Origin of the sequence: Streptomyces griseosporeus, assembly GCF_014656055.1 — a bacterium.
Classification (GTDB): domain Bacteria; phylum Actinomycetota; class Actinomycetes; order Streptomycetales; family Streptomycetaceae; genus Streptomyces; species Streptomyces griseosporeus.
Map to the genome: position 1 here is coordinate 1 of NZ_BNBR01000006.1, position 229,845 is coordinate 229,845.

Genomic DNA, 229,845 nt, shown 5'->3' on the forward strand with positions numbered 1-229,845 from the left:
TGATCACCTTGCCGTCGGGGAAGGTCCAGGTGTGGACCTGCGGCTTGACCTCGTCCTTGACGATGCCGGGGATCTTCGCCAGGCCGGCCATGTCGATCTCGTTGTCGAAGTGACCGATGTTCCCGACGATGGCCTGGTGCTTCATCTTGGCCATGTCCGAGGCCATGATGATGTCCTTGTTGCCGGTCGTGGTGATGAAGATGTCGGCCTTGTCGATGACCTCGTCCAGCGTGGTGACCTGGTAGCCGTCCATCGCCGCCTGCAGCGCGCAGATCGGGTCGATCTCCGTGACGATGACACGGGCGCCCTGGCCCCGCAGCGACTCCGCGCAGCCCTTGCCGACATCGCCGTAGCCGCACACCACCGCGGTCTTGCCACCGATCAGGACGTCGGTGGCCCGGTTGATGCCGTCGATCAGCGAGTGACGGCAGCCGTATTTGTTGTCGAACTTGGACTTCGTCACGGCGTCGTTCACGTTGATCGCCGGGAAGAGGAGAGTGCCGTCGCGCTGCATCTCGTACAGGCGGTGCACACCCGTCGTGGTCTCCTCGGTCACACCGCGGATCTCGGACGCGAGCTGCGTCCACTTCTGCGGGCTCTCGGCCACCGTGCGGGTGAGGAGCTCGAGGATGACGCGGTGCTCCTCGGACTCGGCGGTGTCGGGCGAGGGGACCTTGCCGTCCTTCTCGTACTCGACGCCCTTGTGGACCAGGAGGGTGGCGTCACCGCCGTCGTCCAGGATCATGTTCGGGCCGCCGGTGGGGGTGTTCGGCCAGGTCAGCGCCTGCTCCGTGCACCACCAGTACTCCTCCAGCGTCTCGCCCTTCCAGGCGAACACCGGGACACCCTGCGGGTTCTCGGGGGTGCCGTTCGGGCCGACGGCGATCGCGGCGGCGGCGTGGTCCTGGGTGGAGAAGATGTTGCAGGACGCCCAGCGGACCTGAGCGCCCAGGGCGACCAGGGTCTCGATCAGGACGGCCGTCTGCACGGTCATGTGCAGCGAACCGGTGATGCGGGCGCCCTTCAGGGGCTGTGCCTCGGCGTACTCCTTGCGGATCGCCATCAGGCCCGGCATCTCGTGCTCGGCGAGGGTGATCTCCTTGCGGCCGAACGCGGCCAGGGAGAGGTCGGCGACCTTGAAGTCCTGCCGGTTGTCGACAGTCGTCATTACGAGCTGCTCCTCGGGGTTGGGTCGAGGGTGGGTACGGCTGGTCTGCGCGGCGGCGGACACAGGGGTGCCCGAAGGAGGACACAGGCATGCCCGCGTGCGCGCAGCGCAGTCCGTCGGAGGCCCTCTCTCCCTCGGCCGGTCCGCGGAGGACCGCCCGACCGCCATCAGCAGCGACGTCTGGCTCCCTCCCAAGCTACACCGGCGGACCGGGCCGCCCCCAGTCCACCTCCGAATACATCAGGCCGATCACAGGGTGGGACACGTCACCGCAAAGAACGCACGCAGTCGTGCGACGGGGCGGGCGCGGAGGGGGGACGGCCGACCGCGGGACCGTGCCGGTGGGCGTGCGAGGTGCTCCGTCCCCGCGCCTGACCGTTACGCTCTCCGCCGCGATCAGGCGCTCGGGGAGGGACGGACGACGTGCGGGGCAAGGGACGAGGACTCGGCATCGCGGCCGTGGTGGTGGGGCTGCTGGGCGTGGTGCTGGGGTTGGGGGGTGTCGGGTTCGCTCGGTACCAGTACGGCGGCTCGGTCGTGTCGAGCGAGAGCATGGAGCCGACGTACGGGCCGGGTGACCGGGTCGTCTACGAGCGCGTCGACGGGAGCGAGGTGCGGCGCGGCGACATCGTGGTGTTCACCGCGCCGGACCGGTACGGGTCCGACGGTCTGGTGATGGAGCGGGTCATCGCTGTCGGCGGTGACCGGGTCACCTGCTGCACGAGGACGGGCACCGACGCGCGGGTCACCGTGAACGGCAGGCCGTTGCAGGAGCCGTACGTGAAGGGCGGCGACGCGTTCGGCGGGTTCGTGGAGTACGACGTGCGGGTGCCCGAGGGGCGGGTGTTCCTGCTGGGCGACCACCGCTCCAACTCCCGGGACTCCCGGGCCTTCCTCTCGGACCACGGCGGGACGCTGCCCGTGTCCGCGGTCCGGGGACGGGTGATCGACGACTACACGGCCCCCGTGGTGCTCGGTTCGGCGATGCTCCTCGGGCTGGTGCTGGCGCTGACCGGGGCCGGGCTGGGGGTCGCCGCGTTCGTCGTGCGGCGGCAGGCGCGTGCCGCGGTGCCGCCCCCGCCGCCGTGGGCCGTGCGGAGCTGAGGACGCCGAGGACCGCGGCGGCAGGCGCGTGCCTCAGTGACCGGCGGGGTGCGGGGTCGGGCCGCCCGGGGTGGCCTCGCGGTCGGGGCCCTTGGCGGCCTCGGCCTCGCTGTAGATGTCCGGCTCCAGATAGATCACCCGGGCGATCGGGACGGCCTCGCGGATGCGGGACTCGGCGGCGTTGATGGCGGAGGCGACCTCGGCGGCCGTGTCGTCGTGCTGGACGGCGATCTTGGCGGCGATCAGCAGCTCCTCGGGGCCGAGGTGCAGGGTGCGCATGTGGATGATGCCGGTGACCGTGTCGCCGTCGACGATGGCGGCCTCGATCTTCTTGACCTCCTCGACGCCGGCGGACTCGCCGAGCAGCAGCGACTTGGTCTCGGCGGCCAGCACGAGCGCGATCAGGACGAGCAGGACGCCGATGCAGAGGGTGCCGATGCCGTCCCAGACGCCGTCACCGGTGAGCAGGGCGAGGCCGACGCCGCCGAGGGCGAGGACGAGGCCGATGAGCGCGCCGAAGTCCTCCAGGAGGACGACGGGCAGCTCGGGCGCCTTGGCGCGGCGGACGAACTCCTTCCAGGAGAGCTTGCCGCGCAGTTCGTTGGACTCCTTGATGGCCGTGCGGAAGGAGAAGCCCTCGGCGATGATCGCGAAGACGAGGACGCCGACCGGCCAGTACCAGTGCTCCAGTTCGTGCGGGTGCTTGATCTTCTCGTAGCCCTCGTAGATGGCGAACATGCCGCCGACCGAGAAGAGCACGATGGAGACGAGGAAGGCGTAGATGAAGCGTTCCCGGCCGTACCCGAAGGGGTGCTGGGGGGTCGCCTCGCGCTGCGCCTTCTTGCCGCCGACCAGAAGCAGGAACTGGTTGCCGGAGTCGGCGAGCGAGTGCACGCCCTCGGCGAGCATCGACGACGAGCCGCTGAAGGCGAACGCCACGAACTTCGATACCGCGATCGCGAGGTTGGCGCCGAGTGCCGCCACGATCGCCTTGGTGCCGCCTGACGCGCTCATGTGTCCGCGTTGTCCCTTCGCCTTCGAGTCGCCTTGTGTCCGCCGCGGGGCCGGGCTCCGCCGGGGCTTTGCCCGTCCTTTGCCGGTGGGCCATTGTTGCAGCCCGGTGGAGCCTCAGCGCGTCAGGTATCCACAGGGCCGGTCATACGATCACAGTGGCCCGGAAGAGGGTGCCGTCGCCGGACACGTCCGCCCGCTCCCCGGCGGGCACGAACACGGACTGACCGGGGGTCAGTTCGTGCTCGCCCGCCCGTACGGTGCCCGCGGTGCACAGCAGGATCTGCGGGGTGGGCCGGGTGAGGTCGTGGGCGGCGCCGCCGGCCGGGAGGACGTACCGGGAGAGCCGGAACTCGTCGATGGGCGTCTCGTAGAGCTCCTCGCCGTCGGGGGACGCCTCCGGGCGCAGCACACCGGGGTCGGCGGCCTCGAACCGTACGACACGCAGCAGTTCGGGGATGTCGACGTGCTTGGGGGTCAGGCCGCAGCGCAGGACGTTGTCGGAGTTCGCCATGATCTCCACGCCGAGCCCGCTGAGGTAGGCGTGCGGGATGCCGGCGCCGAGGAACAGGCCCTCGCCGGGCTGCAGCCGGACGTGGTTGAGCAGGAGGGCGGCGAGGACGCCGGGGTCGCCCGGGTAGTGGTGGGCGAGGCCGGCGTAGGGGGCGTAGGCGCCGCCGAGGCGGTCGCAGGCGGCCGCGGTCTCGGCGACGGTGTGGACCATCTCCTCGCGGTCGGCGCCGAGGATCGCCGTCAGCACCTCGCGCAGGGCGGCTTCCTCGGGGTGGGCGTGCAGCAGGTCGACGTACGGCTTGAGGGAGTCGATGCCGAGGCCGTCGAGCAGGTCGGCGGCGTGCCCGGGGTCGCGGAAGCCGCACAGTCCGTCGAACTCGGTGAGCGCGCAGACCAGTTCGGGCTTGTGGTTGGCGTCCTTGTAGTTGCGGTGCGGGGCGTCGACGGGGATGCCGCGGGCCTCCTCGTCGGCGTAGCCCTGCCGGGCCTGCTCCAGGTCGGGGTGGACCTGGAGGGAGAGCGGGGCGCCGGCGGCGAGGATCTTGAGCAGGAACGGCAGCCCCGGCCCGAACTTGGCGACGGCAGCCGCGCCGAGCTCCCGCTCCGGGTCGGCTGCGATGACGTCGGCGAGGGTGCCTCGCGCGGTGCGCGAGGGGGCGCCCGGGTGCGCGCCCATCCACATCTCCGCCTGGGGCTGGCCGGTCGGCTCGACGCCGAGCAGCTGCGGGATCGCGGTGGTGGAACCCCAGGCGTAGGGGCGGACGGTGTTGTCGAGGCGGTCCATGGGCTCTCTCGTCTGCGGTCAGGTGCGGTCCGGGGCATCCGGAGGACCTGGGGCGTCCTGAGCGTCCGTAGTTCTCCGGCTTCCTCGGCTTCCCCGGTCATCCCGGCTTCCCCGGCTCCAAAGGCTTACCCGGCCCTCCAGGGCCAAGATCAGGCCCCTGAGGCGAGCGCGAGGTAAACGGCGGCGAAATCCGTGATGGCGATCAGCTCCGCGAGCGTCTCCAGTTCACCGCCGGGCTCCGGCTCCAGTTCGCTGATCGGCGTGTCGTGGCTGAGGGCCAGGTCACGGGCGGCAGGGGCGGCGGTGAGGCCGCCGATGGGGCGGTCCCGCAGCAGCACCACGCGCGCGTGCAGCGCGGGCGGCTCCTCAACGCGGTCGCGGAAGAAGTCGTCCGGGTCGGCGCTCGCGGCGAGCGGGCCGGCCAGCAGGGCGCTGTGCGCGGCGAGCGCCTCGGGCAGTTCCGAGACGACGGCCGGGGTGCCGGACAGCTCGGCGAGCGCGGCGGCGAAACGGCGGCCGGCCGGGCCCGCGGAGGTGCCCTCGGTCCAGATCAGCGGCAGGGCGTCGGCGAGTTCGGCGGCGAGGGTCTTGGCCGGGTTGCTGTACGTGGCGATGGCGGGCCCGCAGCGTTCGGCGACCTGGTCGAGGCGGTCGGCGACCTTCTGCAGGGCCTCCGGCGGGGCCGCGAGCAGACCGACGCGGTCCAGGAGGGCGAGCAGCGGTGTGAGCAGCGCCCACAGCACGCCGGGGGCGGACGCGGCGAGGGGTTCGTCGTGCTCGTACGGGGCGGTCGCGAGCGGGACGAACAGGCCGTGGGCGCCCGCCACGGCCTCGGCGAGCGGGGTGTCCGGGGGCGCTACGGCGGCGACGCTGACGCCCCTGCGGTAGGCCTGGTCGGCGAGGAGGGAGAGGGAGGGCTCGGTGCCGTCGGGGGTGGTGATCAACAGGAGGTCCACGGATCCGGCCCAGCCGGGGAGTTCCCAGCGCAGGGCGCCCGCGGCGGGGGCGACGCCGGTGGGGGCGAGCCGCGTGACGGGGCTGCCGGGGCCGGCGAGGGTGCCGAGCAGGTCGGCGGCGCAGACGGCGGCGGCTCCGGGGCCGGCGATGAGGACGGCGCGGGGCCGTCCGTCGGGCTTGAGTTCCTGAACACCGGCCTCGGCTGCGTGCCGGGCCGCGGTGCGGACGCGGGCACCGGCCTCGGCGGCGCCGCGCAGCAGGGCGCGGCGGTCGGCCTCGGCCAGGGCCTCCGGCGTGTCGAGCAGCGATTCGTCGAGCATGGGCGGCAGTCTCCGATCGCCGGGGGTCTTCGGGGGCGGATGCCGGTCGCGCGGGCCGCCGTGGGGCCCGTCATCGGGTGCGGGCCGGAGCCCGCCGGGTGGCCCCCGCAGGGGCGCTGTGCCGTCGCGTTCGAGCCGACGCGGATGCGTCGACGGCGCCGACGCCGACGCCGTACCGCGCGTTACGGCGGGACGGGCGCCGTACGGCCGCCACGGCGCCGTACATCGGGTGCGGCACCGCGGGGCGGCTCCGGCGTCGTACCACCGCTCGGGCCGCCGTGGCGCCGCGCGGAACCCGGCCGGGTCACTGCGGGTGGCGGGCCTCGTCGACGAGGAGGACGGGGATGCCGTCGCGCACCGGGTACGCCAGGCCGCAGTCCTGGCCGGTGCAGACCAGCTCGGCGTCCTGCTCCTTGAGCGGGGCGTGGCAGGCCGGGCAGGCGAGGATCTCCAGGAGGCCGGCTTCGAGCGGCATGGGATGTCCCTTCGGGGCGGATGTGCGGGGGTATGACTGGGTGTGAGGTTGTGCCTGGTCAGCGTACCGCCGGTGGGGCCGGGCGCGGGGTGGGCCGGGCCCGGGTCACGGTCAGCCGCGGATGATCGCCAGGGCCTCGTCGCGCACCTTGGCCATCAGGGTCTCGTCCTTCGCCTCGGCGTTCAGGCGCAGCAGGGGCTCGGTGTTGGACGGGCGGACGTTGAACCACCAGTCGGCGGAGCTGACGGTGAGCCCGTCCAGCTCGTCCAGCGTGATGCCATCGCGGCCGGTGTACGCGGCGCGGATCGCGGCGATGCGCGCGGCCTGGTCGTCGACCGTGGAGTTGATCTCGCCCGAGCCGGCGTAGCGGTCGTACTGCGCGACCAGCGCGGACAGCGGGCCGTCCTGGCCGCCGAGGGCCGCGAGGACGTGCAGGGCGGCCAGCATGCCCGTGTCCGCGTTCCAGAAGTCCTTGAAGTAGTAGTGCGCGGAGTGCTCGCCGCCGAAGATCGCGCCGGAGCGGGCCATCTCCGCCTTGATGAAGGAGTGGCCGACGCGGGTGCGCACCGGCGTGCCGCCCTGCTCCTTCACCACCTCGGGGACGGTCCGGGACGTGATCAGGTTGTGGATGACCGTGCCCTTGCCGCCGTTGCGGGCGAGTTCGCGGGCGGCGACGAGCGCGGTGACGGCGGACGGCGAGACCGGGTCGCCGTGCTCGTCGACGACGAAGCAGCGGTCGGCGTCGCCGTCGAAGGCGAGGCCGAGGTCGGCGCCCTCCTCGCGGACCCGCTGCTGCAGGTCGACGAGGTTGGCGGGGTCGAGGGGGTTGGCCTCGTGGTTGGGGAAGGTGCCGTCCAGTTCGAAGTACATCGGGACGACGGTCAGGGGCAGGCCGGCGAGGACGGTCGGGACGGTGTGTCCGCCCATGCCGTTCCCCGCGTCGACGACGACCTTCAGGGGCCGGATGGAGGTCAGGTCGACGAGGGAGCGCAGATGGGCCGCGTACTCCTCCAACGTCTCGCGCCGCCCGACGGTTCCCGGCGTCGCGGCCGCCTCCGGGCCGCCGGACGCGCTCCACCGCTCGACCAGGGCTCGGATCTCGGCGAGGCCGGTGTCCTGGCCGACGGGAGCGGCGCCGGCGCGGCACAGCTTGATGCCGTTGTAGCGGGCCGGGTTGTGCGAGGCGGTGAACATGGCGCCGGGCAGGTTCAGGGCGCCGGACGCGTAGTACAGCTGGTCGGTCGAGCACAGGCCGATCTCGGTCACGTCGACGCCGCGGGCGGCGGCACCGCGCGCGAAAGCGCTCGCCAGGCCGGGGGACGAGGGGCGCATGTCGTGACCGATGACGATCGCGCTCGCGCCGGTCACCTCGGCGAAGGCCGCCCCGAACAGCTCGGACAGCGACTCGTCCCACTGGTCCGGGACCACACCGCGTACGTCGTACGCCTTCACGATCTGCGACAGATCAGCAGCCACGGCCAACCTTCCTGAAACGTCCTGTCGGTCCCCACAAACTACCTGCAGGGACCGGCCGCGCGCCGGGGACGCCGGGAATGACACGGGGCGCACCCCTGCCGGGAGGTCCGGATCAGTTGTCGGGAGAGCGCAGCACCCGCAGATGGCCGCGCCGGGCGACCTCCATCGGGTCCGCGGTACGCGCCCCGCCACCGGCCCCCGCGGCGCGCTCCTGCGGGCGGGCCGCCTCGCGTACGGCGTTGGCAAGCGCTTCCAGATCGTCCCCGCTGGGGCGGGCCGGAGCGTTTCCGTCGAGGAGGCGGACGACCTCCCAGCCGCGCGGCGCGGTCAGGCGCTCGGAGTGCTCGGCGCACAGGTCGTAGCAGTGGGGTTCGGCGTAGGTGGCGAGCGGGCCGAGGACCGCGGTCGAGTCGGCGTAGACGTACGTCAGCGTCGCGACGGCGGGTCGGCCGCAGGCGGTGCGCGAACAGCGACGTACAGGGCTCACGACGTTGGACGGTACCGCACTCTTGAGCGGGCCGCGACGACTCTCCACCAGGTCACCCCACCGTGTCGTGCTGTGAAACGCCCCACATGCCTCCCCTGTCATACCCCGCTGACCTGCGCCGACGCCAGTTCCCACCGGCATGGACGACTCAACGGGCGGTCACCACTCGGTACAAACACCGCCAATTGCCTTGAGCTCGGCGGTCCCGGAGAGATACGGAATCGAGCCCAAGCTTGGCTGGAATGGTCATCCCGCGACATGGCGTGCGCGGCGGGCGGAAGGTGGCCGGGATGGCGTGGTGGGGCGGGGCGCGACGGGGCCGCGAGGACTACCCTTCACCAGTGATGGACAACCCCGTACCTTCCCGTGCCGCCGGCCCCGGGCCCCGCCGTCGTGATCGCCACGGCCGGGGCATGCGCGGGCCGATCGCCCCGCCGCAGGTGCCGCTCGCGATGAGCCGGGCCGATGCGTTCGCGGATCTGGTGCAGGACTCCGTGGAGCGGCTCGAGCGCCGCTGGCCGCAACTGGCCGAGATCGACTTCCTGGTCCTTGAGGTGCCGCGGCTGGACGGGCCGGGGGTGCCGTGGAACGACGAAGCGGTGCCGCTCGGCGGGACCGTGCCCTCCCGGGAGGGGCGGCGGGCTCGGGTGGTGATCTACCGGCGGCCGGTGGAGATCCGGACCAAGGGGCGCGATGAGCGGGCCGCGCTGGTGCACGAGGTCGTGGTGGAGCAGGTGGCTGACCTGCTGGGGCTGACGCCGGAGACGGTGGATCCTCGGTACGGGGAGGACTGAGGGTTCTTCGCGCGGGTGAGGTGCGTTGCTTGGGCGTCCGGCGCGTTGTCTCTTGCCCCGCCTGCCTGAGGTGCATTGCTTGGGCGCCCGGCGCTGGTGCGGGCCGGGGGTGGGTGGCGCAGCCCGGCGCTACGGGGGTGCCGCTGCGCCCACCCTCCCCCAAGCTCTCGGCTTCGCTCGAGCAGGGGGGACCCCCATCGCCCCAGCGGCACGACTGCCCGCAGCTAGGCGGATGGACGGCTCCGCTGCTCGGTGGGAGAGCCGCCCACCCACAGACGAACCGCGAGGGCTACTGCAGGACCGACAGGTCCTCTTCCGCCTCCGGTACCGCCACCATCCCCCGGTCGTCCGGCAGTGTCTGGATCGTGAAGCCCGTGACGTCGGATCCCGTGACCGACAGCGTGCGCGCCGCGTATACCGGGCCGCCCGACACCGTTTCGACCGTCAGGGCGTACGTGCCCTTCACTCCGGCCAAGGACGGCAGCGTCACGTCCTGTGTGGTGCCCGACCTGAGCGTGTACGTCTGGGTCGCCGCGCCACCGCCCTCGCTCCCCGCGGAGACCGTCACCCTGACCTTCGCGGCCGCGCCGGGCGCCGTCAGGGACAGCGTCGTGCCCTTGGCGCTGTTGTGCGCGACCGTCGCCCGCGCGCCGACCGGCGCGGTCGCCGGGATGAACGCCGTCTCCTGCTTGGTGCCCTTGCCCCGCACCACCCGCACCGCCGCCACGACCGGCACGGACTGCCCTGTCGGCGTCAGCACGAGCGACCCGGCTTCGCCGCGGGTGAGGTCCCCGAGGTCGACCGCGCTGGTCATACCGGCCTTGATGTGCAGCGTCTCGTTCCCGGCCGGCGTGATCGTGCCCGAGGACGACGCCAGCCGCACCTTCAGGTCCGCGTCGGCGTCGCCGGGCGTGAAGGCGACGAGCCGGACGGAGGTCGCGTCCTTGGGGATGCCGGGCAGGACGAGGCTGCCGGAGGGGTCCGTGGACGCGGCCAGCCAGTCACCGCCGAGCTTGTCGTCGAGGGCCTGCACCGCCGCGCCGAGCCGCCCGCTGCGGACGTTGACGTGCACGGTGACGGCGTCCTGCTTCTCCCCGGTGAGCGTGGACAGCAGGATCGGCTCGCTGGAGTGCGGCGGGACGGTGATGTCCTCCCCCGCGGTGGTCTGCAGCGCGCCGTCCTTGCCGTACAGCTCGACGTCGACGACGGCGGCGGAGTCGTCGGGGTTGGTCAGGTGGACGTAGTCCGTGCGGTCGGTGGCCGTGCTGGCGCCGGGGAACCAGAACTCGGTGTCCGCGGATTTGCAGTTGACGCCCTGGAGGCCGCGTCCGGTGCCGGCGGCGACCTCGGTGGTCTCCTGGACGGTCCAGCCGGGCGCGTACTTCCCCTCCGCCGTGCCGATCAGCGCGGGCGCGTCGGCGCCGGAGACGTCGCCGGTGGCGGGCGTGCCGGGCGCCTTCGGGGTGAGTACGGGCTTGCGGGCCTTCTTGCCGCCCGCCGATTGACCGCCCGTGGCCCGTAGTTCGGCCTTGCCGCCGCTCTCCGCGCCCTGGGTGACGGGCGTGAAGGACGTGTACGTCGTCTCGGCGAGGTCGGAGCTGCTGGGCGCCGGGCAGAGCAGCGTCGTGCGTTCCACGGGCCGCCGGGCCGCTGCCGTGCCGCTGTCCGCGCCGGACGCGGCGTCCGGCGTGGTGAGCGCGGCGACCGAGGTGACGGCGGCGAGGGCGGCCGTACCGGCGATCAGGGACAGGGTGGTGCGGTTCACTGCTGACTCCCGTCGGGGCGCTCGCTGCCGTTGCCGTGGGGGTGCGGCTGCGCAGGGTCGTACGCGGCCGTGGCGTCGTAGCCCTGGTCGTACGACGGCTCGGGCGAGGGGTCGTACGGCTGGCCGTACGCCGCCGGGTCGTATCCGGCCGTCGGCTGCCCGGTGCCGCCGTAGGCGTACGGGTCGTACTGACCGGCCTGGTACGGGTCGGCCTGGTAGCCCTGGTCGTAGGCGCCGCCTGCCGGGTACTGCCCGGTGCCCTGGTACTGCTCGTTGCCGTAGCCGCCGTACTGGGCGGCGCCCGCGGGACTCGGGGTGTCCCACTCGCCGTAGGACTGCTGCTGCGGGACGGCGGCGGGGGCGGCCTGCGGCGCGGGCGGTACGGCCTCGCCGTACTGACCGTCCTGGCCGTTCTGCCCCTCCTGCCCGGCGGCCTCCACCTCCGCCTCGGCCTCCGCCTGGGCGCGCAGGCGGCGGGCGCGGCGGCCCTCGCCGGCGACGGCCTGGGCCGGGACGGCCGGCTCCTCGGGCAGGTCGTCGTCGATGTCGCGGCGCCGGCCGGGCAGGGCCAGCACGACGAGGACGACGGCGAGGGCGCCCTGGGCCCACAGCCAGGCGGTGTGGCCGAACGGGTCGTCGTGGACGACGTCGAGCGTGCCGCCGGAGGCGGGGAGCTTGAAGCCCTGGGCCCAGCCGTCGACCGTGGTGGGGGTCAGCGGCTTGCCGTCCAGCGTGGCGGTCCAGCCGTCGTCGGCGGCGTCGGCCAGCCGCAGGACGCGCCCGTCGGAACCGGCCGGGACGGTGGTGTGGATCTCCACGGGCCCGGCGGCGACCGGCTGCACCGCACCGGCACCAGCAGCACCAGTAGCAGCACCAGCGGACGCGGTCCCGGACGCCGCCACGATCGTCGCCCGCGCGACCGGCCGGTCCACGCGCCACAGGGCGCTGCCGTGCTGCTCGCTGAGCCGCTTCAGGCCGGGCGTGGCGTCGAGGACGCGGGTGATCTCGCGGGGGGCGCCCTTGTGAACGAGGACGTAGCGGACGGCGAAGCCGCCGAGCTGGTCGGCCTGGTCGGCGCCGGAACCGGCGACGAGGTTGGCGACGATCTTGTCGAGCTGTGTGTTCCCGCCGTTCGCGGCGGCGAGTTCGGCGTCGCCGAGGCGGGCGCCGGAGCCGCGGACGAGCATGTAGCGCACGTGGGCCGCGGAGTCGCTGTCGAGGACGAGGGTGCGGGCCTGGTCGCGGTTGTTGCCGTCCTCGGCGACGAACGCGGGGACCTGCACGGGGTCGCGCCGCTCCAGCGGGCCGTCGGCGCCGGCGATCATCCACCCGGCGGCGACGAGGAGCGGGCCGGCGGCGGAGGCGAAGGCGATGAGCGCGGCGACCGGCTGGCGCCAGCCGAAGCTCTGCTCGGCGACACGCGCGCGTGCGCCGTCGGCGCCGAGGACGGCGGCGGTCAGCAGGGCGAGGCCGTAGACGAGGGTGGCGGGGCCGGCCCAGGCGGAGCTGTTGGACAGCACGGCGAAGACGAGGCCGGCCAGGGCGGCGGCCCAGGCGGTGCGGATGCCGAGCTGCCGCTCGGTGCGCAGCAGGGCGGCGAGGGCGGCGAGCACGATGCCGATGAGCATCAGCCCGTCGACCGTGCCGGGCCCGCCGGGGCTGGCGCCGAGCAGGTCGAGCGCGGAGGCGGCGGAATCGCCGTACTCCAGGCCGGCCTCGGTGAAGAAGCCGAACGGCAGCAGCGTCAGCGACCAGGGGGCGAGGACCAGCAGGGGCGTGCCGAGCTGGGCCAGGAAGCGCAGGCCGTAGGCGGTGATGTCGGTGCGGCGCACGGCCAGCAGGCCGAGGCCGAGGACGAGCGCGATCGGCCAGACGATCGGCGTGAACGCGGTGGTGATCGTCAGCAGCAGCGCGTACGCCCAGGTGGCGCGCCAACTGCCGCGGGCGCCGGCGGCATGGGCGAGGCCGCTGGCGGCGATGCCCGCGCGGGCGATGAGCGGGAGCAGCACGGCGAGGACGGCGGTGCCGATGCGGCCGCCCGCCAGGGCGCCGGTGGCGGCGGGCAGGAAGGCGTAGGCGACGGCGGCCCAGGCGCGCAGCAGGCGGGAGGTGACGAGCGGGCGGGAGGCGAAGTACGCCGTGACGCCGGCCAGCGGCACCGAGCAGACCAGCAGGACGGTGACGGCGAGGCCCGTGGAGCCGAGCAGGGCGGAGGCCAGCAGGGCGACGATCGCCAGGTAGGGCGGGGCGGACGGGGTGCCGCCCGCGCCGACGGGGTGCCAGGCGTCGAGGTAGCGCGACCACAGGTCGGAGGCGTCGGCGGGCGCGGGCAGCAGGGCGCCGCCGGCGAGGGCGCCGCCGCCGAGGAGGTTGCGGCAGGCGACGAACGAGATGAGCAGCAGCACCAGGAAGAGCACCGGGCCGGGCTTGCGGGCGATGCGCTTGAGGCGGGCGAACTGCTCGATCTCCAGGAAGTCGGCGTCGTCGCCGCCGGGGCCGGACTCGATGCCGCCGCCGTGCCGTCCGGCGGAGGAGACCTCGGAGTCGGAGCCGCCGAGGACGTTGCCCGCGACCTGTTCGACGGTGGCGCGGACGGTGGCGCCGGGCGGCGGGAACAGCGGCCGCAGTTCGCTCTTGTCGACGGCGGGGCGGCCGCGCCGCCGGCGTCCGGCGATGATCCGCTCGGGCCGCAGCAGGGTGCCCATGAGGCCGCGGATCTCGTCGAGGGCCTGGCCGGGGACCTTGCCGACGAGGTAGGCGACGGTCCGCAGCAGCGTGCCGAGGACGAGGCGCAGCAGCACCCAGGGCAGCGCGGCCGTACGGGTGTTGACGAGGAGGGTGTAGACGGCGCCCGCCTTGTCGACCTTGTGCGGGGAGGCGGTGGTGCGGCCGGCGCAGTCGACGGTGCGGCGCTCGCGGGAGGCGGCCTCGGCGTGCCGGACGACGGCGTCGGGGGCGATGAGGACGCGCAGGCCGGCGGCATTGACGCGCCAGCACAGGTCGACGTCGTCGCGCATGAGGGGCAGCCGGCGGTCGAAGCCGCCGAGCTGTTCGAAGACGTCTCGGCGGATCAGCATGCCGGCGGTGGACACCGACAGCACGGGCCGGATGTGGTCGTGCTGGCCCTGGTCCTGCTCGCGGCGGTCCAGTCCGGTCCAGCGGCGGCCGGAGTGGGCGATGGTGACGCCGACCTCCAGCAGCTGGCGGCGGTCGTACCAGCCGCGCAGTTTGGGGCCGACGACGGCGACGTCGTCGCGGCCGAGTTCGAGTTCGCGGTCGACGACGCGCAGCAGCTCGGCGAGGGCGTCGGGTTCGGGGGCGCAGTCGTCGTGCAGCAGCCACAGCCACTGGATGGGCTCGCCGTGCGGCAGCTCGGGCAGGTCGTAGGCGTCGTCGCGCCACGTGCGCGTGACGGGGTCCCAGCCGCTGGGCCGCTTCAGGTACGGCAGTTCCTCGGGGGTGAGGACGGGCGCGGCGCGGTTGGCCTCCTCGACGGCCTGGCCGAAGCCGGTGCGGCGGGCGAGGTGCAGGACGCGGTCGGCGCCGAGGGCGTCGGTGACCAGCTGGGCGGAGTGGTCGGCGCTGCCGGTGTCGGCGGCCACGGCGAACTGGACGGGCCGCTCCTGGCCGATCAGCCCGGTGAGCGCGTCGGGCAGCCAGCGGGCGCCGTCGTGGGAGACGAGGACCGCGGTCACCACATGACGCGGAAACTCTGGTGTGGCAGCGGCGTCTTGGCGGGCTGCCGTGTGGCTGTGCACGGACATCGAGGTACGGGCCCCGGTTCGGTGGACTGCGGTGGACGCCTGTGCCCGGTGGGGGCAGCGGGGCGTCTCGGACGAGCGACCACACTATCGGCTGGCCATGACGACGGCCCGCCGCCTGTGGACAACCCACCCGCGACGGGCCGTTGTGTACGTGTGTGTGCCGTGCCGTCGGTTCAGACGGCGGCCTTCTTCAGCCGGCGGCGCTCCCGCTCGGACAGGCCGCCCCAGATGCCGAAGCGTTCGTCGTTGGCGAGGGCGTACTCGAGGCACTCCGAGCGGACCTCGCAGGCGAGGCAGACCTTCTTGGCCTCCCGGGTGGAGCCGCCCTTCTCGGGGAAGAAGGACTCGGGGTCGGTCTGGGCGCACAGCGCGCGCTCCTGCCAGCCGAGTTCCTCGTCCGCGTCGTCGACCAGCAGTTGCTGCACCAGCTCGGTCATGTGCGCCCCTCGTCTGTCTTTCGCGTCCCCGTGATGTAGCCGTTACCGATTCCGGCTGAACGACACGAGTGAAATTACAAGTGTGCTGCTCCGGGCGAGTCAAGCCGAGATCTGCTATTGGGCCCCTTATTCACTCTGCGGAACCAAGGCCATGCGGAAAGTGTTCAAATCGCCATAAACCTTGACACAGCAGCAGGGTCCGGGAGGGCCTCCGGACCGTACAGAGCTCACCGGAACTCTGTACGGAGAAAGACGCCCGAGCGTTCGATCCCGTTCCGACACGCGCGCCGAAGCGAACCGGATCACAGTCGGATCACGGGATCGCAACGAGCCTTGCGCGCCCGGCATGTGCCGCATGTGTCCCGGTGAGCGCGTGAACAAACCTTTCACCTTGCAGATGCACCGGAAGAGGTGAAACCCGTCCCACATGCCGGGGTCGAGTTGACAGTGGAGGTGTGAACCGCTGTCCTTGTGGGCATGCTCGCGAACTTGGCGCTCACCTCGACCCGCACCGCCGGGTCCCACGGTGCTGCCCGCGCTCGCTGTAGCTGTTGTTGCTGTTCCAGCTGTTGAGCCGACCGCGCTCCGGCTGCCGCCGCGTCCACCTGTGACCGGCCGCTGTATCCCCTGCTCCGCACCCCGTGCGCCCAGCCCCTGAGGGCACGCCGCCCGCGACCCGGGCGGACGGTACAGCCACCCCCCACTTCCGCCCTTCCGCGAGGACCACCGCATCCATGAACAGCGACAGCGACCTCCAGATCGCCGGAGACATCCTCGAGGTGCCGCACCTGCTCCAGCCGCCGCGCGAGCACCCGGCCACCGTCGCCGAGTTCGCCGGCCTGGCCCGCTCCATCGCCGCCGACCGCTCCCAGTGGGCCCACCTCGTCCGCTACGACGCCACCACCCGCTGGTACCACCGGCTGCGCACCGGCCCCGGCTACGAGGTGTGGCTGCTGTCCTGGGTGCCCGGGCAGGGCAGCGGACGGCACGACCACGGCCGCTCCTCCGGCGTGCTGACCGTCCTGGACGGCACCCTGACCGAGCACACCGGGCGCGGCACGCGCGCGCTGGCGGCCGGGACGCAGCGCGTGTTCGCGCCGGGCTATGTGCACGAGGTCGTCAACGACACGCTGGAGCCGGCGGTCAGCCTGCACGTGTACTTCCCCGGCCTGACCGAGATGCCGATGCACACGGCCCCCACCTGCGAGGCGCCGGCCGAGCCGCGCCCCGTGACGGCCTGAGCACTCCGCGGCGGCCGGACCGCCCCCGGACCGGCCGACTGGCCGACGCGATGTCAGACCGGCCTGCAAGACTGGCCGCATGCGCATTGTGGTTCTGGCAGGCGGCATCGGCGGTGCCCGGTTCCTGCGCGGTCTGAAGCGGACCGTGCCGGACGCGGACATCACGGTCATCGGCAACACCGGCGACGACATCCACCTCTTCGGGCTGAAGGTCTGCCCGGACCTCGACACGGTGATGTACACGCTCGGCGGCGGCATCAACGAGGAGCAGGGCTGGGGGCGGGCCGACGAGACCTTCCACATGAAGGAGGAGCTCGCGGCGTACGGCGTGGGCCCTGAGTGGTTCGGGCTGGGCGACCGGGACTTCGCCACGCACATCGTGCGGACGCAGATGATCGGCGCGGGCTATCCGCTCAGCGCGGTCACCGAGGCGCTGTGCGACCGCTGGAAGCCGGGCGTGCGGCTGATCCCCATGACCGACGACCGGGTCGAGACCCATGTCGCGGTCGACCTGGACGGCGAACGCAAGGCGATCCACTTCCAGGAGTACTGGGTGAAGCTGCGGGCGTCGGTGCCCGCCCAGGCGGTCGTGCCGGTCGGCGCGGAGCAGGCCAAGCCGGCGCCCGGCGTGCTGGAGGCGATCGCCGAGGCGGACGTGATCCTCTTCCCGCCGTCCAACCCGGTGGTCTCCGTCGGCATGATCCTCGCCGTGCCCGGCATCCGCGAGGCGATCGCCGACGCCGGGGTGCCTGTGGTGGGCCTGTCCCCCATCGTCGGGGACGCGCCGGTGCGCGGCATGGCCGACAAGGTCCTCGCGGCGGTCGGCGTGGAGGCCACGGCCGCGGCGGTGGCCGAGCACTACGGCTCGGGCCTGCTGGACGGCTGGCTCGTCGACACCGTGGACGCCGGCGCGGTGGAGCGGGTGGAGGCGGCGGGCATCCGCTGCCGGGCCGTACCGCTGATGATGACGGACGTCGAGGCGACCGCGCGGATGGCACGGGAGGCGCTGGCACTGGCCGAGGAGGTACGGGGGGCATGATCGCGCCGCTCGCCGACGGCTACCGCGTCTGGGCCGTGCCCGGGCTGCCCGAGGTGCAGCCCGGAGACGACCTCGCCAAGCTGATCGCCGCCGCGGAACCGGGGCTGGCCGACGGGGACGTCGTCCTGGTCACCTCGAAGATCGTCTCCAAGGCGGAGGGCCGGGTCGTCCGGGCCGCCGACCGGGAGGCGGCCATCGACGCCGAGACCGTGCGGGTGGTGGCCCGGCGCGGCTCCCTGCGCATCGTCGAGGACCGGCGGGGCCTGGTGATGGCCGCCGCCGGGGTGGACGCCTCCAACACCCCCGCCGGGACGGTGCTCCTGCTGCCCGAGGACCCCGACGCGTCCGCGCGCGCGATCCGCGACGGCCTGCGGCAGGCGCTCGGCGTCCAGGTGGGCGTGGTCGTCACCGACACCTTCGGACGGCCCTGGCGCTCCGGTCTCACGGACGTGGCGATCGGCGCGGCGGGCGTGCGCGTACTCGACGACCTGCGGGGCGGCACGGACGCGTACGGCAACCCGCTCGTCGCGACGGTGGTGGCGACCGCGGACGAGCTGGCCGCGGCGGGCGATCTGGTCAAGGGCAAGGCGCAGGGCCGCCCGGTCGCGGTGGTACGCGGCCTGCCCCATGTCGTCTCCGACGACACCGCCGACGAGGGGGCCCGCGCCCTGGTCCGCGGCGCCCGCGACGACATGTTCCGCCTCGGCACGTCCGAGGCGATCCGGCAGGCGGTGACCCGGCGCCGTACCGTCCGGGCCTTCACGGACGAGCCCGTGGACCCGGGCGCGGTGCGCCGGGCGGTGGCCGCGGCGGTGACGGCACCGGCGCCGCACCACACCACGCCGTGGCGGTTCGTGCTGCTGGAGTCGCCCGAGACCCGCGTGCGGCTGCTGGACGCCATGCGGGACGCGTGGATCGCCGACCTCAGACGCGACGGCAAGAGCGAGGAGTCCATCGCCAAGCGGGTGCGCCGCGGGGACGTCCTGCGCGACGCCCCGTATCTGGTCGTCCCCTGCCTCGTCATGGACGGCTCGCACACCTACGGCGACGCGCGGCGGGACGCGGCCGAACGGGAGATGTTCGTGGTCGCGGCGGGCGCCGGTGTACAGAACTTCCTGGTGGCGCTCGCCGGGGAGCGGCTGGGGTCGGCGTGGGTGTCGTCGACGATGTTCTGCCGGGACGTGGTGCGGGAGGTCCTCGCCCTGCCGGACGACTGGGATCCGATGGGGGCGGTGGCGGTCGGTCACCCGGCGGAGGAACCGCGCCCGCGGCCGGAGCGGGAGGCGGGGGCGTTCATCGAGGTGCGGTGAGGTTGGTCGCAGGGGTGCCGTAAAGCCTCTGTGCGCCCTGGCGACGGCCTAGTCTCTTAGGACACCCGCTCACCCGCCCTCCCTCATCTCCCCAGGACCGGTTCTCCGTGGCTGGACGTTTCGCTCCGCGACCCACGCGTACGACCGTGCGCGGCGGGCATGTCCCCGTGCCCGCACCGGCGCGGCCGCCCGCGGGTGCCGTCGGCGAGCGGGGGCGCGGGCTGGCGCGGACCTGGGTGCCGGACGGGCCGCTCGACCTCGGCCTGGTCCTCGGCCCTCTGCGGCGCGGGCCCGGCGACCCGACGTTCCGCGCGATGCCGGACGGATCGGTGTGGCGGGCCAGCCGCACGCCCGCCGGGCCGGGGACGCTGCGCGTCGCGGTGTACGGCGGTGAGGTGCGCGGCGAGGCGTGGGGGCCGGGCGCGGAGTGGCTGCTGGAGCGGATGCCGGAGCTGCTGGGCGCCTCGGACGATCCGTCGGTGTTCGCGCCGCGGCACCGGGTCGTGGCGCTCGCCCGGCACCGGCGGCCGGGGCTGCGGCTGACGCGGACCGGGCTGGTGCTGGAATCGCTGATCCCGTCGGTGCTGGAGCAGAAGGTCACCACGGGTGAGGCGTACCGGGCGTGGCGGCTGCTCGTACGGAAGTACGGCGAGCCGGCGCCGGGGCCCGCGCGCGGGCCGATGCCGGAGCGGATGTACGTCATGCCCGAGCCCCGGACATGGGCGCTGATCCCCTCCTGGGACTGGCACCGGGCCGGGGTCGACAACAAGCGGGCGTCGACGATCCTGCGGGCCGTGCGGGTCGCTGCGCGGCTGGAGGAGACGGTGGGGATGCCGCCGGAGTCCGCGCAGGCGCGGCTGGAGGTGGTGCCGGGTATCGGGCCGTGGACGTCGGCGGAGACGGTGCAGCGCAGTCATGGGGCGGCGGACGCGGTGACGGTGGGGGATCTGCATCTGCCGGGGATCGTGGGGTGGGCGCTGGCCGGGGACCGGGATGCGGACGACGCGGTGATGCTGCGCTTGCTGGAGCCGTACGCCGGGCAGCGGCATCGGGCGGCTCGGCTGATCCTGCTGAGCGGTCAGGTGCCGGGGCGGCGGGCGCCGAAGATGCGGCGCGTGGACATCGCGGAGTGGTGAGGGCGGGGCCCCCTGGCCGACGTGGGTGGTGTGCTCGCCTGCAGCGGGCGTCCGGACGGCGACGCGCCCGGCACTGACGGGTCCTCAGCGGCCCGGCTGCTTGCGCCCCCGGCGCTGGTGCGGGCCGGGGGTGGGTGGCGCAGCCCGGCGCCAACGGGGTGCCGCTGCGCCCACCCGTGCCGCCCCAGCGGCACGACTGCCCGCAGCTACGCAGGCATACGGCCCGCCGCTGCCGGGTGGGCGCCGGCCCAGCGGTGCGGCTGCCCGCTACCCCAGCGGGGCGGCCCCGCTGCCGCGGTCACGGCGGCCGGTAGACGCGTACGGCGGGAAGGGGACGTGTCGGGGGGTGTCCGCCCGCAGCGGGCGGCGGAAACAGAGGGTGCGAATTTGACCGTACCCAGCGGCGCACCGAGGACGGATACCCCCCGGCGCGGCCCCGACCCACCCACCAGCACAACGCGCTACACCAGCCACCCACACACCAGCACGGGCCGCCGCAGGCATTCAGGGGCGCGAGGAACTGCGCGAGCAGCCACCCACCCACCCCCAGCTACTGGTCCGAGGAGAAGCGGACCGCACCCGCCGGGATGTGGGCGTCGCACCAGATGCGGGCGCCCGTGTGGAGTTCGTTGTCGGGGCCGATGACCGCCCCGTCCCCGATGACCGTCCCCGTGAGGACCGTGCGCTCGCCGACGCGGGCGCGTGTGCCGATGAGGGAGTCGGTGATGACCGCGCCGGGCTCGATGACCGCGCCCGGCAGGATCGTCGAGCCGAAGATGCGCGCGCCCTCCGCGACGAACGCCCCCTCCCCCACCACCGTGCCGCCCGTCAGCTTGGCGTCGGGCGCCACCCTCGCCGTGGGGAGGATGAGACGGTCACCGCAGCGGCCGGGGACGGCCGGGGACGGCGCCCGGCCCAGCACCAGGTCGGCCGAGCCGCGCACGAACGCGGCCGGGGTGCCGAGGTCCAGCCAGTAGGTGGAGTCCACCATGCCCTGCAGGTGGGCGCCGGCGGACAGCAGGTCGGGGAAGGTCTCCCGTTCGACCGAGACCGGCCGCCCCGCGGGGATCGTGTCGATGACCGAGCGGCGGAAGACGTACGCCCCCGCGTTGATCTGGTCGGTGACGATCTCCTCGGGCGTCTGCGGCTTCTCCAGGAAGGCCAGGACGCGCCCCGTCTCGTCCGTCGGCACCAGGCCGTACGCGCGTGGGTCCGTGACCTTCGTCAGGTGGAGGGAGACGTCCGCGCCCGTCTTCTCGTGGGTGTCGACCAGGGCGCGGATGTCCAGCCCGGTCAGGATGTCGCCGTTGAAGACCAGGACCGGCTCGTCGGGGCCGGACCGGAGACGGGAGGCGACGTTGCGGATGGCGCCGCCCGTGCCGAGCGGCTCCTCCTCGGTGACGTACTCGAGGTGCAGTCCGAGGGACGAGCCGTCACCGAAGTACGGCTCGAACACCTCGGCCAGATAGGAGGTGGCCAGGACGATGTGGTCCACCCCCGCCGCTCTCGCTCTCGCCAGCTGGTGCGTGAGGAACGGCACCCCGGCCGCCGGGACCATGGGCTTGGGCGTGTGCACGGTGAGCGGGCGCAGCCGGGTTCCCTTGCCGCCGACCAGGAGGATCGCTTCTGTCACCTGTCGTCTCTGCTTCCTGCCGGGACCGGCCGAACTGTCTTTCGGCCGGCCAGTGTATGCAGACCGTTCCCTGCTGGTCAGCGGGGGCGGGCCTGCCCGGCCTCAGCGCCCCTGGAGGCTCGCCGCGGTCGAACGGGCCGAGCCGAGCCTGCCGTAGAGCTGCGTTCCTGGGCAGTCCGTGGCGAAGCCGTCCCGGTGACCTGAGATGACATTCAGTCGTACCTTCTTACCTTTTCGGTAGAGATTGCCACCCCCCGACGTCAGGTATGTCTTGCCACGCGGATCCATGCCGTACAGGCCGAGCTTCCAGGCCGTCAGACTGCCGATGGCCTTCACTGTGGCGGAGGACGGTTTCGTCGACGTGAAGGTGCCGAGTACGGCGATGCCCATGCTGTTGGTGTTGAAGCCGAGGGTGTGCGCGCCGAGGACGGGCTTGGCGACACCGCCGGCGCGGCCCTCGTAGATGGTGCCGCACTTGTCGACGAGGAAGTTGTAGCCGATGTCGCGCCAGCCCATGCTCTTGACGTGGTAGCGGTAGATACCACGAATGACCGACGGGGCCTGCGAGCAGCTGTACTTGTTGCCGGTGGCCGTGTGGTGCACGAAGGCGGCCTTGACCTTCTTCGTGTACACGAAGGTCTTCTCCCGCAGCTTCTCGTCCGCGCCCCAGCCGTGCCGGGTGACGATGCGCGGGCGGGGGCCGATCTTCGGCTGCGCCCGCTGACTGTCCGTCAGGTCGGCGTCCGGGAGCGTGAGCAGTTCGCGCTGGGTCTGCTCCTGGTCCAGGGCGGGGATCTCGGTGGCGCCGAGGGGTACGCCCGTCAGGCCGGTGTTGGCGGCGGAGGCGGCGCGGGTCTCGGCTCCGAGGGCGGCGGGCGCGGCCTCGCCCGGGGCGTCGAGGGGGCCGGTACGGGGGGTGTCCACGGGGGCGTGGCGGCCTCCGCCGGTGGTCGTGCCGTCCTCGGTCGCACCGTCGTCGGTCGTGCCGCCGTCGGCCGTACCGTCGTCCGCGCTGCCGGGGTCGACCAGTTCCAGGCGCAGCCCTTCGGGCAGACCGGCAGCCGCCCGGCCGGTCCGGTCGGCCGGGTCCGGCGGCTCGGCGCGGACGCGGATCTCCACGCCGTCGGAGTCGCCGACCCAGAGGGGGGCGGTGGCGCCGCGGACATGGCCGGAGGTGCGTTCGGCGGTGTCGGGGTCGGCGCCGTGGTCGTCGTTGTGGGTCTCCACGTCCTGCCAGCCGGACCAGGTGTCGGTGCCGGCGGCGCGGGTGCGGACCTGGACGCGGCCGTGCAGTGGGGTGTCCGGGTCGTCCCAGACGACGCCGAGCAGCGAGAAGCGGCGTACGTCACGCCGGGCGAGGCCGGCTTCGGCGGCGGCCGGGGCGCTGGTGGCGCGGTTCTGGTGGAGGGGGGTGAGGGGCAGCGACTGGGTGCTGCCGGGGAGGTCGGGGGTGTCGGGGAGGTCGGGGGCGTCAGGGCGTTGCGCACGCTCCGGGGCGTCAGGGGTGTCCGGGGCGGCGGCGGGTGCGTGCGCGGCCGGAGCCTCCGCTCCTTCCGCCGGCGCCTTCGCGGCCGGTGCCGCGCGCGTGCTCGCCGCGGGCGTCGCGGCGGCGGGCGGAGTCAGCGGAAGGGCGAGGGCGGCCGCGCAGGTGACGCCGATCGAGGTTGCAAGCAATCCACGCATGCCCCTGATCCTGGACATAGTCATACATATCTGTCCATCGGGGAGTTGACGGGGCGTCTGCCGCCGTTCCGCCGAACGGGGCGGGGGCGCACGGGGTGCGGCGCTGGGGGCGCGGGGCGGGGCGGCGTACGCTTCCTCGGGTGAATGCCACCGATCGCACCCCTGCCGACCTGCTGCGTTCCGCGCTCGCCGCGGATCCCGCGCGCCCGCTGGTGACCTTCTACGACGACGCCACGGGCGAGCGCGTCGAATTGTCCGTGGCCACCTTCGCCAATTGGGTGGCCAAGACCTCGAATCTGCTCCAGGACGGGATGTCCGCGGAGCCCGGCGACCGGGTGGCGCTGCTGCTGCCCGCGCACTGGCAGACGGCGGTGTGGCTGCTGGCGTGCGCGTCGGTGGGGGTCGTCGCGGACGTGGAGGGGGATCCGGCGCGGGCCGACTTCGTGGTGGCCGGGCCGGGGCGGTTCGAGGCGGGGCTGGCGTGCCGGGGGGAGCGGTACGCGCTGTCGCTGGCGCCGCTGGGCCGGCGGTTCGTGCCGGGGCCGCCGGAGGGGTACGCCGACTACGCCGTGGACGTGCCGAGCTTCGGGGACCGGTTCGCGGCGTACGCGCCGGTGGATCCGGAGGCGGCCGCGGTGATCGTGGCCGGGGCGGAGTACACGGGCGCGGAGCTGGTGGAGCGGGCGCGGGGGGACGCGGAGCGGCTGGGGCTGACCGGGCCGGGGTCGCGGTTGCTGTCCGGGCTCGGGTACGACACGTGGGAGGGGCTGAGCGCGGGGTTGTACGCGCCGTTGGCCTCCGGTGGGTCGGTGGTGCTGTGCCGGCATCTGGAGCGGGCCGGGGAGGAGACCGTGGCGAAGCGGATCGAGAGCGAGCGGGTCACGGCGACGGTCCGCTAAGCGCCGGGGCGTTGGCCGCCCGGCGCCGCACTCGGGCGTACAGGTGCCCGGCATGTCGTACGGCACCCGGCGCTGGTGCGGGCCGGGGGTGGGTCGCGCGGCCCGGCGCTAACGGGGTGCCGCTGCGCCCACCCGTGCCGCCCCTAGCGGCACGACTGCCCGCAGCTACGCCAGCGCTTCAGGACTGGGCCTGTCCACAGGAGCAAACCACCCACCCCCCGTCACCCGTCCGGCCTACCCCCACCCCCCACCCACCCCCCACCCCCGGCATCGTCGTAGCAGGCAAGGCAGACCAAGCAGGGCAGCACGCTCGTACGGCAGAGGGGTGGTGTCAGACGTGGCCGAGGAGGGTGAGGTCAGGGGTGGAGCCACCGCCACCGGGGCGGGGCTCTCCCGTCGGCGGCGCCGGCGGTGGATACGCGGCGGCGCCTGCGGCACCGCCGTGCTGCTCGGCGCCACCGCCACCGTCGGCGGCGTGCTCTACGCCAAGCTCGACGGCAACATCACCGCCGACGAGGCCGCGGCGGCGGAACTCGCGCGGTACGACAAGGAGCGCCCCAGCTCTCTGGTGAAGGACGCGCAGAACATCCTCGTCATCGGCTCGGACAGCCGCTCGGGCGACGGGAACCGGAAGTACGGCAAGGACACCGGCACCGAACGCTCCGACACCACGATCCTGCTGCACCTGTCCGCCGGCCGGGACAGCGCCACCGCCGTCTCGATACCCCGGGACCTCATGGTGGACGTACCGTCCTGCCTGAAGGCGGACGGCACCCGCACCGAGCCCATGTTCGCGATGTTCAACTACGCCTTCGAGATGGGCGGCTCGGCCTGCACGATCCGGACCGTGGAGGGGCTCACCGGTGTGCGCGTCGACCACCACATGGTCGTCGACTTCAGCGGCTTCAAGGAGATGGTGGACGCCGTCGACGGCGTCGAAATCTGCCTGGCCGCGCCCATCCGCGACAAGGCGGCGAAGCTGCGGCTGCCCGCCGGCCGCGTCACCCTCGACGGCGAGCAGGCGCTCGGCTACGTCCGCGCCCGCAAGTCGCTCGGCAACGGCAGCGACACCGACCGCATGGACCGGCAGCAGCGCTTCCTCGCGGCGCTCGTCAACAAGGTGCGCAGCAATGACGTCCTGCTGAACCCGGTGAAGCTGTATCCGGTGCTGGACGCGGCCACGTCGTCGCTCACCACCGACCCGGACCTGGCCAGCCTGCGCGGTTTGTACCAACTTGTGCGCGGAGTGCGGAACATCCCCACCGAACGCGTGCAATTCCTGACCGTTCCGAGGGAGTCGTACGTCTACAACGCCAATCGCGACCAGCTCGTGGAGCCCGAGGCGGAGCGGTTGTTCGAGCAGTTGCGCACCGACAGGCCCATCGTCGTGTCCGGCGCGGCCGGTGACACGGCCGGGAAGAATTCATCTGCTTCCGGTACAGAAAGCCTCAATTCCCCATCGGGTGACACCCCCTCTCCCACCCCCACCTTCCGCGGCAACACGGCCGCCGAGGACACCTGCGGGTAAAGCGATAGCCAAGACGGCGAACTCGCGTTCCAAGAAATGGGGCAATTGCCCGGTTGTAGGGACGTGGAATTTGTCACCGCCGTCGCTTGACGCTGAACTGGGCGGATAGTGTGAGCGATCCGGTGCACCACGCCGCGAGGTCCGCCTGGGGCCCGTGCACTGAGAGGCACTGAGAGACCGAGACGACCCGAGCGCCTTCGGAGGGGGAAAGGCGCCGCGTGGCCCCGACGGAGGATTCGGACAACCGTGGACGCGCAAGGCCGTGGGCGGGCGGAGAACATCGACCCCGCAGACCAGTGGGTGCTCAATCCGGACACCGGCGAATACGAACTGCGACTGACTCCTTCCGCACCGCAGTCGGCGGTCCCCGGACCCCGCAGGGCAGCGAAGGCGGCCTCCCGGGCCGCCGGCGCGCCGAGCGGGGCCGCGGGCGGGTCGTCCCGTGCCCGCACGGCGGCACCCGGACGGGAGACCCCGGGCCGAGGAGCACCGGGCCGGGGAGCACCGGGCCGGGGAGCGCCGGGCCGGGGCCCGGACCACGAGGCCCCCGACTCCGGCCCCGACTCCGGACCCGACGTCCCGGGCCCGCGCCGGCGCCGGGGCGCGCCCGCCGAGCCGCCGCCGGGCCGGCGCGGCCGGCGCCCGGTGAAGAAGAAGTCGAAGGCGAAGAAGGTGCTGGCGTGGACCGGCGGCACGATGGCGTTCGTCGTGCTCGCCGTCGGCACCGCCGGCTGGCTCTACCTCAAGCACCTCGAAGGCAACATCAACTCGACGGACGTCGGTGACGCGGGCTCGAAGGGCTTCAGCAAGGACGAGGCCTTCAACATCCTGCTCATCGGCACCGACAAGCGCACCGGCGCCGGCAACGAGGGCTACGGCGACAAGGGCAGCGTCGGCCACGCCGACACCAACATCCTGCTGCACGTGGCGAAGGACCGGACGAACGCCACCGCGATGAGCATCCCCCGCGACCTGATCGTGGACGTGCCGGACTGCCCGACCAAGCAGGACGACGGCACCGAGAAGGTCGTGCCCGGCACGGACGGGGTGCGCTTCAACACCAGCCTGGGCCAGGACGGCCGTAACGCGGGCTGCACCATGCGCACGGTCGAGGAGCTGACCGGCATCCATGTCGACCACTTCATGATGGCCGACTTCAATGCGGTGAAGACGCTGACGACCGCGGTGGGCGGCGTCGACGTGTGCCTCGCGCACGCCGTCAACGACGACAAGTCCAAGCTGGACCTCTCCGCCGGCCCGCACAAGCTGCAGGGCGAGGAGGCGCTGGCGTTCGTACGGACCCGGCACGGCTTCGGCAACGAGAGCGACCTGGACCGGATCAAGGTGCAGCAGCAGTTCCTCAGCTCGCTGATGCGCAAGATGTCCTCCGGTGACACGCTCACCAACCCGAAGAAGCTGTACAAGCTGGCGGAGGCGGCCACCAAGGCGCTCACCGTCGACACCGGCATCGACGACGTCGGCACGCTCAAGGACGTGGCGCTGGAGCTGAAGAAGGTGCCGACGAAGAACATCACCTTCCTGACCGTGCCGGTGGTCGACAACCCGGCGGAGAAGGTGCACGCGACCGTCGTGCCGGGGCCGACCGCGCCCCAGGTCTTCGACGCGATCAAGAACGACGTCTCCTTCACCGAGGTCAAGAAGAAGGAGCAGGCCTCGAAGGACGCCGCGGCGGCCGCCGACGCGGCGAAGCTGAAGGGCACCCAGTCCGAGGCGTCCGAGGTGCGGGTGCGCATCCTCAACGGCGGTGCCGCCCGGGGAAGCGCGCAGAAGACCCTGGAGTGGCTGCAGAATGAAGAGGGCGTGACCAAGTCGGAGAACGCGGGCAACGCCGGTACGTCGCTCAGCAGGACCACGCTCGAGTACGCGCCCGACCAGGCGGACCAGGCACGCAAGCTCGCCGCGATCATGGGGCTTCCGGGCTCGGCGCTGAAGCCGGGCAAGAGCGTGATCAACACCCAGGGTCTGCCCGCGATCACGCTGACTCTGGGCAAGGACTTCAAGGGGGCGGGGGTCTCGCTCACAGCTCCGGTAAAGGCGCCGGAGGTACAAGGGCAGTCAACCGCGGACAAGGTCGAGTGCGCCAAATAACGGCCGAACGGCCGTGACCTGACGGGTCCGTCCCGCGTCTCACCAGGCGCGGGGCGGACCCGTGCCTGGCGCAGGGTGGGGAGGGGCAAGGAGTGGGGCGAAGCAGTGTGCGGGGGGAGGTTCCGGCGACAGGGGACACGATGTCCCTGACGCCGCAGAACCAGAACGCACAGCAGGAGCAGCACGGCCAGCACCAGGGCGACACGCCGGACGGCACGGCGGCGGAGGCGCGCGGCGGACGCCACAGCGGCGGCCGGCGCGGCGGCAAGGACGGTTCCGGCACCGACCGCAGGCGGCGCAGACGCCGCGTGCTGCGCTGGTCGGCGTCGGTGCTGGCGCTGGTGATACTGGGCACCGCGGGCGCCGGATACCTGTACTACCGGCACCTGAACGACAACATCCGCAAGGACGACCTGAACCTCGGCGACGAGAAGGACCGGGCGGCGAAGTCCAAGGCCAACGCGGCCGGGCAGACCCCGCTGAACATCCTGCTCATCGGGTCGGACGCGCGGAACACCGAGGAGAACCAGGCGCTGGGCGGCGCGAAGGAGACGTTCAACGGCCCGCCGCTCGCGGACGTGCAGATGCTGCTCCACGTCTCCGCCGACCGCTCGAACATGTCGGTGGTGAGCATGCCGCGGGACACGCTCGTGGACATCCCCAAGTGCACCGACCCCGACACGGGCGAGGTGTACCCGGCGACCACCCGGCGCACGATGACGAACGAGTCGCTCAGGCGGGGCGGTCCCGGGTGCACGGTGGCGACCTGGGAGAAGCTCACCGACATCCACATCGACCACTTCATGATGATCGACTTCTCGGGTGTGGTGTCGATGGCGGACGCGATCGGCGGTGTCCCGGTCTGCGTGGACGCGAACGTCTACTCGCACACCCGTGACGGGCACGGCTCCGGTCTGCGGCTGGAGGAGGGCACCCACCCGGTCAAGGGCAAGCAGGCCCTGCAGTGGCTGCGCACCCGCTACGGCTTCGAGGACGGCAGCGACCTGGCCCGCGCCAAGGCGCAGCACATGTACATGAACTCGATGGTGCGCGAGCTGCGCGCCAGCGCGAAGCTGTCCAGCCCGAACAAGCTGCGCAAGCTCGCCGAGGCTGCGACGAAGGCCATCGTCGTGGACCCGGGCCTGGGTTCCCTGTCCAAGATGTACGACCTGGCCAACGAGCTGCAGAGGGTCCCCACGGACCGCATCACCATGACGACGATGCCGAACGAGTACGTCGGCGAACGCGTGCAGCCCACGGCCGACGCGGACAAGCTGTTCCGCCTGGTCCGCGACGATGTGGCGCTGGACGGCAAGGACAAGAAGAAGCCGGCGGCGCAGCCGACGACGAAGGACCCGGCGGCGCCGGACGCCCAGATCGCCGTACAGGTGCGCAACGGCACCCGGACCGACACCCTCGCCCCGGCGCGGGGCCGGGCGACGGCGGTGGCGGAGCTGCTGGCCGGCAAGGGGTTCACGCAGGCGGTGGCCGACACGTCCGCGGCGACGGCCGAGAAGACCACGCAGGTCCGCTACCCGAGCGCCGACCTGGAGGGCGACGCCCTGCGGGTCGCGAAGGCGCTGGGCATCCCCGCGGCCGCGGTGGTGAAGTCCACCGAGGTCTCCGGGGTGACGCTGGTCGTGGGCGCGGACTGGCGGGAGGGTACGGCGTACCGGGCGCCGAAGCAGGACGACCGGACGCCGGGCACGGCGCAGGCGATGAACGCCTCCGACGACACCCAGTGCATGCACGTGAACCCGGACTACACGTTCTAGGGCGTGTCCGCAAAGTCGCGTCGTCCGCCCGGAGGGCGGGCCGAGCGGCGGCAGACGGGACTTTGCGGACACGCCCTAGCCCCGGTGCCCGGACCGCGTTCTCGGGTCCGGGCACACGGTGACCGTCATGCGGTGGGTTCTCAGCTGTGCGAGCCGCTGAGGACCGCCGGCCGGCGGGAGGCGATGACCTTGCGGGCCAGGGACTTGGGGCTGGTGAGGTAGCCCCAGCCCCACGACATGTGCATGGTGGCCAGCGCGACGGGGATCTGGAGGCGGGCCTTGAGCGGCAGCCCCTTGCCGGCCGGGACGGACCCGGCGGCGATCGCCGCGAGATAGCCGCCGGGGACCACGAACCCCCACGGCGTCAGCGCCGCGCCCACCACGAGCCCGGCCGCGATCGCGCACACGGCGGTCGGCGCGGCGAGGTAGCGCAGGTTGATGGAGCCGGAGTGGTAGCGGGCGACGACGTGCCGCCAGCGGCCGTAGTCCTTGTACTGCTTGGCGAGGGCCTTCACCGACGGGCGCGGCCGGTAGGACACCTTCAGCTCGGGCGAGAACCAGATCAGCCCGCCGGCCTCACGGATGCGGAAGTTCAGCTCCCAGTCCTGGGCGCGGATGAACTCCTCGTTGTAGCCGCCCTGTTGCTCCAGCGCCTCGCGGCGGAAGACGCCGAGGTAGACGGTCTCGGCGGGGCCGGCCTGGCCGCCGGTGTGGAAGGCGGCGTTGCCGACGCCGATCTTCGAGGTCATCGCGGCGGCGACGGCGTGCTCCCAGTCGTTCTCGCCCTCGGCGTGCATGATGCCGCCGACGTTCTGCGCGCCGGTCTCCTCCAGGAGCCGTACGGCGGTGGCGATGTAGTTCGGGGAGAGCATGCCGTGCCCGTCGACGCGGACCACGACCGGGTGCCGGGACGCCTTGATCGCCGCGTTGAGGGCGGCGGGCGTGCGGCCGGTGGGGTTGGGCACGGTGTGGACGCGCGGGTCTTCCGCGACGAGCTCGGCGGCGATCTCGTCCGTGCGGTCCGTGGACGGACCGAGGGCGATCACGACCTCCATCTCGCCGGCGTACTCCTGCGCGAGGATCGCTTGGACGGCTCCGCGCAGATGCCGCTCCTCGTTGAGGACGGGCATGATGACGGACACGGCGGGGAGCTGCACGTCGGACTTCGCGTTCATAGGGGGCTCACGTTACCGCGAACGGGGGACAGCGCGGCGCCCCGCCGGGTGTGCTGCACCGGGCGGGAGATCGTATCGGCCTACCGTGCTCACGGATCCGCGTACGGCTGTCGTCCGGAGGTTCCCCGTGCCCACACCGCCTCGCTCCCCCGACCGGCCGCAGCGCCGCTCGCAGCCGTCCGGGCGCCCGTCGCGGCCGCCCGCGCCCCGCGGAAAGCCCCGCTGGGCCATGCGGGTGGTGACCACGCTGTCCGTGGCGGTGCTGGCCTCCGCCGGGATCGGCCACTCCGTGCTGAGCAGCCTGGACGCGGACATCGCCCGTGTCGACCCCTTCAAGGACATGAAGAACCGGCCGCGCGCCGGGCACGGCATGAACATCCTGCTCGTCGGCACCGACGGCCGCGACAAGATCACCGAGGAGGAGCGGCAGCGGTACCGGCTGGGCGGGGCGCCCTGTCACTGCACCGACACGATCATGATCGTGCACATCTCGGCGGACCGGGAGCGGGCCAGTGTGGTGAGCCTGCCGCGGGACTCCTACGCCGTGACGCCCCCGCACACCGACGAGACGACGGGTGAGCGGCACCACGGCCACCCCATCAAGATCAACGCGGCGTACGCGGAGGGCGGCCCGCAGCTGACGGTCCGCACGGTCGAGCAGATGACCCGGGTGAAGATCGACCACTATCTGGAGGTCGACTTCGTCAGCTTCATGAAGACGGTCGACGAGCTGGGCGGCGTGAAGATCTGCACCGCACAGCCGCTGAAGGACTCCTACACCGGCCTGGACCTGACGCCCGGGACGCACGCCCTGACCGGCGGGCAGGCGCTGCAGTACGTGCGCGCCCGCCATGTCGACGGCGCCTCGGACCTGGGCCGGATGAAGCGCCAGCAGCGCTTCCTGGCGGCACTGGTGGACCGGGCGACCTCCTCCGGGGTACTGCTGAACCCGCTGAAGTTCCGGGACGTGACGCGGGCGGTGCTCGGGTCGGTGCGGGCGGACAAGGGCTTCGGCACGGACGACCTGCTCGACCTGGGCCGGGCGATGCGTCACTTCTCGCCGTCGTCCTCGGAGTTCACCACCGTCCCGATCGGGCAGATGGGCTTCGCGGTCAAGGGCATCGGCTCCACGCTGAAGTGGGACCCGGTCCGGGCGGAGGCCCTGTTCAAGCGGTTGCGGGAGGACCGGCCGCTGGCCGCGCACCGCCCGCGCAGCGCGCCGGTGACCCGGGTCGAGGTCGACCCGCAGCAGATCCGCGTCCAGGTGGAGAACGGCACCTCGACGGCGGGTCTCGGCAAGCGCGTCGACACCGCCCTGCGCGCCACCGGCTTCCGCACCACGGGCGTCCCGGTCAACGCGGCCGACCACACAGTGCGCCGCACGGTCGTCGCCTACGACCCGCGCTGGGACCGCTCCGCCCGCTCCCTCGCCGCGGCGCTGCCGGGCAGCGAACTGCGGGCGGTCAAGGGCCAGGGGGCGGTGCTGAAGGTGATCGCCGGGGCGGACTTCCGGCAGGTCCGCTCAGTCCGCGCCGAGGAGCCGGCCCGCGCGGACGCCCCGGTGGTGCGGGGCAACGAGGTCTCCTGCTCGTCGTAGGCCCCGACGCCGGGGTCTACGGCTGCTGCTCCGCCGCCCGTACGGCCGCCCCCACGGCGGCGATGTCGAGGTCGACGACGACGTCCGTGCCGTCTCCGCGGCCGCGCTCGCTGATCGCGAGGCCGATCAGGGCCAGCTCGGCGGCCTGGTCCCGCAGGGTGTGCCGACCGGGGCTCTCCGGATCGCCGGAGCCCAGCCCGGCATGCTCGTCCCGCCGCCACGCGGCCACCGCCGCCTCCGCCAGCTCCTGGGGCAGCCGTACGGTGACGCGGCCCAGCTGGGGAGTGAGGCAGGCGCCGATCGCGGTCAGTGTCCTGGCGTCGTCCCGGTAACGGTCGTACTGTTCCTCATCGCGCACGTCCCCGAGGGTACGCCGGGGCACTTCGCTTCTCCGTTCAACTACGCCCCGCCTCCCCGCAGTTGCGACACAGGACCGGGGCGGGGAGCCACGCGGGCGCGGCCCACCGGGCGGGCGTCGCCCGCGGACCGCGGCGGAACGGTCGGCTCCGCCGGATGGCGTTCACCGGCCGCAGGGCGTAGGACGGGAAGGGCACGGGGCCCGCCCCGGGCCCCCGCGGCCCCAGGAGGAACCATGACCATGAACCAGCCGGGCACCGCCGCAGCCATGAGCAAGGAGATGCAGGAGTGCGTCGAGGCGTGCATGGCGTGCCACACCGTGTGCGAGGAGACCATGAGCTCCTGCATGCAGATGGGCGGCCAGGCCCAGATGCAGATCATGCGCGCGCTGATCGACTGCTCCGAGATGACCCGGATGTGCGCCGACATGATGATGCGGCGCTCGCCGCTGTCCGCCGAGATGTGCGCGATGTGCGCCCGCGCCTGTGACATGTGCGCGGAGGCGTGTATGGCGATGCCGGACGACGCGCAGATGATGCGCTGCGCGGAGTCCTGTCGCCGCTGCGCCGACATGTGCCGCGCGATGGCGGGCGCCACGATGTGACGGACCGGCCGTCTTCAAGGGCACCCCGCGGGGTGCCCTTGAACGTGTGCTTACGGCCGCCCCGGCAGGCTGCTCCCCGTGATCGACACGACGGAGGCCTTCGACGCGGCCGAGCGGGAGATGTGGGACGGACGGGCCGAGGCCTACGCCGGGAGTTTCGCGCGGCTGTGCGCCTACCCGGTGCCGGCCCTGCTGGACGCGGCCGGGGTGACGGCCGGTTCGCACGTCCTCGACGTCGGCACCGGCACCGGGACGGCCGCGGTGGCGGCGCTGGAGCGGGGGGCGCGGGTGGCCGCGGTGGACGCGGAGGCGGGCATGGTGGCGGCGGCGCGCGGACGGGGCGTGGACGCGCGGGTGGCCGTCCTGCCGGAACTGCCGTACGAGGACGGCGAGTTCGATGCCGTCGTGGCGAACTTCGTCGTGAACCACGTGGGCCGGCCGCGGGCCGCGCTCGCCGAGCTGCGGCGGGTGCTGCGGCCGGGCGGGCGGCTCGCGGTGACGCTGTGGGGCGCCCGGCGCGGCGCGGGCCAGGAGCTGCTGGGGCGGGCCGTGCAGGCCGCACAGGCGGTGCCGCCCGCCGGTCTGCCGCGCCTGGATCCGGCGGAGGACTTCCCGCGGACCCCGCAGGGCGTCGCCGGGCTGCTGACGGAGGCCGGGTTCACCGGTGTGCGGGCCGAGGAGACGGCCTGGGACCACCGGGCGACCCGCGACGAGTGGTGGAGCGGCGCGGCCGGCGGGGTGGCCACCATCGGACGGGTCGTCACCGCGCAGACCGCGGAGACGATCGCCCGGATCCGCAGCGCGTACGACCGCCTGGCCGACGAACTCACCGACGCGGACGGCCGGTTGCGCCTGCCCCACGTGGCCGTCCTGGCGAGCGGCACGGCCTGAGGACCCGGCAGGCCCCGGTCACAGCAGGGGCGCCAGCGCCTTCTCCAGGTCGGCCGTCTCGCGGAAGTGGACGGCCGTCATGCCGAGGGCCTCGGCGGCCGTCACGTTCTCCTCGGTGTCGTCGACGAACAGGCACCGCTCCGGCCGTACGCCCGCGCGGGACGCCGCCAGCCGGAAGATGCGCGGGTCGGGCTTGGCGAGGCCGACCCGGGCGCTGCTGACGACGTCGTCGGCGAGGTCGGCGAGGCCCAGGCCGGCGAGGTCGTCCTCCAGGGCGAGCGTGGCGTTGGTGACGAGGACCAGCGGGACGCGGATCCGGGCCCGGCGCAGCAGCGCGACGACGTCCTCGTCCGCCCGGAACGGCAGCTCCAGCAGGGTGGAGCCCAGCTCCCAGGCGGTGTCGTCCGGGACCAGCCCGGCCAGGCCCGCCGCGATGGACTCCACCCACTCCCGCGGGGTGACCTGCCCGAGCAGGACGGGCAGGTCGACGTCCGGGGCGAAGGCGACCTTCATGGTGGTGCCCTCGGCCAGGCCGGCGGTGCGCTCCAGCGCGAGCAGGCCGGAGTTGTCGTAGAAGCGGATCACGTTGTCGACGTCGCACAGCACCGCGTCGAAGGGCGGTCTGCCGCCGGTCGGCTCAGTCACCCTTCACCGTGACCTTCTCGTCGTTGTTCAGCTGGTTCACCAGCTGCTTCACCTTCGCCTTGTCCCAGACCAGGTTGCCGCCGGAGGAGCCGGAGATCGGCATGTTCATGGAGGTGCCGTCGCCGCCGTTGACGCCCTTCATCGCGAAGAACATGGACGCCAGGTCCCACAGGGACATGTCCTTGTCGACGATCAGGGAGTCCAGGCCCGCGCCCATGGTCGGGTACAGCTTGAAGGGGTTGAGGACCGTCGACGGCGTCGCCACCTGGTGGGCGAGCGCGGCGAGGAACTTCTGCTGGTTCTTGGTGCGCTCCAGGTCGGAGGCGGCGAAGGCGTGCCGGGTGCGGACGAAGGCGAGGGCCTGCTCGCCGTTGAGGGTCTGCTCGCCCGCCTGGAAGTCGGCGCCGGAGTACTTGTCCTTGAACGGCTTGTCGATGGTGAGGTCGACGCCGCCGACCGCGTCCACGATGTTGGCGAAGCCGGCGAAACCGATCTCCACGTAGTGGTCAATGTGCAGGCCGGTGTTGAACTCGACCGTGCGGACCAGCAGCGTCGGCCCGTCCTCGGCGTAGGCGGCGTTCAGCTTGGTGTGCCGGCCGGAGCCCTGGAAGGTCTTGCCGGACTCGGAGCCCTTGTACGTCGGGATCTCCACGTCCGAGTCGCGGGGCAGCGAGATGAGCGTGTCGCCGTTGTCACCGACGTGCAGGATCATCATCGAGTCGGTGCGCTTGCCCTCGGCGGAGCCGGTGTGGAGCTTCTTCTTGTCCTCCTTGGACATGCCCTCACGGCTGTCCGAGCCGACGATGAGGTAATTCGTGCCGTCGCCGGCCTCGGGCCGGTCGATGACGGTCGACAGGTCCACCTCGCGGCGCAGCTTGGAGTCGGCCCAGAAGTAGGTGCCGACGGTCGTGACGACCACCACGGTGGCGACGGTGATCGCCGTCCACTTGATGCGTCTGCGCCAGTTCGGCGCGGGGCGCGCCGTCTGCCCGGCGGTGCCGGCCGGGCCGCGGCCGCCGGGGCCGCCGTAGACCTGGCCCGTGTTGTAGCCGCTGTCGTAGCCGTAGCCGTCGTCCGGTCCCTCGCCGCCGTCGACGTACGACGGCTGCGGCGGGATCTGTCCGCCGTAGCCGCCCTGCCCGGGCGGTGCCGCCGGTCCGCGGCGGACCTGCCGCATGACGCGGGCGCCTTCGGGCTGCGCGCCTGCGCTGCCACGTCCATAGCGGGGGGTGCCGCGGTTGTCGTCGGGCCATCCCTGGGGCCAGTCATTCATGCGCCCCAGTGTGCAGGGCGCGGAGGTGTTCCTTACAAGGGTCGTCGGAAAATCAGGGCCCGGCTGTTGCGAAGTCAACACAAAGTCCGCAGATGTCACCTCGGCATAAGAGCTCCGCGCAGAAGGGGCGTCCGATCAGCGCGCGGCGTCTGGTGCGTGCGATCGCAAGGCGCCGGAGCGCCCTCGATGGGGGTCCCCCCGCTCGAGCGAAGCCGAAAGTGGGGGAGGAGCCACGTGGGCGTTTCGGCAACGCGGCTGGGGGTGCCCCCTGCTCGAAGAGCTTGGGGGAGTGCGTGCCAGACGCCGCGCGCCGGGCGCCCCTTCTGCGCGGAGCTCTAAGGTGGAGGCCATGACAGACCAGGCCTCCGCCGCGGACTCGGCGACTCCGGAGATCCCGGGCAAGCCGACCGCGGCCTCCCGCACCACCCTCAGCCACATCATGACCCACAACGACACCAACCTCCTCGGTACGGTGCACGGTGGTGTGATCATGAAACTGGTCGACGACGCCGCGGGGGCGGTGGCCGGACGGCACTCCGGCGGCCCCGCGGTCACCGCGTCGATGGACGAGATGGTGTTCCTGGAGCCGGTCCGCGTCGGCGACCTCGTCCATGTGAAGGCCCAGGTCAACTGGACCGGCCGGACCTCCATGGAGGTCGGTGTGCGGGTCCTCGCCGAGCGCTGGAACGAGTCCGCCCCGCCGACCCAGGTCGGCTCGGCCTACCTGGTCTTCGCCGCCGTGGACGCCGACGGAAAGCCGCGCCCGGTCCCGCCGGTGATCCCCGAGACGGAACGCGACAAGCGCCGCTACCAGGAGGCCCAGATCCGCCGCACCCACCGCCTGGCCCGCCGCCGGGCGATCCGGGAGCTGCGGGAGAAGCGGGCGGCGGAGGGGTTCGAGGACTGAGCCGCCCCCTGGCGAAAAAATCTTTCCCGCCCTGTCGATTCCGAGGGCGCCCGTTCGTCATACCCCCGTACCCGCACCGCCGCCGCGACCTCGGCGGCGGCGCACACCGACGTACGAGGAGCACACCGTGAAGTACCTCCTGCTGATCAACACCGCGGCGCCCGACTCCACCGAGGAGACGCCGGCCGACGGGCCGACCGTCGAGGAGTTCCTGGCGTTCGAGAAGGCCGTCACGGACGCGGGCGTCAAGCTCGACGGGAACGCCCTGGACCTGGCGAACGCGACCACGGTGCGGGTGCGGGTGGACGGGGAGCGCGTCGTGACGGACGGGCCGTTCGCCGAGACCCGGGAGATCGTCGGCGGCTACTACCTGATCGACGTCCCCGACCTGGACGCGGCACTGGACTGGGCGGCCCGCTGCCCCGGCGCCAGGTACGGCACCGTCGAGGTCCGTACCGTCTGGGAGCCGGACCAGGCATGACCGGGCAGCGGGCGGCCGACTCCGTCGAGGCCGTGTTCCGGGAGGACCGGAGCCGGCTGCTCGCCCTGCTCGCGGCCCGCTTCGGCGACCTCGACCTCGCCGAGGAGACCGCCTCCGAGGCGATCGAGGCGGCGCTGCAGCGGTGGCCGGTGGACGGCGTGCCGGACAAGCCCCTGGCGTGGCTGCTCACCACCGCGCGCCGCAAGGCCGTCGACCGCGTCCGGCGCGACCGGGTGCACGCGCGGCGGCTGGCGGCCCTGTGGGTGGAGAACGACCGGGCCGCGGCGGCCGCCGCGGCGGAACCCGGCTTCGACGACATCCCCGACGAGCGGCTCCAGCTGTTCTTCACCTGCTGCCACCCCGCCCTGTCCCCCGAGGCACGCATCGCCCTCACCCTGCGCTTCCTCGGCGGTCTGACCACCCCGGAGGTCGCCCGCGCCCTGCTGGTGCCCACGGCGACGATGGCCCAGCGGATCGTGCGCGCCAAACGCAAGATCCGCACCGCGCGCATCCCGTTCCGGGTGCCGGACCCGGACGAGCTGCCCGGCCGGCTGCCCAGCGTGCTGCGCGTGGTCTACCTCATCTTCACCGAGGGGTACGCCGCCAGCTCCGGGGACGACCTGCTGCGCCCCGAGCTGGCCGACGAGGCGATCCGGCTCGCCCGGCTGCTGCACCGGCTGCTGCCCCGGGAGCGCGAGGTGACGGGGCTGCTCGCGCTGCTGCTGCTCACCGACGCCCGGCGCGCGGCCAGGACCGACGCCACCGGCGCCCAGGTGCTGCTGGAGGACCAGGACCGCACCCTGTGGGACGCGGACCTGATCGCGGAGGGGCAGCGGCTGGTGGTGCCCGCGCTGAGCGGGCCCGGCGTGGGGCCGTACGCGGTGCAGGCGGCGATCGCGGCGCTGCACGACGAGGCGGCCGACCTGGACTCGACCGACTGGCCGCAGATCGTCGGCCTCTACGACGTGCTGTTCGCCCTCGACCCGTCGCCGCTGGTCGCCCTGAACCGGGCCGTCGCGGTCGCCATGTGCGACGGCCCCGAGGCGGGGCTCGTACTGCTGGACGAACTGGCCGGGGCGGAGGAGCTGCGGGGCTACCACCTGCTGCCCGCCGCCCGCGCCGACCTGCTGCGCCGGCTGGGCCGTACGGCGGAGGCGGCCGAGGCCTACCGCACGGCGCTGGACCTCGCGGGCAACGGGCCGGAGCGGGCGACGTTCGCGCGCAGGCTCGCGGAGCTGGAACGCGGGGACCGCACGGGGCCGGCCGGCGACTGAGCCGCCGTACGCGAACGGCCCCCGGCGCGATGCCGGGGGCCGTTCGTTGTCCGTGCCCTGCCCTGCCGGGTTACGGCAGGTTGCGGGCCATGACGATCCGCTGGACCTGGTTGGTGCCCTCGTAGATCTGGGTGATCTTGGCGTCGCGCATCATGCGCTCCACCGGGTAGTCGCGCGTGTAGCCGTAGCCGCCGAGGAGCTGGACGGCGTCCGTGGTGACCTCCATGGCCACGTCGGAGGCGAAGCACTTGGCCGCGGCGCCGAGGTAGGTGAGGTCGGCGTCGCCGCGCTCGGAGGCGGCGGCGGCCTGGTAGGTCAGGGCGCGGGCGGCCGAGATCTTCATGGCCATGTCGGCCAGCATGAACTGGATGCCCTGGAAGTCGGCGATCGGCTTGCCGAACTGCTTGCGCTCCTGGACGTAGCCCTTGGCGTAGTCGAGGGCGCCCTGGGCGATGCCGAGGGCCTGGGCGGCGATGGTGATGCGGGTGTGGTCCAGGGTCTTCATGGCGGTCATGAAGCCCGTGCCCTCCTCGCCGATCATGCGGTCGGCGGGGATGCGGACGTTGTCGAGGTAGACCTCGCGGGTCGGGGAGCCCTTGATGCCGAGCTTCTTCTCCGGGGCGCCGAAGGAGACGCCCTCGTCGGACTTCTCCACGACGAAGGCGGAGATGCCCTTGGAGCGCTTGGTGGGGTCGGTGACGGCCATCACCGTGTAGTACTCCGAGACGCCCGCGTTGGTGATCCAGCGCTTCACGCCGTTGAGGACCCAGTAGTCGCCGTCGCGGACCGCGCGGGTCTTCATGCCGGCCGCGTCGGAGCCCGCGTCGGGCTCGGAGAGGCAGTACGAGAACATGCCGTCGCCCTTGGCGAGCGGGGTCATGTACTTCTTCTTCAGCTCCTCGGAGCCGGAGAGGATCACCGGGAGCGAGCCCAGCTTGTTCACGGCCGGGATGAGGGAGGAGGACGCGCAGACGCGGGCCACCTCCTCGATCACGATGACCGTGGCGAGCGCGTCGGCGCCGGCGCCGCCGAACTCCTCGGGTACGTGCACGGCGTGCAGGTCGTTGGCCACCAGCGCGTCGTGCGCCTCCTGCGGGAAGCGGGCCTCCTCGTCCACCGCGGCGGCGTGGGGCGCGATCTTCGCCTCGGCCAGCGAGCGGACGGCGTCGCGGAGCATGTCGTGCTCCTCGGACGGGCGGTACAGGTCGAAGTCAGCCGATCCGGCCAAGGTCTCTCACGCTCCAAAACGCTGCGATGGTGGCGCTAACTACCGTTAAGTAACTCAAATTTTAGTGGGGCCCCGGCGAAGGGGGGTACGTGAGCTTGGCGACAGAGGGGGATTTTCCCGGTGCGGCGCGCTCCCATGCCCCGGCCGGGGGGCGGCGGCGCCCCCGATATGCTCGGGCGCGCACGACATGCCGTAGACCCCTGGAGCACTCATGGCCCTCAAGATCACCGTGATCGGCACCGGTTATCTCGGCGCCACCCACGCCGCGGCCATGGCGGAACTGGGCTTCGAGGTGCTCGGCCTCGACGTCGTGCAGGAGAAGATCGACATGCTCCGGCGGGGCGAGGTCCCGATGTACGAGCCGGGCCTGGAGGAGCTGCTGCGCAAGCACGTCGACGGCATCGAGGGGTCGACCGGGCGGCTGCGCTTCACCACCGACTACGCCGAGGTCGCCGCCTTCGGCGACGTGCACTTCGTCTGCGTGAACACCCCGCAGCGGCACGGCGAGTACGCCGCGGACATGTCGTACGTCGACGCCGCGATCGCCTCCCTCGCCCCGCATCTGACCGGCCCGGCCCTCGTCGTCGGCAAGTCGACCGTGCCGGTCGGCTCGGCGGAGCGGCTGGCCGCCTATCTCGCGGCGCACGCGCCGGCCGGGGCCGACGCCGAGCTGGCGTGGAACCCGGAGTTCCTGCGGGAGGGCTTCGCCGTGCAGGACACGCTGCGCCCGGACCGGATCGTGGTCGGCGTGCGCAGCGACCGGGCGGAGAAGCTGCTGCGCGAGGTGTACGCGACGCCGGTCTCCGAGGGCACGCCGTTCGTGGTGACGGACTTCCCGACCGCCGAGCTGGTGAAGACGTCCGCGAACTCCTTCCTCGCCACCAAGATCTCCTTCATCAACGCGATGGCCGAGGTGTGCGAGGCGGCCGGCGGTGACGTGGCCAAGCTGGCGGAGGCGATCGGGTACGACGACCGGATCGGCAAGAAGTTCCTGCGGGCCGGGATCGGCTTCGGCGGCGGCTGTCTGCCGAAGGACATCCGGGCGTTCATGGCGCGCGCCGGTGAGCTGGGCGCCGACCAGGCGCTGACCTTCCTGCGCGAGATCGACTCGATCAACATGCGCCAGCGCGGGCAGATGGTGGAGCTGGCCCGGCAGGCCCTCGGCGGCGGGCCGTTCCTCGGCAAGCGGGTCGCGGTGCTCGGCGCGAGCTTCAAGCCCGACTCGGACGACGTGCGGGACTCGCCCGCGCTGAACGTGGCCGGGCAGATCCACCTCCAGGGCGGCCAGGTGACCGTCTACGACCCCAAGGGCATGGTCAACGCCCGCCGCATCTTCCCGACGCTCGGGTACGCCGACACCGCGCTGGACGCGGTCCGCGGCGCCGACGTCGTGCTGCACCTGACCGAGTGGCGCGAGTTCCGTGAGCTGGACCCGGCCGAGCTGGGCGAGGTGGCCGCGGCCCGCGTCATCCTGGACGGCCGCAACGCCCTGGACCCGGAGCTGTGGCGCCGGGCGGGGTGGACGTACCGGGCGATGGGACGGCCCACGGCGTAGGCGGGGCGGAGTCCCGGCGGCGCCGGGCCGGCGGATCCGAAGGCGGACGCCGGTTCGGCCGAGGCTCAGTCGGCCGAACCGGCGTCCTGTGTCGCATTCTGCACCAAGCCGCGCCGCGCCACGCGGCCTTCGCCGCGGCGCGGCCCGTCGGTACGGCATCGCCCGGCACGGTCCGTTCGGCGTCGCGAGCCCGGTCTGCCCGGTGCTGCGCGGGACGGTCCGTTCGGCGTCGCCCGGCAGGTCCGGACGGCCTCGCGCGGCACGGTCCCCGTCCGCCGCGCGACGCCGTCCGCGGGCTCACGCGTCCTTCGACCGGTAGCGCCGCATCTTCGCGCGGGCACCGCAGACCTGCATCGAGCACCAGCGGCCCCGGCCGGCCGGGCTGCGGTCGTAGTAGGCCCAGTGGCAGGTGACCGCCTCGCACGCCTTGAGGCGGGTCCAGGTGCCGGCCACCACCGCCTCGGCGACGGCGGCGGCGACCCGGGAGAGCAGCGGTCCCTCGTCGGCGGCGGCGAGGGACGCCGAGCCGTCCCGTTCGTCCACGGTGACGACCAGCGGGGCCGCCGCGAGCAGCTCGCCGAGCGGGGTGACCGCGCGGTGCGGGGGATGCCCGGCGTGGGCGAGCAGGGCGACGCGCAGCGACTCGCGCAGCTCGCGCGCCGCCGCCACGTCCGGCTCGGCGAGCCCGAAGCGCGCCCGGCCCTCGGCCGTGTCCAGCGCGTCGCCGCCCGACTCGATGTCGAGGGTGTTGACCAGGGACTCGACCAGAGCCAGCCCGCCCGGCGCGGGTGATCTCTCCGTCATGCCTGCACGCTACCTCCCGCGTCTTCCGCGATTCCCCTTGCGACGTTACCGGCATTGGTGGAGCATGCGGTAACCGTTACTGGTTACCCGGCTCTATGGGTAACCAACCGATCGAGGAGGATCTTCATGTCTGTCGCCAAGCTGGGTGCCGTCGTCCTGGACTGCCCCGACCCGGGCGCGCTCGCCGCGTTCTACGCCGAGGTGCTCGGCGGGACCGTGGAGGGCGAGGGCGACTGGGTGGACCTGAAGGTGCCGGGCGGGCAGGCGCTGGCCTTCCAGGCGGCCGAGGGGTTCGTACCGCCGCGGTGGCCGTCGGCCGAGCATTCGCAGCAGTTCCACCTGGACCTGACCGCCGAGGACCTGGACGCCGCCGAGGAGAAGGTGCTGGCGCTGGGCGCGAAGCCGCTGGACGCCGACGACCGCTCGCGCACCTTCCGTGTCTACGCCGACCCGGCGGGGCACCCGTTCTGTCTCTGTGCCTGCTGACCGAGGAGGACCCCATGGCCCCGTTCGCCCGTCTGCGCAACGTCGTCGTCGACTGCCCCGACCCCCGGGCGCTGGCCCGGTTCTACGCGGAGATCGTCGGCGGTGAGCCCGTGGCGGAGGACCCGTCCTGGGTCGTGCTGCGGGTGCCCGGGGGTCCGCGGCTGACCTTCCAGCTCTCGCCCGACCACACGCCGCCGGAGTGGCCGCGGGCCGACCGCAACGCCCAGCAGTTCCACCTGGACCTGGACGCGGGCGCCACCTGGGAGGAGGTGGACGCGGCGGAGAAGCGGGTGCTGGCACTCGGTGCCCGGCCGCTGCAGCGGGTGGACGAGGAGGACTTCCGGGTGTACGCCGACCCGGCGGGGCATCCGTTCTGCCTGTGCCGGATCGATGTGGCGGAGCGGGTCTGAGGGGCGCCGCTTGCCTCGCCTGGGGTCCGAGGGGCGCGCCGCTCGCCTCGCGTCAGCCGTCCGGCTCCGCGTGCCGCTCCCCTCGTCTCAGTCGTCCAGCTCCACCGTCCGCGCCGCCGACGGCTCCCGCCGCTCCTGCGCCGCGCGCGCCGCGAAGTCCGCGCTGCGCAGGACGCGCTGCACATTGCCCCAGGTGAGCAGCGCCAGGTCGGTCTCCGGCCAGCCGCGGCGCAGCAGCTCGGCGATCAGCCGGGGGTAGCAGGCGGTGTCGGTGAGGTCCTGGGGATGGGCGGCGCCGGAGTCGAAGGTGCCGGACAGGCCGACGCTCTCCGGTCCGGCGACGGCGCGGATGTGGTCGAGGTGCTCGGCGACGTCCCGCAGGGTCGGCCCGGTCTGCTCGGCGGCCAGCGGCACCATGCACACCCCGCCCGCGGCGCCCAGCGCGGCGAGCAGGTCGTCGGGCAGGTTGTCGGGGTGCGGGCGCAGCGCGCGAGCGGCGGAGCGGCTGCACAGGACCGGCGTGCGGGACAGTGTGAGGGTGCGGGCGATGGTGGCGTCGGAGGCGCCGGAGAGGTCGGCGAGCACGCCGAGCCGGTTCATCTCGCGGACGACCTCCTCGCCGAACCGGGTCAGCCCGGCCTCGCTGGCCCAGCTGGTCCCGGCGAGGGTGAGCACCCGTACGCCGAGGGTGCGCAGCACGCGCAGGATGCCGAGGGAGTCGTCGAGGGCGGCGGCGGTGGCGGGACCGAGGACGACGGCGACGCGGCCGCAGTTGCGGGCGTCGATGACCTGCCCGGCGGTGCGGGCCAGGCGCAGGCCCTCGGGGTGGTCGCGGATGACGGTGCGGGCCAGGTCGAGCTGGTCCAGGGTGGCGCTCAGGGCGGGGTCGGGGCGCGCGTCGTCGGGCAGGTGCAGCGACCAGAACAGGGCGCCGACGTGGCCCTCGCGCAGCCGGGGCACGTCCGTTGCGACATCGGTCTCGCCCAGCTCCAGGTCGTACCAGGGCAGCCGGCGCAGCGCCCGCGGCAGTCCGCTGTAGCCGTCGGCGACCGGGTGCTCGGCGAGCAGGGCGCGGACCCGGTCGACGGCCTCCAGGGCGGCGGCGTAGGCCTCCGCGGGGAACGCGTCGGCGACGGTCGCGCCCGTGGGGCGCTCGACGGGCAGGGCGCCGATCTCGGGCGTGGTGTGCAGGTCGTCCTGGAGGTCGGCCATGGCGGTCTCCGTACGTCGTGATCGGCGGCGGATCGGCAGTACCGTCACCGTCGCACGGAGCCGGGGGCGCTTCCTGGTGAACGCGGCGTTCGGGGGTACGGCGGTCAGCCGCCGGCGGCGGTGGCGATGACCTCGTCGAGGGTCTCGCGGGAGCGCTGCAGGTCCCGGATCGTACGGTCGATGCGCTCGCGCTCGGCGGCCAGCTCCTCCACCAGCCGCGGGGTGGCGATGGCCGAGGGGCCGCCGTCGGAGTCGCGCATGCACGGCAGCAGCTGGGCGATACGGCTGCTGTGCAGCCCGGCGGCGAACAGCTCCTGGATGCGGATCACCCGGTCGACGGCGCCCTCCGGGTACTCCCGGTGCCCCCCGGGCGTGCGCTCGGCGCGCAGCAGGCCCTGCTTCTCGTAGTAGCGCAGCGAGCGCTCGCTGACGCCGGTGCGCCGTGCCAGTTCACCGATCCGCATCGTCCACCCCCGGGGCCGTCGGGCTTGAATCTGACATCCGTGTCAGTTTCCAGCGTACGCGGCCCCGGTGTGCCCCGTGCGGCGTTCAGCCGTCCAGCGACTCGATCGTGGCGTGGGACGGGGCGCGGGTCGCCTGGAGGTGGCGGGCCACGTCCTCGGCCGCGCCCAGCACACGGACCGCGTTCTGCCAGGTCAGCTTGGCGAGGTCGGCCTTGGACCAGCCGCGGTCGAGCAGTTCCGCGATCAGGTTCGGGTAGCCGGAGACGTCGTCCAGGCCCGCGGGGGTGAAGGCCGTGCCGTCGTAGTCGCCGCCGATGCCGAGGTGGTCGATGCCGGCGACCTCGCGCATGTGGTCGAGGTGGTCCGCGACCGTGGCGACGGTGGCGACCGGGCGCGGGTGGCGCTCCTCGAAGGCCCGGTGGACCTTCATCGCCTCGGGGGTGGTGTCGAGGTGGTGGAAGCCGTGCGCGCGCATGTTCTCGTCCGCGGCGGCCGTCCACTCGACGGCGGCCTGGAGGACGAACTTCGGCACGAAGGTGACCATCGCCATGCCGCCGTTGGCGGGGAGGCGCTCCAGTACGTCGTCGGGGATGTTGCGCGGGTGGTCGCACACCGCGCGGGACGAGGAGTGGGAGAAGATCACCGGCGCGGTGGACGTGTCGAGCGCGTCCCGCATCGTCGTCGCGGCCACGTGCGAGAGGTCCACCAGCATGCCGAGCCGGTTCATCTCGCGGACGACCTCACGGCCGAAGGCGGACAGGCCGCCCACGTTCGGCTCGTCGGTCGCCGAGTCCGCCCAGTCCACGTTGTCGTTGTGGGTGAGCGTCATATAGCGCACGCCGAGCGCGTACAGGCCGCGCAGCGTGCCCAGCGAGTTGGCGATGGAGTGCCCGCCCTCCGCGCCCATGAGCGAGGCGATACGGCCCTCCCGGCGCGCCGCCTCCATGTCGGCCGCCGTCACCGCGAGGCGCAGGTCGGCCGGGTGCCGGTCGACGAGCCGCCGGACGCAGTCGATCTGCTCCAGCGTCGCCGGCACCGCGTCGGGCAGATCCGAGCGGACGTACACCGACCAGTACTGCGCGCCGACCCCGCCCGTCCGCAGCCGGCGCAGGTCGGTGTGCAGGTGGGCGCTCTGGTCGAGGGCGATGTCCCGGGCGGCCAGGTCGTAGCTCACCTGTTCGCGCAGCGCCCAGGGCAGGTCGTTGTGCCCGTCGACGACCGGGAACTCGGCGAGGAGTTCCCGGGCTGCCTCCGTCGAGGTCATCGGCTCACTTCCCGAATCCGAAGCCGCCCGACCCCTCGACCTTGGCCCGCAGCCGCTTGCCCTTCTCGGTGGCCTGGTCGTTGAGGTCCTGCTGGAACTCCTTCATGCGGCCCAGCAGCTCCTCGTCGTGGGCGGCGAGGATCCGGGCGGCCAGCAGGCCCGCGTTGCGCGCGCCGGCGACCGACACCGTGGCGACCGGGACACCGGCCGGCATCTGCACGATGGACAGCAGGCTGTCCATGCCGTCGAGGTACTTCAGCGGCACCGGCACGCCGATGACCGGCAGCGGGGTGACGGAGGCGAGCATGCCGGGCAGGTGGGCGGCGCCGCCCGCCCCGGCGATGATCACCTTCAGGCCGCGCTCGGCGGCCCGCTCGCCGTACGCGATCATCTCGCGCGGCATGCGGTGCGCGGAGACGACGTCGACCTCGTAGTCGATCTCGAACTCGTCGAGGGCCTTGGCGGCGGCCTCCATGACGGGCCAGTCGGAGTCCGACCCCATGACGATGCCAACAACGGGGCTCATTCGGTGATCGTGCCTCTCAGGTAACCGGCAGCGTGACGTGCGCGCTCGAGGACGTCGTCCAGGTCGTCGCCGTAGGTGTTGACGTGGCCCACCTTGCGGCCGGGCTTCACGTCCTTGCCGTACATGTGGATCTTCAGCTGCGGGTCACGGGCCATGCAGTGCAGGTACGCGGAGTACATGTCCGGGAAGTCGCCGCCGAGGACGTTGACCATGACCGTCCACGTGGCGCGCGGGCGGGGGTCGCCGAGCGGCAGGTCGAGGACGGCGCGGACATGGTTGGCGAACTGGCTGGTGATCGCGCCGTCCATGGTCCAGTGGCCGGAGTTGTGCGGGCGCATCGCCAGCTCGTTGACGAGGATGCGGCCGTCGCGGGTCTGGAACAGCTCGACGGCGAGGTGGCCGACGACGTCCAGTTCCTTGGCGATGGTCAGCGCCATCTGCTCGGCCTTCAGGGCGAGGGCCCCGTCCAGGCCGGGCGCCGGGGCGATCACGGTGTCGCAGACGCCGTTGACCTGCTGCGACTCCACGACCGGGTAGGCCACGGCCTGGCCGTGCGGGGAGCGGACCACGTTGGCGGCGAGTTCGCGGACGTAGTCGACCTTCTCCTCGGCGAGGACGGGGACGCCCGCCTTGAAGGGCTCCTCCGCCTCCTCGGCCGAGTCGACGACCCATACGCCCTTGCCGTCGTAGCCGCCGCGGACCGTCTTGAGGACGACGGGGAAGCCGTCGCCCTCGGCGGCGAACGCGGCCACGTCCGCCGGGTCCGAGACGATCCTGTGCCGTGGGCACGGCACACCGATCGAGCTGAGCTTCGCGCGCATCACGCCCTTGTCCTGGGCGTGCACGAGCGCGTCGGGGCCCGGGCGCACGGGGATGCCGTCCGCCTCCAGGGCCCGTAGGTGCTCGGTCGGGACATGCTCGTGATCGAAGGTGATCACGTCGCAGCCGCGCGCGAACTCGCGCAGCGTGTCCAGATCGCGATAGTCGCCTACGACGACATCGTTCACGACCTGCGCCGCGGAATCCTGAGGAGTGTCACTGAGGAGCTTGAACCTGATGCCCAGCGGGATGCCCGCCTCGTGTGTCATACGAGCGAGCTGGCCACCGCCGACCATGCCGACTACCGGGAACGTCACGCCCCTAGGGTATCGGCCGCGCGGCGGCCACCGTTTTCCGGCCGTTCAGGGGCTTGTGTGAGCGCTTGCCCCCGCCGTCGCGGAGCGGGGTGGTTAGCATGGCTGGGTTGACACATCCGCTACGGACGGGGGCCTGCTCGACCATGGGACAAGGGTCCTCCGGGCTGCACAGACTCACACACGAGATCGCCAAGTTCGGCGCCGTGGGTGCCTTCGGCATGGTGGTGAACTTCGCCGTCTCCAACGCGCTGTGGCATCTGACCAGCCTGCAGGCCGTCCGCGCCAACGTGATCGCCACCGTCGTGGCCATCGCCTGCAACTACATCGGCTTCCGCTACTTCACCTACCGTGACCGCGACAAGACCGACCGCACCCGCGAGATGATCCTCTTCCTCGCCTTCAGCGCGATCGGCCTGGTGATCGAGAACGGCATCCTGTTCGCCGCGATCTACGGCTTCGGCTGGGACAGCGCGATCGAGCGCAACGTCTTCAAGTTCCTCGGCATCGGCATCGCGACGCTGTTCCGGTTCTGGTCCTACCGCACCTGGGTGTTCCGGGCGCTTCCGGTGGCCGAACCCAAGGCCGAGACCCGGGCCGGGCAGGAGCCGGTGGCCGCCGACGAGCCGGTCCCCGCGCCCGCCCCGCCGGCGCGCCCCCGCCAGCGGGTCTGAGGCTTCTGAGCCTCCGAGGCTTCCGAGGCCTCTCACCGGACGGTGGGCTCGTCCTCCGGCTGCTTCTTGGCGGGCGGCGTGCGCGAGAGGAACAGCCCGAAGACCGCCGGGCTGGTCTGCAGCAGCTCCAGCCGGCCGCCGTCCGCCTCCGCGAGGTCCCGGGCGACGGCCAGGCCGATGCCCGTGGAGTTGCGGCCGCTGATGGTCCGCTCGAAGATCCGCGCCCCGAGGTCGGCGGGGACGCCGGGGCCCTCGTCGGTGACCTCGACGACGGCCTGGTTGCCGGTGACGCGGGTGCGCAGCGCGACCGTGCCGCCGCCGTGCATGAGGGAGTTCTCGATCAGCGCCGCCAGCACCTGCGCGACCGCGCCCGGGGTGCCCACGGCGTGCAGATGCCGCTTGCCGGAGCTGACGATGGCGCGGCCCGCGCTGCGGTAGGCGGGGCGCCACTCGGCGATCTGCTGCTGGATGACCTCGTCGAGGTCGAAGGTGACCGCGGAGCCGTTGCGCGGGTCGCGGGAGTTGGTCAGCAGCCGCTCGACGACGTCCGTGAGCCGCTCCACCTGCGTCAGCGCGACGTTCGCCTCCTCCTTCACCGTGTCCAGGTCGTCGGTGAGGGTGATCTCCTCCAGCCGCATCGACAGCGCGGTCAGCGGGGTGCGCAGCTGGTGGGAGGCGTCGGCGGCGAGCCGCCGCTCGGCGGTGAGCATCCGGCCGATGCGCTCGGCGGAGGCGTCCAGCACATCGGCGACCCGGTCCAGCTCGGGGACGCCGTAGCGCTTGTGGCGGGGGCGCGGGTCGCCGGAGCCGAGGCGTTCGGCGGTCTCGGCGAGGTCGGTCAGCGGGGAGGCGAGCCGGTTGGCCTGCCGGATGGCGAGCAGCACGGCGGCGATCACGGCGAGCAGCGCCACCAGCGCGATGATCAGCAGGGTCCGGCCGACCTCCTCGGTGACCGTGGAGCGCGGCTCCTCCACGACGACCGTCTCGCCCTGGTCGCCCCGGGCCGCCTTGGAGCGGATGACCTCGCCGGTGGGGCGGTCGCCGACCTCGATGGGCCGCTGCCCGGGCATCCGCACGACCGCGTACCGGTCCTGGGTGACCTGCCCGCGCAGGATGTCCTCGGTGACCTCCTCGCTGCTCAGCAGCCGGCTGTCGACGATGCTGGCCAGCCGCAGGGCCTCCAGGTCCACCCGTTCCTGGGCGCTGCTGCTGATCGTGCGGGTCTCGACGACCACCAGCGAGATCCCGAAGACGGCGATCACGACCAGGACGACGGCGAGGGTGGACTGGATGAGACGGCGGCGCATGTCCTGTTCCCCGCTGGGCCCGCGCGGGGCTCAGCTCTGCTCGGTCAGCTCTTCTCGAAGCGGAAGCCCACGCCGCGGACGGTGGCGATGTAGCGGGGGTTCGCGGCGTCGTCGCCCAGCTTCTTGCGCAGCCAGGAGATGTGCATGTCGAGGGTCTTGGTGGAGGACCACCAGGTGGTGTCCCAGACCTCGCGCATCAGCTGGTCGCGGGTGACGACCCGGCCGGCGTCGCGCACCAGCACCCGCAGCAGGTCGAACTCCTTCGCGGTGAGCTGCAGCTCCTCGTCGCCCATCCAGGCGCGGTGCGACTCGACGTCGATGCGCACGCCGTGGGTGGCGGGCGGCTGCTGCGGCTCGGCGGCGCCGCGGCGCAGCAGGGCCCGGACCCGGGCGAGCAGCTCGGCGAGGCGGAACGGCTTGGTGACGTAGTCGTCGGCGCCCGCGTCCAGCCCGACGACGGTGTCCACCTCGTCGGCGCGCGCGGTCAGGATGAGGATGGGGACGGTGTGGCCGTCGGCCCGCAGCCGGCGCGCGACCTCCAGACCGTCCATGCCGGGCAGCCCGAGGTCCAGCACGACCAGGTCGACGCCGCCCTGCATTCCGGCGTCGAGCGCGGTGGGGCCGTCCTCGCGCACCTCGACCTCGTACCCTTCCCGGCGCAGTGCGCGGGCCAGCGGCTCCGAGATGGACGCGTCGTCCTCGGCGAGCAGTACACGGGTCATGAGGTGATGGTAGTCCGCCCCGCAATGGCGCAGAGGTGTGATCGGAACGGGTGATTCTTACCTACGGAGAACCGGGTCATTCCGGACAGTGAAAGCACCCCTGGTTTGGTACGGACCTGTAGTCGTGTGATGTCATCCTGGTGATGACCTTAGAAATCAGGCGTACGGTTCCTTGATCGCCTGTGATCCATGTCTCAAGTCCTTCCATATCCGGCACTGTCCTGCCGTATGGTGAATCAACGCCTGTAGCACCGCGGGGACCTTTGGCGACGACTTGACGCTGAAGGTCTTCTTTGTGTGCGGGCCGGCCCAGGCCGGCCTCGAAAGGAATGACCTGTGGCCGGGCCCCGGCGCGAGAACGCGACCGGTGGCGTGGATCCCGGTGGTCGCCGTCCCCCGCTCCGCGACCCGGAGCGGACTCCCCTCGGGCGTGGGGGTGGACGTGCCGGCCGTGCCGGTGCCGGCCGCCCCCCACCGGGCGCGCAACGCTCCATCGCGCGTCCCGACCAGCAAGGAACGACCATGGCGTCCAGCCTGACGAAGGCCTCGGTCACCCCGGGCACCCCCGGTTCCGAGAAGACCTTCTTCGGCCACCCCCGCGGACTGGCCACCCTCTTCATGACCGAGATGTGGGAGCGGTTCTCCTACTACGGCATGAGGGCTCTGCTCCCGCTGTACCTGGTCGCCCCGAGCGGCCTGCACATGAACGCCGGCACGGCGTCCGCGATCTACGCGGTCTACCTGTCGCTCGTGTACCTGCTCGCCCTCCCCGGCGGCTGGGTCGCGGACCGCTTCCTCGGCCCCCGCAAGACGGTCGCGGCCGCGGGCCTGATCATCATGCTCGGCCACCTGTGCCTGGCCCTGCCGGCCGCCGCGAGCTTCTTCGTCGGCCTGGGCCTGGTCGCCATCGGCTCCGGTCTGCTGAAGGCCAACATCTCCACGATGGTCGGCCATCTGTACGACGGCCCCGAGGACCCGCGCCGCGACGGCGGCTTCACGATCTTCTACATCGGCATCAACCTGGGCGCCTTCGTCGCCCCGCTGGCCATCGGCACGGTCGGTGAGAAGGTCAACTGGCACTTCGGCTTCGCGCTGGCCGCGCTCGGCATGGCGCTGGGCCTGGCCCAGTTCCTGCTCGGCAGCCGCCACCTGAGCGCGAAGAGCAGCCTGGTCCCGACGCCGCTGTCGGCCCAGGAGAAGGCCGCCAGCCTGCGCAAGGGCGCCTTCTGGCTGGCCGTCGCCGCGGTCTTCTACGGCGTCGTCGGCTTCACCGGCCACTTCACCCTGAACTGGGCGCTGATCCCGCTGACCCTCGTCGGCCTGATCGTGCCGATCCTGGTCATCGCCCGGATGCTGCGCGACAAGGACCTGGACACCACCGAGAAGTCCAAGGTGCGGGCGTACATCTGGTTCTTCGTCGCCGCCGCCGTCTTCTGGATGATCTACGACCAGGGCGGTTCGACGCTGTCGCTGTTCGCCGACAGCAGCGCCGAGAACTCGGTCCTCGGCTGGGAGTTCCCGGTCTCCTGGTACCAGTCGGTCAACCCGGTCATGATCATGGCCCTGGCGCCGGTCTTCGCCTGGCTGTGGCTGTGGCTGAACCGCCGCGGCAAGGAGCCGAGCACGATCGTGAAGTTCGCCTCCGGCCTGGTGCTGGTCGGCGCGTCCTTCTTCCTCTTCCTCGCCCCGCTGTCGATCGCCGAGGGCGGTCACAAGGCCGCGGCGATGTGGCTGGTCGGCATCTACTTCGTGCAGACCGTCGGTGAGCTGACGCTGTCGCCGGTGGGTCTGTCCGTGACCACCAAGATGGCGCCGAAGAAGTACGCCTCGCAGATGATGGGCGTCTGGTTCCTCGCGGTCACCGCGGGCGACTCGGTCACCGCGCTGCTGTCGAACCCGGCCGTCGGCGGGGTCAACCTCGACCGGATGGGCTTCGTCGCCCTGGAGGCCGTCCTCGCGGTCGTCGCCGGTGCGGCGGTGTGGATGTACCGCCGGAAGGTGAACGCCCTGATGGGCAACGTCCGCTGACGTGACCCGAGGCTGAGCCGCACGACAGAGGCCGCCGTACCCGTGTGGGTACGGCGGCCTCTGCGCGTCTGCGTATTGCGTTTCTGCCCGGCGCGGGAGCCCCGGGCCCCTCGTCTCAGGCCGGAGCCCCCAGCTCCGCCCACACCGTCTTGCCGGCCACGCCCGGGGTGCGCACGACGCCCCAGTCCAGGCAGAGCCGCTGCACGATGAACATGCCGTGGCCGCCGGGACGGCCCGCGCGGTGCGGGGTGCGGGGGGCCGGCTGGCCGGTGCCGCGGTCGGAGACCTCGACCCGGATCACCTTGTTGTCGCAGGAGATCTCCATCGTCTCCGGCCCCTCGGCGTGCAGGCAGGCGTTGGTGACCAGCTCGGAGACGACGAGCAGCACGTCCTCGGCGGCCGCCCGCTGGTCGGCGGTGGCCGCGGGCAGCCAGCCCCACGCGTACAGCGCCTGCCGGGCGAAGTCGCGGGCGAGCGGTACGACACCGCTCTGGCCGCCGAGGCTCAGCGTGCGAACCTGACGGCCCGACGACGCGCCGGAAGCGCCGCTGGGCTCGGGAGAGCCCGGCGAGTAGGGCCGGGTGGTGCTCATCAGCGCTTCACCTCACCGATTCACCAGTGCAGGACGGAAAAGTCGGGATGCCGCGGCGGCGGGGGCCAAGGCTGTCCAGGATGTCTCCTGCCCGACGGGACGGAGGGAACACCCCTTGGTTCGCCGCGGCGTGCGGGACGGGGCGGGGCATGCGGGGCGCACGGGGCGCGCCGCCCGGTCGCGGGGCACGGCGCACACCGTGGGGGCGGGGAGCGTCAGTCGTCCTCATCGGCCGCTGAGGCGTCGTCGGTGCCGGGGCCCACGGGGGCCTCGGCGGCGGTCTCCTGCGTCCCCTGCGCCTCTTGCGGCCCGTGGGTCCCACCGGCCCCTTCGGGCGCGGCCAGGGCGGCCTCGACGGTGTCGTGGACGGTGAAGACCGCCTCCGCACCGGTGATCTCGAACACCCGGGCGACCACGGGCTGCATGCCCGCCAGATGGACCCCGCCGCCCGCGGCCTCCGCCTTCAGACGGGCCCCGAGGAGCACGTTCAGGCCGGTGGAGTCGCAGAAGTCCAGCCGGGCGCAGTCCACGACCAGGCGGCTGAAGCCCTTGGCGAGGCAGTCGTCGAGTGGTTCGCGCAGCAGCTCGGCCGTGTGGTGATCCAGCTCACCCGCGGGGGTCACGACGGCACTGGAGCCCTCTTCCCGCACCTCCACCAGAAGCCGGCCCGACTGGGCGCTGCCGACCGTCCCGCGGTCCATGCCGTCTCTCTCTCCCGAGGTCGTGCCTGTGAATGACGCCCTCGAACACTACGCCTTCTGTACGTGCTCCGACAGCCGAACAACCACCCGCAAACGGACATTTCCGAACGAATCGCACTTGCGGTGGGCTCAGGAAAGCGGGTAGGGCTAGTAGAGACACGTACCCGACACGGCCGGCTTTGGAGGCGCCGCACACCGCAGTGCACGTACTGGCTTCGGCAGCCATATGCCGAGAACGATGGAGGACATCATGTCACCCCGGCTCGACGCCTCGCATACCCGGACGACGACGTCGACAACCCCTCCGGACGACATTCTTTCCGAACTCGGACTTCCGGACATACCCCCTTACGAGGAAGTCGGCGCCGTGGACGCGCGGGCCCTCTCCAAGACCCTCTTCGAGCGGCTGGAAGCCCTCCAGGAAGGCACGCACGAGTACTCGTACGTCCGCAACACCCTCGTCGAACTGAACCTCGCGCTCGTCAAGTTCGCCGCCTCCCGCTTCCGCTCCCGCAGCGAGCCGATGGAGGACATCATCCAGGTCGGCACCATCGGCCTGATCAAGGCGATCGACCGGTTCGAGCTGTCCCGCGGTGTGGAGTTCCCCACGTTCGCGATGCCGACCATCATCGGCGAGATCAAGCGCTTCTTCCGCGACACCTCCTGGTCCGTGCGCGTCCCGCGCCGCCTGCAGGAACTGCGCCTGGACCTGGCCAAGGCCGGCGACGAGCTGGCCCAGAAGCTGGACCGCGCGCCCACCGTGGCGGAGCTGGCCGAGCGCCTCGGCATCAGCAACGACGAGGTCGTCGAGGGCATGGCCGCCTCCAACGCCTACACCGCCTCCTCGCTCGACGCGCAGCCCGAGGAGGACGACTCCGAGGGCGCCCTCGGCGACCGCATCGGCTACGAGGACCACGGGCTCGAAGGCATCGAGTACGTCGAGTCGTTGAAGCCGCTGATCGCCGAACTCGCGCCCCGCGACCGCAAGATCCTCTCGCTGAGGTTCGTCGCGGGCATGACCCAGTCGGAGATCGGCGAGGAACTCGGCATCTCCCAGATGCACGTCTCGCGCCTGCTCTCCCGGACCCTGGTACGGCTGCGCAAGGGGCTCACCGTCGAGGAGTGAGCGCCGGCGTTCCGCGCCTGTCCCGCACCCGGTCTTCCACGCCCGGTGTTCCGCGTCCGACCCGCAGGTCGGCGGAGCGCCGGGCGCGGCGCTGTGCGCCTCCGGCACGGGCGGCGCGCAGGTTACCGCAGGAAACGTCTTTCGCGGGATCCCCTCATCCCGCCGGCATGCACTACGGTCACCCCCCAACCCGCCGGTAAGTCGGCAACCGGCCGGGGTCGTTGCGGGCGAACGTGGAGGCGTGGATGGCAGGGGCCGAGGGAACCGAGGATGCGCGAGGCGCCTCCCCCGAGGGCGACGGCGCGTCGTACGCGGACGTCTCCGACGCCCGCCTCGCCGAGCTGCTGCGCGCCCGCACCGCCACCGCCTACCCGGCCCTGCGCGAGCTGCGCCGGCGCCACCACGCGCGCGTGCTCGGCTACGCCCGGCTGTGCGCCGCGAGCGACTCCGCGGCACGGCAGCTGACGGCGGAGGTCTTCACCCGCGCGGCCAAGGAGGCGGCGCGCGGCATCGACCCGCCGGTGCCCTGGCGCCACCACCTGTTGCGGTCCGTCCTGGAGACGGCGGCCGAGTGGGCGCGCGACGAGCGGTCCCGCGGGCTCGACCCGGGCCTGCTGCTGGTGCTGAGCACGGCCGGCCAGGTGCCCGCCTCGCCCATGCTGACGGCGTTCCAGGGCCTGACGAGCCGGACCCAGGGCCTGATCTGGTACGGCACCGTGGAGGAGCGTCCCGTGGACCGCACGGCGCTGCTGCTGGGCATGACCCCGGCCGACGTGGCGTACGGCAGGTCGGCGGCGCTGAAGAGCCTCGCCCAGGCCTGTCTGCGGCACCGTCTCGCCGCCTCCCCCGACCCGGACTGCGCGGACTTCCGCCGGCTCATCGAGGAGTCGGTACGGCCGGACGCCCCGCGGCACAGCGCCGACCTGCACGCCCACATGACCCGCTGCGGCCACTGCACGGCCGCCCACCAGGAGCTGTGCGACCTGCGCGACACGCCCCGCACGGCACTGGCCGAGGGGCTGCTCGGCTGGGCGGGCACCGCCTACGTACGCGAGCCGGAGCCGGAGCCGGTGACGCGCGGGCCCCGGCTGCCCGAGCACCCCTGGCGGCCCTCCCGGCGCGTCGCCCTCGCCTCCACGGCGCTCGGAGTGGCCCTCGCGCCGCTGCTCGTCCTGCTGCTGACGCCAAGTCAGCAGGCGCCGCAACGCGCGTCGCACACGCTGGCGCCGACGGTGAGCGCGCGCCCCAGCGCGCCACCGAGCGCGCCGGTGCCGAGCCCGTCGCCGACGCCGTCGCCCTCCCCGACGCGGTCCTCCGCGCCGCCCTCGCCGTCGCCGTCCCCGACCCGCCGGAAGCCGTCGCCGACGCCCACGCCACCCCCGAAGCCCCGGCCGACGCCGTCGCCCTCCCCCACGCCGTCACCGCCGGACGGCACCTCCGCGCAGGTCGTGAACGTGGCCACCGGGCTGTGCCTGGACGTCCGCGACGGCTGGTTCGACAGGGGCACGGACGTCGTCACCGCGCCCTGCACGTCCTCGCCCACCCAGCGCTGGCGCTACGACGCCGGCCGACGCGCCCTGCAGTCGTCCGCCGACCCGGAGTTCTGCCTGGACAGCCGGGGCGACGTGGACCGCGGCGTCGGGATCTGGACGTGCTCCTCGTTGGACGGCCGCAACGGCGACAACCTGCGGTTCGACATCGACGGCGACGGGGTGATCCGTCCCGTCATCGCCCCGTGGACGGCGGTCACCGCGTACGGGCGGGGGAACGGCGTGTGGCTGGCGGACGCCTACGGGGGCGCCGTACAGCGGTGGCGGGCGGGAGCGCGCTGAGCCCCCGCCCGTACCCGGGTCCCGTCAGACCAGGCGGGCCGCGGCGATCGGCCGGGAGGAGACCGACAGGTTCTCCGCCGTCGTCTTGCTGGTGTTGACGCTCCACCGGTACCGGGAGAACTCGCCGGTGGAGTCGGAGGCGTAGAACATCATGTGTCCGATGCCGGCGCCCTGCAGGCTCTCGCCCTCGACGTTGCTGACCATGCGGGTGTCCGGGTAGGTCGTGTAGTTGGGGTAGCCGTACACGCCGTGCGGGTCGGAGGTGCAGTCGACGATCTCGACGGCGTACTGCGTCTCGCCGGTGAAGACGCCCGAGCCGCTGAACGTGCCCTTGACCTCGCGGACCATGACGATGTGTCCGGTGTTGCCCTCGACCTGGCCGTTGTAGTCGATCGCGATGATGTCGCCCGGGCGCAGGTCGGTGACCTTGCGGATGCGGCGGAAACGCGGGCCGGCCGTGCCGTTCAGGAAGGCCTTGCAGTAGTCGGCGGCCTCCGGGATGGTGTCCTGGAAGTACGTCGAGAAGTAGTCGTCCGTCGCCCAGCCGTAGGTGTGCTTGAGCACCCGGGTGAGGAAGGACGAGCAGCGGGACCGGTTGATCCAGCTCGTCAGGTCGTCGGGCGTCCCCCACACCACCGAGGACGGCGAGCCGATCAGGTAGACGTTGTTCTCGCGGGCCGTCTTCCCGCTGACGACGCCGATCTCCTGGGCGGTCAGCGCCCGGGAGTAGACGCGGACGTCGTCCACCGCGCCCTGGAAGAAGTTCACGTACGCGCCGTTCCAGCGCGCCCGGCCCACGTTGAGGCCCGAGGTCGCCGCCCAGGACAGGGTCGTGTCGGCGCTGCCCTTCAGCTCGCCGCCGACGTACAGCTGGACGCGGGTGCCGTCCCACACGCCGGTCAGATGCGTCCACACGCCCCGCTGGGCCGGGGCGGTGTCCACGGCGGACACCTTGCTGCTCTGGTCGGCGCTGCGCACCTTGAACGCCCAGGTGCCGACGGTGTCGTCGTACTGGAGCAGGAAGCGGCTGGCCGTCGTGCCGTCCTGGCTGACCGCCGTCTGCATCGCGGTCGTGCTCGCGTCGGCGGCGAGCCGCACCCACGCCGAGACCGTGAACGGGGCGGTGGTGTCCAGCACGGAGGCGGTGGCCGCGTACCCGGTCTGCCCGTCCAGCGTCAGCTCGCCGCCGGCCCGCAGCGTCGTCCAGGACGCGCCGGTGCCGAGGGTGAGCGGGTGGGCGCCGCCCGAGCGGTCGGCGCCGCTGCCGTCCAGCGGCCAGTGACCGGCCAGGCCGACGGGCAGGTGACCGGCGGCGAGCATGCGCTGGTACTGCACCATCCGCTCGGCCTCCGCCAGATGCGGCACGGTGACCGGCGTGAACGGTGTGTCCAGCGGCGCCTCGGCCGCCGCCGTGCCGGCGCTCTGCACCACACCCGCCAGCGCGCCCGCGCCCACGAGCGCCGCCGACCCCAACAACCCACGTCTGCTGACCAGTCCGGCCATCCCGCCGCCCCTCCCTGTCGGCCCGGTCCCCTGACCAGTCCGTTCGACGATCTTCGATGATCGGGGGGAGTCTGCCATACGGCCGAACAGCTGAGCGACAGCATGGAGTGGGGGTGGTGCTCAGACCTCTCGGACGCCGCGCCGCCAGACCCCCGCCACCAGGGGGACGCCCGGCCGGTACGCCAGGTGGACATGGCTCGGCGCGTCCAGCAGGAGGAGGTCCGCGCGGGCGCCCGGGCTCAGCCGGCCGATGTCGGTGCGGCGCAGCGCGGCCGCCCCGCCGGCCGTGGCCGACCACACCGCCTCGTCCGGGGTCATCCCCATGTCCCGCACGGCCAGGGCGATGCAGAACGGCACGGAGGAGGTGAACGACGAGCCCGGGTTGCAGTCGGTGGACAGGGCGACGGTGGCCCCGGCGTCCAGGAGCCTTCGCGCGTCGGGCCACTCGGCGCGGGTGGAGAACTCGGCGCCGGGGAGCAGGGTGGCGACCGTCGCGCTGTGGGCGAGGGCGTCCACGTCCGCGTCGGTGAGGTGCGTGCAGTGGTCGGCGCTGGCCGCGTCCAGCTCGACCGCGAGCTGCACACCGGGGCCGTAGGAGAGCTGGTTGGCGTGGACGCGCGGGTGCAGGCCCCTCGCCTTGCCGGCGGTGAGGATCGCGCGGGCCTGGTCGCCGTCGAAGGCACCCTTCTCGCAGAAGACGTCGATCCAGCGGGCGTACGGCGCGCAGGCGTCGAGCATCTCGCCGGTGACCAGGGCGACATAGGCGGCCGGGTCGTCGGCGTGGTCCGGGGAGACGATGTGCGCGCCGAGGTAGGTGACCTCCTCCGTGTGCCGGGACGCGATGCGCAGGGCGCGGGACTCGTCCTCGACCGTCAGGCCGTAACCCGACTTGGTCTCGAAGGTGGTGGTGCCCTGGCGCAGCGCCTCGTCCAGGTAGCGGGTGAGGTTGGCCTCCAGTTCCGCGTCGCTCGCGGCGCGGGTGGCGGCGACGGTGGTGCGGATGCCGCCCGCGGTGTAGGAGCGGCCGGACATCCGGGCGTTGAACTCCTGCGTCCGGTCCCCGGCGAAGACCAGGTGCGAGTGGGAGTCGACGAAGCCCGGGATCACCGCCCGTCCGCCGGCGTCGACCCGGTTGTCAGTGGCGGGTGCTTTGCTTGACTCACCGGTCCACACGACGCGGTCGCCCTCGATGACGACGGCCGCGTCCTGGATCAGTCCGAGGGGTGAGTGGTCGCCGAGGGAGGGGTCGTTGGTGACGAGTGTGGCGATGTCGGTGATGACGGTGCTGCTGCTCATGGCGTCCTCGTGGCTTCTCGTCAGGCCCGCAGGTCTGCCACGGCCCGCGCGAGGGCCTGCGGCACGTCCGGTACGAGCCGGTGGTGTCCGTCGCGTACGACGTGCCGTCCGCCCACGACGGTGTGCCGTACGTCCGCTGCCGTCGCGGCGAATACGGCCGTCTCGGCGCCGAGCCGGGGCAGCGGGCCCGCTGTCCTGACCGAGTCGAGTGCGACCGTCGTGAAGTCGGCGAGGGCGCCGGGCTCCAGGGTGCCCGCCTCCTCCCAGCCGAGGGCGGCGTGGCCGTCGGCGCCGGCGGCGCGCAGCAGGGCGGCGGCCGTCCAGTGGCCGCGGGTGCGGGTGCGCAGCCGCTCGTTCAGCTCCATCGCGCGCGCCTCCTCGAACAGGTCGATGACGGCGTGGCTGTCGGAGCCGAGGGAGAGCGGCGAGCCGGCCCGCTGGAGGGCGACGGCGGGGCCGATGCCGTCGGCGAGGTCGCGCTCGGTGGTGGGGCACATGCAGGTGCCGGTGCCGGAGCCGCCGAGCAGGGCGATGTCCTCGTCGGTGAGGTGCGTGTTGTGCACGCCGGTGGTGCGCGGGCCGAGCACGCCGTGGTCGGCGAGCAGCCGGGTGGGCGTGCGGCCGTGGGCGGCCAGGCAGGCGTCGTTCTCGGCGGTCTGCTCGGACAGGTGCACGTGCAGCGGGGCCCGCCGCTCCTCGGCCCAGGCGGCGACGGTGGCGAGCTGGCCGGCGGGGACCGCCCGCACCGAGTGGATCGCCGTCCCGATCCGGGCGTGATCGTGTTCCTTGAGAAGTGAACAGCGTGCGGCCCAGTCCTCCGCGCTGCCGTCGGAGAAGCGCTGCTGGTGCCGGTTCGGGGCCTCGCCGAAGCCGGCGGAGAGATAGCAGGTGTCGAGGAGGGTGATCCGGATCCCGGCCTCGGCGGCGGCCGCGATCAGCGCCTCGCCCATGGCGTTGGGGTCGGCGTAGGGGGTGCCGCCGGGGGCGTGGTGCACGTAGTGGAACTCGCCGACGGCCGTGACGCCGGCGAGGGCCATCTCGGCGTACACCGCGCGGGCGAGCGCGTGGTAGGTGTCGGGGGTGAGCCGGTCGGCGACGGAGTACATCACCTCGCGCCAGGTCCAGAAGGTGCCGGAGCCGACCTGGACGGTGCCGCGCAGGGCGCGGTGGAAGGCGTGGCTGTGGGCGTTGGCCAGCCCGGGCAGCGTCAGTCCGCGCAGCACCTCGGCGCCGGGCGGCGGCGCGTCCACGCCCTCGCGGACGGCGGTGATGCGGCCGTCCGCGACGTCGAGGGCGACGCCCGGCTCGACCCGGTCGCCGAGCCAGGCGTGTTCCAGCCAGTAGGTCCCCTTGGTCACCGGCAGGCCAGTCCTTCCAGTACGTCGGCGAGTGCGCGCACCCCGGCCACGCAGTCGTCCTCGGCGGCGGACTCGGCCGGGGAGTGCGAGACACCGGTGGGGTTGCGTACGAACAGCATGGCGGTCGGGATGCTCCCGGACAGGATCCCGGCGTCGTGTCCCGCGCCGGTGCCCAGCACGGGGACGGTGAGGCCGGTGTCCGTGCCGAGGATGCGGGCGAGTTCGTCGCGCAGGGCGTGGTCGAACTCGACGACGGGGGTGAAGGACTCCCGGACGACGTCCAGGTCGATGCCGTGGGCGTCGGCGTACTCCCGGGCGGCCTTCTCGATGCCGCCGACGACGGTGTCGAGGGTGTGCTGCTCGGGGGCGCGGGAGTCGAGCCAGCCGCGCACGAGGGAGGGGATGGCGTTGACGCCGTTCGGCTCGACGGAGATCTTGCCGAAGGTGGCGACGGCACCGGCGAGTTCGGCCTCCCGGCGGGCGGCGAGCACGGTCTCGGCGTACGACAGCATCGGGTCGCGGCGGTCGGCGAGCCGGGTGGTGCCGGCGTGGTTGGCCTCGCCGCGGAAGTCGAACCGCCAGCGGCCGTGCGGCCAGATGGCGCTGGCGACGCCGACGGCGTTCCCGGTGAGGTCGAGGGCGCGGCCCTGTTCGACGTGGAGTTCGACGAACGCGCCGATGCGGGCGAGCCGTTCGGGGTCCGGCCCGATGGCGTCCGGGTCGTGGCCGGCACTCTCCATGGCCTGCGCGAGGGTGACGCCGTCGCCGTCGGTGAGCCGGTGGGCCTGCTCGCGGGTGAGTTGTCCGGCGGTGAGGCGGGAGCCGACGCAGGCGAGGCCGAACCGGGCGCCCTCCTCGTCGCCGAAGTTCACCAGCGCGAGGGGCTTGGTGAACCGCGCTCCCCGGTGGCGCAGTTCGTCGAGGGCGGCGAAGGAGGACACCACGCCGAGGGGGCCGTCGAACGCGCCGCCGTCGGGGACGGAGTCCAGGTGGGAGCCGGTGACGACGGCGTCCCCGGCGGTGGGGTCGCCGAGCCAGGCCCACTGGTTGCCGTTGCGGTCGACCTCGTAGGCCAGCCCGCGGGCCTCGGCCTGCTCACGGAACCAGGCCCGGCAGTCGGCGTCGGCGGCGGTCCAGGCGTAGCGGCGGTAGCCGCCGGAGGCGGAGCTGCGGCCGACCGGCAGCAGCTCCGCCCACATGCTGTGGAAACTCAACGCTCGTCACCCTCGCGCATGGGCACCCGGACGCCGCGCTGCTCGGCGACCGACTCGGCGATGTCGTACCCGGCGTCCACGTGCCGGATGACGCCCATGCCGGGGTCGTTGGTGAGGACGCGGCGGATCTTCTCCCCGGCGAGCGGGGTGCCGTCGGCGACGGTGACCTGGCCGGCGTGGATGGAGCGGCCCATGCCGACGCCGCCGCCGTGGTGCAGGGACACCCAGGAGGCGCCGGAGGCCACGTTGACCATGGCGTTGAGCAGCGGCCAGTCGGCGATGGCGTCGGAGCCGTCGAGCATGGCCTCGGTCTCCCGGTAGGGGGAGGCGACGGAGCCGCAGTCGAGGTGGTCGCGGCCGATGACGATCGGCGCGGCCAGCTCACCGGAGGCGACCATGTCGTTGAACCGCTCGCCGGCCTTGTCGCGCTCGCCGTAGCCGAGCCAGCAGATGCGGGCGGGCAGGCCCTGGAAGTGGACGCGCTCGCCGGCCATCTTGATCCAGCGGGCCAGCGACTCGTTCTCCGGGAAGAGGTCGAGGATCGCCTTGTCGGTCTTGGCGATGTCGGCCGGGTCGCCGGACAGCGCGGCCCAGCGGAAGGGGCCCTTGCCTTCGCAGAACAGCGGGCGGATGTAGGCGGGGACGAAGCCGGGGAAGGCGAAGGCGCGGTCGTAACCGGCGAGCTGGGCCTCGCCGCGGATGGAGTTGCCGTAGTCGAAGACCTCGGCACCGGCGTCCATGAAGCCGACCATCGCTTCGACGTGCCGGGCCATGGACTCGCGGGCGCGGGTGGTGAACCCGGCCGGGTCCTTGGCGGCGGCGTCGGCCATGTCCTCGAAGGCGACGCCGAGCGGCAGGTAGGACAGCGGGTCGTGGGCGGAGGTCTGGTCGGTGACGATGTCGATGGGCGCGCCCATGGCGAGCAGCTGCGGGACCAGCTCGGCGGCGTTGCCGAGGACGCCGATGGACAGCGGCCTGCGCTGGTCGCGGGCCTCGGTGGCGAGCTGGAGCGCGTGGTCGAGGGAGTCGGCCCGCACGTCCAGGTAGCGGTGCTCGATGCGGCGGTCGATGGCGCGTGGGTCGCAGTCGATGCAGATCGCCACGCCGTCGTTCATCGTCACGGCCAGCGGCTGGGCGCCGCCCATGCCGCCGAGGCCGGCGGTGAGGGTGATCGTGCCGGCGAGGGTGCCGCCGAACTTCTTCGCGGCGACGGCGGCGAAGGTCTCGTAGGTGCCCTGCAGGATGCCCTGGGTGCCGATGTAGATCCAGGAGCCGGCGGTCATCTGGCCGTACATGGTCAGGCCGAGCTGCTCCAGGCGGCGGAACTCCTCCCAGTTGGCCCAGTCGCCGACCAGGTTGGAGTTGGCGATGAGGACGCGCGGGGCCCACTCGTGGGTCTGCATGACGCCGACCGGGCGGCCGGACTGCACGAGCATCGTCTCGTCGGCCTTCAGGCCCTGCAGGGTGCGGACCATCGCGTCGAAGGAGCGCCAGTCGCGGGCGGCCTTGCCGGTGCCGCCGTAGACGACGAGCTTGTCGGGGTGCTCGGCGACCTCGGGGTCGAGGTTGTTCTGGAGCATGCGCAGGGCGGCCTCCTGCTGCCAGCCCTGGGCGCTCAGCTCGGTGCCGCGCGGTGCTCGTACGGGGCGGGGTCCCGACATCGTCTGCCTCCTCCGGTTACTACGTCTATTCACATCCTGTCGCTCTGAATAGAACTAGTCAATACGGGGGCGGGGCCACATCCGCGCGCCGCGGGTGTTTGGCTGGATGCAGGCACCACCACCCGCGGGCGGCAGAAGGGGGAGTCGGTGGAGACCGTGGACCACGACAGCGAGGCGGAGGCCGGGCAGCGGGCGGCCCGGCGGGACGAGGCGGTGCGGGCGGCGGTGGAGCAGGGGCTCCTCGGGCCGGACCGGCCGCTCGTCGGGCTGCTCGACGTGACCGGGATCCGGCGGGCGGCGGCGGAGCTGCGGGCGGCGTTCGACGCGGCGACCGCACCGGGCACCCCGGTGCTGCACGCCTTCGCGGTGAAGGCCACCCCGCTGGTCCCGGTGCTGCGCCTGCTGCACCAGGCGGGCATCGGGGCGGAGGTGGCCAGCCCGGGCGAGCTGGCCCTGGCCCGGGCGGCGGGCATACCGGCCGGAGCGACCGTGCTGGACTCGCCCGCCAAGACCCCGGCCGAGCTGCGCGAGGCGCTGGCGCTGGGCATCGCCGTCAACGCCGACAACCCGCAGGAACTGGACCGCCTCGACGCCCTGATGCGGTCCGCGCCGAGCCGCTCGCCGCTCGGCATCCGGGTCAACCCCCAGGTCGGCGGCGGCTCCATCGAGGCGCTGTCGACGGCGACGGCGACGTCGAAGTTCGGGGTGGCGCTGCGGGACGAGGGGGCGCGCGAGTGGGTCCTGCGGGCGTACGAGGAGCGGCCGTGGCTGACCCGGCTGCACGCGCACACCGGCTCGCAGGGCATCCCGCTGTCGCTGATGGCGCAGGGCGTGGCGGAGACGTACGCGCTCGCCGAGGAGATCAACCGGCGCGTCGGGCGCCGGCAGGTCGACACGATCGACATCGGCGGCGGACTGCCGGTGAACTTCTCCTCGGACGCGACGGCGCCGACGTACGCGCAGTACGCGCGGCTGCTCGCGGAGGCGGTGCCGGGGCTGTTCGACGGGCGGTACGGGCTGGTCACCGAGTTCGGCCGGTCGCTGCTGGCCAAGCACGGCACGATCGTGGCGCGGGTGGAGTACGCCAAGACCGCCGGCGGGCGGCCGGTGGCGGTCACGCACGCGGGCGTGCAGGTCGCGACGCGCACGGTGTACGCGCCGGGCGCCTGGCCGCTCAGGATCGCCGCCTACGACGCGAAGGGCCGGCCCAAGGAGGGCCCCGCGGTCGTGCAGGACGTGGCCGGGCCCGCCTGCTTCGCGGGTGACCTGCTGGCCCGGGAGCAGCCGCTGCCGCTGCTGGAGCAGGGTGACTACGCGGCGGCGCTGGACACCGGCGCGTACTACTTCGCGCACCACTACGCCTACAACTCCCTGGCCCGGCCGGGTGTCTACGGCTACGCGGCGGACGGCAGGGGCGGGGTGGCCTTCGGGGTGGTGCGGGAGCCGCAGACCGTCGCGGAGATCGTCGCCGAGTCCGGCGGGGCGCACGCCCGTGCGCTCACCGCCCTGCCCACGGCCCGGGACGACTGAGCCGGCGTCCCCCGAACGGGTCAACCGGGCCGAACACGTGCTCAGTTGACCCACACTAGTCCGCCGCGCGCATGTTCCGCCGGAAAATGCCAGAACGCTCACCAGCCCTCCGCACGGTGCGTAGTGTCGTCGTCACTCGACCGGACCCCAGGCGGAGGGGAGCGACGGTGCCCGGAATTGACGAGTGCCTGCTGGAGGCGATGCGGCTGCCCGGTGCGCGGGGGGCCGCACTGGTCGACTGGACCAGCGGGCTCGCGCTCGGCGTCGTCGGGGAGTTCCCCGGCGGGGACGCCGAGGCCGCGGCGGCCGACGTCGCGGAACTGGCCCGGCTCGCCGCCGAGCAGCCGGCCTTCGCCGCGGTGCCCGCCGGCGATGCCGGCCTCGGAGACACCGACCCGCCCGTGGAGGACGTGATCGTCAGCAACCGGGACGGCTACCACCTCCTGCGGTTCGTCCCGGCGCCGTTCGACAGCGGCGCGGTCCTGCACCTGTGGCTGGGCCGCGCCGACGGCAATCTCGCCCTGGCCCGCATCCGGCTGGGCGAGATGGCCGGACGGCTGGTGCTGGGATGACCGTGGTGGAGGCCCCTCCCCCGCTGCCGGTGCGGGACACAGCGCGGCACAGGGCCCCGGACCAGGGCGCCCGTGAGGGCACCGGCGGCGGCCTGTCGCCGATGCTGACCCGGCTCGCCGCCGAGCGGGCCACCGGCGTCCTGGTCCGCGAGGGCGGCGCCCTGTACCTCGCCGACGGCCTGGTGCTGCACGCCGAGAGCCCCTACGCCCCCGGCATCGGCACCCTGCTGACGGCCTCGGGCGCGGTGCCCGCCGAGGAGTGGTGGACGGCCGCCGGCACCGCGGGCGACCTTCCGGGCACCGCCCGGCTGCTGCTGGCCGGCGGGTGGCTGACCCGGGCCGCGCTGGAGATCTGCCATCTGCACGCGCTGTACGACGCGGCGTACTTCGCGCTCGCGCCGAGCAGCAGCCCGGGCCGGTTCCACTACGGCCCCCCGCCCGAGGCCGACGGTCCGCTGCCGGCCGTGCCGGTCGCCGCCGTGGAGCGGGAGGTGCTGCGCCGGCGGGCCCTGCTGCACCGGCTGTGGCCCGACGCGCTGCTGGACGGCGTACCGCTGCTGCGCACCGCTCCGGTCGCCGCGCCCGGGGTCTCCGCCCGCCAGTCCGCCGTGCTCGCCCTGGCCGACGGGGTGCGCACCGCGCCGGACATCGCCCTCGCCCAGGGCCGGCGGGTCTTCCCCACCCTGGTGGAGGTACGGCGGCTGGTGGCGGCCGGCCTGCTGGGCACCCCGCCCCCGCCGCCCGCCGCGGCCGCCCCGCCGAGCGCGCCGCCCGACATCGATCCGCACATCGCCTTGCTGAAGAGGGTCAGGGATGCGCTGGAGGCCCTTTGACCGGCCACGCCCCCGTGCCGAGACCGGCACCGAGTCCCGCACCACGCCCCCCACCGAGAGGAGACCCCCGATGGCGGCCGAGCCCGAGATCCTCGACGAACTCCGCCGGCTGCGCGCCCGCCTCCCCCAGCTGACCGGAGCCGTCGCCGCCGGGCGCGACGGACTGGTCCTCGCCCAGGACGCGCCCGGCGTCGAACCCGACGGACTGTCCGCACTCACCGCCACCACCCTCGCCGTCGCGATCCGCATGACGGAGGCGACCGGCCGGGGCGAGTTCCGCGAGCTGCTGATCCGGGGCGCCGACGGCTACGTCGCGACGTACGCGGCGGGCCGGCACGCCGTGCTGACGCTGCTCACCCAGGACCGCGTCAACGTGGGCCGGCTCCACCTGGAGGGGCGCCGGGCCGGTGCCCGCATCGGTGAGCTGGTCGACGCCCACGAGGACGCCCACGGCAGGACGGCCCACGGCAAGGCGGCACCCGACGGGACGGACCGGGAGCCGGCGGCCCGCGAGGCGGCCGCCCACGACACCGCGGCCCGGGACACCGCCCGGCCCGCCGCACCACCGAACCCGAACCAGAGCCACCACCAGACCCAGACCCAGGACCCCTCGCGCCCGCTGCCCACGCGGCCGGTCGGCGCGCGGACCGGCACCGACAACTGAGAGGCAATCACCGTCATGGCCAACACCGAGACCGCGCTGAAGGAAGCCCTCGCCTCCATCGAGGGCGCGACCGGAGCCGCGCTCGTCGACTACACCAGCGGCATGGCGCTGGGCACGATCGGCGGCGGCAAGAGCTTCGACCTGAACGTCGCCGCCGCCGGCAACACCGACGTGATCCGCGCCAAGATGCGCACCATGGAACACCTCGGCCTCAAGGCCGAGATCGAGGACATCCTGATCACGCTGACCGACCAGTACCACCTCATCCGCCTGCTCAGCGGCCGCAGCGGCAACGGCCTCTTCCTCTATCTGGTGCTGGACGCCAAGCGGGCCAACCTGGCGATGGCCCGCCACCAGCTGAAGAGGATCGAGCAGGACCTGGAGGTGTAGCTGCAGGTCCGCTCAGACCAGGGCGGCGGTGCGGCGGCGGGCGCCGCCCGGAGCCGCGTCGCCCGCGGCGATGCCCGTGCTGCGGAAGGCCTTCACGGCCTTGCCGGCCGGGCGTCCGCCGCCCCGCCCGAGCCAGTCGACGCGCACCCACAGCAGCGCTTCCTCGGCCCGCTCCAGTCGGCCCAGCCAGGCCGCCTTCAGGCGCAGGCCCGCTCCGGCGCCGGCCAGCAGCAGGCCGCCCGCGGCCGGGGCGGCGAAGGAGCTGCCGACCGCGGCGAGGAAGGCGAGCAGCAGCCACCAGCGGTGCCCGCGCCGCCAGTTCCGCGCGGTGACCGCACGGTCCTGGAGCACGTCGTACTTGCCGGCGCGGGCGGCGCCCCGGGCGAGGCCGGTGTAGCGCCGGCGCCGGGCGCACAGCACCACCACGGCGGTGACGAGGAAGAGCGCGGCACCGGCGAGGACGCCGATCCGCCGCCCCGTCAGTCCTTCCGGCACCGCTCCGATCCCGGCGGCGACCACTCCGAGCCACCACAGCGGTGCCGCCCCCGCCCGTACGACGACGGCCACCCGAGCCAGCCCCTGTCCTCCGCGCGCCACGTCTGCCTCCCGTGTCACGTCTCTCAAGCGCCTTGTCCCGTAAGGAAGTGCGTAAGGATGTGCTCCAAGGAAGCTACTAGCAGAACGTGAGACGAATCTGAGAGCCCCGCGACAGCGGAAGGCGGGCACTCACTCCGCCACTCGCTCCACCTCTCACTCCATCCCTCACTCCACGAACAGCCCGCGCGCCGCGGCCTTCGCGTCGAACTCCTCCAGCCGGGCCTGCGCCTCGGGCAGGTCGTCGCACATCGCCTCCAGCAGCACCCGCCCGAGCAGCATCGGCGCGCACGCGGTGTCGAAGGCGAGGCCGGTGCCCACGGCGGCGGGCAGCAGCAGGTCGGAGACCTTGGCGACGGGCGCGAAGGCGGAGTCGGCGACGGTGACCACGGTCAGCCCGGCGTCCTTGGCGTACTGGAGGGTCTCCAGCACCTCGCGCGGATGGCGGGGCAGCGCGAAGCAGAGCAGGGCGGAGGCGCCGGCGTGCACGGCCGCGTCGAGGCGGTCGTGAATCATCGTGCCGCCCTCGTTGAGCAGCCGGACGTCCGGGTGGACCTTGGCGGCGAAGTAGGCGAAGCCATAGGCCTGGGAGGCGGCGGCGCGCAGCCCGAGCACGGGCAGCGGACGGGAGGCGGCCAGGACCCGCCCGGCCTTGCGGACCGGCCGCGGGTCGGCCAGCACCTCGGCCAGATGGCGCAGGTTCTCGATCTCGGCCTCGACGGCCTGCTGGTACTCGTTGAACGAGCCCGTCTCCGCGGCCTGTTCGGCGGGGGCGACCTCGCGCAGATGGCGGCGCAGCGCGGGGTAGCCGTCGAAGCCGAGGGCGACGGCGAAGCGGGTCACCGAGGGCTGGCTGACGCCGGCCAGTTCGGCCAGTTCCACGCTGGACAGGAAGGGCACGTCGGCCGCGCGGCGGACCATGCTGTGCGCGATGCGCCGCTGGGTCGGTGTCAGCCGGTGCCCCTCGAAGAGGGCCTGCAAGCGGCTCGCCGGGCTGTCGGTCGCGCTCATGGCGTACTCCCCCTCCGGTGGTCCTCGACGCCCCGGGAGAGTACAGCGCCGAGGCAGTGCCAATCTATTCAGGATAGCCTGATCCTGCATAGGCCTATACAGCCAGTCGGCGCTGGGTCCGGCCGTTGGCCCCCGGCGAAGAGGGGGGCTGTCCCCAGTGCGGCCGGCTCGTCCACTCCCTACCGTGGACGGTCGAGACGGGGATGGGAGAGGCGATGGACACCCGGGACAGCGACCTGAAGAAGGAACTCGACGCGACCCTGCACGCCCGCAGGGAGCTGGGCGAGGAGTACGAGTCCGCGCTGGTCGACTCCTTCCTGGAGAAGGTCGACCAGCGCATCGACGCGGCGGTGGAGCGCCGGGTGCGGCGGCAGTACGCCGAGCGGCAGATGGCGGCGGCCCGCGACGCCCGCTCGCCCCGGCCCACGGACTCCTGGGGCGAGCGGTTCGGGTTCGGCATCGTGTCGATGGTGCTGGCGGTGCCGCTCTCCGCGATCGGCGGCGGCGTCGCCCACCTGCCCGGCCTGCTGGTCAGTTGGGCGGGCATCGTCGGCGTCAACGTCGTCCAGGCGGCCCGCACCAACCCCGAGCTGTTCGGCCGCCGGCGCAGGAAGCCGGGGCAGGACGGCGACTGGCAGGACTGAGCCGGCCTGCCCCTCATGCCTGCCGGGTCGGCAGCACCACGATCTGCCGCAGGTTGACGTGCCGGGGCCGGCTGGTGGCGTAGGCGATGACGTCCGCGACATCGGCCGCGCCGAGGCTGCCGATCGCCTCGAACATGCCGTCCAGCTGCGTGGCGAGTTCCCGGCTGTCCAGGTGGTCCTTCAGCTCGGTCTCGGTCAGCCCGGGCTCGACGTTGGTGACCCGTACGTCCTTCGGGCCGAGTTCGGCGCGCAGCAGGGCCGACAGGTGGGTCACGGCCGCCTTGGTGGCGCCGTACACCGCGTAGTCGGGGAAGACGGCGTGCGCGCCGATGGAGGAGACGTTGACCAGGTCGGCCGTACCGCCCTCGGCGGCCGTCGCGACCAGGTCGCCGGTGAAGGCGCGGATGACGCGCAGGACGCCGAGGACGTTGGTGTCGATCATCCGCTGCCACTCGTCGACACGGCCGTCCTCGATGGGGTTGGGCAGCATGACGCCGGCGTTGTTGACGACCAGGTCGACGCGGCCGTAGGCGTCGCGGACGGCCGCCGCCGCCCGCTCCACCGAGGCGTCGTCGGTGACGTCGGCGGTCACGGCGAGGGCCTCGCCGCCGCCGGCCCGGATCTTCTGCGCGACCTCCTCCAGCCGCTCCGCCCGCCGCGCCAGCAGCACGACCCGCGCTCCGCCCTCGGCGAGCGCCACGGCGACGGCCTCGCCGATGCCGCTGGCGGCGCCGGTGACGACGGCGGTACGGCCGGACAGGTTCTCGTAGGACATGGTGACTCCCCTGTGCGTGACGGCCGGGGCTGGTCCCCGGCGGCGCACCACCACCCTCGCCGCCCGCGCCCGCCGTACCCAGGGATCCGCTTTTCCTGGGTCTGCCAGTACCAGGTTCGGCGCGGCCCGCTCCCCTACGATCGAACCCATGGACGGGGACTGGACGACATCAGAGGTGGGCGACTTCCTGCGCTCGCGCCGCGCCCGCATCCGGCCCGAGGAGGTGGGGCTCCCCGCGCACGGGCGGCGCCGCGTCCCCGGTCTGCGCCGCGAGGAGGTGGCGCAGCTGGCCGGGGTGAGCGTCGACTACTACATCCGGCTGGAGCAGGGCCGCGGCACGAGCGTCTCCGACGCCGTACTGGACGCGGTCGCGCGGGTGCTGCGGCTGGACGAGACCGAACAGGCCTATCTGCGCACGGTCGCCCGGCCCCGCCCGCGCCGCCGCGGCGCCGCCGACCGCCCCGCCGCCCGCGTCCGCCCGGGCGTGCAGCTGCTGCTGGACAGCATGGACCGCACGCCGGCCTTCGTGCTGGGCCGCGGCATGAACGTGCTGGCCTGGAACGCCCTCGGCGACGCGGTGGCCGGCTTCACCCGGATGGCGCCCGCCGAGCGCAACATGCCCCGGCAGGTCTTCCTCGCCCCGGCCGCGCGCGAGCTGTACCCGGAGTGGGCGGCGGTGGCCGCGCAGACCGTCGCCCATCTGCGCATCGACGCGGGCCGCCACTCCGACGACCCGGAACTGTGCGCGCTGGTCGGCGAACTCTCCCTGAAGAGCGAGGACTTCCGCCACCTGTGGGCCGACCACCAGGTCAAGGAGTGCATGTACGGCGTGAAACGCATCCGCCACCCGGTGGCCGGCCTGCTGACCCTGCCGTACGAAACCCTCACCGTCCCCGCGGACCCGGAACAGACGATCGTGGTCTACACCCCGGAACCGGGCTCGGAGACAGCGGAACGCCTGGCCTTGCTGGGCAGCTGGGCGTCGGTGGGCTGAGGCCCCGCGTCAGTCCGCGTCGCCGAATCCGCGGAACGTGCCGGAGGGATCGGCGGCGTCCGCGAACTCCGCGAAGTCCATGTTGGCGATGCCGAGGTTGATGGACATGTCCGCGTACCAGCGCGCGGGTATGCGCACGGTGCGCCCGGGCTCGGTGTACAGGTCGACGGCGAGCAGGCGGTGCTCGGGGTCGGCGAGCGTGGTGGCGTCGGCGAGGAACACCTCGCAGACCGCCTCGTCCTCCGCGGCGGCGTCCTCGGCGAGTAGGGCCGCGATGCTCGCGCCCGCGAACCGGGGGTCGCTGACGCAGGTGGCGCAGGAGAGTCCGCCGGCGGCGTCGAGCGCGGCACGCAGCGCCTCCCAGGCGGCGTCGTCGCGGAAGTCGGTGCGCAGGACGAGCGTCGTCAGGTCGGCGGGCTGAGGAAGGGCCATACGCCGATCGTGCCATCCGGCACTGACAACGGGCCGCCGCCGGTCAGGTCTGCCCGCACACCGGGAAAGAGGTGCGCGGGGACCGCCGCACCCCCATCGCTGGGGGGCGGGACGACGGCGGTCCCCGCGAGGGACGCGGGCCGGGTCAGGCCGGGCTTGCGCGTCCGTGGCGTCTGTGGAGGTCCGGGAGCCGCTCCGGAGGTCCGTGACGCCGTTTGGGTGCCGGCCCGGACGGGGAGCCGCTCCCGCCCTGCCGACATCCACAACTGTGCCGGACGCGTGTTAAGCGGGTGCTGCGACGACGTGACGCCCTCGTACCACTTCCGCGAACACGCCTGCGACCGCCAAGCGGGCGGTCACTTCCCCGACTTGGCCAGGAACGCCAGCAGGTCCTGGCGGCTGACGACGCCGGTGGGCTTGCCCTCGACGAGGACGATCGCCGCGTCGGCCTGGCCGAGCACGTTCATCAGGTCGGCGACCGGCTCGCCGGAGCCGACCTGCGGCAGCGGCGCCGACATGTGCTTCTCCAGCGGGTCCTCCAGCGAGGCCCGCTTGCTGAACAGGGCGTCCAGCAGCTCCCGTTCGACGACCGAGCCGACGACCTCGGCGGCCATGACGTCCGGGTGGCCGGCGCCCGGCTTGACCACCGGCATCTGCGAGACGCCGTACTCGCGCAGCACCTCGATGGCCTGGCCGACGGTCTCGTCCGGGTGCATGTGGACGAGGGACGGCATGGCGCCGTGCTCCTTGTCGTCGAGGACGTCGCTGACGCGGGCGCTCGGGCCGGCGTCCTCCAGGAAGCCGTAGTCGGCCATCCACTCGTCGTTGAAGATCTTGGAGAGGTAGCCGCGGCCGCTGTCCGGCAGCAGGACGACGACCACGTCGTCCTCGGTGAGGCGCTCGGCGACCTTCAGCGCGGCGACGACCGCCATGCCGCAGGAGCCGCCGACGAGCAGGCCCTCCTCCTTGGCGAGGCGGCGGGTCATCTGGAAGGAGTCCTTGTCGGACACGGCGACGATCTCGTCGGCGACGCCGCGGTCGTAGGCGGTCGGCCAGAAGTCCTCACCGACGCCCTCGACGAGGTACGGCCGCCCGGAGCCGCCCGAGTACACGGAACCCTCGGGGTCGGCGCCGATGACCTTCACGGCGCCGCCACTGGCCTCCTTGAGGTAGCGGCCGGTGCCGGAGATGGTGCCGCCGGTGCCGACGCCCGCGACGAAGTGGGTGATCTTCCCCTCCGTCTGCTCCCACAGCTCGGGGCCGGTCGAGTGGTAGTGGGAGAGCGGGTTGTTCGGGTTGGAGTACTGGTCGGGCTTCCACGCGCCCGGCGTCTCCCGCACGAGCCGGTCGGAGACGTTGTAGTAGGAGTCCGGGTGCTCCGGCGCGACGGCGGTCGGGCAGACGACCACCTCGGCGCCGTAGGCACGCAGGACGTTGATCTTGTCGGTGCTCACCTTGTCCGGGCAGACGAAGATGCACTTGTAGCCCTTCTGCTGGGCCACGATGGCGAGTCCGACGCCCGTGTTGCCGCTGGTCGGCTCGACGATCGTGCCGCCGGGCTTCAGCTCCCCGCTCTGCTCTGCCGCCTCGATCATGCGCAGGGCGATGCGGTCCTTCACGGAACCGCCCGGGTTGAAGTACTCCACCTTGGCCAGGACGGTCGCCTTGATGCCCTTGGTCACGCTGTTGAGCCTCACCAGCGGGGTGTTGCCGACGAGACTGATCATCGAGTCGTGGAATTGCACCGTTGTCTCCGGATGCTGCAAAAGATGTGGTCGTGATGGTTCCGCCAGCCTATGGCTTTCGCGCACTCCATGACGGTCGTTCACTCCCTGTCGAGATTGGGCCACGGTGCGTACGGGGCAAGGAGTGGGTGTACGGCTACGAGGAGGTGGCGGCGACGCATGACCGGCATGTCGAGGGCGCGGGTGGCCCGGCGCATCGCGGCGGGCGCCGCATACGGCGGTGGCGGGATCGGACTGGCCGGCGCGGCGGCGATGGGCCTGCTGCTGGCCGAGGTGCAGCTGGCCCGGCGCCATGTGGGCAACGGCACCACCCAGCACGTGCCGAACGCCGAGGGCCGCTACGGCCATGGCTACGACACCCCGGGTGAACCTCCGCTGCGGCTGACCATGCTCGGCGACTCCACGGCCGCCGGGCAGGGCGTGCACCGCGCCGGGCAGACCCCGGGCGCGCTGCTCGCCTCGGGTCTGGCCGCGGTCGCCGAGCGCCCGGTGGAGCTGCGCAACGTCGCCCTGCCCGGCGCCCGCTCCGACGACCTGGACCGGCAGGTGTCCCTGGCCCTGGCGGACGGCGCCCGCGTCCCCGACATCTGCGTGATCATGATCGGCGCGAACGACGTCACCAACCGGGTGCCGCCGACCCGCTCGGTGCGCTGCCTGTCCGCGGCGGTACGGCGGCTGCGTACGGCCGGCGCGGAGGTGGTGGTGGGCACCTGCCCGGACCTCGGCACGATCGAGCCGGTGCAGCAGCCGCTGCGCTGGCTGGCCCGGCGGGCGTCCCGGCAGCTGGCGGCGGCGCAGACGATCGGCGTGGTCGAGCAGGGCGGCCGGACGGTGTCGCTGGGCGACCTGCTGGGCCCGGAGTTCGCGGAGAACCCGCGGGAGCTGTTCGGTCCGGATCACTACCACCCGTCCGCCGAGGGCTACGCGACGGCGGCCATGGCGGTGCTGCCGACGCTGTGCGCGGCGCTGGGCCTGTGGCCGGAGGAGGAGCGGCCCGACGTGACCCGCCGCGAGGGCTTCCTGCCGGTCGCCAAGGCCGCGGTGGAGGCGGCGTCCGAGGCGGGCACGGAGGTGGCGGCGGCGATGCCGACCGGACCGCGTGGGCCGTGGGCGCTGCTGAAGCGGCGGCGCAGGAGGAGGCTGCCGGTGTCGGAGCCGGAGGCGGCGACACCTTCCGGTTGAGGGGTACCCGGGCACCGGAGCCTTTGTTTCGCCGCCCGAGCGAACAAAGCAAGCGCTTAGAAAATTGCGGTCAGGGTCACACCGCGACACCAGTGACCTGGGCCATACGTACGGGTAACTTCCGAGGGAGTCCGCCCGACCCACCGGTATGCCTGGAGCCGTGATGCCCGAAGCCGTCATCGTCTCGACCGCCCGCTCCCCCATCGGCCGCGCTTTCAAGGGCTCCCTGAAGGACCTGCGCCCGGACGACCTCACCGCCACGATCATCCAGGCGGCCCTCGCCAAGGTCCCCGAGCTGGACCCGAGGGACATCGACGACCTGATGCTCGGCTGCGGCCTGCCCGGCGGCGAGCAGGGCCACAACCTCGGCCGCGTGGTCGCCGTGCAGATGGGCATGGACCACCTGCCGGGCTGCACGATCACCCGCTACTGCTCCTCGTCCCTGCAGACCAGCCGCATGGCCCTGCACGCCATCAAGGCCGGCGAGGGCGACGTCTTCATCTCGGCCGGCGTCGAGACCGTCTCCCGCTACGCCAAGGGCAACTCCGACAGCCTGCCGGACACGCACAACCCGCTGTTCGCCGAGGCCGAGGCCCGCACCGCGGCCGTCGCCGAGCAGGAGGGCACGACCTGGCACGACCCGCGCGAGGACGGCCTGCTGCCCGACCCGTACATCGCGATGGGCCAGACCGCCGAGAACCTCGCCCGCTGGAAGGGCATCACCCGCCAGGAGATGGACGAGTTCGGCGTCCGCTCGCAGAACCTCGCCGAGGAAGCCATCAAGAACGGCTTCTGGGAGCGCGAGATCACCCCGGTGACCCTCCCCGACGGCACGGTCGTCTCCAAGGACGACGGCCCGCGCGCCGGTGTCACCCTGGAGGGCGTCTCCGGCCTCAAGCCGGTCTTCCGCCCCGACGGCATGGTCACCGCCGCCAACTGCTGTCCCCTCAACGACGGCGCCGCCGCCGTGATCATCATGTCCGACACCAAGGCCCGCGAACTGGGCCTGACCCCGCTCGCCCGCATCGTGTCGACCGGCGTCTCCGGCCTCTCCCCGGAGATCATGGGCCTCGGCCCGGTGGAGGCCTCCCAGCAGGCGCTGCGCCGCGCCGGCCTGACCATCGACGACATCGACCTGGTCGAGATCAACGAGGCGTTCGCCGCCCAGGTGATCCCGTCCTACCAGGACCTCGGCATCCCGCTGGAGAAGCTGAACGTCAACGGCGGCGCCATCGCCGTCGGCCACCCCTTCGGCATGACGGGCGCCCGGATCACCGGCACCCTCATCAACTCGCTCCAGTTCCACGACAAGCAGTTCGGCCTGGAGACGATGTGCGTCGGCGGCGGCCAGGGCATGGCCATGGTCATCGAGCGGCTCAGCTGACCGCCGGTCAGACCCGTCCGTAGTCGCCATAGCACCTACGGTGAGCGTTCGGCCCGGAGTTCGGGAAACCCCTGGACTCCGGGCCGTTCTGTGATCCAATCTCCCCCAGGATGTGACCTATATCGCTCGCCGTAGGGATACTCGCAGGTCACCCCAGGTCAGCCCCGTGCCCCGACGACCCCCGGGGCCAAAGTCCCGTCCGTTTCGTGACGTTACGCACTGACAGTTGGATAGTCCACCCTTCAAGCTGATGTAGGAAGTCGGGGGTCGACTTTGAACCGGGAGTACGTCAGTGAGCGCCATGCCGATCGCGTTGCTGGTCACCACGGCCGCCACGGGCGCCGTGGGCGTCGCCGTCCTGCGCACCCTCGTGCTGCTGCGCCGCCAGGTCGCCGCGCTGCACGCCCAGCTCGCCCAGAACGACGCCGCCTCGGCGGCGCAGGGCCTCGTGCCCGCAGCCCGCACCACCGCCGACGCCGACGAGATACGCGCGGCCGTGGCCGACGCGCTCGCCGAGGAGCGGGAGCGTGAGCTGGCCGAGGCCCGCGCTTTCTGGGCCGCCCAGGAGGCCCGTGACGCCTCGGACGCGCCGTCCCTGCTGGGCCTCGCCGACAGCGAGCTGTTCCTGCCCCGGCAGGCCGACTTCGTGGGCCTGGAGCCGGTCACCGAGCCCGGCGCCGAGCTCGACGAGTTCTCCCCCAAGGACTTCGTCCAGGGAGGGACCCCCACGGAGTCCCCGGAGCTGGCCGCGGCCCGCCGCCGCCACCCCTCGCACCCCGACTTCGTCCCGGTGCAGTCGCCGGTCGTGAACGACCATGAGCGCACCGTCACCACACTCGAGGAACTCGCCGCCGGCCGCGTCGAACTGACCGACGTCCGCCCCGGCCCGCTGGGCACCCTCGACGTCTACGTCTTCGCCGACGGCACCACCCTGTGCATGACCCCGGGCCACCGCGAGACGGCCGAGCGCCTGGCCGCCGCCCTCACCGCCGGCGAGACGCCGTACCTGCTGGGCGGGTCGGGCATCTCCGGCGCGTACACGCTGACGTTCGCCTGCGGCGAGGAGAACGTGTACATCCTGGCGGACAGGGTGATCGCGAGCCTGTGAGCGGCCGCCGGGATCAGATCCCCGCCCGCTTCTGTGCCTCCTCCACCAGTCGCACCGCCTGTGCGACCTCGTCCTCGCTGCGCAGCTCCACCGCCAGGTCGCGCCCCGCGACGGTCACTTGATCCGCAGCCGCAAACATCCCGGCGTCCGGCATCTCGCGGGGCTCCGCTTGGGGCGACTCCAGCAGCTGCGCCCGCCGGGACAACTCCCGGGCCAGCTCCAGGGCCTCCGCGGCCGCACCCCGCTGCAGGCGGCTCTGCGGTGCCGCCCTCAACCGGTCGGCGAAGTGGCCCACGGCCCGGGTCAAAGGTGTCGTATCAACCACGCGGTGAGCGTAACGCGCCCCTTCGGGACTGTTGCCAATACGCGAACACTCAGGCACGGTGACCTGAAGGACCGGCTTACATCCCATGCGTCCGGAGGCGCCGATGTCCCACGTCCTCTCCGAGGAGACCCACCGCAACATTCTCGCCCGCATCCCCCACTGCACCGGTCGTGACATCTCCGACTGGCTGCGCACCGTCGAAGAAGGACCCGCCCTCCGTTTCGAGGAGAAGGTCAGCTGGCTCCGGCACGAGCACAACCTCGCGTACGGACACGCCAAGGCGATCATCCACGAGTACGAGGTGAGGAGGGCCGCGCGCAAGCTGCTCTGAGCGCGCACAGACGTCACACGCCGAAGGGCCCCGGGACGAGACCCGGGGCCCTTCGCGGTTCAGCCGGTGTACGGCCTTGCGTGCCGCTAGTCGTTCTGGTTGAGGATCGCGATGAGCCTCAGGAACTCCATGTAGATCCACACCAGCGTCAGCGTGAGGCCGAAGGCCGCGAGCCACGCCTCGTCGCGCGGGGCGCCGTAGGCGATGCCGTCCTCGACCTGCTTGAAGTCGAGGGCGAGGAAGCAGGCGCCGAGGATGATGCCGACGATGCCGAAGAAGACACCGAGCGCGCCGCTGCGGAAGCCGAGGCCGTCGCCGCCGCCGAAGACGGCGAACAGCATGTTGACCACCATCAGCAGCACGAAGCCGAGCGCCGCGGCCATCACGAAGCCGTAGAAGCGGCGGTTGACGCGGATCCAGCCCGCCTTGTACGCCACCAGCACACCGGCGAACACCGCCATCGTGCCGATCACGGCCTGCATGGCCGCGCCGCTCGCGATGTGGGTGTCGACGACGTTGGAGACGACGCCGAGGAAGACGCCCTCGAAGGCGGCGTACGTCAGGATCAGCGCGGGCGACGCCGTGCGCTTGAAGGACTGGACGAGCGCCAGGACCATGCCGATCAGCGCGGCGCCGATCCCGATGCCGTAGGAGCGGCTGATGTGGGCCTCGTCGACCGGCAGCAGCGCCCAGGAGAGCGCCGCGGCGAGAACCAGCACGCCCAGGGTGGACGCCGTGCGCAGGACGACGTCGTCCATCGTCATGCGGCCGGCGGTGGTGACCGGCGCCTGCGGGGCGCCGTACTGCAGGTCCTGCTGGGCGTAAGGGTTCTGCGCGTAGGGGTTGCCGGCCGGCTGGGCGTACGGATTGCCCTGCGCGTACGGGTTGCCCTGGGTGCCGACAGCGGGGCCCCCGGCCTGCGGCGCGGCGTTGAAGCCCGCGTAGCCGTTGTCGCGGCTGAACCCCCGTCGCGAGAAGACCGGGTTTCTGCTCCTCATCTCACTCCTCCATGGCCACCGAGCGTGGCCTTGGCTTAAAGAGTAATGGAAAGGCAAAGGATTGACCCTAGTACCTGGGGAGGATCTTTCCCTCGCTGTGCTGCGCAACACGCTACGCGGACCGGTGATTCCCGGCCACGGCCGGAGCCACTCATGACCAACCTGCGACATGGCCGGAACCGGCCGGAGATCGCCCCCTTACGCGGGCCCTACGTCAGACCAGCGGAAACCCGGTGTACGCCTCGGCCAGGTCGGTCTCGGCGGCGCGGGAGGCGGTGATCCGCTCCAGGCGGGCGAGCTGGAGCCGGTCGTCGAAGGGGGTGGCGTCCGGGGCGCGGTGCAGCAGGGTCGTCATGTCGTAGGAAAACCGCTCGGCCTGCCACACGCGGCGCAGGCAGGTCGCGGAGTAGGTGTCGAGCAGTCCGGCCGAGCCGGTGTCCCGCAGGTGGACGAGGGCGCGGGCGAGGGTGACGGCGTCGCCGACGGCGAGGTTGAGGCCCTTGGCACCGGTGGGCGGGACGATGTGCGCGGCGTCGCCGGCGAGGAGGAGGCGGCCGTGGCGCATGGGCTCGTGGACGTAGGACCGCATGGGGGTGACGGACTTCTGGGTGATCGGCCCGCGCTCCAGCCGCCAGTCGTCGGTCTCGAAGCGGCGCTCCAGCTCGTCCCAGATCGCCTCGTCGCTCCAGGACCCGGCGTCGGTGCCGGCGGGCACCTGGAGGTAGAGGCGGGAGACGAAAGATCGAACGGGGAGCGAAGCGACTTCCTCGGAAGGGTGGTGGCGGGCGACGGGTGGGCGCATGGACAGCAGGGCGAAACCGCGGTCGTGGCGGGCGTAGACCAGCTCGTCGTGCGAGGGGGGTACCTCGGCGAGGATGCCGAGCCAGCCGAAGGGGTACGTCCGCTCGAAGCCACGGGAGACGGAGGCCGGTATCGCCCGGCGGGCGACGCCCCGGAAACCGTCGCAGCCGACGACCCAGTCGCACTCCAGCACCTCCTCGGCACCCTGGTGCCGGAACCGGACGCGCGGCCGGTCGCCCTCCGCGCCCTCGACGGCCAGTGCCTCGGCCTCGAACAGCAGCGGGCCGCCGTCCTTGAGCCGGAGGGCGATGAGGTCCTTGCACACCTCGGTCTGCGCGTACACCATCACCGACTTCCCGCCGGTCAGGGCGGGGAAGTCGACGCGGTGCCGCCTCCCGCCGAAGCGCAGCTCGATCCCGTCGTGACGCAACCCCTCCCGGTCCATGCGCTCCCCGGCGCCGGCCGCGCGCAGCACGTCCACGGTGCCCTGCTCCAGGATCCCGGCGCGCTGCCGCTGCTCGACGTAGGCGCGGTCGCGGCTCTCCAGGACGACCGAGTCGATGCCGGCGTCGTGCAGGAGCCGGGCGAGGAGGAGACCGGCGGGTCCGGCTCCGATGATGCCGACGGTGGTGCGCATCGGGTTCCCTTCAGCAGCTTGTTCGTCTGGTGAAATTCTCTTCACTCACGTGGGGCGTGAGTCTGCGCCCGTACCCAGGAGGTGTCAACGGCTCGACAGGGAGGGCGGAGAGGGAGAAAGGGATCAGTGACCCAGCGCGTCCGCGCGCCTGCGGAAAGTGCCCGGAGCCGGACTTGAACCGGCACGCCCGCGAAGGGGCAGCGAGGTTTAAGCTCGCCGTGTCTGCATTCCACCATCCGGGCAGGCCATGGGCTCCGCGTCGAGGTTCGAGCCTATCGGGAGACCTCCCCCGAACAGCGGTCGGGTGACCCGATGTTGTCTTATTTTATTGACGTCTGAGGGAGCATCAGCCACCGGAACGCGCCGTCCGCACTTGCCACCAGCCTTGCGGGTGACGCCTCGTCGCGCATGCGAAATGACGGAATTTCACCGCCCGAACCAGGGCGCGCTCCCGGTTGTTGACGGTCGTACGAAATTCGCCCGACCGGGTCACGCGTCTCAGGGACGGCCGTCATCCCCAGGTATGACACGGCCGCCGCGGGTCCGACCGGAGTCTGCCCCGGGAACCGGAACAGCGGCTGACTACACGGCCACGGACGGCCGGAAGCATGGGAGGCGTCCCCTTCACGAGCGTCGTTCCCGAGGAGTGTCTTCCCCGTGACCACCACATCCGTCGCCGGCCGGACCGCGGCCACCGTGGCCGCCCGCGCCACGGACCTGTCCAAGATCTACGGTCAGGGCGAGACCCAGGTGGTCGCCCTGGACCGGGTCTCCGTCGAGTTCCGGCAGGCCGAGTTCACCGCGATCATGGGCCCGTCGGGCTCCGGCAAGTCCACGCTGATGCACTGCGTCGCCGGCCTGGACACCTTCTCCTCCGGCTCCGTGCGCATCGGCGACACCGAACTGGGCTCGCTGAAGGACAAGCAGCTCACCCGGTTGCGCCGGGACAAGATCGGCTTCATCTTCCAGGCGTTCAACCTGCTGCCGACGCTGACCGCGCTGGAGAACATCACCCTGCCGATGGACATCGCCGGGCGGAAGCCGGACAAGCGGTGGCTGGACACCGTCATCGACATGGTCGGGCTGTCCGGGCGGCTCGGGCACCGGCCCTCCCAGCTCTCCGGCGGCCAGCAGCAGCGCGTCGCCGTGGCCCGCGCCCTCGCCTCCAAGCCGGACATCATCTTCGGCGACGAACCGACCGGAAACCTCGATTCCCGTTCCGGCGCCGAAGTGCTCGGCTTCCTGCGCAACTCCGTGCGGGAGCTGGGGCAGACCGTGGTGATGGTGACGCACGACCCCGTCGCCGCCGCCTACGCGGACCGGGTCGTCTTCCTCGCCGACGGGCGGATCGTCGACGAGATGATCCGGCCCACCGCCGAGACGGTCCTGGACTTCATGAAGCAGTTCGACGCGAAGGGCCGTACCAGCTGATGTTCCGCACCGCCCTGCGCAACGTCCTCGCGCACAAGGCCCGCCTGCTGATGACCGTGCTCGCCGTGATGCTCGGCGTGGCGTTCGTCTCCGGCACGCTGGTCTTCACCAACAGCCTGTCCACCGCCCTGCAGAACAGCTCCGCCAAGGGTTTCGACCAGGTCGACGTCGCCGTCCGGCCCGAGGGGCGGGAGGACAAGGGCGACACCGTCGGGAAGACGCCCGAGCTGACCCAGGCCCTGCTCGACCGCAGCGCCCGCGTGCCCGGCGCCGCCTCCGCCTTCGGCGTCGTCCGGGGCTTCACCGCCCTAGCCGACAAGGACGGCAAGCTCGTCGGCGGCGGCTTCCAGTCCGAGGGCGGCAACTACTGGGGGACGAAGGACCCCCGCTACCCGCTCGTCTCCGGGCACGCCCCGTCCGGCAGGGGCGAGGTGCTCATCGACTCCGAGACCGCCAAGCGCGCCGGGTACAAGGTGGGCGACCGGGTGCGGATGTCCGTCGACGGGCCCGTCCTCACCCCGACCGTGACCGGCGTCTTCACCACCGACGACGGCAACGTCGCCGCCGGCGGCAGCCTCACCCTCTTCGACACGGCCACCGCGCAGCAGCTCTTCGGCAAGCCGGGCACGTACGACGAGATCGACGTGACCGCCGCGGCCGGCACCTCGCAGACCGCGCTGAAGGCCGCCCTGGACCGGGCGCTGCCGAAGGACACCGTCGAGACCACCACCGGAAAGCAGCTCGCCGACGACCAGGCCGAGATCATCGCCTCGTCGATGAGCGGACTGAAGCAGGGTCTGCTGGTCTTCGCCGGCATCGCGCTGTTCGTCGGCACGTTCATCATCGCCAACACCTTCACCATGCTGGTCGCGCAGCGCACCAAGGAGCTGGCGCTGCTGCGCGCGGTCGGTGCCTCGCGCCGCCAGGTGACGCGGTCGGTGCTGGTCGAGGCGTTCGTGGTGGGCGCCGTCGCCGGGGTGGCCGGCCTCGTCGCGGGCATCGGCATCGGCGCCGGGCTCAAGGCGCTGATGGGCACCCTCGGCGCGACCGTCCCGGACGGCCCGCTGGTCGTCTCCCCCGGCACGGTCGCCACCGCCCTGGTCGTCGGCGTCGTCGTCACCATGCTGGCCGCCTGGCTGCCGGGCCGCCGCGCGGCGAAGATCCCGCCGGTCGCGGCGATGAGCAGCGTGCACGCCAAGGCGACCACCAAGTCGCTGGTGCTGCGCAACACGATCGGGGCGCTGTTCTCGGCGGCGGGCGTCGCCGTCGTCCTCGCGGCCACCTCCATGGACGGCTCGGACGGCCAGGCCCCGATGGGCTTCGGCGCCGTCCTGCTGATCATCGGCGTGTTCGTGCTGACGCCGCTGCTGTCCCGCCCGCTGATCGCGGCCGCCGCCCCCGTGCTGCGCGCGTTCGGGGTGTCGGGCCGGCTCGCGCGGCAGAACTCGGTGCGCAACCCGCGCCGCACGGCCGCCACCGCGTCGGCGCTGATGATCGGCCTGACGCTGATCACCGGCATGACGGTGATGGCGGGCAGCCTGCAGACCTCCATCGACAAGATGGCGTCGGCGGCGATCCGCGCGGACTACGTCGTCTCCATGGCCAACGGCAACGAGCTGTCGCCGGACGTCGAGCGCACCCTGAGGAAGACCGACGGAGTGACCCTCACCAGCCCGCTGCGCAACGCCCCCTCCCGGATCGACGGGCAGACCGAGTACCTCACCGGGGTAAACGGCGCCGCGATCGGCCGGCTCACCGACCTCACCGTCGAGGAGGGGTCCTTCACGGTCGGCGGCGACCGGGTCGTGGTGGACGACGAGACCGCCAAGTCCCACGGCTGGACGGCCGGTTCCCACTTCACCGTGCACTACGAGGACGGCAAGGCGCAGCAGCTGACCGTCGCCGGGGTCTACCGGGGCAACGACATGATCCACGGCATCATGCTCGACACCGCCCGGCTCGCCCCGCACCAGCGGGACGCGGCCGACATGCAGGTCATGGTGAAGACCGCGGACGGCGCCTCGGGCGCGGTGAAGGACCGGCTGGAGAAGGCCCTCGGCAGCAACCCGGCGATCAGGGTGCAGGACAAGAAGGACATCTCCAACGAGATCGCGAAGATGTTCACGCTCATGCTGAACATGCTCTACGGCCTGCTCGCCATGGCGGTGATCGTCGCGGTCCTCGGCGTCATCAACACCCTGGCGATGTCCGTCTTCGAGCGCTCCCAGGAGATAGGCATGCTGCGGGCCATCGGCCTGGAGCGCACCGGCATCAAGCGGATGGTCCGCCTGGAGTCCCTGGTGATCTCCCTGTTCGGCGGCGTGCTCGGCATCGGCCTCGGCGTCTTCTTCGGCTGGGCGGCCGGTGAACTGCTCGGCACGCGGATGCCGACGTACGAACTGGTCCTGCCGTGGGGCCGGATGGCGGCCTTCCTGCTGCTCGCGGCGGTGGTCGGCGTCCTCGCAGCGCTGTGGCCGGCCCGGCGCGCGGCCCGCCTGAACATGCTCCAGGCCATCAAGTCCGAGTGACGCACGGCGTACGACGACGACGGCCCCGCTCCCCTTCCGGGAACGGGGCCGTTGCCGTGTCAGTTCCAGGTGCGGGCCCGCAGCGGCATGCCGGAGGCGCCGGACTCGGGGGTCTTCACGGCGAGGACCTGGTTGACGCCGATGCGGTTGCGCTCGAAGGACAGCGCCGAGGCCGCCATGTACAGGCGCCACACCCGGGCCCGGCCGGGGCTGGTCAGCTCCACGGCGCGCGCCCAGTCGGCCTCCAGGTTGGCGACCCAGCGGCGCAGGGTGCGGGCGTAGTGCTCGCGGATCGACTCCACGTCGCGCACCTCGAACCCGGCGCGCTCCAGCAGGGCGACGGTGGTGCCGACGGGCTGCAGCTCGCCGTCGGGGAAGACGTAGGCGTCGATGAACGCGTCGACGTCATAGGCGGATTCGTCGCGCTGCGGGCGGCGCGCGATCTGGTGGTTGAGGAGCCGTCCGCCCGGGGCGAGGAGGCCGTACAGGTTCTGCGCGTACTCCAGGTACCGGTCGGCGCCGACGTGCTCGGCCATGCCGATGGAGGAGATGGCGTCGTAGGGGCCGTCGCGCACGTCCCGGTAGTCCTGGACCCGGATCTCGATCCGGTCGGTGAGGCCCTCGTCGGCGGCGCGCTTGCGGGCGTAGGCGGCCTGCTCCTGGGAGAGGGTGATGCCGACGACGCTGACGCCGTGCTCGCGGGCGGCGTGGACGGCCATGGAACCCCAGCCGCAACCCACGTCGAGCAAGCGCTGACCCGGCGTCAGGGCCAGCTTGCGGCAGACGAGTTCGAGCTTGTCTCTCTGCGCGGTCTCCAGGGTGGCGTCGGGGTCGGGCCAGTAGGCGCACGAGTAGACCATCGACGGCCCGAGGACGATCTCGTAGAAGTCGTTGCCGACGTCGTAGTGGTGGCTGATGGCCCGCTTGTCGGTACGGCGGGTGTGCAGGTGGCCGCGGCGCCGGCGCATCTCCTCCTCCGGCGGGGCGGGCGGCAGCGGCGGCCCGGCGAGCCGTACCAGCCCCCGCACGGCGGCCCGCACCTCCGGGTCGCGCAGCGCCTCGCCGAGCGTACGGGCGTCCTCGCCGCGCTCCCAGACCAGCCCCGCGAGCAGGTCGAGGGCGGTGTACAGGTCACCCTCGACGTCCAGCTCACCGGCCACCCAGGCGCGGGCCAGGCCCAGTTCGCCCGGCTTGAACAGCAGGCGGCGCAGGGCGCGGCGGTGGTGCACCACCATGACCGGCGCGTCGGGCGGTCCCGCCTGCGAGCCGTCCCAGGCGCGGATCCGCACCGGGAGCGGGGCTCCCAGCACCTGCTCGATGAGGCTCTTCAGCCGCAGCGCGGCGTCAGCCATGGCGCACACCTCCGTGACAGCGTTCCCGGATGTCCGTCTCCACGTAAACACCTGGCCCGCCCCGCCACAGTCCCCCACGCGCGTTACGTCTCGGCAAACCCTCGGTCGGCGTCGGGCGACCGGGCCGTTGTGCCGTGCGGCGGGCGAGGCGCAAGCTGGTGGAGGGGCCGCCTCGCATTCCGGAAGGTGCGCCATGACAGAGCAGAGCAGCAACGGCCCGCCACGCTGGCGGCTGACGGGCGACTGGTTCGACGTGTGCAAGTGCCCGATCCCCTGCCCTTGCACGTTCGCGCAGGCACCGACCACCGGTGACTGCGACGGCGTGCTGGTCTGGCACATCCGGCAGGGCAGCTTCGGCGACGTACGGCTCGACGGTCTCAACGTGGTGATGGTCGCCTCCTTCACCGGGAACGTCTGGACGAACACCCACAGCGACCCCAAGGCCGCGATCTTCATGGACGAGCGCGCGGACGACGAGCAGCGCGGCGCGCTCGGGGCGATCTTCGGCGGGCAGGCGGGCGGCTGGCCGCAGGAGTTCGTGGAGATGTTCCACGGCGAGATGCAGGGCATGGACTTCGCGCCGATCACCGTGGAGGTCGACGACGACCTCGCGAGCTGGCGGGCCGAGGTGCCCGGCCGGGTCACGGCGGTCGTCGAGGCGCTGACCGGGCCGACGACCGCGGAGGGCGCCCGCGTCCAGGTGTCCAACGCGCCGGGTGCCGAGGTCGGGCCGGGCCAGGTCGCCACTTGGGGCCGGGCCACCACCGACCGCGCCGACGCCTTCGGCTTCGCCTGGGACCGCTCGGGCAAGTCGAGCAAGCACTTCCCCTTCGACTGGAGCGGCCCGGACTGAGCGCTGACCCTGCGGGCGGGGCGGGCGCCGTACCGGGCGGGCTGTCAAGTCCCGAGTTCCCCTGCCACGACAAGCCGGGACGTGACCGGCCCCGGGGCGCCGGGCGCTAATGGATGCCATCCACACCCCCTAAGACCTTTGGATGTGCATCGCCATGACCCGTCGCTCCACGCTCCGCCGCCTGTCCCTGCTCGCCGCCTCGGCCGCCGTGATCACCGGAGGTGCCCTGCTGCCCGGCACCGCCCTCGCGGCCACCGGGGCGCCACCCTCCGCGGTGGCCGTCCAGGCGAACGGCCTCCGCACGGAGGCCGGGCAGTGGCAGGTGACCACGGACAAACCCAGCGGCGTCTCGGTGCAGCTGCCCGGCAAGCCCGAGACCGTCCAGTTCACCCGGGCCACGGACGGTGTCGACGGCCGTGCCTACTTCGCGCAGACCGACTACGGGGTGCTCGCCCTGACCGTGTACGACGGCGCGGCCGGCGCCGACGACCTGCGGCCCATGCTGGACAGCTACCTCAAGGACGCGTCGCAGAAGGCCTCGACCAACGTGACCACCACCGCCAGCGAGGAGAGCACGGTCGAGGGCCTCCCCGCCCTCGACGCCCAGCTCGCCGGCGAGGACGGGAACGTGGGCTACGTCCGCTTCATCGCCGCCGGCCAGTTCATGATCCAGCTGGAGACCGTCGGCCCCCAGGACAAGGTGGACGCCATGACCGAGGCTTACATGCAGTTCCTCGGCAGCATGCAGTTGCAGAACAGCGACGGCGGCCCGACGGCCGACGGCGGCAGCGCCGAGCCGTTCTGACCGCAGCGCGGTCCGGGCCTTCTCTCAGACGCGGTTCAGCATCTCGGAGAGGGCCTCGACCGCGGCGCTGCGGTTCTCCTGGGGGCTGCCGATGACGTAGGCCCGCAGCACGAGCCTGCCCTTGCGGCCGGTGGCCTGGGTGTAGGGCTGGTCCACCGACCGGCCGGTCGCGTCGACGGCCAGGCGGCCCTCCTCGACCGCCACCTCGTCGAACCCCTCGGGTGTCGCCATCTCGACCTCGTGCACGTCCTGCCACTGCTGCTTGCCCGAGTACACCGTCCGGCAGCGCTGCGTGTCCGACTGCGTCCGGGCGAGGGCGGCCTCGGCGGAACGGGTGCTCTTCAGGACCACGACCACCGACTGGGCGGTCACCGACCCGCCGGTGCCGGCACCGTTGTTCTCCCGGTCGGAGTTTCGCTCCAGCGTGGCCAGCACGTCGTCGCCGGGCCCGGGGACGAGCCCGCAGTCGTCGTCGACCACCCTCAGGGGCTGCCCGCCGGTCTCGTAGGGCGAGCCCGGCCAGAAGCCGGCTCCCCAGTCGGTCGGTTTCAGCGCCACCCGGGAGGCGAGTTTCTGGGCCTCCGCCGGGGTGTCGACACCGGCGAGGCCGTCGTCACCGCGCCCCCGCAGCACGACCACGGCCACGGCCGCCGCGGCGGCCACCGCCACCACCGCGGCGACGCCGACGAGCACGGAGCCGCGACGCCACCAAGGGGGCCGGCGCCGCCTCCGCGGGGGCGGCTCGGCCGGTGGCCGGGCCGGTGGTTCGGCCGGGGGCTGGGCGGGAGGCTGGGCCGGGGGCCGGGCGGGAGGTCCGGGCGGGGGCTGGGCGGGAGGTTCGGGAGGAGGCTGGGCGGGCGGCGGCCCGGACAGGGGGCCGCGGGGCGGGCCAGGCGGGCCGGACGGCGGGGGCGGTGGGGTGGTCACGTGGTCCCTGTACCACCCGGGCCCCCCGCGCTACGGGCCCGCCCCGAGAGATCACCTGTCTGACCTCGCCGCGCCGGCACCGCCGCAACCTGGGCGCTCGTACTCAGCCGACTGCTCGGTCTGGGCACGGTGCGGGGCGGAAGTGAGTACGACCGCTCATGCCCGGCGGGCGGCCCGCACCGCAGGATGCGGGCATGACCAAGCGACACTTCGGCCTGCTGGCCGCGACGCTGGCCCTGCTGGGAACGGCGGGGTGCGGGAGCGAGGGGTATCCGCTCGCGGACCCGGTGGCGACGGCGACGCGGCTGGACGGGTACACGCAGACCGCGTACGACGCGCTGGGCCTGACCGGCGCCGCACTGGACGACGCGTGGCCGGGCGGTGGTCTGGAGGCCGAGGGCTGGAACTGCTACTCCCGGGACCTCGCGGACCAGCTCAGCGACTCCCCGCCGAGCGAGCCGGGTGTGGTCCGGGTGTCCGACGAGTGGGCGGTGAAGGGCGTGTCCCACGCCCGGGCGGTGGCCGCGCTGCGGCGGGCGCGCGGGGAGCTGGCGGCGCAGGGCTGGGAGGTGACCGACTTCGACGACACCCCGCAGCGGCTCCACCTGGAGCTGGAGCCGCCCGGCTCCGACGACAAGGTCTCCGTCGAGGAGTACCCCGGCGGCCGCCTCCAGGTCGGCGCCTACGCGGACTGCGCCCGCTACCCCGAGGGCACCGCGCTCGACGCCCAGGGCGATCCGGAGGTCCCGGAGCAGCGGGCGCCGGTCCAGTTGCGCGGCGAGTAGCGCCGTACGCCGAAGGGGCCGCCCGCACCACGGATGGCAGGCGGCCCCTTCGGGCTGTGCTGGGTTGACCGCAGGGTCAGGAGGCCTTGGCCTTCTCCTCGGTCTTCGCGGCGGGGGCCGCGGGCGCCGGGGCCGGCTTGGCGGCCTCGTAGAACTCCTCGCGCGGGGACTCCAGGGCGCCGAGGGCGACGACCTCACGCTTGAGGAACATGCCGAGCGTCCAGTCGGCGAAGACCCGGATCTTGCGGTTCCAGGTCGGCATCGCGAGGCCGTGGTAGCCGCGGTGCATGTACCAGGCGAGACGTCCCTTGAGCTTGATCTTCATCTTGCCCATGACGATCATCGCGACGCCCTTGTGCAGGCCGAGGCCCGCGACCGCGCCCTTGTTGGCGTGGCTGTACTCCTTCTGCGGGAAGCCCCGCATGCCGGAGAGGACGTTGTCACCGAGCACCTTGGCCTGACGCAGCGCGTGCTGGGCGTTGGGCGGGCACCAGGCGTTCTCGTTGCCGGCCTTGCGGCCGACGAGGTCCGGGACCTGGGCGTTGTCGCCGGCGGCCCAGATGTAGTCGGTGCCCTGCACCTGCAGCGTGGGCGCGCAGTCGACGTGGCCGCGCGGGCCCAGCGGCAGGCCGTAGCGGGCCAGCACCGGGTTCGGCTTGACGCCGGCGGTCCAGACGATGGTGTTGGAGTCGACCTCCAGGCCGTTCTTCAGCACCACGTGGCCGTCGATGCAGGAGTCCATGGAGGTGGACAGGTAGACCTCGACACCGCGGGACTCCAGGTGCTCCTTGCCGTACTGGCCGAGCTTGGGGCCCACCTCGGGGAGGATCTTGTCGGCGGCGTCGACGAGGATGAAGCGCATGTCCTCGCGGGACACGTTCTTGTAGTACTTGGCCGCGTCCCGGGCCATGTCCTCGACCTCACCGATGGTCTCCGCGCCGGCGAAGCCGCCGCCGATGAAGACGAAGGTGAGCGCCTTGCGGCGGATCTCCTCGTCGGTGGTGGAGTCGGCCTTGTCGAGCTGCTCGAGGACGTGGTTGCGCAGGCCGATGGCCTCCTCGATGCCCTTCATGCCGATGCCCTGCTCGGCGAGGCCGGGGATCGGGAAGGTGCGGGAGACCGCGCCGAGCGCGATGACCAGGTAGTCGAAGGGCAGCTCGTACGCCTCGCCCACCAGCGGGGCGATCGTGGCGACCTTGCGGTCCTGGTCGATGGTGGTGACCCGGCCGGTGAGGACCTCCGCCTTGGGGAGCACGCGCCGCAGCGGGACGACGACGTGACGCGGGGAGATGCTGCCGGCGGCGGTTTCGGGGAGGAAGGGCTGGTAGGTCATGTACGACCGGGGGTCGACGACCGTGACGGTCGCCTCGCCGTAGCGCATCTTCTTGAGAATGCGCCGAGCTGCGTACAGGCCTACGTACCCACCGCCTACTACGAGGATCCTGGGACGCTCCGTGGTGCTCATGCCATCGAGTATCCACCCGCCCCAGGGGGGTCGCTCGTGCGCCCCTTCACAAGCATGCACAGACCCTGTGCTACACTCCGCGGCCCGCGTGACATAGATCATGATCCGCGACGGGAACCGTGATCCGCTTCGCCCCGTTGTCAATGCCGCGTGAGCTGCCTCTCTGGGCTCGGGAGGGCGTCGTGAGGGGTCCGCAACAGGGCGTCGGGCACGCGATCCGAAGGCACCCCTTCCCCCTCTTCTGAACATGTTCAAAGGCGAGTTCGGCACTCGAAGGGCGGATCCGAAGGCGTCCGGGGGGTCACTGGGAGGGAATTCCTTGTGAAGAACTTCACGAACTTTCCCGACAGCGCGTCACCGGACAGCCCGTCAGCCCCGCTCACCCGTGGCCGAACTCGCTCAACAGTCGCCGCTGACCAGCGGGGATCGCACCCCTACGGGCGCTCGGGACCCATGCCGTCGCGGTCCTCGCGCGCCTCCTCGGCGCTGCTCTCGATGCGCTCCTTGCGCACCTGTCCGCGGACGGTCTCCTGCTCGGTGTGCTCCTCGGCGGTCAGGCGCACCCGCTCCACCGGGACGGCCTCGGTCTGGACGACCGGCCGCTCCTCGTGCAGCACGACCTCGTGCTCGGCCTCGCTGATCTCCGGGCCGGAGAGCGCGGCGTCGCGGTTCTCGTCGGTGATGGGCTCGCGCTCGACGCGGACCTCCTCGTGCCGCAGCGGGACGGTGCGCTCCTCGTCCTCGGTGACGACGTACTTGCGCAGCCGCACGCGGCCCGTCTCGCGGCGCTCGACGCCGACGTGCATGCGCTCCTCGGAGCGCGTCATGGCGTCGTCCCGCCGCCCCGGCGCCTCGGCCCCGGCCGCTCCGGCCATGCCCGCGGCCCCGGCGGTCCCTGCGGTTCCGGCGGTCCCGGCGGTCTCAGTGCCGCCCGCCGCACCTGCCATGCCGGCGGCACCCGCGGCACCCGCGGCGCCCGCCGCGCCCTGGCCGCCCCCGTGGGCCCAGCCGCCCTCGCCGGGCTGGTTGGCACGGGACCAGGAGGCGTCCCAGTCCATGCCGTAGTACTCGTAGAGCCGGTGCTCCTCCTCTTCCGAGAGGTGACCGCCACCGTCGACGTCGACGTGCGGCGCGTCCTTGACCTTGCTCTTGGAGTACGGGACCTCGGTGTGACCGTCGACGACCCGGGCCTCACGGATGGGTACGAAGGTCTCGCTGGTGCCGAACATGCCGGTCTTCACGGACACCCACTCCGGGGCCCCGGTCACGTCGTCCAGGAAGACGTGCTTGGCCTCACCGATCTTCTTGCCGCCCTCGTCGAGAACCGGGTGGTCCAGGACGGCCGGGATCTGTTCTCTGTTGATCATGGTTCGCCTCATCCCTCTCGTGGGGTGACTCCCTCTCCGGGTTCACCACCACAAAAGGGACGAAACGACTCATGAGCAACACCAGTCACTTTCTTTTCAGCAGTGCACTCAGGCCACAGACCAGGCGATGCCGTCCAGAATGTCGTGCTCGCTCACCACGACCTCCTCCGCGCCCGTGCGCTCCATGATCGACAGGAGGACCAGTGCACCCGCCCCGATCACGTCGACGCGGCCCGGGTGCATCGAGGGAATCGCCGCGCGCTCGGCGTGGGTGGAGCGCAGCAGCCAGTCGGTGATCTCCTGGACCTTGGCACGGGAGACGCGGGAGTGGTGGATGCGGGTGGAGTCGTACTCGGGCAGCTCCTGGGCGATCGCCGACACCGTCGTCACCGAGCCGGCCAGCCCGACCAGCGTGCGCGCCTCACGCAGCGGCACCGTCCGCTCGGCCAGGTCGAGCGCGGCCTCGATGTCGGCGCGCATCGCGGCGATCTGCTCCTCGGTGGGCGGGTCGGTGACCTTCCCGTCGACCACCAGGTGGCGCTCGGTCATCCGCACGCAGCCGACGTCCACGGACCGGGCGGCGCGCACGTGCTCCTCGCCGACGACGAACTCGGTCGAGCCGCCGCCGATGTCCACCACCAGGAAGGGCCGCTCCAGGTGGTCGCGGCCGGTCAGCTCCTTCGTCGCGCCGGTGAAGGAGAACTCCGCCTCCTGGTCGCCGGTGATGACCTCGGGCTCGACGCCGAGGATGTCCAGCACCCCGCGCACGAACTCGTCCCGGTTCTCGGCGTCCCGGGAGGCCGAGGTGGCGACGAAGCGCAGCCGCTCGGCGCCGTGCGCCTTGATGACCTCGGCGTACTCGCGGCACGCGGCGAAGGTCCGCTCCAGCGCCTCGGGCGCGAGCCGCCCGGTCCGGTCCACGCCCTGCCCGAGCCGCACGATCGTCATCCGGCGGTCCAGGTCGGTCAGTTCGCCGGTGGCCGGATCGCAGTCGGCGACCAGCAGGCGGATGGAGTTCGTACCGCAGTCGATGGCGGCGACCCGGGTCACTGGCCGGCCTCCTCGGACGACTCGGACGTCTCGGGCAGGGTCACGCACGGTCCCTTGCGCCACCACTCCGGCAGCATCGCGATCGCCTCGTCGCCGAGCGGGTTCACGCCCGGCCCGGCGGCCAGCGAGTGGGCGACCAGGACGTGCAGGCACTTCACCCGGTCGGGCATGCCGCCCGCGCTGGGGAAGTTCCTCAGCTCCTCGATCTCGTCGCGGCGCCGGATGTAGTCCTCGTGGGCCGCGCGGTAGGCGGCGGCCAGCTCCGGGTCACGCCCCAGCCGCTCGGTCATCTCCTTCATCACGCCCTCGGCCTCCAGCGTGCCGATCGCGGAGTTCGCGCGCGGGCACGTCAGGTAGTACAGCGTCGGGAAGGGCGTGCCGTCGGGGAGCCGGGGCGCGGTCTCGACGACGTCCGGCTGCCCGCAGGGGCAGCGGTGGGCGATGGCGCGCAGCCCGCGCGGCGGACGCCCGAGCTGCTGCTTGAAGGCCTCGACGTCCGCGTCGGTGGGCTCGGTGCGCGGGGTGGTCGGCGGGGGCGTGTCCATGCCTGTCTTTCTATCGGTCGTTCGGTGGTCGTGCGGCGGGGGGTCAGCGGTCGGAGGCGTCCGCCTTGTCCACCCCGTCCCAGACGTTGGAGTACCAGGGCCGGTCGGCCGCCCCGAGGTCGGTGTGCTCCTGCCGGTCCGCGGCCGGGTCGATGACGACGTAACCCGTCTCGCCCGGCATCACATAGTGCAGCCGCTGCCGGATCTGCTGCTCGGCGTAGGCGTCGTCCTGCCAGCGCGCCTTGAGGTCGCGCAGCTGTTCGACGCGTTCCTTCGCCTGCTGCTTCTGCCGCTGCAGGTCGGCGATCTCGGCGCGCTGGGAGACGTACTGCCTTATCGGGTAGGCGAGGGCCACGATCAGCGAGCACAGCACCAGCGCGAGCAGCGCCGCGCGGCCGGTGAGGCGGGAGCGGCGGGCCTGGCGGCGGGTCTGCGAGCGGTAGACCCGGGCGGCCGTCTGCTCGCCCAGCAACCGGATCCTGGTCGCGGTGGAGAAACGGTCCCGGTCCTTCACCGCCATGTCCAGCCTCCCGTTCACACGCGCGTACGTCCCCGCACACGGTACGGGACCGGGTACGGGGACGTACGTACGACGCTGCCTACGAGCGCACTACAAGGGCGGTGCTCAGCCCTTGAAGCGCGGGAAGGCGCTGCGGCCGGCGTACACCGCGGCGTCGTCGAGGATCTCCTCGATGCGCAGCAGCTGGTTGTACTTGGCGACGCGCTCGGAGCGGGCCGGGGCGCCGGTCTTGATCTGGCCGCAGTTGGTGGCGACGGCCAGGTCGGCGATGGTGACGTCCTCGGTCTCGCCGGAGCGGTGGGACATCATGCACTTGTAGCCGTTGCGCTGGGCCAGCTCGACGGCGTCGAAGGTCTCGGTCAGCGAGCCGATCTGGTTGACCTTGACCAGCAGGGCGTTGGCGGCGCCCTCCTCGATGCCCTTGGCCAGGCGCTCCGGGTTGGTGACGAACAGGTCGTCGCCGACGAGCTGGACCTTGTCACCGAGCTGGGCGGTGATGGTCTTCCAGCCCTCCCAGTCGTCCTCGAACAGCGGGTCCTCGATGGAGACCAGCGGGTACGCCGCGACCAGCTCGGCGTAGTACTCGGTCATCTCCTGGGCGGAGCGGCTCTTGCCCTCGAAGAGGTAGGAGCCGTCCTTGTAGAACTCGGACGCGGCCACGTCCAGGGCGAGCGCGATCTGCTCGCCGGGGGTGTAGCCGGCCTCCTTGATGGCCTCCAGGATGAGGTCCAGGGCCTCGCGGTTGGAGCCGAGGTTCGGGGCGAAGCCGCCCTCGTCGCCGAGGCCGGTGGACAGGCCCTTGCTCTTCAGGACCTTCTTCAGGGTGTGGTAGACCTCGGCACCCCAGCGCAGGGCCTCGGAGAAGGACTCCGCGCCGATCGGGGCGATCATGAACTCCTGGATGTCCACGTTGGAGTCGGCGTGCGAGCCGCCGTTCAGGATGTTCATCATCGGCACCGGCAGCAGGTGCGCGTTGGGGCCGCCCAGGTAGCGGAACAGCGGCAGGTCGCTGGCCTCGGCCGCGGCGTGCGCGACGGCGAGCGAGACACCGAGGATGGCGTTGGCGCCGAGGGAGCCCTTGTTGTCGGTGGCGTCCAGGTCGAACATGGCCTGGTCGATCAGGCGCTGCTCGGTGGCGTCGTAGCCGACCAGCTCCGGACCGATCTGCTCGATGACCGCGAGGACGGCCTTCTCCACACCCTTGCCGAGGTAGCGGTTCGAGTCGCCGTCGCGGAGCTCGATGGCCTCGAAGGCGCCGGTGGAGGCGCCGGACGGGACGGCGGCACGACCCGTGCTGCCGTCGTCGAGGCCGACCTCGACCTCGACCGTGGGGTTGCCTCGGGAGTCCAGGATTTCCCGGGCTACGACGACGTCGATGGACGGCACGAGCATCTCCTTCTTGGATGTGACGCTGAATGCGCGAGGCTGGTCTGCCGCGCGACTAGAGCCTAACCGTCCTCGGGCCGTCGGCCACCGACCGACCGTCCCGTGGACTGGGCAAGACGGTACCTATTGTTTACGACCGGAACAAAGCGGCCGGGCGAATTCCAGGGAGCGGACACGGAAAAACCCCGCCCCGGTGCGTACGGGGGAACACGCACCGGGACGGGGAGTCATGCGGGGGGGGCCGCTTACTTCAGGTGCAGCTGCTGGCCCGGGTAGATGAGGTCGGCGTCCTCGACGATGTCCTTGTTGAGGTCGAAGAGCTTCTTCCAGCCGCCGGAGACGTGGTGCTTCTCAGCGATGGTGGAGAGGGTGTCGCCCTTGACGACCTTGTACTCGCCGTCGCCCTTCTTGACCTTCTTGCCGGTCGGGGTGGTGACGGTCTTCTGGCTCTTCTGCGTCTTCGGGGCCTGCTGCTGGGCCGGACGCTCGGCGGTGCGCGAGGCGCTCTGCTCGGTGGAGCGCTCGGTGGTGGTGCCCTGGCTGCTGCTGGAGGAGCCGGCGCCGCCGCCGTTGTACGGGGTGCTCGACAGGCCCGTGCCGCAGACCGGCCAGGCGCCCTTGCCCTGGGAGGCGAGGACCTTCTCGGCGATCTCGATCTGCTGCGCCTTGGAGGCCTGGTCGGCGGTGGAGGCGTACGCCGTGCCGCCGTACGCGGCCCAGGTGGAGGCGGAGAACTGCAGGCCGCCGTAGTAGCCGTTGCCGGTGTTGATGGACCAGTTGCCGCCGGACTCGCACTGGGCGACGGCGTCCCACTCGGAGGCGGTGGCGGCGGAGGCGTTGCCGGCCGCCATCAGCGGGGCGGCGACGGCGGCGCCGGTGACACCGGCGAGCGCGATGGCGCGGGTGGCCTTGGACGGACGACGGTGCTTGCCCTTGCCGGAAAACAGCATGGATCGATCCCCTCACCGACGCCTGCGAGGTGAGCTGTCGGGTTCGGGCCGGTTGAGTTGCCCGGCCGTGTCCGTTACGAGGCTTTCACCCCGTGACGTCCACGGCTTCACCCCTAGCCGCCCCGGCCAACTGACCGGCGCGGCGCTTACCTTGGGTCCCCCGCTCCTGCCTACGGCGCTCGAAGCGACGACTGTTCCCGTGCTGCCGCTGGCAGGATTCGGCGTTGCGGCGGCCGGGGCCCGCGATGGCGAGCGGTCACGACCGTAGACACGCGATCGGGCGAATTTCAAAGACGATCAGGGCCTCTGAGACTCATCCCACACTTTCGCCAAACCGGACATTAGCCACGAAACAGGGCGTCAACTCCCGCCCGTTTACGCCCCTTTAGCCACCGACACGCAGGGTCTGACCGGGCACGATGTGGCTCGGGTCGGCGCCGATGGCGTCCTTGTTCTCGTCGTAGAGGCGGTGCCATCCGCCGTCGACGTCAAGGGAGTCGGCGATGGAGGCGAGGCTGTCGCCGACGCGGACGGTGTACGACCCCGCCCCGGCTCCGTCGGCGGGCGCGGCGTGCCGGCCGGTGGTCGCGGCGGCGGCGCCGGAGGTGTCCTCCTCGGCGCTGGTGCCGCGATGACGTCCGGTGCCCTGCTCGTCGAGGCCGAGGGCGCCCGTGTCGACGAGGCCCGAAGAGCCGACGGGCTGGCCCGAGTTGTCCGACTCGTCGTACTTCGGGTCGACTGTGGGCGAGCTGTCGGGTTCCTGTGCGCCGGCGTCCGGCGTCGTGGTCGCCCCGGGGGTCGCGGCGGAGCCGGTGGTGGAGCCCTTGCCGCCGGAAGCGCTCGGGGAGGCTTCGGAGGAGCCCTCGGAGGCGCCCCGGGAAGGCGCGGAGGCGTCCGGGGAGGCGGCGGTTCCGGAGCCGGCGGTGGAACCGGACGGCTCGGCGGAGTCGGCGGGATCGGACGAGGCGGAACTCTCGGGCGAGGCGGAGGAATCGGACGAACCGGCCGTACCGGTTGACGCGCCGTCGGTCACACCGGTGTCCACGTCGGCCGCGCCGGACTGCTGTGTGAGCCCGGACAGCAGCCCGCAGGCCGGCCAGGCACCGACGCCCTGGTCGGCGAGGACCTTCTCGGCGACGGCTATCTGCTGGGAGCGGCTGGCCAGGTCGGGCCGCTCGGCGTACTCCGTGCCGCCGTACTTCTCCCAGTCCTCCAGGGTCAGGTGCAGACCGCCGTAGAACCCGTCACCGGTGTTCTGGCTCCAGGAGCCGCCGGTCTCGCACTCCGCCACCTTGTTCCACACGGTGCCGTCGGCCGCGCTGGCGCCACTGGCGCCGAGGAGCGGGATGGCGATGGCGGAACCGGTCACTCCGGCCGCGACGACGAAGGCCGGGGCCTGACGGGGGCGACGGTGACGACCGTTCCCGGAGAGCATGCGGGGACCTTTCCCGAGACAACACGGACCGCACGGCGTTGGCGGTGGGCCGGGGCGCCGCGCTGACGAGTGAACGTATAGGCACACGATCACTTGTCACAAGTTCATGCCGCGAGGATCACGTGAAGATCACAGAGGTGAAGGGGTGTCACCTTTGCCGTCGCGACGGTTCCTTGTCAGGGCGCCGGGGTGAACTCGACGGGCAGGGTGCGCAGTCCGCGCATGATGAGCCCGCCGCGCCAGCGCAGGTCGGCCGGGTCGGCGCCGAGGCGCAGGTCGGGCAGCCGGGTCAGCAGGGTGGCGAGCGCGGTCTGGCCCTCCAGGCGGGCGAGCGGGGCGCCGAGGCAGTAGTGGATGCCGTGGCCGTAGCCGAGGTGCTGGTTGTCACGCCGGGCGAGGTCGAGGGTGTCGGGCTCGGCGAACCGCTCCGGGTCCCGGTCGGCGGCGGCGAGGACGACGAGGACGGGGTCGCCGGGTGCGATGTCCTGCCCGCCGATGGCGAGGGGCCGGGTGGCGAACCGCCAGGTGGCCAGCTCCACCGGGCCGTCGTAGCGCAGGAGTTCCTCCACGCCGGTCTCCAGCAGCCCCGTCTCCCCGGCGGCCAGCGACCGCTGGAGCGACTGCCGCTGCTCGGGGTGCGTGAGCAGGGCATATGTCCCATTACCGATCAGATTCACGGTGGTCTCGAAGCCGGCGAACAGAAGGATGAAGGCCATCGCGGCGGCCTCGTTCTCCGTGAGGTGCTCGCCGTGGTCGGAGGCCCGGATGAGACCGGAGATGAGGTCCTCGCCCGGGGCGGGTTCGGCGGGCAGGGCCGCGCGCTTGCGGTGGATGAGCTCGGCGAGATAGCCGCGCATCTTCTTCACCGACCGCGCCACCCCGCCGCGCGGGCCGCCTCCGTGACGGATCATCATGCCCGCCCAGTCCCGGAAGTCGTCCTGGTCCTCGCGCGGGACGCCGAGCAGGTCGCAGATCGCGTAGATGGGGAGCGGGAACGCGAACTCGTGGATGAGGTCGGCCGAGCCGCGCCCGGCGAACCCGTCGATGAGCCGGTCCGTCAGCTCCTGCACACGCGGCGCGAACTCGGCGACCCGGCGCGGGGTGAACGCCTTGCTGACCAGCCGCCGCAGCCGGGTGTGGTCCGGCGGGTCGATGTTCAGCAGATGGGTCATCAGCTCGGCCTTGCGCTCACCGGGGATGCCCGTCTTGCCCTTGGCGTGCGCGGGCTCGGCGTGGTGCGCCGGGTTCTTGCTGAGCCGCTGGTCGGCGAGGGCCTGCCGGGCGTCGGCGTACCGGGTGACCAGCCAGGCCTCCACCCCGCTGGGCAGCCGGGTGCGGTGCACGGGCGCGTGCTCGCGCAGCCAGGCGTAGGCGGGGTAAGGGTTCGCGGCGAACTCCCAGGTGAAGAGTTCGGGCGCGTCCTCGGGCAGGGGGTGGTGGTGCTGGTCGGTCACTCCTCGACGGTATCCGGCCCCGGGTGGGCCTCGGCGTCGTGGTGGTCGTCGTCGGCGGAGGCGTCCGGGTGGGCCTCGGCGTCGCGGTGGCGGTCCGTGGCCGGTTCCGCGGGGTGACCCTCGGCGGCGCGGACGGCGTCCCGGTAGGCGCGGGCGGCTGCGCGCAGGGCGGCCTCGGGGTCGACGCCGTCCGCCTCGGCGCGGGCGGCGAGGGCCAGCAGCTCGTAGCCGAGGCCGGCGCCCTCGGGCAGCGGCACGGAGAGTCCGGCCGTCCGGGCGCGGGAGACCAGCTTGGCGGCGAGGGAGAGCGCCGGCTGGTGCAGGGGGACGCCCTCGGTGACGGACGTACGCCGCTTCTCCTGCGCCTTGGTGCGCAGCCAGTGCGCCTTGACCTCCTCGGGGGTCGTGGCGGTGGCGTCCCCGAAGACATGGGGGTGGCGGTGGATGAGCTTGGCGACGATGCCGCCGGCGACGTCGTCGATGGAGAACGGCTCCTCGGCGTCCTCCTCGGCGATCCGCGCGTGGAAGACGACCTGCAGGAGCACGTCCCCCAGCTCCTCGCGCAGCTCGTCGCGGTCGCCGTCCTCGATGGCCTCGACCAGCTCGTACGCCTCCTCCATGGCGTACTTCGCCAGGCCCTCGTGGGTCTGCCGGGAGGACCAGGGGCACTCGGCGCGGATCCGGTCCATGACCTGCACGAGGTCGAGCAGCCGGGCGCCGGGCAGGTCGTACGACCCAGGCAGCAGCTCCAGCGCGGGCATCGCCACGCGTCCCGACCCGGCGAGCCGGGCCAGCCCGTCGGTGAGCGCGGGCTCCCCCTCGCCGGTCGCCACGACGACGACGGTCCGCCCGCCTGCACAGGCGCCGACGACCTCCTCGGCGGTCGGGGACGCCTCCTCGACGGTGATCCCCGCCTCCCTCAGATACGGCACCTGCGGATGCGCCCCGTCGGCACACAGCACCTGGTCGGCGGCGTGCAGCACCTGCCAGGCGTCCCAGGACAGCAGACCGGGGGCTACGCGGTGGCTGGTGGTGAGGAGGACGATGCGGCCGGGGTCATCGGGGCGGGTTGCGTTCACGGTGGGAACTGTAATCCGCCGGGCTGCGGGGGGTCGTGCCGCTGGGGCTACGGCGGCCTAGCTGCGGGCAGTCGTGCCGCTGGGGCGATGGGGGTCCCCCCTGCTCGAGCGAAGCCGAGAGCTTGGGGGAGGGTGGGCGCTGGGGGTACCCCCTGCTCGAAGAGCTTGGGGGAGGCACCCCGTAGCGCCGGGCCGCGCGACCCACCCCCGGCCGGCACCCGCGCCGGGCGCCGACGAGACCGCCGTACCGTTACGCCTGCTGCCCGCCGCCGGTCACCTCACGTACCCACGGCGTCTTCCCGTTCACCCGCCCCACCTTCTGCGCGTCCCAGCTGCCGTAGCGCGGGTTCAGCTCGACGCCCAGTTCCTTGGAGGCCTTGGACAGCGCCGCCCAGAAGGCCGGCTGGTCGGTCCGGGTGCCCAGCGCCGCGGCCAGCTTCTGCGCCTCGGCCTGCAGCCGCAGGTTGTCCTCCAGCCGCTGCGGCGGCACGCCGTACTGCTGCAGCCAGGCCGTCTCCAGCGCCTTCGCGCCGCCGACCTGCCCCTCCAGCTGGGCCCGCAGCTCCTGCACGTCCCGCCGGGTCACGGTCACGCCCGCGTCCTCGGCGGCCCGGTGCAGGACCCGGTCGAGCACCATGCCGTGCAGCGTGTCCCGGGTGAGCCCGGCCGTACCGGCGACGACCCGCGCGTACTGCGCCTGGTCCGGCACGGCCTCGCGCTGCGCCGCGCGGACCTCGTTCACCCGGCTCTCCAGCTGCGCGACGGTGATCCGCTGGTCGCCGACGACGGCTGCCGCACCGGGGTGCGCGTCGTTTCCGCAGGCGGTCAGGAGAGGCGCCGCGGCGATCGCGGCGGTGAGCAGGAGCGCGGTGCGACGGCGGCGGTGCAAGGAAACCTCCCGAGGAGATTGTGCGGCGGTGCACAAAGTCTTGCGGTGATCGATGGTAGGCAGGGGACGAGCTGAGGCCAACCCATTCGACCAACGATTCACCACGGGTTGCGGCACCGCCGCGCGCCGCCGTCGCGGGGAGGGTCAGCCGACGATCGCGACCGGAGCGTCCCAGGCGTCACGGTCCACGGTGATCGTGTAGCCGCCCCGCGACTCCTTGCTGTTGACCATGTACTGATGGCCCCGGCTGTGGTCGGTGTACTGCGTCGACCCCCACGGCCAGTCGGCAGTGGTGGTGTTCTGCTTGTCCCACAGCGCGTACCAGAGGTTGCCCGGCAGGTCCGTCTTGTTGGTGGCGGTCGCGATCGCCTTGGCGCTGGAGCTGCTGAAGCCGTAGTAGCCGCTGCGGTAGGTCTTGGCGCGCAGGGTCTTGCTGAAGGAGCGCACGTACGTCAGCACGGCGTCGTTGCACGCCTTGTTGGTGATGTCGTACGGCTCCATGTCGAGGTAGACGGGGCTGCCGGCCTTCATGCCGAGCGCGGAGGCCTTGGCGACGGCGTCCGTGGCGTCGGTGACGCCGAGGGAGGCGGCGTTGGCGGCGGTCATCTTCTCCGGGTTGGAACCGGTCTGGCAGGGCGGCTGGGCGCCGACGTAGATCGGGATCAGCTTCCAGCCGATGGAGTTGACCGACTTCACCCAGGACGCGGTGAGGTTGGGCTGCGCGCAGCCGCGGTTCTTGCCGCCGATGTAGACGGCGGCGGCGCCGTAGAAGCCGGTGTGCCAGGCCTTCATCGCGGCCGTGGAGGGCGCGGTGCAGGCGTCGAAGGCGCGGCCCGTGAAGGTCTTCTGCGCGGGCCAGGCGGTGGCGGCCATGGACTGCTGCGCGGCGATGCCGCCTCCGGCGACGACGACGGCTCCCGCCGCGCCCCAGGCGATGTAACGACGCTTCTTGGACTGCCGGTGCTCGGCCATCCCCACCCCACTCGAAGATCACAGGAACCCCCCATGTCACTGCAGGATCCCCGAACCCGCCAGGTACCTTGACCGAGCTTTGGGCGAGCTGAGATCACTTCGTGGCCGGGCGTTCCGTAGATTCACGAGGCCCCCCGCACCGCAGTTCCCACAGCCGATCTCACCGATCGCGTTCCACGCAAGGATCCACATGCGTCTCCCGTCCCGTGCCGCCACCCGTGCGGCGTTCGCCGTCGCCGCCCTCCCGCTGGCCCTCTCCCTGGCGGCCTGCTCCTCCGGTTCCTCCGGTTCCTCCGGCTCCGACGGCAAGGCGTCCGCGCCCAGCAAGCCCGCGAACCCCAACGCCGGTGTGCTGACGGGCACGCAGCTGAAGCAGGCGCTGGCGCCGTCCTCCCTCATGCCGAAGGGCGTGACGCCCGTCGCGGACGGTACGGCGGACAGCGGCGACGAGTTCATCGCGCCGCCCGCGAAGACCGCCGGCAAGACGGACTGCGCCAAGTTCGGCAACACGTACTGGCTGGACATCACCGGCCTCAAGGGCGGTGTCTCCTTCGCACAGTCGGACCACGCGAAGCAGCCCGACCAGACCGAGGAGATCACCCAGGAGCTGGACGGCTTCCGGGGCACCACCGCGCAGGCCGTCATGAAGGACGTGCGGGCCGCGGTCGCCGCCTGCCCGACCTGGATCGACACCTCCACGCACGCCAAGGTGAAGGTCACCGGCAAGGAGACGCCCGGCCTGGGCGACGAGGCGTACACGATCACCCTCACCAGCAGCGCCTGGGAGAACGGCAGCACGCTGATCGCCGCGCGCGTCGGCACGAGCGTGCTGACCCTGCTGTCGACGGCCGGCTCCGACAACGGCGCCGCCGCCGGGCAGAAGGTCGCGGCGCACGTGGTGAAGTCGCTCCGGGTGCAGAAGCCGAAGTCGTCGTAACCCCGGGCGCCCGAACAGCGCGTTCCTGTCCTAGTCTTCTTCCGCGCTCCCCTTTGTCAGCCTTGCCGGTCGTACCGGCGCGGGGAGCGTGGAAGAGGGGGGCGAGGAGCGTATGGGAAAGCGTCTTGAGGCGGGCTGGTGGCAGCGGCTCGCGTGGGTGGCCCTGGTATGGGCGTCCCTGGGCCTGCTGATCTGGGTCCCCTTCCTCTACATCGCGATCCGCCGGAACCGGCCCGCGGACTGGTGCGCGTTCGGGTCCTTCGTGCTCTACGAGATCGTGTCGATGAGCTGGTCGGAGATCCTCCCCCACGACGACAGCAAGGCGGGCCTGGGCCTGATCGCCATCCTCACGCTGCTCACGGCGACGGTCATGCTGCTGTTCGCCGAGTTCGACAAGAAGACCCCACGCCAGCCGCAGTACGGGGTCGCCCCGGCACCGCACCCGGGGCAGCCGTACGGGTATCCGTACGGCCGTTGAGCCGTCGGTGAGCGGGACGCGGGTCTGCCGTGTCGAATGACGTCGCCTATCCCGTGTTCCGGACGGCGGACCGGGATCTGGCCCTACGGGCGGCCCGCCGGTTGGTGGCGTTCGGCGCCCGACCGTGGTCCCAGGTGTCGGTGGAGACCGAGGTGCCGACGGCGGCCGAGGCGATACGGCTGCGTGACGCGCTGCCGGAGGCGTGGTTCACCTGCTGGCACCTGGACGCGCCGATCCTCGCAGCGCCCGGCGTCCCAGACCTGACCGGCGGGGTGCCCGCCCGTGAGCTTCCCGGCGACCCGGTCGGCTTGCAGCCGTACCTCCCGCTGTCGCTCTCGATGCTCGACCAGCCCGTGGGGACCGTCGAGGACCGCTTCGCCAAGGTGGTCGGCGGTCACATGGCCGCCATCCGCTGGTCGTCACTGTCCTGGCCCGCGGCGCCGGAACGTGACCTGTACGGCGAGGACAAGCACGCCGAGGTCACGCTCCTGCTGAACTGCGACTCCCGCGAACTCGACGCCCCCGCCGACACCCACCTCGTGCTCGTCCACGTCCGGCGCCACAACGGCGACGGTTACGAGGACCGCTTCGCCCAGTGGCTGGCCGAGCGGGTCGGGCAACGGCTCATCGGTCCCGCGCAGCACGCGTGAGCCGGGCGGTCCGCCTCGCCGCGGGAGGCGGCGGCCGGTCAGCCACGTCGGGTGTCGCGCAGGATGCGGATCGCGGGCCAGGCGCACAGGGCCGTGATGCCCCACAGGATGCCGAGCATGACCACCCACTCCCCGGTGCCGAACTCGCTGCGAGCCACCGTGACCGACAGGGCCACGAAGGCCAGCAGGACGGTCAGGATGCCCCAGATGACCAGGGACACCGTCTGGCCGGTGGTGCGGCGGCGGAAGGCGGGGGCTTGTGCCGTGGCGTGCGGGTGCGCTGAGTGCTGCGCGGGGGTGAAGGAGCGTCGCTCGCGCGGGGGTTGTGGGACGACCGCTGCCGGGGGCAGGGCGGCGTCCAGGGCGGCCAGCGCGGTGGCGTCGATGCCGTACCGGTCGGGTTCGACGTCGACGACCAGGCCGTCCGTGCCGATGAGTCGCCGTCCGCCGTCCGGCCAGGTCAGGACCGCCGCGCAGGCGCGGTGCAGGACGGTCGCCGCGGACTCGGTGCCGTCCGCCTCCCGGCCGACGAAGCTGACGCCGTCCGCCCCGAGCACCAGGGCGCAGCCGCTGTTGTCGCGGGCCGTGAAACGGCGTCCGGTGACGGCGTACGGCGAGGTCGTGGGCGCGGCCGTGTAACCGGCCCAGTCGGCGCTGTGCCCGGCGGGCACCTGCAGCAGGGCCGTACCGGCCGCTTCCAGGGCCACGGCGTGCACGTGCTGGTCCGTCACCGCCCGCAGCTCGGCCCGCTGCTGCTCCAGCGGCACCGGCGGACGCCCGGCGAGCAGGTCCTCGGCGGCCCCGACGAGCCGTCGTACGGCCGCGTCGGGCGCGGTGAGCGCCGTCTCGGCCCGCCCGCGCACGGTCTCCAGGTCGCCGCCGTCGACACGGCCGGCCTGGAGCGCGGCGAGGACGTCGACGAAGCCGCCGAGCACGGCGTCCTGCCGGTCGGGCAGCGCGTCCGCGAACGCGGCGATCACGGCGTGGCCGTCGCGGCGGGAGGTGTGGTCGGCGGCGGTGGTGTAGGAGTAGCCGCCCTCCTGGCGCAGGGCGCGGGTGAGCGCGCGCTCCAGCACACCGGCGTACACGCGGGCGGCGGCGGTGTCGGCGACGACCGCGTCCAGCAGGACACCGCCCTTGCCGTCGGAGAAGTAGGCGGGGGTGGAGGGCAGGGCGGAGGTGACGGCGGGCAGGGGGCGCCGCTCGCCCGGGGGCAGCTTCAGCGACAGCCCGGCCGGGATCCGCTCCCCCGCCACCCACAGCACGGCGTTGCCCTGCGTGAACCAGGTCTGCGCCCAGTGCCGTACGTCGTCGGGGCCCAGCAGCGGCACGCCCCACTCGGGGTAACTGGGGAGGCCGTACCCCTGGGCGCCGTACCGCCACAGCGGGAGCTGCGGCCGGTCCCGTCGGGACTCCTCGGTGCGCAGGATCTCCTTCTCGGTCGCCAGCCGTTCCATGGGCAGGTCGGCGAGGGAGGCGCAGACGCTCTGCAGGTAGGCGAGGATCTGGGCTTCGTCGCCTTCCGTGTAGAAGTGCGTGAAGGCGTCCTTGGTGGTGCCGTTGTAGTCGTGTGCGGCCAGGCCCTGGCGGTGCAGGGCGAGGTGCTCGACGAGATGCGTGACGCCGGTACGGGCGAGCGTCTCGTCGGCGACACCGACGCGGAAGACGAGCCCGGCGCGCATCGGGCCGGCGGAGTGGGCGAAGAGGGCGGGGATGCCGTCGACGTCGGTGAGGAGGATGTCGGCCTGCGGGTTCATGGCGGTTTCTCTGTTCTGGTGCGGGCAGCGGGCAGCGCCGGTCAGCCTCGGGCGAGGGCCGCGTCGCGGTGGCGTATGTAGGACTGGGCGGCGTTGCCGAAGTAGTCCCAGGGGTATTCGCCGGCGAGGTTGCCGAGCAGGCGGAAGCAGGCGGCGGCGCGCGGCAGGTCGCCCATGAGGGAGAACAGCGCGGCGAAGCAGCCGGTGACGGAGACCCAGCCGTACCCGCGCTGGAAGCCGGGGTGGAAGACGGACCGGTCGGCGGCCTGGGCCAGTTCTGTCCGTACGTGCGGTTGCCGCAGGTAGGCGTCCCGCTCGGCGCCCTTGAGCGCGTACCAGTGCTCGAAGTGGGCCTCGGCGACGAGACCGGCGTTGGGCGCGCCCTCAGGGGCGGCGTCCGCGCACTCCCGTACGAACCCGTGGGCGGCCTCCCAGCTGCCGCTCCACTTGGGGCAGAGCTGCTGGAGGAGCCGGGCCTGGGCGGTGAGGTGATGCGGGTGGTGCTTGGCGAGCTGCTCGTACCGCCTGCGGGCCTCGTTCTGCCCGAGCTGGAGGCCCATGGCGGTGGTGAGCCGCTCGCACCAGGCCGCGTCGAACGCCGGGTCGAGGGCGGTGGCCCGGATGAGCAGCTGCTCGGCCTGCCGCAGGTGGGCGTGGAGTCCGGCGAACTGCTCTCGGCTGACGTGCTCGGCGGCGTACGACGTCCGGATCTCCCAGCCGATGTTGACCTCACGGGCCCCGAGGACGGTGAGCGCGAGGACGTCGTGCGGCTGGGCGTCGACGAGGGGCCGCAGCCACTCCTCCACACCCTTCACCTCGCCGAGCTGCCGCACGGCGAAGGAGCGGTCGGTACCGGCGGGCAGCCCGTCGACGTAGTTCCGGATCGCCGCCCAGTCCCGCGCGGCGGCGGCCTGCCGCAACCAGGCGGCCTCGGGGTGAGCGGAGGCCACCTCGAAGTCGGGAGGCGGGAGCGCGGGGGCGGATGCGTGCGACATGCGGCGCATCGTAAGCGAGCCCACTGACAGCGGCGCCCGGGGGGCGCCTCGCCTGACCTGCGCTTTACCGTTCGGGGGTCGCCTTGAGGGCGTCGAGGAAGGGGGCGAAGGCGGTGGCGGGGAAGGTGAGGGGGGTGCGGGTGGGGGATTTGGAGTCGCGGATGGCTATGTGGGGGCCTAGGTGAGCGATCTCCACGCAGTTGTTGCCGTCGCCGCCGCCCGAGTAGGACGACTTCCGCCAGTGACAGGAGAGGGTCACGGTGGGCTCACAACTCCTTGGCCAGCTTATGGATGAAGTCGCGCGACTGTGCCGGGTCGAGCGACGCGGCTTCTACTTTACGGAAGAGTTTTCGAAAGACGTCCAGCTGTGCTTCTGAGTCGATGAAGGCGGTGCCATGCGGGGCGTCCCGGACGGCGGTGTCCAGCCTCGGCACCGCACCGCCCGCGAGCATCATGGCGCTCCACGCGCCGCCGAAACCGTCCAGGTCGAAGGGGACGACCCGAACGGTGATGTGCTCGGCGTCGGACACCTCCAGCACGCGGGCGAGCTGAGCCGCTGAGGCCGCGCGGTCGCCGACACGGATGCGAAGGGCGGCCTCGTGGATGACCGCTTCGTACGGGACGGGCCTGGCTCCCGTCAGGATCACCTTGCGCTGCATGCGGTGCTGGACGCGCAGCTCCAGTTCGTCAGCCGGGAGGTGAGGGATACGGGAGGCGAAGGCGGCACGGGCATACTCCTCCGTCTGCAACAGACCCGGGATGAACAGGAACTCCACGTCGCGCCGATAGGTGGCGTGGTGTTCCAGCTCCGCGATGTCGAGGAAGGGCGTGGGCAGCGACCCGCGGTACTCCTCCCACCACCCTCGGGTCCGGTCGGTAGCCATGACCACGAGGGCATCGATCAACCGGCCATCCGAACAGGCGTAGTTGGAGGCGAGCCGCCGCAGTCGCTGCTCGCTGACCCCGGACAGGCCGGCTTCGATCTGGCTGATCTGCACGTTGCTGACGCCGAGCAGGTTCGCCGCCTCCCGGGCACTGAGCCCGGCAGCGTCCCGGAGTCTGCGCAGCTCGGTCGCCAGGCGGAGTTGCCGTGCCGTCGGTTCGCGCCTGGTTCCCATCGACCGCTCCTTGCCCCAACACGCCTGCTCAGGCGACTCGTTCGGGTGCCAGATTACGCGACCCACTTGCTCCACCGAAACTTTAAGGTCTACCGTCGGTGACGCGACGCATACGCTGCGGAACCATCCGGGGCACCGGAAGCGCACCGGCCCCGCCATGCCATGGCGGGCGCGGCAATGACACCGCCCGGAACACCCGCAGCCTCTCCGAATCCCTGACCACGAACCGGAGTTGACGCATGCCCGAGACCGAAGCCTGGGAATACTCCCTCTACATCCCCAACGACATTCGTGCCGTCCCCGTCTGCCGCCGCCTGATCCGGCTGGTTCTGACCGTGCACGGCCTGATCCACCTCGCCGACCTCGCGGAACTGCTCGGCGCGGAGCTGGTCTCCAACGCCGTACGGCACACGAAGGGCCCGGCGGCCCTGCGGGTGCGCTGGCGTGACGGCACGCTGCGGGTCGGGGCGTGGGACGCGGACCCGGAGCCGCCGCACTTCCCCGGCGGATTCACCGCCGTACCGCCGACCGAGGGCGAGGACGGGCGGGGCCTGTGCGTCGTACGGACCTGCTCGGACCTGTGGGGCTGGCAGCCGCTGTCGAGATTCGGGAACCGGGGGAAGTACGTGTGGTGCGAACTGTCGGCGGCGTGAGGGAGGTCCGCCTCAGGCGACGACCCCGCAGATCTCCTCGATCAGGGCCAGCTGAAGCTCGACGGCCCGGCGGCAGCGGGGATCGCCCCGCTCCGCGTCGACGGTGACCGTGCGGCCGAGGGAGGTGGCGTTCAGCACCGACTCGTAGCAGGAGGACAGCATCTCCAGCATCCCCTCGGGCGCCTCACCGAGCACAGAGTCGGCGTACTGCGCGAGCGCCTGACAGAGCGAGGCCGCGGTGAAGGGGGACTTGCTTTCCTGCCAGTCCCAGGCGTCGGCGAGCAGCTGGTCCCACTCGTCCTGCGCGGCGTCGGCGGAGTGGAACTCCTCCACTGCACGCCGGTAGAGGGTGACGGTGGAGGCGTCGAACAGCTCCTCCAGGGGACGGCCGTACACCGTGACCGTCTCCTCGATGACCCGGAGCCCGAGCCGGCGCAGAGACTCGGGAGAGCATGCCAGAAGGCCGTCCGAGAACCGGCCGACCTCAACGTCCCACAGCGTCATCACTTCAACCTGGCCAGTACGGCGTCCAGACGTGCCCGCCCCGTTCGGACGCAGTCCGCCCGCAGCGCAGCGGCGTCGACCGTTTCCCCGCCGAGCGGGACGGAGCGGCGCTGCCAGGCCAGTTCGTCCTCGTAGAAGCGGGAGCCGGCGACGTTCTGCTGCATCTGTCCCATCGCCGTCAGCACCACATGCCCGCAGTGCTCGGCCTCCGCGGCATCGCCGGAACCGGCGCAGAGGACCGCGTACCGGAGCGTGAGCACGCTGTAAAAGGCGTAGATGTCGCGGACGGCGGTGTGGCCCGTCTCCGGGGGCCGCATCTCCGGAAACTCTTCGAGCCGCCCCGCCCGGGCCGGGGCGTCGTCGAGCGGCTCTTCCGGACGCCACAACCGACCCATTGTGTCGACGAAGAAGTCGGCGTCGGCGTCACGTCCCGGCGCGCCCGCGCGGAGACCGGTGAAGATCTGGGCCATGCGCTCGGCGCAGGCGGCGGCGTAGACGCGGGCGACACTGCCGGCGCGCGGCGCACGCAGGGCCGCGACGACATCCGCTTCGACCAGCAAAGCCACTCCTCACACCCGCAGGGGAACCCACGGCACCGCCTCACGCCACCCGGGGCGGTCGTGCGCCCAGTCCATCATCAAGTCGGCGACGGGTTTCGGCCGGTCGAGTTCGTGGGGCGTCGAGATGTGTGTCTGGTAGTGCTGGTCCGGGCCGCCTGCGCGGTACTCGACCTGGTAGCTCATGTCGTCGTTGAGGTAGGCCTGCATGTAGTGCTGGCCGCGCGGTTCCAGATCGCACCGCTCCAGGATCACGTACCGGTGCCAGAGATTCATCTCCGACAGCAGGTCGTGCAGCTCTTCCTCGGTCGGGTCGTCCACGACGCGTCCGCCCTCCTCGGTCGCGCGGAGCCTCGGCTCGGCCATCAGACCACCGACTTCCGGAACGGGTCCGTCGGGATGATCGCCGCGTCGTCGAGCCGCTGCTCCAGCGCCTCGTGGCCGTGGCGCCTGCGGTACTCGATCTCGGCGGCGGTCACCGGCAGGGTCCAGAGGATGCGGGCGTGGCCGCCGTCGGGCAGGGGGCAGTGTTCGAGGTCGGGGCCGTGCATGTAGGGGAGGCTGACGAGCAGGTGGTCGCAGCTCGAACCCGGTACCCACGGCTCGCCGAGCGGCATGCTGTGCGCGAGGTCGAGCCGGTGACCGCCGCAGTGGTAGTAGGCGATCATCGCCATGAGCTGGACGAACCGCTCGTCACGGACGTGCGCGGTCATCACGAACTCCAGCCCGTGACCGTCGCGCTGCATCACGTCCCAGCAGCCGGCGGTCACGTACGCCCACGCGTCGTCGCGGGGGCCGGGTGCCACGACGAGGATGCGGAGGCGCGGCACGGTCTCCCGCCGCCCCGGCCCGAGGTCGTAGTCGACGGCCTCCACCTCATGCCCCGCGAAGAACTCCCGCACATGCGCCTCGACGGCATCCGCGGCCGACTGCATTGCCTCACTCACGGGGCCATCATCCCAGGGCGCGACTCGGCCCGTACCTTCGCCAGCCCATGCTGCGCGATCTGCTCCTCGACCGTCGCCGCGAGCCCCGCCGGGTCGCCGGCTCGCTCCTCCAGGTGGGCAAGCCATTCCTGTGTGTCCGTCCACCCCATCGGTGCCTCGTACTTGGACCACCCGTCGGCGATCTGCCGCACCCAATCGAGGGTTTCCTCCGCCAGGGGCCGCTCGCCCGCCGCGGCGGGGACCAGGACCATGTCCTCCAGCTCGGGGATCCCCGTGGGGATCCGCCGTCCCCGCTGTGCCGCCACGGCGGCGGCCCGGTACGCCTGGACGATCTCGGCGATGTCCGGGCGGCGGCGGAGTGGGAGCGGGCTGCGCTCCTCCGTACGGCCCGCCACCGCGCGGAACGTCTCCGCGTGCCGTCCGACGTCGACGGCTTCCTTGGCCGTCACGGGCTGGTGCTGGTAATGCGCCAGGGAGAGGGACACCACCGGAAAGTCCCGGGTCAGGGCATGCACATGGGCGGTCGGGTAGTACTGCTCCCCCGACGTCGAGCGGTTCAGAGTGATGCCCTGGAGGACCGGGCCGATACGGCGGAGGAGGCGCAGGGGCTTCCAGACCGTGAACTCGGGGAACAGCTCGGCCCAGTCGGACGTGACACGGCGGGCGTCGGCCTTCTTCATCTCACCCCTGATCAGTGCGAGTTGTTCGGGGCGGCCAAGGAGACCGGCGCGCGGTACGGGTTCCAGAAATCGACCTCGGCTCGCTCCTGGGCGTCGATCAGCGCATCGTCAAGCTCGTCGCTTCCCCGTCGAAGGGAGTCGCGACCACGAAGCCGGCGAGTCCGGTTCCCGGCCAGAGCGGTCCCGGCGCCCGGTAGACGGTCTGCGCCGCGAGGGCCTTGCCCGATCGTGCGGCGTAGATCCCGACCTGTGCGATCGACTCGGCGAGGTCGTCGCATTCCGGATCGCAGGAGAGGAAGAACTCCTGCCGGTGCCTCGTGTTCGCGCCCGGTACCGGGATGTCGCAGACACCGGAGGTGCGGTAGAAGGTCAGCTCGTCCTCGCCCTCCCCCTCGACCCACTTGAGGATCCGGATGTCGTGACCGTCGAGAGTCCCGAACGACGCCTCGCGCTGCGGTTCGCCCCAGGTGCGGAGGAAGAACTCCGCAGGACTCGTCGGGAGCTCTGGCACGGTTGTCACCCCAGGGGAGCGCCGACGGGCTTGCGCTGTCGCCGCAGGCCACTGCCCGCCTTCACGATCGCCAGGGCGCGGGCGCGGTCGTACATGGCGACGGGGTTCCCGTGGTACGACCAAGGCTCTCCGCCGACCCACGGCTCCAGGATGCGGAAGTGCTCCAGGGCCTCGCTGCCCTTCCCGGCCAGGGTCAGCGCCGCGGCGAGGCGGTGGCGGACCAGGCGGGAGCGGGGGTCGTCCGCGGGTACGGCGGACAGTGCGGCGCGGACGGCGTCCAGTTCGGACTTGGGGTGGCGGCCGGCGAGGGGGACCTGGCCGGCGCCCTGCAGGGCGCGTTCGAAGGCGGCCTCCAGGGGGAGGACCGAGAGGAGCGACTGCGGCGGGGCCGACGCCGCGGCCTCCTGCGCGAAGCGGTGGGCCATGCGGTCCGAGCCGCACCACTTGGCGCACCAGTACTGGAGGGCGTTGAGGTGGGCGTAGAAGTGGTGGGGGGCGCGGGCGGTCAGCTCGGACCAGAGGCGGCGGAACTCCTCGTGCGGGAGGACGAGGCCGCGGGCCGCGGTGACCATGGTGACCCAGGGGGACGGGTCGTGGGGGGCGAGTGCGGCGGCTGACCGTGCCTCTTCGAAGGCCGCCTGGAGCAGCTGCTTGAAGCGGGCCAGTCGGTCGGCCGGGGTGTTCTCGGCGTAGCCCTCACCGCGGGCGTGCCAGGCGAGGTAGAGCAGGGCCTGGGCGTGGACGGCCGCCGCGTCGGGGTCTCCGGGGCGCTCGGTACGCCAGGCGGTCAGCCAGGCGTCCTCCTGCGGGGCGACCTGGGCGAGCCTGGTCAGGACGTACCAGCGCCGGTCCCAGTCCTGGCCCGTCGCTGCGAGCAGGGCCGCGCCCGGGCGCCAGTCGCCCTGGCGGGCGGCGAGGGTGGCGTCGGCGACCTCGGGGGCGATCGGGCCGTACTCCGAGGCGTCCAGCTCCTCGCGGGGCAGGAGGCCGTACGCGCTGACGTCCATGCCAGCCGTGCCGTTGCGGTTGGCGCGGGCCAGGCGGGCGCTGCTCCACAGGGCCCAGGCGAGGACGGGGAGGCCTATGACGATGGCGGTGTACTGGAGAAGAGGGGGCATGACGGTGGCGGCGCTTTCGATCAACGTGCTCAGAGACGAGCGCAATCATCCCGCACAGTCGATCGAAACGAACAGGGCGCCCCCGCCTCGACGGCGGGAGCGCCCTGTCATGTCACCTGGTGGGACATCCCAGTGATGTCATCACCCACTCCTCCGACAACGGGACGTCCTGACTCGCGCCGTTCACGATCCAGGCGCCGTCCCACACGATGCGCCAGACTTCTCCGCGGTAATTCTCGAACTCCACGTAGCTTCCCGGAGCACCCTGGAGGAGTTCCAACTCCCGAAGCAGGACGTCGGGGGTGGTGAATCCCCGGTCCGGCCCCACGCTTCCCCCACCGGTCTTGGTGTTGTCGTACTTCATCCGGAGGTAAGGAACCGGCGGCCGTGACATGACCGTCGGATGCAGCATCCGCTTGAAGCGGTATGTCGCCTCGTCGAGTGTCTCGCTTCCGGAGAACTCGCACTGATAAGCAGGGAAGACGGCGCTGACGACCTCGTTCAGATCCTCATTGCGCCCGATGTGGTAGCCGTGGACGGCCGGAGGCACCGATACCACGGCATCGAATCCGTAGGACCCGTACGTGAAACCGGGTACCACCGTGAACGGCTGTGCGTCCTGGCCGCGGCCGAGGCGGTGTTCGCGCGCGAACTCAAGGACTGCCCTGACCAGACCCTCGTCGAACGAATCGAGAGTGTTCACCTGGTAGGCCCAGTCCCCTTCGTCGTCCAGCGCCAGCGAGAACACGAACCTCGACATGGGAGACCATCGCCACGCCCTGGTGAGACCGGGAAAGCCTTCGGCGTTCCCGATCTCCGACACAGCCCGTTCAATGTCCACGGCTACCATCTGTCTTCCTTCTGGCTATCGCGAGTAGTTGGGCCCGGTGTCCTGCCTGTACCGAGCCGTCATACTACCTCCGGCACTGGAATTCTGCGACCGGCGCATCGGCACTAGATTATCCACGTCGTTGTAGAAATCATTTCGCGCCGCTCGACTGGAGTTATAACCCGTCGAATTCCAGTGATCGACCACGGGTGTACGGTGGTCATATGTGAGTTCGTTCCGTGGAATGACATTACCTTGCTCGTCCAGCCAGTTTCCGTTGGAATCCGTCCACCTGTTCTGCATTTCCTGGTGGGTGGAGGCCCTGTAGTTGCTCGGGTACTGGTTGTCGCGACTCAGACGGTTGGGGTTGGGGTTGGGGTTGGGCCCCATCGTTCCGTCCGCCATCCGCGGCTGACCGCCCGACGCGCAGGTGCACGTGGACGAGTGAGCCGGGTCGCTGCCACCGCAGTTGTGTACGAGAACCGCGGTGTCACCCGCGACCACATGGTAGGTGTGCAGACCGTCGACACTGAGGTCGTACGTGACCTCCTGCGCCGTGTACGCCTTGACCTCGACGATCAGGGTCGCGGCGCCGTCACCGTTCTGGAGCTTGTAGCCCGCCTTGAGGTCGCCTGCCTGGGTCCAGGTGTTCCGGCTGACCTCGTAGAACTGGTGGTGCTTGGTGGTCTGGATCGTCTTAGGACCGGCCTTTGTGGCTACGACGACGTTCACGTAGTCACGGTCGGTCTTGGTGACGATCACCTCCTTGACCTTGTGCTTCTCCTTCTTCTTCTTGCCAGGCTCGGCCGTCAGGACCCAGTCCCCGGCCTTGAGCTCGGAGATCGGCTTGACCGTGCCGTTGGCCATCAGCACACCGGTCAGGCCGGTGAAGCTGTGCGGAACCCGGCAGCTGGGGCCGGAGGACTCGCCGTCCGGCTCCGGGCGGGACTTGCCCTTCGGGCCGAACTTGCTGGCCGCCGCACCGAAGATGCCGCCGGTGGCGGCGCCCATCGCCGCTGCCTTGGCCGCTCCGGAGGCGCTGCAGCCCTCTTCGCTCGCCGCGCAGGAGACGCCGTAACCGACAGCGCCTTCCGCGGCACCGCCCGCGGCACCCGCGGCCGCGCCCTGGACCACCTTGCCGCCGACACCGGCGAGCAGACGGCCCACCGCGCCGGAGGCCAAGCCGCCGGCCGCGCCACCGAGAGCACCGGTGACACCGCCGATCGCAACCGCGCCGAGGAAGCCACCGACGGACTTGGGCCCGTCGCTCATCATGTAGCCGACGCCGTTGGCCGCGGCGCCCGCAAGGGCCGCGCAGCCGATCGCACCGGCACCGGCCGTGATCGCCGTACAGCCCGCGAAGACCACCACGCCCGTCGCCACGGAGGCAATGGTCGCGGCGTGCTGCTTGACGAAGTTGGCTGTGGCCTTGGCAGCCTTCTTGACGCCTCTGCCGATCTTCTTGACAGCCTTCTTGGCTGCCTTGACCGCCTTGGCTACTCCGTGTTTGACCGCCTTGGCGACCTTACGGACGGTCTTCTTGACGTGCTGAACGACCTTATGGACGTACCTCTTGACTCGTTTGTAGGTGCGTTTGACGTATCTCTTGATCTTCTTGACGCTGTCGTGCACGTAGTGCACGGCCTTCCGGACCGCCCGGCGGGCCTTGCGGACCACCTTCTTCGCCGCCTTCTTGATCTTCTTGGCGACCTTGCGGACGGTCTTGGCGACCTTCTTGACAGCGCTCTTGGTCTTCTTCCAGGCCGACTTGGCGACCTTCTTGACCTTCTTCTTGACCTTCTTGATGGCCTTGTCGATGAAGCTCGGCCAGTGCCCCGTCGGGTCGGTGGCCGTCATCGGGTTGCCGTTGGCGTAGGCGTACTGGTTGGCGTTCGCCGAGACGGGCAGCGGGTCGTTGCTCACCGTGTCACGGCTGTTGAACTGGCCGGTCTGCGGCGAGTACCAGCGCGCGGCCATGTTGACCTTGGCCGTCTGCGGGTCGGTCCACCCGGACTGGTAGCCCAGGTTGCCCACCATGCCCGCCGAGGACAGCGTCTTGCCGAACGGCGAGTACGTCGCCGAGCCGGTCAGCGCTTCCGCGGAGTCGGTGAACTGGGCCACGACGTCGTCGTGGATGTCCGTCAGAGCCAGGGCCGAGGACGTGCCCGTCTTCACACCCAGCAAAGCACCGCCGGCGTCGCGGCTGTAGGACGCGTATCCGTCCGAGGCCACGTCGTTCCCGGTGCCGCTGTACTTGAAGTTGAAGACATCGGCACCCGTCCCGTCCTTGGCGGACAGGACACGGTCCAGACCGTCGTAGACGTACGTCCGGTCACCCTCGCTGATCACCCGGTTGAAGGCGTCGGCCTTGAGCAGGGTCTGTGTCCCGCTCTCGTCCGTGATCGTCTTCAGGGTGCCGCGCGCGGTGTATGTGTACGCGTTGTGCCCGTCCGACGTGAGCCGGTTGCGGGCGTCGTACGTGTACGTGTCGCCGCCGACGCGGGTGCGGTTGCCCGAGGCGTCGTAGCCGTAGACCTCCGTCGTCGTTCCGTTGTTCCACGACGTGATGCGGTTGGCCCAGTCGTAGGTGTACGTGTTCGACGCGGCGCCGCTGACCCCTGTCGTCGTCTTCGACGTCAGGTTGTCGTTCTCGTCCCAGCCATAGGCGATGGAGGCGAGGACCTTGCCGGTGGGCGAGGTCAGCTTGTCGTTGGTGATGCGCTCCAGGGAGTCGTAGGAGAAGTCACGCTTGGACTTGCCGGTGCCGTAGTCGACCTGCTTGACGTTGTTGTTGACGTCGTAGGTGTAGGTCAGCGCGGAACCGGTGGCCCCGTCGTTGACCGTCTTCAGCCGGCCGGCCGTGTCGTACCCGTAGGTCGTCGTGCCGGAGGCGTCCGTGCGGGAGGTCATCGCCCCGTCGCCGTTGTAGGCGAAGGAGGAGGAGCCCGACGGACCGGACGTCGACAGCAGCAGACCGCGGTCGTCGTAGGTGAAGGTATTGAGATCCGTACCCGCACCGGCGACGGCCGTGATGCGATCGTCGGAGTCGTACGCGTAGGTGTGGTCGACCGTGGCGGCCTCCGCACCCGTACCGGTGGTCTTGGTGAGCCGGCTCTTGGCGTCGTACTCGTTGGTGACGACCACACCGCCCGGAGAACGCTGCTCCTTCACCCGGCCGTTGGCGTCGTACACCGTGGTGAAGGTGCGGTCGGCCAGGTCGGGGTGGGACGGGGTGGACGGTTCGATGACCGACTCCGGCAGTCCCCAGGTGTTGTACGTCGTGATGAACGGGTTGCCACGACCGTCGGTGAAGCGCGTGCGGTTACCCGCCACGTCGTAGCCGTAGGTCGTGGTGATCGACTCGGTCGCGGAGACCGGCTCCACCACCTTGGTCACCAGACCCGTCGCGTCCACGGTGAACGTGGCAGTGTGGCCGCGGTAGTCGGTCACCGACTGAGGGTTGCCCGCCCGGTCGTACGAGGAGCGGCTGGTGCGCAGCACGTTGCCCAGCGCGTCCAGGTCCTGGCTGGTGACCAGGTTCCCGAACCCGTCGTAGGTGTTCTTGGTGCTGGTGCCGTCCGGGTCCTTGGCGACCAGGACGCTGCCGTCCATGTTGTACGTGTACGTCGACACGTTGCCCGCGGGGTCGGTCACCTCCGTGACGTCGCCCAGCGCGTTGTACTTGTAGGACGTGCTCACACCCGTCGGGCTGATCTCCCGCGAGAGGTCGCCGCCGGGCGCGTTGTACTCGTTGATCGCCGTGTAGGCCCGCTGCGTCGGCTGGCGCACGATCTCCGTGCTGGTCAGCTCGTTGCCGAGGTAGTCCCAGGTGGACTCCTCACGGGCGCCGTTCGGGCGGGTCGTCGAGAGCAGGTCGCCGTTGGTGTCGTAGACGTACGTCGTCTTGTCGCCGCCCGGTTCGGTGACCGAGGCCACGTCGCCGAGCTGCGAGTACGTGTACGTCGTGCGGTTGCCCAGCGGGTCGACCTCGGCCGTGACCTGTCCCAGGTCGTTGTACTCGTTCCAGGACGTGGCCGTGATCGGCGTCGAGGACCCCGGCGGGGTGTAGTTCGGCAGCTTCGTCGAGGTCTCCTGGCCCTCGGCGTCGTAGGCGGTGACCGTGACGTTGCCGTTGGGGTCGGAGGTCTCCGTCGCCTCACCGAACGTGTTGTAGCCCGTCATCGAGACCGGGCGGACGGCCGTGGCCGTGCCACCGTTCGTCTCGGCGTTCACGACCGGCTCGGTGACGGTGGTCTGCTGGGCAGCCTCGTCGTACCCGTAGTCGGTGGTGTTGCCGTTGGCGTCGGTCATCGACAGGGGCAGACCACGCTGATCCAGCTTGTAGGTGGTGGTGTGCACCGAGCTGCCGGCCGCCGGAAGCGTCCCGTTGTACACCGACGACACCTGCGAGCCGGTCAGGGCCTCGCCGTACACCTGGACGTCGTCGAGACCGCCCTTGTGGTTGCTGCCGTAGGTGGTGGGGCCCCACTTGTGCCGGCCCAGCTGCAGAGACCCGTTCGCGCTCCACGGGGAGGTGAAGGGGGTTTCCTGGGCGAGCGTGCCGTTGACGTACAGCCGCATCTTCGCGGCAGCGGCGTCGTAGACGGCCGTGAGGTGGGTCCAGGCGTTGGCGGTCACCGCCGCCGTACCGGACTGCGCGCGCACCAGCGTGGCGTTGGTGTCGTCCGTGGCGCGGAGGCCGAAGGTCCAGCCCGTGCCCGTCGAGTAGTACACGACGAAGCCGTAGACCTGGTCGCCGTCCTGCGAGACCAGGGTCTGGCTGACGGACGTGTCGGTCACCTTCGCCCAGAGCGAGACGGTGTAGCTGCCGGCCGTGTTGACCACCGGCCCGTCCGTCTGCGCGTACGAGTTGGCGTCACCGTCGAACAGGGCACTGCCACCGTGGTCGGTGTTCCAGTGCATCCCCGTACCGTGCGTAGCGGTGCGGTTGCCGCCGGAGGAGTCGCCGACCGAGTAACCGGTCGTCTCGTCGAGCTTGTAGCGGGCCACGGGCGCCGTGGTCCCGTCGTGCTCGACGGTGCCCTTGACGTTGCCCAGGTTGTCGTACAGCGAGTCCGTCGTCGCGACGTCACCCGTTGCCGGGTCCGTCTCCGTCTCGCTGACCACATTGTCGTCCGGGTCGTACGACACCTTGGTGGTGCGGTTGACCCCGGTCGGGTCCAGCACCGAAGACGTCACCCGGTCGTCCGCGTCCACCGTGAACGTGGTCGTCGTACGGCCGTCGTTGGTCACCTGCTTGATCAGGTTGCCGGCCATGTCGTACGTGTTGGACTCCTCGACGAACTGCTTGCCGTTCGCCGGGTCCTTGCGGGTGACCGTGGCCGTGAGGCCGTCGTCGGTGTAGGTGTACGCCGTCACCCAGCCCATGGCGTCCGTGATGGACGCGAGGCGGCCGGCCGGGTCGTAGGCCCGGGACTCCTGCACCAGCGTGGTCGGCGCCGAGGGGTTGTTCGGGTCGCCGGTGTAGTTGAGCAGGTTGGTCGTGAGCGGGCGGCCCTCGCCGTCGAAGGTGTAGGTGTTGACGTTCCCCGCGGGGTCGGTCTCCTTCACCTTGTTGCCGTAGACGTCGTACTCGAACGACGTGGTGTCGCCGCCCGGGTCCGTGCGCGTGGCCATGCGGTTGTAGGCGTCGTACGTCATCGACGTCGTCCGCGAGGCGTCACCGCCGGTGAGGTCGGCGACGGTCTGCGAGGTGACGTTGCCGTCGTAGTCGTAGACGGTCGTCGTCTTCGCCTGGTGCACCGCGCCGGTGACGCGGTTGGTGACCGCGGGGGCGGTCTCCGTGGTGACCTGGTCGTTCTTGTCGTACGTCCAGGTGGTGGTCAGGCCGTTCGGCTGGGAGTCGGATATCTCCTTCTGGGAGACCTTCCGGCCCAGGTTGTCGTACGTGTACGACACCTTGGCGCCGTTGGCGTCCGTGACCGAGGCCAGGTCGCCGTTGGCGTAGTAGACGTTCTTCGTCTTCTTGCCGCCCGGCGTGACGACCGTGTCGACCAGGCCCGCGGGGGCCACCGCCGTTCCGCCCTCGGCCGCGGGGGTCGTGGACGTGGTGTAGGTGGTGGTGGCGGTGCGGCCGTTGGGGCTGCCCGGCACCGGCGGGGTGGTCACCGACAGCAGGTTGCCGCCGGTGTCGTAGGTGTAGCTGGTCAGGTACGTGTTGTCCGTCGCGGACGCCGAACGCGCGTCCCGCTCGGTGAGGAGCAGGTCGTTGCGCGGGTCCATCGCCGGGAAGGCGGTCGTCGCGTCCGGGTAGTACGTGTAGTACTCCGTCGCGCACTTGTTCGCCGCCGTGTCCTGGCAGTCGGTCTGCGAGACCGTGTTGCCGCGCACGTCGTGACCGGTGATGCTGCGGTTGCCGTTGGCGTCCGTCACGGTGTGCAGGAAGCCGCCCGTGTCGTAGCCGTACGTCGTCCGCTTGCCCTCGGTGTCGATCGCGGCGAGCAGGCGGTCGCCCATCTCCGCGTCGTACACGTACGTCAGCGTCTTGTTGGTGGGGTCGGTCAGCTTGACCGTCTTCACCGGTGCGACGCCGGAGGACGCCTTGTACGCCGACCAGTGGCGCTCGACCTCGTCCTCGCCGACGGCGTGGTCGTAGGCCGCGACCTCGGCGACCGAGCCGGTGAAGTAGCTGACGTCACCGGGCGACTGGTACCAGTTCTTGCCGTAGCCCGCGCCGATGAAGGTGCGGGTGTTCGACTGGTCGGCCGGTGCGCCGGTGAAGTCGGCCACCTTGGCGCCGTCGAGGTACATCGTCTGGGTCGTGCCCGCGGACGACAGCACCGCGTGGTGCCACTGGTTGTCGGTGACCGTGCCGGTGGTGCCGAAGGCCGTGCCGGCGGTACCGGCGGTGGTCCACCAGTGGCCGTGCAGCTTGTTGTCGGCGCCCACGTACAGCAGCGGGTTCCAGGTGCCGCTCGGCGTGGTGCCGGTCGGGGCCGTCGACTGGTCCGAGAGGATCACGCCGGGCTTGGCGGTCTTGAACCACAGCTCCACCGCGCGGTTGGCGGAGGAGTGCCACGGCGTGAACGGGATCTCCGCGTACGACGACGTGCCGTTGAAGGACACCGCCGTGACGTCACCCGTGCCGAACGGACCCGCCACACCCTGCGTGACGGTGTTGTACGTGCCGAAGCCGGTGTGGATCTCGTTGGCCGCCTGCGCGGCGCCGCCCGTGTCGGAGAGACGCCAGTAGCCGGACGGGGCGGAGCCCATCACGGCGGAGCGGTAGACCTGCGAGGAACCGGTGACGGTCGGCGGGTTCAGCTTCCAGGTGCCGCCGTCGCCGTCCGTGGCCTGGGTGACCAGGTCGTCGGTGGGGCCGTAGGTGATCGACGCCTGGGTCTTGCCGTTCGGCGTGGTGATCTTGCTGAGCAGACCGGCGGACCGCTTGGCGGCCTGGTACTGCGCGGTGATCACCGACGGGTCGAGCGGCTCGGAGTAGATGGCCACCTCGGCCATCTGACCGGTGAAGTGCCCGAGCTGGTCGTTCGGGTTCATCGCCGGCCAGCCCTGGGTGTTCACACCCGCGCCGAGCGAGATGTACGGCTGGTTCCAGTCGTTGATCTGGCCCGACAGGGAGCCCTGCGCGACACCGTCCAGGTACAGCGTCTGGCTGGTGGCCTGGCCGGTGAGGACCGCGTTGTGCCACTGGCCGTCGGTGACGGTGGCGCCGGAGACGATGTTCGGGCTGCAGCTCGGGGAGTTCGCCAGGCAGCCACGCAGCTTGCCGTCGGTGCCGACGTACACCGCGGGGGTGTTCTTCGTCGTGTTGTTCACCGGGTCGGCGTCGCTCAGCGGCTTGTCGCCGTAGTAGAACAGCACACCGCCTGCCGTGGTCGTCTTGAACCACAGCGAGACCGACATGTACGACGGCGTGGCACCCGGCGCGGAGGGCATCTCCACGTAGGAGGTGGTGCCGTTGAAGGTGGCCGTGGTCTGCGTCGAGCCCGCGAGGACCGACGAGCTGCCCAGGGTCACGTTGTGGTACAGGCCGTTGTAGCGGCCCTGGTTCAGGTCGACCGTGTCCTTGGCGACGGTCGCCCCGGCCGCCTCACCGAGCCGCCAGTACGCGTACGGGTCGGCGTCCAGGACCGTGGTGCGGTAGTGGTTGCCGGTGACGTACGTGTACGACGTGCAGTGCGTCCAGTCCGCCGGCGGGCAGACCTTGGTCAGCTGGTCGCCGGTGTAGCTGTACTGCCACGTCTGCGCGGTGCTGGAGTCGCCCGCGGTGGACGGGTCGGTGGCGACCGTGGAGACGTGCGCGGTGGTCGCGCCCGTCGGGGTCTGCCAGGCCAGCGTCAGCGAGCGCTTGGACGTGTCGTTGGTGATCTTCGTGAGCTGCTTGGACGTGTTGTACGTGAACGTCTCGGTGCGGCCCGCGTAGTCCTTGATGCTGGAGATGGCGTAGGTGCCGGCCTTCGCGGTCGCCTGCTTGAAGGCGTACTCCGTGAAGTCCTTGTCCGTCAGCGTGTAGCCGCCGGTCACCGACTGCAGACGCGCGTAGCGGCCCATGGGGGGCTGGAACGTGCCGTCGCTGTTGCGGCCGAAGGCGACCTGCTCACCGCCCGGGTAGGTGACGATCACGCTGGTGACCGCCCCGGACGGGTCCTTGACCTCGGCGGCCTTCATGTCGACGACCGTCGACCAGCCGGCGCCGAACGCGCTGTCGATGCGCGGGTCGATGCTGTTGTACGACCGCTCGATCTCCAGCGAGGGGCCGACCACCTCGACGTCGGCGTCGCTGTCGTCGGTGGTGTAGTTCGCCTCGGACGGGTCGAACTCGTGGCCGTCAGTGTTCTGGGCCAGGCCCGAGGTCACCGGCGGCTGCGGCACCGCGGTGGTGAAGCGGCTGGAGTAGGTGACCTCCTCGTAGCCGTCGGTCACACCCACGTACCAGGCGTAGTTCTTGGACCACTTCAGCTTGCCCGCGGGGATCTTCCAGCTGCTCTTGGTGAGGTTGCCGGACGTGACCACCGGGGTGGTGCTGGTGGAGTCGGCGTCGTACACCTCGTAGCTGTAGGTCAGGCTCGCGTTCGGCCACTTGTCGGCATCGCTCGCGTAGACCAGCAGCTCCGGCTGGAGGGTGTTGGCCTGGAAGTTCTCCGGCGGGTACTGGGCGTTGACCTGCGGCGCGGTGTTCGGCGCGTAGGTCAGGTCCAGCGAGGGCCGCCAGGCGGCGGTGGCCGAGTCGTCGGAGTGGAACTTCTTCCAGTGCAGGCCGTCACCGGTCGGCGCGGCCATGGCCAGGCCGTAGTTGGCCCCGCCGGTGGCGACCTGGGTGAACCACGAGGTCGACAGCGTCACCGGCATCTTCACGCCGACGCTCGCGCTGCCGCTGCTGTTGGTGCAGGAGGCGCCCGGGCTCGGGGTCGTGGTGCCGATGGCGGCGCCGTAGGACGGGCCGGGGTAGGTGGTGGTCGTCGACGGCGACCACGACTGGGTCACCGGGTAGACCGAGAAGTCCTCCGGCGTGCAGGTCGAGGACCACAGCGCCCACACGTTCAGCGTCGCGGCGGACACCTTCTGGCCGGCGAGCGTCGTCCCGAGCCCGGAGAACTGCAGGAACGAGTTGGCCTTGGTGGTGCCGCTGTCGTACGAACCGACCTTGATCTGGGTCTCGGCGGAGCGGTTGGAGGCGTAGTCGGTCTGGACGTACGTCGCCTCGCTCGCGAGGACCGTGGTCGGGTCGACGGTGACCGGGTAGACCCGCTTGGGGTCGTCCAGCCAGGCCCGGTCGGCGGTCATCCGCAGCGCCGGCTCGCCGTCGACGGTGGTCAGCTCGTAGGAGACCGCTCCGGAGCGCGCGCCCTCACCGGAGCGCCGGTCTATGTTGGCGTCCTCCATGTAGGCGTGCGGGACGGTGGCGGCGACCTTGCCGTCGGCGCCGAGGAACTCCACGTCGCCGTTGTCGGCGAGGCGCGGGGTCAGGCCCTGGGCGTCCAGCTTGAAGACCCAGGAGTTGACGGCGTCCGGCGAGCGCAGGACGACGTTCTCCTTGAAGCCGTCGGCGATCGGGACGAGCTGGACGTCGGTGTCGGGCAGCACGCCGTTGTAGGCGATCGTGCCGTCGGTGCCCTTGGTCGCGGGGACCTTGGCGGCGCCGTTCAGCTCGTAGGCGAGGGCGCGGCCGGAGCCGAGGCCGACGGAGGCCAGCTCGTCGTCGGCCGCGTTCGGGGCGAAGTCGACGTCGAGGGAGTTGGCCTTCTGCTCGAAGCGGCCCTCCTCGTCCTTGACGAGGGTGGTGTCGATCGGCTGCCAGGTGCCGTCGGCCGCCTTGAAGTTGGTGCGGCCGCTGTAGTGGCGGATCGTCGTGGAGCCGTCCTCGTTGACGTAGTAGTCCGAGGTGGCCGTCGACTTCTTGGCGTCGCGCTTGCTGGTGGCCGGGTCGAAGCTCTTGCCGGTGCCCCGGGCGGGGCCGGTCGTGGCCTGCTCCGGCTTGTCCACGGGGCGCTGGTAGGCGTCGAGTTCGCCCTTGCCCTTGCCGGGCGCGCGGCCCACGCCGCGGTCGGCGTCGGTGGCGTCGGCGGAGGCGTGGTGGCTCTTGCCGCGGGCGGTGCCGCCCTCCTGGTCCGGGGTGTCCGGATCGTCGGGTTCGCTCACCCACTTCCACAGACCCGAGAGGGACATCTCGGGCATTTTCGGCGCCGTCAGGATGGCGCCGGAGGCCTCTGCCGTCTCGGTTGTGAGCATGAACGACAGGGACACAAGGACAGAAAGTGCGGTAGCCCTCGCTCTGCGCCGTCCGGAACCACCCGGAGGGTACAAGCGAGGGCTACGCACCCAGCGAACACGCATGGGCAAGCCTTTACTTGAGAAGCGTCAAAAGAAGCCTCGAAAGCTTGCCTTAGTGGACACATAAGTTCCACATAAGATCGTATTCGTTAGCTGATCTTTACCGGGGGCAGGGCATCAGGGCCGGTTTGTCACGCCTTGACCTTGCGCACGGCCTGCCGGACATCGTCCGCGATCGTGTCTTTCAGACGCGCATCCGGCTTTGCTACCGCGATGCCGTCAGTGGCGGATGTCTCATCGTCGACCACGATGAACCGCACATCCCGGTGCTTTCCGGCATCGGCGCGCGTGACCTCGACCTGGGGGGCGCCGACGGCCAGCACGATCTCGCACTGACGCTGCATCAGGCTGTTGAAGAACGGCCGGGCGTTGTCCGCCGTCTGCGGGCCCATGACCGGGATGTACGTGACCCGGGCCCGGGTGTCCAGGGACGCCTCCTGCATGCCCTGCCACACGGTGGCGGCGGGGGTGCCCGCGAGGATGCCCTTCTCACCGGTCAGCAGGCAGGCGTCCACCTCGGTGTACTGCCGGGCCCGCGGGTCGGGCGGGGTGCTCTCGTCGTCGTCCAGGAGCCATACGCCGACCAGCGCGAGGGCGACGACCGCCACCACGCCGGCCGCTGCCCAGCCCCGGGGGCCGCGCAGCGCGGCGGCCACGGCGGCCGTCACCCGGGCCGCGGCCCGGCGCCAGTCGACGCCGCTGTCCTTCTTTCCGTCGCGCTCGCTCTCGCGCCAGGTACGCCGGACCTTCATCGCGACGGCCTCACGGTGCGGGTCCGCGACCCGGCCGCGCCAACGGCGCCCACGTCGTGCTTCACGGCGGTGTACCTCTGCTCTCGGGATGTGCGTACGTATGCGCGAATGCGGAAGCGAAGGGTACATGCTGCGGGCGGGGTGGGGGTGCGTGGGGGCGTGGTGCGGGGGCCCGGGGTGGGGCGCGGTGTGGGGGCGCGGCGCGTGCGGCTGTGCGTGGGGGCGTGGTGCGGGGCCCGGCGTGGGGGCGGGCGCGGTGCGTGGGGGCGGCTCGGCAGCGGCGCGCGGCGGTTACAGCGCGTGCCGCATCCACACGTTCGGCTCGACGTACACCGCGCGGTCGTGGTCCGGCTCGCACCGCACCGGAACCAGGGCGCCGGGCACCTCGACGTCGCCCGCGGTGTCGAAGGGCAGCCCGGTCCAGGCGCGCCACTGGTCCAGCGAGCCGGCCACCGTCATCGACGCCGGTGCGACCGAGTCGACGACGGCACCCGCGCGGGCGTGCACCCGCAGCCACGGGTCGTGCGGCAGGCCGTCGGGGCGCAGGCGGCGGGCGTACGCGGCCATGGGGGTGCGCGGTTCGAGGTGCTTGGCGCTGGGCCGGACCGGCGCGACGACCTCGCGGAAGCCGAGCGCCCGCGCGTTGTCCCGCATCGCCGACAGCATCAGCGCCGACAGCCCCCGGCCCTGCGCGTGCGGCGCGACGACGACGGAGATCGCGCTGACCGTGTCGGGGACGGCCCCGCGCCGCAGGTCGGCGAAGGCCCACACCAGCACCTCGTCCCAGCCCCGCGCGGGCAGTGCGCCCCGGCCCTCGGCGTGCAGCGCGAACGGCACGCTGTGGGCGTGCGCCACGATCTCGCCGTGCGCGTCCTCGGCGAACTGGACGTAGTGCGGCAACTCCCGGGCGATGCGCGGATAGTGGGCGTTGCCGACCGGGTCCTGTGTGATGAACTCCGGCCAGCTGTCGGGCATCTGCAGCACCCGCTCCACCATCTCGGGCCGCTCGGCGAGACTCGCCACCTTCACGTCCGTCGTCACGTCCATGCGGTCACCGTACGAGGCCGTGCCCGCCGGGGAAACGGATTTCCGGCCCCGCCGTCGAGCCGGCGCGGCGCTGTTCAGTCGGTGTCGGTCGCGGCCAGCACCGCCAGCCGTCGCCAGTCCGGGGACAACGCCACCAGTCCGATGTCCCACGCCACCTGCTCGAACCACGGCGTATGGGCGCTGAAGCAGTACCAGGCGCAAGCTCGGGCACGTGCCTCGACCGCTTCCGCGGGGTCGCCCTCCGCGGCCCCGGATAGCGAGGCCAGGGACTGCCATGCGGCCAGCCGGCCGTAGGCACCATGGATGCCGGAGTTGTAGGCCCCTCCTGTGGACGCGGCGGCGAAGAGCAACCGCCACGCCTCATCGGGCGGGCAGGCTGCGACCGACAAGCCGGATTCCTCCGCCGCGCCCTTCAAGCACTCCAACCCCAGCGCCGGCAACAGGCTCGGTACCCTCTCGGCCTCCAGGGGCTCTGCCAGTTCGAAGACGCGAGCCTCGATCCGGCCGTTCGACTCCTCAGCCCAGTTGGCCACCGCCGAGCCGATGCCCTTGGCCACGGTTTCGGTCGTCGTTTCCTCGACCGCTGGAGCGTGTACTCCGGCGACGACTGCCTCGCCGCCGTCCTCCCACGGGCCGTACGGCATCGAGTAGCTGTAGCCGTCGGCGCTGTAGCTGGGCAGATCCGGCTGCCCTTCCACATCGGACAGGGCCAAGGGCAGCCATCCCAAGGAGTGATGCTTCCAGTTCGGCGATGTCACCCACTGCGCGATCCCCGGTATCTCCATCACGCCGACGCCCCTGAGTACCAGCTCGTGCACGAGGCAGGAACGCAGCTCTTCCGAAGCCCTTTGCCCGTCGAACGCCAGGGCCAGTTCCTCTGCCGGGTGGCTGGAGGCCAGCAAGGAGGCTGTGCAACGGTCCAGCTTCCGGTCGGCGATCTCCGCCGAGGAGACCAGGCGCAGCGCCTGGGCGACGTTTCCGGAACCGGGGGTGGTGGCCAGCAGGCGGAGCAGGTGTTCAATGACGCTGCGGTACTGCCAGATCCGTCCGCTGTCCGCGCCGAACGAGCCGGTGAGCGCGGTCCCCAGATCCGCGACGAAGGCGGCGTCCCCGCGTGCGAGGCTGCGGTCAGCGAGCTTGCACACGTCGCTGACACTCGTCAGCCCCGGCAACTGCGTCACGATTTCCTGTATGCGATCGGCCACGGTGTGGAGCGTACGCGCCGACAGCTCGAAACCGAGCGCGTTTTCCCAGTTCACGTCGCCGCTGTCAGCCGCCGCACTGCTTCAGCATCATCGCCTTGTCCCCTGGCGTCACCGCGAGGTCGTACTTGACGGCAACCTGCGCGAAGCGTACGGCGTAGGCGCACCTGATCTGTTTGTCGGGCGGCAGCCAGGAGGCGGGTCCGGAATCGCCCTTGGCCGAGTTGGCTCGGCCCTCGACCGGGATCAGATTGAGCGCGTCGTTGGCGAGCTGCTCACGCTTGCTCTTCGGCCAGCGTGACGAACCCATCTGCCAGCTGTACGACAAGGGCACCACGTGGTCTATCTGCACCTCGGAGGCATGCTGCTTGCGCCACTCGATGGTCGTCCCCGTGTACGGATCGTGCAGCGTCATGGCGATGACCACGCAGTTGGAGCCAGTTCGGAAGCGAAGGTTCTGGCCATCGCGACGAAGCAGATCGTTCCGAGTGTCACAGCCATTCCGCGCGAGCGGCACCCCGTCGGCCGTATCCATCCAGGCGTAGCCGAACTTGTCGCGGTCGTAGCCCGTCTTGGGCCCCCGGCCCTTTGTGGACAGCTCGTCGATGAGCTTGCGGGCCGCGGCCTTGTCCGCGTCCGTCGTCAGGGGCGCGAGCCCTGGCTTCGTTCCGTCGGGATTCTTGAACGGACTGACCGCTCGCCCGTCCGCGGCGGCAGGCCCGGGCCCCATGGGGGAACCGTCCTTGTCGAGACCCTCACATCCCGCGACCAGGAGTGCGGCGGCTACCAGTACCGTCGCGGTGCGGAAGGAGCGCGCGTTCCCTACTGACTTGCCACGACGCCTCACGGTGCGTCCCTCCCCTTGCTTACCCGGTTCCGCCCCGCTGCGGACACGTCTTCCCGCGTGCCGAGCGGGTACACCGTAGCCGCCGGGGGTGTCGGCCGTGCGCTCGGCCCGAGGGGGTCAGGCCTTGCCTATGCCGAGGGTGGACTCCGAGGGCAGCAGGCCGGAGGAGAGGACCGCGACCCAGTAGTCGCCGAGCAGCGTGCCGAGGCGTTCGGTGGCTTCCGGGCCCAGGGCCTGCCAGGGGGCGGCGGCGAGCCGGTCGGTGTCCTGTTCCACGCGGCGCCGCAGCTCGCGGCCCGCCTCCGTCGCCGTACCGTCCTTCTCCACCAGGCCACGCGCCAGCAGCCGTTCCCGGCCGGCCGCCCACTCCTGCTCGCTCCAGCCGCGACTGGCGAACCGCTCCACGGACGCGGCGCCTATCGCCGCGAAGGAGACCAGCGCCTCCACCGGGTCGAGGCCGGCCACCATCAGGGCGGCGAGGTGGCCGTCGCCGCGGTGCTCGCGCAGGATGGTCGCCGCCTGCCACAGCTGGAGGTGCGGCGGCTCGGGCCAGCCCAGTTCGGCGTTGGCGGCGGCGAGCGGGCGGCCCGCCATGTCCGCGGTCTCGGCGGCGCGCCGGGCGAGCGCGGCGGCCTCGGCCAGCTCCGGACGGCCGATCAGCTCGTCGCCCAGTATCGCGCGGTAGGCCCGGTCGATGCCCCGCAGCCGCGCGGCCAGCACCTCCGCCGGGGACGCCGCCTTCCAGGCTCCCGCGATGTGCTCGGCCACCATGCGCGGGCTGAAGCTGTAGAAGGCCGAGGCCACGCGTTCCGGGCCGACCGCCCCCAACGGGGCCGCCCGGAAGGGGAAGTAGCTCGGCCAGCGCTCCTCCGTGCCGTATCCGAGGCCGGCCGCTTCCTCGAACACCTCCGGCGCGTAGTACAGCAGCGCGTGCAGCGGCTCCAGCAGGTGCCACAACTGCCGTACCTTGCCCGGCTCGACGCCGTCCGCCATGACTGATCCCCCGTGATCCGTGGCCCCTGCCTCCCCGACAGTCACCACCATGCCATGCCCCACTGACAACGCGCCCCGCAACCGGCCCGCTTGACTTTGACACCGGCGTCAGGGTCCGAGGATCCCGGCATGACCGACACCCTCGACATCCACGCCCGCGGCACCTCTGCCCGCACCGTCCTCGTCACCGGTGCCGGGACCGGCATCGGCCGCGCGACCGCCCACGCGTTCGCCGACCAGGGCGCCCACGTCGTCGCCGTGGGACGGCGCGCCGCGCCCCTCGCGGAGACCGCCGCGTACGCCGAGGACCGCATCACCCCGCTCACCGCCGACGTCACCGCGGAGGACGCCCCGCGCCGTATCGTGCGGGCGGTGCTGGAGCGGTACGGCCGGCTCGACGTCCTCGTCAACAACGCCGCCGTCGTCGGCACCGGCTCCCTGCGCACCTACACCCGCCCGGCCATGGAGTCCCTCCTCGCGACGAACCTCCTCGCGCCCGTGCTGCTCACCCAGGCCGCGCTCGACGCGCTGACGGACAGCCGGGGCGTGATCGTGAACGTGTCGACGTCCGTGGGGCAGCGCGGCTGGCCCGGCAACTCGCTGTACGCCGCCGGGAAGTCCGCCCTGGAGACCCTGACGCGCGGCTGGGCGGTGGAGCTGGCGCCGCTCGGCGTCCGGGTCGCCGCCGTCGCCCCCGGTGCGATCGACACCCCGATCGGCGACCACGCCGGCTTCACGCCCGAGCAGCGCGCCGCGATCCGTGCCTGGCAGCTGGAGCACACCCCGCTCGGCCGCGTGGGCCGGCCCGAGGAGGTGGCCTGGGCGATCGCCCAACTGGCCTCGCCGCACGCCTCGTTCGTCACCGGCGTGGTCCTGGCGGTGGACGGCGGCGCGGTCGTCGCATGAGACTGGCGCGCATGGAAGGACCCCGGGTGCGACCCCGTCTGCGCATCGGTGAGCTGGCCGAGGCCACCGGCGCCTCGCCGCGAGCCCTGCGCCACTACGAGCAGGCGGGCCTGATCGCCTCCGAGCGCGCGGCGAACGGCTACCGGCTCTACGACGCGCGGACCGTGGTCCGGGTCCGCAACATCCGGCATCTGGTGGCCGCCGGGCTCACCCTGGACGACGTACGCGTGTTCCTGCCGTGCCTGGACGGGGACGTGACCGCGTCCCCGCCGGCCGGACGGACGCTGGAGGTTGCCCTGCGGCGGCTGCGGGTGCTGGACGAGCGGATCGCGGCACAGGTCGCCGTCCGCGACCGGCTCGCGGCCGCCCTGGACGAGGCCACCGGCGAACGCGTCCGGCCGGTGGCCTGAGACCGGCGCCTGGCGACATATCCGGTGGCCTGACCGGCGCCTGGCGGACACGTCCGGTGGCCTGACCGGCGCCTGGCGGACAGGTCCGGTGGCCCGCCAGGGGTCTGGCCCCGTCGCGGCTACGAGCCCAGCACCGACGCCAGGAACTCGCCCACCCAGCCCAGCAGTTCCCGGCCGACCAGCGGCTTGCCGCCGACCTTGGCCGTCTTCGGGCGGGGCACCAGGACCTGGTGGGTGGCCGGCTTGATGACGCTGCCCGGGTAGAGGCGCTTGAGCCGGAGCTCCTGCGACTCGCGCAGCTCCACCGGCGCGAAGCGGATGTTGGTGCCCTGCAGGACGATCTCGCCGACGCCGCACGCCCGCGCGAGCATGCGCAGGCCCGCCACCAGCAGCAGGTTCTCCACCGGCTCGGGCAGCTTGCCGTAGCGGTCGGTGAGTTCCTCGCGGACGGCCTTGATGTCCTCCTCGCTGTTGGCGGAGGCGATCGCGCGGTACGCCTGCAGGCGCAGACGCTCGCCGGGCGCGTAGTCGTGCGGGACGTGCGCGTCGACCGGCAGCTCGATCTTGACCTCCAGCGGCGCCTCCTCCTCGATCTCGCCCGTCTCCAGCTGGCGGCGGTAGTCCGCCACCGCCTCGCCGACCATACGGACGTACAGGTCGAAGCCGACGCCCGCGATGTGACCGGACTGCTCGCCGCCGAGGAGGTTGCCCGCGCCGCGGATCTCCAGGTCCTTCATCGCGACGTACATGCCCGCGCCCATCTCGGTGTGCTGAGCGATCGTCGCCAGGCGCTCGTGCGCGGTCTCCGTCAGGGGCTTCTCCGGCGGGTACAGGAAGTACGCGTACCCGCGCTCGCGGCCCCGGCCGACACGGCCGCGCAGCTGGTGCAGCTGGGACAGGCCGAAGGTGTCGCCGCGCTCCACGATCAGGGTGTTGGCGTTGGAGATGTCGATGCCGGACTCGACGATCGTCGTCGAGACCAGCACGTCGAACTTCTTCTCCCAGAAGTCGACGACGACCTGCTCCAGCGCCGCCTCCGACATCTGGCCGTGGGCGGTGGCGATGCGCGCCTCGGGGACGATCTCGCGCAGCCGGGCAGCGGCCCGGTCGATGGACTCCACCCGGTTGTGGATGTAGAAGACCTGGCCCTCGCGCAGCAGCTCGCGGCGGATGGCGGCGCCGATCTGCCGCTCCTCGTACGGCCCGACGAAGGTCAGCACCGGGTGCCGTTCCTCCGGCGGCGTGGTGATCGTCGACATCTCGCGGATGCCGGTGACCGCCATCTCCAGGGTGCGCGGGATGGGCGTGGCGGACATGGTGAGCACGTCCACGTTGGCGCGCAGCTTCTTCAGCTGCTCCTTGTGCTCGACGCCGAAGCGCTGCTCCTCGTCGACGATGACCAGGCCCAGGTCCTTGAACTTGGTCTCCGAGGAGAACAGGCGGTGGGTGCCGATGACCACGTCCACCGTGCCCTCGCGCAGGCCCTCCAGGACCGCCTTGGCCTCGGTGTCGGTCTGGAAGCGGGAGAGCGCCTTCACGGTGACCGGGAACTGCGCGTACCGCTCGCTGAACGTGCCGAAGTGCTGCTGCACCAGCAGCGTCGTCGGGACGAGCACGGCGACCTGCTTGCCGTCCTGGACGGCCTTGAACGCGGCCCGCACCGCGATCTCCGTCTTGCCGTACCCGACGTCGCCGCAGATCAGGCGGTCCATGGGGACCGTCTTCTCCATGTCCTCCTTGACCTCGGCGATGGTGGTGAGCTGGTCGGGGGTCTCCGCGTACGGGAAGGCGTCCTCCAGCTCGCGCTGCCAGGGCGTGTCCGGGGCGAAGGCGTGGCCGGGTGCGGCCATGCGCGCGCTGTACAGCTTGATCAGGTCGGCGGCGATCTCCTTGACGGCCTTCTTCGCGCGCGCCTTGGTCTTCGTCCAGTCCGCGCCGCCGAGCCGGTGCAGCGTGGGCGCCTCGCCGCCGACGTACTTGGTGATCTGCTCAAGCTGGTCGGTGGGGATGTACAGGCGGTCGCCGGGCTGGCCGCGCTTGGCGGGCGCGTACTCCACGACCAGGTACTCGCGGGTGGCGCCCTGCACGGTGCGCTGCACCATCTCGATGTAGCGGCCGACGCCGTGCTGCTCGTGGACGATGTAGTCGCCGGCCTCCAGGGTGAGCGGGTCGATCGTCTTGCGGCGGCGGGCGGGCATGCGCGCGCCGTCGCGGCCGGCGGCCCGCTGTCCCGACAGGTCGGTCTCGGTGAGGACGGCGATCTTGAGCGCCGGGTCGACGAAGCCGTGCTCGATGGAGCCGCAGGCGACGTGCACCACGGACGGGCTGATCTCACCGAGGTCGGCGTCGAGGCGGGCCGCGATGCCCTCCCCGCCGAGGACCTCCACGGTGCGGGCGGCCGGGCCGTGGCCCTCCGTGACGTACACCGTGCGCCAGCCGTCGGCGAGCCAGCCCTTGGTGTCGGCGAGCGCGCGGGCGGTGTCGCCGCGGTAGGTCTCCGGGGCGTGCATGCCGAGCTTGAGGGTGTCGGCCTCCTCCAGCGCGTCGGCCGCGAACGGCGACACCGACCACCACATCATGCCCAGCTCGCGCGCCCGGTCGCGGACGTCGGCGATGGACCACAGGGAGGCGGCGCCGACGTCGATCGGGGCCTCGCCGCCACCGGCGGTGGCCGCCCAGGAGGCCTGGAGGAACTCCTGGCTGGTCGCGACGAGGTCGGACGCGCGCGTGCGGACCCGCTCCGGGTCGCACACGACGGCCATGGCGCCCTTGGGCAGGACGTCGAGCAGCAGCTCCATGTCGTCGACGAGGACCGGGGCGAGGGACTCCATGCCCTCCACGGCGATGCCCTCGGCGATCTTGCCGAGCAGTTCGCCCAGCTCGGGGTGGTCCTCGGCGAGGGCACGCGCGCGGGCGCGGACGTCGTCGGTGAGCAGCAGCTCGCGGCAGGGCGGCGCCCACAGGCCGTGCTCGGCGATCTCCAGGGAGCGCTGGTCGGCGACCTTGAAGTAGCGGATCTCCTCGACGTCGTCGCCCCAGAACTCGATGCGCAGGGGGTGTTCCTCGGTGGGCGGGAACACATCGAGGATGCCGCCGCGTACGGCGAACTCGCCGCGCTTCTCCACCAGCTCCACGCGCGCGTACGCCGCCGCGGCGAGGGCCTCGACGACGGTGTTCAGGTCGGCGCTCTGGCCGGTGCGCAGGGACACCGGCTCCAGGTCGCCCAGACCCTTGACCTGCGGCTGGAGCACCGAGCGGACGGGGGCGACGACGACGGAGACCGGGCCGGTCTCGGGGTCGTCGGGGCGGGGGTGGGCCAGGCGGCGCAGGACGGCGAGGCGGCGGCCGACGGTGTCGCTGCGGGGGCTGAGGCGCTCGTGCGGGAGGGTCTCCCAGGAGGGGTACTCCACGACGCCCTCGGAGGGCAGCAGGGAGCGCAGGGCCGCGGCGAGGTCCTCGGCCTCGCGGCCGGTGGCGGTGACCGCGAGCACGGGGCGGCCGCTGCGCGCTGCCAGAGCGGCGATGCCGAAGGCGCGGGCGGCGGGTGGGCCGACCAGGTCGACGTGCATGCGGTTGCCGTCCGCGGCCGCCGTGATCGCTTCCGCGAGGGCGGGGTCCTTGACTACGGCGTCGAGCAGACCGTGCAGGCTCATGGAGGGGGCTTTCCGTCCAGGGGGTCGGCAACACGAAGGGCCCGACTCGTGGGACGGGCCGGGGTGTCCAGAGTACGACTTGGCTGCGCCGCTTGCCCGGGGCTGTGGACAACGCCGGTGGTGTGCGTGGCCGGCGGTGCCCTTGCCGTACCAGGGGGCTGCGCCCCCGACCCCCGTTTCCCACACACACCGGCGCCGGAAGCCCCCCAAGGCCTCCGGCGCCGGATGTGCCCCCGCAACCCCCGTATGCGGTGGCTCTGTGGGTCCAGCCTGCGCGGCTACTCCGTCGCGATCGCGTTCAGGACGTTCATCCGTCCCGCCCGGAACGCCGGGATCAGTGCGGCGAACAGGCCCACGAACGCCGAGCCGATGAAGACCGCCGTGATCGTCGGCCACGGGATGTCCAGGACCTCCAGGCCCTCCAGGGCGAGCAGCTTCTGTGCCGTCGCGCCCCAGCCCATGCCCAGGCCCAGTCCGAGCAGCGCGCCGAAGAGGGCGATGACGACCGACTCCAGGCGGATCATGCGGCGCAGCTGGCGGCGCGAGAGGCCGATGGCCCGCATCAGGCCGATCTCCCGGGTGCGCTCGACCACCGACAGGGCGAGGGTGTTCACCACACCGAGGATCGCGACGATGATCGCCAGCGCCAGCAGGCCGTAGATCATGTTCAGCAGCTGGCCGATCTGGTCCTTCAGTGCCTGCTTGTAGTCGGTCTGGTCGCGCACGGTGTACTGCGGGTAGTCGTGCAGCGAGGACTTCAGCGCCTTGTACGCGGCGTCCTGCTGCCCGTCCTTGGCGGTGGCGAAGACCATCTGGTCGAGCGGCATCTTGTCGGCCGGCATGTACTTGGCGAGCGTGGTGATCGCGGTGTACATGGCGCCCTGGTCGATGACGACGTCGCTGCTGGTGATGGCGCGGACGGTCAGCTTGGCGGTGGAGCCGTTCTCGAAGGCCACCGAGACGGTGGAGCCGAGGCGGATGCCGTGGTCGTCGGCGAACTTCTGGTGGACGGACATCGAGTCCGGCCGGTAGGCGTCGGCGAGGTTGCCGGCGACGGTCTCGGTGTGCAGGTCGGTGGCGTAGGACGGGTCGGCCGCGGTGATCGCGGTGTCCTTCAGGGTCTTGCCGTCGGGCGTGGTGAAGTCGGCCTTCAGCCACTTGTACTCGGTGACCCGCTCCAGGCCGGGCGTCTGCTTCATGGCCTTGACCGCCTGCGGGGTGATCAGCTGGCCGCTGTCGCTCTGCACGATGAAGTCGGTGCCGACGGTCTTGTCGAGCTGGTCGGTGGCGGAGGCGACCATGGAGGAGCCGACCACCGACAGGCAGGCGACCAGCGCGAGACCGATCATCAGGGCGGCGCCGGTGGCGCCGGTGCGGCGCGGGTTGCGCAGGGCGTTGCGCTCGGCCATCCGGCCCACGGGTCCGAAGACGCGCAGCAGGACGGCGCCGAGGACGCGGACCACGCCGCCGGCGAGCAGCGGGCCGATGACGACGAACCCGATCAGGGTGAGCACCACGCCGAGGCCGAGCCACAGGGAGCCGTCCTTGGCCTTGTCGGCGGAGGCCGCGAGGTACAGGCCGTAGCCGCCGGCGCCGGTGAGGACCAGACCGAGCAGGGCGCGGATCCGGCCGGCACGGGCGTCGGTGGGGGCGCCGGAGTCGCGCAGCGCGGCCATCGGGGAGACCTTGCCGGCGCGGCGGGCGGGCAGGTAGGCGGCGAGGACGGTGACGACGACGCCCAGGAGGAGGCCGACGGTGGGGGTGGTCCACGCCACCGTCAGGTCGTCGGTGGACAGGTGCATGCCCATCTGGCCCATGAGCTTCATCAGGCCGATGGCGAGTCCCACGCCCGCGCCGACGCCGAGGACGGAGCCGACGACGCCCAGCAGCAGCGCCTCGGCCAGCACCGACCGGTTGACCTGCTTGCGGGAGGAGCCGATGGCCCGCATCAGCCCGATCTCACGGGTGCGCTGGGCGACCAGCATCGAGAAGGTGTTGATGATCAGGAAGATGCCGACGAGGAAGGCGATCCCGGCGAAGCCGAGCATCGCGTACTTCATGACGTTCATGAAGCCCTCGACGTCCTTCTGGTTGGCGTCGGCGGTCTCCTTGGCCGTGAGCGCCTTGTACGCGCCGCCCAGCTCGGCGGTGACGTTCTGCTTCAGCTGGTCGTCGGTGACGCCGGGCGCGGCGGTGACGTTGATGTCGGTGTAGACGCCGGTCTGCCCGACGAGGGTGCGCTGGGCGGTCGGCAGGTCCAGGTAGAAGATCGCCGCGCCGGGGTTGGTGACCTGGAAGGCGGCGATGCCGGAGACCTTCGCGGTGTGCGTGCCGACGGCGGTGATCACGCCGATCTCGTCACCGAGCTTCAGGTGGTGTTTGTCGGCGGTGTCCTCGTCCACCATGATCTGGTCCGGTCCCTTGGGGGCCGTGCCCTTGGTGACCTTCATGGTGCGGGCGTCGTTGCGGCTCCAGCTGCCGACGATGGTCGGGGCGCCGGAGGACGGCGAGAGGCTGTCCTTGTCGGCGTCGACGACCGTCACCGAGGTGGAGAAGACGGTGCCCTCGGCCGCCTGCACGCCCCGGGCCTTGCGGACCTCACCGAGCACGGAGGCCGGCATGACCGGAGGCTTGCCGTTGTCGGCGGTGGTCTCGCCGGTGTCCGAGGCGCCCTTGGGGCTCACGGTCACGTCCGGGGACGTGGCGGCGAAGAGCTTGTCGAAGGTGGTGTTCATGGTGTCGGTGAACACGAGTGTGCCGCACACGAAGGCCACCGACAGCAGGACCGCGACGGCCGACAGGGCCATGCGTCCCTTGTGCGCGAAGAAGTTGCGCATCGAGGTCTTCAGGACGGTCATGACGTGCGCCCCCGGGCGTCGAAGTCCTTCATGCGGTCCAGGACCTGCTCGGCGGTGGGCTGGTGCATCTCGTCGACGATCCGGCCGTCGGCGAGGTACAGCACACGGTCCGCGTAGGAGGCGGCCACCGGGTCGTGGGTGACCATCACGATGGTCTGGCCCAGCTCGTCCACCGAGCGGCGCAGGAAGCCCAGCACCTCGGCGCCGGCGCGGGAGTCCAGGTTTCCGGTCGGCTCGTCCCCGAAGATGATCTCCGGGCGGGCGGCGAGCGCCCGGGCGACGGCGACGCGCTGCTGCTGGCCGCCGGACAGCTGGGTGGGCCGGTGCTTGAGGCGTCCGGCGAGGCCGACGGTGTCGACCACGCGGTCCAGCCACGCGCGGTCGGGCTTGCGGCCCGCGATGTCCATCGGCAGCGTGATGTTCTCCAGCGCGTTCAGCGTCGGCAGCAGGTTGAACGCCTGGAAGATGAAGCCGATCCGGTCCCGGCGAAGCCGTGTGAGCTTCTTGTCCTTCAGGCCGGTGATCTCGGTCTCGTCGAGGTAGATCTGACCGGACGTCACGGTGTCGAGTCCGGCGAGGCAGTGCATGAGCGTGGACTTGCCGGACCCCGAGGGGCCCATGATCGCGGTGAACTGGCCGCGGGCGATGTCCACGTCGACGTGGTCGAGGGCGACGACGCGGGTCTCCCCGGCCCCGTACGCCTTCACGACCTGCCGCGCCCGCGCGGCAACGGCCGTACGCCCTCCAGTGCCCCCGTGCCTGGGAATGGTCACAGCCGATGTCACGGTAAGTCTCCTATGTCGGTCAGCAGGTGGTGCGGACGAAGTCCGTAGGTGGCCGGTGGGCCGGTGTACTGCGGTGGTTACGGTGATGAGTCTCGCGTCGGAACCCGGTTCCGCGCGCTGGTGCCCGGCCCCGTCTTGCCCGGGGGGATAACCCCACCCCGCCGGTCCGGTGAACCGCCCCCCAGCGGCGTAAAGCCAGGTTAAGGACGGGCCCCACTGCCTTTCGTCCTCCGTCGGGACGAACCCTCCCCGACCCGTAGTACGGAGATACCCCTAGGGGCAGTCCACCGACGGGTGGAGACGCACCCGGGGTCGGCCTCCACCCTCCCCTGGCCCGCGCGGGGATGGGAAGCTGTCCGGCGGCAGATAGCTGCAAGGGGCACGGGATCAGGCACCGACGGAGGGGAATCCGGTGGGCGGTACGACACCCGCGACACGCGACGAGGCCGCACAGCGGGCCGGGACCCGGCACCGCGGGGCGGTGGTCGCCGCGCTGATGCTGGCGATGGCGCTGGCGGCGCTGGACTCGACGATCGTCTCCACGGCCGTCCCGCAGATCGTGGGCGACCTCGGCGGTTTCTCCGTCTTCTCCTGGCTGTTCTCCGGCTATCTGCTCGCCGTGACCGTCACGCTGCCCGTCTACGGCAAGCTGTCCGACACCTTCGGCCGCAAGCCGGTCCTGGTGGTGGGCGCCGCGGTGTTCCTGCTGGGCTCGCTGCTGTGCGCGGTGGCGTGGAACATGGCGGCGCTGATCGCCTTCCGGATCGTGCAGGGGCTGGGCGGCGGGGCCCTGCAGGGCACCGTGCAGACGCTCGCCGCCGACCTGTACCCGCTGAAGGACCGGCCGCGGATCCAGTCGAAGCTGTCCACCGTGTGGGCGGTGTCGGCGGTCGCCGGGCCGGGGCTCGGCGGTGTCCTCGCGGCGTACGCGGACTGGCGCTGGATCTTCCTGGTCAACCTGCCGATCGGCGCCGTGGCGTTGTGGCTGATCGTGCGTCATCTGCGCGAGCCACAGAGGGAGTCGGACCGCGCGGCGGGTGCGGCGCCCACGGTACGCGCGCGCGTGGACTGGGCGGGCGCGCTGGCGGTGTTCGCGTGCGGGGGTGTGCTGCTGACCGCGCTGGTGCAGGGCGGGGTGGCCTGGCCGTGGCTGTCGGCGCCCTCGCTGGCCCTGTTCGGCACGGGACTGGCGCTGGTGGCGGTCGTGGTCGTCGTCGAGCGGCGGGCCGCGGAGCCCATCATCCCGGGGTGGGTGTGGCGGCGCCGTACGATCGCCGCGGTCAATCTGGCGCTGGGCGCGCTCGGACTGCTGATGGTCGCGCCGACCGTGTTCCTGCCGACCTACGCGCAGTCGGTGCTGGGCCTGGCGCCGGTCGCCGCCGGGTTCGTGCTGTCGGTGTGGACGCTGAGCTGGCCGGTGTCGGCGGCGTTCAGCCAGCACGTGTACAGAAGGATCGGCTTCCGCGACACCGCCCTGCTCGGCATCGGCACGGCCGCGCTGATCCTGTTCGCGTTCCCCTTCCTGCCGTACCCGGGCGAGGCGTGGCAGCCGGCCCTGCTGATGCTGCTGCTCGGCGCGGCCCTGGGCCTGTTCCAGCTGCCGCTGATCGTCGGCGTGCAGTCGACGGTCGGCTGGGCGGAGCGCGGCACGACGACCGCGTCGGTGCTGTTCTGCCGGCAGACCGGGCAGACGGTCGGCGCCTCGGTGTTCGGCGCCGTCGCCAACGGGGTGCTCGCCGCGCGTCTGGGCGGCGCCGGTGACCTGGACTCCGTCACGCGCGCGTGGGACGCCGGTACGGCCCCCGAGGCGGCGCGCCGCGCGATCGCCGACGCGGTGCACGCGGTGTACCTCGGCGCGGCGTGCGCGGCGGCGCTCGCCTTCCTGGTGCTGCTGTGCGTGGCACCGCGCCGCTTCCCAGTGCTCGGCGACTGAGCGGTGCTCCGCGACTGAGTGGTGGCTCGGCGACTGAGCGTCGGTGGCTCGAATCCGGCCGTCAAAAGTCTGAGTTAACGCGGGTAACAACACGGGTCAGGCACGCCTCGGCAACGGTACGCGCATACCGACCGCTCAGTTTGGCGAAAAGCTCCCCACGGCCGGTACCTGCGAGTAGCGTGCGGGGCTCCGCTCACCCCCCACTCCCTGCGGTCCGCCGCCAACGGACCCGAGCCATGCAAGGAGCACCGGGATGTCCTACGACACGTCCCCGTCGTACCCGCGCCCGCCCGCACAGCAGTACCCCTACGACCCCGCCCAGCCCTGGCAGTACCAGGAACCCCAGACCGCCGCGCTGCGGCTGCCGCGCCGCGAAGCGCTCGGCCACCACAGCGACCTGCGGATCCTGCGCGGCGCCTACCGCTGGCAGCGACGCGTGGCCACCCTCACGGCGCTCGGCTACTTCACGCTGTTCCTCGTCCTGTCGGCGTACGCGCCGTCGTTCATGACCAGCGACATCACCCCCGGCCTGCCCGCCGGCCTGCTGCTCGCCCTGGTCCAGCTGCCCGTCACCTGCCTGGCGGTCGCCCTGTACGAGCACACGGCCCGCCGCTCCGTCGACCCGATCGCGGACCGCATCCGCAAGCAGGCGGAACTGGACGTCAAGCGGGAGGCGGCACGGTGACCGACTTCGACGGCAGCGGGCAGACCCTGTCCCTGATGGCCTTCACGGCCGTCGCCACCGTCACGCTCCTGCTGTGCGTGATGACCGGCCCCGACCGGGACGACCTCGACGAGTTCTACACCGGCTACGGCTCCCTGTCCCCCCTGCGCAACGGCCTCGCCATCGCCGGCGACTACATCTCGGCCGCCTCCGTCCTCGGCACCGGAGGCGTCATCGCGCTGTGCGGGTACGACGGTGTCGTCCTCGCCCTCAGCACGGCGCTGTCGCTGATGCTGCTGATGTTCCTGCTGGCCGAACCGCTGCGCAACGCGGGCCGGTTCACCATGGGCGACGCGCTCGCCCGCCGGATGCCGGGCCGCGGCGTGCGGATCGCCGCGTGCGCGGTGACGCTCGCCGCGCTGCTGCCGCTGATGCTGGTGCAGCTCGCGGGCACCGGACAACTCCTCGCGTTCATCCTGGGCTTCTCCGGCGACTCGCTGCAGACGGGCTGCATCATCGGCCTGGGCGCGCTGATGATCAGCTACGCGGCGATCGGCGGCATGAAGGGCACCGCCCTCATCCAGATCATGAAGATCGTGACGCTGCTGGGCTCCGGCACCGTCATCGCCCTGCTCGTCCTCAACCGCTTCGACTGGGACCCGAGCGCCCTGTTCGCCGCGGCCGCCGACAAGAGCGGTGTCGGCTCCGCCTTCCTGCACTCGGGCCTGGAGTTCGCGCACGGTCCCAGCCCCCGCCTGGACATGATCACCACGCAGCTGACGGTGGTCCTGGGCGGCGGCTGCCTGCCGCACATCACGATGCGCATGTACACCGCCTCCAGCGCCCGCCAGGTGCGCCGGTCGATGTCCTGGGCGGTGTCCTGCGTGGCCCTGTTCGTGCTGATCATGATCATCGTCGGGTTCGGCGCCACCGCGCTGATCGGCCGCGTGGCGATCGCGCAGGCCGACCCGCAGGGCAACACCGCCTATCTGCTGGGCTCGCGGGCCGTGTTCGGCGCGGAGGTCTCCGGCGCGGAGACCCTGCTGTTCACCACCGTCACCACGGCGATCTTCCTGACCGTGCTCGCCTCGGTCGCCGGGATGATCCTCGCCTGCGCCAACTCCCTCGCCCACGACGTGTTCGCCACGCGCGTGCAGGAGATGTCCCCGCGGCGCGAGATGCTGCTGGCCCGCCTGTCCGCGCTGGCCGTCGGCATCCCGACGATCCTGCTGGCCACCCAGGTCCAGCACCGCAGCCTGCAGCCACTGGTGACGCTGGCCTTCTGCATCGGCGCCTCGGCCATCGCCCCAGCGCTGGTCTTCAGCCTGTTCTGGCGCCGGTACACCCGCACCGGCCTGCTGTGCACCCTGATCGGCGGCACGCTCGCGGTGCTGGTGCTGATGCCGGGCACCAGCCTGGTCTCCGGCTCGCCCGTCGCGGCCTTCCCCGAGGCCGACTTCAACTGGTTCCCGTTCACCACGACCGGCCTGGTGTCGGTGCCCCTGGGCTTCGCCTTCGGCTGGGCCGGCACGGTCCTGTCCGGCCGCCGCAAGGCGGAGGAACAGCGCAGCGACTACGAGGCCGTGGAGGCGTGGATCCTGGCGGGGGCGGCACGCAGGGAGAGCTGACGGGCCCCGGCGGGCTCAGGGCCTGTTGCGGAAGTCCCGCCTGCTCTTCGGGCGGACGACGGGACTTCCGCAACACCCCCTAGTCGGCGGCCCGGCCGGTCAGGGTGCTCAGGCTGTCGCGCATCCGGTCCATATGGGCGGTCACGTCGTCCCAGCGCTCCCCGTGTTCGCGCAGCACCCGCTCGGTCTCCCGGGCGATCTGCTCCTCGCGCCGACGGGCCTCGGCGAGCAGCTCCGCCGCGCGCGCCCGCGCCTCCTCCTGGCAGCGGCGCGCGGACTCCTCCGCGTCGGCGAACGCCTGCTTGGCCTGCGACAGCGCCGCCTCGGCGCGGGCCACCAGCCGCGCGTGGTGCGCGTCCAGCTCCGCCGCCCGCTCGGCCGCCCGCCGCTCCAGCGCGGCCCACCGCTCGGCGTGCTCCCTGTCCTGCTCGGCGAGCATGCCGGTGGTGCGCTGCCGCACCTCGCGCAGCGCGGCCAGGGCCTCGCCGCGGCCGGCCTTCACCTCGCGGCGGGCGGTGACCCGGATGTCGTCGGCCTCGGCGCGCGCCGCGAGGAGGCGCTGGCGGGCGCGCTCCTCGGCCTCCTCGCGGAGCGCGTCGGCGTACGTCTGCGCCTCCTGGCGTACGCGGAGGGCGTGCGCCTCCGCCTGCCCCACCTCTTCCTGCGCCGCGCTCCGGGCGTTTTCCCGTACGGCCGCCGCCTCTTCCTCCGCGAGCTGCAGTACGCGCCGTGCGCGCTCCCCGAGCGCCTCGTACGTCTGCGGCGCGAGCCGTGCGACCGTCTCGCGCAACCGCTCCGCCTCCTCCTCCATGTCCCGGGCGAGCACGGTGAGACGCGCCGCCCGTTCCCAGGCGGCGTCGCGGTCCCGGCAGAGGGCGTCGGTGTAGGCGTCGACCTGTCCCGGCCGGTAGCCGCGTCCCCGTACGGCCACGAAGCCGTGGGGTGAGACCGGTGTGCTGGTCATCCTGGTACCCCTCTCCACCCAACCGGAGCGAAATGATGATTTCGCGCACATCTTGATGGATCGGGCATAAGTGTTCATAACGCGACACTCCGCGCACAGGTCACGGCACACCCCGCACACCGCCCCGGTCAATGTCCGCACGGAAAAGGGGCCGCCCCGGTCCGACGACCGGGACAGCCCCTCAACGCACCGCCGCGAGCGCGGCGTTCACCTCACAGCAGCCCGTCCCACATCTGCTCAAGGAGGACCGACCACCAGCTCTCCGGCGAACCGAGCGCCGCCGGATCGAGCGCCGCCAACTGGGCCTGGAAGTCGACCGTCCAGCGACCGGCCTGCTCCTGGTTGAGACCGAACCGCAGCCGCCACATCCGGCCCAGCAGTGCCAGGCACCGCTGGAACTCCGGCAGACCGGTGTTCACGAACTGCGGCGGCACCGGAGCACCGCCCGGCCCCGCCTCCACCGGCACTGCCACGATGTGCGCCGTCCCGTACTGCACGCACAGCGCCTTGCCGAAGTCACTGCCCATCACCAGGTACGACCCCGCGTCCGAGGCCGCCTGCACACCCCGCTCGGCCGCCAGCTCCGCCAGCGTCGGCACCGGCCGGCCCGGCTGGGCCTGCGCCCAGAAGAACGGACCCAGGTCCGCCGGCAGACCGGCCACCACCAGCGAGTGCGCCACGATCGGCGGCACACCCTGCCGGGACACCGCCGCCTGCTCGAACCGGAATACCCCCGGCCCGAACGCCGCGCCCAGCTCCTGCGCGATCGCCTCCGGCGGCACCGGCGGGACCGGCTGCACCGGCGGCAGCGGCGCGCGCACCGGCGCGGGGCGCGCCGGACCGTCCGCCACCTGGTGCAGCTCGCCCTGGTGCGCCAGCAACTGCTGCATGCCCTGCTGCCGGCTCGCGTGGTCCGTGCCGTACGGCGCGATGGACGTGATCCGCGCCTGCGGCCACTGCTCCCGGATCATCCGCGCGCAGTACGCGCCCGGCAGCTCGCACGACTCCAGCTCGGTGTGCAGCTCCAGCACCTGGTCCGGCGGCACGTTCATGGCGCGCAGCTCGTGGAAGATCTGCCACTCCGGGTGCGGCGTGCCCGGCGCGGAACGCCGGATCAGCTGCTGCTCGGACCCGTCCTGCGCGCGGTAGCGCAGCACGGCCTGGTAGCCGGGGCCGACGGTCGGCTGACCGGGCGGCTGCTGCGGATAGCCGTACGCGGGCGGCTGCCCCGGCACCGGCTGTCCGGGCATCGGCTGTCCGGGCATGGGCTGACCCGGCGGGGGCATCGCACCCGGCGGCATCGGCTGCGGGGCACCCGGAACACCGGGCGCGCCGAGCCCGGGCGGCGGCGGAGGCACACCTGGGCCACCCGCCGGGGGCGCGGCCAGCATGGTCTCGGCGTGATGGACGGCACCGGGGGCACCGGGGGCGGACGGCGGAGCCGGGGGGTGTGGGGTGCCCAGAGCACCCGGAGGACCGGGGGGCTGCGGTGCGCCCGGCGTACCCGGAGCACCGGGAGGGCCAGGAGGTTGCGGGGCGCCCGGCGCACCGGGGGCACCGGTAGGGCCGGGGGGCTGCGGGGCGCCGGGGGCACCCGGCATGCCCGGGGGCTGCGGTGCGCCCGGCCTGCCCGGGGCACCAGGGGCGCCCGGAACGCCCGGGGGCTGCGGAGGCTGCGGCGCGCCCCCGCGTCCGCCGGGGCCGCCCGGGCCGAGCTGGCTGGGGTCGGCGAGCATCGTGGCGGCGTGGTGCACCCCGCCGGGAGGCGTACCACCCGGAGCACCGGGAGCGCCCGGGGCAGCAGGAGCGCTAGGCGCGCCCTGCGCGCCCGGCGTGCCAGGAGCACCCTCCGGCCCCTCCGGGCCCAGCGCCGACACCATCTGCGTCGGCACGTAACCGCCGGCCGCAGCACCCGACGCGCCGGCAGGACCAGGCGTACCCGGCGTACCCGGCGCGCCCGGCGGCGGGGGTACGGCCCCCGAGCCCGGCACCCCCGGGGCACCCGGCGGAGGCGGAGGCGTGGCACCCCGGCCCCGGCGCGGAGGCGGTGCCGCCTTGCTGGTGGCGGCGTCGGCGATGTCACCGGCGTTCGGCGGCAGCGGACGCGACGGCGCGCCCGGACCGGCCGGCGGCTGCGGCGCACCCGGCGCGGACGCGGCGGGCGGCTGCGGTTGCTGCTGACCGTAAGGCTGCGCACCCGGAGCCCCCGGAGGCGGCATACCCGGCGTACCCGGCCCGGCGGGCGCCTGCGGATAGCCGTACGACGGCGCACCCGGCGGAGGCGGAGGCGTGCTGCCCGGCGCGCCCTGCGGCGGAGGCGGCGTGCTCCCCGGCGCGGGCGCAGGCGCCGGAGCGGGAGCCGGAGCAGCCCCCGCAGCGGCAGCCGGCGCGGGCGCCCCCGCGCCCGGACCCGCCTGCGCGACCCCGGCCTGCGCCTCCGGCGCACCGCCCGGCATCCCCGGCATCCCCGGCACACCCGACTCGTCCAGCGCCGGTGCCACCGCCGTCCGCGGAAGCTGGCTGCCGCCCGACATCAGCGCCGTCTTCGCCTCCGGCGGAGCCACCGGCGGCGTGTCCTCGCCCTCCTCCCCGACCAGCGGCGGCGCGAACACCGTCGCCGGCAGCGGAACGGAACGGTCGTCACCCGGATCGGCGTTGGTGTCCGTCCCCGTCCACGGCGTCGCCCCCTCGGGCACGGGCGCCGGAGCGGGCACACCGGCGCCCCCCGGCCCGGCCTGCGTCTCCGCGAGCCCGGCGCCACGGCCCTCCGGCGAACCGCTCTCCGCCGAGGCCACCGCGGCCGCGGCGTCACCGCGCCGGTCCGGGATCCCCAGCTTGTCCGCCGCCTCCTGCAACCACTCCGGCGGCGTCAACAGGAACGACGTCTGGTTCAGATCGACCCGCGCGGCCGGCGCCGGCACCGCGTCCTGCGGCTCGTCGGCACGGCCGTACTCCTCCTCGTACCGGCGGATCACCTCGCCCACCGGCAGCGCCGGCCACAGCGTGGCCTCCCCGCTGTCCCGGGCGATCACCAGGCGCTGCGCGCCCCCGTCCGAACGCGGCCCGTCGGCGCGGTCCTCCGCCCACACCACGAACCCGAGCTCGAACTCCCGCACCCGCACCTCACGATGCTGGTACGCGGGCACGTCCCCGTTGATCCACTCTTCCGCGCGCTCCTGCGCCTGTGCGAACGTCACCATCGCAACCATCACTCCCCGCCCGCGGCCGAACCCGCGGGAGACCCCGCGGGGGCGACGGGCACCGGACGCGCGAAGCCGCCGTCCACCATCAGATTCGCCACCGTCTCCAACTCCGGCGGATTACCGGCCAGCCGGGACAGAAAGACGTCGAAGTCGTCCCCGCACGGCAGCAGCAGCCGCTCCACGCGCTCCGCCGGCGTCCACGACGGGTCCACGTCCCGCGCGTCGTCGTACGCGCAGAACCACACCGAACCGACCCGCTCGCCCTTCACCTTCACGGCCAGCAGACCGCCCTGCACGAACCCGACGCCCAGATAGTCCTTGGTCAGATGGTCACGCAGACACTTGTTGACGTACACCAGGTCGTTGACCGCGGCCTCGTCCCGCACCGTGAAGAACGGCTGGTCGACCAGCAGCCCCAACTCCGCGTCCAGCGCCGCGCCGACCGGCGCGCAACCGCCCGCCGCCTTCAGGAACGAGCGGTACGCGCCCGGCAGCCGGTAGCCCAGGTCCTCCTCGACGCCCAGCACCTGCTGCTCCGTCACCGCCACACCCGACTTCGGCAGCCCGAAATGTGCCGGACGCGTCTCCTGCAACGGCCGCGTCCCCCGCTTGTTCTGGTCCACCGCCGTCGTCGCGATCCCGCCGTGGTGCCGCAGCAGCGCCTTCACCTCGACCGGGACCAACTCCAGCCGCCGCGAGCCCGCCACGTGATGCCACGTCCAGCCGTGCGGCGTCGCCACATCCGGCACCGTGTCCCACAGCGCGTGCCCCGCCGACGCCTGCGCCGCGTTCGCCGACACGTAGTCCGTCAGCCGCAACTCGTCGACACCGAAACCCTCCGGCGGCTCCGCGATCTCCACCGCCGCCCGCGCGTAGGGCGAGAAGTCGGGATACCCGCGCTCGTCCACCCGTACCCCTCTCGGGTGACGGGCCGCCCGGACCGGATCCGGGAAGTGCACGACCTGCCCGGCGTAGGCCGCGTTCGGCGGCGCGGCTTGCTGCCCGAGCCGACCTGTCGTCATGGCGGTTGCCCCCTGCGGCACTCTGTACGAGCCGTAGCAACACCTTCGCCCGCTACGCCCCGTATCTGACTGTCTCCAACGGTCTCCAACGCGTTGACCGCGCCCATCGCGGTGCCGACAGCCTATGCGGTACGCCGACACCGGTCACCGGGCCTCCGCTTCCGTGACCCCCGGTCACACACCCGTGACAGCCCGCCCGGCCCCTGGCGTGTCGCGCCGCCCCAGCTTCCGCACGGACCACGCCATTTGGCACTCTGGGTCCGCCGGGGGGATGCTCGGGAGGGGATGACGATCATGAACGCCACACAAACAGGACCGCGCGAGGCGCCGCACAGCGCCACCTCCGGCGACCCCCGCACCGCCACCCCCCGCCCCGGCACCACCGCGGGCGGCCCCGTCGCCGCCGTACCCGCCCCCGCCGGCCCGCGCACCGGCGACCCCCGCGTCGGCTGGAGCACCACCGACACCCCCCACGCCCCCACGCTCCGCCACCGCCGCGACGGCATCCTCCCCACCGTCGCCGCCGCCCTCTCCGTCCGCGGCGCCACCCTCACCGCCACCGCCGCCCGCGGCGAGACACCCCCCGCCCTGCACCCCCTCGTCCAGGACTTCCTGGACACCCTCACCAGCGGCCAGCGCGACCGCTTCACCGGCCGCTGCGCCGAGACCATCCTCATCTCCCGGCACCTCACCGCCGCCGACGCCACCCGCAGCAAACGCGCCGCCCGCAAACCCATGACCAACGGCGAAGCCCGCAAAGCCCTCAAGCACGCCAAACTCACCACCCGCCGCATCCGCGAGGACGGCGATCCCCTCCACGGCGCCTTCGCCCACCCCTGCCGCGCCTGCACCGCCCTCAGCGCCCACTTCGGCGTCCGCATCGTCGACCCCACCGCCACCGACGACTGACCCCGACGACCGACCTCGACGACAGACCTCGACGACTGCCCCCACAGCCGCCACCCGCACCACACCGCACCGCACCGACCCGACGAGCAAGGGCAGATGCACACCGACCGCACCTCCACCACCCGCTTCTCCGTCCCCGTCGACGCCGCCCTGCGCGCCGCCGGCTGGCAACCCGGACGCTGGGACATCAAACAGGCCGAGATCTGGGCCGACACCCTGCGCGACCACACCTCACCCGCCGGCCACCGCCACGCCGTCTTCCCCGCCGCCGTCGAAGCCTGGGCCGAATTCGGCGGACTGCACATCACCCCCACCGGCCCCGGACGCCAGATCGCCCCCGCCGCCCTCCACCTGGACCCCCTGCACGGCCTCCACCTGGCCCGCACCCTCGGCGACCTCGGCCGCGCCCTCGACACCGAGGTCAGCCCCCTCGGCACCGAGACCGACACCGAAGCACTCCTCGCCATCGACACCGAGGGCCGCGTCTACGCCCTCGACCACACCGGCGACTGGTACCTCGGCCCCGACATCGACCACGCCCTCGCCACACTGGTCTCCGGCCTCGAACCGGTACGCCTCACCGCCGGCTGACCAGCCGCCGCCGACTACGAAGCCTGCTGACCAGCCCTCCCGCTACGACGCCGGAATCACCGCCGACACCCGGAAACCCCCCGCATCCGTCGGCCCCGACACGAACACCCCGCCCAGCGCGGCCACCCGCTCCTTCATCCCCACCAGACCATTGCCCCCCGACGGCAACCGCGCCGACGACGCCGACCCCACCTCCGGCGGCGGCTCGTTCTCCACCTGCATCGCGATCTCCGACACCCGGTGCGCCAGACGCACATACGTCTTCGCACCCGCCGCATGCTTGTGGACGTTCGTCAACGCCTCCTGCACCACCCGGTACGCCGTCGCCTCAACCTCCGGCGCATACGACCGCACCTCCCCCTCCACCGACAGATCCACGACCATCCCCGCCGCCGCCGACTGCCCGACCAACTCCTCCAGCTCCGCCAGACACGGCCCGTCCGGCCCCTCCGCCGACGCCTCCGCCACCCGAGACGCCGCCTCCGCCGCGGCCTCCCCCACCGCGACCAACGACACCGGCACCTCCACCCGCCGGCGCCCCGCCGCCCCGTCAGCGCTGCGCAGCACCCCGAGCATCTCCCGCAACTCCGTCAACGCCTGCCGCCCCATGTCCCCCACCAGCGCGGCATTCCTGACGGCCTTCTCCGGATCCTTCCGCGCCACCGCCTGCAACGCGGCCGCATGCACCACCATCAGACTCACCCGATGCGCGACGACGTCATGCATCTCCCGGGCGATCCGCGTCCGCTCCTCACCGCGCGCCCACTCGGCCCGCTCCTCCGCACGCTCCGCCAGCAGATGGAGCTCCCGCTCCAGACTGTCCGCACGCTCCCGCAACGACTCCATCAGCCGCCGCCGTGCCCCCACATACAGCCCCAGCAGCACCGGCGGCGCCGTCATCCCCAGCGCCATCGTGATCGACGCGAACGGCAGGAACCAGTCACCCACCGTCACATCGCCGTGCGCCATGTCCTGCCGCACCCGCACCAGCGTCACGATCAGCATCCCCACCAGGGACATCCCGGCCAACGCCGCGATGATCCGCCGCGGCAGCTCGGACGCGGCGAGCGTGTACAGACCCACGACGCCTATCAGGAACCCCATCTGGGCAGGGGTGATGGCGATGGACACCAGCACCACCGCGATCGGCCACCGCCGCCGCACCACCAGCACGGCCCCGGCCAACAGCCCGAAGACGACCCCCGCCGCCACCGGAATCCCCGCGTCCCGCGCGAACGGGATCCCCTCCAGGGCACACTCCACCGCCGACACCAGCGCCAGCCCGCCGTCGAGCACGGCACTGCGCCACCGCGTCCACCACCACGGCCCGTTCCTGGCCGCCGCGCGATCTTCCCCCGTCGTGGTCATGCCTCCAGCCTACGGGCGCCACCCCTGGCTTTTCCGGCGAGTTTCCGCTACCACCCCGGACCACAGCGCGTAATCGAATAACAGCGAAACCCCCCGGTATCCCTCGAACTGCCGAACCAGCCCCCGTTCGAACCCGGAACCCAACATTCCGCCCGGACGGTATGCCCATGGCACATTCCACAAGCAAGTACGCGGACTTCGAGGCCCTACGGGAACAGGCGGTGGCCCTGCGCCGGGCGGGCCTCAGCCGACGCCAGATCCGCGACCGACTGCACATCGACAACAACGACATCCTCAACCGCCTCCTCCAGGGCGAGCCGCCCCCGGAGTGGACGAAGCGCCCGAACGCAAAGGACGACCTGAGGGCCAGGGCGAGGGAGCTGCGACAGCAGGGGTGGACTTACAACCAGATCCAGGCAGAGCTGGGCTGCTCGAAGAGTTCAGTGTCGCTGTGGGTTCGAGATCTGCCGCACCCCGAGCCCAAGTGCACCCCTGAGGAGCGCCGGGCGCGCATGAACGCGGGCCTAGCGCGACTGCGCTCCTCGCAGGACCGCGAGCGGGAGGCACTCAAGAAAGCAGCAGCTGCAGCCATCGGCGAACTCTCCGCTCGCGAACTGTTCATCGTCGGCGTCGCGCTCTACTGGGCGGAAGGCGCCAAGGACAAGCCGTACCGCCGCACCGAGGTACTGAACTTCATCAACAGCGACCCCAACGTGATCAGGCTCTTCCTGAGCTGGCTCGACCTGCTGGGCGTCACCCGCGACCGCCTGACGGTCCGCGTAAGCATTCACGAGACGGCCGACGTGGCGAGCGCCGAGAAGTTCTGGGCCGAGGTGACCGGCATCGACGTGTCGTCGTTCAGCAAGGCCACGCTCAAACGGCACAACCCCCGGACCGTCCGGAAGAACACCGGCGACTCCTATCGCGGGTGCCTTGCCATCTATGTCCGGCAGAGCGCAGATCTGTACCGTCGCATGGAAGGCGCCTGGTACGGCATAGTAGAGGCGGTGTCCGAGCGCGATCTAGGAAATCGGACATAAGGGCAATCCCGGGTCGTCTAAGGGCAAGACGGCGGTTTTTGGTACCGCTTATAGGGGTTCGAATCCTCTCCCGGGAGCAAGATGCTCGGTTCGGGTCCTGACTGGTGACAGCACTGTCAGGGCCCGCTCTCATGTCCCCCCGGAAACGCCCCGGTATCCTGCGGATGTCCACCCCCTCCCCACCACCAGCCGAAGGGCACCCCCGTGAGCGTCATCCGCCCGGCAGCCGTCGTCGTACTCGCAGCGGGTGAGGGCACCCGTATGAAGTCGGCCACACCCAAGGTCCTGCACGAGATCTGCGGTCGCAGCCTCGTGGGGCATGTGCTGGCCGCCGCCCGTGAGTTGGACCCCGAGAACCTGGTCGTCGTGGTCGGGCACGCGCGGGAGAAGGTCACCGCGCACCTCGCCGAGGCCGCTCCCGGCGTCCGTACCGCCGTGCAGGCGGAGCAGAACGGCACCGGGCACGCCGTCCGCATGGCGCTGGAGGAGCTGGGCGGTGGCGTCGACGGGACCGTGGTCGTCGTGTGCGGGGACACCCCGCTGCTCAGCGGCGAGACCCTGAAGCAGCTCTCGGCGACGCACAGCGCCGACGGCAACGCCGTGACCGTGCTGACCGCCGAGGTGCCGGACGCGACCGGGTACGGCCGGATCGTGCGGGACGCGAGCGGTGCCGTGACGGCGATCGTGGAGCACAAGGACGCGACCGAGGCCCAGCGGGGGATCCGGGAGATCAACTCGGGGGTGTTCGCGTTCGACGGGCAGCTGCTGGCGGACGCGCTGAAGAAGGTGCGGACGGACAACAGCCAGGGTGAGGAGTACCTCACCGATGTGCTGGGGATCCTGCGCGAGGCGGGTCACCGGGTCGGGGCGTCCGTGGCGGCCGATCACCGGGAGATCGCCGGGATCAACAACCGGGTGCAGCTCGCGGAGGCCCGCCGGATCCTCAACGACCGGTTGCTGACGGCCGCGATGCTGTCCGGTGTGACCGTGGTGGACCCGGCGACGACGTGGGTCGATGTGACGGTGACGTTCGAGCAGGACGTGGTCGTGCATCCGGGGACGCAGCTGCTCGGGTCGACGCATCTCGCGGAGGGCGCGGAGGTCGGGCCGAACAGCCGGCTGAAGGACACGAAGGTCGGCGCCGGGGCGCGCGTGGACAACACGGTGTCGGACGGGGCCGAGGTGGGTCCGGAGGCGACGGTGGGGCCGTACGCGTATCTGCGGCCGGGGACGCGGCTGGGTCTGAAGTCGAAGATCGGTACGTACGTCGAGACCAAGAACGCGCAGATCGGTGAGGGCACGAAGGTGCCGCATCTGTCGTACGTGGGGGACGCGACCATCGGTGAGTACACGAACATCGGCGCGGCGAGCGTGTTCGTGAACTACGACGGTGAGCAGAAGCATCACACCGTGGTCGGGTCGCACTGCAAGACGGGTTCGGACAACATGTTTGTGGCTCCTGTCACTGTCGGGGACGGTGCCTATACGGCTGCCGGCTCCGTGATCACCAAGGATGTGCCGCCCGGCTCGCTCGCTGTGGCCCGTGGTCAGCAGCGGAATATCGAGGGTTGGGTGGCTCGTAAGCGTCCGGGCAGTGCGGCCGCGAAGGCGGCCGAGGCGGCGTCCCGCGAGGCGGGCGGCGAGGGCTGACCGGAAACGGGTGCGTCAAAGACGGCGTACCGTGATAAGTGCACACCCGCACCCCCACCAGCTGAGATGGCCTCTCCGTCCGTGGCGAGGTCTGCTCGACACCCAGCTGCGACACGACACCTCTGAGGAGACAGTGCTGTGACCGGGATCAAGACGACCGGCGAGAAGAAGATGATGTTCTTCTCCGGCCGCGCCCACCCCGAGCTTGCCGAGGAGGTCGCCCAACAGCTGGGTGTCGGGGTCGTCCCGACGAAGGCCTTCGACTTCGCCAACGGGGAGATCTACGTCCGTTACCAGGAGTCGGCGCGTGGGGCCGACTGCTTCCTGATCCAGAGCCACACGGCTCCGATCAACAAGTGGATCATGGAGCAGCTGATCATGATCGACGCGCTGAAGCGTGCGTCGGCTCGTTCGATCACGGTGATCGTGCCGTTCTACGGTTACGCGCGCCAGGACAAGAAGCACCGTGGGCGTGAGCCGATCTCGGCGCGTCTGATCGCGGATCTGATGAAGACGGCCGGTGCGGACCGGATCCTGACCGTCGATCTGCACACGGACCAGATCCAGGGCTTCTTCGACGGTCCGGTGGACCACCTGTTCGCGCTGCCGCTGCTGGCGGACTACGTGGGGCGCAAGGTGGACCGGGAGAAGCTGACGGTGGTGTCTCCGGACGCGGGCCGGGTGCGGGTGGCGGACCGTTGGTGCGACCGTCTGGGTGCGCCGCTGGCGATCGTGCACAAGCGGCGTGACAAGGACGTGGCGAACCAGGTGACGGTCCACGAGGTCGTGGGTGAGGTCAAGGGCCGCGTCTGTGTGCTGGTCGACGACATGATCGACACGGGTGGCACGATCTGTGCGGCGGCGGACGCGCTGTTCGCGCACGGTGCGGAGGACGTCATCGTGACGGCGACGCACGGTGTGCTGTCGGGTCCGGCGGCGGATCGTCTGAAGAACTCGCGGGTGAGTGAGTTCGTGTTCACGAACACGCTGCCGACGCCGGGTGAGCTGAACCGTGAGCTGGACAAGATCACGGTGCTGTCGATCGCTCCGACGATCGCGTCGGCGGTGCGTGAGGTGTTCGAGGACGGTTCGGTGACGAGCCTGTTCGACGAGCAGTAAGGGTTCTGCACAGCTCCCTCTGTGATCGTTTTGGGTGCGGCCTCCCTGTCCGAGTAGACTGCTGCAGTTGCTCGGCGAGGGAGGCCGTACGCCGTTTCGAGACGGTGTGTCGGCGGTCCGTTATCGACGCGCTCTTCGTAGCAGGCCGTTCGTGGCCGGGTGACCACGTCCGTATTCCCAGCTTTCTACGAGGAGTGAACATGTCCGAGGTGAAGCTCACCGCCGAGACGCGCACCGAGTTCGGCAAGGGTGCCGCCCGCCGTATCCGCCGCGACAACAAGGTTCCCGGTGTTCTGTACGGTCACGGCTCCGACCCGCTGCACCTGACGCTGCCGGGTCACGACCTGCTGCTGGCGCTGCGCACCCCGAACGTCCTCATCGCGCTGGACATCGACGGTCAGCGCAACGAGCTGGCGATCCCGAAGGCCGTGCAGCGTGACCCGCTGAAGGGCTTCCTGGAGCACGTGGACCTGCAGCTGGTCCAGCGGGGCGAGACCGTCACGGTCGAGATCCCGGTGCAGACCGAGGGCGAGCTGGCCCCCGGTAACTACCTGCTCGAGCACGTGCTGAACGCCCTGCCGGTCGAGGCCGAGGCCACGCACATCCCCGAGGCCGTCACGGTCTCCGTGGAGGGCCTGGAGGCCGGTGCCTCCGTCCTCGCCAAGGACGTCACCCTGCCCAAGGGCGTCAAGCTGGCCGTCGAGGACGACGCGGTCGTCATCCAGGTCCTGGCCGCCCAGGTCGAGGAGGCCCCCGAGGGTGAGGGCGAGGGCGAAGAGGCCGCCGAGGCCTGATCCTCCCCCCTTCCCTTCACCGGGTTCTCTTCATCGTTTCGCCGGCCGCTGTTCCCGTCCCGCTGGGTACGGGGGCAGCGGTCGGCGCGTATCAAGGAGACATGCACGTGACGACCGATGCCAGTGCCCCGTGGCTGATCGTGGGGCTGGGCAATCCGGGGCCGGAGTACGCGATGAACCGGCACAACGTGGGGTTCATGGTGGCGGACCTGCTGGCGGAGCGGATCGGTGGCCGGTTCAAGCGGGCGGGCAAGGCGCAGGCGCAGGTCGTGGAGGGCCGGATCGGTCCGCCGGGGCCGGCGAACCGGCGGGTGATCCTGGTCAAGCCGATGTCGTACATGAACCTGTCGGGTGGTCCGGTGAACGCGCTGCGGGACTTCTACAAGGTGCCGGCGGCGCATGTGGTGGCGGTCCATGACGAGTTGGACATCGATTACGGGACGCTGCGGCTGAAGCTGGGCGGCGGGGACAACGGGCACAACGGGCTGAAGTCGATCACGAAGGCGCTGGGTCCGGAGTACCACCGGGTGCGGTTCGGGATCGGGCGTCCGCCGGGGCGGATGCAGGTGGCGGATTTCGTGCTGAAGGACTTCTCGTCGGCGGAGCGCAAGGAGCTGGACTTCTTCGTGGACCGGGCGGCGGACGCGGTGGAGTGCCTGGTGATCGACGGTCTGGAGCGGGCGCAGGGGACGTACAACTCCTGACGGCGGGGACGTACGGCTCCTGACGGTGGAGGTCCCGACTTTTCCCTTACGTGAGTTGACCGGGCGCGAGGTCATGGCCAAGGATCGCGGCCATGCCTTCCGCCGTCACGTCCCGACAGGTCTCTGTCTCCGCGCTGCGTTTCGGCCGGTTCGCCGCGATGTCGGTGGTGACCGCGCTGATCCTGATCGCCGGGGTGTGGGCGTCCTGGGGCAGTGCGCAGCACGTGATGCTCACGAAGGGGCGGGAGCAGGGCACGGTCGAGGTGACGCGGTGCGCGGAGCGCACGTGCACGGGGCCGTTCGTGCCGTCGTCGGCGGGTGCGCGGCCGCGCGGGTCGGTGGAGATCGAGCGGTCGGTCGCGGTGCGGCGGGGTTCGACGTACACGGTGGTGGTGAAGCCGGGCAGCGACGAGGTGGTGCGGTCGGGTCCGGCGGGGGTGCTGTACGCGTGGGTTCCGCTGGGTGGTGCGCTGCTGCTGGCGGCGGTCGTGGTGGCGGGGGGTCTGCGGCGTACGCGGGCGGCGTGGGTGCTGGCGGGGTCGGGGGTCGTGCTGCTGACGGCGGCGTTCGTGACGGTCTGAGGTGTTGGGCCGTTGTGACGTGTGTGGAGGTTCGAGGCGTTGCCGCCTCGTGATTGACCTGGGTTCAGCGCGTGCTGGATGCTGAGCCGCCATCCCCCACACTCTCCCCATTGGCAACACGAAGAGTGGATCGCCCCATGCGTACCCTCCCCCGTGCCGGCGCCGTGTGCGCCGTCGCTGTGGCCGCCCTGTTCGCGGCCCCTTCCGCTCATGCCACCGTCCCCGGTGACAACGGCACCGTGAAGATCCACGACGCCTCCACCGGCGAGGAGCTGAAGAAGAACGAGCCGCATGTGTGCTCGTTCTACCTGGACGGTTTCGGTTTCGACAGCGCGCAGAAGATCGACTGGCACATCGACGCGGTGCCGCCGAGCGACAACAGCGGTGAGACGGTGAAGTCCGGGACGCTCGTGCTGGACGACGAGGGCCACGGCCGTACCGGGAACCTGTCCCTGCCGGACGGGCACTACAAGCTGTACTGGAACTTCGACGGCGAGAACGGCCGGGCGAAGCAGAAGGTGTTCTGGACGGACTGCGAGGACTCCGAGGAGGGCGGCGGTTCGTCGGCCTCGCCGTCCGCCTCCGCGTCGGCGTCGGCTTCGGCGTCCGCGTCGGTGTCCCCCTCGGCCGGGGCGTCCGCCTCCGCGAGCGCGTCGTCCCCCGCCGGTGCGGTCCCGTCGGCGTCGGCGTCCGGGCAGGGCGGGGTCTCCGGTGACCTGGCCGAGACGGGCAACGGCGCTCCGGTGGGTCTGCTGTCGGGGGTCGCGGCGCTGCTGGTGGCGGCGGGCGGTTTCCTGGCGTTCCGTCGCCGCAAGGCGCAGCAGGGCTGATCCGGTCGTCCGGTGATACGGCGGTGCCCCCGGGGAGCGAACCCCGGGGGCACCGTCGTCTGCGTGGACGGGCCGGTCAGCCGGTGTTGCGCAGGCCCGCGGCGACGCCGTTGACGGTGAGCAGCAGGGCGCGGGAGAGCAGCGGGTCGGGCTGCTCGTCGGCCTTGACGGCGTCACGCTGGCGCTTGAGCAGGGCGACCTGGAGGTAGGAGATCGGGTCCAGGTAGGCGTCGCGGATGGCGAAGGTCTGCTTCAGCACGGGCTGGTGGTCGAGGAGTTCCTTCTCGCCGGTGACCTTGAGGACCTCGGTGACGGTGAGGTCGTGTTCGGCCTTGATGGTGTCGAAGATGTGCTTGAGCTCGTCGGGCACGAGGGTGTCGACGTAGTGCTGGGCGATGCGCAGGTCGGTCTTCGCGAGCGTCATCTCCACGTTGGAGATGAAGTTGCGGAAGAAGTGCCACTGTTCGTGCATTTCGTCGAGGACGGTGTCCAGGCCGGCCTCGCGCAGGGCCTTCAGGCCGGAGCCGACGCCGAACCAGCCGGGGACGATCTGCCGGGACTGGGTCCAGCCGAACACCCAGGGGATGGCGCGCAGGCCGTCGAGGGAGACGCCGGAGCCGGGCCGGCGGGAGGGCCGGGAGCCCAGGTGCAGGTCGGCGAGCTGGTCCACGGGGGTCGACGCGAGGAAGTACGTCGGCAGGTCCGGGTCCTCGACGAGGCGCCGGTAGGCGGCGTGGGCGGCGTCGGAGACGACGTCCATGGCGGCGTCCCAGCGGGCGAGGGCCTCGTCGGACTGGCGGGGCGCGGTGTGCAGGGCGGAGGCCTGCAGGGTGGCCGCGACGGTCAGTTCGAGGTTCTCGCGGGCGAGGGACGGGATGAGGTACTTGTCGGAGATGACCTCGCCCTGTTCGGTGACCTTGATCTCGCCCTCCAGGGTGCCCCAGGGCTGGGCGAGGATGGCGTCGTGGGAGGGGCCGCCGCCGCGGCCGACGGTGCCGCCGCGGCCGTGGAAGAGGCGCAGGCGGACGCCGTAGCGGTGGGCGACATCGCGCAGGCGGCGCTGGGCGCGGTGGATCTCCCACTGGCTGGTGGTGATGCCGCCGAACTTGGAGGAGTCGGAGTAGCCGAGCATGACCTCCTGGACGTCGCCGCGCAGCGCGACCAGGCGCCGGTAGGACGGGTCGGAGAGCATGTCCTCCAGGATCGTGTCGGCGGCCTTCAGCTCCTCGGTGGTCTCCAGCAGCGGCACGATGCCGATCTTCGCCCAGCCGGCGTGCAGGTCGATGAGGCCGGCCTCGCGGGCGAGGACGGCGGCGGCGAAGACGTCGTCGGCGCCCTGGCACATGGAGATGATGTAGGACTCGATGACCTCGGGTCCGAAGACCTCGAGGGCCCGCTTGATGGTCTGGAAGGTGCCGAGGGTCTTGGCGCCGGCGGCGTCGACGGGCGCCGGGGTGGGGGCGAGCGGGCGGCGCGAGCGCAGTTCCTTCGCGAGGAGCTTGGTGCGGTACTCGCGGGGCATGTCGGCGTAGCGCCAGGATTCCTCGCCGAGGCGGTCGAAGAGCTGGCCGAGGGCGTGGTGGTGGGCGTCGGCGTGTTCGCGGACGTCCATGGTGGCGAGCTGGAGGCCGAAGGCGGACAGGGTGCGGATGATGCGGTCCATCCGGCCGTCGGCGAACAGGCCGCCGCGGTGCTCGCGCAGCGAGGTCTGGATGAGGGTGAGGTCCTTCAGCAGCTCGCCGGTGCCGAGGTAGTCGCGGCCGGGCTCGTGCGCGGTGCCCTTGGCCAGGCGCTGCTTGGTGTTCTCCAGCTTCTGCCGGATGCAGGTGGCCTTGAGCCGGTAGGGCTCCTCGGCGTTGAGGCGCTTGTAGCGGGGGCTGATCTCGGGCAGGCGTTCGAGGTCGGCCTGGAGGGACTCCACGAGCTCGTCGGTGGCGCCGGTGTAGCGGATGGAGTTCGACAGGAAGCCGCGCAGCTCGTCGATCATCTCCAGGGCGTCGTTGATGCCGTGCTCGTGCTGGAGGATCAGGACGTCCCAGGTGACCTCGGGGGTCACGTTGGGGTTGCCGTCGCGGTCGCCGCCGATCCAGGTGCCGAAGGTGACGGGGCGGGTGTCGTCGGGCAGCTTGACGCCGACGCGCTCCAGTTCCGCGGTCAGGTCCTCCAGGACGTCGCCGACGGCGCCGGCGTGCAGCTCGTCCAGGTAGTAGATGGCGTTGCGGGCCTCGTCGGCCGGTTCGGGGCGTACGACGCGCAGCTCGTCGGTCTGCCAGACCAGGTCGATGTTCTCGGCCAGGCGGGTGTCCAGACGGCGGCGGTCGGAGGCGAGGACGGGGGTCTCCAGGAGCGCGGCGATGCGCCGGAGCTTGTTCAGGACCGACCGGCGCGCGGCCTCGGTGGGGTGGGCGGTGAAGACCGGGCGGACGTTGAGGTGGGCGACCGTCTGGCGCAGGTGCTCGGGGTCGGCGTCCTTCAGCCGGTCGGCGGTGCGGGAGAGCAGGCCGCCCTCGGCGGCGCGCTTGGCGCGCAGTTCGCGGCCGCGGTGGACCTGCTCGGTGACGTTGGCGAGGTGGAAGTAGGTGGAGAAGGCGCGGACCAGCTTGGCCGCGGTCTCCAGTTCGGTTCCGCGCAGCAGCTCGGCGGCGGCTTCGCCGTCCTCTCGGGTGAGGCGGCGGACCTTCTCCACGAGCTCCAGGAGCTCGGGACCCTCCTGCCGGACGAGCGTCTCTCCCAGGAGATCGCCCAGCCGGCGGATATCGGCGCGCAGCTCGCTGCTGGTGGTCGTGGTCTCGTCGGCACTGCTCACAGGTGCGGCTCCTTGCAGTGTTGAAGCTCGTCTGGGAGGGGAACCCGGACAGGCGCCTCGTGCGGCGGAACCGCTTACGGGCCGGACGTCCGGGAAAAACTTCAGAGCGGACCGCGCTGTCCGACCGACTCCAGGATAGGTGGCGGCCGGAACGCGCAGGCCCATGGGCTCTTGCCGCCGGGCGAGGCACTGCCATACTTACGATGCCGTAGGTTACGGAACCGTAGGGAAGACGTGCGGATCCCGTTGCTCGGCATCCCACACCCTCGACCCCACAGGGGACGCGTATGACCACTAGTTCCGATGTGATCGCAGACGCTCCGAAGGCGCCCGACGACACCCCCGTACCGCCCGCCACTCTCGGCGGCGAGCAGAAGCGTTCGATCGAGCAGATCGCGCTGCTGCTGTTCATCACCGTTCCGTTCCTCGCGCTGGTGGCGGCGGTGCCGCTGGCCTGGGGATGGGGGGTGAGCTGGCTGGATCTCGGCCTGCTGGTCTTCTTCTACTTCCTGGGCTGCCACGGCATCACCATCGGGTTCCACCGTCACTTCACGCACGGCTCCTTCAAGGCCAAGCGCCCGCTGAAGATCGCACTGGCGATCGCGGGCTCGATGGCGGTCGAAGGGCCGCTGGTCCGCTGGGTGGCGGACCACCGCAGGCACCACAAGTTCTCCGACGCGGAGGGCGACCCGCACTCGCCGTGGCGCTACGGCGAGACGGTTCCGGCGCTGATGAAGGGCCTGTGGTGGGCGCACATCGGCTGGATGTTCGACGAGGAGCAGACCCCTCAGGACAAGTACGCCCCGGACCTGATCAAGGACCCGGCGATGCGGGCGATCTCCCGGACGTTCGTGCTGTGGACGGCGCTGTCCCTGGCGCTGCCGGCACTGATCGGCGGTCTGGTGACGATGTCCTGGTGGGGCGCGTTCACCGCGTTCTTCTGGGGTTCACTCGTCCGGGTGGCGTTGCTGCACCACGTGACGTGGTCGATCAACTCGATCTGCCACGCGGTGGGCAAGCGCCCGTTCAAGTCGCGGGACCGCTCGGGCAACGTGTGGTGGCTGGCGATCCTGTCGTGCGGCGAGTCCTGGCACAACCTGCACCACGCCGACCCGACCTCCGCGCGGCACGGTGTGGAGCGCGGCCAGCTGGACTCCTCGGCGCGGATCATCCGCTGGTGCGAGCAGCTGGGCTGGGCGTACGACGTGCGCTGGCCGTCACGCTCGCGTATCGATTCGCGCCGTAACCGTGATGAGGACGGCTCCCCGCGCCGGAAGGTGACGGCCGAGGCGGCATGATTGACGCCGTGGCGACCGACTCCAGCACCTCCAGCAATGACAAGCCGCGGCGCACGCGTCGCACCCGGATGACCGGTGCCGAGCGCCGCCAGCAGCTGCTGGAGATCGGTCGGACCCTCTTCGCGGCGAAGGGCTTCGAGGGCACGTCGGTGGAGGAGATCGCGGCGAAGGCCGGGGTCTCCAAGCCGGTGGTGTACGAGCACTTCGGCGGCAAGGAGGGGCTGTACGCGGTCGTCGTGGACCGGGAGATGCGTCGGTTGCTGGACATGGTGACGGGCTCGCTGACCGCGGGCCATCCGCGCGAGCTGCTGGAACAGGCGGCTTTCGCGCTGCTGGACTACATCGAGGAGTCCACCGACGGTTTCCGCATCCTGGTGCGGGACTCCCCCATTCCCCAGTCGACGGGCTCCTTCGCCTCGCTGATCTCCGACATCGCCACCCAGGTGGAGGACATCCTCGGCAAGGAGTTCAAGTCCCGCGGCTTCGACCCGAAGCTGGCCCCGCTGTACGCGCAGGCGCTGGTCGGGATGGTCGCGCTGACCGGCCAGTGGTGGCTGGACGTGCGCCGCCCGAAGAAGGCGGAGGTGGCCGCGCACCTGGTCAATCTGGCCTGGCACGGGCTGGACGGGCTGGAGCCGAAACCGCGGCTGATAGGACACCGCAAGAACTGACCGTACGCACGCACAGGGCACCGCACGCATGCGGTGCCCTGTGGCACGAGGCCGATGGTGCCTCAGTGCGGTGGCGCCTGTGGTGCCAATGGTGCCTCAGTGCTTGAAGACGTCCTTGGCCTTCTCCTTGGCCTGGCCGGCGTCGCCCTTGACCTGCTTGCCGCGCCCCCTGGCTTCCATCCGCTCGTCGCCGGTGGCCCGGCCCACCGCTTCCTCGACCTTGCCCTTGAGCTGTTCCTTCTTGGCCCGGGCCTTCTTCTCGCGTGCCATGGTCGATCACTCCGTGCGCTGTCGGCGAAGTCTGTCGTCCCCCCGGGTGATCCGAGGAGCGCCGCTCAAACGCCGAGGAACTCCAATCGGTTGCCGACCGGATCCGCACAGTAGAAACGGCGGCGGCCGGGGAGGGCGTCGTCCCAGGTGACGGGGGTGCCGTGGGCGGTGATCCGGGCGGCGAGAGCGTCCAGGCCGGCGACGAGCAGGCCGGGGTGGGCCTTGCGGGCGGGCAGGAAGTCCGCCTCGATGCCGAGGTGCAGCTCGGCGCCGCCGCCGCGGAACCAGCAGCCGCCGCGCGCGGCGAGGGCGGGCGGCTTGGGGATCTCCGCCATGCCGAGGACACCGGCGTAGTACGCGCGCAGCGCGTCCTCGCTGCCGGGCGGGGCGGCGAGCTGTACGTGGTCGAGGCCGGTGATCAGACCGCCGCCGGTCGTGCCGCCGCCGGTCGTGCTGTCCCCGGCGCCTGTCGTGCTTCCCCCGGTCGTGCCGTCGCCTGTCCTGCTTCCGCCGGTCATACGGCCGCCTTCGTGGCGACGGCGAACAGGCGGCGGAAGGGCAGGACCGTGCCGTAGGGGGCGCGCGGGTAGGCCTCGCGCAGCAGGTCGCGGTACTCGGCGACGAAGGCGTCGCGGGCCTCGGGGTCGTCGGCGAGGGCGGTCAGGACGGGCCGCAGACCGGTGCCCTTGACCCAGTCCAGGACGGGATCCTCACCGGTCAGCACGTGCTGGTACGTCGTCTGCCAGACGTCGGTGGCGCAGCCGAGCCGGGCGAGGGTGTCGAGGTAGGTGGCGGGGCTGTGCACGGAGTCCTCGTGGCGTACGACGTCGGCGAGGCGGTTCTTCCAGCGGGGGCCGCGGGCCAGCTCGCGCATGAGGGCGTGCAGGGGGGCGTCGATGTTGTCGGGGACCTGGAAGGCGAAGGTGCCGCCGGGGGCGAGGGCGGCGGTCCAGTCGGCGAAGCGGCCGAGGTGGCCGGGGACCCACTGGAGGGTGGCGTTGCTGATGATCAGGTCGTGCGGTGCGTCGGGCGTCCAGGTGCGGGCGTCGGCGGGGGCGAAGTCGAGGGTGCCGCCGCCGGGGGTGGGCCCGGCGTGCTCGGCGGCGGCCCGGTCGAGCATCGCGGGTGAGTTGTCGTAGCCGGTGATGTGGGCGTCGGGCCAGCGGTCGGCGAGGGTGGCGGTGACGTTGCCGGGGCCGCAGCCGAGGTCGGCGATGCGGGGCGGGGTGCCGGACAGGGCGGGGACGCGGGCGAGGAGGTCGGCGAAGGGGCGGGCGCGGTGGCCGGCGTGGCGCAGGTACTGCGCGGGGTCCCAGGTGGGGGCAGGCATGAGGGGCCTCCTCGTACGGCGACGGGTGCGGTCGGGCGGCGGTGTGCGGTGCTCGTGCGGTGCCGTTCCAGCGTGCCCCCGCAAGCATCTTGACGTCAAGAGACTTCACATCAAGAGACTTCACATCGACACAACCACTACACTGATCGTCATGGAGGACGAGGTCGATCGACTGGTCGCAGCGTGGCGCCGGGAGCGTCCGGACCTCGACGTGGAACCGCTCGAGGTGCTCAGCCGGGTGAGCAGGCTGGCCCGGCATCTGGACCGGGCGCGCCGGCTGGCCTTCGCCGAGCACAGTCTGGAGCCGTGGGAGTTCGACGTGCTGACCGCGCTCAGGCGCGCCGGGTCGCCGTACCAGCTCTCGCCCGGGCAGTTGCTGACGCAGACGCTGGTGACGTCGGGGACGATGACCAACCGTATCGACCGGCTGGCGAAGAAGGGCCTGGTGGAGCGGCTGCCGGATCCCAGTGACCGGCGCGGGGTGCTGGTCCGGCTGACCGACGAGGGCCGGGACCGGGCCGACCAGGCGCTCGCCGGGCTGCTGGACCAGGAGCGGGCGATCCTGGGTGAGCTGTCGCGTGCCCAGCGCGGTGAACTGGCGGCGCTGCTACGCCAGCTGACCGCCCCGTTCGACAACATCCCCGGCTAGGTCGACCGGGCCCACGCCCGCGCGCCGGGCCAGGGCGACGGCGGCCAGTGTGGAGTGCACGCCGAGCTTGCCGAGGACGTTCTGCATATGGGTGCGGACGGTGTGCGGGGAGAGGTAGAGCCGCTCGGCGACGGCCTTGCGGCCGAGGCCCGCGACCATGCACCGCAGCACCTCCCGCTCGCGCGGCGTGAGGGACTCCACCAGCCGTTCGCTCTCGGTGCGGTGTTTGCGGGCCGCGGTCAGCTCCCGCAGGACGCCGGTGAGCAGGGCGGGCGGCAGATGCGTCTCGTCGCGCAGCACGCCCCGGATGACGGTGAGCAGCCGGGACAGCGAGCAGTCCTTGGCGACCCAGCCGGAGGCGCCGGCCTGCAGGGCGAGCGCGGCGCGGCGCGGGTCGTCCTTCTCGGCGAGGACCACGGTCCGTACGGCGGGCTGCGCGGAGCGCACCCCGGCGACCAGGGAGATCCCGTCGACGAGGCCGTCGGCGTTGGTGTCCTGCACGGGTACGGCGGTGCGGCCGCCCGGCATGTTGCCGCCCAGGTCGGCGTCGACGAGCGCCACGTCGAAGCGGCGACCCTCGGCGGCCGCGCGCTCCAGGCAGCGCAGCGCGGCGGGGCCGCTGCCGGCCGCGGCGACGTCGACGTCGGGCTCTGCGGCCAGCGCGGCGGCGAGCGACTCGGCGAAGATTCGGTGGTCGTCGACGACCAGGACTCGGATACGAACCACTGATGACCCCCCACTGGTCCGGGAGAACGCCGACCGGCGCGGGTACGACGCCCGGGGAGCGCCCGTCCGGACGGCCGCCGCCGTACCGGAACTGCTACCCCCGCTTCGGGCGCCGTACCCGACTGTCTCGCCCCCTGATCAGCACCGGCCCCCACCGGTGCTGTTCACAGATTAGGGCCGGCGACGTCGAGCGGAAGGCTATTTGCAGAACTGGCCGCCGGGCGCGTTTATGGTGTGCCGCATGTTTCGTATCGAGGCAGAAGTGGACAAGGAACGGCGCGAATTGCTCCGCACGCGCCTCCGGGACACGAACACGGCGGCCTCGCCCGCCCTGCGCGCCCTGCGCCCCGAGCGGGAACAGCCGCTGCACGTCTGGGCGCTGGACGCGGGTGACGGCCTCGCGGGCGGCCTGGTCGGCCACACCTGGGCGACCTGGCTGCACGTGGCGTACCTGTGGGTGGACGAACGCCACCGCGGCTCGGGTCTCGGCTCCCGCCTCCTCGCCCAGGCGGAACTCCTGGCCCGCACGGAACGCGCCTGCACCCGGGTCCGCCTGGAGACCTGGGACTTCCAGGCCCCGGACTTCTACCGCAAGCAGGGCTACGAGGTGGTGTGCACGATCCCGGACTATCCGCCGGGGATCACGGAGTACACGCTGGTGAAGCGGCTGCAGTGACGGCATGGAGGCCGTCGGCCCCGCACGCGGGACGCGCGGGGCCGACAGGGGCCGGCGAAGGTCAGACCAGCCGCCGCGCCCCGGCCGCCGGTACCGCCTCGAAGACGCGGGGGGCCGTGAACCCCGCTGTCGCGAAGGCCTTTTCCACCGCCTTCGTCACCGGTTCCACGTCCGCCTCCTCCAGCAGCACGATCGCCGAGCCGCCGAAGCCGCCGCCGGTCATGCGGGCGCCCAGGGCGCCGGAGGCCATCGCCGTGTCGACGACCAGGTCCAGCTCCGGGCAGGAGATGCGGAAGTCGTCGCGCAGGGAGGTGTGGCCCTCTACGAGGACCGGGCCGATCGCGCGCGTGTCGCCGGAGGACAACAAGGACACCACCCGCTCCACCCGGTGGTTCTCCGTGACGATGTGGCGGACCAGGCGGCGGACCTCCTCCTCGTCGCCCAGGCGGGCCAGCGCCGCGTCCAGGTCGTCGTAGGCGACGTCCCGCAGCGCGTCCACGCCGAGGAGCGCGGCGCCCTTCTCGCAGCCGGCGCGGCGCTTGCCGTACTCGCCCTCGCTGTGGGAGTGCTTGACCTGGGTGTCGACGACCAGCAGCCGCATGCCCTCGGCCGCCAGGTCGAAGGGGATCTGCCGCTGGGACAGGTCGCGGGTGTCGAGGAACAGGGCGTGGCCGGCCTCGCAGCAGGCGGAGGCGGTCTGGTCCATGATGCCGACGGGCGCGCCGACGTAGACGTTCTCCGCGCGCTGGCACAGGCGGGCCAGCTGCCAGCCGCGCAGGCCCAGTTCGTACAGGTCGTTCAGGGCGAGCGCGACCACGACCTCCAGCGCCGCCGACGACGACAGGCCCGCGCCCGCCGGGACGGTGGAGGCGAGGTGGATGTCGGCGCCGGTGACCGGGTGGCCGGCCTCCCGCAGCGCCCAGACCACGCCCGCCGGGTACGCCGTCCAGGACTTGTCCGACTCGGGGGCGAGGTCGGCGACGCGGAGTTCGGCGACGCCGCCCTCGATGTCCGCCGAGTGCAGGCGCAGCACCCCGTCCTCGCGGCGCGACACGGCGGCGATCGCCGTGTGCGGCAGGGCGAACGGCATGACGAAGCCGTCGTTGTAATCCGTGTGCTCGCCGATCAGGTTGACGCGGCCCGGCGCCGCCCAGACGCCGTCGGGCTCGGTTCCGTACAGCGCGGCGAAACCGTCCCGTACCTGCTGTGCCCCCACTACTGCTCCCTTGCGATGGTCTGCGTGAACTCCCACGCGTCGGCGACGATCCCCGCGAGGTCGGCGCGCGACGGGTTCCAGCCCAGCTTCTCGCGGGCCGTGGCGGCGGAGGCCACCAGCACCGCCGGGTCGCCGCCGCGGCGCGGGGCGACCACCTCGGGGATGGGGTGGCCGGTGACCTGGCGGACGGTCTCGATGACCTCGCGGACGGAGAAGCCGTTGCCGTTGCCGAGGTTGCAGATCAGGTGCTCGCCGGGCTGCGCGGCCTGCAGGGCGAGCAGGTGGGCCTCGGCCAGGTCGGCGACGTGGATGTAGTCGCGGACGCAGGTGCCGTCCGGGGTCGGGTAGTCGTCGCCGTAGACGGAGATCGCGTCGCGGCGGCCCTGGGCGACCTGGAGGACGAGCGGGATGAGGTGCGACTCGGGGTTGTGCCGCTCGCCGTACGCGCCGTACGCGCCGGCGACGTTGAAGTAGCGCAGGGAGACCGCGCCCAGCCCGTGCGCCGCGGCCTCGCCGGTGATCATGTGGTCGACGGCGAGCTTGGAGGCGCCGTACGGCGAGGTGGGCGCCGTCGGGTCGGCCTCGGTGATGGGCGTGTTGACGGGCTCGCCGTAGGTGGCGGCCGTCGAGGAGAAGACGAGCGTGCGCACGCCGGCCTCGCGCATCGCGCCGAGCAGCGCCATGGTGCCGCCGACGTTGTTGTCCCAGTACTTCTCGGGCTTCACCACGGACTCGCCGACCTGGGAGAACGCGGCGAAGTGCAGCACGGCGTCGAAGGAGGGGTCGAGCCACTTGGCGGCGTCGCGGATGTCGCCCTCGACGAACGTCGCGCCCGCCGGTACGCCCTCGCGGAAGCCGGTCGACAGGTTGTCCAGGACGACGACCTCGTGGCCGGCCTCCAGCAGGTGCTGGGCCACCACGCTGCCGACGTATCCCGCTCCGCCGGTGACCAGGTACTTACCGCTCATGAACTCGCTACCTCTCGAAGTCGCTGGGCCGCGCGCTCCGGCGGCACGTCGTTGATGAAGACGCTCATGCCGGACTCGGAGCCCGCGAGGTACTTCAGCTTGCCGGACGTGCGGCGGATCGTGAAAAGTTCCAGGTGGCAGGCGAAGTCCTCGCGCACCACCCCGTCGAACTCCTCCAGCGCGCCGAAGGGCGCCTGGTGCCAGGCCGCGATGTACGGCGTGGGCGGCTCCCCTTCGCCGAAGATCCGGTCGAAGCGCCTCAACAGTTCCAGGTAGACCTTGGGGAACTCTGTGCGCGCGGCCTCGTCGAGCGCGAGCAGGTCGGGCACCCGGCGCTTGGGGTAGAGGTGCACCTCGTACGGCCAGTGCGCGGCGTACGGCACGAAGGCCGCCCAGTGTTCACCCTCCAGGACGACCCGTTCCCCGGCGAGTTCCCGCTCCAGGACGGCGTCGAAGAGGTTCTCCCCGCCGGTGGCCTCCTTGTGCGCGGCCACTTGGCGCAGCATCAGCGCGGTGCGCGGGGTGGTGAAGGGGTAGGCGTAGATCTGCCCGTGCGGGTGCTGGAGGGTCACGCCGATCTCGGCACCCCGGTTCTCGAAACAGAACACCTGCTCGACGGAGGGCAGATGCGACAGCTCCGACGTCCGGTCGGTCCAGGCGTCCAGGACCAGCCGGGCCTGCTCCTCGCTCAGGCCGGCGAAGGAGGCGGTGTGGTCGGAGGTGAAGCAGACGACCTCGCACCGGCCGGAGTCGCCGGCCAGCGAGGGGAAGCGGTTCTCGAAGACGACGACGTCGTACGAGGAGTCCGGGATCTCGCTGAGGCGGTCGCCGTCGGACGGGCACAGCGGGCACTCGTCGGCCGGCGGGTGGTAGGTGCGCCCCTGCCGGTGCGAGGCCACGGCCACGGCGTCGCCGAGCAGCACGTCGTGCCGTACCTCGGAGGTGGTGACCGTCGGGTCCAGCGGGCGGCGGTCGACCGCGTCCCGCACCCGGTCGTCGCGCAGGTCGTAGTAGATGAGCTCGCGACCGTCCGCCAGCCGGGTAGACGTCTTCTTCACGCCGGACTCCTCGATGCCCCGCACCCAATCACTCAACACAATCAAACATAACACACCACAACCCATCAGCCCTGGGAAGGGGGGCGTGCATCACAATCCAACAAAGAACCCCAACAGAAGTGTTCAAAAAATAAACGCGGAGGCGTAGGTTCCGCTCCGGATCAGTTCGCGCAACGAAGCGAGTGCTTAATGCAGACCCCCACACACCCCACATATCTGGCGGCAGAGCTACGGCTCCCCACGAACTGGCTCGACTACACGATCCTCGCGATCTACTTCGTCGTGGTCCTGGGCATCGGCTTCGCGGCCCGCCGCTCGGTGAAGACGAGCCTCGACTTCTTCCTGTCCGGGCGCTCGCTGCCCGCCTGGGTCACCGGCCTGGCCTTCATCGCCGCCAACCTCGGCGCCACCGAGATCCTCGGCATGGCCGCCAACAGCGCCCAGTACGGCGTCTACACCACGCACTGGTACTGGATCGGCGCCATCCCCGCGATGGTCTTCCTCGGCCTGGTGATGATGCCGTTCTACTACGGCTCCAAGGTGCGCTCGGTGCCGGAGTTCCTGCTCCTGCGCTTCGACAGGGCCGCCCACCTGCTGAGTTCGATCCTGTTCGCCTTCGCGGCCATCCTGATCGCCGGCGTCAACCTGTACGCCCTCGCGATCGTCGTCGAGGCGCTGCTCGGCTGGCCGCAGTGGGTGGCCATCGTCGTCGCCGGCTTCTTCGTCCTCGCGTACATCACCCTCGGCGGCCTGTCCTCGGCCATCTACAACGAGGTCCTGCAGTTCTTCGTCATCCTCGCCGCGCTCATCCCGATCACCGTCCTCGGTCTGAAGAAGGTCGGCGGCTGGGACGGCCTGAGCGACTCCCTGTCCAAGACGCACGGCGACAACTTCATGACCGCCTGGGGCGGCACCGGCATCGGCAGCGACAACCCGCTCGGCGCCAACTGGCTGACCATCGTCCTCGGCCTCGGCTTCGTGCTGTCCTTCGGCTACTGGACGACCAACTTCGCCGAGGTGCAGCGCGCCCTGTCCGCGAAGAACCTCTCCGCCGCCCAGCGCACGCCGCTGATCGCCGCCTTCCCGAAGATCTTCATCGTCTTCCTGGTGATGATCCCCGGCCTGGTCGCCGCCGTCCTGGTGCCGAAGATCGGCACGTCCGGCTCGGACCTGCAGTACAACGACGCCATCCCGTACCTGATGGAACAACTGCTGCCCAACGGCGTCCTCGGCATCGCCGTCACCGGCCTGCTCGCCGCGTTCATGGCGGGCATGGCGGCCAACGTGTCGTCCTTCAACACCGTGTTCACCACCGACATCTGGGCGAAGTACGTGGTGAAGGGCCGCGAGGACGGCTACTACGTGCGCTTCGGCCGCCTCATCACCGCGATCGGTGTGCTCGCCTCGGTCGGCACGGCGTTCCTCGCGTCGTCGTTCTCGAACATCATGGCCTACCTCCAGACGCTGTTCTCCTTCTTCAACGTCCCGATGTTCGTCGTCTTCATCATCGGCATGTTCTGGAAGCGGGCCTCGGTGAAGTCCGGGTTCTGGGGCCTGATCGCGGGCACGACCGTCGCGATGCTGAACTACTTCTGGATCTACAAGCAGGGCGTCATCGACATCCCCTCCGACCAGGGCGCCAACTTCGTCTCCGCGATCGCGGGCTTCGTCGCGGGCGCGGTGGTCATGGTGGCGGTGTCGCTGTTCACCGCGCCGAAGCCGGCCGCGGAACTGCAGGGCCTGGTCTACGGCACCCGCTCCCCCGGCATGTCCGAGCCACCCGCCGCGGGCGACGACGCCTGGTACCGCAAGCCGGCCCTGCTGGGCTGGGGAGCCGTCGTCCTCGCCGCCGCCTGCTACATCCCGTTCTCGTTCTGACGCGGGAGTATGGAGAGACCATGAGTGAGCAACACCCCGAGCGTCACGGCTACTCGGAGGAGGACGTCCTGCGGGAGGTCTCCGAGCTGCAGACCAAGTCCGCGACCGCCGCGCGCCTGTTCGACATCCGCCGGATCATCGGCGGCCTGTTCGTGCTCTACGGCGTCATCGTCACGATCACCGGGCTGACCGACTCCGACGCCACGATCGACAAGGCCCAGGGCGTCAACATCAACCTGTGGACCGGCCTGGGCATGCTGCTGCTCGGCCTGTTCTTCCTGGCCTGGCTGAAACTGCGGCCTGCGGCTCCGCCGCCGCCGGATGTCCTGCCGGACGAGAAGCCGACGGACTGAACAGCCTCCACGGGCAGTGCCCGCCCCCGGTGCCGGTGCGGGCCGGGGGTGGGTCACGCGGCCCGGCGCTTGCGGGGTGCCGCTGCGCCCACCCGTGCCGCCCCTAGCGGCACGACTGCCCGCAGCTACGCCGTTCTAAGGCCGTTCGTCCCCCCGTACCGACCCCGCCCGTTCCAGCAACCCCGTCCGGGCCGCCAGCGCCGCCGCCTCCAGGCGTGAGCCCACCCCCAGCTTCATCAGCACCCGCTGCACATGCGTCCGTGCCGTCGACGGCGCGATGCCCATGCCCGCCGCGATCACCCGCGTGTCCTCCCCGTCCGCGACCCGCACCAGCACCTCCACCTCCCGCGGCGTCAGCATCTGCAGCAGCCGCTGCCCCTCGTCGTCCGGCTGGGCGGCGGGGTTCAGCAGCTCCGCGAAGGCCCCCTGCAGCAGCGCCGGCGCCACCGCCGCCTCCCCTGCCCGCGCCTTCATGATCGCCCGCTCGACGCCCTCGATGCGCTCGTCGTGCCGCACATAGCCGCAGGCCCCGGCCGCGAACGCCGCCGCGATACCGCGCGGGCTCGGCACCGGGCCCAGCACCAGCACGGCCACCTGCGGCCGCTCCCGCTTGATCTTCACCACCGGGTCGAAGATGCCCGGCTCGGCCGGTGTCGCCGTACCCAGCAGGCACACCTCCGGCGCGCGGGCGATCACCAGCTCGGCCGCCCCCGCGGCCGGCGCCGCCGCCGCGAGCACCCGGTGCCCCCGCAGCTTCAACGCCGAGGCCAGCGCCTCGGCGAGCAGTCGGTGGTCGTCGACCACCATCAGCCGCACTCCCACAGAGAACCCCCCAGTCCCCCCATTGGCTGCCCACTATGGATGTCCACGGGCCCATGGACAGAGGGCCCCCCGGCGCCTCCGTCCTTCATGCCCCCGGAAGCTACACGCTAGTTCGACATCGCGCTCCCCCTACGCGACAGAAGTGCCCCGGATCGCCGATATTCCTCGCATTCGAGGGTGATGCACGATACGTGAAAGGCCCCCCTCCTGAACAGGGCGTTCAGGAGAGGGGCCCACACCGGCGCACGCGCTCGCTACTGCGCCGTGAAACCGATCGCCGTATACACCTTCTGGTCCGCCGAGTAGGGCTTGCTGATCAGGTCCTTGCCCATGAACAGCCGCCCGTTGCCGTACAGCAGCTCCGCCGACGTCGGCACCATCGAGCTGACCGCGCTCTGCACGGAGTCCGTCGCCGGGGTCTCCAGCAGCAGGGTCTCCTTGCCGGACGCGCCGTCCGCGGACACCACCTGGTCACCCTTGTCGTACGGGCCTTCCTTGTACGCCAGGACGTTCCCGCCGTCCATGCGCAGCGGGAAGATCGTGTAGCCGTCGCCCGCGTCGATGCGGACCCCGCTGGGCTTGCCCGTGGCCAGGTCGAACGCGACGATCTCGTTGGTCCGGCTGAACTCGCCCGAGCCGTCGTGCTCCCTGGTCGGCACGTACAGCTTGCCGTTGCCGACGACGACGCCCTTGCAGCCGTCGTACTTGCCGATCTCGCAGCGGTGGTTGTACTTGCCGTCCTCCAGGCCGATCTTGTAGAGCAGCTTGCCGGAGTCGTCCAGGGAGAAGACGTCCGTGGCGCCGGAGGCGGTGATGTCGGCGGAGTCGACGCCGACGACGACCGGCTTGGTGGAGATCACCTTGGCGTTGTCGATGCCGGCGGGCAGCTTGTACGACCACTTCACCGCGCCGGTCTTCGGGTTGAGCAGCTGGATCTCGTACCGCTCGTCGTCGAGGCTGCCGCAGCGGCGGACCGCGACGAGCTGCTCGCCGCCCGCGTACCCGGCGTCCTCGCACTCGCCGACCTTGGGCTGCCACAGCACCTTGCCGGAGGTGAGGTCGAAGGCCGCGCCGCCGTTGTAGCCGCCGCCGACGGCGACGGTGGTGCCGGAGATGCTGACCTCGCCGAAGGCCACCTTGGTGCCGCTGGCGGCGATGTTCTTCGTCCACACCGCCTTGCCGGTGGCGACGTTGAACGCCGTGACCTCCGTGCAGGACTCGTGGTCGCCCTGGGCGTTGCGCTTGCGCTCCTCGGTCAGCACCACGGCGATGCCGCCGGCGCCGACCTGGTCGGAGCCCGCGCAGGTCTGCCCGGTCAGCGGCAGCGTCCACTTCTTCGCGCCCGAGTCCGGGTCGTAGCCGGTGATCTCGTTGACGCCGGCCTTGGCGTACACCGCGTCGGTCAGCCAGGAGCCCTCGACGCTGTCGATCTGCTTGTCCCTCACCGCGGGTGCGGGGATCTGGAAGGCGACCTTGGCGGAGGTGTTCGCCGGGACCTTCTCGGAGCCCTTGGAGGTGCCGCCGCCCGAACCGCCGGTGCCGCCCTTCTCGTCGCCGCCCCCGGTGCCGCCGCTGGAGGAGGCGGTGGTGTCCTTGTCGTCGTCGCCGGAGGAGCTCGCGTACCAGACGCCGCCGCCGATGATCAGGGCGATCGCCACGACCGCCGCGACGATGATCGCCACCTGGGCGTTGAACTTGCCCCCGCCGCCCGCGGACTGCGGCTGCATGGGGACGGTCGGCGGCTGGTAGCCGTAGCCGGGCTGCTGGCCCGGGTAGCCGTACCCGGGCTGGGTGGGCGGCTGCGCCGGCTGGCCGTACGGCCCCGGCTGCTGACCGGGGTAGCCGTACCCGGGCGGCGCCTGCGGGGCGCCCATCGGCGGGGGCGGCGTCTGGGGCGCGTCCATCGGCGGGGGCGGCGGCGTCTGCGGGGCGGTCTGCGGGTAGCCGTAGGCGGGCTGGGGCGGCTGCGGGGCCTGCGGCTGCTGGGGCGCCGGCGGCTGCTGCTGGGGCGCCTGCGGGTAGCCGTAGCCCGGCTGCGGGGGCTGGGCCGGGGCCTTGTTCAGGTCCGGCTGCTGGGGCTGCGGCGGGCCGAAGCCTCCCTGCTGCGGGGGCTGGTTCGGCGGCGGGGGCGGCGGCTGGGTCATCGGTCGACTACCTCAAGAAGCTGAGCGGTGGGGAACAGGGACGGAAGGCCGGGCGACGCGGCTCACTTGCCGAAGGCGAGCATCAGCTTCTCCTTCGCCTCGTCGTTGCCGCTCAGCCGGGTGCTGGAGATGTAGAACCGCCCGCCGGCCCAGTCGGCCGTCCAGCTGTAGAAGCCGTGCTCGATCTCCGCGGTGCTCTCCGGGTTCTGCAGCAGCTTCGCCGGGGTGTGGGTGGTGCCGGCCACCGGGATCGCCACGACCTGGCCGCCCGCGTCGTACGACGCCTCCACGTACGCGACGAGCTTGCCGCCCTCGACGCGCATCGGGTACATCGACGCGTCCGACGGGGACTTCACCCGCCACTTCTCCTTGCCGGTGGCGAGGCTGATGGCGACGACCTCGTTGGCCCCGGTGGTGGCGTCGGTGGGCAGGTACAGCGTGTCGGCGTCAGCGGCCGTGCCGAAGCAGCCGCGCAGGTCGCGTTCGAAGACGGCCCAGGTGCAGTTGGGCGCGAAGTGCTCGTTGACGCTCACCTGCGAGCGGAACGTGCCGTCCGGCTTGATGGTGGCGATGTTCCACTGGTTCTTGTCGTCGTTCTCGCTGTAGATCACCAGCGGGTCGATGGAGTAGACCCGCTTGACCTCCCAGCCCTTGTCCAGCTTCTGCGTCCACAGCACCCGGCCGGTCTTCGGGTCGAGCGCCTGCAGCTCCTCGTGCTCGGTGGGCTTGGTGGCGTCGCAGCTCGCGAGGGACACCAGGCGGTTCGGGCCGCCCGCGAAGGCCTCCGGGAAGCAGGCGCTGCCGTACTTCTTCTTGTCGTAGAGCTTCTTGCCGGTGCGCACGTCGTACGCGGTGCCGGACTGCGAGCGGCCCACCATCAGCGTGTCGCCGGCGATGCTCAGCTCCACGTCGCGGGCGCTGTCGAACAGCCCGCCCTCCTCGATCTCGGCGGTCCAGCCCTTCTGGCCGGTGGCGAGGTCGATCTGCTGGAGCTGGTTGCACTTGGCGCGGTCGCTGGCGCCGTTCATGTACGCCACGACGACCTTGTCGTCGGAGGTCCTGTCACGGGTGATCGCGCAGATCTTCTGCGGGAAGGTGACGGGGTCCCAGGTGGGCCTGCCGTCCCCGACGTTGTAGGCGACGACCTGCTTGTACGCCGCCTTCGCCACCGTCTTGCCGGTGATCCACATGCCGGGCGCGTCGGCGCCGGAGCGGGGCACGTCGGGTGCCGTCTTGTACCAGAGCACCCGGGACTCACCCGGCTGGCGGCCCGCGTTGAGGTCCTCGGGGTCGTCGCCGCCGTCGCCGCCGCCGTCGCCCGGGTCGACCGGGGAGCCGGAGCCCTTGGGGTCGTCGGTGTGCTGGGCGACCGGCTTCTTCGGGTCCTTGTCGTCCCCGCCGGAGGTCACGGCGAAGACGGTGCCGCCGATCACCAGCAGCGCGGCCACGGCGGCGCCGATGACGAGGGCGGGCCTGCCCTTGAAGGGGTTGCGGGAGCCGGAGCCGCCGGCCGGTGCGCCGGGCGCGCCGGGGAACTGCGGCTGCTGCGGGTAGCCGTACCCCGGCTGCTGCCCGTAGGGGCCGGGCTGGCCGTACGGGCCCGGCTGTTGGCCGTACGGGCCGGGCTGCTGGCCGGGTGCGGCGTACGGTCCGGAGGCGGGGGGCGGGGTGCCGTAGGGGCCGGGCTGCGGCTGGCCGTAGGGGCCGGGCTGCTGTGGGTAGCCGTACCCGGGCTGCGGGGGTCCGGCGGGCGGGGCCTGCGGGGGCTGGGCCGGGGGCTGGGGGGCGCCGAAGCCGCCGGGCGGCTGCTGGGGCGGCTGGTTCGGCGGTGCTCCGAACCCGCCCTGCGGCGGCTGGTTGGGCGGCTGGTTGGGCGGCTGAGTCATCAGCGTCTCCCCCTCGTTCACTGATTTTTAGCCACGCCCTGAGATACGCGATGCAGTACGCGGTGGACCCAGAGTCGTTCTCAGACAGTTTTTCGGGCAGTTGTCACGACAGTTCTCAGCGGCCCTTTCTATCACCCGCCGCCGACAGCACACGGGGCCGCGTCCTCCCCTGTTCCCAAGGGAGAACCGGCCCGTGATGCCGCTGTTACGCGCCTTCACGCCGCCTTCACGGCGTGCGCCGCCGGCCTACGCGTCCTCGGCCAGTTCCAGCCAGCGCATCTCCAGTTCCTCGCGCTGCCCGGCGAGTTCGCGCAGTTCGGCGTCGAGTTCGGCGACCTTCGCGAAGTCGGTGGCCTGTTCGGCGATCTGCGCGTGCAGCCTGGTCTCCTTCTCGGAGATCTTGTCCAGCTGGCGCTCGATCTTCTGGAGTTCCTTCTTCGCGGCGCGCTGGTCGGCGGCGCTCTTCCCGGCGCCGGTCTCGGCGGCCGGCTTCTGCGCGGCGGGGGCCGCTGCGGCCGCGGCCTCCTCCATGCGCTGACGGCGCTCCAGGTACTCGTCGATGCCGCGCGGCAGCATCCGCAGCGTGCCGTCGCCGAGGAGGGCGAACACGCGGTCGGTGGTGCGCTCGACGAAGAACCGGTCGTGGGAGATGACGATCATCGAGCCGGGCCAGCCGTCGAGGACGTCCTCCAGCTGGGTCAGCGTCTCGATGTCGAGGTCGTTGGTGGGCTCGTCGAGGAAGAGGACGTTGGGCTCGTCCATGAGCAGGCGCAGCAGTTGCAGCCGGCGCCGCTCACCGCCGGAGAGGTCGCCGACCGGCGTCCACTGCTTCTCCTTGTTGAAGCCGAACGTCTCGCAGAGCTGACCGGCCGTCATCTCGCGGCCCTTGCCCAGGTCGACGCGCTCACGGACCTGCTGCACGGCCTGCAGCACCCGCCAGGTGGGGTCGAGTTCGGCGACCTCCTGCGAGAGGTAGGCCAGCTTCACCGTCCTGCCGACGGCGATCCGGCCGCCGGCCGGCTGGGTCTCGCCCTCGGTGCGGGCGGCCTCGGCCATCGCCCGCAGGAGGGAGGTCTTGCCGGCGCCGTTGACGCCGACCAGACCGATGCGGTCGCCGGGGCCGAGCTGCCAGGTGACGTGCTTGAGCAGCACCTTGGGGCCGGCCTGGACGGTCACGTCCTCCAGGTCGAACACGGTCTTGCCGAGCCGGGAGGAGGCGAACTTCATCAGCTCGCTGCTGTCGCGGGGCGGCGGCACGTCCGCGATCAGCTCGTTGGCGGCCTCCACGCGGAAGCGCGGCTTGGAGGTGCGGGCCGGGGCGCCGCGGCGCAGCCACGCCAGCTCCTTGCGGACCAGGTTCTGCCGCTTGGCCTCCTCGGTCGCGGCGATCCGCTCCCGCTCGGCGCGCGCGAAGACGTAGTCGGAGTAGCCGCCCTCGTACTCGTGGACGTCGCCGCGCTGCACGTCCCACATGCGGGTGCAGACCTGGTCGAGGAACCAGCGGTCGTGGGTGACGCAGACGAGGGCCGAGCGGCGGTTCTGCAGGTGCCGGGCGAGCCAGGCGATGCCCTCGACGTCGAGGTGGTTGGTGGGCTCGTCGAGGACGATCAGGTCCTGTTCCTCGATGAGCAGTTTGGCCAGCGCGATGCGGCGCCGCTCACCGCCGGAGAGCGGGCCGATGACGGTGTCGAGGCCCTTGGGGAAGCCGGGCAGGTCGAGCCCGCCGAACAGCCCGGTGAGCACGTCGCGGACCTTGGCGTTGCCCGCCCACTCGTGGTCGGCCATGTCCCGGATGACCTCGTGCCGGACGGTGGCCTCGGGGTCGAGGGAGTCGTGCTGGGTGAGCACGCCCATGCGCAGGCCGCCGGAGTGCGTGACGCGCCCGGTGTCGGCCTCCTCCAGCTTGGCGAGCATGCGGATCAGGGTGGTCTTGCCGTCGCCGTTGCGGCCCACGACGCCGATCCGGTCCCCTTCGGACACGCCGAGCGACACGCCGTCGAGGAGGGCACGGGTGCCGTACACCTTGCTGACGTTCTCGACATTGACCAGGTTGACGGCCATTTCACTCCTGCCCGGGGGATGGATCAGCCTTCAAGGGTAGGCCCTGCGGGGTAGCGGACGGCGCGCGAGGGGGCGGTCACTCTTTGTGATGACGTAATCGGGACCCGGCCGCTACCGTGGAGGGCAGGCAGCAGGATCCCGTCCATGGGAGGAACCATGAGCGCCGAGTCCGTGAAGCACCGAGTCCAGTGGCCGGTGCCGCCGCAGGACGGCTACACCGTGGACGACCTGTTCACGCTGCCCGATCTCCCGCCGCACACCGAGCTGATCGACGGGAGTCTGGTTTTCGTGAGTCCGCAGCGCTACTTTCACTTCGCCACGATCGACCTGCTGGTGAGCGGGCTGCGCAGCACGATGCCATCGGACTTCAAAGTCGCGCGTGAGATGACGGTCGTGCTGGATCGACGCAACGGCCCCGAACCGGACATCTGCGTGGTCCGGAAGGAAGCCCTCATCGACCGACGTCAGACCCACTTCAAGGCGGCGGACGTCGTGCTCGCCGTCGAGGTGGTCTCACCGGACTCCGAGTCCCGCGACCGTGACACCAAGCCGCACAAGTACGCCGCAGCCGGTATCCCCCACTTCTGGCTGGTCGAGATGGCCGGCCAGGATGACCACCCTGTGGTCCAGGTGCACGAACGCGCCGAGTCCACCGGCACGTACGTACTGACCGGCATCTACCACAACCAGGTCAAGGTCGGCGTGCCTTACGACATCGACATCGACCTGACCGCCATCGACAGCCTCTGAGCCTCAGACCACCGTTGCCCCCGCCACCGCCCCCGACGCCACCCGCACGCTCCGGCACGTCCCGGACGCCCGCAGCGCCTCCGCCACCGCATCGGCGGAGGCGCTGTCGCGTACGAGGAACGCCGTCGTCGGACCGGAGCCCGAGACCAGGGACGTCAGGGCGCCTGCCGCCTCGCCCGCAGCGAGGGTGGCGGACAGCTCGGGGTAGAGGGACAGCGCGGCCGGCTGGAGGTCGTTGGTGACGGCCGCCGCGAGGGCGTCGGCGTCGCCCTCGGCCAGGGCGTCCAGGACGTCGTCGGAGGCGACCGGCTCGGGGATGTCCCGGCCCTCGGCCAGCCGGTCGAACTCGCGGAACACCGCCGGCGTCGACAGGCCGCGCTCGGCCACCGCGAACACCCAGTGGAAGGTGCCCCCGACCTCCAGCGGCGTCAGCTTCTCGCCCCGCCCGGTGCCCAGCGCCGCCCCGCCGACCAGGCTGAACGGCACGTCACTGCCCAACTCGGCGCAGATGTCCAGCAGTTCCGCGCGGGAGGCGTGCGTGCCCCACAGCGCGTCGCACGCCACCAGCGCCGCCGCGCCGTCCGCGCTGCCGCCCGCCATGCCGCCGGCGACCGGGATGTCCTTGGCGATGTGCAGGTGGACGGCGGGCTCACGGCCGTACCGCTCGGCGAGGGCGAGGGCCGCGCGGGCGGCGAGGTTGGTGCGGTCCAGGGGGACCTGGCCGGCGTCCGGGCCCGCGCAGGTGATCCGCAGCTCCTCGGCGGGGGTGGCGGTCACCTCGTCGTACAGCCCGACCGCGAGGAAGACGTTGGCGAGGTCGTGGAAGCCGTCGGGGCGTGCGGCGCCCACGGCGAGCTGGACGTTGACCTTGGCGGGGACGCGGACGGTGACGCTCACGGGGCCGTGGGCTCCTTGTGCTCGGCGATGCGGGCGAACTCCTCGACGGTCAGGGCCTCGCCGCGGGCCTGCGGGGAGACGCCCGCGGCGACGAGCGCGGCCTCGGCGGCGGCCGCGGAGCCCGCCCAGCCGGCCAGCGCTGCGCGCAGCGTCTTGCGGCGCTGGGCGAAGGCCGCGTCGACGACGGCGAAGACCTCCGCCTTCGACGCGGTCGTCTTGAGCGGCTCGGTGCGGCGGACCAGGGAGACGAGCCCGCTGTCGACGTTGGGCGCCGGCCAGAACACGTTCCGCCCGATGGCGCCGGCCCGCTTCACCTCGGCGTACCAGTTCGCCTTCACGGACGGCACGCCGTACACCTTCGAGCCGGGCCCGGCGGCGAGCCGATCGGCGACCTCGGACTGCACCATGACGAGGGTGCGCTCGATGGTCGGGAAGGTGTCGAGCATGTGCAGCAGGACCGGCACGGCCACGTTGTACGGCAGGTTCGCGACCAGCGCGGTGGGCGGCGGGCCGGGCAGCCCGGTGACGTGCATGGCGTCGGAGTGCACCAGCGCGAACCGGTCGGCGCGCTCCGGCATCCGGGCGGCGATCGTCGCGGGCAGCGCGGCGGCGAGCACGTCGTCGATCTCGACGGCCGTGACCCGGTCGGCCACCTCCAGCAGGGCGAGGGTGAGGGAGCCCAGCCCCGGGCCGACCTCGACGACCACGTCGTCGGGGCGCACCTCGGCGGTGCGGACGATCCGGCGGACCGTGTTCGCGTCGATGACGAAGTTCTGGCCGCGCTGCTTGGTGGGACGCACGCCGAGGGCCGCCGCGAGTTCACGGATGTCGGCGGGGCCCAGCAGGGCGTCGGGGGTGGGGCTGCTCACGGGACAAGGGTACGGGGACGAGCCGACCGCGCCGGACGCCCCGAGGCCGCTCACCCGTGCAGGCGGGCGCCGCAGTGCGGCCAGGGGCTCGCGCCGCGGCGCATGTAGAGCTTCTTCGCGCGGTACGTCTGCTCGGCGGCCGGCGCGTCCTGGGGCCGCCCGCTGCCGCCGAGGCTGTGCCAGGTCCGCGTGTCGAACTGGTAGAGGCCGCCGTACGTGCCGGAGGGGTCGACCGCGTCCGGCCGCCCGCCGGACTCGCACGCGGCGAGGCCCTGCCAGTTCAGGTCGTCGGCACCGCCCGCGGAGGCGGGCAGCGGCTTGGTGCCGACCTTCACCACCTGGGTGCGCGGCGCGCGCACCAGCTCGCTGCCGGTGCGTCGCGGTTTCTGCCGTACGCCGTTGACGGTCCGCAGGGCGTAGGTGACCCGGCGCAGCCCGGGGCGGCCGGCCTGTTCGATCACTTCGGTGCCCTTGAACAGGGTGGGGTCGTCCGTGCGCCGCACCTCGAAGGGGATCGCCTCCTCCCGGGTCTCCTTGGACGCGCTGATCCGCAGCACGGTGACCGTCTGTCCCTCGCGCGGGAAGCTGCCGGGCGCCACCGAGGTGGTGTCCTGCCCGCGCAGGGTGACGCCGGCCTCCTCGACGGCCTCGCGGACGGTGGCGGCGTTGGTGCGGATGGTGCGGGCGCGGCCGTCTGCCATGACCGTGACCGTGCGTTCGGTGCGCACGTCGAGGGCGAGGCCCTCGCGTCCGATGGGCAGGGAGCGCGAGGTGGACAGGTACGCGCCCTCCGCGCGCACGCCGAGCTGCCGGAGCGCGCCCTCCACGGTGTGGGCCGTGGTCCACACCTCGCGCCGCTGCCCGTCGAGGGTGAGGCGTACGGGGCGGCCGTAGCGGACGACGACCTCGTCGCCGCTGGCGAGTTCCTCGTCGGGGCCGGGCGCGACGACGTCGTGCGCCCCGACGTGGACGCCCTCCTCGGCGAGCAGGTCGCTGACGTCGTCGGCGAAGGTGTGCAGGGTGCGCGGCCGGCCCCCGTCGACGCTCAGCTCGATGGCCTTGTCCTTGGCGACGAAGGCGGTGGTGCCGCCGGCCAGGAAGGCGACGACCAGGGCCTGGGGCAGCAGGCGGCGCACGGAGCCGTCCGCGCGTTCGGGGTGGCGCGCCCTGCGCCGGCGGGCGGCGCGCCCGCCGGTTCCGGCGCGCACCGCGGGCGCGGGCACGTCCGTCGCCTCGCCCGGCCCGCCCGGGCCCCAGCCCTGGCGGGGCAGGGTCGCGTCGGCCTGCGTGTCGTGGGCGCGGGGGGCCTCGTACGCGTAGGAGGCCGCGTGGTCGTCGTAGGCCTCGCGGCCGTCATACGCCCCGGGGGCCTCGTAGGAGGACCGGTAGGGGTCGGTGTACGGCTCGCCGTAGCCGATGGTCTCCGCGGTGTGCGGGTCGAAGGGGACGTACGTCCGCGTGTACGCCTCCGCGTACGCCTGCTCGTAGTAGTGCGAGTTGCTCACGCCGACACGCTCCAGGGGTGCGGGGATCCGGGTCGTCCGCAGGGTCCGATCGGGCCCCCAGAACCTAGCGGAGCGGCCGTCACTCTCCAAAGCGGCACGACCACGGAGCGTTGTCGGCGGGCGGGTGTCAGTAGCCGAAGGCGCGGGCGGTGTTGGCGGCGAGCGCGGTGGCCAGCGTGTCCTCGTCGGTGCCGCGCACGGCGGCCATCGCGCGCACGGTGACCGGGACGAGGTAGGGGGCGTTGGGCCGCCCCCGGTAGGGCGCCGGGGTCAGGAACGGGGCGTCGGTCTCCACCAGGACCAGCTCCAGCGGCGCGACGGCGAGCGCGTCGCGCAGGTTCTGGGCGTTCTTGAAGGTGACGTTGCCGGCGAAGGACATGTAGTAGCCGGCGCGGGCGCAGATCTCGGCCATGCCGGCGTCGCCCGAGTAGCAGTGGAAGACGGTCCGCTCGGGGGCGCCCTCCTCCTTCAGGACGCGCAGGACGTCGGCGTGGGCCTCGCGGTCGTGGATGACCAGGGCCTTTCCGTGCCGCTTGGCGATCTCGATGTGGGCGCGGAAGGAGTGCTCCTGCGCGGCCTTGCCCTCCTCGCCGGTGCGGAAGTAGTCCAGGCCGGTCTCGCCGACGCCCTTGACGTGCGGGAGCGCGGCGAGGCGATCGATCTCGGCGAGCGCCTCGTCGAGCGCCGCCGCGCCCCCGGCCTCCCGCTCGCCCTGCCGGGACCAGCCGTCGGGGTCGCCGTGGACGATGCGCGGGGCCTCGTTGGGGTGCAGGGCGACGGCCGCGTGGACGGCGTCGTACCGGGCGGCCGTCTCGGCGGCCCACTGCGAGCCGCGGACGTCGCAGCCGACCTGGACGACGGTGGTCACCCCCACGGACGCCGCCTTCGCCAGCCCCTCCTCGACCGTGCCGGACTGCATGTCGAGGTGGGTGTGCGAGTCGGCGACCGGGACCCGGAGGGGCTCCGGCAGGGGCGGGGCTTCGGCGTGGGAAGGCATGCCCCGATCCTACGGAAGGGGCACGCCCGGCCGGCGCGGGGAGCGGGGACGGCCGGCCGGCACCGGGAGCGGTCAGCCCGCCTTGCGCTGGAAGGGGTGGAGGAGGTCGGAGAGGTGCCAGTGGTGGTCCGCGGCCGGTTCCCCGGCGGCGGCCGGGGCCTCGGCGGGTCCGGCCTGCGGTGCGGGCCGGTTCCGGCCGGCTGCCGCGCGCACCGACGCCACCTGCCCGGCGCGCATGATGCGCACGACGTGGTGGTCGCAGTTGTGGCACACGGGCCGGCGCAGCGGTGAGGGCACGACCTGTCCGTCGGTGACGTAGATGACGTAGTCGTGGCCGTCGGCGTCGGTGTGGTGCTCTATCTCGTACGACTGTTCCCAGCCGTGCCCGCAGCGCATGCAGGCGAACGCGTACGACTCGTGGACGACGGCGGTGGCACCGGCCCGCAGGCCGGTCTGCTCGGTGATGTCGCTCATGCCGGCTCCTGTTTGTCCGCTGGGACGCGGGACGAACTGCGTCCCGTCCTCCAGTGGATGCCTCGACGCGGCGTGAATGCACATGTCCTGTCGAGTGTTGGAGCCGATTTGGGCGTCGCTTGCCACAAAGGCGTCAATGGCCGGAATCCCTTTGCCATTTCCGGCCGGTTTTTGCCGCGCTATGGGGCGCGCGCTCAAAGGACATGCGCCCTGCTCAGAGGCGGTTTCGCACCCCCGCGCACCCGCGCCCTACGCGCCCACGCGCCCTACGCCCCCGCCTGCTTGGCGGCGACCACCGCGTCGAAGACCTCACGCTTGGGCACCCCGGCCTCCACGGCCACCGCCGCGATCGCCTCCTTGCGGCGCTCGCCCGCCTCCTCGCGCACCCGCACGCGCCGCACCAGCTCCGCCGCGTCGACGGGCGCCGCGGCGCGCGCCGGTGCGCCCTCCACCACGACCGTGATCTCCCCGCGCACGCCCTCGGCCGCCCACTCCGCCAGCTCGGCGAGCGGGCCGCGGCGCACCTCCTCGTACGTCTTGGTCAGCTCGCGGCACACCGCCGCGCGGCGCTCGGCTCCGAACACCTCGGCCATCGCGGCGAGGGTGTCGTCGAGCCGGTGCGGCGCCTCGAAGTAGACGAGGGTGCGGCGCTCCTCGGCGACCTCGCGCAGCCGGGAGAGGCGCTCGCCGGCCTTGCGCGGCAGGAACCCCTCGAAGCAGAACCGGTCGACGGGCAGCCCGGACAGGGCGAGCGCGGTGAGCACGGCGGACGGGCCGGGAACGGCGGTGACCTTGATGTCCTGCTCGACGGCGGCGGCGACCAGCCGGTAGCCGGGGTCGGAGACGGACGGCATGCCCGCGTCGGTGACGAGCAGCACGCGCGCGCCGCCGACGAGTTCCTCGACCAGTTCGGGGGTGCGGGCGGACTCGTTGCCCTCGAAGTACGACACGACGCGCCCCTTGGGCGTCACGCCCAGCGCCTGCGTCAGCCGGCGCAGCCGCCGTGTGTCCTCGGCGGCGACCACGTCCGCGCCGGCCAGCTCCTCGGCGAGCCGGGGCGGCGCGTCCTGGATGTCGCCGATGGGGGTGCCCGCCAAAACAAGGGTTCCAGTCACGCCCCCATCCTCCCAGGGCCGGGAGTGGGCGGGGACCAACCGGTCGCATCCGGACCGGTACCGCCGGGGCACGGGACTCCCACAGACGACTTCCCTACGATGGCGCGGTGACCAGTACCGCGTCCTCCACGGACACCCGGCAGGACCAGCAGGCGCCCGATGCGCGGCCGTCGTGGCAGCAGCGGCTGCGCCGTTACGGATACTCGGCGCGGCCCGCGAGCGACGTGCGCGCCCGGCTCGTACCGCCGTTCGCCGCGCCCGGCACACGCCTGTGGCAGGCGCTGGGCGTCCCGCCGGTGCTCGCCGATCGCATCGCGCGCTGGTCCGGCTGGGGCGGCCCGCTGCTGGTGACGCTGCTGGCCGGGGTGCTGCGGTTCTGGAACCTGGGCAGCCCGCACGCGGTGATATTCGACGAGACGTACTACGCCAAGGACGCGTGGGCGATCGTCCACCACGGGTTCGAGGTCAACTGGGACAAGGACGTCAACAAGCTGATCCTCGACTCCGGCGGGCATGTGACGCTGCCGTCGGACGCGGCGTACGTCGTGCACCCGCCGGTCGGCAAGTACGTGATCGGGCTGGGCGAGCTGATGTTCGGGTTCGACCCGTTCGGCTGGCGGTTCATGACCGCGCTGCTCGGCACGCTGTCGGTGCTGATGCTGTGCCGGATCGGGCGCCGCCTGTTCCGCTCGACGTTCCTCGGCTGCCTGGCCGGGGCGCTGATGGCGGTGGACGGCCTGCACTTCGTGATGAGCCGCACCTCGCTGCTCGACGGGGTGCTGATGTTCTTCGTGCTGGCCGCGTTCGGCTGCCTGGTGGTCGACCGGGACCGGGCGCGGGAGCGGCTGGCGGCCGCGCTGCCGGCGGACGAGGACGGCCGGGTGCGCCCGGACGCGCACGTCGCCGACACGCTGTCGCTGGGCCGGCGGCCCTGGCGCTGGCTGGCGGGCCTGATGCTGGGTCTGGCGATCGGCACGAAGTGGAACGGCCTGTACGTGCTGGTGGCGTTCTGCGTGATGACCGTGCTGTGGGACGTCGCCGCGCGCCGGGTGGCCGGCGCCCGCCACCCCTACACGGCGGTGATCAAGCACGACCTGGGGCTGGCGTTCCTGGCGACGGTGCCCGTCGCGCTCGTCACCTACCTCGCCTCGTGGACCGGCTGGATCCTGTCCCCCACGGACGGCACGGGCGGCTACTACCGCAACTGGGCCGCCACGGACGGCAAGCACAGCAGCTGGTCGTGGCTGTTCCCGGACTGGTGGCGCAGCCTGTGGCACTACGAGCACGAGGTGTACGAGTTCCACCTCAACCTGCACTCGCCGCACACCTACCAGTCCAACCCGTGGAGCTGGATCGTCCTCGGGCGCCCGGTGTCGTACTTCTACGAGTCCCCGGCGCCCGGCACGGACGGCTGCCCGGCCGACGTGGGCGACAAGTGCGCGCGGGAGGTCCTCGCGCTCGGCACGCCGCTGCTGTGGTGGGCGGCGTGCTTCGCGATCGCCTACGTCCTGTGGCGCTGGTTCTTCCGCCGCGACTGGCGTGCGGGCGCGATCGCCTGCGGCATCGCGGCCGGCTACCTGCCGTGGTTCCTGTACCAGGAGCGCACGATCTTCCTCTTCTACGCCGTGGTCTTCGTGCCGTTCCTGTGCCTGGCGGTGGCGATGCTGATCGGCGCGCTCATCGGCCCACCGGGCTCGTCCGACACCCGCAGGGTGGCGGGCGCGACGGGCGCGGGCGTCCTGGTCCTGCTGATCGCCTGGAACTTCATCTACTTCTGGCCGATCTACACCGGCACGGCGATCCCGATCGACGACTGGCGGTCGCGGATGTGGCTGGATACGTGGGTCTAGCTTCGGTGCCGCTCGCCGGCGGTCGGCCCCTGCGGGCCGCCGGCGAGCGGCCCGGAGACAGTCCCTCAGCAGACCTCAGCCGTCGAGTTCGCCCAGAAGACGAGGAACGACCAGGTCTGCGCCGCGATGACGCCATCGACGGTGATGCCGGCGCAGCGCTGGAACTGCTTCGTCGCGCGGGCGGTGACCGGGCCGAAGTCCCCGTCCTCGTCCAGATCCAGTCCCGGTATCGCGTTGTTCAGGTAGCACTGGGCCTGCTGGACGGCGCGTCCTGACGAGCCGGTCTTCAGCGTCGGGCGCTGATTGGTGTAGTTGCAGACGTCGTCGGCCCCGTGGGTGATCACCCCGCTCGGCTCCGCCGCAGCCGTGACAGCGGCGCGGGACTCCGCCCGAGGGCTCGACGGCGCCGCTACGGCCGTCCCGCTGCCGAGGGCGAGGAGTGCCACAACGGTCACGCAAGGCAGCAACCGTCGCATCTGAATCATCTCCCGAAAAGCGGATCCCCTGTCTCCAGCATGCCTTTTCACCCCATTGGTCGCATCCGCTGAGCAGGGCTCAGTCCGTCCTCCCCCGCTGGTCGCGATCTCCGTTGAGCCAACATCCGGAAACGTCCCCCACAGTTGACCCTCCCGCCACTTACAGTGCGGAGGGCTGACCGTCGGGGGACGGGACGGACGGGGAAACGGGGAGGGCGCGCGATGCGCAAGGGAGTGAAGGCCGCCATAGTCGGCTCGGTGTTCGCCGTGATGGTGGGCGGGGCCGGGTACGGCGCGTACAACGTCGTGTCCGCGCTGAACGGCGACGGCGGCAGCGGGGCGAGCGGTCCGGCGCCGGTGCGGACCGGGCCGCCCGGCAGTGACGAGGTGCGGGAGACGAGCACGGCGTTCTTCGCCGCCTGGGCGAAGGGCCAGGCCGCGCAGGCCGCGTCGTACACCGACAACGCCGCGATGGCCGAGCCGCTGCTGGCGTCGTACGGGCAGAGCGCGCACATCACGGGCGTGAGGATCACACCGGGTGCGGTGAACGGGGCGAGCGTGCCGTTCAGCGTGCGGGCGACCGTGTCGTACGGGGGGAAGTCCAAGCCGCTCGCCTACAGCAGCAGCCTGCGCGTCGTGCGCGGTGTCACCACCGGGCGGGCGCTGGTGGACTGGGCGCCGTCCGTGGTGCACCCGCAGCTGAGGAACATGGACGACACGCTCGTCACCGGCGAGTCGGCCGCCCCGGCGATCGAGGCCGTGGACCGCGAGGGCAAGGTCCTGACGAAGGAGAAGTACCCCTCGCTCGGCCCCATCCTGGACGAGCTGCGCCAGAAGTACGGCGACAAGGCGGGCGGCACCCCGGCGGTGGAGCTGAGCGTCCACCACGCCGACCGGTCCACCGCCGACACCACGCTGCTCACTCTCGCCGAGGGCCGGCCCGGCAAGCTGCGCACGACGCTGAGCGCGGGCGCGCAGGCGGCGGCCGAGCGGGCCGTGAAGGACTACGCCGAGTCGTCCGTGGTGGCCGTGAAGGCGTCCACCGGTGAGGTGCTGGCGGTCGCCAACCACCGGCAGGACGGCTTCAACGCCGCGTTCCTCGGCAAGCTGGCACCCGGCTCCACCATGAAGATCATCACCGCGGCGACGCTCATCGACAACGACGTCACCACGGCGGACGGGCCGGCGCCCTGCCCGCCCGACGCGCTGTGGGAGGGGCAGACCTTCCACAACCTCAAGGGCCTGGAGCCCGACAGGAACGCGACGCTGGCGCAGAGCTTCGCCGTCTCCTGCAACACGGCCTTCATCAAGTACGTGGACGACCTGAAGACCGAGTCGCTGACCGAGGAGGCCGAGCAGCGGTTCGGGCTCGGGCGGGACAACTGGAAGACCGGCATCCCGTCCTTCGACGGTTCCGTGCCCGCCGCCGGCGGCCCGGACAAGGCGGCCAACCTGATCGGGCAGGGCCAGGTGCAGATGAGCCCGCTGAACATGGCGTCGGTGACGGCGACCGCGATGACGGGCACCTTCCGGCAGCCGGTGATCGTGCCGCAGAGCCTGGACGGCCGGGAGCTGGCCCAGGCGCGCGGGCTGTCCTCGGACACCGTGCGGCAGCTGCGCTCGATGATGAACCGCACCGCCACGACCGGCACCGCGGCCCGCGCGATGGCCGGCCTCAAGGGGAAGATCGGCGCGAAGACGGGCTCGGCGGAGGTCGACGGGCAGGCGAAGTCCAACAGCTGGTTCACCGGGTACCGCGGCGATGTCGCGGCGGCGGCGATGACGCAGGAGGGCGGTCACGGCGGGGACGCGGCCGGACCGATCGTCGCGGCGGTGCTGCGGGCGGCCGGCTGACGGGCGCGGACGCGGAAGCGGACGCGGTACAGCCGACGGCACGGCGAGGCCGAGATCACAGTCCGGATGCCGTCGTGACGGCTGACATCACCCCCACAGGACGGGACTCTAGGCTGGTCGCCGTCGTTGGGTGGGTGAGGGCAGCGAGGGCGACGGGGCGCCGGGCAGGGCCTGGCCCTGGGGAACACGAAGGAACGGTAGGCAGTGGGCAAGAGAAGGCGCGTCGCCGAGCGACGGAGGACGAAGCCGGCCGTGGTGGGCGGGATGCTCGCCGTGGTGCTCGGCGGCGCCGGCATCGGCGCGTACGCGCTGTACGGCGGCGGAGCGGCCGCCGACGAGCAGACGGCCGCCGCGGCGGCGGCCGCGCAGAAGGCGAAGGCCGTCAAGACGGGCCCGCTGTCCGCGGCCGAGGTCACCACGGCCGCGCGGGCGTTCCTGACCGCCTGGCAGCAGGGGCGCCTGCCCCAGGCCGCCGCCGCGACCGACGACGCCACTGCGGCGACGGCGCTGCTCACCGGCTTCACCAAGGACGCCCACATCGAGAAGGCGACGTTCACGCCGGGCACGCGCGTGGGCGACAAGGTGCCGTTCTCGGTCAAGGGCACGGTGACCTACCGGGGCATCAGCAAGCCCCTCGCCTACACCAGCTCGCTCACCGTCGTCCGGCGCGCCAGTGACGGCAAGCCCCTCGTCGGCTGGCACGCCTCCGTCGTCCACCCCGACCTCCAGGACGGCGACACGCTCGTCACCGGTGAGTCCGGCACCCCGCCGGTCAAGGCGCTGGACCGGGACGGCGGCGAGATCACCACCGCGAAGTACCCGTCGCTGGGCACGGTCCTGGACGGGCTGCGCGAGAAGTACGGCAAGATCGCCGGCGGCAAGGCGGGCGTCGAGCTGCGGGTGGTGCGCGGCAAGGAGTCCAAGGCGAAGAAGGCCTCCGACAAGACGCTGCTGGAGCTGAGCGAGGGCACGCCGGGCACGGTGAAGACCACGCTCAGCCCGCGGATGCAGGCCGCCGCCGAGGAGCAGGTGGCCAAGCGGGCCCGGGCCTCCGTGGTGGTGCTGCGGCCCTCCACGGGCGAGGTCCTGGCCGTCGCCAACAGCGGCCACGGCTTCAACACCGCGTTCCAGGGGTCCCTCGCGCCCGGCTCCACGATGAAGGTCATCACCTCGTCGCTGCTGATCGAGAAGGGTCTCGCGGGAGCGGACAAGACTCATCCCTGCCCGAAGACGTTCACCTTCGGCGGCTGGAAGTTCCACAACGACGACGACTTCGAGATCAAGAACGGCAGCTTCAAGGCGAGCTTCGCCCGTTCCTGCAACACGGCCTTCATCAGCCAGGCGCCCAAGCTGGACAACAGCGACCTGACGCGGCAGGCGCAGCAGGTCTTCGGGCTGTCGATGAACAACTGGGCCGTCGGCGTGCCGACCTTCGACGGGTCGGTGCCGGTGCAGTCGCAGGCGCAGATGGCGGCCTCGCTGATCGGGCAGGGCGGGGTGCGGATGAACCCGCTGAACATGGCGTCGGTGGCGGCGACCGTGAAGTCGGGCGTCTTCCGCCAGCCCTACCTGGTCTCCCCCGACGTCGACCACCGCACGCTGGCCACCGCCTCGCGCACGCTGTCCGCGGGCACGCTGTCGCAGCTGCGCGAGCTGATGAACTACACCGCGGCCTACGGCACGGCGGCCGAGGCGATGGCGGGCCTGGGCCCGGACTACGGCGCCAAGACGGGCTCGGCGGAGGTCGACGGGCAGGACAAGCCCAACGGCTGGTTCACGGCGTACCACGGCGACCTGGCGGCGGCCGGCGTGGTCCAGGCGGGCGGCCACGGCGGCGACACGGCGGGGCCGATCGTGGCGTCGCTGCTGCGCATGGGCTGACGGACGACGCCTGACCGACGCCACCGGCCCCGGTTCACGGCCGGGTCACGCCGAGGCCGGCCCCGGCCGCCTCACACGTGATGGGCCTCGGCCCTGTCGTACGCGGCGAGGTAGGTCCGCCGCAGGAAGCGCAGGAGCGTCTTCGACTCGAACTGGACGACGGAGACGCCCTGCGCGGAGTGGAACTCCACGATGGCCTGGACGCGTCCGCACGGCCACACCCGTACCTCGCCGCTGCCCGCCGGGGCGCGCAGGCCCTGTTCGAGGAGGGCGCGGGAGAGGGTCCACTCGTGGGTGCCGGGCAGGCCGACGCGTATGGACCGCGGATTGTCGTCGGGGTCGTATCTGAGCACGACCGGGACGGCCGACCGCTCCTCGTCCATGTCCGCGTCGGTGACGATGTGGGCGCGCGCGTACTGCTCGACTACGGACATCGGACGGCCCCTTACGCTACGTGACGTGTGCGAAAGCTGTTCATCCGCTTCCCATCCAATGTCGCATATTTTCCGGGCCGCGCCCCTTGGAGCGGGCGTATCTCACAGATGAGATAGAACCCGGGGCGACGGGGTAAGGGGACGGGCCGGCACATCCAGCGACTCGCTCTTGCAAGTCGTTCGCATTAAGCCACTATCATCGAACGGTGCACGTACCTGACGGATTCATCAACGCCCCGGTCTCCGCCGCGGCCGGCGTCGTCGCAGCCGGCGCGATCGCCGTGAGCCTGCGCGGCGCACGCCGGGAGCTGGACGAACGCACCGCGCCGCTGGCCGGACTGGTCGCGGCGTTCATCTTCGCGGTGCAGATGCTGAACTTCCCGGTGGCCGCCGGCACCAGCGGGCACCTGCTCGGCGGGGCGCTCGCGGCGATACTCGTGGGCCCCTTCACCGGGGTCCTGTGCGTCTCCGTCGTCCTGCTCATGCAGGGCATCCTCTTCGCCGACGGCGGGCTGACCGCGCTCGGCGTGAACATCACCGACATGGCGATCGTGACGACCGTCGTCTCGTACGCCGTCTTCCGCGTCCTGGTGAAGGTGCTGCCGCGCGGCCGCCGTACGGTCACCGTCGCCTCCTTCGCCGCCGCGCTCGTCTCCGTCCCGGCCGCCGCGGTCGCCTTCACGCTGATCTACGCGCTCGGCGGCACCACCGACGTGTCGATCGGCAAGGTCGCCACCGCGATGATCGGCGTGCACGTGCTGATCGGCCTCGGCGAGGCCGCGATCACCGCGCTGACCGTCGGCGCCGTCATCGCCGTACGCCCGGACCTGGTGCACGGCGCGCGCGGGCTGCAACAGCGGCTGAAGTTGCGGGTCAACGGCGAGCTGGTCGACGCGCCCGCGCCCACGGCGCCCGTCGCGGCGCGCACCTCCCGGCGGGCGCTGTGGATCGGCGGCCTGGTCACCTCGGTCGTCCTCGCCGGGTTCGTCAGCTACTACGCCTCCTCCAGCCCCGACGGCCTGGAGAAGGTCGCCGCCGACCAGGGCATCGACCAGAAGACGAAGGAGCACGCCGCCGCGGACTCGCCGCTCGCCGACTACAGCGTCAAGGACGTCGCCGACGCACGGCTGTCCGGCGGTCTCGCGGGCGTGATCGGCGTGGGCGTGACGGTCGTCGCGGGCAGCGGCGTGTTCTGGGTGGTGCGCCGGCGGCGCGCGCCGGGCGACGTCACGCCGTCGTCCACCACTGTGGAGAACGTCTGACATGGGCGCCGGGCACGCCCACCGGCTCTACCGGCACGGCCACACGCCGGTGCACGCGCTGCCGCCGCACACCAAGCTGGCCGCCGCGTTCGCCTTCGTGGTCGTCGTGGTATCCACGCCGCGGGAGGCGATGTGGGCGTTCGGCCTGTACGCCGTCCTGCTGGGGCTCGTGGCGTACCACGCGCGCGTGCCGGCCGGGTTCCTGCTCAAGCGGCTGCTGATCGAGGTGCCGTTCGTCGCGTTCGCGGTCCTGATGCCGTTCGTGGCGGAGGGCGAGCGGGTGGACGTCCTCGGGCTGTCGGTGAGCGTCAACGGCCTGTGGGGGGCGTGGAACGTGCTCGCCAAGGGCACGCTCGGCGTCGCCGCCTCCGTGCTGCTGGCCGCCACCACCGAGCTGCGCGAACTCCTCCTCGGCCTGCAGCGGCTGAAGCTGCCGCCGCTGCTGGTGCAGATCGCCTCCTTCATGATCCGCTACGGCGACGTCATCACCGACGAGATGCGCCGTATGCGCATCGCGCGCGAGTCCCGCGGCTTCGAGGCGCGGGGCGTGCGCCACTGGGGCGTGCTCGCCAAGTCCGCCGGGGCGCTGTTCATCCGCTCCTACGAGCGCGGCGAACGCGTGCACCTGGCCATGGTCAGCCGCGGCTACGCCGGCAGCATGCCGGTCATCGACGAGGTGACCGCCACGCGCGCGCAGTGGTCGTACGCGCTCACCCTCCCCCTCACGGCCCTGGTCGTCTGTCTGCTGGGATGGACCCTGTGACACCTTCTCTGGAAGTGGCCGGTCTGGCCTTCGCCTACCCCGACGGGCACCAGGCCCTGTTCGGCGTGGACTTCAGCATCGCGCGCGGCGAGCGGGTCGCCCTGCTCGGCCCCAACGGCGCCGGCAAGACGACCCTCGTGCTGCACCTCAACGGCATCCTGGGCGGCGGCACCGGCACGGTGACCGTGGCCGGACTGCCCGTCGGGAAGCGGAACATGGCCGAGATCCGGCGCAAGGTCGGCATCGTCTTCCAGGACCCCGACGACCAGCTGTTCATGCCGACGGTCCGCGAGGACGTCGCCTTCGGGCCGGCCGCCGCCGGACTGAAGGGCGCCGAGCTGGAGGAGCGCGTCGACCGGGCGCTGGAGCGGGTCGGCATGCTCGCCTTCAAGGACCGCCCGCCGCACCACCTGTCCTTCGGGCAGCGCCGGCGGGTCGCCGTCGCGACGGTGCTGGCGATGGAGCCGGAGATCCTCGTCCTGGACGAGCCGTCCTCCAACCTCGACCCCGCCTCCCGCCGCGAACTCGCCGACATCCTGCGCTCGCTGGACGTCACGGTGCTGATGGTCACCCACGACCTGCCCTACGCCCTGGAGCTGTGCCCGCGGTCGCTGATCCTCAGCGACGGGGTGATCGCGGCGGACGGGCCGACCGGCGATCTGCTCGCCGACGACACGCTGATGCGCGCACACCGGCTGGAGCTGCCGTTCGGCTTCGACCCGCGCTCCGTGACAATGGGCGCGTGACGCATACGGAGGACGAAGGGCCCGCGGGGTCGCTGCTGCTGGACGACCAGCTGTGCTTCGCGCTGTACGCCGCCCAGCGCGCGGTGACGGCCGCCTACCGCCCGCTGCTCGACGAACTCGGCCTCACCTACCCGCAGTACCTCGTCCTGCTCGTGCTGTGGGAGCGCGGCGAGACCACGGTCAAGGAGCTGACCGAGGCGCTGCGGCTCGACTACGGCACGGTGTCGCCGCTGCTGAAGCGGCTGGAGGCGGCGGGCCTGGTACGCCGGGAGCGCGCGGCGCGCGACGAGCGCTCGGTGCTGGTCGCGTGCACGGGGCGCGCGGAGGAGCTGAGGGAGCGCGCGGCGCGTGTCCCGGGGGCGCTGCTCGCGGCGACGGGGCTGGAGGCGCCGGAGGTGGCGCGGTTGCGCGAGGAGCTGTGGCGGCTCGCGGAACGGGCGGGCTCAGGCAGGCTCTGAGAGACGCCACGCCCCCTTGGCCGTGCGAGCCCCGTCTAGACCGTGCGGGCCGTCGCCGAGCCGAGGGCGCCGGCGAGCATCGAGGCGGAGAGCAGCAGCAGCCAGCGTGTGAGGACGCGGGAGCGGGGGCGGGCGGGGGGCATGGTCGTCTCCTGGGATGAGAACGCGGGGACCTGACAGCTGCATCCTTGGGCGCGCGTACGTCCCCTGCCAGGCGGGCGCGGCCGAACGGAGCGCGCCCCCGGCCGGACGGGTTACCCGCGGTCGCGCCCCCTGGCCGCGCGTGCCGACCTACCGGCCAGTACCTTGTGCGCGATGAACTTGTGCGCACCTTTTCCTGGAGAGCCCCACCATGACTGAAGGCGCCGCGGCCGGCACGCGCCCCGACACCCGCCCCACCAAGATCATGTACGTCGCCGAGGCCACCGCGCACGGCGGCCGGGAGGGGTACGTCACCAGCCACGACGGCCAGTTGGAGCTGCGGGTCGCGATGCCGCCGGAGCTGGGCGGCGACGGCAACGGCACCAACCCCGAGCAGTTGTTCGCGGCCGGCTACGCCTCCTGCTTCCACAACGCGCTGATCCTCGTCGGCAACCGCGCGGGCTACGACCTGACCGGCTCCACGGTGGCCGCCAAGGTCGGCCTCGGCCCCAACCGGCAGCGCGGATACGGCCTCGCCGTCGCCCTCAGCGTCTCCCTGCCGGTGCTGGACGCCGAGGTCGCGGCCGGGCTGGTGGACGCGGCGCACGCGGTGTGCCCGTACTCGAACGCCACCCGCGACAACATCGACGTAACGATCCTGCTGGGGTGACACCGCCAGGGAATCGCAGGCTCAGGATGGGCGTTGCTCCCACAGTCGCAGGCGATTCGAATGGCGGAGGGAAGTGCGGGCGTGGACGTGCACGGCACAGTGGCCGAGGGCTTCGAGCCGGTCAGGGAGGCGTTCGTACGGAACTTCGAGGTGCTCGGGGACCGGGGCGCGGCCGTAGCCGTTTACCGGGACGGGCGGCGCGTGGTCGACCTGTGGGCCGGCACGCGCGACGTGGACGGCACCGAGCCCTGGGAGCGCGGTACGGCGCAGATCGTGCGGTCGGCGACCAAGGGCGTCGCCGCGGCGGCGCTCCTGCTGCTGCACCAGCGCGGGGAGCTGGACCTGGACGCGCCGGTCGGCGCCTACTGGCCGGAGTTCAAGGCGGCCGGCAAGGAGCGCGCGACGGTGCGGGACCTGCTCGCGCACCGGGCGGGCGTCCCCGTCCTCGACCGGCCGCTCACGCCCGCCGAGGCCGCCGACCCGCTGCTCGGCGCGGAGGCGGTCGCCGCGCAGGCACCGGCCTGGGAGCCGGGCACCGCGCACGGCTACCACGCGCAGACCTACAGCTGGCTCACCGGTGAACTGGTCCGGCGGGTCAGCGGGCGTCCGGTCGGCGAGTTCGTCGCCGACGAGATCGCCGGGCCGGCCGGCGCCGACTTCTGGCTCGGGCTGCCCGAGGGCGCGCAGGCGCGCGTGGGGCGCGTGGGCCCCGTGGAGGCGCCCGAGGCGGGCGGGCTGAAGACCCGGCCCAAGCGGGCCGTCGCCGATGCCTACGCCGACCCGGACTCCCTCACCCGCCGCGCCTTCGCCGCGATCACCCCGCTGCCCGACGAGAACGACCCCGCCTACCGGGCCGCCGCCCTGCCCGCCTCCAACGGCATCGCCACGGCCGACGGGCTCGCCCGCGTCTACGCGGCGCTGATCGGCGAGGTGGAGGGCGGGCGCCGGCTGTTCACGCCGGAGACGGCCGCGCTCGCACGCACCGAGCAGGCGTCGGGCGCCGACCGCGTGCTGGTCGTGGGCACCCGGTTCGGCCTCGGCTACATGCTGCACGGCAGCGCCTCCCCGCTGCTCGGCCCCGGCTCCTTCGGCCACCCGGGCCGCGGCGGCGCGCTCGGCTTCGCCGACCCGGAGAGCGGGATCGCGTTCGGCTATGTCACCAACGGCTTCCGCAAGTCGGTGACGGCGGATCCGCGGGCGCAGGCGCTCGTCCGGGCGGTGCGCTCCGCGGGTTGAGCGGGGGGCGCCGTCGGGGCTGGGGTTCGGGGTTCACTGCTGCGCCGTTGTGGCTTGTCGCGCAGTTCCCCGCGCCCCTGGAGGGACGTTGTCGTCCGCCCTGCTAGGAGCGCAGGGCCTTGCGATACCAAGGGGCGTACGCGGCGAAGTCGGCGGTGAAGGGAAGTCCCGGGCGGGTCGTGACCGTCGACCACAGGCGGGTGCTGTCGTACCAGTGGTCGTGGGTCAGGAGGTCCAGGGAGCGGCGGGCCGCGGGGTCCGTCAGGCGAGCGCGCGCCTCGGCCAGGGTGAGGTTGCCCTCGGGCAGGTCCAGGTCCAGGGCCTGGCACACCGTGGTGATCAGCTCCCGCACGCTGACCGGCTCGGGGTGCCCGGCGTGCAGCACGCGTCCCCCGGACGGCTGCGGGGCGAGGGCGAGTTCGGTCAGGGCTGCGGCCAGGACGGGGGCCGAGATCAGGGAGAGGCGGGCGGTGGCGCCGTCCACCCAGTGCGGCAGCCGGTCCAGCAGCCGCAGCAGCGAGGGCACGACCCACTGGTCGCCCTCGCCGTAGACGAGGTAGGGGCGTACGACCGTGCCGCCGGCGGCCAGGACGAGGCGTTCGCCGGCCAGCCGGGTGGCGCTGGTGGCGGAGACGGGGGCCTCGGTGAGGGTGCCTTCGGGGGCGCCGCGGTGGGCGCCGTCGCCGTAGACGGCGGCGGTGCCGAGCTGGACGACGCGCCGTACGCCGCTGCGGGCGGCCTCCGCGAGCAGGGCGCGGGTGCCCTCCTCGTTGACCGCCCGGCACTCCTCCTCGGTGCCGCCGACGCGGGCGGCCAGGTGCAGGACGGTGGTGACGCCCTCGCACACGCCGTGCAGCGTGCGCGGGTCGGCGAGGTCGCCGGGGACGGTCTCCAGCTCCGGGGCCGCCGGCTCGTGCGGGCCGGGGCGGTGGTGGGTGAGCAGCCGCAGGGCGGGGCCGGGGCGTCCGGGCGGCGCGGCGGCGCGCAGGAGGGGCACGACGTGGGCACCGATGAAGCCGGTGCCGCCGGTCACGAGGACGCGTTCGCGGCTCAACTGCGGCCTTCCGCGGGTCGTCGGGACAGTGGCGCGGCGGCGGCGGAGCGGGCGCCGGGCCGCCGCTGCGCCACTGTGCTACACCGACGCGCCGCCGGGCAAGGCGGGCCGGCCGCCGGGCCGCGGTTCAGACGTGGATCGGCTGGGAGGTCCGGCCGGACGCCGTGTCGATCTCCTCGTGGGCCTTGGTGAGCAGTTGCATGGCGAGTTCGTTCAGGGCGCGGGCGCCCGCGATCTCCTCGCCGACGCGGGGCTGGTTGGAGTCGGTGTGGTGGCGGGTGGCGCGTCCGTGGGCCCGTACCTCGCTGCCGTCGGGCAGGCGCACGAGCGCCACCGCGCGTGTGTGCTGGTCGTCCTCCATGAACTCCAGCTCGACATGCCATCCCACTGTGGTGTGCATCATGACGATCACCTCCGGGACGCCGGAACACCTCTTTCCAGGGTGCTCCACGCGGCCCGCCCGCGCACGCATGGGTGCATGGGCCAAGGTCAGCCGGCCCGCAGCATGAGCCCGATGCCCACGACCAGCAGGCCCGCGGCCAGGACGCGCGGCGCCCCGAACCGCTCCTTGAAGACGAGCGCGCCGATGGCGGCGCCGACGATGATCGAGGACTCGCGCAGTGCGGCGACGGGGGCGAGTTCGGCGCGGGTCTGCGCCCACAGGACGAGGCCGTACGCCGCGACGGACAGGGCGGCGCCGAGCAGGCCGAGCCCGGCGTGGGGGCGGAGCACCGCCCAGGTCGTACCGCGCCAGCGCCACAGGGCGTAGGCGGGGACGGCCAGCCCCTCCGCCACCATCAGCCAGGCGATGTAGCCGAGGGAGGACCCGGAGGCCCGTACGCCGAGGCCGTCGACGACGGTGTACGACGCGATGGTCAGCCCGGTGGCGAGGGCGGCGCCGATCGCGGCCCAGTCGGGGCGGCGGCCGCGCAGCCCCCACAGGGCGACGCCGGTCAGGCCCGCGCAGGACAGCGCGATCCCGGCGGCGGCCCATCCGTCGGGGACCTCGTGGGCGAAGAGCGCGGCGAGGACGGTGACGACGAGGGGTGCCGAGCCTCGGGCGATCGGGTAGGCCTGCCCGAAGTCGCCGAGGCGGAAGGAGCGCATGAGCAGGACGTAGTAGGCGACGTGGATGGCGGCGGAGGCCAGGAGATACGGCCATGCGGCGGCCGCCGGGAAGGCGGCGAAGGGAGCGAGCACCGCCCCGATGAGGGTGCCGCCCCCGGCGATCAGCGTGAACCCGACGAGCTTGTCGTCGATGCGGTGGGCGATCGCGTTCCAGCTGGCGTGGGTGACGGCGGCCAGCAGGACGGCTCCGGCGACGGCGGGCGTCACGAAGCGCGCTCGCGCACGTCCACGAGGGTGGCGCCGGCGTGGGTGACGAGGTCTTGCGGTGCGATGGGGAAGACGGCGTGCGGATCACCGGCCGCCGCCCACACGATGTCGTGTCCGAGCAGCGAACGGTCGGCGAGCACCCGGGTCCGCGTGCGGTGCCCGAAGGGCGGGACGCCACCGATGGCGTACCCGGTCGTCTCGCGCACGACCCCGGCGTCGGCCCGGGTGACCTTCTGGGCCCCCAGCACCTCGCGCACGGCCGTGACGTCGACCCGGGAGGCCCCGTCCATCAGCACGAGCACCGGCTCCCCGTCCGCCGCGAAGACCAGCGACTTGCAGATCTGGCTCAGCTCACACCCGATCGCCGCGGCGGCCTCGGCGGCGGTCCTGGTGGCATCCGGGAAGCGCCGGGTCCGCCCGAGCAGATCGTCCAGCCCGAGCCCCCGCAGGGCCTCGGCAAACCGGGGGTGAGCCCCGAAGCTTCCGGTTCCGTCGGCATCAGTGGCGGAAGTCGTCATGCACGGCACGCTACGACATGCGCGCGGCCGGGCTCATCCGGGTTTTCCGGCTCGGTGCGCGAAAGAGCCGGTGAGGGTGCAGCCCCGTCCCCACGGGCACCCTCACCGGCCGTTTTTCAGGAGCTGGGCGTCAGGCCCGGACCAGCTCCCGGTTCTCGTCGCCCGTGGGGTGGGTGCGCAGGCCCTCGCCCTCGACGTCCACGTTGGGCAGGGCGCGGTCGAGCCACTTCGGGAGCCACCAGGCGCGCTTGCCGAGCAGGGCCAGGACCGCGGGGACGATGGCCATGCGGACGATGAACGCGTCGAAGAAGACGGCGATCGCGAGGCCGAAGCCGATCATCTTGATCATCGACTCGGAGGAGCCGATGAAGCCGGCGAAGACCGCCATCATGATCACCGCGGCGGCGGTGACGACGCGGGCGCCGTGCCGGAAGCCGGTGACGACCGCCTGGCTCGGCTTCTCGCCGTGGACGTGGGCCTCGCGCATCCGCGTCACGAGGAACACCTCGTAGTCCATGGCCAGGCCGAAGACCACGCCGACCATGAAGATCGGCATCATCGACATGACGGGGCCGGTCTCCTCCACGCCCAGCAGGCCGGACAGCCAGCCCCACTGGAAGACCGCGACGACCGCGCCGAGCGCCGCCATGACGCTGAGCAGGAAGCCGAGCGCCGCCTTCAGCGGGACCAGGATCGAGCGGAAGACCACGATCAGGAGGAGGAAGGCCAGGCCGACGACGAGGACCAGGTACGGGATCAGGGCGTCGTTCAGTTTCTGGGAGACGTCGATGTTCATCGCCGTGGTGCCGGTGACCAGCAGCTCGGCGTCCGTCTTCGCCTTGATGTCCGAACCCGCGTCGCGGATGCCGTGGACCAGGTCCTCCGTCGTCGTCGACGAGGGCTTGGAGCCGGGGATCACGGTGATCGTCGCGGTGTCGCCGTCCTTGTTGAACGCCGCCGGCGTGACCGTGACGACGTCCTTCATGCCCTTGATCTCGTCGCCGACCGAGGCGACCGCGGCCTTGGGGTCGGCGGCGCCCTTCGCGTCGACCACGACCATCAGCGGGCCGTTGAAGCCGGGCCCGAAGCCCTCCGAGAGCAGGTCGTAGGCGCGGCGCTGGGTCGTCGAGACCGGCTGGGAGCCGTCGTCGGGCAGGCCCAGCTCCAGCGAGGCCGCCGGGACCGCCGCGGCACCGAGGCCGACGACGCCGAGGAGGAGCACGGCGACCGGGCGGCGCACGACGAAGCTCGCCCAGCGCGTGCCCATGTTGGGCTTGCCGGAGGCCGTCTTCCGCTCCGCCCGCGCGCCGCCGAGCAGCTTGCTCTTCTGGCCGGCCGGCTTGACCTTGCGGCCGGCGTAGCCGAGCAGCGCCGGGATCATCGTCAGGGCGATCAGCACCGCGACGGCGACCGTGCCGGCCGCGGCGACGCCCATCTTCGTCAGCATCGGGATGTTGACCACGGACAGGCCGACCAGGGCGATGACCACGGTGAGGCCCGCGAAGACCACCGCCGAGCCGGCGGTGCCGACGGCCCGCCCGGCCGCCTCCTCGCGCTCACGCCCCTCGGCGAGTTCGGCGCGGTAGCGGGAGACGATGAACAGGGCGTAGTCGATGCCGACGGCCAGGCCGATCATCGTCGCCAGGGTGGAGGTGGTGGAGCCGAGGTCCAGCGTGCTGGCCAGCGCGGTGATCGTCGAGACGCCGATGCCGACGCCGATCAGCGCGGTCAGCAGCGGCAGGCCGGCCGCGAGCAGCGAGCCGAAGGTGATGACGAGGACGACGGCCGCGATGGCGATGCCGATGACCTCGGTGGCCCCGGTCTCGGGCACCGCGCTGAGCGCGTCACCGCCGATCTCCACGGTCAGCCCGGCGTCCCGCGCGTGCTGCGCGGAGTCCTTCAGGGCGTCCTTGGTGGCGTCCTGAAGCTCCATGCCGGAGACCTCGTACTTGACCGAGGCGTAGGCGATCGTGCCGTCCTTGCTGACCGCCTTGCCGGTGAAGGGGTCGGCGACGGAGGCGACCTCGGAGCCGTCGGACAGCTCCTTGACCGTCTTCTCGACGGTGGCCTTGTTGCCCGCGTCGGTGATCTTCTGCCCGTCGGGCGCCTGGAAGACGACCCGTGCGGTGGCGCCGTCGGCGCTCATCCCGGGGAAGCGCTGCTCCAGCAGGTCGAAAGCCTTCTGCGCTTCCGTGCCGGGGATGGAGAAGGAGGAGTTGCCGGCGGCGGGCGCGCTGGCCGCGCCGACTCCGGCGAGGGTCAGCAGCGCCACCCAGATGAGGGCGACGAAGTGCCGTCGCCGGAAGGCGAGGCGCCCGAGTTTGTAGAGGAACGTGGCCACGGAGGCGTACTCCCGGTCAGTCGTGGGGTCTTCAGGGCAGGTGTGATCAGCCCGACGACGTGAGCGGTGACGTCAGGTGGAGGGCTTGGACAGGGGACGTGTCAGGAGGGGGAGACGCCGAGGGCGGGGAGGACCACGGCGTCGATGTACGACAGCAGGAACGCCTGGGTGGGCGGCTGTTCGTCGATCATGGTGCGGGCGGCGAAGGCGCCGAGCAGCATGTGCATGATGTAGCCGATCGCCGGGTTGTCCTCGCGGACCTCGCCCCGGTCGATCGCCCGTTGCACCACCCGCCGGAACTCGGCCAGCTCCGGCTCAATGAGGTGCTCCCGGAACGCCTGGAGGAGGTCCGGGTTGCTGTGGACGGCCATGGCGAGCCCTCGCATGAGCGCGGAGTTCTGCTCCATCTCGCAGTCGTCCGAGCGCCGGGTGAGGGCGTGCAGGTCACCTCTGAGCGAGCCGGTGTCGATCCCGTCGAGCGAGCCGCCCGGCTTGCTGTGCCGCACCGCCTTGGCCACCAGCTCGGCCTTGCCGCCCCACTGGCGGTAGAGCGTCGCCTTGCTGGACCGGGTGCGGGCGGCCACGGCGTCCATGGTCAGAGCGTCGTAGCCGACCTCCCGGAGCAGGTCGAGCACGGCCTCGTACAGCTCGGCCTCGCGCTCGGGCGTGATCCGACTGCGACGCGCTGTCGCGACCTCAGTCACGGTCACTCACCCCTTCCGCTCCGGACGACACGGTTGCGTACGGCTGTCGTACAGGACGAATGTAGCGCAGCCGCTCTGCGAAACGAAACGGTTTCGTACGTGGTCTGGGTCACGACTGTCGGATCCAGATAAACACCCACGAGTTGCCCGGCCCCCTCCCCCGGAAAAGCATGGGGAGGTGAGCTATCTGCGCCTGCCCCACCTCCATGGCGAGCTGCTGTGCTTCGTGGCCGAGGACGACCTCTGGCTGGCCCCCCTCGACGGTCCGGGCCGCGCCTGGCGGCTCACCGTCGACCGGACCAAGACGGGCCACCCCCGCTTCTCGCCCGACGGCCGGCACATCGCGTACACCTCGTGGCGCAGCCTGGTGCCCGAGATCCATCTGGTCGCCGCCGACGGCGGGGAGAACCGGCAGCTGACGTACTGGGGCAGCGCCGACACCCAGGTCTGCGGCTGGACACCCCCTGACGGGGACGGACACAGCGACATCCTCGCCGTCGCCTCGCACGGCGAGCCCTTCTCCCACTTCACCTGGGCCTACAAGGTCACCCCCGACGGCGACCCCGGCCGCAAGCTGCCCTGGGGCCCGGTCTCCGACATCCAGGTCGCCGACCTCGACGGCGAGCGCAGGACCCTGCTGCTGACCGGCACGCCCCCGCACGAGCCGGCCGCCTGGAAGCGGTACCGGGGCGGCGCCACGGGCCGGCTGTGGCTGCACGGCAAGCGGCTGCTCGCCGGCCTCGACGGCCATCTGCACTCGCCCCTGTTCGTCGGCGGCCGGATCGCCTTCCTCTCCGACCACGAGGGCGTCGGCAACCTCTACTCCTGCGCCTACGACGGCTCCGACCTGCGCCGGCACACCGACCACGACGCCTTCTACGCCCGGCACGCCGCCAGCGACGGCACCCGGGTGGTCTACCAGTGCGGGGGCGAGCTGTGGCTGGTGGACGACCTGTCCCCGGACGCCGTACCGCGCAGGCTCGACGTCCGGCTGTCCGGGCCGCGCGCCGGGCGGCGCCGCTACCAGGTGCCGGCCGCGCAGCACGTGGACGGGCTGTCCGTGGACGAGACGGGCCGGGCCAGCGCGGTCGTCGTACGCGGCAGCCTGTACTGGCTCACCCACCGCGACGGCCCCGCCCGCACCCTCACCGACGTCTCCGGTGTCCGGGTGCGGCTGCCGGAGATGCTCGGCTCGACCGGACAGGTCGCCTACGTCACCGACGCCGAGGGCGAGGACGCGATCGAGATCGCCTACCTGCCGCGCGCCACCGGCGACCGGGAACCGCGCCGGCTGGCCTCGGGGGAGCTGGGCCGGGTGCTGGAGACGGTGTCCGACCCGGCGGGCGAGCGCCTGGCGATCGCCGCGCACGACGGGCGGCTGCTGCTGCTCGACGTGACGGAGGACTCCAACGGCGAGGTCACCGAGCTGGTCCGGTCGGACAACGGGCCCGTCCGCGACCTCGCCTTCGCCCCGGACGGCTCCTGGCTGACCTGGTCGCATCCGGGGATCGGCCGGTCTCTGCGGCAGATCAGGCTGGCCCGCATCAAGGACGGCCTGATCGTCGACGTGACCAACGGCCGCTTCGAGGACGAGAACCCGGTCTTCACCCGCGACGGCCGCTACCTCGCCTTCCTCTCCTGGCGCGGCTTCGACCCGGTGTACGACGTCCACACCGGCGACCTGTCCTTCCCGCTGGGCTGCCGCCCCTACCTGGTGCCCCTGTCCTCCGCCACCCCCTCCCCCTTCGCCCTGAACCCGGAGGGCCGGCCGGCCGCCGGTGGCCTGGACCCGCTGGAGGACGAGGAGAGCGGTGACGGCAGCGCGGTGACGGTGGAGGTGGAGGGCCTGGAGAGCAGGGTGACGCCGTTCCCGGGCGCCGCGTCCAAGTACTCGGCGCTGCACCCGGTCGCGGGCGGCGGCCTGGTGTGGCTGCGCTGGCCGATCTCGGGCGCGCTCGGCGAGACGTTCGCCAACCCCGGCGACCCCAGTGAGCGGCCCACCCTGGAGTACTTCAACCTCACCAAGGCGAAGAGGTCCGAACTCGTCGACCACCTCGACTGGTTCGCCGTCAGCGGCGACGGCACCCGGCTCGTCGTCATGGACGAGGGCGACCTGCGGGCCGCGCCCGCCACCGAGCCCGGCGACAGCGACTCCACCACCTGGATCGACCTGCGCCGCATCCTGCACCGGGCCGACCCGCCCGCCGAGTGGCGCGGCGCCTTCGAGGAGGCCGGCCGGCTGATCCGCGCCTACTTCTGGGACCCGGGGATGAGCGGCATCGACTGGGACGCGGTGCTCGGCCAGTACCGTCCGCTGGTCGACCGCGTCGCCTCCCCGGACGAGTTCGCCGACCTGCTGCGCGAGGTCCTCGGCGAACTCGGCACCTCCCACGCCTATGTCTCCGCCGCCCGCCGCAACGAGGGCCCGCCGCACTACCAGCGCCTGCAGGGCCTGCTCGGCGCCAACTTCGTGCGCCGGGAGGCCGGCTGGACGGTGAAGCGGATCCTGCCCGGCGACTCCTCCGACTCCAAGGCCCGCTCCCCGCTGGCCGGCACCGGCATCCGCGAGGGCGCCGTCCTCACCCACGTCGACGGCCGCCCGGTCGACCCGGTCGCGGGGCCGTACCCGCTGCTCGCGGGGGCGGGCGGGACGACGGTGGAGCTGACGTTCACCCCCGCCGAGGGCGAGGCCGGCCGGGCCCGCCGGGTCGCCGTCGTGCCCCTCGTCGACGAACGCCCCCTGCGCTACCAGGACTGGGTGGCCAAGCGCCGGGAGGTGGTGCGCGAGCTGAGCGGCGGGCGGTGCGGCTATCTGCACATCCCCGACATGGGCGGCTCCGGCTGGGCCCAGTTCAACCGCGACCTGCGCATGGAGATGTCCCGGCCCGCGCTGATCGTGGACGTCCGCGGCAACGCCGGCGGCCACATCAGCGAACTCGTGGTGGAGAAGCTCACCCGCCGCATCCTCGGCTGGGACCTCACGCGCAACGCCCAGCCGGTGTCGTACGCCTCCAACGCGCCGCGCGGCCCGGTCGTCGCGCTGTGCGACGAGGCGACCTCCTCCGACGGCGACATGATCACCGCCGCGTTCAAGCTGCTGAAGCTCGGCCCGGTCGTCGGGCAGCGCACCTGGGGTGGTGTCGTCGGCATGACCGGCCGCCACCGTCTCGGCGACGGCACGGTCATCACGGTGCCGATGAACGCGGCCTGGTTCAACGCGTACGGCTGGGCCGTGGAGAACCAGGGCGTCACCCCCGACGTCGAGGTCCTGCGCACCCCCCTCGACTGGGCCGAGGGCCGTCACGCGCAGCTCGACGACGCCGTCCAGCTCGCCCTGGAGCTGCTGGAGACCGACCCGCCCGCGACCGCGCCGGACTACCGGGACGTACCCGACCGGTCCCGGCCGAAGCTGCCGCCCCGCAGCTGACGTACCGTCAGGCGAAGTCGTACACCGCCCAGTCGGCCACCCGCTCGTAGCCGAGGCGGCGGTAGAGGGCGTTGCTCGTGGGGTTGGCCGCGTTCGTGTACAGCACGACCTCCGTGGCGCCCGCCGCGAGCGCGGCCCGGCTCGCCTCGGCGGTGACGGCCGCCCCGTAGCCGCGGCCGCGAAGCCCGGCCGGGGTGTAGACGGGGTCCAGCCGGACCATGCGGGCGACCATCGGGTTCACGCCCGCCATGGAGACGGGCGTGCCGTCCGGGGTCTCCCAGAACGTGTACCGCTTCTCCGCGAAACGGGTCCCGGCCCAGGTGGCGGCGTCGATCGTGACCTCCTCGCCCACGTCGGCGGCGAACTCCCGGCACCAGCGCATCAGATGCTCGTGGTCGTCCTGGCCGACGAGCCGGCCACGGCCCTCCGGGTGCGGGTCGGGCGGGATGAGCGCACCGAGGCGGTACAGCTGCATCCGCACCCGGACCGCCGGCGCCGCCCCGGTCCGCCGCGCCCAGGCCCCGGCGAACGCGGCGGCGGTGTCGCGGTCGGCGGTGACCCCGGCGAGGGTGTGCCCGAGGGCGAGCAGCCGCCCGGCGAGCGCGTCGGCGTGCCCGGGGGCGAGCGGGGTGAGGGTCAGCCGGTTGCTGGGCGGACGGTAGAAGACGGCCTCGGTCCCGGCGTCCCCCTCCAGCCGCCCGAAGAGAACGGTGCCGGGCGCGTACGCCCCCGGCTGGTTCCGCCACTTCTCCAGCGTGGTGAGGGGGGTGTTGTGCAGGACGGGCCGCGACCGGAGGAAGCCACCGGCGCGGAGGTGGAAGTCGTCGAGGTCGTGGGTGAGGTGCCACTGATCCGAAGGCATGCCCCATGGTCCCCCTCATACGAAAACGCGGGGCACCCCCCATGCAGGGGGCACCCCACGTCGACAGGTTCAGCCGAACTCAGTGGCTACGCGTCGTAGTCCTGGTCGAACTGCTCCTGCATGTCCCGCTCCTCGTCGCCCGGCCGGCGCCCGCGCTCAGGCTGCTGCTGGCGGTCGGGGCGCTCCTGGCGCTCGGGGCGCTCCTGACCACGCTGGCCGGCACGCTCGCGGGTCTCGCCGAGCTTGTCCTTGGCCTGCTGCTGCCACTGCTCGGCCTGGTCCTGGAACTTGTCCTTCATGCCCATGTGGGTTCACTCCTGTGGTGGGTGAGGGGAGGCCCCGCGGGCCGCCGTAGGGCGTCCTCGGTGGGGCCTCGACCAGATTCACACGGGCCGTGACAGGGCGCATGTCGATCAGTCACGCTGCGTAGTGCGCACCGTCCGCTCCCGTTCGTCGGCGGCGCCGCCCGCGCCCACGAGGCCGGTGCGCATGCCCTCCAGCCGGTCGGCGAACCGCCGCATCTCCCGCTGCCCGACGGTGCCGATGAGCCCCGGCAGGTAGCCGCGCACGCCCTGCATGCCGCGCAGCCACCACTGGCCGTAGACGTGACTGGAACGCCGTTCGATGCCGGCGACGATCCGGTCGACCGCCGGGCCCAGCGGGTACGTCTTGTTCGACGGCCACGGCAGCCGCTGCCGCAACTCCCGCATGACGTCGTCCTGGTCGGCGCCGCGCACCATGTCGGTGTCGGTCCACGACAGGTAACCGACGCCGACGCGCACGCCCTTGTAGCCGACCTCGGCGCGCAGACTGTGCGCGTACGCCTCGACGCCCGACTTGGACGCGCAGTACGCCGTCATCATCGGCGCCGGGGTGATCGCGGCGAGCGAGGCGATCTGCAGCAGATAGCCGCGGCTCTCCATCAGCACCGGCAGGAACGCGCGGGCCGTCACCGCCGACCCGATGAGGTTGACCTCGATGACCCGCCGCCACGCCTCGGGGTCGGAGTCGACGAACGGACCGCCGGTCGCCACACCGGCGTTGGCGACGACGATGTCCACCTTGCCGAAGCGTTCCTTGACCTCCTGCGCGACCCGCGCCATCGCCTCGTGGTCGGTGACGTCGGCGTACCAGTGGCCGCTCTCGCCGTGCAGCCGTTCCGCGACCTGCTTGAGGGCGTCCGGCTCCAGCCCGACCAGCGCCACCTTCGCGCCGCGCGCGGACAGCTTGCGGGCGAGCAGTTCGCCCACGCCCCGCGCCGCGCCCGTGACGACCGCGACCTGACCCTCCAGGCTGACCCTGCTCATGCGCCCTCCTTGACACGTGCCTCGTCGTCCGTGGCCGTCAGATAAGCCCCGGCCAGCTCCCGGATCTTCGCGGTGACCGGCTCGGGGGCCTCCACCGGTGTCATGTGGCCGAGCCCGGGCAGCTCGGTCACCCCCAGGCAGTGCGGCAGCGCGGCGGCCAGCGCCCGCGCGTGCACGGGCGGGGTGAGCCGGTCCGCCGTACCGACGACGACCGCCGTCGGCACCGCCAACTCCCGTACGCCGTGGTCGAGGTCGAGCAGGTCCAGCACCTGCGACCAGGCGTGGCGCACCCGGCGCGGGCAGGCGTGCACGATGTGCGCGCACGCCTGCACCATGTGCGGCGCCGAACCCGGGCCCATCGTCCCGTACTTGAGGATCCGCAGCGCGAGCGGCGTGACCGGGCCGAGGGGCGCGCGGGAGCCGAGGATGTGCCGGGTCAGCCAGGTCCGCAGCCGTCCCGGCCGGATCGGTACGACCGTGGACTGCGCGACCAGCCGGGAGGCGCCGGTGCTGCACAGCAGGACGGCCGCCGCGTGCTCCCGGAACGCCGGGCGGGTCGCCGCCGCCATCACGGTCATGCCGCCCATGGAGTGCCCGGCGATCACCGCACGCTCGCCGGGGGCGAGGGTGGCGTTCAGGACGGCTTCCAGGTCGTCGGCGAGGGCGTCGGTGCTGCACGCCTCGCTCGCCGGGCTGCGGCCGTGGCCGCGCTGGTCGTAGGCGATGACCCGGTGATCGGCGGCCAGCGCCCGGATCTGCGCCGCCCAGAACGCGGTGGAGCAGGTCCAGCCGTGCGCGAGGACGATCGCGGGCGCGCCCTCGGGGCCGTGCACCTCGACGTGCAGCCGGGCCCCGTCGGCGGAGACGGCGGTCAGCACGCGGGCGGGCTCGGGCGGGGCGTACGGGCCGGAGGACACGTGGGTGAGGCGGCTCATGCGGCGGCCTCCTGGGTCTTCTTGGCGGAGGACCCGGGGGCGGTCTCGTCCGGCGCGGTGCCGGCGGCGGGCCGCAGCACCTGGTACTCGGCGAGGTCCACCCGCCGCGTCGCCCGCCGGAACTCACTCGTCGTACCCGGCCAGATGGTGGTGTTGCGGCCGGAGGCGTCCAGGTACCAGCTGGTGCAGCCGCCGGTGTTCCACACCGTGCGCTCCATACGGTCCTGCACCCGCCGGTTCCAGGCGTGGACCGCGCTCGGGCGGGCGTCGAGGGCGGCCCGGCCGCCGAGGACGTCGAGCTGGCGCAGGTAGTCCGCCATGTAGTTCAGCTGGGACTCGATCATCAGGATCATGGAGGAGTTCCCGAGGCCGGTGTTGGGCCCGATGATCGTCATCCAGTTGGGGAAGCCGGCCGCGGCGGCGCCGCGCAGCGCCTGCATGCCCTCCTTCCAGTGCTCGGCGAGGGTGCGCCCGTCGGCGCCGACGACCCGCTCGGCGATCGGCATGTCCGTGACGTGGAAGCCCGTACCGAAGATGATCGCGTCGACCTCGGTCTCGGTGCCGTCGGCGGCGACGACGGTGGAGCCGCGGACCTCGGCGAGGCCGCTCGCGACGACGTCCACGTTGGGCTGCGCGAGCGCCGGGTAGTAGGTGCTGGACAGCAGGATCCGCTTGCAGCCGATGCGGTAGTCCGGGGTGAGCTTGGCGCGCAGGGCCGGGTCCTTGATGGCGCGGGCCATGTTGCGCTTGGCGAGCTGCTCGACGAAGCCGAGTTCGTTGGGGTGCTTGGTGAAGGCCTGCACCTGCAGCTCGCGGATGCCCCACAGCAGTCCGCGGCGGGCCTTCGTGGTGAAGGGCAGCTGCCGGTGCAGCAGCCGCTCGACGCCGCTGATCTCCCGGTCGACGCGCGGCATCACCCAGGCCGGGGTGCGCTGGAAGAGGGTGAGCCGGCCGACCTTGGGCTGGATCGACGGCACGATCTGGATCGCGGAGGCGCCGGTGCCGATCATCGCGACGCGCTTGCCGGTGAGGTCGTAGTCGTGGTCCCAGCGGGCCGAGTGGAAGACCTTGCCCGGGAAGGAGTCCAGGCCCGGGATGTCGGGGATCTTCGGGTCGGACAGCGGCCCGGTCGCGGAGACGACGACGTCGGCGGTGAGGTCCCCGGAGGCGGTCTCGATCCGCCACCGCAGCCGCTCGGCGTCCCAGGTCATCCGCTTCACCTCGGAGTCGAAGCGGAGGTGCGGGCGCAGCCCGAAGGTGTCGGTGACGCGCTCCAGGTAGGCGCGGATGTGCTCCTGCCCGGAGAAGGTGCGCGGCCAGTCCGGGTTGGGCGCGAAGGAGAAGGAGTAGAGGTGGGACGGTACGTCGCAGGCGCAGCCCGGGTAGCTGTTGTCCCGCCAGGTGCCCCCGACGCTGCTCGCCCGCTCCAGGACGACGAAGTCCGTGATCCCTTCGCGGCGCAGCCGCACGGCGGCACCCAGCCCGCCGAACCCGGACCCGATCACCGCCACCCGTACATGCTCGTGCTCAGCCATGCCGAAGCCCCTTCGACGCCCTGCGAAACCATGCCAGTGAACACTGGCGCAATGGGGAGAGTAGAGGAGCGGCGTACTGATGGGTAGGGGGCGGGCGAGGAAAGTTACCGGCGGTACAACATAGGCTCCTCCCGTGGCAGACAAACCTGCGGAGACGCCCGCGGAGAAGCGTGAATACCGCGTGGAGGAGCTGGCCCGGCTGGCCGGCATCACGGTGCGCACCCTGCGCTTCTACCGCGAACGCAAACTGCTCCCGCCACCGCGCCGCGAGGGCCGTATCGCCTGGTACGACGACCACCACCTGGCCCGTCTGCGCACCATCGCGGCCCTGCTGGAGCGCGGCCACACCCTGAACGGCATCGCCGAACTCGCCGAGGCCCTCGACCAGGGCCGCGACGTCGCCGACCTGCTCGGCGTCGGCACCCCCACCGAGGAGGAGCCGGTCCGCCTCACCCCCGAGGAACTCGCCGCCCGCTTCGAGGGCGAGGTCACCCCGGAGAACCTGGCCGCCGCCATGGAGCTGGGTTACCTCGGCACCGACGGCGACCAGATCGTCCACATCAGCCGCCGCCTGCTGGACGTCTCCTCGGCCCTGGTCCGCGAGGGCATCCCGCTCGCCGAGGTCCTCACGGCGGGCGCCCGCGTCCGCGCCCACGTCGACGACCTCGCCGAGATGTTCGCCGAACTGATCCTGCGCCACGGCACGGAGGCCGACCTGCACCGCCTGCGCCCGCTGGCCCGCAGCGTGGTGGAGGCGGAACTGTCGCTGGCGCTGGACCGGAGGCTGAGCAAGCGGGAGTGAACCCGGCCGGCTCCCTGGCGTCCCCCACCTCGGGGCGTTCACCCCTTCGGGGGACGTTGAGGCCAACCTTCGACGCACTGCGGTTCGAACTCCGACAGTGAGATCGAAAGGCCCCGGCGGCTGTCCCACCAGCCCCGGGGTGTGGCCGACTCTGCCAAGGAGCGTCGACATGCCCCAGCGTAGTGCCCGCATCCCACTGCCGACCCGATTCCGTGGTTCCACCGCGGCGCCGCCGAAAGCCCTGGGTGCGCTGCGGCTCAGCTGCGTCACCGCCGCGACCACGTCACCGAGTCGTCAGCGGTCCGCCGTCCGGCTGTGCGCCGAACAACTCGGCTTCAGCCTGTTCGCCGAGGCATCGGATCTCGGAGTCTCCGCACGCCGGACATCCCCCTTCGACCGGCCCGCTCTGTCCCCCTGGCTCAGGCGACCGCACGAGTACGACGCCGTCATCTGGTCCCACGTCGACCGCGCCGTCCGATCCGTGGCACACATGGTCGAGTTGATCGCATGGGGACGGGAGCACGGCCGGACACTTGTGTTCGCCATGCCCGAATCGGGACATCCGCTCGTCCTTCCTCCTGTGGGAGGCAGCTCCGCCATCCGCCGCTGCATGGACCTGGCGTACCACGCCGAACGGGAGGCCCGCACCATCTCCGATCGCCTCAGCAGCAGCCACGCGCACATGCGCGCGACAGGACGCTATGGGGGCGGACTGGTGCCCTTCGGCTACCGGAAAGCGGCCCACCCCTCGGGTAGCGGGTGGTGCCTGGAACCCGACCCGGAGACCGCCGGCCTCGTCCGGCAGATCGTGGCGGAGGTGCAGGCGGGACGCTCCCTGCTCGCCATCGCACGAGACCTCAACGACCAGGAGATCATGGTCCCCCGCGATCGCCACGCCCAACTCCAGGGTCGGCCAACGGGCGGTCGACGCCACGGCCGGGACTTCGACAGGTTCCGCTGGACTTCGGGCACACTGTCGAAGGTTCTGCGCAGCCCGTCCCTGATGGGCCACCGTACCCACGGCGGCCGGACGGTCCGCGACTCATCCGGCGCCCCTGTGCTCATCGGACGAGCTCTGCTGTCGGACAAGGAGTTCCAAGCGTTGCAGGAAGTTCTGTCCGCCAGGTCGAACGGCGCCCGTACCCACAGGCGCCGGACAACCGCGTTGCTCACCGGCATTGTTCACTGCTCCGGATGCGACGGACGCATGTACTTCGCCACGCGAAAGGGCAAGCCCTACGGCGACTACGTCTGCCGGGCCACCGCCCGAGGCGACATCTGCCCCGCCCCTGCGGGCATCCGCTCCGACTGGCTCGAGAGGTACACGCTCGACTGCTACCGCCGGACCATCCGGACCACTGCGCCCGTGACCCGGGAAGATCTCCTGCGCGACGGCGTGCGCGTCGTCGTTGCCAAAGGCCGGTCGGGCGGCGGGCCGGAGAGGCTCGGTGGGCCGGACACGTCACGGCTGGCGTTCAGCATCCGGCGCTCTCTGAAACAGGAGCAGAGCTGAAACGGAGCGGGGCGTCGAAACCGTGCGCCCCGCTCTCCCTCACACATCGAAGACGACCGTCACCGGTGCGTGGTCAGACCAGCGCTCCCCATGACTGGCGGCCCGTTCCACATACCCCTTGACCGCACGCGCCGCCAGTCCCGGAGTCGCGACGGCGAGGTCGATGCGCCAACCTGTGTCGTTGTCGAAGGCCCGCCCCCGGTACGACCACCAGGTGTACGGACCCTCGGTGTCCGGGTGGAGGGCGCGGACCACGTCGACGTAGCCGCCGTCGGCCGGGTCGAGGACCTGGGTGAGCCAGGCGCGTTCCTCCGGCAGGAAGCCGGAGCTCTTCTGGTTGGCGCGCCAGTTCTTCAGGTCGGCCTGCTGGTGGGCGATGTTCCAGTCGCCGCAGACCAGGACCTCGCGGCCGTCGGCGGCGGCCCGCTCGCGCAGGTCCTTGAGGTGGGCGAGGAACTCGCCCATGAAGCGGACCTTCTCGTCCTGCCGGTCGGTGCCGACCTCGCCGGAGGGCAGGTAGAGGGAGGCGACGGTGACGCCGGGCAGGTCGGCCTCGACGTAGCGGCCGCTGCCGTCGAACTCCGCCGAGCCGAAGCCGACGCGGACGCGGTCGGGCTCGCGGCGGGCGTACAGGGAGACGCCCGCGCGGCCCTTGGCGGCGGCCGGGGCGTGCACCACGTGCCAGCCCTCGGGCGCGCGGACCTCGTCGGGCAGCTGCTGCGGCTCGGCGCGCACCTCCTGAAGGCACAGCACGTCGGCGTCCGTGCCGGCGAGCCATTCCACGAAGCCCTTCTTCGCGGCGGCCCGCAGCCCGTTCACATTCACAGAGGTCACAGTGAGCACCAGGGCACGATACCGGCACACTGGACGGCGTCCCGATGTCCGCCGACAGCCCGTCCGCCAGGCTGCATACTTCTACGATGAGTCGCATGCTTATTCGCCAGGTCCCCTTCGACCACCCCGACGCCGTCAAGCTCAACGACCAGGTGCAGGCCGAGTACCACGTCCGCTACGGCGACGGCGGCGACGCCACGCCCCTGGACCCGGCGGACTTCGACCCGCCGAACGGCATCTACCTCATCGCCTACGACGAGTCCGACCGGCCCGTCGCCACGGGTGGCTGGCGCAGCCAGGACAAGAACGACGAGGGCAACGAGGACGGCGACGCCGAGCTGAAGCGCATGTACGTGGTGGAGGAGATGCGCGGCCGGGGGCTCGCCCGGCGCATGCTGGCCGCGCTGGAGGAGGACGCCCGCGCGGCGGGCCGGATCCGCATGGTGCTGGAGACCGGCACCAAGCAGCCCGAGGCGATAGCCCTGTACACGTCCTGCGGCTACGAGCCGTGCGCCAAGTTCGGCTACTACCGCTTCCACGCCGAGAGCCTGTGCTACGCCAAGGCCCTGTGACGGGCGCGCCGGCTCACTCCCGCAGGAACGCCAGCACCGCGAGCACCCGGCGGTGGACGTCCTCGGCGGGCGGCAGATCGAGCTTGGTGAGGATGCTGCCGATGTGCTTGCCGACCGCCGCCTCGGACACCACCAGCTGACGGGCGATCGCCGCGTTGGACCTGCCCTCGGCGACCAGGGCCAGCACCTCCCGCTCCCGCGGCGTGAGCCGTGCGAGCGGGTCCCGGCGGCGGCGCAGCAGCTGCCGTACGACCTCGGGGTCGACGACCGTGCCCCCGGCGGCCACCTCGGTGAGGGCGTCCACGAACTCCTCGACCTGGCCGACCCGGTCCTTCAGCAGGTAGCCGACGCCGGTGCCGTCCCCGGTGTCGAGCAGGTCGGCGGCGTACGACCGCTGCACGTACTGGCTGAGGACCAGCACCGGCAGCCCGGGCCGCTCGGCGCGCAGCCGCACGGCCGCGCGCAGCCCCTCGTCGGCGAAGTCCGGCGGCATGCGGACGTCGGTCACCACGACGTCGGGGGCGTGGTCGGCGACGGCCGTGAGCAGGGCGCCGGCGTCGCCGACGGCGGCCACCACGGTGTGCCCGAACCGGGTGAGCAGGGCGGTCAGCCCGTCCCGCAGCAGCACGCTGTCCTCGGCCAGCACCACCCGCAGGGACGGCCCGCCGGCCGTGGTGCCCCGCTCGTCGCCCATCGCTCCCCCTCGCCGTCGCCGTACGGCTGCCTCACCGGGTGGCGGTCCGGTGCCCGGTCCCCGCTGTCTCCCCGTCCACCGGCTCGCACGGGATCTCCGTGCGCAGCACCGTCGGCCCGCCCGCCGGGCTCGACACCGAAAGTCTCCCATCGAGCACCGACAACCGGTCCCCGAGCCCGGTCAGCCCGCTGCCGGCGGTCGCGTCGGCGCCGCCGTGGCCGTCGTCGTGGACCTCGACGACGAGCCGCCCGCGGGTGTGCCCGCCGCGCACCTCGGCCCGGCTCGCCCCGCTGTGCCGGGCGACGTTGGCGAGGGCCTCGCGGACGACGAAGTACGCGGCGCTCTCCACGGCCGGCGGCAGCCGTCCGGGCAGGTCGAGGCGGACGTCCACCGGGACGGGGCTGCGGTCCGCCGCGTCGGCGACGACGGCTTCGAGGCCGTAGTCGGTGAGCACCTTGGGGTGGACGCCGTGGATGAGTTCGCGCAGTTCGGCGAGGGCGGCGCCGGCCTCCGCGTGGGCGCGGGACAGCTGGTCGGCGAGCGGGCCGGGCGGCGCGTCGAGCCGGGCGAGGCCGAGGGTCATGGTGAGGGCGACGAGCCGCTGCTGCGCCCCGTCGTGCAAGTCCCGTTCGATACGGCGCCGTTCCGCCTCGAACGCGTCGACCAGGCGGCTGCGGGACCGGGTCAGTTCCACCACGCGCGCGTCGAGGCCCGCCTCGCGGGGCGCGATCAGCAGCCGGGTGAGGCCGGCGCGCGCCCCGGCCGCGACGCCCAGCAGATAGGCCCCTGCGGCAAGCATGAGCACGCCGAGCGCGGCGGCGCCGTACGCGGTCGGCCAGTCGGTGACCGTCCACACCTTGAGCACCTTCGCCTCGCGGCCGTCGCCCACCGTGGCCATCAGCAGCGGCGTCGCGATCATCGCGAGCGGGAAGAGCAGCGCGACGGTGACGGCCAGCGCCTCGGCCGGCCACAGCAGCGCCGCGCACAGCAGGGCGTGGCCCAGCTCGCGCCAGGTGGCCTGCTCGCGCAGCCGGGTGGTGAGCCAGCTGCGCAGCCCGGGCTCGGCGGGCCGGGCGTGGACGCCGGGGGCGGGTTCGGCGTCGGCGAGCCGCAGCCGCCACCGCTCCACGACGGCCACCGGCAGCCCGGCGAGCACCACCGCGGCGAGCAGCGGGAGGCCGACCAGGACGACGGCGAGGACACCGCCGACCGTCGCCAGCACCACCAGGGCCACCAGGACGGCGACGCCGGTGAGCACCCCGGTCAGCAGGTAGGCCGCGGCACGCCAGGGCCACGGCGTCAGCAGGTAGCGGGGCCGGGCCATGGCCTGCCAGAGGTTTCGAGGACGCATGCGGGTCACCGTAGGGGCGGTCCTCGCGTCCGGGCCATCGGTCCAGGGGGCGGACCGGGGGTATGCCTGGCCCTACCCCGACTCTCGCCCCTGCCCGAATGATTCCGGCGCCGGGCGCCGGTTGGCTTGCCCTGTGCGAGCCGAACGAGTGGGGACGGAAGAGCAGATGACCATCGACGCGATCCAACTGACCGCCGTGAGCAGGCGATACGGCACCTCCCACGACGGCGTGACGGCGCTGGACGCCGTCTCGCTGTCCTTCCGGCGCGGCACCTTCACCGCCGTCATGGGCCCCTCCGGGTCCGGCAAGTCGACCCTGTTGCAGTGCGCGGCCGGGCTCGACCGCCCCACCTCCGGGTCGGTCCTGCTCGGCGGGACGGAGCTGACCGGGCTGAGCGAGCGCCGGCTGACCCTGCTGCGGCGCGAGCGGGTCGGTTTCGTGTTCCAGGCGTTCAACCTGCTGCCGTCGCTGACCGCCGCGCAGAACGTCGCCCTGCCGCTGCGGCTGGCCGGCCGGCGTGTGCCGCGCTCCCGGGTGCGCGAGGCCCTCGACCAGGTCGGCCTCGGCGCCCGCGCGGGGCACCGCCCGACGGAGCTGTCCGGGGGGCAGCAGCAGCGCGTCGCCCTCGCCCGTGCGCTGATCACCCGCCCCGACGTCCTCTTCGGCGACGAGCCCACGGGCGCGCTGGACACCGGCACCAGCCGTGAAGTCCTGTCCCTGCTGCGGCGGTTGGTCGACGAGGAGGGGCAGACCACCGTCATGGTCACCCACGACCCGGTCGCCGCCGCCCACGCCGACCGCGTGGTGTTCCTGGTGGACGGCCGCGTGCACGGCGAGCTGAGGGGCGCGTCGGCCGGTGCCGTCGCGGCCCACATGGCGACGCTGGAGACGGACCCGGACCCTGCGCCGGCCCCGCAGGCGCCGGTGTCCCGGAAGGCGGTCCTGCCGTGCTGACCCTCGCCCTGCGCACCCTGCGCACCCGCTGGACCGCCTTCGCCGGCAGCTTCGTCGCACTGTGTCTCGGCGTCGCGCTGATGACGGTGATGGGGCTGGCCCTCGCCGCCTCCCTGGACGCGCCCACGCGCGTGCCGGAGCGGTTCGCCGCCGCGCCGGTCGTCGTGACGGCGCACGACAGCGTGCGCGTGCCGACCCCGATCGGCCCGCGCACGGGCCGGCTGGCACACCCGCGCCCGATCCCGGAGCGCACGGTCGCCGCCCTGCGGGCGCTCGGCACGGTCACCGTGGACCGCTCGTTCGCGGTACACGCGCGTGGCGGTCCCGCGGGCCTCGTCGGGCATCCGTGGTCGACGGCCCGTTTCGCCCCGTACGAGCTGACCGCGGGCCGCGCCCCGCGCGCCGACGGCGAGGTCGTGGCGGCCGGCGACTGGACGGCGGTGGGCCGGCGTCTTCGGACCGGGCACGGCACGGTCCGGGTGGTCGGCACGGTCCGCGCCCTCGGCTTCGAGAACCCGCTGTTCTACCCGGACGCGCAGGCCGCGCGCCTCGCCCCGGCGACCACGCGGCTGGTCGTCGGCGCCGACCCGGCGGCCGTACGCCGGACCGTGGGCGCCGACGCGGACGTGCTGACGGGGGACGCGCGGCGGCGGGCGGACCCGGATCCGGACCGGGACGCGGAGGCGCTCACCGCGCTGAACGCGCTGTTCGGCACGGCGGGCGGGGTCACCGCGTTCGTGTCGGTGTTCGTGGTGGCGTCCACGTTCGCCTTCGCGGTGGTGCAGCGGCGCCGCGAGTTCGGCCTGCTGCGGGCGGCCGGCGCCACCCCGGGGCAGGTGCGGCGGACGGTCCTCGCGGAGGCCCTGCTGGTGGGGGTGCTGGCCTCCGCCGCGGGCTGCGCGCTCGGCGGGTACGGCGCGCCGCTGCTCGTCGCCCGGGTGGTGGACGAGGGCCTGGCGCCCGCGTGGTTCGGGCTCGGCCCGGCGGTGTGGCCGTACCACCTGGCCTTCTGGACGGGCCTGCTGGTCGCCCTGTGCGGTGCGGCGGCAGCGTCCTGGCGGGCGGGGCGCACGGCGCCGACGCAGGCGCTGCGGGAGGCGTCGGCGGACAGCGGCCCGCTCACCCCGGCCCGCCGTGTCTGCGGGGCCGCGCTGCTGATCGCCGCGGCCGTGCTGCTGGGCCACGCGCTGCTGACCGACCCGGGCGACCTGCTGCACCGCAAGACGTACGTCAGCCGCCCGATGCTGCTGATCAGCGCGCTGGCCCTGCTCTCCCCCGCGCTGCTGCGCCCGCTGACCCGGCTGCTGACGGCGCTCCCGGCGCGGCTGCCCGGCGCGGTGGGGATGCTGGCCCGCGCGAACACCGGCGCGAGTCTGCGCCGTACGGCCGCGATCGCGGCGCCGGTGCTGGTCACGGTGGCGCTGACGGGCTCGCTGCTGGGCGCCACGGCGACGCTGGACGCGGCGCGCGCGGCGGAGCTGAGGGACCGTACGGTGGCGGACTTCGTGGTCGTCCCGGCGAGGGGACCGGCGCCGGCCGCCGCGACCGGCGAGGCGGCGGACGGGATCGACGCCGCCTCGGTCGAGCGGCTGCGCCACGTCCCGGGTGCCGTGGTCTCCCCCAGCTCCGCCTCCGCGGTGCACGTCCTGGAGGACGGCGTCGCCCTGGTCCGGTCCGAGGCCCGCGCGGCCGATCCGCGGCTGCTCGCGGCCACCGTGCGGCTGCCGGTGGCGGCCGGCCGGCTCTCCGGCCTGGACGACGACTCGATCGTCGTCAACGAGGAGTGGGAGACGCACACCGTGGGCCGCCGCGTCCAGGTGTGGCTCGGCGACGGCACCCGCCGCTCCCTGCGCATCGCCGCGGTCCTGTCCACCGGCACCGGCGGCAACGGCGTCTGGGTCACCCCGGCCAACGCCGAGGGCGCCCCCGTCGACCGGGTCGACGTCAGGGTCGCCGCCGGCGCCGACGCGACCGCCGTGCGGGCGGCTCTGCGCGCGGCGGTGGACGGCACGGGCGGGGCGCGTGTGCTGACCCGCGCGGAGTGGCTGGAGGCCAACGGCCCCCGGACCAACCGGACGACCCGGCTCGGCCTGCTGTTGGTGCTCGGCATCGCGCTGCTGTACACGGCGCTGTCGCTGGCCAACACGCTGGTGATGGGGGCCTCGGAGCGGGTGCGGGAGTTCGCCGCGCTGCGGCTGGCGGGCGCCACCGGCGCGCAGGTGCTGCGGCTGGCCGCGGCCGAGGCGCTGACCGTGGTGGCGGCCGGTGCGGTGCTGGGCGCGCTGACCGCCGTACTCGCCCTGTCGGGGATGACGGGCGCCCTGCGTCTGCTGTCGGCGCCGGCCGCGCCGCTCGCCCTGCCGTGGCCGGCGCTGGGCGCCGCGACGGCCGCGTGCGCGGTGCTCGCCGTCGTCACCTCGACGGCGACGACGGCGGTGGTACTGCGCCGCCGGGCGCGCGCGTGACGGCCGCGGTCGGATGTCCCTCGGGACCACCAACTCGCCCTTGCCGGCGGGCAGGAGCGAGCTGGGAGCGGGGGCCCGTCAGGCGGTCGGGGCCAGTCGGTCGTCCTGGTCGTCCTCGGGGACGGGCCGCGCGGGGGTCTCCTGCTTCCAGCCGGTGGCGAGCCTGAGGAGCAGTGAGGCGGCGGCGAGGATCACCCCGAACCAGATGACGCTGGTGACGCCCGTGTGGTCGACGAACAGGCCGCCGAAGAGGGCGCCGAGGGCGATGCAGGTGTTGTACGCCATGGTGTTGAGCGACATCGCCGCCTCGAACGTGTCCGGTGCGGCGGCCAGCGTCATGTTGACCTGGGACAGCTGCACCGCGCCGAAGGACAGGCCCCACAGCACCAGGGCGGCCACGGCCCCGCTCTCCGCGTCACCGATGCCGCGAAGCAGCAGCAGGGCCGCCAGGAGTCCGACCAGTCCGACGACGAAGGTGCCGCGCAGGCTGCGGCCGGCGGTGTAGCCGGCGACGAAGTTCCCGATGGCGCCGCCCACACCGAAGATGATCAGCACCACGGTGATGAAGGTGGAGCCGGCGCCGGCCTCGTCCTCCAGATAGGGCCGTACGAACGTGTACGCGCCGAAGTGGCCGAGGACGAAGAAGACGACGATGAGCAGCACGGTGCGCAGCTGCCCGTTCCTGACCGGCAGTCCGAAGACCTCACGGACGGAGACGGCGTTCTGCGACGGCAGCGACGGGATGACCGCCGCGACCGCGAGGAACACCAGCAGGCTCAGGCCGGCCCAGATGCCGAAGGTGGTCCGCCAGCTGGTGTGTGCCTCGACGACGGTGCCGAGCGGGATGCCGACGACCGTGGCGATGGAGATGCCGGACATCACCACCGCGGCGGCGCGGCTCGCGTGCCGCTCGGGCACGATCCGCATGGCCATGCTGACGCCGATCGCCCAGAAGACACCGCTGGCGAATCCCATGCACAGACGCGTCGCGAGAATCAGCGGGTAATTCGGCGATACGGCGGTGACGAGATTTCCGAGCGCGAGGACGGCGAGAAGGGCGGACAGAAGAAGGCGCCGGTTGACGCGGCGCGTCCAGGCCACGATGAACGGCACACCGAGGCCGGCCGCGACACCCTGTGCGGTCACCATCAGACCGGCTGTTCCGACGGAGATGTCCAGGCTCTCGCTCAGCGGAGTGAGCAGACCCACGGGCATCAGTTCGGTGGTGAGGAAGACGAAAAGACTGGCGGTGATGGCGGCGACGCCGATCCATCCCCTGACGGCCGACGACGACCGTTTCCGCTGCTGTACGGACATGACTGCTCTCCAGGAATTCTGCTCACGTGGGGTGCGGGCTCGCGGCTCGGCCGGCCGGGGCTGGGCGAGCACCACGGCGACGAGGACCGCGACGATTCCGGCCGTCTGTGGGGCGGAGAACGACTCGTCCTCGAAGGCGATGCCGAGGACCGTGGCGACGACGGGGCTGCCGAGGGCCAGGAACGACACGGCGAGGGCGGGCAGTTGCTCGATGCCGCGGAACCACAGCGCGTAACTGATCACCGCGCCGAGCACGATGAGGTAGGCGAACCCGAAGACGTTGGTCCCGGTGAGGGAGCCCGGCAGCCCTTCGACGGCCAGGGTGAAGGGCAGCGACACGAGCCCGCCGGCCAGCAGCTGCCAGCCGGTGAAGGGCAGCAGCCCCACCCCTTCGGGGCGCCCCCAGCGCTTGGTGAAGGTGATGCCGGTGGCCATGCAGGCCGCTCCGCCGAGGCCCGCGGCCACACCGACGGTGTCCAGCGCCGCGGACCCCTTCGACACCAGCAGGACCACTCCGGCCGCGCCCAGGGCGCAGGCCAGCGCGTGGACCGGGCGGATCCTGTCGCCGATCAGCAGCGCGGCGAGGATCAGCACGATCATCGGCTGCACCGACATGATCATCGCCGCGACACCGCCGGGCAGGCGGTAGGCGGCGACGAACAGCAGCAGGTTGAACGCGCCGATGTTGAGCGTGCCGAGCACCAGGGAACGCCACAGCCACTCGCCTTTGGGCAGCACCCGGGAAACGAGCAGCAGAATGACGCCCGAGGGCAGTGCCCGCACGGTCGTGGCGAGCAAAGGCCGGTCCGGGGGCAGCCATTCGGCCGTCGCCAGATAAGTGCTCCCCCAGATCGCCGGCGCCAGCGCCGTCACGCCCGGGGTGAGGAATTGCCGGCCATGGTTCATGGCACACAGGCCTCAGCTTCCGTCGGGGAAAAGCCGGTCCTTGGGGTCGAATTCACCCGCGGGTGAACCGGAAATCGCCGTCGCCCGGCTGGGAACGCTCACCATGCTGGCCCGGACCCTATTGATGAGTCCAACACATGTTTGTCATCTCATTTATCGTGCGGCAAGATGGATCCCCATGGAGCTGCAGCAGATGCGCTACGTGGTCGCGGTCGCCGAGACGAACAGCTTCACCCGGGCCGCGGAGCGCTGCCTGGTCGTGCAGTCCGCGCTCAGCCACCAGATCGCCCGCCTGGAACAGGAGCTGGGGGCCAAGCTGTTCGAGCGCACCACCCGCCGGGTGCGGCTCACTCCGGCCGGCGCGGCGTTCCTGCCGGCCGCCCGCCAATGCCTGGAGGCCGCCGAGCGCGCGGCCGCCGAGGTCGCCGCCGCCGTCGGGGAGGTCCGCGGGCGGCTCTCCGTGGGACTGATCCCGTCCGTCGCCGCCGTCGACATCCCGGGCGCGCTACGCGAGTACCGGCAGCGGTATCCGCAGGTGCGGGTCAGCCTCCGGGTGGGCGCGAGCGACGACCTGGTCGAGCAGGTCAAGCAGGGAACCGTCGAGGTGGCCTTCCTGGGACTGCCGACCACGGCACGGCCGGAGGGCGTCAGCTACCGCGAACTCGCCCGCGACCGGCTCGTCGCCGTCGTCGCCCCCGACCACCCGCTGGCCGACGAACCGGAGATCGACCTGCGCAGGCTGTCCTCGGAGGTGTTCGTCGACCTGCCCGCGAAGACCGCCGGACGCGCCCAGTCGGACCTGGCCTTCTCCGCGGCCGGCCTGACCCGTGACGTGGCGTACGAGGTGACCAACGCGGACTTCCTGGCCCGGCTGGTCGGGCAGGGCCTCGGCGTGGCCATGCTGCCCGCCGCGTACGTCGCCCAGCTCGGCGGCGTCACCACCATCGAGGTGGTGGACGCTCCGGCCCGCGTCGAGTACATCATCTGGAGCCCGGGCAGCCGCACCCCCGCGGCCACCGCCTTCCTGCACGTCCTCGGCGTCCCCGACACCGAAGCCGCCTCATGAGACGACCGGGATGCGGTGGCGCGACGCCGACGCCGCATCCCCTGACTCCCGTACCGGCAGGACCAGTTCGAGGGCCGCGTGCCCGAAACGACGAAGTCCCGCCCAGCTCGATGAGCTGGACGGGACTTCTGTGTGCGTGGACCTGAGGGGATTTGAACCCCTGGCCCCCTCGATGCGAACGAGGTGCGCTACCGGACTGCGCCACAGGCCCTTGCAACGAGTGAAACTCTAGCATCCCGTCGGGCGTGCTCAAAAATCCGTATGAGGCGGGGTCACTCGTTGGCCGCGCGCGGCCGGTCCCCCTCCTCGTACTGGTCGAACAGGGGGGTGCGTCCGCGCTCACGGGCCCGGCGGGCGGAGGCCGCGCGGCGGGCGTCGCTGCGGGCGGGCGCCGCCGGCCTGTCCTCCGCGCCGGGCGCGGGCTCCTCCTCGGCGGCCTCGCCGTGCGCCGCGGCCTGCGCTTCCTGCTCCGGCGCGGCGGCGCTGGAGCGCGCCGAGCTCCACGCGTCGGGCGCCCCGAGGTCCACGTCCGCCGTCGCCCGCGGCGCGACCGGCGCGGTCACGTACGTCGGCAGCGGAACCGGCACCGGCTCCCAGCTCTCCCCGTGTCCCGGCCGGCGCTGCCGCTCGCGCTGCTGGTCGACCCACTCGGCGTGGTCGGTCTGCTCTACGAGCGCCCGGCGGTCGGCGGCCAGGGCCGCCAGCCCCGGGTCGGTCTCCGGCTCGGCGCCTTCGTCCGGCTCCTCGGCGTCGGCGTGATCGTCGGCGTCCAGGGGCGTGCGCCGGCGCGGCTGGCGCTCCCGCAGCCGCTGTGCCGCGGCCTCGGCCCGGCGCCGGTCCATCTGAAAGGTGAACCGGCGGCGCTCCTGGCGGCGCAGATACGCGATGTACGCGCTGAGCAGGACCGCCGGCACACCGGGCGCCCACAGGAAGGCGAGCCCTCCGACGGCGGCGACGATCGCGCCGAGCGTGAAGGCGAGGAAGAGCACCACCGTGGTGCGCCTGCGACGGGCGAGGACCTTCGTGCGCCGGGCGCGCGCCGCGGCGGCCTGGGCCGAGGGCGTACGCCGGGGGCCCGGCACCCGCTCGTGGTCCGGGTCGGCCGCCGTGGGTCCGGGCGCCGGCGCGGCCGGCTGCTCCGGCTCGGGTCCGGGCTCGGCGCGCTCACGGGTCCGCGCCTGGGGGGCGGGTTCCGGGGTGCGGGCCGGGGGCATGGCGAAGGCCCGGACGTCCACCGAGTCGGTGACGGCGTCCGGTGCGTCGGCGTCGTACTCCTCCTCCTCGGTGGAGCGCGCCCGCAGGTCCTTGGCGTACCGGCGCTCCATGGCCGCTCGTCCGGACAGCAACCGGATGGCCGTGCTGAAGCGTTCCGTCGGACGGGCCTCGTTCAGCTCGTCCTGCCTACGGAGCCACATCGGCACCAAGTAGGCGGCCCAGGCCCCGACAATGACTGCGTAGATGAGGCCGCTGCTGCTCACGTCTCACACGGTAGAGGGGTTTGCGTGAGGCCATCCGCCAATTGGGCCGGTGTGTCGCACGATCTGGCTGATATTTCGAACTTTTTTTGTGACCGATCCGATCAGCAGCCCACCGGAGGGCGAATTTCCCGGCCCCCAGCCGGTCATGCGACGATCAATTTCGAACATTTATTCAATTTCCGGGGCGGCCGGGATTCCCCGCGCCCTGCGACCGCGCCCGCCGCCAGCGGTTGAGCAGCCCGTCCGGCACCTCCTCCGCGGTCAGCGCGAACACCAGGTGGTCCCGCCAGGCGCCGTCGATGTGAAGATAGCGGGGCCGCAGGCCCTCCTCACGGAATCCCAGTTTCTCCACGACGCGGCGGCTGGGCCGGTTCTCCGGGCGAATGCACACCTCGACGCGGTGCAGCCCCACGGTACGGAAACAGTGGTCCACCGCGAGCGCCACGGCCGTCGGCATCACCCCGCGGCCCGCCACCGCCTCGTCCACCCAGTAACCGACGTGTCCGGAACACATGGAACCCCAGGTGATCCCGGCGACGGTGAGCTGCCCGACCAGCTGCCCCTGGTACTCGATGACGAAGGGCAGCATCCGGCCCGCGTTCGCCTCGTGCCGCAGATGGCGCACCATCTGGCGGTAGGTCGGCCGGTGCGCGATCGGGCCGCTCGGCGTGGGCGGCGGGATCGTCGCCTCCCACGGCCGGAGCCAGTCCCGGTTGCGCCGGTTGACCTCGCGCCAGACCCGCTGGTCGCGCATCTTTATCGGCCGCAGGACGACCTCGCCCTCGGCGAGCACCACGGGCCAGGACGGGCTGTTCAGCTCGCACCCCCACTGCCGGCGCCGGGTCTCGGGTGATCGCCGCCGCGGATCTGGTCGACGGCGTGCACCAGCAGGGCCTGAAGAACGGCCAGGCCGTCCTTCACCCCGCCGCTCGAACCCGGCAGATTGACGATCAGCGTGCTCCCGGCGACCCCGGCGAGGCCCCGGGAGAGGGCCGCGGTGGGCACCTTCTCCCGTCCGTACGCCCGGATCGCCTCGGCGATGCCCGGCACCTCCCGGTCGAGCACCGCGCGGGTGGCCTCCGGGGTGCGGTCGGTGGGCGAGATGCCCGTGCCGCCGGTGGTGACGATCACGTCGTACCCCGCGTCCACGCCGGCGCGCAGCGCGGCCTGGACCGGGTCGCCGTCGGGCACGATCTGCGGGCCGTCCACCGCGAAGCCGAAGCCCTTCAGGCCGTCGGCGACCAGCGGGCCGCCCTTGTCCTCGTAGACCCCGGCGGCGGCCCGGTTGGAGGCGGTGACGACCAGCGCTCGGTAGCTCATGCCCGGCTCCAGTCGCCCGACTTGCCGCCCGTCTTCTCCTCCACCCGTACGTCCGTGATGACCGCTCCCTTGTCGACCGCCTTCACCATGTCGATCACGGTGAGCGCGGCGACGGAGACCGCGGTGAGCGCCTCCATCTCCACGCCCGTGCGGTCCGTCGTCTTCACCGTGGCCAGGATCTCCACGGCGTCGTCCGCGACCGACAGGTCCAGTTTCACACCGGACAGGGCGAGCGGGTGGCACAGCGGGATCAGGTCCGGGGTGCGCTTGGCGCCCATGATGCCCGCGATCCGCGCGGTGGCCAGGGCGTCCCCCTTGGGGACCCCCTCACCGCGCAGCAGCTCCACCACGCGCGGCGAGACGAGGACGCGTCCGCTGGCACGGGCCGTGCGGGCGGTCACGTCCTTCTCCGACACGTCGACCATGCGGGCCGCGCCCGCCTCGTCGATGTGGGTCAGGCGGTCCTGCGCAGGGGATCCGGGGGTCGTCCCCCGGTAAGGCTCAGTCATGCTCGTACGGCGCTCCCGGTCCGGGCCCGGTGCGGTGCGGCGCGCGGGCCTGTTGTGCGCGACACGGTACCTCCCGGCAGGCCCCGGCAGGGGTCCGGGACCCGGCGTCCCGGCATCCGGGCACCGCCCACCCGCGCGTGGGGCGCTCAGCCGAGCAGGACGACCTCGACCTCGGCGCCGGGCTCGACGGTCTCCGCGTCCTCGGGGACGACGATCAGCGCGTCGGCCTGCGCGAGCGCGGCCACCAGGTGCGAGCCGGTGCCGCCGACCGGGGAGACCGCGCCGTCGGCGTACGCCCCGCGCAGGAACTGGCGGCGGCCCTTGGGCGAGGACAGCGCCCTGTCCGCGCGCAGGGTCGCCCGCCGCGTCGGCCGGTGCACGTCCGTCAGCCCCATCAGGGTGCGGATCGCGGGACGGACGAACAGCTCGAAGGAGACGTACGACGACACCGGGTTGCCCGGCAGCGCGAGCAGCGGGGTGTGGTCGGGGCCGATGGAGCCGAAGCCCTGCGGCTTGCCCGGCTGCATGGCGAGCTTGCGGAACTCCACGCCGCTGCCGGGCTCGTCCTCGTCGCCGACGTACGACAGCGCCTCCTTGACGACGTCGTACGCCCCGACGCTCACCCCGCCCGTGGTGACCAGCAGGTCCGCGCGGATCAGCTGGTCCTCGATGGTGGAGCGCAGCGTCTCGGCGTCGTCGGCGACCGCGCCCACGCGGTAGGCGAGGGCGCCGGCGTCGCGGGCGGCGGCGGTGAGGGCGAAGCTGTTGGAGTCGTAGATCTGACCGCTGCCCAGTTCTTCGCCCGGCTGGACGAGTTCGCTGCCGGTGGAGAGCACCACCACGCGCGGGCGCGGGCGGACGCGGACCGTGCCGCGGCCGATCGCCGCGAGGAGGGCGATCTGCGGCGGGCCGAGCACGGTGCCCGCCTCCAGGGCGCGGTCGCCGGCCTTCACGTCGCTGCCCTTCGCGCGCACGTGCGCGCGTGCCTCGGCCGGCCGGTGCACGCGCACCTGGCCGGACGCGCCCTCCGGCGCGAGCGCACGGGCGCGCATCCCGCTCACCGGGCCCTCGCCGAGCCCGCCGTCGGTCCACTCGACGGGCACGACGGTCTCCGCGCCGGGCGGCAGCGGGGCGCCGGTCATGATGCGGGCGGCCTGGCCGGGGCCGACGTGCAGCAGGTCGGCCTGGCCGGCGGCGACGTCCCCGACGACCTCCAGGACCGCCGGGAACTCCTCGCTCGCGCCCGCGACATCCGCGACCCGCACCGCGTAGCCGTCCATCGAGCTGTTGTCGAACGGCGGCAGCGAGACCGGGACGGTGACGTCCTCCACCAGCACGCACCCCTGCGCGTCGAGCAGTTGGAGCTCGATGGGCTCCAGGGGGCGGACGGTGGCGAGGATGTCCTCCAGGTGCTCGTCCACCGACCACAGGTGGTCCTGGCCGGTGGTGCGGGGCGCGGCGCTGCTCAAGGTGGCTACATCTCCTCGGTGACGTAACTGCGAAGCCAGGTCCGGAAGTCCGGGCCCAGGTCTTCACGTTCGCACGCGAGTCTGACAATGGCACGCAGATAGTCGCCGCGGTCGCCGGTGTCATAGCGGCGGCCCTTGAAGACGACGCCGTGCACCGGTCCGCCGACCTTCTCGTCCTCCGCGAGCTGCTGCAGGGCGTCGGTGAGCTGGATCTCGCCGCCGCGGCCCGGCTCGGTCCGCCGCAGTATGTCGAAGACGTGCGGGTCGAGGACGTACCGGCCGATGATGGCGTAGTTGGACGGGGCGTCGGCCGGGTCGGGCTTCTCGACCAGCCCGCTCACCTTGACGACGTCGCTGTCCTCGGTCTCCTCCACGGCCGCGCAGCCGTAGAGGTGGATCTGCTCGGGGGCGACCTCCATGAGCGCGACGACGCTGCCGCCGTACTGCTCCTGGACCTCGATCATCCGCTGGAGCAGCGGGTCGCGCGGGTCGATGAGGTCGTCGCCGAGCAGCACGGCGAACGGCTCGTTGCCGACGTGCGGCGCCGCGCACAGGACGGCGTGGCCGAGGCCCCTGGGGTCGCCCTGCCGCACGTAGTGCATGGTCGCGAGGTCGCTGGACTCCTGCACCTTGGCCAGTCGCTCCGCGTCGCCCTTCTTCTCCAGGGCGGACTCGAGCTCGTAGTTGCGGTCGAAGTGGTCCTCCAGCGGGCGCTTGTTGCGGCCCGTGATCATGAGGACGTCGTCGAGGCCGGCGGACACGGCCTCTTCGACCACGTACTGGATCGCCGGCTTGTCCACGACCGGCAGCATCTCCTTGGGCGTGGCCTTGGTGGCCGGCAGGAACCGGGTGCCGAGGCCTGCTGCCGGGATGACAGCCTTGCTGATCCTGGGGTGCGACTGGGTCATGCCCGCCACCTTATCCGGTGACCCTGAGGGGTTTACGCCCCTCCGGGACCATAGTCGCTCATATGAGCATACTGAAGCGGTACGGGAGCCAGGAGTGAACGAAAAGGACCCTGCGGCCGGTCCCGGCAAGCGGACACTGCGGCGGGACTTCCTCGCGGTGCGCAACGCGCTGCCCGCCTCCGACCTGCGGGAAGCGGCCGGGGCGCTGGCCCGGCGGGCGCTGGAGCTGCCCGAGCTGGCGCGGGCGCGCACGGTGGCGGCGTACGTCTCCGTGGGGAGTGAACCGGGCACCCTCGCGCTGCTTGACGCGCTGCGCGCGCGGGGCGTGCGCGTCCTGCTGCCCGCGCTGCTGCCGGACAACGACCTGGACTGGGGCGAGTACACCGGCCCCGGCTCCCTCGCGCGGGTGCAGCACGGCGGGAAGATGGCGCTGTTCGAGCCGGCCGGCGAGCGCCTGGGCCCGGAGGCCGTCACCTCCGCGGACGTCGTGCTGCTGCCGGGGGTCGCCGTCGACGCGCGCGGCATGCGGCTGGGGCGTGGCGGCGGCTCGTACGACCGGGTCCTCGCCCGCCTGGACCGCGCGGGCGCGCACCCCGCGCTGGTGGTGCTCCTGTACGACACCGAGGTCGTCGCGAGCCTCCCGGAGGAGGCGCACGACCGGCCGGTCCACGCGGTGGTGACGCCGTCCGGGGTGCACCGCTTCCCCCGCTGAAGCGGAGCCAGAAGCCGCCCCGGTACGGCGAAGGGGCCCGCACGCGCGCGTGGGGCCCCTCCGGTCAGCGTCGGCTCACGGCTTGAGCGTGAGGGTGTCGCTGGTGCTGTCGTCGACCGCCTGCGGTGAGAACGACCACGGCAGCAGCTCGCCCTTGGCCCACTTGTCGGTCTGGTCGGTGTAGTGGGCGCTGTAGGCGTGCCCGGACGCGCCGCTGAGGTTGATCCACTTCGACTTGTCGAGGCTGTCGAGGTTGACCACCATCCGCATCGACGGCACCCAGACGACGCCGTAGCCGCCTGCGGCGTTCCAGCCG

The 229,845-nt window shown here is 72.3% G+C and carries 201 protein-coding genes, 3 tRNA genes, 2 pseudogenes and 1 riboswitch (1 of these 207 only partly in view); of the genes and pseudogenes, 82 read left to right on the plus strand and 124 right to left on the minus strand.

Annotated elements, in window-relative coordinates:
- Positions 1–1,168, minus strand: a 1,168-nt coding sequence (gene ahcY / locus IE308_RS26600; protein WP_190219872.1) for an adenosylhomocysteinase, incomplete at its 3' end; no start/stop codon positions are given.
- A gap of 423 nt (positions 1,169–1,591) precedes the next feature.
- Here ahcY and lepB point away from each other — a divergent pair.
- Positions 1,592–2,272, plus strand: coding sequence for a signal peptidase I (lepB, locus tag IE308_RS26605; protein ID WP_190219873.1), 681 nt, complete (start codon positions 1,592–1,594; stop codon positions 2,270–2,272).
- Positions 2,273–2,305: 33 nt separating this feature from the next.
- Here lepB and IE308_RS26610 read toward each other — a convergent pair whose 3' ends face one another.
- The 6 genes from IE308_RS26610 to IE308_RS26635 form a co-directional block, all read right to left on the minus strand.
- Positions 2,306–3,286, minus strand: a complete 981-nt coding sequence (locus tag IE308_RS26610; protein ID WP_110628554.1) for a cation diffusion facilitator family transporter — start codon at positions 3,284–3,286, stop codon at positions 2,306–2,308.
- Between the two features lie 142 nt (positions 3,287–3,428).
- Positions 3,429–4,580, minus strand: a complete 1,152-nt coding sequence (gene manA / locus IE308_RS26615; protein WP_190219874.1) for a mannose-6-phosphate isomerase, class I — start codon at positions 4,578–4,580, stop codon at positions 3,429–3,431.
- Between the two features lie 149 nt (positions 4,581–4,729).
- Positions 4,730–5,857, minus strand: a complete 1,128-nt coding sequence (locus IE308_RS26620; RefSeq protein WP_110628556.1) for an SIS domain-containing protein — start codon at positions 5,855–5,857, stop codon at positions 4,730–4,732.
- Between the two features lie 304 nt (positions 5,858–6,161).
- A complete protein-coding gene (locus IE308_RS26625) occupies positions 6,162–6,332 on the minus strand; it encodes a Trm112 family protein (RefSeq protein ID WP_190219875.1) in 171 nt (56 codons plus the stop codon).
- Between the two features lie 111 nt (positions 6,333–6,443).
- Complete coding sequence (locus tag IE308_RS26630) at positions 6,444–7,808, minus strand: phosphomannomutase/phosphoglucomutase (RefSeq protein ID WP_190219876.1); 1,365 nt, start codon at positions 7,806–7,808, stop codon at positions 6,444–6,446.
- A gap of 112 nt (positions 7,809–7,920) precedes the next feature.
- On the minus strand, positions 7,921–8,343 hold the full coding sequence (locus IE308_RS26635; protein WP_110628559.1) for a DUF3499 domain-containing protein: 423 nt from the start codon (positions 8,341–8,343) through the stop codon (positions 7,921–7,923).
- Positions 8,344–8,639: 296 nt separating this feature from the next.
- Between IE308_RS26635 and IE308_RS26640 the strand changes: the two genes are divergently transcribed.
- The gene (locus IE308_RS26640; protein WP_190220193.1) at positions 8,640–9,089 is read left to right on the plus strand and encodes a metallopeptidase family protein; all 450 of its coding nucleotides are present in this window, start codon (positions 8,640–8,642) and stop codon (positions 9,087–9,089) included.
- 289 nt (positions 9,090–9,378) lie between these two features.
- On the opposite strand, the gene IE308_RS26645 is transcribed toward IE308_RS26640, so the two are convergent.
- From IE308_RS26645 to IE308_RS26655, 3 genes are all read right to left on the minus strand, one after another.
- Positions 9,379–10,854, minus strand: a complete 1,476-nt coding sequence (locus IE308_RS26645; RefSeq protein WP_190219877.1) for a DUF5719 family protein — start codon at positions 10,852–10,854, stop codon at positions 9,379–9,381.
- A complete protein-coding gene (locus IE308_RS26650) occupies positions 10,851–14,618 on the minus strand; it encodes a glycosyltransferase (RefSeq protein WP_190219878.1) in 3,768 nt (1,255 codons plus the stop codon). Before IE308_RS26650 ends, IE308_RS26645 begins: the two co-directional genes overlap by 4 nt.
- Positions 14,619–14,791: 173 nt before the next feature.
- Positions 14,792–15,055 carry a WhiB family transcriptional regulator gene (locus IE308_RS26655; RefSeq protein ID WP_003975777.1) on the minus strand — a complete coding sequence of 88 codons (264 nt, stop codon included), beginning with the start codon at positions 15,053–15,055 and terminating at the stop codon, positions 14,792–14,794.
- Between the two features lie 734 nt (positions 15,056–15,789).
- Here IE308_RS26655 and IE308_RS26660 point away from each other — a divergent pair.
- The 4 genes from IE308_RS26660 (at position 15,790) to IE308_RS26675 (ending at position 19,781) form a co-directional block, all read left to right on the plus strand.
- On the plus strand, positions 15,790–16,296 hold the full coding sequence (locus IE308_RS26660; protein WP_190219879.1) for a cysteine dioxygenase: 507 nt from the start codon (positions 15,790–15,792) through the stop codon (positions 16,294–16,296).
- 79 nt (positions 16,297–16,375) lie between these two features.
- The gene (gene cofD / locus IE308_RS26665; protein WP_190219880.1) at positions 16,376–17,335 is read left to right on the plus strand and encodes a 2-phospho-L-lactate transferase; all 960 of its coding nucleotides are present in this window, start codon (positions 16,376–16,378) and stop codon (positions 17,333–17,335) included.
- Entirely contained in the window at positions 17,332–18,645 is a 1,314-nt protein-coding gene (locus IE308_RS26670) for a coenzyme F420-0:L-glutamate ligase (protein ID WP_190219881.1), read from the plus strand. The genes cofD and IE308_RS26670 overlap by 4 nt, the downstream gene beginning before the upstream one ends.
- Positions 18,646–18,752: 107 nt before the next feature.
- Positions 18,753–19,781 (plus strand): DNA-3-methyladenine glycosylase family protein, encoded by a 1,029-nt coding sequence (locus IE308_RS26675; RefSeq protein ID WP_190219882.1) that lies wholly within the window; start codon positions 18,753–18,755, stop codon positions 19,779–19,781.
- A gap of 550 nt (positions 19,782–20,331) precedes the next feature.
- On the opposite strand, the gene manB is transcribed toward IE308_RS26675, so the two are convergent.
- Together manB and IE308_RS26685 are read right to left on the minus strand one after the other, a co-directional pair.
- Positions 20,332–21,414, minus strand: a complete 1,083-nt coding sequence (gene manB, locus IE308_RS26680; RefSeq protein ID WP_110628566.1) for a mannose-1-phosphate guanylyltransferase — start codon at positions 21,412–21,414, stop codon at positions 20,332–20,334.
- A 102-nt stretch (positions 21,415–21,516) separates the two neighbouring features.
- On the minus strand, positions 21,517–23,097 hold the full coding sequence (locus IE308_RS26685; RefSeq protein WP_190219883.1) for a peptidoglycan recognition protein family protein: 1,581 nt from the start codon (positions 23,095–23,097) through the stop codon (positions 21,517–21,519).
- Positions 23,098–23,237: 140 nt separating this feature from the next.
- Here IE308_RS26685 and IE308_RS26690 point away from each other — a divergent pair, with 140 nt between their 5' ends.
- From IE308_RS26690 to IE308_RS26705, 4 genes are all read left to right on the plus strand, one after another.
- Entirely contained in the window at positions 23,238–23,996 is a 759-nt protein-coding gene (locus IE308_RS26690; protein ID WP_110628568.1) for a TIGR03089 family protein, read from the plus strand.
- A gap of 337 nt (positions 23,997–24,333) precedes the next feature.
- Complete coding sequence (locus IE308_RS26695; protein ID WP_229909148.1) at positions 24,334–25,524, plus strand: LCP family protein; 1,191 nt, start codon at positions 24,334–24,336, stop codon at positions 25,522–25,524.
- A 246-nt stretch (positions 25,525–25,770) separates the two neighbouring features.
- Positions 25,771–27,633: an LCP family protein gene (locus IE308_RS26700; protein ID WP_190219885.1), complete on the plus strand. Its 1,863-nt coding sequence runs from the start codon at positions 25,771–25,773 to the stop codon at positions 27,631–27,633.
- A 140-nt stretch (positions 27,634–27,773) separates the two neighbouring features.
- Positions 27,774–29,408, plus strand: a complete 1,635-nt coding sequence (locus IE308_RS26705) for an LCP family protein (RefSeq protein ID WP_190219886.1) — start codon at positions 27,774–27,776, stop codon at positions 29,406–29,408.
- Positions 29,409–29,548: 140 nt separating this feature from the next.
- On the opposite strand, the gene IE308_RS26710 is transcribed toward IE308_RS26705, so the two are convergent.
- Complete coding sequence (locus tag IE308_RS26710; RefSeq protein WP_190219887.1) at positions 29,549–30,583, minus strand: glycosyltransferase family 2 protein; 1,035 nt, start codon at positions 30,581–30,583, stop codon at positions 29,549–29,551.
- 127 nt (positions 30,584–30,710) lie between these two features.
- On the opposite strand from IE308_RS26710, the gene IE308_RS26715 reads away from it, so the two are divergent.
- Positions 30,711–32,180, plus strand: coding sequence for an LCP family protein (locus IE308_RS26715; RefSeq protein WP_229909150.1), 1,470 nt, complete (start codon positions 30,711–30,713; stop codon positions 32,178–32,180).
- Positions 32,181–32,196: 16 nt separating this feature from the next.
- Here IE308_RS26715 and IE308_RS26720 read toward each other — a convergent pair whose 3' ends face one another.
- A complete protein-coding gene (locus IE308_RS26720) occupies positions 32,197–32,538 on the minus strand; it encodes a hypothetical protein (RefSeq protein ID WP_190219888.1) in 342 nt (113 codons plus the stop codon).
- A 234-nt stretch (positions 32,539–32,772) separates the two neighbouring features.
- Here IE308_RS26720 and IE308_RS26725 point away from each other — a divergent pair, with 234 nt between their 5' ends.
- Both IE308_RS26725 and IE308_RS26730 read left to right on the plus strand, forming a co-directional pair.
- Positions 32,773–33,141, plus strand: a complete 369-nt coding sequence (locus IE308_RS26725; protein WP_110628574.1) for a four-helix bundle copper-binding protein — start codon at positions 32,773–32,775, stop codon at positions 33,139–33,141.
- A 120-nt stretch (positions 33,142–33,261) separates the two neighbouring features.
- On the plus strand, positions 33,262–34,032 hold the full coding sequence (locus IE308_RS26730) for a class I SAM-dependent methyltransferase (RefSeq protein ID WP_190220195.1): 771 nt from the start codon (positions 33,262–33,264) through the stop codon (positions 34,030–34,032).
- A gap of 18 nt (positions 34,033–34,050) precedes the next feature.
- On the opposite strand, the gene IE308_RS26735 is transcribed toward IE308_RS26730, so the two are convergent.
- Positions 34,051–34,677 (minus strand): HAD family hydrolase, encoded by a 627-nt coding sequence (locus tag IE308_RS26735; RefSeq protein ID WP_110628576.1) that lies wholly within the window; start codon positions 34,675–34,677, stop codon positions 34,051–34,053.
- The gene (locus IE308_RS26740; RefSeq protein WP_190219889.1) at positions 34,670–35,950 is read right to left on the minus strand and encodes an LCP family protein; all 1,281 of its coding nucleotides are present in this window, start codon (positions 35,948–35,950) and stop codon (positions 34,670–34,672) included. Before IE308_RS26740 ends, IE308_RS26735 begins: the two co-directional genes overlap by 8 nt.
- A 349-nt stretch (positions 35,951–36,299) precedes the next feature.
- On the opposite strand from IE308_RS26740, the gene IE308_RS26745 reads away from it, so the two are divergent.
- The 3 genes from IE308_RS26745 (at position 36,300) to IE308_RS26755 (ending at position 38,612) form a co-directional block, all read left to right on the plus strand.
- Complete coding sequence (locus tag IE308_RS26745; protein ID WP_190219890.1) at positions 36,300–36,857, plus strand: acyl-CoA thioesterase; 558 nt, start codon at positions 36,300–36,302, stop codon at positions 36,855–36,857.
- A 127-nt stretch (positions 36,858–36,984) separates the two neighbouring features.
- Complete coding sequence (locus IE308_RS26750; RefSeq protein WP_190219891.1) at positions 36,985–37,338, plus strand: YciI family protein; 354 nt, start codon at positions 36,985–36,987, stop codon at positions 37,336–37,338.
- Positions 37,335–38,612: an RNA polymerase sigma factor gene (locus IE308_RS26755; RefSeq protein ID WP_190219892.1), complete on the plus strand. Its 1,278-nt coding sequence runs from the start codon at positions 37,335–37,337 to the stop codon at positions 38,610–38,612. The genes IE308_RS26750 and IE308_RS26755 overlap by 4 nt, the downstream gene beginning before the upstream one ends.
- Before the next feature lie 70 nt (positions 38,613–38,682).
- Here IE308_RS26755 and IE308_RS26760 read toward each other — a convergent pair whose 3' ends face one another.
- On the minus strand, positions 38,683–39,840 hold the full coding sequence (locus tag IE308_RS26760; protein ID WP_110628581.1) for an acyl-CoA dehydrogenase: 1,158 nt from the start codon (positions 39,838–39,840) through the stop codon (positions 38,683–38,685).
- A 211-nt stretch (positions 39,841–40,051) separates the two neighbouring features.
- Here IE308_RS26760 and IE308_RS26765 point away from each other — a divergent pair, with 211 nt between their 5' ends.
- Positions 40,052–41,395 (plus strand): UDP-glucose dehydrogenase family protein, encoded by a 1,344-nt coding sequence (locus tag IE308_RS26765; RefSeq protein ID WP_190219893.1) that lies wholly within the window; start codon positions 40,052–40,054, stop codon positions 41,393–41,395.
- Between the two features lie 297 nt (positions 41,396–41,692).
- On the opposite strand, the gene IE308_RS26770 is transcribed toward IE308_RS26765, so the two are convergent.
- Positions 41,693–42,199 carry a CGNR zinc finger domain-containing protein gene (locus IE308_RS26770; RefSeq protein ID WP_110628583.1) on the minus strand — a complete coding sequence of 169 codons (507 nt, stop codon included), beginning with the start codon at positions 42,197–42,199 and terminating at the stop codon, positions 41,693–41,695.
- A gap of 126 nt (positions 42,200–42,325) precedes the next feature.
- Between IE308_RS26770 and IE308_RS26775 the strand changes: the two genes are divergently transcribed.
- Both IE308_RS26775 and IE308_RS26780 read left to right on the plus strand, forming a co-directional pair.
- Positions 42,326–42,685 (plus strand): VOC family protein, encoded by a 360-nt coding sequence (locus IE308_RS26775; protein WP_110628584.1) that lies wholly within the window; start codon positions 42,326–42,328, stop codon positions 42,683–42,685.
- 14 nt (positions 42,686–42,699) lie between these two features.
- Positions 42,700–43,095 carry a VOC family protein gene (locus tag IE308_RS26780; protein WP_190219894.1) on the plus strand — a complete coding sequence of 132 codons (396 nt, stop codon included), beginning with the start codon at positions 42,700–42,702 and terminating at the stop codon, positions 43,093–43,095.
- Positions 43,096–43,182: 87 nt separating this feature from the next.
- Here the strand turns inward: IE308_RS26780 and IE308_RS26785 are convergent, their stop codons facing one another.
- The 5 genes from IE308_RS26785 to IE308_RS26805 all read right to left on the minus strand — a co-directional run bounded on the left by IE308_RS26785 (position 43,183) and on the right by IE308_RS26805 (position 47,697).
- Entirely contained in the window at positions 43,183–44,307 is a 1,125-nt protein-coding gene (locus IE308_RS26785) for a dipeptidase (protein WP_190219895.1), read from the minus strand.
- 104 nt (positions 44,308–44,411) lie between these two features.
- Positions 44,412–44,771 (minus strand): MerR family transcriptional regulator, encoded by a 360-nt coding sequence (locus IE308_RS26790; protein ID WP_110628587.1) that lies wholly within the window; start codon positions 44,769–44,771, stop codon positions 44,412–44,414.
- 85 nt (positions 44,772–44,856) lie between these two features.
- A complete protein-coding gene (locus IE308_RS26795; RefSeq protein WP_190219896.1) occupies positions 44,857–46,035 on the minus strand; it encodes a dipeptidase in 1,179 nt (392 codons plus the stop codon).
- Between the two features lie 4 nt (positions 46,036–46,039).
- Positions 46,040–46,561, minus strand: coding sequence for a 5-(carboxyamino)imidazole ribonucleotide mutase (gene purE, locus IE308_RS26800; RefSeq protein WP_110628589.1), 522 nt, complete (start codon positions 46,559–46,561; stop codon positions 46,040–46,042).
- Entirely contained in the window at positions 46,558–47,697 is a 1,140-nt protein-coding gene (locus IE308_RS26805; protein WP_110628590.1) for a 5-(carboxyamino)imidazole ribonucleotide synthase, read from the minus strand. The genes purE and IE308_RS26805 overlap by 4 nt, the downstream gene beginning before the upstream one ends.
- A gap of 143 nt (positions 47,698–47,840) precedes the next feature.
- Between IE308_RS26805 and IE308_RS26810 the strand changes: the two genes are divergently transcribed.
- The gene (locus tag IE308_RS26810) at positions 47,841–48,368 is read left to right on the plus strand and encodes a GtrA family protein (protein ID WP_190219897.1); all 528 of its coding nucleotides are present in this window, start codon (positions 47,841–47,843) and stop codon (positions 48,366–48,368) included.
- Positions 48,369–48,400: 32 nt separating this feature from the next.
- Here the strand turns inward: IE308_RS26810 and IE308_RS26815 are convergent, their stop codons facing one another.
- Together IE308_RS26815 and IE308_RS26820 are read right to left on the minus strand one after the other, a co-directional pair.
- Positions 48,401–49,675 (minus strand): sensor histidine kinase, encoded by a 1,275-nt coding sequence (locus tag IE308_RS26815; RefSeq protein ID WP_190219898.1) that lies wholly within the window; start codon positions 49,673–49,675, stop codon positions 48,401–48,403.
- Between the two features lie 44 nt (positions 49,676–49,719).
- Positions 49,720–50,397 (minus strand): response regulator transcription factor, encoded by a 678-nt coding sequence (locus IE308_RS26820; protein WP_020940464.1) that lies wholly within the window; start codon positions 50,395–50,397, stop codon positions 49,720–49,722.
- Positions 50,398–50,919: 522 nt separating this feature from the next.
- Between IE308_RS26820 and IE308_RS26825 the strand changes: the two genes are divergently transcribed.
- Positions 50,920–52,425 (plus strand): peptide MFS transporter, encoded by a 1,506-nt coding sequence (locus IE308_RS26825; RefSeq protein WP_110628593.1) that lies wholly within the window; start codon positions 50,920–50,922, stop codon positions 52,423–52,425.
- 115 nt (positions 52,426–52,540) lie between these two features.
- Here the strand turns inward: IE308_RS26825 and IE308_RS26830 are convergent, their stop codons facing one another.
- Together IE308_RS26830 and IE308_RS26835 are read right to left on the minus strand one after the other, a co-directional pair.
- Positions 52,541–53,017, minus strand: a complete 477-nt coding sequence (locus IE308_RS26830; protein WP_110628594.1) for an ATP-binding protein — start codon at positions 53,015–53,017, stop codon at positions 52,541–52,543.
- Positions 53,018–53,355: 338 nt separating this feature from the next.
- A pseudogene (locus IE308_RS26835) lies at positions 53,356–53,718 on the minus strand (STAS domain-containing protein); the annotation flags it as partial.
- Positions 53,719–53,956: 238 nt separating this feature from the next.
- Here IE308_RS26835 and IE308_RS26840 point away from each other — a divergent pair.
- Together IE308_RS26840 and IE308_RS26845 are read left to right on the plus strand one after the other, a co-directional pair.
- Positions 53,957–54,844, plus strand: coding sequence for an RNA polymerase sigma factor SigF (locus tag IE308_RS26840; RefSeq protein WP_110628595.1), 888 nt, complete (start codon positions 53,957–53,959; stop codon positions 54,842–54,844).
- Between the two features lie 245 nt (positions 54,845–55,089).
- Positions 55,090–56,676: a ricin-type beta-trefoil lectin domain protein gene (locus IE308_RS26845; RefSeq protein ID WP_190219899.1), complete on the plus strand. Its 1,587-nt coding sequence runs from the start codon at positions 55,090–55,092 to the stop codon at positions 56,674–56,676.
- Between the two features lie 24 nt (positions 56,677–56,700).
- Here IE308_RS26845 and IE308_RS26850 read toward each other — a convergent pair whose 3' ends face one another.
- From IE308_RS26850 to hutU, 5 genes are all read right to left on the minus strand, one after another.
- On the minus strand, positions 56,701–58,179 hold the full coding sequence (locus IE308_RS26850) for a LamG domain-containing protein (protein WP_229909152.1): 1,479 nt from the start codon (positions 58,177–58,179) through the stop codon (positions 56,701–56,703).
- Positions 58,180–58,299: 120 nt separating this feature from the next.
- Complete coding sequence (gene hutI, locus IE308_RS26855) at positions 58,300–59,475, minus strand: imidazolonepropionase (protein ID WP_190219900.1); 1,176 nt, start codon at positions 59,473–59,475, stop codon at positions 58,300–58,302.
- Between the two features lie 20 nt (positions 59,476–59,495).
- Positions 59,496–60,833 (minus strand): formimidoylglutamate deiminase, encoded by a 1,338-nt coding sequence (locus tag IE308_RS26860; protein ID WP_190219901.1) that lies wholly within the window; start codon positions 60,831–60,833, stop codon positions 59,496–59,498.
- Complete coding sequence (locus tag IE308_RS26865) at positions 60,830–62,047, minus strand: allantoate amidohydrolase (RefSeq protein WP_190219902.1); 1,218 nt, start codon at positions 62,045–62,047, stop codon at positions 60,830–60,832. The genes IE308_RS26860 and IE308_RS26865 overlap by 4 nt, the downstream gene beginning before the upstream one ends.
- Positions 62,044–63,708, minus strand: coding sequence for a urocanate hydratase (gene hutU, locus IE308_RS26870; protein ID WP_190219903.1), 1,665 nt, complete (start codon positions 63,706–63,708; stop codon positions 62,044–62,046). Before hutU ends, IE308_RS26865 begins: the two co-directional genes overlap by 4 nt.
- Positions 63,709–63,855: 147 nt before the next feature.
- Between hutU and IE308_RS26875 the strand changes: the two genes are divergently transcribed.
- The 5 genes from IE308_RS26875 to IE308_RS26895 all read left to right on the plus strand — a co-directional run bounded on the left by IE308_RS26875 (position 63,856) and on the right by IE308_RS26895 (position 67,697).
- Positions 63,856–65,238: a type III PLP-dependent enzyme domain-containing protein gene (locus IE308_RS26875; protein ID WP_190219904.1), complete on the plus strand. Its 1,383-nt coding sequence runs from the start codon at positions 63,856–63,858 to the stop codon at positions 65,236–65,238.
- 167 nt (positions 65,239–65,405) lie between these two features.
- Positions 65,406–65,810 (plus strand): hypothetical protein, encoded by a 405-nt coding sequence (locus IE308_RS26880; protein ID WP_190219905.1) that lies wholly within the window; start codon positions 65,406–65,408, stop codon positions 65,808–65,810.
- Positions 65,807–66,643, plus strand: a complete 837-nt coding sequence (locus IE308_RS26885) for a transcriptional regulator (protein WP_190219906.1) — start codon at positions 65,807–65,809, stop codon at positions 66,641–66,643. Before IE308_RS26880 ends, IE308_RS26885 begins: the two co-directional genes overlap by 4 nt.
- A 70-nt stretch (positions 66,644–66,713) precedes the next feature.
- The gene (locus IE308_RS26890) at positions 66,714–67,307 is read left to right on the plus strand and encodes a roadblock/LC7 domain-containing protein (RefSeq protein ID WP_190219907.1); all 594 of its coding nucleotides are present in this window, start codon (positions 66,714–66,716) and stop codon (positions 67,305–67,307) included.
- Positions 67,308–67,322: 15 nt separating this feature from the next.
- Complete coding sequence (locus tag IE308_RS26895) at positions 67,323–67,697, plus strand: roadblock/LC7 domain-containing protein (RefSeq protein ID WP_110628605.1); 375 nt, start codon at positions 67,323–67,325, stop codon at positions 67,695–67,697.
- Between the two features lie 12 nt (positions 67,698–67,709).
- Here IE308_RS26895 and IE308_RS26900 read toward each other — a convergent pair whose 3' ends face one another.
- Together IE308_RS26900 and IE308_RS26905 are read right to left on the minus strand one after the other, a co-directional pair.
- The gene (locus IE308_RS26900) at positions 67,710–68,294 is read right to left on the minus strand and encodes a hypothetical protein (RefSeq protein ID WP_190219908.1); all 585 of its coding nucleotides are present in this window, start codon (positions 68,292–68,294) and stop codon (positions 67,710–67,712) included.
- A gap of 165 nt (positions 68,295–68,459) precedes the next feature.
- Positions 68,460–69,302, minus strand: coding sequence for a MurR/RpiR family transcriptional regulator (locus IE308_RS26905; protein WP_190219909.1), 843 nt, complete (start codon positions 69,300–69,302; stop codon positions 68,460–68,462).
- Between the two features lie 215 nt (positions 69,303–69,517).
- Here IE308_RS26905 and IE308_RS26910 point away from each other — a divergent pair, with 215 nt between their 5' ends.
- Entirely contained in the window at positions 69,518–69,946 is a 429-nt protein-coding gene (locus tag IE308_RS26910) for a hypothetical protein (RefSeq protein ID WP_162655532.1), read from the plus strand.
- Between the two features lie 13 nt (positions 69,947–69,959).
- Here IE308_RS26910 and IE308_RS26915 read toward each other — a convergent pair whose 3' ends face one another.
- Positions 69,960–70,721 carry an SDR family oxidoreductase gene (locus IE308_RS26915; protein WP_190219910.1) on the minus strand — a complete coding sequence of 254 codons (762 nt, stop codon included), beginning with the start codon at positions 70,719–70,721 and terminating at the stop codon, positions 69,960–69,962.
- 148 nt (positions 70,722–70,869) lie between these two features.
- On the opposite strand from IE308_RS26915, the gene IE308_RS26920 reads away from it, so the two are divergent.
- Positions 70,870–71,715 carry a helix-turn-helix transcriptional regulator gene (locus IE308_RS26920; protein WP_190219911.1) on the plus strand — a complete coding sequence of 282 codons (846 nt, stop codon included), beginning with the start codon at positions 70,870–70,872 and terminating at the stop codon, positions 71,713–71,715.
- A 9-nt stretch (positions 71,716–71,724) separates the two neighbouring features.
- Here IE308_RS26920 and IE308_RS26925 read toward each other — a convergent pair whose 3' ends face one another.
- Both IE308_RS26925 and IE308_RS26930 read right to left on the minus strand, forming a co-directional pair.
- Positions 71,725–72,147 (minus strand): DUF6924 domain-containing protein, encoded by a 423-nt coding sequence (locus tag IE308_RS26925; protein WP_190219912.1) that lies wholly within the window; start codon positions 72,145–72,147, stop codon positions 71,725–71,727.
- Positions 72,148–72,503: 356 nt separating this feature from the next.
- Positions 72,504–73,892: a cystathionine beta-synthase gene (locus IE308_RS26930; RefSeq protein WP_190219913.1), complete on the minus strand. Its 1,389-nt coding sequence runs from the start codon at positions 73,890–73,892 to the stop codon at positions 72,504–72,506.
- A gap of 159 nt (positions 73,893–74,051) precedes the next feature.
- Between IE308_RS26930 and IE308_RS26935 the strand changes: the two genes are divergently transcribed.
- The 3 genes from IE308_RS26935 to IE308_RS26945 all read left to right on the plus strand — a co-directional run bounded on the left by IE308_RS26935 (position 74,052) and on the right by IE308_RS26945 (position 77,566).
- Positions 74,052–75,074 (plus strand): SGNH/GDSL hydrolase family protein, encoded by a 1,023-nt coding sequence (locus IE308_RS26935; RefSeq protein ID WP_190219914.1) that lies wholly within the window; start codon positions 74,052–74,054, stop codon positions 75,072–75,074.
- Positions 75,075–75,237: 163 nt separating this feature from the next.
- Complete coding sequence (locus IE308_RS26940; protein WP_110628613.1) at positions 75,238–76,458, plus strand: acetyl-CoA C-acetyltransferase; 1,221 nt, start codon at positions 75,238–75,240, stop codon at positions 76,456–76,458.
- 292 nt (positions 76,459–76,750) lie between these two features.
- Positions 76,751–77,566 (plus strand): hypothetical protein, encoded by an 816-nt coding sequence (locus tag IE308_RS26945; protein ID WP_190219915.1) that lies wholly within the window; start codon positions 76,751–76,753, stop codon positions 77,564–77,566.
- 13 nt (positions 77,567–77,579) lie between these two features.
- On the opposite strand, the gene IE308_RS26950 is transcribed toward IE308_RS26945, so the two are convergent.
- A complete protein-coding gene (locus tag IE308_RS26950; RefSeq protein WP_190219916.1) occupies positions 77,580–77,891 on the minus strand; it encodes a hypothetical protein in 312 nt (103 codons plus the stop codon).
- Between the two features lie 103 nt (positions 77,892–77,994).
- Here IE308_RS26950 and IE308_RS26955 point away from each other — a divergent pair, with 103 nt between their 5' ends.
- Positions 77,995–78,222: a DUF4287 domain-containing protein gene (locus tag IE308_RS26955; protein WP_110636583.1), complete on the plus strand. Its 228-nt coding sequence runs from the start codon at positions 77,995–77,997 to the stop codon at positions 78,220–78,222.
- Between the two features lie 86 nt (positions 78,223–78,308).
- Here the strand turns inward: IE308_RS26955 and IE308_RS26960 are convergent, their stop codons facing one another.
- The 3 genes from IE308_RS26960 to IE308_RS26970 all read right to left on the minus strand — a co-directional run bounded on the left by IE308_RS26960 (position 78,309) and on the right by IE308_RS26970 (position 80,900).
- A complete protein-coding gene (locus tag IE308_RS26960; protein ID WP_110628615.1) occupies positions 78,309–79,220 on the minus strand; it encodes a Bax inhibitor-1/YccA family protein in 912 nt (303 codons plus the stop codon).
- A 214-nt stretch (positions 79,221–79,434) separates the two neighbouring features.
- Positions 79,435–80,658, minus strand: a complete 1,224-nt coding sequence (locus IE308_RS26965) for a 4-hydroxybenzoate 3-monooxygenase (RefSeq protein ID WP_190219917.1) — start codon at positions 80,656–80,658, stop codon at positions 79,435–79,437.
- A gap of 158 nt (positions 80,659–80,816) precedes the next feature.
- A tRNA-Leu gene (locus IE308_RS26970) sits at positions 80,817–80,900 on the minus strand.
- 415 nt (positions 80,901–81,315) lie between these two features.
- Here IE308_RS26970 and IE308_RS26975 point away from each other — a divergent pair.
- Complete coding sequence (locus IE308_RS26975; RefSeq protein WP_190219918.1) at positions 81,316–82,089, plus strand: ABC transporter ATP-binding protein; 774 nt, start codon at positions 81,316–81,318, stop codon at positions 82,087–82,089.
- Positions 82,089–84,617, plus strand: a complete 2,529-nt coding sequence (locus IE308_RS26980; protein WP_190219919.1) for an ABC transporter permease — start codon at positions 82,089–82,091, stop codon at positions 84,615–84,617. The genes IE308_RS26975 and IE308_RS26980 overlap by 1 nt, the downstream gene beginning before the upstream one ends.
- Positions 84,618–84,676: 59 nt before the next feature.
- On the opposite strand, the gene IE308_RS26985 is transcribed toward IE308_RS26980, so the two are convergent.
- A complete protein-coding gene (locus IE308_RS26985; RefSeq protein WP_190219920.1) occupies positions 84,677–85,969 on the minus strand; it encodes a class I SAM-dependent methyltransferase in 1,293 nt (430 codons plus the stop codon).
- Positions 85,970–86,162: 193 nt separating this feature from the next.
- Here IE308_RS26985 and IE308_RS26990 point away from each other — a divergent pair, with 193 nt between their 5' ends.
- Entirely contained in the window at positions 86,163–86,822 is a 660-nt protein-coding gene (locus tag IE308_RS26990; protein WP_190219921.1) for a DUF1326 domain-containing protein, read from the plus strand.
- A 154-nt stretch (positions 86,823–86,976) separates the two neighbouring features.
- Positions 86,977–87,627 (plus strand): hypothetical protein, encoded by a 651-nt coding sequence (locus IE308_RS26995; RefSeq protein WP_190219922.1) that lies wholly within the window; start codon positions 86,977–86,979, stop codon positions 87,625–87,627.
- 24 nt (positions 87,628–87,651) lie between these two features.
- On the opposite strand, the gene IE308_RS27000 is transcribed toward IE308_RS26995, so the two are convergent.
- Positions 87,652–88,320, minus strand: coding sequence for a hypothetical protein (locus IE308_RS27000; RefSeq protein WP_190219923.1), 669 nt, complete (start codon positions 88,318–88,320; stop codon positions 87,652–87,654).
- Positions 88,321–88,748: 428 nt separating this feature from the next.
- On the opposite strand from IE308_RS27000, the gene IE308_RS27005 reads away from it, so the two are divergent.
- Complete coding sequence (locus IE308_RS27005) at positions 88,749–89,339, plus strand: hypothetical protein (protein WP_190219924.1); 591 nt, start codon at positions 88,749–88,751, stop codon at positions 89,337–89,339.
- Positions 89,340–89,415: 76 nt separating this feature from the next.
- Here IE308_RS27005 and IE308_RS27010 read toward each other — a convergent pair whose 3' ends face one another.
- The 12 genes from IE308_RS27010 to IE308_RS27065 form a co-directional block, all read right to left on the minus strand.
- On the minus strand, positions 89,416–90,804 hold the full coding sequence (locus tag IE308_RS27010) for an NAD(P)/FAD-dependent oxidoreductase (RefSeq protein ID WP_110628624.1): 1,389 nt from the start codon (positions 90,802–90,804) through the stop codon (positions 89,416–89,418).
- Between the two features lie 434 nt (positions 90,805–91,238).
- Positions 91,239–92,171 (minus strand): PRC and DUF2382 domain-containing protein, encoded by a 933-nt coding sequence (locus IE308_RS27015; RefSeq protein WP_190219925.1) that lies wholly within the window; start codon positions 92,169–92,171, stop codon positions 91,239–91,241.
- Between the two features lie 108 nt (positions 92,172–92,279).
- Positions 92,280–93,221 (minus strand): Ppx/GppA phosphatase family protein, encoded by a 942-nt coding sequence (locus IE308_RS27020; protein WP_190219926.1) that lies wholly within the window; start codon positions 93,219–93,221, stop codon positions 92,280–92,282.
- Positions 93,218–93,766, minus strand: a complete 549-nt coding sequence (locus IE308_RS27025) for a DUF501 domain-containing protein (protein WP_110628627.1) — start codon at positions 93,764–93,766, stop codon at positions 93,218–93,220. The genes IE308_RS27020 and IE308_RS27025 overlap by 4 nt, the downstream gene beginning before the upstream one ends.
- Positions 93,767–93,809: 43 nt before the next feature.
- Positions 93,810–94,286, minus strand: coding sequence for an FtsB family cell division protein (locus IE308_RS27030; RefSeq protein WP_110628628.1), 477 nt, complete (start codon positions 94,284–94,286; stop codon positions 93,810–93,812).
- A 105-nt stretch (positions 94,287–94,391) separates the two neighbouring features.
- A complete protein-coding gene (eno, locus tag IE308_RS27035; RefSeq protein ID WP_110636586.1) occupies positions 94,392–95,672 on the minus strand; it encodes a phosphopyruvate hydratase in 1,281 nt (426 codons plus the stop codon).
- 245 nt (positions 95,673–95,917) lie between these two features.
- Positions 95,918–96,622, minus strand: coding sequence for a LysM peptidoglycan-binding domain-containing protein (locus tag IE308_RS27040; protein WP_190219927.1), 705 nt, complete (start codon positions 96,620–96,622; stop codon positions 95,918–95,920).
- 4 nt (positions 96,623–96,626) lie between these two features.
- Positions 96,627–96,810: riboswitch (cyclic di-AMP (ydaO/yuaA leader) on the minus strand.
- 197 nt (positions 96,811–97,007) lie between these two features.
- A complete protein-coding gene (locus IE308_RS27045) occupies positions 97,008–98,057 on the minus strand; it encodes a LysM peptidoglycan-binding domain-containing protein (protein ID WP_190219928.1) in 1,050 nt (349 codons plus the stop codon).
- Positions 98,058–98,233: 176 nt separating this feature from the next.
- A complete protein-coding gene (locus IE308_RS27050; protein ID WP_190219929.1) occupies positions 98,234–99,511 on the minus strand; it encodes a cytochrome P450 family protein in 1,278 nt (425 codons plus the stop codon).
- The gene (locus IE308_RS27055) at positions 99,508–100,590 is read right to left on the minus strand and encodes a nucleoside triphosphate pyrophosphohydrolase (RefSeq protein WP_190219930.1); all 1,083 of its coding nucleotides are present in this window, start codon (positions 100,588–100,590) and stop codon (positions 99,508–99,510) included. The genes IE308_RS27050 and IE308_RS27055 overlap by 4 nt, the downstream gene beginning before the upstream one ends.
- A gap of 250 nt (positions 100,591–100,840) precedes the next feature.
- On the minus strand, positions 100,841–101,479 hold the full coding sequence (locus tag IE308_RS27060) for a SurA N-terminal domain-containing protein (protein WP_190219931.1): 639 nt from the start codon (positions 101,477–101,479) through the stop codon (positions 100,841–100,843).
- 144 nt (positions 101,480–101,623) lie between these two features.
- Complete coding sequence (locus tag IE308_RS27065; RefSeq protein WP_190219932.1) at positions 101,624–102,451, minus strand: glycoside hydrolase domain-containing protein; 828 nt, start codon at positions 102,449–102,451, stop codon at positions 101,624–101,626.
- 190 nt (positions 102,452–102,641) lie between these two features.
- Here IE308_RS27065 and IE308_RS27070 point away from each other — a divergent pair, with 190 nt between their 5' ends.
- The 3 genes from IE308_RS27070 (at position 102,642) to IE308_RS27080 (ending at position 104,516) form a co-directional block, all read left to right on the plus strand.
- Entirely contained in the window at positions 102,642–103,388 is a 747-nt protein-coding gene (locus IE308_RS27070; protein ID WP_190219933.1) for a hypothetical protein, read from the plus strand.
- Positions 103,389–103,500: 112 nt separating this feature from the next.
- The gene (locus tag IE308_RS27075) at positions 103,501–103,866 is read left to right on the plus strand and encodes a hypothetical protein (RefSeq protein ID WP_190219934.1); all 366 of its coding nucleotides are present in this window, start codon (positions 103,501–103,503) and stop codon (positions 103,864–103,866) included.
- Between the two features lie 29 nt (positions 103,867–103,895).
- The gene (locus IE308_RS27080) at positions 103,896–104,516 is read left to right on the plus strand and encodes a hypothetical protein (RefSeq protein WP_190219935.1); all 621 of its coding nucleotides are present in this window, start codon (positions 103,896–103,898) and stop codon (positions 104,514–104,516) included.
- A gap of 38 nt (positions 104,517–104,554) precedes the next feature.
- On the opposite strand, the gene IE308_RS27085 is transcribed toward IE308_RS27080, so the two are convergent.
- The 4 genes from IE308_RS27085 to IE308_RS27100 form a co-directional block, all read right to left on the minus strand.
- Positions 104,555–106,273: a peptidase M16 family protein gene (locus IE308_RS27085; RefSeq protein WP_190219936.1), complete on the minus strand. Its 1,719-nt coding sequence runs from the start codon at positions 106,271–106,273 to the stop codon at positions 104,555–104,557.
- A 41-nt stretch (positions 106,274–106,314) separates the two neighbouring features.
- Positions 106,315–107,268 (minus strand): hypothetical protein, encoded by a 954-nt coding sequence (locus IE308_RS27090; RefSeq protein ID WP_190219937.1) that lies wholly within the window; start codon positions 107,266–107,268, stop codon positions 106,315–106,317.
- 64 nt (positions 107,269–107,332) lie between these two features.
- Entirely contained in the window at positions 107,333–107,527 is a 195-nt protein-coding gene (locus IE308_RS27095; RefSeq protein ID WP_190219938.1) for a DUF397 domain-containing protein, read from the minus strand.
- A 7-nt stretch (positions 107,528–107,534) separates the two neighbouring features.
- Complete coding sequence (locus IE308_RS27100; RefSeq protein ID WP_190219939.1) at positions 107,535–108,386, minus strand: helix-turn-helix domain-containing protein; 852 nt, start codon at positions 108,384–108,386, stop codon at positions 107,535–107,537.
- Positions 108,387–108,625: 239 nt separating this feature from the next.
- Between IE308_RS27100 and IE308_RS27105 the strand changes: the two genes are divergently transcribed.
- The gene (locus IE308_RS27105) at positions 108,626–109,039 is read left to right on the plus strand and encodes an ATP-binding protein (RefSeq protein WP_190219940.1); all 414 of its coding nucleotides are present in this window, start codon (positions 108,626–108,628) and stop codon (positions 109,037–109,039) included.
- A gap of 12 nt (positions 109,040–109,051) precedes the next feature.
- On the opposite strand, the gene IE308_RS27110 is transcribed toward IE308_RS27105, so the two are convergent.
- The 14 genes from IE308_RS27110 to IE308_RS27175 form a co-directional block, all read right to left on the minus strand.
- Entirely contained in the window at positions 109,052–109,543 is a 492-nt protein-coding gene (locus tag IE308_RS27110) for a hypothetical protein (RefSeq protein WP_190219941.1), read from the minus strand.
- Positions 109,543–110,103 (minus strand): hypothetical protein, encoded by a 561-nt coding sequence (locus tag IE308_RS27115; protein ID WP_229909154.1) that lies wholly within the window; start codon positions 110,101–110,103, stop codon positions 109,543–109,545. The genes IE308_RS27110 and IE308_RS27115 overlap by 1 nt, the downstream gene beginning before the upstream one ends.
- 9 nt (positions 110,104–110,112) lie before the next feature.
- Complete coding sequence (locus IE308_RS27120; RefSeq protein ID WP_190219942.1) at positions 110,113–110,466, minus strand: hypothetical protein; 354 nt, start codon at positions 110,464–110,466, stop codon at positions 110,113–110,115.
- Positions 110,466–111,047: a suppressor of fused domain protein gene (locus IE308_RS27125; RefSeq protein ID WP_229909156.1), complete on the minus strand. Its 582-nt coding sequence runs from the start codon at positions 111,045–111,047 to the stop codon at positions 110,466–110,468. The genes IE308_RS27120 and IE308_RS27125 overlap by 1 nt, the downstream gene beginning before the upstream one ends.
- Positions 111,044–111,727: a hypothetical protein gene (locus IE308_RS27130; protein ID WP_190219943.1), complete on the minus strand. Its 684-nt coding sequence runs from the start codon at positions 111,725–111,727 to the stop codon at positions 111,044–111,046. The genes IE308_RS27125 and IE308_RS27130 overlap by 4 nt, the downstream gene beginning before the upstream one ends.
- Positions 111,728–111,824: 97 nt before the next feature.
- Entirely contained in the window at positions 111,825–112,238 is a 414-nt protein-coding gene (locus IE308_RS27135; protein WP_190219944.1) for a hypothetical protein, read from the minus strand.
- Positions 112,239–112,243: 5 nt separating this feature from the next.
- Positions 112,244–113,356 (minus strand): hypothetical protein, encoded by a 1,113-nt coding sequence (locus IE308_RS27140; RefSeq protein WP_190219945.1) that lies wholly within the window; start codon positions 113,354–113,356, stop codon positions 112,244–112,246.
- Positions 113,357–113,468: 112 nt separating this feature from the next.
- A complete protein-coding gene (locus IE308_RS27145; RefSeq protein WP_190219946.1) occupies positions 113,469–114,206 on the minus strand; it encodes a hypothetical protein in 738 nt (245 codons plus the stop codon).
- 15 nt (positions 114,207–114,221) lie between these two features.
- Positions 114,222–124,895: a LamG-like jellyroll fold domain-containing protein gene (locus IE308_RS37275; RefSeq protein WP_268256495.1), complete on the minus strand. Its 10,674-nt coding sequence runs from the start codon at positions 124,893–124,895 to the stop codon at positions 114,222–114,224.
- 233 nt (positions 124,896–125,128) lie between these two features.
- Positions 125,129–125,749, minus strand: coding sequence for a type 1 periplasmic-binding domain-containing protein (locus IE308_RS27155; RefSeq protein WP_110628649.1), 621 nt, complete (start codon positions 125,747–125,749; stop codon positions 125,129–125,131).
- Positions 125,750–126,040: 291 nt separating this feature from the next.
- Entirely contained in the window at positions 126,041–126,796 is a 756-nt protein-coding gene (locus tag IE308_RS27160; protein ID WP_190219948.1) for a GNAT family N-acetyltransferase, read from the minus strand.
- A 74-nt stretch (positions 126,797–126,870) separates the two neighbouring features.
- Entirely contained in the window at positions 126,871–128,055 is a 1,185-nt protein-coding gene (locus tag IE308_RS27165; RefSeq protein ID WP_229909158.1) for a DUF6183 family protein, read from the minus strand.
- 10 nt (positions 128,056–128,065) lie between these two features.
- Positions 128,066–128,728 (minus strand): HNH endonuclease family protein, encoded by a 663-nt coding sequence (locus IE308_RS27170; RefSeq protein WP_110628651.1) that lies wholly within the window; start codon positions 128,726–128,728, stop codon positions 128,066–128,068.
- A gap of 234 nt (positions 128,729–128,962) precedes the next feature.
- Positions 128,963–129,838, minus strand: a complete 876-nt coding sequence (locus IE308_RS27175; protein WP_190219949.1) for an SCO6745 family protein — start codon at positions 129,836–129,838, stop codon at positions 128,963–128,965.
- Positions 129,839–129,967: 129 nt separating this feature from the next.
- On the opposite strand from IE308_RS27175, the gene IE308_RS27180 reads away from it, so the two are divergent.
- On the plus strand, positions 129,968–130,744 hold the full coding sequence (locus tag IE308_RS27180; protein WP_190219950.1) for an SDR family NAD(P)-dependent oxidoreductase: 777 nt from the start codon (positions 129,968–129,970) through the stop codon (positions 130,742–130,744).
- A gap of 38 nt (positions 130,745–130,782) precedes the next feature.
- Complete coding sequence (locus IE308_RS27185; RefSeq protein WP_190220200.1) at positions 130,783–131,154, plus strand: MerR family transcriptional regulator; 372 nt, start codon at positions 130,783–130,785, stop codon at positions 131,152–131,154.
- A gap of 119 nt (positions 131,155–131,273) precedes the next feature.
- On the opposite strand, the gene mfd is transcribed toward IE308_RS27185, so the two are convergent.
- The 3 genes from mfd to IE308_RS27200 all read right to left on the minus strand — a co-directional run bounded on the left by mfd (position 131,274) and on the right by IE308_RS27200 (position 138,450).
- Positions 131,274–134,807, minus strand: coding sequence for a transcription-repair coupling factor (gene mfd, locus IE308_RS27190; RefSeq protein WP_190219951.1), 3,534 nt, complete (start codon positions 134,805–134,807; stop codon positions 131,274–131,276).
- Positions 134,808–135,085: 278 nt separating this feature from the next.
- Positions 135,086–137,665: an ABC transporter permease gene (locus IE308_RS27195; protein ID WP_190219952.1), complete on the minus strand. Its 2,580-nt coding sequence runs from the start codon at positions 137,663–137,665 to the stop codon at positions 135,086–135,088.
- The gene (locus tag IE308_RS27200) at positions 137,662–138,450 is read right to left on the minus strand and encodes an ABC transporter ATP-binding protein (protein WP_110628656.1); all 789 of its coding nucleotides are present in this window, start codon (positions 138,448–138,450) and stop codon (positions 137,662–137,664) included. Before IE308_RS27200 ends, IE308_RS27195 begins: the two co-directional genes overlap by 4 nt.
- A 412-nt stretch (positions 138,451–138,862) precedes the next feature.
- Here IE308_RS27200 and IE308_RS27205 point away from each other — a divergent pair, with 412 nt between their 5' ends.
- The 3 genes from IE308_RS27205 to IE308_RS27215 all read left to right on the plus strand — a co-directional run bounded on the left by IE308_RS27205 (position 138,863) and on the right by IE308_RS27215 (position 142,675).
- Entirely contained in the window at positions 138,863–140,383 is a 1,521-nt protein-coding gene (locus IE308_RS27205) for an MFS transporter (RefSeq protein WP_190219953.1), read from the plus strand.
- A 253-nt stretch (positions 140,384–140,636) separates the two neighbouring features.
- Positions 140,637–141,068 (plus strand): DUF485 domain-containing protein, encoded by a 432-nt coding sequence (locus tag IE308_RS27210; RefSeq protein WP_110628658.1) that lies wholly within the window; start codon positions 140,637–140,639, stop codon positions 141,066–141,068.
- 35 nt (positions 141,069–141,103) lie between these two features.
- Complete coding sequence (locus IE308_RS27215) at positions 141,104–142,675, plus strand: sodium/solute symporter (protein WP_190220201.1); 1,572 nt, start codon at positions 141,104–141,106, stop codon at positions 142,673–142,675.
- A gap of 79 nt (positions 142,676–142,754) precedes the next feature.
- On the opposite strand, the gene IE308_RS27220 is transcribed toward IE308_RS27215, so the two are convergent.
- From IE308_RS27220 to IE308_RS27230, 3 genes are all read right to left on the minus strand, one after another.
- Positions 142,755–143,639 carry a cellulose-binding protein gene (locus tag IE308_RS27220; RefSeq protein WP_190219954.1) on the minus strand — a complete coding sequence of 295 codons (885 nt, stop codon included), beginning with the start codon at positions 143,637–143,639 and terminating at the stop codon, positions 142,755–142,757.
- 212 nt (positions 143,640–143,851) lie between these two features.
- Positions 143,852–146,839: an SUKH-4 family immunity protein gene (locus IE308_RS27225; protein WP_190219955.1), complete on the minus strand. Its 2,988-nt coding sequence runs from the start codon at positions 146,837–146,839 to the stop codon at positions 143,852–143,854.
- Between the two features lie 8 nt (positions 146,840–146,847).
- Positions 146,848–147,864: an SMI1/KNR4 family protein gene (locus tag IE308_RS27230; protein WP_190219956.1), complete on the minus strand. Its 1,017-nt coding sequence runs from the start codon at positions 147,862–147,864 to the stop codon at positions 146,848–146,850.
- A gap of 294 nt (positions 147,865–148,158) precedes the next feature.
- Between IE308_RS27230 and IE308_RS27235 the strand changes: the two genes are divergently transcribed.
- Complete coding sequence (locus IE308_RS27235) at positions 148,159–148,773, plus strand: YwqJ-related putative deaminase (RefSeq protein ID WP_110636597.1); 615 nt, start codon at positions 148,159–148,161, stop codon at positions 148,771–148,773.
- Between the two features lie 96 nt (positions 148,774–148,869).
- Positions 148,870–149,364 (plus strand): SUKH-3 domain-containing protein, encoded by a 495-nt coding sequence (locus tag IE308_RS27240; RefSeq protein ID WP_110628662.1) that lies wholly within the window; start codon positions 148,870–148,872, stop codon positions 149,362–149,364.
- 42 nt (positions 149,365–149,406) lie between these two features.
- On the opposite strand, the gene IE308_RS27245 is transcribed toward IE308_RS27240, so the two are convergent.
- Positions 149,407–150,732, minus strand: coding sequence for a sensor histidine kinase (locus tag IE308_RS27245; RefSeq protein WP_190219957.1), 1,326 nt, complete (start codon positions 150,730–150,732; stop codon positions 149,407–149,409).
- A gap of 167 nt (positions 150,733–150,899) precedes the next feature.
- Here IE308_RS27245 and IE308_RS27250 point away from each other — a divergent pair, with 167 nt between their 5' ends.
- The 8 genes from IE308_RS27250 (at position 150,900) to IE308_RS27285 (ending at position 157,450) form a co-directional block, all read left to right on the plus strand.
- Entirely contained in the window at positions 150,900–151,772 is an 873-nt protein-coding gene (locus IE308_RS27250) for a helix-turn-helix domain-containing protein (RefSeq protein ID WP_190219958.1), read from the plus strand.
- Between the two features lie 6 nt (positions 151,773–151,778).
- A tRNA-Gln gene (locus tag IE308_RS27255) sits at positions 151,779–151,849 on the plus strand.
- Positions 151,850–151,976: 127 nt separating this feature from the next.
- Positions 151,977–153,422 carry a bifunctional UDP-N-acetylglucosamine diphosphorylase/glucosamine-1-phosphate N-acetyltransferase GlmU gene (gene glmU / locus IE308_RS27260; protein ID WP_190219959.1) on the plus strand — a complete coding sequence of 482 codons (1,446 nt, stop codon included), beginning with the start codon at positions 151,977–151,979 and terminating at the stop codon, positions 153,420–153,422.
- 138 nt (positions 153,423–153,560) lie between these two features.
- A complete protein-coding gene (locus tag IE308_RS27265) occupies positions 153,561–154,541 on the plus strand; it encodes a ribose-phosphate diphosphokinase (RefSeq protein WP_110628665.1) in 981 nt (326 codons plus the stop codon).
- A gap of 200 nt (positions 154,542–154,741) precedes the next feature.
- The gene (locus tag IE308_RS27270) at positions 154,742–155,335 is read left to right on the plus strand and encodes a 50S ribosomal protein L25/general stress protein Ctc (RefSeq protein WP_110628666.1); all 594 of its coding nucleotides are present in this window, start codon (positions 154,742–154,744) and stop codon (positions 155,333–155,335) included.
- 101 nt (positions 155,336–155,436) lie between these two features.
- A complete protein-coding gene (pth, locus tag IE308_RS27275; protein WP_110628667.1) occupies positions 155,437–156,039 on the plus strand; it encodes an aminoacyl-tRNA hydrolase in 603 nt (200 codons plus the stop codon).
- Between the two features lie 92 nt (positions 156,040–156,131).
- Complete coding sequence (locus tag IE308_RS27280; RefSeq protein WP_190219960.1) at positions 156,132–156,620, plus strand: hypothetical protein; 489 nt, start codon at positions 156,132–156,134, stop codon at positions 156,618–156,620.
- Between the two features lie 137 nt (positions 156,621–156,757).
- Positions 156,758–157,450 carry an LPXTG cell wall anchor domain-containing protein gene (locus tag IE308_RS27285; protein WP_110628669.1) on the plus strand — a complete coding sequence of 231 codons (693 nt, stop codon included), beginning with the start codon at positions 156,758–156,760 and terminating at the stop codon, positions 157,448–157,450.
- Between the two features lie 76 nt (positions 157,451–157,526).
- On the opposite strand, the gene ppc is transcribed toward IE308_RS27285, so the two are convergent.
- Complete coding sequence (gene ppc / locus IE308_RS27290) at positions 157,527–160,256, minus strand: phosphoenolpyruvate carboxylase (protein WP_110628670.1); 2,730 nt, start codon at positions 160,254–160,256, stop codon at positions 157,527–157,529.
- A 287-nt stretch (positions 160,257–160,543) separates the two neighbouring features.
- Here ppc and IE308_RS27295 point away from each other — a divergent pair, with 287 nt between their 5' ends.
- Entirely contained in the window at positions 160,544–161,554 is a 1,011-nt protein-coding gene (locus tag IE308_RS27295) for an acyl-CoA desaturase (RefSeq protein WP_110628671.1), read from the plus strand.
- On the plus strand, positions 161,551–162,225 hold the full coding sequence (locus IE308_RS27300) for a TetR/AcrR family transcriptional regulator (protein WP_190219961.1): 675 nt from the start codon (positions 161,551–161,553) through the stop codon (positions 162,223–162,225). Before IE308_RS27295 ends, IE308_RS27300 begins: the two co-directional genes overlap by 4 nt.
- 96 nt (positions 162,226–162,321) lie before the next feature.
- On the opposite strand, the gene IE308_RS27305 is transcribed toward IE308_RS27300, so the two are convergent.
- From IE308_RS27305 to IE308_RS27315, 3 genes are all read right to left on the minus strand, one after another.
- Entirely contained in the window at positions 162,322–162,495 is a 174-nt protein-coding gene (locus IE308_RS27305; protein ID WP_110628673.1) for a CsbD family protein, read from the minus strand.
- A 65-nt stretch (positions 162,496–162,560) separates the two neighbouring features.
- Entirely contained in the window at positions 162,561–162,917 is a 357-nt protein-coding gene (locus IE308_RS27310; protein ID WP_190220202.1) for a VOC family protein, read from the minus strand.
- Between the two features lie 92 nt (positions 162,918–163,009).
- Positions 163,010–163,825 (minus strand): trans-aconitate 2-methyltransferase, encoded by an 816-nt coding sequence (locus IE308_RS27315; RefSeq protein ID WP_190219962.1) that lies wholly within the window; start codon positions 163,823–163,825, stop codon positions 163,010–163,012.
- Between the two features lie 151 nt (positions 163,826–163,976).
- Here IE308_RS27315 and tamR point away from each other — a divergent pair, with 151 nt between their 5' ends.
- Positions 163,977–164,474, plus strand: coding sequence for a MarR family transcriptional regulator TamR (gene tamR / locus IE308_RS27320; RefSeq protein ID WP_110628676.1), 498 nt, complete (start codon positions 163,977–163,979; stop codon positions 164,472–164,474).
- Here the strand turns inward: tamR and IE308_RS27325 are convergent.
- The gene (locus IE308_RS27325; protein WP_110628677.1) at positions 164,433–165,200 is read right to left on the minus strand and encodes a LuxR C-terminal-related transcriptional regulator; all 768 of its coding nucleotides are present in this window, start codon (positions 165,198–165,200) and stop codon (positions 164,433–164,435) included. The genes tamR and IE308_RS27325 overlap by 42 nt on opposite strands.
- A 229-nt stretch (positions 165,201–165,429) precedes the next feature.
- Between IE308_RS27325 and IE308_RS27330 the strand changes: the two genes are divergently transcribed.
- Positions 165,430–165,876: a GNAT family N-acetyltransferase gene (locus tag IE308_RS27330; protein ID WP_190220203.1), complete on the plus strand. Its 447-nt coding sequence runs from the start codon at positions 165,430–165,432 to the stop codon at positions 165,874–165,876.
- 61 nt (positions 165,877–165,937) lie between these two features.
- Here IE308_RS27330 and galK read toward each other — a convergent pair whose 3' ends face one another.
- The 3 genes from galK to galT are packed head-to-tail and all read right to left on the minus strand — an operon-like array spanning position 165,938 to position 169,118.
- Complete coding sequence (galK, locus tag IE308_RS27335) at positions 165,938–167,092, minus strand: galactokinase (protein WP_190219963.1); 1,155 nt, start codon at positions 167,090–167,092, stop codon at positions 165,938–165,940.
- The gene (galE, locus tag IE308_RS27340; RefSeq protein ID WP_190219964.1) at positions 167,092–168,060 is read right to left on the minus strand and encodes a UDP-glucose 4-epimerase GalE; all 969 of its coding nucleotides are present in this window, start codon (positions 168,058–168,060) and stop codon (positions 167,092–167,094) included. The genes galK and galE overlap by 1 nt, the downstream gene beginning before the upstream one ends.
- Positions 168,057–169,118 carry a galactose-1-phosphate uridylyltransferase gene (gene galT, locus IE308_RS27345; RefSeq protein WP_190219965.1) on the minus strand — a complete coding sequence of 354 codons (1,062 nt, stop codon included), beginning with the start codon at positions 169,116–169,118 and terminating at the stop codon, positions 168,057–168,059. Before galT ends, galE begins: the two co-directional genes overlap by 4 nt.
- Before the next feature lie 189 nt (positions 169,119–169,307).
- Between galT and IE308_RS27350 the strand changes: the two genes are divergently transcribed.
- Both IE308_RS27350 and IE308_RS27355 read left to right on the plus strand, forming a co-directional pair.
- Positions 169,308–170,996: a sodium:solute symporter family protein gene (locus IE308_RS27350; RefSeq protein ID WP_190219966.1), complete on the plus strand. Its 1,689-nt coding sequence runs from the start codon at positions 169,308–169,310 to the stop codon at positions 170,994–170,996.
- Between the two features lie 20 nt (positions 170,997–171,016).
- The gene (locus IE308_RS27355; protein WP_110628682.1) at positions 171,017–171,349 is read left to right on the plus strand and encodes a hypothetical protein; all 333 of its coding nucleotides are present in this window, start codon (positions 171,017–171,019) and stop codon (positions 171,347–171,349) included.
- Between the two features lie 135 nt (positions 171,350–171,484).
- On the opposite strand, the gene IE308_RS27360 is transcribed toward IE308_RS27355, so the two are convergent.
- From IE308_RS27360 to IE308_RS27375, 4 genes are all read right to left on the minus strand, one after another.
- The gene (locus IE308_RS27360; protein WP_110628683.1) at positions 171,485–172,171 is read right to left on the minus strand and encodes a helix-turn-helix transcriptional regulator; all 687 of its coding nucleotides are present in this window, start codon (positions 172,169–172,171) and stop codon (positions 171,485–171,487) included.
- Between the two features lie 254 nt (positions 172,172–172,425).
- Positions 172,426–174,315, minus strand: a complete 1,890-nt coding sequence (locus tag IE308_RS27365) for an outer membrane protein assembly factor BamB family protein (protein ID WP_190219967.1) — start codon at positions 174,313–174,315, stop codon at positions 172,426–172,428.
- Positions 174,316–174,377: 62 nt separating this feature from the next.
- Positions 174,378–176,201, minus strand: a complete 1,824-nt coding sequence (locus tag IE308_RS27370) for an outer membrane protein assembly factor BamB family protein (protein ID WP_190219968.1) — start codon at positions 176,199–176,201, stop codon at positions 174,378–174,380.
- A gap of 246 nt (positions 176,202–176,447) precedes the next feature.
- Positions 176,448–178,262, minus strand: a complete 1,815-nt coding sequence (locus IE308_RS27375; protein ID WP_190219969.1) for an ABC-F family ATP-binding cassette domain-containing protein — start codon at positions 178,260–178,262, stop codon at positions 176,448–176,450.
- 156 nt (positions 178,263–178,418) lie between these two features.
- Between IE308_RS27375 and IE308_RS27380 the strand changes: the two genes are divergently transcribed.
- The gene (locus IE308_RS27380; protein ID WP_190219970.1) at positions 178,419–179,012 is read left to right on the plus strand and encodes a Uma2 family endonuclease; all 594 of its coding nucleotides are present in this window, start codon (positions 178,419–178,421) and stop codon (positions 179,010–179,012) included.
- Positions 179,013–179,015: 3 nt separating this feature from the next.
- On the opposite strand, the gene IE308_RS27385 is transcribed toward IE308_RS27380, so the two are convergent.
- The 6 genes from IE308_RS27385 to rsmI form a co-directional block, all read right to left on the minus strand.
- Positions 179,016–179,909, minus strand: a complete 894-nt coding sequence (locus IE308_RS27385) for a 4-(cytidine 5'-diphospho)-2-C-methyl-D-erythritol kinase (RefSeq protein WP_190219971.1) — start codon at positions 179,907–179,909, stop codon at positions 179,016–179,018.
- Complete coding sequence (gene rsmA / locus IE308_RS27390) at positions 179,906–180,778, minus strand: 16S rRNA (adenine(1518)-N(6)/adenine(1519)-N(6))-dimethyltransferase RsmA (protein ID WP_190219972.1); 873 nt, start codon at positions 180,776–180,778, stop codon at positions 179,906–179,908. Before rsmA ends, IE308_RS27385 begins: the two co-directional genes overlap by 4 nt.
- 50 nt (positions 180,779–180,828) lie before the next feature.
- Complete coding sequence (locus IE308_RS27395) at positions 180,829–182,283, minus strand: resuscitation-promoting factor (RefSeq protein ID WP_190219973.1); 1,455 nt, start codon at positions 182,281–182,283, stop codon at positions 180,829–180,831.
- 127 nt (positions 182,284–182,410) lie between these two features.
- Positions 182,411–183,280, minus strand: a complete 870-nt coding sequence (locus IE308_RS27400) for a TatD family hydrolase (RefSeq protein ID WP_110628691.1) — start codon at positions 183,278–183,280, stop codon at positions 182,411–182,413.
- 72 nt (positions 183,281–183,352) lie between these two features.
- Positions 183,353–183,754, minus strand: coding sequence for a hypothetical protein (locus tag IE308_RS27405; RefSeq protein ID WP_110628692.1), 402 nt, complete (start codon positions 183,752–183,754; stop codon positions 183,353–183,355).
- 266 nt (positions 183,755–184,020) lie between these two features.
- On the minus strand, positions 184,021–184,869 hold the full coding sequence (rsmI, locus tag IE308_RS27410; RefSeq protein ID WP_110628693.1) for a 16S rRNA (cytidine(1402)-2'-O)-methyltransferase: 849 nt from the start codon (positions 184,867–184,869) through the stop codon (positions 184,021–184,023).
- Positions 184,870–184,976: 107 nt separating this feature from the next.
- Here rsmI and IE308_RS27415 point away from each other — a divergent pair, with 107 nt between their 5' ends.
- A complete protein-coding gene (locus IE308_RS27415; protein ID WP_190219974.1) occupies positions 184,977–186,719 on the plus strand; it encodes a dolichyl-phosphate-mannose--protein mannosyltransferase in 1,743 nt (580 codons plus the stop codon).
- A 65-nt stretch (positions 186,720–186,784) separates the two neighbouring features.
- On the opposite strand, the gene IE308_RS27420 is transcribed toward IE308_RS27415, so the two are convergent.
- Positions 186,785–187,174, minus strand: coding sequence for a peptidoglycan-binding domain-containing protein (locus IE308_RS27420; RefSeq protein ID WP_190219975.1), 390 nt, complete (start codon positions 187,172–187,174; stop codon positions 186,785–186,787).
- Between the two features lie 243 nt (positions 187,175–187,417).
- Between IE308_RS27420 and IE308_RS27425 the strand changes: the two genes are divergently transcribed.
- A complete protein-coding gene (locus IE308_RS27425; RefSeq protein ID WP_190219976.1) occupies positions 187,418–189,049 on the plus strand; it encodes a penicillin-binding transpeptidase domain-containing protein in 1,632 nt (543 codons plus the stop codon).
- 204 nt (positions 189,050–189,253) lie between these two features.
- A complete protein-coding gene (locus tag IE308_RS27430) occupies positions 189,254–190,930 on the plus strand; it encodes a penicillin-binding transpeptidase domain-containing protein (RefSeq protein WP_190219977.1) in 1,677 nt (558 codons plus the stop codon).
- A gap of 71 nt (positions 190,931–191,001) precedes the next feature.
- Here IE308_RS27430 and IE308_RS27435 read toward each other — a convergent pair whose 3' ends face one another.
- Positions 191,002–191,364: an SsgA family sporulation/cell division regulator gene (locus IE308_RS27435; RefSeq protein ID WP_110628698.1), complete on the minus strand. Its 363-nt coding sequence runs from the start codon at positions 191,362–191,364 to the stop codon at positions 191,002–191,004.
- A gap of 206 nt (positions 191,365–191,570) precedes the next feature.
- On the opposite strand from IE308_RS27435, the gene IE308_RS27440 reads away from it, so the two are divergent.
- The 6 genes from IE308_RS27440 (at position 191,571) to IE308_RS27465 (ending at position 196,640) form a co-directional block, all read left to right on the plus strand.
- A complete protein-coding gene (locus tag IE308_RS27440) occupies positions 191,571–192,626 on the plus strand; it encodes an energy-coupling factor ABC transporter permease (protein WP_110628699.1) in 1,056 nt (351 codons plus the stop codon).
- 1 nt (position 192,627) lies between these two features.
- Positions 192,628–193,389 (plus strand): cobalt ECF transporter T component CbiQ, encoded by a 762-nt coding sequence (gene cbiQ, locus IE308_RS27445; RefSeq protein WP_190219978.1) that lies wholly within the window; start codon positions 192,628–192,630, stop codon positions 193,387–193,389.
- Positions 193,377–194,135: an energy-coupling factor ABC transporter ATP-binding protein gene (locus IE308_RS27450; RefSeq protein WP_110628701.1), complete on the plus strand. Its 759-nt coding sequence runs from the start codon at positions 193,377–193,379 to the stop codon at positions 194,133–194,135. Before cbiQ ends, IE308_RS27450 begins: the two co-directional genes overlap by 13 nt.
- Complete coding sequence (locus IE308_RS27455; RefSeq protein ID WP_110628702.1) at positions 194,132–194,593, plus strand: MarR family winged helix-turn-helix transcriptional regulator; 462 nt, start codon at positions 194,132–194,134, stop codon at positions 194,591–194,593. The genes IE308_RS27450 and IE308_RS27455 overlap by 4 nt, the downstream gene beginning before the upstream one ends.
- 352 nt (positions 194,594–194,945) lie before the next feature.
- Entirely contained in the window at positions 194,946–195,404 is a 459-nt protein-coding gene (locus IE308_RS27460; protein WP_110628703.1) for an organic hydroperoxide resistance protein, read from the plus strand.
- An 81-nt stretch (positions 195,405–195,485) separates the two neighbouring features.
- Positions 195,486–196,640: a serine hydrolase domain-containing protein gene (locus IE308_RS27465; protein ID WP_190220204.1), complete on the plus strand. Its 1,155-nt coding sequence runs from the start codon at positions 195,486–195,488 to the stop codon at positions 196,638–196,640.
- Positions 196,641–196,743: 103 nt separating this feature from the next.
- Here IE308_RS27465 and IE308_RS27470 read toward each other — a convergent pair whose 3' ends face one another.
- The 6 genes from IE308_RS27470 to IE308_RS27495 all read right to left on the minus strand — a co-directional run bounded on the left by IE308_RS27470 (position 196,744) and on the right by IE308_RS27495 (position 202,592).
- Complete coding sequence (locus IE308_RS27470) at positions 196,744–197,694, minus strand: NAD-dependent epimerase/dehydratase family protein (protein ID WP_190219979.1); 951 nt, start codon at positions 197,692–197,694, stop codon at positions 196,744–196,746.
- A gap of 127 nt (positions 197,695–197,821) precedes the next feature.
- On the minus strand, positions 197,822–198,097 hold the full coding sequence (locus tag IE308_RS27475) for a DUF1876 domain-containing protein (protein WP_110636606.1): 276 nt from the start codon (positions 198,095–198,097) through the stop codon (positions 197,822–197,824).
- 86 nt (positions 198,098–198,183) lie between these two features.
- Entirely contained in the window at positions 198,184–199,029 is an 846-nt protein-coding gene (locus tag IE308_RS27480; protein WP_190219980.1) for an EamA family transporter, read from the minus strand.
- A complete protein-coding gene (locus IE308_RS27485) occupies positions 199,026–199,547 on the minus strand; it encodes a YbaK/EbsC family protein (RefSeq protein ID WP_190219981.1) in 522 nt (173 codons plus the stop codon). Before IE308_RS27485 ends, IE308_RS27480 begins: the two co-directional genes overlap by 4 nt.
- Positions 199,548–199,677: 130 nt before the next feature.
- The gene (locus IE308_RS27490; protein WP_190219982.1) at positions 199,678–201,888 is read right to left on the minus strand and encodes an MMPL family transporter; all 2,211 of its coding nucleotides are present in this window, start codon (positions 201,886–201,888) and stop codon (positions 199,678–199,680) included.
- Positions 201,889–201,989: 101 nt separating this feature from the next.
- A complete protein-coding gene (locus IE308_RS27495) occupies positions 201,990–202,592 on the minus strand; it encodes a TetR/AcrR family transcriptional regulator (protein WP_110636609.1) in 603 nt (200 codons plus the stop codon).
- Between the two features lie 178 nt (positions 202,593–202,770).
- On the opposite strand from IE308_RS27495, the gene IE308_RS27500 reads away from it, so the two are divergent.
- Positions 202,771–206,019, plus strand: a complete 3,249-nt coding sequence (locus IE308_RS27500) for a S41 family peptidase (protein ID WP_190219983.1) — start codon at positions 202,771–202,773, stop codon at positions 206,017–206,019.
- Positions 206,020–206,026: 7 nt separating this feature from the next.
- On the opposite strand, the gene IE308_RS27505 is transcribed toward IE308_RS27500, so the two are convergent.
- From IE308_RS27505 to IE308_RS27525, 5 genes are all read right to left on the minus strand, one after another.
- Entirely contained in the window at positions 206,027–206,881 is an 855-nt protein-coding gene (locus tag IE308_RS27505; RefSeq protein ID WP_190219984.1) for a GNAT family N-acetyltransferase, read from the minus strand.
- An 86-nt stretch (positions 206,882–206,967) separates the two neighbouring features.
- Positions 206,968–207,186 (minus strand): hypothetical protein, encoded by a 219-nt coding sequence (locus IE308_RS27510; protein ID WP_190219985.1) that lies wholly within the window; start codon positions 207,184–207,186, stop codon positions 206,968–206,970.
- Positions 207,187–207,294: 108 nt separating this feature from the next.
- Complete coding sequence (locus tag IE308_RS27515; RefSeq protein ID WP_190219986.1) at positions 207,295–208,188, minus strand: SDR family oxidoreductase; 894 nt, start codon at positions 208,186–208,188, stop codon at positions 207,295–207,297.
- Positions 208,185–209,123 carry an alpha/beta fold hydrolase gene (locus IE308_RS27520; protein WP_190219987.1) on the minus strand — a complete coding sequence of 313 codons (939 nt, stop codon included), beginning with the start codon at positions 209,121–209,123 and terminating at the stop codon, positions 208,185–208,187. The genes IE308_RS27515 and IE308_RS27520 overlap by 4 nt, the downstream gene beginning before the upstream one ends.
- Positions 209,120–210,658 (minus strand): flavin-containing monooxygenase, encoded by a 1,539-nt coding sequence (locus IE308_RS27525; protein ID WP_190219988.1) that lies wholly within the window; start codon positions 210,656–210,658, stop codon positions 209,120–209,122. The genes IE308_RS27520 and IE308_RS27525 overlap by 4 nt, the downstream gene beginning before the upstream one ends.
- Before the next feature lie 181 nt (positions 210,659–210,839).
- Between IE308_RS27525 and IE308_RS27530 the strand changes: the two genes are divergently transcribed.
- Positions 210,840–211,460, plus strand: coding sequence for a MerR family transcriptional regulator (locus tag IE308_RS27530; protein ID WP_190220205.1), 621 nt, complete (start codon positions 210,840–210,842; stop codon positions 211,458–211,460).
- A 169-nt stretch (positions 211,461–211,629) separates the two neighbouring features.
- On the plus strand, positions 211,630–212,973 hold the full coding sequence (locus IE308_RS27535; protein ID WP_190219989.1) for a recombinase family protein: 1,344 nt from the start codon (positions 211,630–211,632) through the stop codon (positions 212,971–212,973).
- Between the two features lie 39 nt (positions 212,974–213,012).
- On the opposite strand, the gene IE308_RS27540 is transcribed toward IE308_RS27535, so the two are convergent.
- Complete coding sequence (locus IE308_RS27540; protein ID WP_190219990.1) at positions 213,013–213,816, minus strand: exodeoxyribonuclease III; 804 nt, start codon at positions 213,814–213,816, stop codon at positions 213,013–213,015.
- An 86-nt stretch (positions 213,817–213,902) separates the two neighbouring features.
- Here IE308_RS27540 and IE308_RS27545 point away from each other — a divergent pair, with 86 nt between their 5' ends.
- The gene (locus tag IE308_RS27545; protein ID WP_190219991.1) at positions 213,903–214,379 is read left to right on the plus strand and encodes a GNAT family N-acetyltransferase; all 477 of its coding nucleotides are present in this window, start codon (positions 213,903–213,905) and stop codon (positions 214,377–214,379) included.
- A 13-nt stretch (positions 214,380–214,392) separates the two neighbouring features.
- Here the strand turns inward: IE308_RS27545 and IE308_RS27550 are convergent, their stop codons facing one another.
- Together IE308_RS27550 and IE308_RS27555 are read right to left on the minus strand one after the other, a co-directional pair.
- Complete coding sequence (locus IE308_RS27550) at positions 214,393–215,025, minus strand: response regulator (RefSeq protein ID WP_110636612.1); 633 nt, start codon at positions 215,023–215,025, stop codon at positions 214,393–214,395.
- A gap of 79 nt (positions 215,026–215,104) precedes the next feature.
- Entirely contained in the window at positions 215,105–216,424 is a 1,320-nt protein-coding gene (locus IE308_RS27555) for a sensor histidine kinase (protein WP_229909161.1), read from the minus strand.
- 166 nt (positions 216,425–216,590) lie between these two features.
- Between IE308_RS27555 and IE308_RS27560 the strand changes: the two genes are divergently transcribed.
- Positions 216,591–217,379, plus strand: a complete 789-nt coding sequence (locus IE308_RS27560; protein WP_190219993.1) for an ABC transporter ATP-binding protein — start codon at positions 216,591–216,593, stop codon at positions 217,377–217,379.
- Positions 217,373–219,844, plus strand: coding sequence for an ABC transporter permease (locus tag IE308_RS27565; RefSeq protein WP_190219994.1), 2,472 nt, complete (start codon positions 217,373–217,375; stop codon positions 219,842–219,844). The genes IE308_RS27560 and IE308_RS27565 overlap by 7 nt, the downstream gene beginning before the upstream one ends.
- A 78-nt stretch (positions 219,845–219,922) precedes the next feature.
- On the opposite strand, the gene IE308_RS27570 is transcribed toward IE308_RS27565, so the two are convergent.
- Positions 219,923–221,161, minus strand: a complete 1,239-nt coding sequence (locus IE308_RS27570) for an MFS transporter (RefSeq protein WP_190220207.1) — start codon at positions 221,159–221,161, stop codon at positions 219,923–219,925.
- Between the two features lie 41 nt (positions 221,162–221,202).
- Positions 221,203–222,067, minus strand: a pseudogene (locus IE308_RS27575) (EamA family transporter); the annotation flags it as partial.
- A 178-nt stretch (positions 222,068–222,245) separates the two neighbouring features.
- Between IE308_RS27575 and IE308_RS27580 the strand changes: the two are divergent.
- Positions 222,246–223,133 carry a LysR family transcriptional regulator gene (locus IE308_RS27580; RefSeq protein WP_190219995.1) on the plus strand — a complete coding sequence of 296 codons (888 nt, stop codon included), beginning with the start codon at positions 222,246–222,248 and terminating at the stop codon, positions 223,131–223,133.
- 137 nt (positions 223,134–223,270) lie between these two features.
- Here the strand turns inward: IE308_RS27580 and IE308_RS27585 are convergent.
- The 7 genes from IE308_RS27585 to galU all read right to left on the minus strand — a co-directional run bounded on the left by IE308_RS27585 (position 223,271) and on the right by galU (position 228,817).
- Positions 223,271–223,344 (minus strand) — tRNA-Ala (locus IE308_RS27585).
- A gap of 61 nt (positions 223,345–223,405) precedes the next feature.
- Positions 223,406–224,611, minus strand: coding sequence for a divisome protein SepX/GlpR (sepX, locus tag IE308_RS27590; protein ID WP_190219996.1), 1,206 nt, complete (start codon positions 224,609–224,611; stop codon positions 223,406–223,408).
- 172 nt (positions 224,612–224,783) lie between these two features.
- Positions 224,784–225,407 (minus strand): GNAT family N-acetyltransferase, encoded by a 624-nt coding sequence (locus IE308_RS27595; RefSeq protein WP_373314601.1) that lies wholly within the window; start codon positions 225,405–225,407, stop codon positions 224,784–224,786.
- Positions 225,408–225,424: 17 nt separating this feature from the next.
- Positions 225,425–225,931, minus strand: a complete 507-nt coding sequence (locus IE308_RS27600; protein WP_190219997.1) for a MogA/MoaB family molybdenum cofactor biosynthesis protein — start codon at positions 225,929–225,931, stop codon at positions 225,425–225,427.
- Positions 225,928–226,440, minus strand: coding sequence for a cyclic pyranopterin monophosphate synthase MoaC (gene moaC, locus IE308_RS27605; protein ID WP_110628728.1), 513 nt, complete (start codon positions 226,438–226,440; stop codon positions 225,928–225,930). Before moaC ends, IE308_RS27600 begins: the two co-directional genes overlap by 4 nt.
- Positions 226,441–226,586: 146 nt before the next feature.
- Positions 226,587–227,909 carry a molybdotransferase-like divisome protein Glp gene (gene glp, locus IE308_RS27610; RefSeq protein WP_190219998.1) on the minus strand — a complete coding sequence of 441 codons (1,323 nt, stop codon included), beginning with the start codon at positions 227,907–227,909 and terminating at the stop codon, positions 226,587–226,589.
- A gap of 5 nt (positions 227,910–227,914) precedes the next feature.
- Entirely contained in the window at positions 227,915–228,817 is a 903-nt protein-coding gene (gene galU, locus IE308_RS27615) for a UTP--glucose-1-phosphate uridylyltransferase GalU (protein WP_110628730.1), read from the minus strand.
- A gap of 94 nt (positions 228,818–228,911) precedes the next feature.
- On the opposite strand from galU, the gene IE308_RS27620 reads away from it, so the two are divergent.
- Positions 228,912–229,529, plus strand: a complete 618-nt coding sequence (locus tag IE308_RS27620) for a 5-formyltetrahydrofolate cyclo-ligase (protein WP_229909169.1) — start codon at positions 228,912–228,914, stop codon at positions 229,527–229,529.
- Between the two features lie 75 nt (positions 229,530–229,604).
- Here IE308_RS27620 and IE308_RS27625 read toward each other — a convergent pair whose 3' ends face one another.
- On the minus strand, positions 229,605–229,845 hold the 3' portion of the coding sequence (locus IE308_RS27625) for a penicillin acylase family protein (RefSeq protein ID WP_190220000.1). 2,570 nt of this gene lie beyond the right edge of the window; only the last 241 of its 2,811 coding nucleotides appear in the window; the start codon falls outside the window, past its right edge; the stop codon is at positions 229,605–229,607.

Bases quoted from the DNA above. Each gene is read 5' to 3' on its own strand.
- IE308_RS27280 (WP_190219960.1), top strand. From the start codon at position 156,132: ATGCCTTCCGCCGTCACGTCCCGACAGGTCTCTGTCTCCGCGCTGCGT.
- IE308_RS27040 (WP_190219927.1), bottom strand. From the start codon at position 96,622: ATGCTGTTTTCCGGCAAGGGCAAGCACCGTCGTCCGTCCAAGGCCACC.
- IE308_RS27010 (WP_110628624.1), bottom strand. From the start codon at position 90,804: ATGAGCACCACGGAGCGTCCCAGGATCCTCGTAGTAGGCGGTGGGTAC.
- IE308_RS27285 (WP_110628669.1), top strand. From the start codon at position 156,758: ATGCGTACCCTCCCCCGTGCCGGCGCCGTGTGCGCCGTCGCTGTGGCC.
- IE308_RS27120 (WP_190219942.1), bottom strand. From the start codon at position 110,466: ATGGCCGAGCCGAGGCTCCGCGCGACCGAGGAGGGCGGACGCGTCGTG.
- IE308_RS27025 (WP_110628627.1), bottom strand. From the start codon at position 93,766: ATGGACACGCCCCCGCCGACCACCCCGCGCACCGAGCCCACCGACGCG.
- moaC (WP_110628728.1), bottom strand. From the start codon at position 226,440: ATGACTGAGCCTTACCGGGGGACGACCCCCGGATCCCCTGCGCAGGAC.
- IE308_RS26770 (WP_110628583.1), bottom strand. From the start codon at position 42,199: ATGACGGAGAGATCACCCGCGCCGGGCGGGCTGGCTCTGGTCGAGTCC.
- IE308_RS26815 (WP_190219898.1), bottom strand. From the start codon at position 49,675: ATGCGCCGCCGTCTCATCCAGTCCACCCTCGCCGTCGTCCTGGTCGTG.
- IE308_RS27245 (WP_190219957.1), bottom strand. From the start codon at position 150,732: ATGACCACGACGGGGGAAGATCGCGCGGCGGCCAGGAACGGGCCGTGG.
- IE308_RS26980 (WP_190219919.1), top strand. From the start codon at position 82,089: ATGTTCCGCACCGCCCTGCGCAACGTCCTCGCGCACAAGGCCCGCCTG.
- IE308_RS27545 (WP_190219991.1), top strand. From the start codon at position 213,903: ATGCTTATTCGCCAGGTCCCCTTCGACCACCCCGACGCCGTCAAGCTC.
- galU (WP_110628730.1), bottom strand. From the start codon at position 228,817: ATGACCCAGTCGCACCCCAGGATCAGCAAGGCTGTCATCCCGGCAGCA.
- IE308_RS26925 (WP_190219912.1), bottom strand. From the start codon at position 72,147: ATGGCCCTTCCTCAGCCCGCCGACCTGACGACGCTCGTCCTGCGCACC.
- mfd (WP_190219951.1), bottom strand. From the start codon at position 134,807: ATGAGCCTGCACGGTCTGCTCGACGCCGTAGTCAAGGACCCCGCCCTC.
- IE308_RS27140 (WP_190219945.1), bottom strand. From the start codon at position 113,356: ATGCCCCCTCTTCTCCAGTACACCGCCATCGTCATAGGCCTCCCCGTC.
- IE308_RS26995 (WP_190219922.1), top strand. From the start codon at position 86,977: ATGACCCGTCGCTCCACGCTCCGCCGCCTGTCCCTGCTCGCCGCCTCG.
- IE308_RS27175 (WP_190219949.1), bottom strand. From the start codon at position 129,838: ATGGCGGACGGCGTCGAGCCGGGCAAGGTACGGCAGTTGTGGCACCTG.
- IE308_RS27005 (WP_190219924.1), top strand. From the start codon at position 88,749: ATGACCAAGCGACACTTCGGCCTGCTGGCCGCGACGCTGGCCCTGCTG.
- IE308_RS27520 (WP_190219987.1), bottom strand. From the start codon at position 209,123: ATGAGCCGCCTCACCCACGTGTCCTCCGGCCCGTACGCCCCGCCCGAG.
- IE308_RS26890 (WP_190219907.1), top strand. From the start codon at position 66,714: ATGGCGGCCGAGCCCGAGATCCTCGACGAACTCCGCCGGCTGCGCGCC.
- IE308_RS27460 (WP_110628703.1), top strand. From the start codon at position 194,946: ATGACTGAAGGCGCCGCGGCCGGCACGCGCCCCGACACCCGCCCCACC.
- hutU (WP_190219903.1), bottom strand. From the start codon at position 63,708: ATGTCGGGACCCCGCCCCGTACGAGCACCGCGCGGCACCGAGCTGAGC.
- IE308_RS27220 (WP_190219954.1), bottom strand. From the start codon at position 143,639: ATGACCAGCACACCGGTCTCACCCCACGGCTTCGTGGCCGTACGGGGA.
- IE308_RS26730 (WP_190220195.1), top strand. From the start codon at position 33,262: ATGTGGGACGGACGGGCCGAGGCCTACGCCGGGAGTTTCGCGCGGCTG.
- IE308_RS26940 (WP_110628613.1), top strand. From the start codon at position 75,238: ATGCCCGAAGCCGTCATCGTCTCGACCGCCCGCTCCCCCATCGGCCGC.
- IE308_RS27240 (WP_110628662.1), top strand. From the start codon at position 148,870: ATGCACACCGACCGCACCTCCACCACCCGCTTCTCCGTCCCCGTCGAC.
- IE308_RS26885 (WP_190219906.1), top strand. From the start codon at position 65,807: ATGACCGTGGTGGAGGCCCCTCCCCCGCTGCCGGTGCGGGACACAGCG.
- IE308_RS26610 (WP_110628554.1), bottom strand. From the start codon at position 3,286: ATGAGCGCGTCAGGCGGCACCAAGGCGATCGTGGCGGCACTCGGCGCC.
- IE308_RS26755 (WP_190219892.1), top strand. From the start codon at position 37,335: ATGACCGGGCAGCGGGCGGCCGACTCCGTCGAGGCCGTGTTCCGGGAG.
- IE308_RS27425 (WP_190219976.1), top strand. From the start codon at position 187,418: ATGCGCAAGGGAGTGAAGGCCGCCATAGTCGGCTCGGTGTTCGCCGTG.
- IE308_RS26670 (WP_190219881.1), top strand. From the start codon at position 17,332: ATGATCGCGCCGCTCGCCGACGGCTACCGCGTCTGGGCCGTGCCCGGG.
- IE308_RS26830 (WP_110628594.1), bottom strand. From the start codon at position 53,017: ATGAGCACCACCCGGCCCTACTCGCCGGGCTCTCCCGAGCCCAGCGGC.
- cbiQ (WP_190219978.1), top strand. From the start codon at position 192,628: ATGGGCGCCGGGCACGCCCACCGGCTCTACCGGCACGGCCACACGCCG.
- cofD (WP_190219880.1), top strand. From the start codon at position 16,376: ATGCGCATTGTGGTTCTGGCAGGCGGCATCGGCGGTGCCCGGTTCCTG.
- IE308_RS26785 (WP_190219895.1), bottom strand. From the start codon at position 44,307: ATGGCCGACCTCCAGGACGACCTGCACACCACGCCCGAGATCGGCGCC.
- IE308_RS27355 (WP_110628682.1), top strand. From the start codon at position 171,017: ATGAGTGAGCAACACCCCGAGCGTCACGGCTACTCGGAGGAGGACGTC.
- IE308_RS27315 (WP_190219962.1), bottom strand. From the start codon at position 163,825: ATGCCTGCCCCCACCTGGGACCCCGCGCAGTACCTGCGCCACGCCGGC.
- IE308_RS26725 (WP_110628574.1), top strand. From the start codon at position 32,773: ATGACCATGAACCAGCCGGGCACCGCCGCAGCCATGAGCAAGGAGATG.
- IE308_RS27535 (WP_190219989.1), top strand. From the start codon at position 211,630: ATGCCCCAGCGTAGTGCCCGCATCCCACTGCCGACCCGATTCCGTGGT.
- IE308_RS26625 (WP_190219875.1), bottom strand. From the start codon at position 6,332: ATGCCGCTCGAAGCCGGCCTCCTGGAGATCCTCGCCTGCCCGGCCTGC.
- IE308_RS26825 (WP_110628593.1), top strand. From the start codon at position 50,920: ATGGCGTCCAGCCTGACGAAGGCCTCGGTCACCCCGGGCACCCCCGGT.
- IE308_RS27405 (WP_110628692.1), bottom strand. From the start codon at position 183,754: ATGAGCGACATCACCGAGCAGACCGGCCTGCGGGCCGGTGCCACCGCC.
- tamR (WP_110628676.1), top strand. From the start codon at position 163,977: ATGGAGGACGAGGTCGATCGACTGGTCGCAGCGTGGCGCCGGGAGCGT.
- IE308_RS27180 (WP_190219950.1), top strand. From the start codon at position 129,968: ATGACCGACACCCTCGACATCCACGCCCGCGGCACCTCTGCCCGCACC.
- IE308_RS27475 (WP_110636606.1), bottom strand. From the start codon at position 198,097: ATGATGCACACCACAGTGGGATGGCATGTCGAGCTGGAGTTCATGGAG.
- IE308_RS27600 (WP_190219997.1), bottom strand. From the start codon at position 225,931: ATGAGCTACCGAGCGCTGGTCGTCACCGCCTCCAACCGGGCCGCCGCC.
- IE308_RS27370 (WP_190219968.1), bottom strand. From the start codon at position 176,201: ATGACTCAGCCGCCCAACCAGCCGCCCAACCAGCCGCCGCAGGGCGGG.
- IE308_RS27015 (WP_190219925.1), bottom strand. From the start codon at position 92,171: ATGATCAACAGAGAACAGATCCCGGCCGTCCTGGACCACCCGGTTCTC.
- IE308_RS27145 (WP_190219946.1), bottom strand. From the start codon at position 114,206: ATGGTAGCCGTGGACATTGAACGGGCTGTGTCGGAGATCGGGAACGCC.
- IE308_RS27230 (WP_190219956.1), bottom strand. From the start codon at position 147,864: ATGACGACAGGTCGGCTCGGGCAGCAAGCCGCGCCGCCGAACGCGGCC.
- IE308_RS27105 (WP_190219940.1), top strand. From the start codon at position 108,626: ATGCCCGAGACCGAAGCCTGGGAATACTCCCTCTACATCCCCAACGAC.
- IE308_RS27045 (WP_190219928.1), bottom strand. From the start codon at position 98,057: ATGCTCTCCGGGAACGGTCGTCACCGTCGCCCCCGTCAGGCCCCGGCC.
- IE308_RS26935 (WP_190219914.1), top strand. From the start codon at position 74,052: ATGACCGGCATGTCGAGGGCGCGGGTGGCCCGGCGCATCGCGGCGGGC.
- IE308_RS27505 (WP_190219984.1), bottom strand. From the start codon at position 206,881: ATGCCTTCGGATCAGTGGCACCTCACCCACGACCTCGACGACTTCCAC.
- IE308_RS27560 (WP_190219993.1), top strand. From the start codon at position 216,591: ATGACCATCGACGCGATCCAACTGACCGCCGTGAGCAGGCGATACGGC.
- IE308_RS27555 (WP_229909161.1), bottom strand. From the start codon at position 216,424: ATGCGTCCTCGAAACCTCTGGCAGGCCATGGCCCGGCCCCGCTACCTG.
- IE308_RS26780 (WP_190219894.1), top strand. From the start codon at position 42,700: ATGGCCCCGTTCGCCCGTCTGCGCAACGTCGTCGTCGACTGCCCCGAC.
- IE308_RS26650 (WP_190219878.1), bottom strand. From the start codon at position 14,618: ATGTCCGTGCACAGCCACACGGCAGCCCGCCAAGACGCCGCTGCCACA.
- IE308_RS26845 (WP_190219899.1), top strand. From the start codon at position 55,090: ATGGCAGGGGCCGAGGGAACCGAGGATGCGCGAGGCGCCTCCCCCGAG.
- IE308_RS27525 (WP_190219988.1), bottom strand. From the start codon at position 210,658: ATGGCTGAGCACGAGCATGTACGGGTGGCGGTGATCGGGTCCGGGTTC.
- IE308_RS26790 (WP_110628587.1), bottom strand. From the start codon at position 44,771: ATGCGGATCGGTGAACTGGCACGGCGCACCGGCGTCAGCGAGCGCTCG.
- IE308_RS26745 (WP_190219890.1), top strand. From the start codon at position 36,300: ATGACAGACCAGGCCTCCGCCGCGGACTCGGCGACTCCGGAGATCCCG.
- IE308_RS26840 (WP_110628595.1), top strand. From the start codon at position 53,957: ATGGAGGACATCATGTCACCCCGGCTCGACGCCTCGCATACCCGGACG.
- IE308_RS26705 (WP_190219886.1), top strand. From the start codon at position 27,774: ATGTCCCTGACGCCGCAGAACCAGAACGCACAGCAGGAGCAGCACGGC.
- IE308_RS27130 (WP_190219943.1), bottom strand. From the start codon at position 111,727: ATGAAGAAGGCCGACGCCCGCCGTGTCACGTCCGACTGGGCCGAGCTG.
- IE308_RS26850 (WP_229909152.1), bottom strand. From the start codon at position 58,179: ATGGCCGGACTGGTCAGCAGACGTGGGTTGTTGGGGTCGGCGGCGCTC.
- IE308_RS26775 (WP_110628584.1), top strand. From the start codon at position 42,326: ATGTCTGTCGCCAAGCTGGGTGCCGTCGTCCTGGACTGCCCCGACCCG.
- IE308_RS27210 (WP_110628658.1), top strand. From the start codon at position 140,637: ATGTCCTACGACACGTCCCCGTCGTACCCGCGCCCGCCCGCACAGCAG.
- IE308_RS26765 (WP_190219893.1), top strand. From the start codon at position 40,052: ATGGCCCTCAAGATCACCGTGATCGGCACCGGTTATCTCGGCGCCACC.
- IE308_RS26685 (WP_190219883.1), bottom strand. From the start codon at position 23,097: ATGCGTGGATTGCTTGCAACCTCGATCGGCGTCACCTGCGCGGCCGCC.
- IE308_RS27110 (WP_190219941.1), bottom strand. From the start codon at position 109,543: ATGACGCTGTGGGACGTTGAGGTCGGCCGGTTCTCGGACGGCCTTCTG.
- IE308_RS27100 (WP_190219939.1), bottom strand. From the start codon at position 108,386: ATGGGAACCAGGCGCGAACCGACGGCACGGCAACTCCGCCTGGCGACC.
- IE308_RS27155 (WP_110628649.1), bottom strand. From the start codon at position 125,749: ATGAAGGTCCGGCGTACCTGGCGCGAGAGCGAGCGCGACGGAAAGAAG.
- IE308_RS27170 (WP_110628651.1), bottom strand. From the start codon at position 128,728: ATGGGGCCCGGGCCTGCCGCCGCGGACGGGCGAGCGGTCAGTCCGTTC.
- IE308_RS27435 (WP_110628698.1), bottom strand. From the start codon at position 191,364: ATGTCCGTAGTCGAGCAGTACGCGCGCGCCCACATCGTCACCGACGCG.
- IE308_RS27350 (WP_190219966.1), top strand. From the start codon at position 169,308: ATGCAGACCCCCACACACCCCACATATCTGGCGGCAGAGCTACGGCTC.
- IE308_RS27195 (WP_190219952.1), bottom strand. From the start codon at position 137,665: ATGACCGTCCTGAAGACCTCGATGCGCAACTTCTTCGCGCACAAGGGA.
- IE308_RS26955 (WP_110636583.1), top strand. From the start codon at position 77,995: ATGTCCCACGTCCTCTCCGAGGAGACCCACCGCAACATTCTCGCCCGC.
- IE308_RS26910 (WP_162655532.1), top strand. From the start codon at position 69,518: ATGGACACCCGGGACAGCGACCTGAAGAAGGAACTCGACGCGACCCTG.
- IE308_RS26915 (WP_190219910.1), bottom strand. From the start codon at position 70,721: ATGTCCTACGAGAACCTGTCCGGCCGTACCGCCGTCGTCACCGGCGCC.
- IE308_RS27515 (WP_190219986.1), bottom strand. From the start codon at position 208,188: ATGAGCAGGGTCAGCCTGGAGGGTCAGGTCGCGGTCGTCACGGGCGCG.
- IE308_RS26640 (WP_190220193.1), top strand. From the start codon at position 8,640: ATGGACAACCCCGTACCTTCCCGTGCCGCCGGCCCCGGGCCCCGCCGT.
- IE308_RS27070 (WP_190219933.1), top strand. From the start codon at position 102,642: ATGCGTCTCCCGTCCCGTGCCGCCACCCGTGCGGCGTTCGCCGTCGCC.
- IE308_RS27330 (WP_190220203.1), top strand. From the start codon at position 165,430: ATGGTGTGCCGCATGTTTCGTATCGAGGCAGAAGTGGACAAGGAACGG.
- IE308_RS26905 (WP_190219909.1), bottom strand. From the start codon at position 69,302: ATGAGCGCGACCGACAGCCCGGCGAGCCGCTTGCAGGCCCTCTTCGAG.
- IE308_RS27160 (WP_190219948.1), bottom strand. From the start codon at position 126,796: ATGGACGTGACGACGGACGTGAAGGTGGCGAGTCTCGCCGAGCGGCCC.
- IE308_RS27085 (WP_190219936.1), bottom strand. From the start codon at position 106,273: ATGAACCCGCAGGCCGACATCCTCCTCACCGACGTCGACGGCATCCCC.
- purE (WP_110628589.1), bottom strand. From the start codon at position 46,561: ATGAGCCCCGTTGTTGGCATCGTCATGGGGTCGGACTCCGACTGGCCC.
- IE308_RS26990 (WP_190219921.1), top strand. From the start codon at position 86,163: ATGACAGAGCAGAGCAGCAACGGCCCGCCACGCTGGCGGCTGACGGGC.
- IE308_RS27215 (WP_190220201.1), top strand. From the start codon at position 141,104: ATGGCCTTCACGGCCGTCGCCACCGTCACGCTCCTGCTGTGCGTGATG.
- IE308_RS26960 (WP_110628615.1), bottom strand. From the start codon at position 79,220: ATGAGGAGCAGAAACCCGGTCTTCTCGCGACGGGGGTTCAGCCGCGAC.
- galE (WP_190219964.1), bottom strand. From the start codon at position 168,060: ATGAGCGGTAAGTACCTGGTCACCGGCGGAGCGGGATACGTCGGCAGC.
- IE308_RS26795 (WP_190219896.1), bottom strand. From the start codon at position 46,035: ATGACCTCGACGGAGGCAGCCCGGGAACTCCTCGCCGAGTTCCCGGTC.
- IE308_RS26810 (WP_190219897.1), top strand. From the start codon at position 47,841: ATGGGACAAGGGTCCTCCGGGCTGCACAGACTCACACACGAGATCGCC.
- IE308_RS27570 (WP_190220207.1), bottom strand. From the start codon at position 221,161: ATGTCCGTACAGCAGCGGAAACGGTCGTCGTCGGCCGTCAGGGGATGG.
- IE308_RS27380 (WP_190219970.1), top strand. From the start codon at position 178,419: ATGAGCGCCGAGTCCGTGAAGCACCGAGTCCAGTGGCCGGTGCCGCCG.
- IE308_RS27295 (WP_110628671.1), top strand. From the start codon at position 160,544: ATGACCACTAGTTCCGATGTGATCGCAGACGCTCCGAAGGCGCCCGAC.
- IE308_RS26620 (WP_110628556.1), bottom strand. From the start codon at position 5,857: ATGCTCGACGAATCGCTGCTCGACACGCCGGAGGCCCTGGCCGAGGCC.
- IE308_RS27580 (WP_190219995.1), top strand. From the start codon at position 222,246: ATGGAGCTGCAGCAGATGCGCTACGTGGTCGCGGTCGCCGAGACGAAC.
- IE308_RS27235 (WP_110636597.1), top strand. From the start codon at position 148,159: ATGAACGCCACACAAACAGGACCGCGCGAGGCGCCGCACAGCGCCACC.
- IE308_RS27090 (WP_190219937.1), bottom strand. From the start codon at position 107,268: ATGTCGCACGCATCCGCCCCCGCGCTCCCGCCTCCCGACTTCGAGGTG.
- IE308_RS26965 (WP_190219917.1), bottom strand. From the start codon at position 80,658: ATGCGCACCACCGTCGGCATCATCGGAGCCGGACCCGCCGGTCTCCTC.
- IE308_RS27305 (WP_110628673.1), bottom strand. From the start codon at position 162,495: ATGGCACGCGAGAAGAAGGCCCGGGCCAAGAAGGAACAGCTCAAGGGC.
- IE308_RS27065 (WP_190219932.1), bottom strand. From the start codon at position 102,451: ATGGCCGAGCACCGGCAGTCCAAGAAGCGTCGTTACATCGCCTGGGGC.
- IE308_RS26660 (WP_190219879.1), top strand. From the start codon at position 15,790: ATGAACAGCGACAGCGACCTCCAGATCGCCGGAGACATCCTCGAGGTG.
- IE308_RS27510 (WP_190219985.1), bottom strand. From the start codon at position 207,186: ATGGGCATGAAGGACAAGTTCCAGGACCAGGCCGAGCAGTGGCAGCAG.
- IE308_RS27450 (WP_110628701.1), top strand. From the start codon at position 193,377: ATGGACCCTGTGACACCTTCTCTGGAAGTGGCCGGTCTGGCCTTCGCC.
- IE308_RS26820 (WP_020940464.1), bottom strand. From the start codon at position 50,397: ATGACCCGTGTACTGCTCGCCGAGGACGACGCGTCCATCTCGGAGCCG.
- IE308_RS26655 (WP_003975777.1), bottom strand. From the start codon at position 15,055: ATGACCGAGCTGGTGCAGCAACTGCTGGTCGACGACGCGGACGAGGAA.
- hutI (WP_190219900.1), bottom strand. From the start codon at position 59,475: ATGAGCAGCAGCACCGTCATCACCGACATCGCCACACTCGTCACCAAC.
- IE308_RS26710 (WP_190219887.1), bottom strand. From the start codon at position 30,583: ATGAACGCGAAGTCCGACGTGCAGCTCCCCGCCGTGTCCGTCATCATG.
- IE308_RS27365 (WP_190219967.1), bottom strand. From the start codon at position 174,315: ATGACCCAGCCGCCGCCCCCGCCGCCGAACCAGCCCCCGCAGCAGGGA.
- IE308_RS26920 (WP_190219911.1), top strand. From the start codon at position 70,870: ATGGACGGGGACTGGACGACATCAGAGGTGGGCGACTTCCTGCGCTCG.
- IE308_RS27270 (WP_110628666.1), top strand. From the start codon at position 154,742: ATGTCCGAGGTGAAGCTCACCGCCGAGACGCGCACCGAGTTCGGCAAG.
- IE308_RS27075 (WP_190219934.1), top strand. From the start codon at position 103,501: ATGGGAAAGCGTCTTGAGGCGGGCTGGTGGCAGCGGCTCGCGTGGGTG.
- IE308_RS27225 (WP_190219955.1), bottom strand. From the start codon at position 146,839: ATGGTGACGTTCGCACAGGCGCAGGAGCGCGCGGAAGAGTGGATCAAC.
- IE308_RS27400 (WP_110628691.1), bottom strand. From the start codon at position 183,280: ATGCCTTCCCACGCCGAAGCCCCGCCCCTGCCGGAGCCCCTCCGGGTC.
- IE308_RS27300 (WP_190219961.1), top strand. From the start codon at position 161,551: ATGATTGACGCCGTGGCGACCGACTCCAGCACCTCCAGCAATGACAAG.
- IE308_RS26740 (WP_190219889.1), bottom strand. From the start codon at position 35,950: ATGAATGACTGGCCCCAGGGATGGCCCGACGACAACCGCGGCACCCCC.
- IE308_RS26895 (WP_110628605.1), top strand. From the start codon at position 67,323: ATGGCCAACACCGAGACCGCGCTGAAGGAAGCCCTCGCCTCCATCGAG.
- IE308_RS26985 (WP_190219920.1), bottom strand. From the start codon at position 85,969: ATGGCTGACGCCGCGCTGCGGCTGAAGAGCCTCATCGAGCAGGTGCTG.
- pth (WP_110628667.1), top strand. From the start codon at position 155,437: ATGCACGTGACGACCGATGCCAGTGCCCCGTGGCTGATCGTGGGGCTG.
- manA (WP_190219874.1), bottom strand. From the start codon at position 4,580: ATGGACCGCCTCGACAACACCGTCCGCCCCTACGCCTGGGGTTCCACC.
- IE308_RS27485 (WP_190219981.1), bottom strand. From the start codon at position 199,547: ATGACGACTTCCGCCACTGATGCCGACGGAACCGGAAGCTTCGGGGCT.
- IE308_RS27250 (WP_190219958.1), top strand. From the start codon at position 150,900: ATGGCACATTCCACAAGCAAGTACGCGGACTTCGAGGCCCTACGGGAA.
- IE308_RS27375 (WP_190219969.1), bottom strand. From the start codon at position 178,262: ATGGCCGTCAACCTGGTCAATGTCGAGAACGTCAGCAAGGTGTACGGC.
- IE308_RS37275 (WP_268256495.1), bottom strand. From the start codon at position 124,895: ATGCTCACAACCGAGACGGCAGAGGCCTCCGGCGCCATCCTGACGGCG.
- IE308_RS27030 (WP_110628628.1), bottom strand. From the start codon at position 94,286: ATGGCGGTGAAGGACCGGGACCGTTTCTCCACCGCGACCAGGATCCGG.